The sequence below is a fragment of the Microbispora sp. H10949 genome (assembly GCF_014161435.1).
Classification (GTDB): domain Bacteria; phylum Actinomycetota; class Actinomycetes; order Streptosporangiales; family Streptosporangiaceae; genus Microbispora; species Microbispora triticiradicis.
This window is the reverse complement of sequence record NZ_JABBWZ010000004.1, coordinates 173015-403700: the sequence shown is the minus strand read 5'-3', so window position 1 is coordinate 403700 and position 230686 is coordinate 173015. Positions and strand designations below refer to the sequence as shown.

Annotated in this window: 186 protein-coding genes and 4 pseudogenes (2 of these 190 cut by a window edge); 98 read left to right on the top strand and 92 right to left on the bottom strand. The window is 71.7% G+C overall.

Going from position 1 to position 230686, the window contains the following annotated elements; translation table 11 throughout:
• The 3 genes from HHX40_RS12160 to HHX40_RS12150 all read right to left on the bottom strand — a co-directional run.
• On the bottom strand, positions 1-333 hold the beginning of the coding sequence (locus tag HHX40_RS12160) for an SAM-dependent methyltransferase (protein WP_310738058.1). Its footprint begins 540 nt before the window's first position; 333 of the gene's 873 nt are visible here — the first part of the coding sequence; it begins with the start codon at positions 331-333; its stop codon lies beyond the left edge, outside the window.
• Between the two features lie 92 nt (positions 334-425).
• Positions 426-1241 (bottom strand): DUF4253 domain-containing protein, encoded by an 816-nt coding sequence (locus tag HHX40_RS12155; protein ID WP_182874623.1) that lies wholly within the window; start codon positions 1239-1241, stop codon positions 426-428.
• A 49-nt stretch (positions 1242-1290) separates the two neighbouring features.
• Positions 1291-2262, bottom strand: a complete 972-nt coding sequence (locus HHX40_RS12150; protein ID WP_182880647.1) for a helix-turn-helix transcriptional regulator — start codon at positions 2260-2262, stop codon at positions 1291-1293.
• Positions 2263-2381: 119 nt separating this feature from the next.
• On the opposite strand from HHX40_RS12150, the gene HHX40_RS12145 reads away from it, so the two are divergent.
• Genes HHX40_RS12145 through HHX40_RS12135 form a run of 3 tightly spaced genes read left to right on the top strand, consistent with a single transcriptional unit; the run spans position 2382 to position 5740 of the window.
• Complete coding sequence (locus tag HHX40_RS12145; RefSeq protein WP_182880646.1) at positions 2382-3977, top strand: peptide ABC transporter substrate-binding protein; 1596 nt, start codon at positions 2382-2384, stop codon at positions 3975-3977.
• Positions 3978-3984: 7 nt separating this feature from the next.
• Positions 3985-4914, top strand: coding sequence for an ABC transporter permease (locus tag HHX40_RS12140; protein WP_182880645.1), 930 nt, complete (start codon positions 3985-3987; stop codon positions 4912-4914).
• Positions 4901-5740 (top strand): ABC transporter permease, encoded by an 840-nt coding sequence (locus tag HHX40_RS12135; RefSeq protein WP_310738057.1) that lies wholly within the window; start codon positions 4901-4903, stop codon positions 5738-5740. The genes HHX40_RS12140 and HHX40_RS12135 overlap by 14 nt, the downstream gene beginning before the upstream one ends.
• Before the next feature lie 51 nt (positions 5741-5791).
• Here the strand turns inward: HHX40_RS12135 and HHX40_RS12130 are convergent, their stop codons facing one another.
• Entirely contained in the window at positions 5792-6364 is a 573-nt protein-coding gene (locus HHX40_RS12130; RefSeq protein WP_220499018.1) for a DUF1707 SHOCT-like domain-containing protein, read from the bottom strand.
• A 283-nt stretch (positions 6365-6647) separates the two neighbouring features.
• Here HHX40_RS12130 and HHX40_RS12125 point away from each other — a divergent pair, with 283 nt between their 5' ends.
• Together HHX40_RS12125 and HHX40_RS12120 are read left to right on the top strand one after the other, a co-directional pair.
• Positions 6648-8828, top strand: coding sequence for a tetratricopeptide repeat protein (locus HHX40_RS12125; RefSeq protein ID WP_182880643.1), 2181 nt, complete (start codon positions 6648-6650; stop codon positions 8826-8828).
• Positions 8829-9001: 173 nt separating this feature from the next.
• Entirely contained in the window at positions 9002-10333 is a 1332-nt protein-coding gene (locus tag HHX40_RS12120; protein WP_182880642.1) for a family 3 adenylate cyclase, read from the top strand.
• Positions 10334-10385: 52 nt separating this feature from the next.
• On the opposite strand, the gene HHX40_RS12115 is transcribed toward HHX40_RS12120, so the two are convergent.
• The 5 genes from HHX40_RS12115 to HHX40_RS12095 form a co-directional block, all read right to left on the bottom strand.
• Positions 10386-11030: a hypothetical protein gene (locus HHX40_RS12115; RefSeq protein WP_182880641.1), complete on the bottom strand. Its 645-nt coding sequence runs from the start codon at positions 11028-11030 to the stop codon at positions 10386-10388.
• A gap of 42 nt (positions 11031-11072) precedes the next feature.
• The gene (locus HHX40_RS12110) at positions 11073-12347 is read right to left on the bottom strand and encodes a M20/M25/M40 family metallo-hydrolase (protein ID WP_220499101.1); all 1275 of its coding nucleotides are present in this window, start codon (positions 12345-12347) and stop codon (positions 11073-11075) included.
• The gene (locus tag HHX40_RS12105; RefSeq protein WP_310738056.1) at positions 12344-14185 is read right to left on the bottom strand and encodes a S9 family peptidase; all 1842 of its coding nucleotides are present in this window, start codon (positions 14183-14185) and stop codon (positions 12344-12346) included. Before HHX40_RS12105 ends, HHX40_RS12110 begins: the two co-directional genes overlap by 4 nt.
• Positions 14182-15288 (bottom strand): C39 family peptidase, encoded by a 1107-nt coding sequence (locus HHX40_RS12100; protein WP_259403490.1) that lies wholly within the window; start codon positions 15286-15288, stop codon positions 14182-14184. Before HHX40_RS12100 ends, HHX40_RS12105 begins: the two co-directional genes overlap by 4 nt.
• Before the next feature lie 101 nt (positions 15289-15389).
• On the bottom strand, positions 15390-15968 hold the full coding sequence (locus HHX40_RS12095; protein WP_182880639.1) for a TetR family transcriptional regulator: 579 nt from the start codon (positions 15966-15968) through the stop codon (positions 15390-15392).
• A 64-nt stretch (positions 15969-16032) separates the two neighbouring features.
• Here HHX40_RS12095 and HHX40_RS12090 point away from each other — a divergent pair, with 64 nt between their 5' ends.
• Positions 16033-16749 carry an alpha/beta hydrolase gene (locus tag HHX40_RS12090; protein ID WP_182880638.1) on the top strand — a complete coding sequence of 239 codons (717 nt, stop codon included), beginning with the start codon at positions 16033-16035 and terminating at the stop codon, positions 16747-16749.
• An 8-nt stretch (positions 16750-16757) separates the two neighbouring features.
• Here the strand turns inward: HHX40_RS12090 and HHX40_RS12085 are convergent, their stop codons facing one another.
• Positions 16758-17492 (bottom strand): TNT domain-containing protein, encoded by a 735-nt coding sequence (locus HHX40_RS12085; RefSeq protein ID WP_182880637.1) that lies wholly within the window; start codon positions 17490-17492, stop codon positions 16758-16760.
• Positions 17493-17616: 124 nt separating this feature from the next.
• Here HHX40_RS12085 and HHX40_RS12080 point away from each other — a divergent pair, with 124 nt between their 5' ends.
• Positions 17617-17850 (top strand): hypothetical protein, encoded by a 234-nt coding sequence (locus tag HHX40_RS12080; protein ID WP_182880636.1) that lies wholly within the window; start codon positions 17617-17619, stop codon positions 17848-17850.
• 112 nt (positions 17851-17962) lie between these two features.
• On the opposite strand, the gene HHX40_RS12075 is transcribed toward HHX40_RS12080, so the two are convergent.
• Positions 17963-19027, bottom strand: coding sequence for a DUF5925 domain-containing protein (locus tag HHX40_RS12075; RefSeq protein WP_182880635.1), 1065 nt, complete (start codon positions 19025-19027; stop codon positions 17963-17965).
• Positions 19028-19307: 280 nt separating this feature from the next.
• On the opposite strand from HHX40_RS12075, the gene HHX40_RS37645 reads away from it, so the two are divergent.
• The 5 genes from HHX40_RS37645 (at position 19308) to HHX40_RS12050 (ending at position 22457) form a co-directional block, all read left to right on the top strand.
• The gene (locus HHX40_RS37645) at positions 19308-20087 is read left to right on the top strand and encodes an N-acetylmuramoyl-L-alanine amidase (RefSeq protein WP_182880634.1); all 780 of its coding nucleotides are present in this window, start codon (positions 19308-19310) and stop codon (positions 20085-20087) included.
• 95 nt (positions 20088-20182) lie between these two features.
• Positions 20183-21199: a phosphotransferase gene (locus HHX40_RS12065; RefSeq protein WP_220499017.1), complete on the top strand. Its 1017-nt coding sequence runs from the start codon at positions 20183-20185 to the stop codon at positions 21197-21199.
• Between the two features lie 54 nt (positions 21200-21253).
• Positions 21254-21829: a nucleotidyltransferase domain-containing protein gene (locus HHX40_RS12060; protein ID WP_182880633.1), complete on the top strand. Its 576-nt coding sequence runs from the start codon at positions 21254-21256 to the stop codon at positions 21827-21829.
• Between the two features lie 118 nt (positions 21830-21947).
• A complete protein-coding gene (locus HHX40_RS12055) occupies positions 21948-22145 on the top strand; it encodes a hypothetical protein (RefSeq protein ID WP_182880632.1) in 198 nt (65 codons plus the stop codon).
• A 21-nt stretch (positions 22146-22166) separates the two neighbouring features.
• Positions 22167-22457, top strand: coding sequence for a hypothetical protein (locus HHX40_RS12050; RefSeq protein WP_259403488.1), 291 nt, complete (start codon positions 22167-22169; stop codon positions 22455-22457).
• Between the two features lie 117 nt (positions 22458-22574).
• Here the strand turns inward: HHX40_RS12050 and HHX40_RS12045 are convergent, their stop codons facing one another.
• Complete coding sequence (locus tag HHX40_RS12045; protein WP_182880631.1) at positions 22575-23321, bottom strand: VOC family protein; 747 nt, start codon at positions 23319-23321, stop codon at positions 22575-22577.
• A gap of 204 nt (positions 23322-23525) precedes the next feature.
• Here HHX40_RS12045 and HHX40_RS12040 point away from each other — a divergent pair, with 204 nt between their 5' ends.
• The 4 genes from HHX40_RS12040 (at position 23526) to HHX40_RS12025 (ending at position 30669) form a co-directional block, all read left to right on the top strand.
• Positions 23526-25316, top strand: a complete 1791-nt coding sequence (locus tag HHX40_RS12040; protein WP_182880630.1) for a methylmalonyl-CoA mutase family protein — start codon at positions 23526-23528, stop codon at positions 25314-25316.
• Positions 25313-27442, top strand: coding sequence for a methylmalonyl-CoA mutase (scpA, locus tag HHX40_RS12035; RefSeq protein ID WP_182880629.1), 2130 nt, complete (start codon positions 25313-25315; stop codon positions 27440-27442). The genes HHX40_RS12040 and scpA overlap by 4 nt, the downstream gene beginning before the upstream one ends.
• Positions 27439-28488: a methylmalonyl Co-A mutase-associated GTPase MeaB gene (meaB, locus tag HHX40_RS12030; RefSeq protein ID WP_182880628.1), complete on the top strand. Its 1050-nt coding sequence runs from the start codon at positions 27439-27441 to the stop codon at positions 28486-28488. Before scpA ends, meaB begins: the two co-directional genes overlap by 4 nt.
• Before the next feature lie 228 nt (positions 28489-28716).
• Positions 28717-30669, top strand: a complete 1953-nt coding sequence (locus HHX40_RS12025) for a CehA/McbA family metallohydrolase (protein ID WP_259403487.1) — start codon at positions 28717-28719, stop codon at positions 30667-30669.
• A 17-nt stretch (positions 30670-30686) separates the two neighbouring features.
• On the opposite strand, the gene HHX40_RS12020 is transcribed toward HHX40_RS12025, so the two are convergent.
• The 7 genes from HHX40_RS12020 to efeU form a co-directional block, all read right to left on the bottom strand.
• The gene (locus HHX40_RS12020; RefSeq protein WP_182880627.1) at positions 30687-31307 is read right to left on the bottom strand and encodes a hypothetical protein; all 621 of its coding nucleotides are present in this window, start codon (positions 31305-31307) and stop codon (positions 30687-30689) included.
• Entirely contained in the window at positions 31294-32859 is a 1566-nt protein-coding gene (locus HHX40_RS12015) for a VWA domain-containing protein (protein ID WP_182880626.1), read from the bottom strand. The genes HHX40_RS12020 and HHX40_RS12015 overlap by 14 nt, the downstream gene beginning before the upstream one ends.
• The gene (locus HHX40_RS12010) at positions 32856-34019 is read right to left on the bottom strand and encodes a toxic anion resistance protein (RefSeq protein ID WP_310738055.1); all 1164 of its coding nucleotides are present in this window, start codon (positions 34017-34019) and stop codon (positions 32856-32858) included. Before HHX40_RS12010 ends, HHX40_RS12015 begins: the two co-directional genes overlap by 4 nt.
• A 56-nt stretch (positions 34020-34075) precedes the next feature.
• Positions 34076-35224 carry a hypothetical protein gene (locus tag HHX40_RS12005; RefSeq protein ID WP_182880625.1) on the bottom strand — a complete coding sequence of 383 codons (1149 nt, stop codon included), beginning with the start codon at positions 35222-35224 and terminating at the stop codon, positions 34076-34078.
• 204 nt (positions 35225-35428) lie between these two features.
• Positions 35429-36679 carry an iron uptake transporter deferrochelatase/peroxidase subunit gene (gene efeB / locus HHX40_RS12000; RefSeq protein WP_310738054.1) on the bottom strand — a complete coding sequence of 417 codons (1251 nt, stop codon included), beginning with the start codon at positions 36677-36679 and terminating at the stop codon, positions 35429-35431.
• 70 nt (positions 36680-36749) lie between these two features.
• Positions 36750-37892, bottom strand: a complete 1143-nt coding sequence (efeO, locus tag HHX40_RS11995) for an iron uptake system protein EfeO (RefSeq protein WP_182880624.1) — start codon at positions 37890-37892, stop codon at positions 36750-36752.
• Positions 37893-37906: 14 nt separating this feature from the next.
• Positions 37907-38767 carry an iron uptake transporter permease EfeU gene (gene efeU, locus HHX40_RS11990; protein ID WP_182880623.1) on the bottom strand — a complete coding sequence of 287 codons (861 nt, stop codon included), beginning with the start codon at positions 38765-38767 and terminating at the stop codon, positions 37907-37909.
• A gap of 252 nt (positions 38768-39019) precedes the next feature.
• On the opposite strand from efeU, the gene HHX40_RS11985 reads away from it, so the two are divergent.
• On the top strand, positions 39020-39985 hold the full coding sequence (locus HHX40_RS11985) for a hypothetical protein (RefSeq protein ID WP_182880622.1): 966 nt from the start codon (positions 39020-39022) through the stop codon (positions 39983-39985).
• 73 nt (positions 39986-40058) lie between these two features.
• Here HHX40_RS11985 and HHX40_RS11980 read toward each other — a convergent pair whose 3' ends face one another.
• Entirely contained in the window at positions 40059-40325 is a 267-nt protein-coding gene (locus HHX40_RS11980; protein ID WP_117410188.1) for a zf-TFIIB domain-containing protein, read from the bottom strand.
• 18 nt (positions 40326-40343) lie between these two features.
• Positions 40344-41225: a phosphotransferase family protein gene (locus HHX40_RS11975; RefSeq protein ID WP_310738053.1), complete on the bottom strand. Its 882-nt coding sequence runs from the start codon at positions 41223-41225 to the stop codon at positions 40344-40346.
• Positions 41226-41248: 23 nt separating this feature from the next.
• On the opposite strand from HHX40_RS11975, the gene HHX40_RS11970 reads away from it, so the two are divergent.
• A complete protein-coding gene (locus HHX40_RS11970; protein ID WP_182880621.1) occupies positions 41249-42139 on the top strand; it encodes a TIGR03619 family F420-dependent LLM class oxidoreductase in 891 nt (296 codons plus the stop codon).
• A gap of 6 nt (positions 42140-42145) precedes the next feature.
• On the opposite strand, the gene HHX40_RS11965 is transcribed toward HHX40_RS11970, so the two are convergent.
• The gene (locus HHX40_RS11965; protein WP_182880620.1) at positions 42146-43207 is read right to left on the bottom strand and encodes an LLM class flavin-dependent oxidoreductase; all 1062 of its coding nucleotides are present in this window, start codon (positions 43205-43207) and stop codon (positions 42146-42148) included.
• A gap of 169 nt (positions 43208-43376) precedes the next feature.
• On the opposite strand from HHX40_RS11965, the gene HHX40_RS11960 reads away from it, so the two are divergent.
• The 4 genes from HHX40_RS11960 to HHX40_RS11945 are packed head-to-tail and all read left to right on the top strand — an operon-like array spanning position 43377 to position 45600.
• Complete coding sequence (locus HHX40_RS11960) at positions 43377-44156, top strand: HAD-IIA family hydrolase (RefSeq protein ID WP_117410502.1); 780 nt, start codon at positions 43377-43379, stop codon at positions 44154-44156.
• A 54-nt stretch (positions 44157-44210) separates the two neighbouring features.
• Positions 44211-44846 carry a hypothetical protein gene (locus tag HHX40_RS11955; RefSeq protein WP_182880619.1) on the top strand — a complete coding sequence of 212 codons (636 nt, stop codon included), beginning with the start codon at positions 44211-44213 and terminating at the stop codon, positions 44844-44846.
• A 26-nt stretch (positions 44847-44872) separates the two neighbouring features.
• The gene (locus tag HHX40_RS11950) at positions 44873-45115 is read left to right on the top strand and encodes a hypothetical protein (RefSeq protein ID WP_182880618.1); all 243 of its coding nucleotides are present in this window, start codon (positions 44873-44875) and stop codon (positions 45113-45115) included.
• A complete protein-coding gene (locus HHX40_RS11945) occupies positions 45112-45600 on the top strand; it encodes an SRPBCC family protein (protein ID WP_182880617.1) in 489 nt (162 codons plus the stop codon). The genes HHX40_RS11950 and HHX40_RS11945 overlap by 4 nt, the downstream gene beginning before the upstream one ends.
• A 45-nt stretch (positions 45601-45645) precedes the next feature.
• Here HHX40_RS11945 and arfB read toward each other — a convergent pair whose 3' ends face one another.
• The gene (arfB, locus tag HHX40_RS11940; RefSeq protein ID WP_182880616.1) at positions 45646-46068 is read right to left on the bottom strand and encodes an alternative ribosome rescue aminoacyl-tRNA hydrolase ArfB; all 423 of its coding nucleotides are present in this window, start codon (positions 46066-46068) and stop codon (positions 45646-45648) included.
• A gap of 203 nt (positions 46069-46271) precedes the next feature.
• On the opposite strand from arfB, the gene HHX40_RS11935 reads away from it, so the two are divergent.
• A complete protein-coding gene (locus HHX40_RS11935; RefSeq protein ID WP_182880615.1) occupies positions 46272-47105 on the top strand; it encodes a hypothetical protein in 834 nt (277 codons plus the stop codon).
• Positions 47106-47135: 30 nt separating this feature from the next.
• Positions 47136-47726, top strand: coding sequence for an HAD-IA family hydrolase (locus HHX40_RS11930; protein ID WP_182880614.1), 591 nt, complete (start codon positions 47136-47138; stop codon positions 47724-47726).
• A gap of 69 nt (positions 47727-47795) precedes the next feature.
• On the opposite strand, the gene HHX40_RS11925 is transcribed toward HHX40_RS11930, so the two are convergent.
• Complete coding sequence (locus tag HHX40_RS11925; RefSeq protein WP_259403486.1) at positions 47796-49262, bottom strand: MFS transporter; 1467 nt, start codon at positions 49260-49262, stop codon at positions 47796-47798.
• Between the two features lie 164 nt (positions 49263-49426).
• Between HHX40_RS11925 and lon the strand changes: the two genes are divergently transcribed.
• From lon to HHX40_RS11890, 7 genes are all read left to right on the top strand, one after another.
• Complete coding sequence (gene lon / locus HHX40_RS11920; RefSeq protein WP_182880612.1) at positions 49427-51787, top strand: endopeptidase La; 2361 nt, start codon at positions 49427-49429, stop codon at positions 51785-51787.
• A gap of 431 nt (positions 51788-52218) precedes the next feature.
• Positions 52219-53163, top strand: a complete 945-nt coding sequence (locus tag HHX40_RS11915) for a methionine ABC transporter ATP-binding protein (protein ID WP_182880611.1) — start codon at positions 52219-52221, stop codon at positions 53161-53163.
• A gap of 11 nt (positions 53164-53174) precedes the next feature.
• Positions 53175-53816 (top strand): methionine ABC transporter permease, encoded by a 642-nt coding sequence (locus tag HHX40_RS11910; RefSeq protein ID WP_138461220.1) that lies wholly within the window; start codon positions 53175-53177, stop codon positions 53814-53816.
• Positions 53817-53838: 22 nt separating this feature from the next.
• Complete coding sequence (locus HHX40_RS11905) at positions 53839-54672, top strand: MetQ/NlpA family ABC transporter substrate-binding protein (RefSeq protein ID WP_182880610.1); 834 nt, start codon at positions 53839-53841, stop codon at positions 54670-54672.
• Between the two features lie 67 nt (positions 54673-54739).
• Entirely contained in the window at positions 54740-55879 is a 1140-nt protein-coding gene (locus HHX40_RS11900) for a Fic family protein (protein ID WP_182880609.1), read from the top strand.
• Positions 55880-55954: 75 nt separating this feature from the next.
• A complete protein-coding gene (locus HHX40_RS11895; protein ID WP_259403485.1) occupies positions 55955-57475 on the top strand; it encodes an acyl-CoA synthetase in 1521 nt (506 codons plus the stop codon).
• A gap of 157 nt (positions 57476-57632) precedes the next feature.
• On the top strand, positions 57633-58940 hold the full coding sequence (locus HHX40_RS11890; protein ID WP_182880607.1) for a S1C family serine protease: 1308 nt from the start codon (positions 57633-57635) through the stop codon (positions 58938-58940).
• A 59-nt stretch (positions 58941-58999) separates the two neighbouring features.
• Here HHX40_RS11890 and cydC read toward each other — a convergent pair whose 3' ends face one another.
• From cydC to HHX40_RS11870, 4 genes are read right to left on the bottom strand one after another with little or no spacing between them, the layout of a single operon-like run.
• Positions 59000-60727 (bottom strand): thiol reductant ABC exporter subunit CydC, encoded by a 1728-nt coding sequence (cydC, locus tag HHX40_RS11885; protein WP_182880606.1) that lies wholly within the window; start codon positions 60725-60727, stop codon positions 59000-59002.
• Positions 60724-62601 (bottom strand): thiol reductant ABC exporter subunit CydD, encoded by a 1878-nt coding sequence (gene cydD, locus HHX40_RS11880; protein WP_182880605.1) that lies wholly within the window; start codon positions 62599-62601, stop codon positions 60724-60726. The genes cydC and cydD overlap by 4 nt, the downstream gene beginning before the upstream one ends.
• 11 nt (positions 62602-62612) lie before the next feature.
• Entirely contained in the window at positions 62613-63350 is a 738-nt protein-coding gene (locus HHX40_RS11875; RefSeq protein WP_182880604.1) for a cytochrome d ubiquinol oxidase subunit II, read from the bottom strand.
• Positions 63351-63360: 10 nt separating this feature from the next.
• Entirely contained in the window at positions 63361-64548 is a 1188-nt protein-coding gene (locus HHX40_RS11870) for a cytochrome ubiquinol oxidase subunit I (protein ID WP_182880603.1), read from the bottom strand.
• 88 nt (positions 64549-64636) lie between these two features.
• Between HHX40_RS11870 and HHX40_RS11865 the strand changes: the two genes are divergently transcribed.
• A complete protein-coding gene (locus HHX40_RS11865) occupies positions 64637-64960 on the top strand; it encodes a helix-turn-helix transcriptional regulator (RefSeq protein WP_182875297.1) in 324 nt (107 codons plus the stop codon).
• Here the strand turns inward: HHX40_RS11865 and HHX40_RS11860 are convergent.
• A complete protein-coding gene (locus tag HHX40_RS11860; protein ID WP_182880602.1) occupies positions 64920-65636 on the bottom strand; it encodes a permease prefix domain 1-containing protein in 717 nt (238 codons plus the stop codon). The two genes, HHX40_RS11865 and HHX40_RS11860, sit on opposite strands and share 41 nt — an antisense overlap.
• 452 nt (positions 65637-66088) lie before the next feature.
• Here HHX40_RS11860 and HHX40_RS11855 point away from each other — a divergent pair, with 452 nt between their 5' ends.
• The 3 genes from HHX40_RS11855 (at position 66089) to HHX40_RS11845 (ending at position 70347) form a co-directional block, all read left to right on the top strand.
• Entirely contained in the window at positions 66089-66559 is a 471-nt protein-coding gene (locus HHX40_RS11855; protein WP_111701037.1) for a universal stress protein, read from the top strand.
• Positions 66560-66651: 92 nt separating this feature from the next.
• Positions 66652-67584 carry a universal stress protein gene (locus HHX40_RS11850; protein ID WP_182880601.1) on the top strand — a complete coding sequence of 311 codons (933 nt, stop codon included), beginning with the start codon at positions 66652-66654 and terminating at the stop codon, positions 67582-67584.
• 252 nt (positions 67585-67836) lie between these two features.
• On the top strand, positions 67837-70347 hold the full coding sequence (locus HHX40_RS11845; protein WP_182880600.1) for an ExeM/NucH family extracellular endonuclease: 2511 nt from the start codon (positions 67837-67839) through the stop codon (positions 70345-70347).
• A 118-nt stretch (positions 70348-70465) separates the two neighbouring features.
• On the opposite strand, the gene ctaD is transcribed toward HHX40_RS11845, so the two are convergent.
• Positions 70466-72151, bottom strand: a complete 1686-nt coding sequence (ctaD, locus tag HHX40_RS11840; RefSeq protein WP_182880599.1) for a cytochrome c oxidase subunit I — start codon at positions 72149-72151, stop codon at positions 70466-70468.
• Positions 72152-72278: 127 nt separating this feature from the next.
• On the opposite strand from ctaD, the gene trxA reads away from it, so the two are divergent.
• Positions 72279-72644 carry a thioredoxin gene (gene trxA / locus HHX40_RS11835; protein WP_111701033.1) on the top strand — a complete coding sequence of 122 codons (366 nt, stop codon included), beginning with the start codon at positions 72279-72281 and terminating at the stop codon, positions 72642-72644.
• A 105-nt stretch (positions 72645-72749) separates the two neighbouring features.
• On the opposite strand, the gene HHX40_RS11830 is transcribed toward trxA, so the two are convergent.
• Positions 72750-74084: a class II 3-deoxy-7-phosphoheptulonate synthase gene (locus HHX40_RS11830; RefSeq protein ID WP_396700325.1), complete on the bottom strand. Its 1335-nt coding sequence runs from the start codon at positions 74082-74084 to the stop codon at positions 72750-72752.
• 11 nt (positions 74085-74095) lie between these two features.
• On the bottom strand, positions 74096-75346 hold the full coding sequence (locus HHX40_RS11825; protein WP_182880598.1) for an FAD-dependent oxidoreductase: 1251 nt from the start codon (positions 75344-75346) through the stop codon (positions 74096-74098).
• A 171-nt stretch (positions 75347-75517) separates the two neighbouring features.
• On the opposite strand from HHX40_RS11825, the gene HHX40_RS11820 reads away from it, so the two are divergent.
• Positions 75518-75685, top strand: a complete 168-nt coding sequence (locus HHX40_RS11820) for a hypothetical protein (protein ID WP_165900698.1) — start codon at positions 75518-75520, stop codon at positions 75683-75685.
• Between the two features lie 91 nt (positions 75686-75776).
• Here the strand turns inward: HHX40_RS11820 and HHX40_RS11815 are convergent, their stop codons facing one another.
• The 3 genes from HHX40_RS11815 to HHX40_RS11805 all read right to left on the bottom strand — a co-directional run bounded on the left by HHX40_RS11815 (position 75777) and on the right by HHX40_RS11805 (position 79610).
• Positions 75777-76790: a phosphotransferase family protein gene (locus HHX40_RS11815; RefSeq protein ID WP_182880597.1), complete on the bottom strand. Its 1014-nt coding sequence runs from the start codon at positions 76788-76790 to the stop codon at positions 75777-75779.
• Positions 76790-77680 carry an aldose 1-epimerase family protein gene (locus HHX40_RS11810; RefSeq protein ID WP_182875289.1) on the bottom strand — a complete coding sequence of 297 codons (891 nt, stop codon included), beginning with the start codon at positions 77678-77680 and terminating at the stop codon, positions 76790-76792. The genes HHX40_RS11815 and HHX40_RS11810 overlap by 1 nt, the downstream gene beginning before the upstream one ends.
• 607 nt (positions 77681-78287) lie before the next feature.
• Positions 78288-79610, bottom strand: a complete 1323-nt coding sequence (locus HHX40_RS11805; RefSeq protein ID WP_182880596.1) for a GH1 family beta-glucosidase — start codon at positions 79608-79610, stop codon at positions 78288-78290.
• Positions 79611-79750: 140 nt separating this feature from the next.
• Here HHX40_RS11805 and HHX40_RS38185 point away from each other — a divergent pair.
• A pseudogene (locus HHX40_RS38185) lies at positions 79751-79870 on the top strand (helix-turn-helix domain-containing protein); the annotation flags it as partial.
• Positions 79871-80123: 253 nt separating this feature from the next.
• Here the strand turns inward: HHX40_RS38185 and HHX40_RS11790 are convergent.
• The 3 genes from HHX40_RS11790 to HHX40_RS11780 are packed head-to-tail and all read right to left on the bottom strand — an operon-like array spanning position 80124 to position 83454.
• A complete protein-coding gene (locus tag HHX40_RS11790) occupies positions 80124-81578 on the bottom strand; it encodes a 2-oxo acid dehydrogenase subunit E2 (protein WP_182880595.1) in 1455 nt (484 codons plus the stop codon).
• Positions 81575-82552, bottom strand: coding sequence for an alpha-ketoacid dehydrogenase subunit beta (locus tag HHX40_RS37640; RefSeq protein ID WP_111701027.1), 978 nt, complete (start codon positions 82550-82552; stop codon positions 81575-81577). The genes HHX40_RS11790 and HHX40_RS37640 overlap by 4 nt, the downstream gene beginning before the upstream one ends.
• Positions 82549-83454 carry a thiamine pyrophosphate-dependent dehydrogenase E1 component subunit alpha gene (locus tag HHX40_RS11780; RefSeq protein ID WP_310738052.1) on the bottom strand — a complete coding sequence of 302 codons (906 nt, stop codon included), beginning with the start codon at positions 83452-83454 and terminating at the stop codon, positions 82549-82551. Before HHX40_RS11780 ends, HHX40_RS37640 begins: the two co-directional genes overlap by 4 nt.
• Positions 83455-84012: 558 nt before the next feature.
• On the opposite strand from HHX40_RS11780, the gene HHX40_RS11775 reads away from it, so the two are divergent.
• Genes HHX40_RS11775 through HHX40_RS11730 form a run of 9 tightly spaced genes read left to right on the top strand, consistent with a single transcriptional unit; the run spans position 84013 to position 102304 of the window.
• A complete protein-coding gene (locus tag HHX40_RS11775) occupies positions 84013-90126 on the top strand; it encodes a non-ribosomal peptide synthetase (protein ID WP_310738051.1) in 6114 nt (2037 codons plus the stop codon).
• Positions 90123-91745 (top strand): class I adenylate-forming enzyme family protein, encoded by a 1623-nt coding sequence (locus tag HHX40_RS11765; protein ID WP_182880593.1) that lies wholly within the window; start codon positions 90123-90125, stop codon positions 91743-91745. The genes HHX40_RS11775 and HHX40_RS11765 overlap by 4 nt, the downstream gene beginning before the upstream one ends.
• A 1-nt stretch (position 91746) precedes the next feature.
• Complete coding sequence (locus tag HHX40_RS11760; RefSeq protein WP_182880592.1) at positions 91747-93330, top strand: condensation domain-containing protein; 1584 nt, start codon at positions 91747-91749, stop codon at positions 93328-93330.
• Positions 93324-93635 carry a phosphopantetheine-binding protein gene (locus HHX40_RS11755; RefSeq protein ID WP_182880591.1) on the top strand — a complete coding sequence of 104 codons (312 nt, stop codon included), beginning with the start codon at positions 93324-93326 and terminating at the stop codon, positions 93633-93635. The genes HHX40_RS11760 and HHX40_RS11755 overlap by 7 nt, the downstream gene beginning before the upstream one ends.
• Positions 93632-95503, top strand: a complete 1872-nt coding sequence (locus HHX40_RS11750; protein ID WP_182880590.1) for a condensation domain-containing protein — start codon at positions 93632-93634, stop codon at positions 95501-95503. The genes HHX40_RS11755 and HHX40_RS11750 overlap by 4 nt, the downstream gene beginning before the upstream one ends.
• Position 95504: 1 nt before the next feature.
• Positions 95505-95687: an MbtH family protein gene (locus HHX40_RS11745; protein WP_182875280.1), complete on the top strand. Its 183-nt coding sequence runs from the start codon at positions 95505-95507 to the stop codon at positions 95685-95687.
• Positions 95684-97126 carry a condensation domain-containing protein gene (locus tag HHX40_RS11740; protein WP_182880589.1) on the top strand — a complete coding sequence of 481 codons (1443 nt, stop codon included), beginning with the start codon at positions 95684-95686 and terminating at the stop codon, positions 97124-97126. The genes HHX40_RS11745 and HHX40_RS11740 overlap by 4 nt, the downstream gene beginning before the upstream one ends.
• A gap of 13 nt (positions 97127-97139) precedes the next feature.
• A complete protein-coding gene (locus HHX40_RS11735) occupies positions 97140-99149 on the top strand; it encodes a non-ribosomal peptide synthetase (protein ID WP_182880588.1) in 2010 nt (669 codons plus the stop codon).
• Positions 99146-102304, top strand: coding sequence for a non-ribosomal peptide synthetase (locus tag HHX40_RS11730; RefSeq protein ID WP_182880587.1), 3159 nt, complete (start codon positions 99146-99148; stop codon positions 102302-102304). The genes HHX40_RS11735 and HHX40_RS11730 overlap by 4 nt, the downstream gene beginning before the upstream one ends.
• Before the next feature lie 90 nt (positions 102305-102394).
• On the opposite strand, the gene HHX40_RS11725 is transcribed toward HHX40_RS11730, so the two are convergent.
• The 7 genes from HHX40_RS11725 to HHX40_RS11695 all read right to left on the bottom strand — a co-directional run bounded on the left by HHX40_RS11725 (position 102395) and on the right by HHX40_RS11695 (position 111143).
• Complete coding sequence (locus tag HHX40_RS11725) at positions 102395-103414, bottom strand: LacI family DNA-binding transcriptional regulator (RefSeq protein ID WP_111701018.1); 1020 nt, start codon at positions 103412-103414, stop codon at positions 102395-102397.
• A 28-nt stretch (positions 103415-103442) separates the two neighbouring features.
• A complete protein-coding gene (locus HHX40_RS11720) occupies positions 103443-104834 on the bottom strand; it encodes a GH1 family beta-glucosidase (RefSeq protein ID WP_182880833.1) in 1392 nt (463 codons plus the stop codon).
• 41 nt (positions 104835-104875) lie between these two features.
• Positions 104876-105769: a carbohydrate ABC transporter permease gene (locus tag HHX40_RS11715; protein ID WP_182880586.1), complete on the bottom strand. Its 894-nt coding sequence runs from the start codon at positions 105767-105769 to the stop codon at positions 104876-104878.
• Positions 105766-106740 (bottom strand): carbohydrate ABC transporter permease, encoded by a 975-nt coding sequence (locus tag HHX40_RS11710; RefSeq protein ID WP_150934900.1) that lies wholly within the window; start codon positions 106738-106740, stop codon positions 105766-105768. The genes HHX40_RS11715 and HHX40_RS11710 overlap by 4 nt, the downstream gene beginning before the upstream one ends.
• Positions 106741-106824: 84 nt before the next feature.
• Positions 106825-108174 carry an ABC transporter substrate-binding protein gene (locus HHX40_RS11705; protein ID WP_111701014.1) on the bottom strand — a complete coding sequence of 450 codons (1350 nt, stop codon included), beginning with the start codon at positions 108172-108174 and terminating at the stop codon, positions 106825-106827.
• Between the two features lie 303 nt (positions 108175-108477).
• On the bottom strand, positions 108478-109929 hold the full coding sequence (locus HHX40_RS11700) for a sulfatase (protein ID WP_310738050.1): 1452 nt from the start codon (positions 109927-109929) through the stop codon (positions 108478-108480).
• 395 nt (positions 109930-110324) lie between these two features.
• Complete coding sequence (locus tag HHX40_RS11695) at positions 110325-111143, bottom strand: aldo/keto reductase (protein WP_182875272.1); 819 nt, start codon at positions 111141-111143, stop codon at positions 110325-110327.
• A 98-nt stretch (positions 111144-111241) separates the two neighbouring features.
• Between HHX40_RS11695 and HHX40_RS11690 the strand changes: the two genes are divergently transcribed.
• Together HHX40_RS11690 and HHX40_RS11685 are read left to right on the top strand one after the other, a co-directional pair.
• Entirely contained in the window at positions 111242-112294 is a 1053-nt protein-coding gene (locus HHX40_RS11690) for a hypothetical protein (RefSeq protein ID WP_310738049.1), read from the top strand.
• A complete protein-coding gene (locus HHX40_RS11685) occupies positions 112291-113517 on the top strand; it encodes a DUF6716 putative glycosyltransferase (protein ID WP_182880584.1) in 1227 nt (408 codons plus the stop codon). The genes HHX40_RS11690 and HHX40_RS11685 overlap by 4 nt, the downstream gene beginning before the upstream one ends.
• Here the strand turns inward: HHX40_RS11685 and HHX40_RS11680 are convergent.
• From HHX40_RS11680 to HHX40_RS11660, 5 genes are all read right to left on the bottom strand, one after another.
• Positions 113514-114380, bottom strand: coding sequence for a dihydrodipicolinate synthase family protein (locus tag HHX40_RS11680; protein ID WP_182880583.1), 867 nt, complete (start codon positions 114378-114380; stop codon positions 113514-113516). The two genes, HHX40_RS11685 and HHX40_RS11680, sit on opposite strands and share 4 nt — an antisense overlap.
• Positions 114381-114477: 97 nt before the next feature.
• A complete protein-coding gene (locus HHX40_RS11675) occupies positions 114478-115206 on the bottom strand; it encodes a glyoxalase (protein WP_182880582.1) in 729 nt (242 codons plus the stop codon).
• A gap of 286 nt (positions 115207-115492) precedes the next feature.
• Positions 115493-115978: a hypothetical protein gene (locus tag HHX40_RS11670; protein WP_182880581.1), complete on the bottom strand. Its 486-nt coding sequence runs from the start codon at positions 115976-115978 to the stop codon at positions 115493-115495.
• 330 nt (positions 115979-116308) lie between these two features.
• Complete coding sequence (locus HHX40_RS11665) at positions 116309-117154, bottom strand: pyridoxal-phosphate dependent enzyme (RefSeq protein ID WP_182880580.1); 846 nt, start codon at positions 117152-117154, stop codon at positions 116309-116311.
• Positions 117151-117963 carry a ThiF family adenylyltransferase gene (locus tag HHX40_RS11660; RefSeq protein ID WP_182880579.1) on the bottom strand — a complete coding sequence of 271 codons (813 nt, stop codon included), beginning with the start codon at positions 117961-117963 and terminating at the stop codon, positions 117151-117153. The genes HHX40_RS11665 and HHX40_RS11660 overlap by 4 nt, the downstream gene beginning before the upstream one ends.
• A gap of 610 nt (positions 117964-118573) precedes the next feature.
• On the opposite strand from HHX40_RS11660, the gene HHX40_RS11655 reads away from it, so the two are divergent.
• From HHX40_RS11655 to HHX40_RS11630, 7 genes are all read left to right on the top strand, one after another.
• Complete coding sequence (locus tag HHX40_RS11655; protein WP_182875266.1) at positions 118574-118816, top strand: hypothetical protein; 243 nt, start codon at positions 118574-118576, stop codon at positions 118814-118816.
• A 123-nt stretch (positions 118817-118939) separates the two neighbouring features.
• Positions 118940-119740: a methyltransferase domain-containing protein gene (locus HHX40_RS11650; protein WP_182880578.1), complete on the top strand. Its 801-nt coding sequence runs from the start codon at positions 118940-118942 to the stop codon at positions 119738-119740.
• Positions 119741-119959: 219 nt separating this feature from the next.
• The gene (gene lanL, locus HHX40_RS11645) at positions 119960-122746 is read left to right on the top strand and encodes a class IV lanthionine synthetase LanL (RefSeq protein WP_182880577.1); all 2787 of its coding nucleotides are present in this window, start codon (positions 119960-119962) and stop codon (positions 122744-122746) included.
• Complete coding sequence (locus tag HHX40_RS11640) at positions 122743-124572, top strand: alpha/beta hydrolase family protein (protein WP_182880576.1); 1830 nt, start codon at positions 122743-122745, stop codon at positions 124570-124572. The genes lanL and HHX40_RS11640 overlap by 4 nt, the downstream gene beginning before the upstream one ends.
• A 160-nt stretch (positions 124573-124732) precedes the next feature.
• Positions 124733-124855, top strand: a complete 123-nt coding sequence (locus HHX40_RS35665) for an ALQxL family class IV lanthipeptide (protein WP_208759005.1) — start codon at positions 124733-124735, stop codon at positions 124853-124855.
• A gap of 105 nt (positions 124856-124960) precedes the next feature.
• Positions 124961-126778: an ABC transporter ATP-binding protein gene (locus HHX40_RS11635; protein ID WP_182880575.1), complete on the top strand. Its 1818-nt coding sequence runs from the start codon at positions 124961-124963 to the stop codon at positions 126776-126778.
• Positions 126760-128649 (top strand): ABC transporter ATP-binding protein, encoded by a 1890-nt coding sequence (locus HHX40_RS11630; protein ID WP_182880574.1) that lies wholly within the window; start codon positions 126760-126762, stop codon positions 128647-128649. The genes HHX40_RS11635 and HHX40_RS11630 overlap by 19 nt, the downstream gene beginning before the upstream one ends.
• On the opposite strand, the gene HHX40_RS11625 is transcribed toward HHX40_RS11630, so the two are convergent.
• Complete coding sequence (locus HHX40_RS11625; protein ID WP_182880573.1) at positions 128576-131950, bottom strand: BTAD domain-containing putative transcriptional regulator; 3375 nt, start codon at positions 131948-131950, stop codon at positions 128576-128578. The genes HHX40_RS11630 and HHX40_RS11625 overlap by 74 nt on opposite strands.
• Before the next feature lie 588 nt (positions 131951-132538).
• Between HHX40_RS11625 and HHX40_RS11620 the strand changes: the two genes are divergently transcribed.
• From HHX40_RS11620 to HHX40_RS11595, 6 genes and pseudogenes are all read left to right on the top strand, one after another.
• Positions 132539-133279: a hypothetical protein gene (locus tag HHX40_RS11620; RefSeq protein ID WP_182880572.1), complete on the top strand. Its 741-nt coding sequence runs from the start codon at positions 132539-132541 to the stop codon at positions 133277-133279.
• Positions 133276-134031 carry a GNAT family N-acetyltransferase gene (locus HHX40_RS11615; protein WP_182880571.1) on the top strand — a complete coding sequence of 252 codons (756 nt, stop codon included), beginning with the start codon at positions 133276-133278 and terminating at the stop codon, positions 134029-134031. Before HHX40_RS11620 ends, HHX40_RS11615 begins: the two co-directional genes overlap by 4 nt.
• 125 nt (positions 134032-134156) lie before the next feature.
• Positions 134157-135278 carry a cytochrome P450 family protein gene (locus HHX40_RS11610; protein WP_182880570.1) on the top strand — a complete coding sequence of 374 codons (1122 nt, stop codon included), beginning with the start codon at positions 134157-134159 and terminating at the stop codon, positions 135276-135278.
• 52 nt (positions 135279-135330) lie between these two features.
• Positions 135331-136379, top strand: a pseudogene (locus tag HHX40_RS36545) (phenylacetaldoxime dehydratase family protein).
• 67 nt (positions 136380-136446) lie between these two features.
• Positions 136447-137832, top strand: a complete 1386-nt coding sequence (locus HHX40_RS11600) for an FG-GAP and VCBS repeat-containing protein (protein ID WP_182880568.1) — start codon at positions 136447-136449, stop codon at positions 137830-137832.
• A 76-nt stretch (positions 137833-137908) separates the two neighbouring features.
• Positions 137909-139645 carry a S8 family serine peptidase gene (locus HHX40_RS11595; RefSeq protein WP_182880567.1) on the top strand — a complete coding sequence of 579 codons (1737 nt, stop codon included), beginning with the start codon at positions 137909-137911 and terminating at the stop codon, positions 139643-139645.
• Between the two features lie 36 nt (positions 139646-139681).
• On the opposite strand, the gene HHX40_RS11590 is transcribed toward HHX40_RS11595, so the two are convergent.
• Positions 139682-140218 (bottom strand): helix-turn-helix domain-containing protein, encoded by a 537-nt coding sequence (locus HHX40_RS11590; RefSeq protein WP_310738048.1) that lies wholly within the window; start codon positions 140216-140218, stop codon positions 139682-139684.
• A 300-nt stretch (positions 140219-140518) separates the two neighbouring features.
• Here HHX40_RS11590 and HHX40_RS11585 point away from each other — a divergent pair, with 300 nt between their 5' ends.
• Positions 140519-141565, top strand: a complete 1047-nt coding sequence (locus HHX40_RS11585) for a DUF6745 domain-containing protein (RefSeq protein ID WP_182880566.1) — start codon at positions 140519-140521, stop codon at positions 141563-141565.
• A gap of 186 nt (positions 141566-141751) precedes the next feature.
• Here HHX40_RS11585 and HHX40_RS11580 read toward each other — a convergent pair whose 3' ends face one another.
• Positions 141752-142747 (bottom strand): tetratricopeptide repeat protein, encoded by a 996-nt coding sequence (locus HHX40_RS11580; RefSeq protein ID WP_182880565.1) that lies wholly within the window; start codon positions 142745-142747, stop codon positions 141752-141754.
• Positions 142737-143999, bottom strand: coding sequence for an MFS transporter (locus HHX40_RS11575; RefSeq protein ID WP_182880564.1), 1263 nt, complete (start codon positions 143997-143999; stop codon positions 142737-142739). Before HHX40_RS11575 ends, HHX40_RS11580 begins: the two co-directional genes overlap by 11 nt.
• Before the next feature lie 545 nt (positions 144000-144544).
• Here HHX40_RS11575 and HHX40_RS11570 point away from each other — a divergent pair.
• The gene (locus tag HHX40_RS11570) at positions 144545-153889 is read left to right on the top strand and encodes a calcium-binding protein (RefSeq protein WP_182880563.1); all 9345 of its coding nucleotides are present in this window, start codon (positions 144545-144547) and stop codon (positions 153887-153889) included.
• An 89-nt stretch (positions 153890-153978) separates the two neighbouring features.
• Complete coding sequence (locus HHX40_RS11565) at positions 153979-156234, top strand: hypothetical protein (protein ID WP_182880562.1); 2256 nt, start codon at positions 153979-153981, stop codon at positions 156232-156234.
• Positions 156235-156271: 37 nt separating this feature from the next.
• Here HHX40_RS11565 and HHX40_RS11560 read toward each other — a convergent pair whose 3' ends face one another.
• The 4 genes from HHX40_RS11560 to HHX40_RS11545 form a co-directional block, all read right to left on the bottom strand.
• Positions 156272-157504, bottom strand: a complete 1233-nt coding sequence (locus HHX40_RS11560; protein ID WP_182880561.1) for a beta-ketoacyl-[acyl-carrier-protein] synthase family protein — start codon at positions 157502-157504, stop codon at positions 156272-156274.
• Positions 157505-157543: 39 nt separating this feature from the next.
• Positions 157544-158380 carry a sterol desaturase family protein gene (locus tag HHX40_RS11555; RefSeq protein ID WP_182880560.1) on the bottom strand — a complete coding sequence of 279 codons (837 nt, stop codon included), beginning with the start codon at positions 158378-158380 and terminating at the stop codon, positions 157544-157546.
• Positions 158381-158428: 48 nt separating this feature from the next.
• On the bottom strand, positions 158429-159499 hold the full coding sequence (locus HHX40_RS11550; protein WP_138461037.1) for a type III polyketide synthase: 1071 nt from the start codon (positions 159497-159499) through the stop codon (positions 158429-158431).
• 225 nt (positions 159500-159724) lie between these two features.
• Positions 159725-160216: a pyridoxamine 5'-phosphate oxidase family protein gene (locus HHX40_RS11545; RefSeq protein WP_182880559.1), complete on the bottom strand. Its 492-nt coding sequence runs from the start codon at positions 160214-160216 to the stop codon at positions 159725-159727.
• 31 nt (positions 160217-160247) lie between these two features.
• Between HHX40_RS11545 and HHX40_RS37635 the strand changes: the two genes are divergently transcribed.
• Complete coding sequence (locus HHX40_RS37635) at positions 160248-160589, top strand: hypothetical protein (protein WP_182880558.1); 342 nt, start codon at positions 160248-160250, stop codon at positions 160587-160589.
• A gap of 2253 nt (positions 160590-162842) precedes the next feature.
• Here HHX40_RS37635 and HHX40_RS11535 read toward each other — a convergent pair.
• The 3 genes from HHX40_RS11535 to HHX40_RS11525 are packed head-to-tail and all read right to left on the bottom strand — an operon-like array spanning position 162843 to position 164645.
• Positions 162843-163283 (bottom strand): LamG domain-containing protein, encoded by a 441-nt coding sequence (locus HHX40_RS11535; protein ID WP_182880557.1) that lies wholly within the window; start codon positions 163281-163283, stop codon positions 162843-162845.
• Between the two features lie 31 nt (positions 163284-163314).
• Positions 163315-164244, bottom strand: a complete 930-nt coding sequence (locus HHX40_RS11530) for a DNRLRE domain-containing protein (protein ID WP_182880556.1) — start codon at positions 164242-164244, stop codon at positions 163315-163317.
• Between the two features lie 14 nt (positions 164245-164258).
• Complete coding sequence (locus tag HHX40_RS11525) at positions 164259-164645, bottom strand: hypothetical protein (RefSeq protein WP_182880555.1); 387 nt, start codon at positions 164643-164645, stop codon at positions 164259-164261.
• Between the two features lie 219 nt (positions 164646-164864).
• Here HHX40_RS11525 and HHX40_RS11520 point away from each other — a divergent pair, with 219 nt between their 5' ends.
• Positions 164865-165341, top strand: coding sequence for an ArsR/SmtB family transcription factor (locus HHX40_RS11520; protein WP_182880554.1), 477 nt, complete (start codon positions 164865-164867; stop codon positions 165339-165341).
• A gap of 139 nt (positions 165342-165480) precedes the next feature.
• Here HHX40_RS11520 and HHX40_RS11515 read toward each other — a convergent pair whose 3' ends face one another.
• Positions 165481-166125, bottom strand: coding sequence for a DNA alkylation repair protein (locus HHX40_RS11515; protein WP_220499047.1), 645 nt, complete (start codon positions 166123-166125; stop codon positions 165481-165483).
• A 160-nt stretch (positions 166126-166285) separates the two neighbouring features.
• Positions 166286-166783: a pyridoxamine 5'-phosphate oxidase family protein gene (locus HHX40_RS11510; RefSeq protein ID WP_182880552.1), complete on the bottom strand. Its 498-nt coding sequence runs from the start codon at positions 166781-166783 to the stop codon at positions 166286-166288.
• A 215-nt stretch (positions 166784-166998) separates the two neighbouring features.
• On the opposite strand from HHX40_RS11510, the gene HHX40_RS11505 reads away from it, so the two are divergent.
• The 3 genes from HHX40_RS11505 to HHX40_RS11495 all read left to right on the top strand — a co-directional run bounded on the left by HHX40_RS11505 (position 166999) and on the right by HHX40_RS11495 (position 171942).
• Complete coding sequence (locus HHX40_RS11505) at positions 166999-167775, top strand: alpha/beta fold hydrolase (protein WP_182880551.1); 777 nt, start codon at positions 166999-167001, stop codon at positions 167773-167775.
• A gap of 931 nt (positions 167776-168706) precedes the next feature.
• On the top strand, positions 168707-170056 hold the full coding sequence (locus HHX40_RS11500; RefSeq protein WP_182880550.1) for a glycoside hydrolase family 30 protein: 1350 nt from the start codon (positions 168707-168709) through the stop codon (positions 170054-170056).
• Positions 170057-170163: 107 nt separating this feature from the next.
• Positions 170164-171942, top strand: a complete 1779-nt coding sequence (locus HHX40_RS11495) for a hypothetical protein (protein WP_182880549.1) — start codon at positions 170164-170166, stop codon at positions 171940-171942.
• Positions 171943-171989: 47 nt separating this feature from the next.
• Here HHX40_RS11495 and HHX40_RS11490 read toward each other — a convergent pair whose 3' ends face one another.
• The 3 genes from HHX40_RS11490 to HHX40_RS11480 form a co-directional block, all read right to left on the bottom strand.
• Positions 171990-173648 carry a TIGR03767 family metallophosphoesterase gene (locus HHX40_RS11490; RefSeq protein WP_182880548.1) on the bottom strand — a complete coding sequence of 553 codons (1659 nt, stop codon included), beginning with the start codon at positions 173646-173648 and terminating at the stop codon, positions 171990-171992.
• 208 nt (positions 173649-173856) lie between these two features.
• A complete protein-coding gene (locus HHX40_RS11485) occupies positions 173857-174468 on the bottom strand; it encodes a glyoxalase (RefSeq protein ID WP_182880547.1) in 612 nt (203 codons plus the stop codon).
• Positions 174469-174556: 88 nt separating this feature from the next.
• A complete protein-coding gene (locus HHX40_RS11480) occupies positions 174557-174913 on the bottom strand; it encodes a VOC family protein (RefSeq protein ID WP_182880546.1) in 357 nt (118 codons plus the stop codon).
• A gap of 237 nt (positions 174914-175150) precedes the next feature.
• Between HHX40_RS11480 and HHX40_RS11475 the strand changes: the two genes are divergently transcribed.
• The gene (locus HHX40_RS11475) at positions 175151-178051 is read left to right on the top strand and encodes an ATP-binding protein (protein WP_182880545.1); all 2901 of its coding nucleotides are present in this window, start codon (positions 175151-175153) and stop codon (positions 178049-178051) included.
• A gap of 104 nt (positions 178052-178155) precedes the next feature.
• Here the strand turns inward: HHX40_RS11475 and HHX40_RS11470 are convergent, their stop codons facing one another.
• Positions 178156-179379 carry a benzoate/H(+) symporter BenE family transporter gene (locus HHX40_RS11470; RefSeq protein WP_310738047.1) on the bottom strand — a complete coding sequence of 408 codons (1224 nt, stop codon included), beginning with the start codon at positions 179377-179379 and terminating at the stop codon, positions 178156-178158.
• A gap of 74 nt (positions 179380-179453) precedes the next feature.
• Between HHX40_RS11470 and HHX40_RS11465 the strand changes: the two genes are divergently transcribed.
• On the top strand, positions 179454-180026 hold the full coding sequence (locus HHX40_RS11465) for an XRE family transcriptional regulator (RefSeq protein WP_310738046.1): 573 nt from the start codon (positions 179454-179456) through the stop codon (positions 180024-180026).
• Here HHX40_RS11465 and HHX40_RS11460 read toward each other — a convergent pair.
• The 5 genes from HHX40_RS11460 to pulA form a co-directional block, all read right to left on the bottom strand.
• Entirely contained in the window at positions 180016-181278 is a 1263-nt protein-coding gene (locus HHX40_RS11460) for a polysialyltransferase family glycosyltransferase (RefSeq protein WP_310738045.1), read from the bottom strand. The two genes, HHX40_RS11465 and HHX40_RS11460, sit on opposite strands and share 11 nt — an antisense overlap.
• Positions 181271-182221, bottom strand: coding sequence for a glycosyltransferase family 2 protein (locus HHX40_RS11455; RefSeq protein ID WP_182880544.1), 951 nt, complete (start codon positions 182219-182221; stop codon positions 181271-181273). The genes HHX40_RS11460 and HHX40_RS11455 overlap by 8 nt, the downstream gene beginning before the upstream one ends.
• Positions 182218-184299 (bottom strand): N-acetylneuraminate synthase family protein, encoded by a 2082-nt coding sequence (locus HHX40_RS11450; RefSeq protein ID WP_310738044.1) that lies wholly within the window; start codon positions 184297-184299, stop codon positions 182218-182220. The genes HHX40_RS11455 and HHX40_RS11450 overlap by 4 nt, the downstream gene beginning before the upstream one ends.
• Positions 184300-184491: 192 nt before the next feature.
• Positions 184492-185376: a sensor histidine kinase gene (locus HHX40_RS38180; protein WP_396787856.1), complete on the bottom strand. Its 885-nt coding sequence runs from the start codon at positions 185374-185376 to the stop codon at positions 184492-184494.
• A 577-nt stretch (positions 185377-185953) separates the two neighbouring features.
• Complete coding sequence (gene pulA, locus HHX40_RS11440) at positions 185954-191674, bottom strand: pullulanase-type alpha-1,6-glucosidase (protein ID WP_259403480.1); 5721 nt, start codon at positions 191672-191674, stop codon at positions 185954-185956.
• 163 nt (positions 191675-191837) lie between these two features.
• Here pulA and HHX40_RS11435 point away from each other — a divergent pair, with 163 nt between their 5' ends.
• Positions 191838-192455, top strand: coding sequence for an amino acid-binding protein (locus HHX40_RS11435; RefSeq protein WP_182880541.1), 618 nt, complete (start codon positions 191838-191840; stop codon positions 192453-192455).
• 33 nt (positions 192456-192488) lie between these two features.
• On the opposite strand, the gene HHX40_RS11430 is transcribed toward HHX40_RS11435, so the two are convergent.
• A complete protein-coding gene (locus tag HHX40_RS11430; RefSeq protein ID WP_182880540.1) occupies positions 192489-193763 on the bottom strand; it encodes an ABC transporter ATP-binding protein in 1275 nt (424 codons plus the stop codon).
• 313 nt (positions 193764-194076) lie between these two features.
• Between HHX40_RS11430 and HHX40_RS11425 the strand changes: the two genes are divergently transcribed.
• The 6 genes from HHX40_RS11425 (at position 194077) to HHX40_RS11400 (ending at position 200503) form a co-directional block, all read left to right on the top strand.
• Entirely contained in the window at positions 194077-195384 is a 1308-nt protein-coding gene (locus tag HHX40_RS11425) for an extracellular solute-binding protein (RefSeq protein ID WP_182880539.1), read from the top strand.
• A gap of 3 nt (positions 195385-195387) precedes the next feature.
• Positions 195388-196350 (top strand): carbohydrate ABC transporter permease, encoded by a 963-nt coding sequence (locus tag HHX40_RS11420; protein ID WP_111700961.1) that lies wholly within the window; start codon positions 195388-195390, stop codon positions 196348-196350.
• Positions 196347-197315, top strand: a complete 969-nt coding sequence (locus HHX40_RS11415) for a sugar ABC transporter permease (RefSeq protein WP_310738043.1) — start codon at positions 196347-196349, stop codon at positions 197313-197315. Before HHX40_RS11420 ends, HHX40_RS11415 begins: the two co-directional genes overlap by 4 nt.
• A gap of 26 nt (positions 197316-197341) precedes the next feature.
• On the top strand, positions 197342-198970 hold the full coding sequence (locus HHX40_RS11410) for a glycoside hydrolase family 13 protein (protein ID WP_182880538.1): 1629 nt from the start codon (positions 197342-197344) through the stop codon (positions 198968-198970).
• 10 nt (positions 198971-198980) lie between these two features.
• Positions 198981-200003 carry a LacI family DNA-binding transcriptional regulator gene (locus tag HHX40_RS11405; protein ID WP_182880537.1) on the top strand — a complete coding sequence of 341 codons (1023 nt, stop codon included), beginning with the start codon at positions 198981-198983 and terminating at the stop codon, positions 200001-200003.
• Positions 200004-200296: 293 nt separating this feature from the next.
• On the top strand, positions 200297-200503 hold the full coding sequence (locus HHX40_RS11400; RefSeq protein ID WP_114034115.1) for a cold-shock protein: 207 nt from the start codon (positions 200297-200299) through the stop codon (positions 200501-200503).
• A gap of 96 nt (positions 200504-200599) precedes the next feature.
• Here HHX40_RS11400 and HHX40_RS11395 read toward each other — a convergent pair whose 3' ends face one another.
• Positions 200600-200872, bottom strand: a complete 273-nt coding sequence (locus tag HHX40_RS11395; protein WP_220499044.1) for a MerR family transcriptional regulator — start codon at positions 200870-200872, stop codon at positions 200600-200602.
• A gap of 278 nt (positions 200873-201150) precedes the next feature.
• Here HHX40_RS11395 and HHX40_RS37630 point away from each other — a divergent pair, with 278 nt between their 5' ends.
• Both HHX40_RS37630 and HHX40_RS11390 read left to right on the top strand, forming a co-directional pair.
• The gene (locus HHX40_RS37630; RefSeq protein ID WP_310738042.1) at positions 201151-201573 is read left to right on the top strand and encodes a hypothetical protein; all 423 of its coding nucleotides are present in this window, start codon (positions 201151-201153) and stop codon (positions 201571-201573) included.
• Positions 201570-202487, top strand: coding sequence for a carbohydrate kinase family protein (locus HHX40_RS11390; RefSeq protein WP_310738041.1), 918 nt, complete (start codon positions 201570-201572; stop codon positions 202485-202487). The genes HHX40_RS37630 and HHX40_RS11390 overlap by 4 nt, the downstream gene beginning before the upstream one ends.
• Before the next feature lie 425 nt (positions 202488-202912).
• Here the strand turns inward: HHX40_RS11390 and HHX40_RS37625 are convergent, their stop codons facing one another.
• The 5 genes and pseudogenes from HHX40_RS37625 to HHX40_RS11370 all read right to left on the bottom strand — a co-directional run bounded on the left by HHX40_RS37625 (position 202913) and on the right by HHX40_RS11370 (position 207595).
• A complete protein-coding gene (locus HHX40_RS37625; protein ID WP_182880534.1) occupies positions 202913-204022 on the bottom strand; it encodes a hypothetical protein in 1110 nt (369 codons plus the stop codon).
• Between the two features lie 192 nt (positions 204023-204214).
• Positions 204215-204688: an aegerolysin family protein gene (locus tag HHX40_RS11380; protein ID WP_182880533.1), complete on the bottom strand. Its 474-nt coding sequence runs from the start codon at positions 204686-204688 to the stop codon at positions 204215-204217.
• 447 nt (positions 204689-205135) lie between these two features.
• Positions 205136-205414: pseudogene (locus HHX40_RS36530) on the bottom strand (IS481 family transposase); the annotation flags it as partial.
• A 174-nt stretch (positions 205415-205588) separates the two neighbouring features.
• Entirely contained in the window at positions 205589-206812 is a 1224-nt protein-coding gene (locus HHX40_RS11375) for a GDSL-type esterase/lipase family protein (RefSeq protein WP_182880532.1), read from the bottom strand.
• Positions 206813-207250: 438 nt separating this feature from the next.
• Entirely contained in the window at positions 207251-207595 is a 345-nt protein-coding gene (locus HHX40_RS11370; protein ID WP_182880531.1) for a hypothetical protein, read from the bottom strand.
• Positions 207596-207732: 137 nt separating this feature from the next.
• Here HHX40_RS11370 and HHX40_RS11365 point away from each other — a divergent pair, with 137 nt between their 5' ends.
• Positions 207733-208398, top strand: a complete 666-nt coding sequence (locus HHX40_RS11365) for a hypothetical protein (protein ID WP_182880530.1) — start codon at positions 207733-207735, stop codon at positions 208396-208398.
• Between the two features lie 106 nt (positions 208399-208504).
• Here HHX40_RS11365 and HHX40_RS11360 read toward each other — a convergent pair whose 3' ends face one another.
• The 4 genes from HHX40_RS11360 to HHX40_RS36525 form a co-directional block, all read right to left on the bottom strand.
• A complete protein-coding gene (locus HHX40_RS11360; RefSeq protein WP_310738083.1) occupies positions 208505-208987 on the bottom strand; it encodes a GmrSD restriction endonuclease domain-containing protein in 483 nt (160 codons plus the stop codon).
• Between the two features lie 213 nt (positions 208988-209200).
• Positions 209201-209821: an AAA family ATPase gene (locus HHX40_RS11355; protein ID WP_310738040.1), complete on the bottom strand. Its 621-nt coding sequence runs from the start codon at positions 209819-209821 to the stop codon at positions 209201-209203.
• A 108-nt stretch (positions 209822-209929) separates the two neighbouring features.
• Positions 209930-210571 (bottom strand): response regulator, encoded by a 642-nt coding sequence (locus tag HHX40_RS11350; protein ID WP_182880529.1) that lies wholly within the window; start codon positions 210569-210571, stop codon positions 209930-209932.
• Entirely contained in the window at positions 210559-211770 is a 1212-nt protein-coding gene (locus tag HHX40_RS36525) for a sensor histidine kinase (protein ID WP_182880528.1), read from the bottom strand. Before HHX40_RS36525 ends, HHX40_RS11350 begins: the two co-directional genes overlap by 13 nt.
• A 160-nt stretch (positions 211771-211930) precedes the next feature.
• Here HHX40_RS36525 and HHX40_RS11340 point away from each other — a divergent pair, with 160 nt between their 5' ends.
• Positions 211931-213133, top strand: a complete 1203-nt coding sequence (locus tag HHX40_RS11340) for an alpha/beta hydrolase family protein (RefSeq protein WP_182880527.1) — start codon at positions 211931-211933, stop codon at positions 213131-213133.
• A gap of 6 nt (positions 213134-213139) precedes the next feature.
• Here HHX40_RS11340 and HHX40_RS11335 read toward each other — a convergent pair whose 3' ends face one another.
• Positions 213140-213535, bottom strand: coding sequence for a hypothetical protein (locus HHX40_RS11335; protein ID WP_259403518.1), 396 nt, complete (start codon positions 213533-213535; stop codon positions 213140-213142).
• Between the two features lie 87 nt (positions 213536-213622).
• Here HHX40_RS11335 and HHX40_RS11330 point away from each other — a divergent pair, with 87 nt between their 5' ends.
• From HHX40_RS11330 to HHX40_RS11295, 8 genes are all read left to right on the top strand, one after another.
• Positions 213623-214165, top strand: coding sequence for a hypothetical protein (locus HHX40_RS11330; protein WP_182880526.1), 543 nt, complete (start codon positions 213623-213625; stop codon positions 214163-214165).
• Positions 214162-214617, top strand: a complete 456-nt coding sequence (locus HHX40_RS11325) for a hypothetical protein (protein WP_182880525.1) — start codon at positions 214162-214164, stop codon at positions 214615-214617. The genes HHX40_RS11330 and HHX40_RS11325 overlap by 4 nt, the downstream gene beginning before the upstream one ends.
• 30 nt (positions 214618-214647) lie before the next feature.
• Entirely contained in the window at positions 214648-215535 is an 888-nt protein-coding gene (locus HHX40_RS11320) for a CpaF family protein (RefSeq protein ID WP_182880524.1), read from the top strand.
• Complete coding sequence (locus tag HHX40_RS11315) at positions 215532-216386, top strand: type II secretion system F family protein (RefSeq protein WP_182880523.1); 855 nt, start codon at positions 215532-215534, stop codon at positions 216384-216386. Before HHX40_RS11320 ends, HHX40_RS11315 begins: the two co-directional genes overlap by 4 nt.
• The gene (locus tag HHX40_RS11310) at positions 216383-217252 is read left to right on the top strand and encodes a type II secretion system F family protein (RefSeq protein WP_182880522.1); all 870 of its coding nucleotides are present in this window, start codon (positions 216383-216385) and stop codon (positions 217250-217252) included. The genes HHX40_RS11315 and HHX40_RS11310 overlap by 4 nt, the downstream gene beginning before the upstream one ends.
• A gap of 19 nt (positions 217253-217271) precedes the next feature.
• Complete coding sequence (locus HHX40_RS11305) at positions 217272-217472, top strand: hypothetical protein (RefSeq protein WP_182880521.1); 201 nt, start codon at positions 217272-217274, stop codon at positions 217470-217472.
• Positions 217473-217641: 169 nt separating this feature from the next.
• Complete coding sequence (locus tag HHX40_RS11300) at positions 217642-217884, top strand: hypothetical protein (protein ID WP_182880520.1); 243 nt, start codon at positions 217642-217644, stop codon at positions 217882-217884.
• Positions 217881-218381: a TadE family protein gene (locus tag HHX40_RS11295; protein WP_182880519.1), complete on the top strand. Its 501-nt coding sequence runs from the start codon at positions 217881-217883 to the stop codon at positions 218379-218381. The genes HHX40_RS11300 and HHX40_RS11295 overlap by 4 nt, the downstream gene beginning before the upstream one ends.
• A 4-nt stretch (positions 218382-218385) precedes the next feature.
• On the opposite strand, the gene HHX40_RS11290 is transcribed toward HHX40_RS11295, so the two are convergent.
• Positions 218386-218667, bottom strand: a complete 282-nt coding sequence (locus HHX40_RS11290) for a hypothetical protein (protein WP_220499013.1) — start codon at positions 218665-218667, stop codon at positions 218386-218388.
• Between the two features lie 84 nt (positions 218668-218751).
• Between HHX40_RS11290 and HHX40_RS11285 the strand changes: the two genes are divergently transcribed.
• From HHX40_RS11285 to HHX40_RS36520, 6 genes and pseudogenes are all read left to right on the top strand, one after another.
• The gene (locus HHX40_RS11285) at positions 218752-218934 is read left to right on the top strand and encodes a hypothetical protein (RefSeq protein WP_182880865.1); all 183 of its coding nucleotides are present in this window, start codon (positions 218752-218754) and stop codon (positions 218932-218934) included.
• Positions 218931-219353: a pilus assembly protein TadG-related protein gene (locus HHX40_RS11280; RefSeq protein ID WP_182880518.1), complete on the top strand. Its 423-nt coding sequence runs from the start codon at positions 218931-218933 to the stop codon at positions 219351-219353. Before HHX40_RS11285 ends, HHX40_RS11280 begins: the two co-directional genes overlap by 4 nt.
• Entirely contained in the window at positions 219350-219583 is a 234-nt protein-coding gene (locus HHX40_RS11275) for a hypothetical protein (protein WP_182880517.1), read from the top strand. Before HHX40_RS11280 ends, HHX40_RS11275 begins: the two co-directional genes overlap by 4 nt.
• The gene (locus tag HHX40_RS11270; protein WP_182880516.1) at positions 219538-220158 is read left to right on the top strand and encodes a hypothetical protein; all 621 of its coding nucleotides are present in this window, start codon (positions 219538-219540) and stop codon (positions 220156-220158) included. The genes HHX40_RS11275 and HHX40_RS11270 overlap by 46 nt, the downstream gene beginning before the upstream one ends.
• A 23-nt stretch (positions 220159-220181) precedes the next feature.
• Positions 220182-220508, top strand: a pseudogene (locus HHX40_RS38175) (Ig-like domain-containing protein); the annotation flags it as partial.
• Positions 220509-220569: 61 nt separating this feature from the next.
• On the top strand, positions 220570-221211 hold the full coding sequence (locus HHX40_RS36520; RefSeq protein ID WP_182886010.1) for a hypothetical protein: 642 nt from the start codon (positions 220570-220572) through the stop codon (positions 221209-221211).
• 296 nt (positions 221212-221507) lie between these two features.
• On the opposite strand, the gene HHX40_RS11260 is transcribed toward HHX40_RS36520, so the two are convergent.
• The 7 genes from HHX40_RS11260 to HHX40_RS36505 all read right to left on the bottom strand — a co-directional run bounded on the left by HHX40_RS11260 (position 221508) and on the right by HHX40_RS36505 (position 228580).
• On the bottom strand, positions 221508-222524 hold the full coding sequence (locus HHX40_RS11260; RefSeq protein WP_182880514.1) for an integrase: 1017 nt from the start codon (positions 222522-222524) through the stop codon (positions 221508-221510).
• Positions 222525-222629: 105 nt separating this feature from the next.
• Positions 222630-222752, bottom strand: a complete 123-nt coding sequence (locus HHX40_RS38170; RefSeq protein WP_220499012.1) for a transposase — start codon at positions 222750-222752, stop codon at positions 222630-222632.
• A 312-nt stretch (positions 222753-223064) separates the two neighbouring features.
• Positions 223065-223412, bottom strand: coding sequence for a hypothetical protein (locus HHX40_RS11250; protein ID WP_182880513.1), 348 nt, complete (start codon positions 223410-223412; stop codon positions 223065-223067).
• A gap of 303 nt (positions 223413-223715) precedes the next feature.
• Positions 223716-224540 (bottom strand): MarR family winged helix-turn-helix transcriptional regulator, encoded by an 825-nt coding sequence (locus HHX40_RS11245; RefSeq protein ID WP_182880512.1) that lies wholly within the window; start codon positions 224538-224540, stop codon positions 223716-223718.
• Positions 224541-224683: 143 nt separating this feature from the next.
• On the bottom strand, positions 224684-225091 hold the full coding sequence (locus HHX40_RS36515; RefSeq protein WP_310738038.1) for an ATP-binding protein: 408 nt from the start codon (positions 225089-225091) through the stop codon (positions 224684-224686).
• 1 nt (position 225092) lies between these two features.
• A complete protein-coding gene (locus HHX40_RS36510) occupies positions 225093-225731 on the bottom strand; it encodes a histidine kinase dimerization/phospho-acceptor domain-containing protein (RefSeq protein WP_310738037.1) in 639 nt (212 codons plus the stop codon).
• A gap of 761 nt (positions 225732-226492) precedes the next feature.
• Positions 226493-228580, bottom strand: coding sequence for an NACHT domain-containing protein (locus HHX40_RS36505; protein WP_182880511.1), 2088 nt, complete (start codon positions 228578-228580; stop codon positions 226493-226495).
• A gap of 856 nt (positions 228581-229436) precedes the next feature.
• Here HHX40_RS36505 and ligA point away from each other — a divergent pair.
• Positions 229437-230686 carry the 5' portion of an NAD-dependent DNA ligase LigA gene (gene ligA, locus HHX40_RS11230; RefSeq protein ID WP_182880510.1) on the top strand. The gene runs 835 nt beyond the window's last position, so the window shows 1250 of its 2085 coding nt (coding positions 1-1250); its start codon is at positions 229437-229439; the stop codon falls past the right edge of the window.

Below are 230686 nucleotides of genomic sequence, written 5' to 3'. Positions count from 1 at the left end.
CTCGTGGGTGTTGCGGCGGGTCGGCAGGCCGGACGCCACGTTGAGGAACTGCCGCACGCCCTGGTCGACCAGGAAACGGACCACCCGTTCCATGAACGTCCGGGTGTCCACGGCCATCGTCTTCACCTCGGGGGCGATGGCCATCAGGCTCTCCGCGAACTCCCGGTCGGCGGCGAAGTTGTCCTTGCCCCCGAGCAGGTAGTCGCTCATCCGCGCGATGTTGGCCCGCCCGACGTCGAGGCCCGCCACCTTGGCGGGCCGCGGGTCGCCCGGGTCCGGGCCGCCCCGATCCGGGCCACCCGCGTTCAGGCCACCCAGTTCCGCGCCGTCCACTCGGCCTCCCTCGCTCCGGATCAACCAAGCATGATTATTCCGGTAAGTTCGTTGTGTCGAATGCCGATCACCCCGGAAAACGGCGAGAACCTTCAATCCCACCAGAATGACCAGGCATTGCTGCCTACAAGCTGTTCGGCGTAGTCGGCCAGCGTGCCCGGCCCCTGCAGGACGCTGTCGGGGCAGAACGTCCAGTGCTCCGCCGCGACGTGCAACGCGTGCGCCGGTGTGGCGGGCGGTGCGGCGACGCTGAGGTCGAGGGTGTTGAACCCCATGCCGACGACCCGCGCTCCGAACCGTTCCTCCCAGCTGCGCACGACGGCGGCCAGCGGCACGGTCCATTCGTTGTGGTGCAGCGCCCCCTGCCAGCCGATCGCGACCATCGCGTCGGCGCCGCGGCCCACCGCGGCCAGCCCCAGGAGCGTCATGCGCTCGGCCACCACGTCGGCGTACCAGTCGGCCACCACGTCAGGGTCGGCCACCGGCGCGGCGGGCGGCGCGGGCCCGGGGCACTCCGCCCCGAACGGCGCGAGGTAGGCCTCGTGGCCCAGCAGCAGGTCCTGCCACGCCTCGGCCATGAACCCGGCCGCGGTGAAGTAGTCGACCTGGTCGGGCGAGTCGGGCGCGATCTGCCCGGCCGACCAGGGCTGCACGCCGTCCTCCAGCAGCACCGGCCACAGGCCCGAGCGGGGATGCTCGGCGCGCAGCCGGGCCCACAGCCCGGCGGGCACCGGCTCGTCGCTCAGCCAGAACGACGGGCGGTGATGGGTGCGCATCCGGTCGTAGTCGGGGTCCGGCCACACGAGGGACCCCGGCGGCAGGCCGGCGGACAGCACCCGGCCGTCGCCGCCGTCGCCGAACAGCAGCTCCAGACCCGTGGGGAGGCGCCGACGCTCGTGAACCGACATGCGCCAATAATGTCGGACCTGGCCCCGGCGCGTCCCGCCAGGGCGATCATTATGCGATGTCGAGCCGGCCCAGTCCCTCGGCGAGGACCTTGGTCGTCAGGCGCGTACGGCTGTCGCAGCCCAGCTTCGCGAAGATGTGCTCCAGATGAGTGGTCACGGTGCGCACGCTCAGCACCAGCGCGGCGGCGATCTGGGGGTTGGAGTCGCCCCGCGCGACCCGGGTCAGCACCTCGATCTCCCGGGTGGTCAGGTCGTACGGCAGCGCGCAGGGACGCTCGGCGAGAACCGCGCCCTGGATGGAGCCGTGGAAGCCGACGCCGGCCCGGTGCAGGCGCATCTCCCGCCACTGGCCCGCGCCGTCGAGCCACAGCCCGCGGCGCGACAGCTCCCGCGAGTCGATGAACTCCCGCGCGAGGTCCGCCATGGCCGGCTCGGCGGCGAGGGCCCGCGAGGGCGGCCAGCCCGCCACGTCGCGCCGCCGCCCGCCGCGCTCGAACGCCAGCGCGTGGAAGCCCGGAGGCAGGCCGAGGGGATCGACCACGCAGCGGGTCACGTCGGTGAGGTGGGCCAGGGCGGGCGACACCGCGCTGATCACCGCGGGCGCCTCGGGCGGCAGGTCCGCGCGGGAGCCGACGTGCAGCAGGCCGGTGTAGCGCCCGCCGGTGAGGAACAGCGGCGTGGTGATCCCCGAGCGCCAGCCGTACGGCTCCAGATGGCGGCGGAAGTAGCGTTCGGTGCCGGGAGAGCCCATGACGACCGGCGTGCGCGCGGACATCGCGCGGCGGTAGGCGTCGAGCCCCGCGTACTCCTCGGCCGCGTCGTCGTCCACGCGGGTGTACCCGGCCGAGACCAGCGAGCGGTGCCGGCCGGTCGCCGGGTCGAACGCGACGAACTCGTAGGCCTCCACGGGGATGACCTCGCCCAGCGCGGTCATCGCCCCGTGCGCCCCCTGCCGGGCCACCTGGAAGCCCAACTCGGCGACCGCGTGCAGGCCGCGCGCGCTGAGGCTGATTGGGTCCATCGATCCTCCACGCTCAGACTGCCCGGTAAAGATCCCGCGAGCAATACGTAAAGTCTCCGATGCAGACGGCGGCCCCGTTTCCTACCCTCACCCGCAACACCACGGAGAGGCGGAGCACAGTGCGGGTCACGAGAAGCCGGGCGGCCGCCCTCGCCGCGGCCGCGGTCATGCTGAGCGGCGGCTGTGGAGGATCCTCGTCCGGCGGCGCGAAGGGCGCGGACGCCGACCGCTTCTCCGTCGCGCTGACCGAGCCCGACCACCTCACCCCCGGCAACACGTCCAGCGACTACTCGATCACCGTGCTCGACACGCTCTTCGAGACCCCGGTGTCCATCGACGCCGCCAGCGGCAAGCCGGTGATGCGCGCGGCCGAGTCGGTGACCAGCACCGACCAGAAGGTCTGGACGATCAAGATCAGGCAGGGCGGCGCGTTCAGCAACGGCGAGCCCGTCACCGCCCAGAGCTTCGCCGACTCCTGGAACGCCACCGCCTACGGCCCGAACGGGTGGACCAACAACTACTACTTCGCCAACATCGAGGGCTACGACAAGCTCAACCCCGAGAAGGGCGACCCGTCCACCGACAAGATGAGCGGCCTCAAGGTCGTGGACGACCACACCCTGGAGGTCACGCTCACCGCGCCGTTCAGCCAGTTCCCGATCACGCTGGCGTACATCGCGTTCGCGCCGATGCCGAAGGCGGCGTTCGCCGACCTCAAGGCGTACGACCAGGCGCCCGTCGGCAACGGGCCGTTCGTCCTCGACGGCGCCTGGGAGCACGACCGGCAGATCAAGGTCAAGCGGTCGCCGACCTACAACGGCGAGCGCAGGGCGAAGGCCGGCGGGGTCACCTTCAAGATCTACGCCGGCCGTGACACCGCCTACACCGACCTGCGGGCCGGCCGGGTGGACCTGCTGACCACGATCCCGCCGGCCAGCACGGCCGAGGCGCAGCGGCTGCTCGGCGACCGGTTCCTGCGGACCCCCGACGGCACGATGGACTACCTGGGCTTCCCGACGTTCGACAAGCGGTTCGCCAACCGCGACCTGCGCCGGGCGTTCTCGATGGCGATCGACCGGAAGGCCATCGTCGACGCCGTCTACGACGGCGCGTTCAAGCCGATGGCGTCGCTGCTCGCGCCGCTGGTGCCCGGCTACCGGGAGAACGCCTGCGGCGAGGCCTGCACGTACGACCCGGCCAAGGCCAAGGCGCTGTTCGACCAGGCGGGCGGCTTCAGCGGCACCCTGACCCTGTGGTTCTCCAACGCCGACCCGAGCTACGAGCACTGGATGACCGCCGTCGCCAACCAGCTCAAGCAGAACCTCGGCATCTCCGACATCAAGCTGCGCAAGGTCCCCGCCTCCGACTACCTGTCGTCGCTCCGCGAGCGCAAGGAGGACGGCCCGTACCGGAACAACTGGGTCATGGACTACCCCAGCCCGCAGGACTACCTGGAGTACATGTGGGGCGCGGGCAACCGGATGGGCTGGGAGAACAAGGAGTTCGACGACCTGATCAAGCAGGCCAACTCGGCGCCCGGCCTCGACGCCAGCCTGCCGCTCTACCAGAAGGCCGAGGACGTCGCGCTCGCCGAGATGCCGATGATCCCGCTGTGGAACTGGCAGAACCAGGTCGGCTTCTCCGGCCGGATCAGCGGCGTGAACGTGACCCCGTACAGCAAGAACCTCTACGCGATCAGCGTGAAGCAGGGGTGACGCGGGAGTGAGGTACGCCGCGCGGCGCCTGGCGCAGGCGGTCCCGGTCTTCGTCGTGACCACCTTCCTGATCTACACGATGGTGTTCGCGCTGCCCGGCGACCCGATGCTGGCGCTCGCGGGCGACAAGCCGGTGCCCGAGCAGGTACTCGCCGTCATGCGGCAGCGCTACCACCTCGACGAGCCGCTGCTCGTGCAGTACGGCCACTACATGCTCGGGGTGTTCCGCGGCGACCTGGGGGAGACCTTCACCGGGCAGCCGGTGAGCGAGCTGCTCCAGGACCGGTGGGCGGTCACCGCGCAGCTCGCGCTGACCGCCTGGGTCTTCGAACTCGTCGTGGGCATCGGCCTCGGCGTCCTCGCCGGGCTGCGCCGGGGCGGGGCCGCCGACACGGCGGTCCTCGCGGGCACCACGTTCGTCATCGCGGTCCCGGTGTTCGTGGTCGGGTACACGGCCCAGATCGTGCTGGGCCTCAACCTGGGACTGTTCCCGACCGCGGGGACCGAAGACGGCTGGCCGGGCAGCTACCTGCTGCCCGGCATGGTCCTCGGCTCGTTCGGCCTGGCGTACGTGGCGCGGCTCACCCGAACCTCGCTGGTGGAGAACCTGCGCGCCGACTACGTCCGTACGGCGACCGCGAAGGGGATGGTGCGGCGGCGGGTCGTCGGGCTGCACGCGCTGCGCAACTCGCTGATCCCGGTCGTGACCTACCTCGGCGTCGACTTCGGCAACCTCATGGCGGGCGCGGTCGTCACCGAGGGCATCTTCAACCTGCCCGGGATCGGCCAGCAGGTGTTCCAGTCGATCCAGCTCCAGGAGGGCCCGGTCGTCGTCGGCGTCGTCACCCTGCTCGTCATGGTCTTCATCGCCGCCAACCTCGCCGTCGACCTTCTGTACGGCGTGCTCGACCCGAGGATCCGCCGTGCTCGCGCGTGACGCCTGGCTGGAGCTGCGCGGCCGGGTGGTCTTCTGGCTCTCCGCCGCCGTCCTGCTGGTCGCGTCGGCGATGGCGGCCTTCCCCGGGCTGTTCGCCGCCCTGGGCCCGAACGAGCACTGCGACCTGCGGATGTCCAAGCGCGGCCCGCAGACCGGCGCGCTGTTCGGATACGACCTGCAGGGCTGCGACTACTGGTCGCAGGTCGTGCACGGCACCCGGGCGTCCGTCGTGGTCGGCGTCGCGGTGACCGTGTTCGCCCTGCTGATCGCGATCGTGCTCGGGCTCGTCGCCGGGTTCTACGGGGGCCTCGCCGACGCGCTGATCTCCCGGACCACCGACGTGTTCTTCGGCGTCCCCTTCGTGCTGGGGGCGACGGTCGTGCTGGTGGCCTTCCCCGACCACGGGATGTGGGCGATGACGCTGGTCCTCGTCCTGCTCGGCTGGACGACGATGACCCGGCTGATGCGCGGCCAGGTCATCGCGATCAAGCACATGGACTACGTCGCGGCCGCCCGCATGCTGGGCGCGAGCGACCGCAGGCTGATGGTCCGGCACATCCTGCCCAACGCGGTCGCCCCGGTCTTCGTGGTCGCGATGCTGAACGTCGGCAACGTGATCGCGGGCGAGGCGACGCTCGACTACCTCGGCGTCGGCCTGCAGTACCCCGACGTGTCCTGGGGCCTGCAGCTCAACACCGCGCAGACGTTCTTCGCCGAGCACCCGCACCTGCTGGTATTCCCGGCGCTGTTCCTCACCGCGACCGTGCTGAGCTTCCTCATGCTCGGCGACGTCGTCCGCGACGCCCTCGACCCCCGCCTGCGCTGACCCCCGCTTTCGCGGCGGCTGTCGCCGGACAACGCGGCGGGGCGGCCCGTGCTATCGCACGATGATGGTGCCTGGGCCGATCTTCCCCGTCACGTGGATGCGCAGCCGAACCGGCGTGCCGGGGGCGACACGCGTGCGATTCTGTACGCTGCCACTGCCCACCGCCACATCCTCGACGTCCACGAGGACGTCCGGCGGAACCACCAGCGTCACCGATCCGCTGCCCACCGACGCCTCGATCTCCAACGTGGGGGACGTGATGACGGCGCCGGTGAAGTCGAGGAGGACGGATCCGCTCTTGCACTCGACCTGCATGCGCTGCGGCACCACCCAGGCGCCGTCGCGCTGCGCGCTCGCGCTGCCGACCGCGATCCGCGTCAGCTCCTTCGGAAGATTGGCCGCGACACCGCGCGCCAGCGCCGCTCCGGCCGCGGGGAGGTCCGTGAGCAGCGCGTCGAGCTCCCCGTAGGTACGCGCCGTCAGCGCCACTTCGAGCCGTTCGTTCAACTCGTCCGCGCTCAACCGGCCGTCTCCGGCGGCGACTCGTAGCAGCTCCACGACCTGCTCTCGATCCTTGTCAGACGCGCGCAGCTCGCCCCGACCGGGCACCGTTTCACCAGACATATCTTCACTGTAATGATGTGGCCGTTCCCCGTCCCTGGGCTTGTGGAGCTTTAGGGGGTACGTAGGGGTCTGCGCAGACGCTCGGCGTGCGGCACCAATCGCGATGTCCTGGCCGGAACGTGGGAATCGTCGCTCGCGCACGCCGACCGCGGGAAGACGGGGTCAGTCGCGCCGCCTGCGCTGACGGAATCGCGAGAGGTTGCCGAGAGGCGCGGTATTTCCAGTACTTGTCGAGAATCGCTTCCTGCTTGCGCCTCAACCATGCCGTCTTTAGCCTGGCCTGGTGGACGCTGGACTGTTTTGGACAGTGGTCGGATCGGCCGCCGGCGTGATAGGGGCGATATCGGCGGTTTTGCAGCTCAGGCGGCACGACAAGGAGAAAGCGTCCAAATCTGCGAAAGGGATCTCTGCCCAGGATGTGGCGCTGGACCCACGGGCGATCCTCAGGCCGCCGGTCGGGCGACTGCCCAGAGTGTTCAGAGACCGGAAGGCCGTGCGCCGGAAACTTCGCAAGGTCGTGCGGCGACCTGACGGAAAGGTTCACCTGCTGTACGGCCTGGGCGGATCAGGCAAGACCGCGATAGCGATCAAAACGGCTCAGGAAGCCGCCGACAAGGACCGAATGGTGTGGTGGGTTTCGGGTGTGTCCTCGTCGGAGTTCGTCACCTCCATGTTGCAGATAGCAGGAGCGCTCGGGGCGAGGGAAAGCGAGATGAAAGAGGTTCTGGCCGGGCGCGGGAATCCGGCTGATCTTCTCTGGAGACATCTGGCGCGGCACAAGAAGTGGTTGCTGGTCATCGACAACGTCGACGACATACGGGTGCTCGACGTGGGCGCAATCAAGGCCGGTGACGGGAACGGCTGGCTCCGTCCGACACGCAGGGGGACCATGCTTGTGACAAGCCGGCTGGGTGACCCGTCGCAGTGGGGAACGTTCACCCAGCCCCATGAAGTGGGGCCGCTCGATCCGCAGGACGCGGCACTTATGCTGCGCGACCTCGCGCCGGCGTCGGGCTCCGACCAGGAGGCCGAGGTGCTGGCCGGTGGACTCGGATGCCTTCCGCTGGCCCTGCGCCACGTGGGCTCCCTGCTGTCTTCGCCGTTCTCCTCCGACCGAAGCTTCGCCGCCTATTCCTCCTCCTTGAGGACCAATCTGGGTTCGCTGATGAAACGGGGCGGAAGTGAACGCGACATCCTGGCCAGAACCTGGGAATCGTCGCTCGACATGCTGACCGCGCAGGGACGAGGTCAGGCGCGTCCGATACTGCGAACCCTGTCGTGCTTCGCACCCTCCATACCGATCCCAACGGGCATGCTGGACGAGAGGACTCTGGCAGACCTATTCGACGGCGGCGATGTCGAAGCCGTGGCCGAGGGGCTGAAGGCGCTCGAATCCGTCAAACTCATCGACGTAGCGGAGGGGCCGCCGGTCGGTGGCGTCGCGATCGTGGTCCATCCCCTCATCGCGGAGGCCAACCGCCTTCATCTGGACGGAGGGCGGGAGACCTCGCTCGTCACGAAAGTCTGCGTCGGGCTCGTCCTTCATGCCATCGAAGGGCTCAAGATGGAGGAACCTGCCGACTGGCCCCGGTGGTTCGAGATTCTGCCCCACATGATGTCGGTGATGGAGCAGGTCAGCCGCCACCCGGTGAGCGGGCTCCTCGGCGAGGTGGCGAAATGCGTGGCACGCGCGGTCGCCGCTCTCGTCTACGCAGGTCACTACACGACCGCGCTCGAGGTGACGCGGACCGCGCTCTCGCTTGCGCGAGGCCTCGGCGAAGCCGATCCGGGGCTTCTCGAGCTCAGGCACGAGCTGGCGGGTGCGCTGTATTTCACGGGCGATACAGCCGACGCGGAGCGGGAATACCGTGCCGTCGCCGAGGCCAGGTCCAAGACGTTCGGTGAAGAGGACCCGCAGACGCTGATCAGCCTGTTCCAGGTGGCTTTCGTGCTGGCGATGACGGAGCGGCCCGACGAGGCCGAGAAGGTCGCTCGCCGGGTGCTCGAGGTCAGGTCCAGAGTGCTCGATCCCGGCGACTACTACCTGCTTGTGACGCGATACCTGCTCGATGACATTCTCCTGCGGCAGGGGAAATTCGAGGAATGCCGGCAACGTTGTATCGCGTTGCTCGACGACGTGCGCGAAGTCCTGGGTGCCGAGAATTTCTTGACCATCACCACCCGGCATCTTCTCGCGCGTGTGCTTCTCGAGCAGGGAGAACTGCGGGAGGCGGAGGCGGAACTGCGAGCGGTGCTGAACGCCGGGCGCGAGACGCTCGGCGACAGGCATCCGGAATTGCTGAGGACCCGACTGACGCTCGCACGCACACTCGCGACGACGAGACGGAAAAGAGAAGCCCGGGCCGAGCTCGATCGTGTCCTGACCATGCTGGGCGGATCCGTCGCGGAGGCTCACCCGCTGTTCAGAGACTTTCAGCTCGCAGAAGACGCCCTGGCGCGCTGATCCGGGCTCGGGCCGTCCAACAGATCTCTGATATCACCTTGAAGTAAGAGCGCCGCCTTTTGCGACAGGGGCCGATCCCCACCGCGACCGTGCCGGGCCACGCTCGGACAGGTGCTCCAACTTCGGATGGCAACCGTGCGCGGGCAATCGCTCACGTTCAGTAGCTTGCGTCCGTGACGCCCGACACCTTCCCTGATCCCGGCACATTCGACCTCGCCAGGGACGTGGCCCCCGGCCTGCCGCTGACGCTGGTCGAACAGTGGCGGGCGAGCGGCCGTACCGCCGCCGACGCGCGGCGCCTGCTCGGCGCGCACGTCACGACCGGCTACAACGTGGTGTCCGACTCGGCCGGGCTGACCAGGCTCAGCCGCAGCCTCGGCCTGCTGGAGGTGCTGGCGCTCATCGACGGCCCGAAACGTCTCCTGCACGCGTACGGCAGGGCGGCGGGAGGCCGGGCGGTCGGCGTCTGGGCGGCGGACAACGCGCAGATGTTCCATCCCGCCTCGACCGGCGCCGACGTGCTGCTGTCGGCCCTGTTGCGGACGCAGGACGAGATCGTCCGCCGCTGCCGGGTCCGGATCGGCGTCGGCGTCCACCACGGAAGCTTCTACGACCTGGACGGCGGCCTGTACGGCGCGGAGGCCGACGCCGTCGAGGTCCTCGCGGAGAGCCACACCGAAGGCGGCGAGATCGCGGTGACCGAGGCGGTCGCCGAGCGGCTGCCGGAAGGCCACTCCTTCGTCCTGCGCAGGACGGACGTGCCGGGTGTCCCCGGTGGCCCACTGCGGGCCGTCTACCGGGTGCTCGACGGCCCGCGCGCCGCCGCCGAGACCGTGTCGGGTGACGGGGTGTCCGGAGAGGGGGCGTGGTATCCGATCCCGTACTCCGCCGCCTTCTACGAGGACCTGCTGCGCCTGGAGCGCGATCCGGGGAACACCGGGCTCGCCGCGACGCTCGCCGAGCGGCACCTGAGCGAGCGGACGGTGGTCCTGGTCGAGCGCGGCGAGGCGGACGCCGGCGACCGCGCCGTGGACGAAGCCGTGCACCAGGCCGTTGACGGCGTCGTGGACGGGCACGGTGGATCCGAGGTCGCGATCCTGCGGGGGCTGGACCTGTCGGCCCTGATGCGCGAGACCGGGCGGCGCCTCCTGCCGCCGGAGGGCGCCGTCGAGATCAAGGTGGCCGGCCCGCTGGCCATCTACCTGTTCGACGAGCCCGGTCCAGCGGTGCGTTTCGCCCGCGACCTGCGGACCGCCCTGGCCGAGGCCGGGATGACCTGCCGGATCGGGGTGGACACCGGTCCGGTGCTGGCCGGGCGGACGCCGGCCGGCGTCTGGGACGTGGCCGGCGCGCCGGTGAACCTGGCCTCCAAGATGGCGCAGGACCTCGCCCCGCAGCAGGCGGTGTGCCTCAGCGAGGCGGTCGGCGCGCACGCCGACCTGGACGGGTTCGCCCATGTCCGCCACACCGTCTCAGGCGTGGACATGACCTTCCACCAGGGGTGACCTCGCGGCGTCCCGGCCGCTCAGGGGACGGCCGGGGCACCGGTGCGGTGGCTCACAGCACCCTGCCGCGCCTGGCGGCGTGCGCGTAGTCGCGCAGGGCCACGCCGATCTCCGGCCGCTCACGCAGGAACGCGTCGATCGTGCTCTCGACCAGGTCCGGGTAACTGGTGTGCCAGTGACCGAGCCCGTGCAGACCGCTCTCCACGCAGGCGACGTTCTCACTCGAGAGGGTGCCGCGCATGACGTCGAGCAGCACCTCGTCGACCCCGTGGGCGGCGGAGTCGTCCGGGCTGCCCCAGGTGGGGAAGACGTCCCACCACATGTAACAGATGCTGTTGAGGCGTTCCTCCACGGCCGCGCCGTGGTCGCCGTGGCTCAGCGCGTTCTCGCAGAGGGGTTCGAACAGCCGCTTGTGCAGCTCCCGGATCGCGGCGGCGCATTCGGCTCGCGGGTCCTCGGGCACGGCAGGGTTGTAGAGCTGCCGGAACAGCCCGGAGTCGGCCGCCAGATACCACAGACCATCCGCGAGCTGCGGAGTGGAGTATCTGCCCACGAGTTCCCCGGCGGCGCCGAGCAACTCGGTCAGCGAGACGACGACGTCGAGCGGCTCGTCCGGCACGTCGTCCAGCACACCATCCCGCAGGTCCTCCCGTGGGCCGAACAGACGGTCGGCCCACGCCTCGCGATCGATCCCCATCTTCCGAATGTCTCATCGATCCACGGCCGGGCACACCTGATTTCACGCCGTCAGCAGGCGGTCGAGGACGCGGACGCCGAACTCCAGGCCCTCGACGGGGACCCGCTCGTCCAGCCCGTGGAACATGCCGAAGTAGTCGAGGCCGGGCGGCAGCAGCAGCGGCGCGAAGCCGTATCCCCGGATGCCGATCCTGGCGAACCACTTGGCGTCGGTGCCGCCGGTCATCACGTACGGCACGGGCCTGCCGGCGGGGTCCTCGGCGAGCAGGGCGGCGGTGAGCTCGTCGAACAGGCCGTCGGCGGGGGAGGAGACGGCCTCCTCGAAGCTGACGAACTCGCGGGAGACCTTCGGGCCGAGCAGCCGGTCGACGGTCTCCAGGAACTCCTCGCGCTGTCCCGGCAGGAAACGGCCGTCGACGTGGGCCTCTGCCGTACCGGGGATGACGTTGACCTTGTATCCCGCGTTCAGCATCGTCGGGTTGGCCGAGTTGCGCAGCACGCCCTTGAACAGGGCGGCCGCCCGGGGCAACCGCTCGATCTCCTCGTCCAGCCGGTCGACGTCGATCGGCCGGCCGAGTGCCCGCGACAGCTCCTCGATCAGCCGGGCCACCTCGGGCGTGAGCCGTACGGGCCAGTCGTGGGCGGCGATGCGGGCGATGGCGGCGGCCAGCTCGGCGACGGGGTTGTCCACGGCGGGCTTGGACCCGTGCCCCGGCACGCCGCGGGCGGTCAGCCGCATCCACGCGGTGCCGCGCTCCCCGACGGCCACCGGATAGACGCGGACATCGCCCTCGTACCAGGAGAAACCGCCGGACTCGCTGATCGCCTCGGTGCAGCCCTCGAACAGGTCGCGGTGCCGCTCCACCGCGTGCCCCGCGCCGTACTCCCCGGTGGCCTCCTCGTCGGCGAGGAACGCCAGCACCAGGTCGCGCCGGGGCCGCACGCCCCGGCGCGCGTTCTCGCGGGCCCACGCGAGGGTCATCGCGAGCGTGCCCTTCATGTCGACCGCGCCCCGGCCGTGTACGCAGCCGTCCTCGATCTCCCCGGAGAACGGGTGCGTACGCCATTCGGCGGGGTCGGCGGGCACGACGTCGAGGTGCCCGTGCAGGAGCAGCGCGTCGGGGCTGTCGCCGGGGATGCGGGCGACCACGCTGGTGCGGCGCGGCGCCGACTCGAACACCACCGGTTCGATCCCGGCCTCGGCGAGCAGGGACGCCACGTATTCGGCGGCCCGCCGTTCGCCCGGGCCGTCGCCCGACCCGTCGTTGGTGGTGTCGATCCTCAGCAGTTCGGAACAGATCGCCGCGACCTCGCTCAATGTGCCTCCCCGTTGTGCAGCGTCAGCGGTGGGACCTCGGGCGTGGGAAAGCCGAAGACTATCCCGTAGAACGCGAGCTCCGCCTCCAGCGCCCGGACGATGGTGTCCTCCCGCCGCCATCCGTGCTGTTCCCCCTCGAAGGTGAGGTACGCCCACCGGTGGCCGTGCCGGGCGAGCGCGGCGGCGAAGCGCTCGGACTCGGCGGGATCGACCACCTTGTCCTCCAGCCCGTGCAGGAGCAGCGCCGGGCCCGACGCCCGCGCGGCGTGCCGTTCCGGCGACCGGTCGAGGTACCGGTCGCGGGTCTCGGGCAGCGGGCCGATCAGCCCGTCGAGGTAGTGCGACTCCAGGTCGTGCGTCTGCGCCGCCCAGCGCTCGGGGTCGGAGATGCCGTAGTGGGACACCGCCCCGCAGAAGACGTCGCTGTGGACGAGGGCGGCCATCGAGGTCCAGCCGCCCGCGCTGCCGCCCCTGATCGCCACCTTCTCCGCCCGCCCGGTGCGCAGCAGCCACCGCGCCACGGTCTCGCAGTCGCGGACGTCGACGACCCCCCAGTTGTGCCGCAGGCGCTCGCGGTAGGCCCGGCCGTATCCGGTCGAGCCGCCGTAGTTGACCTCGGCGACGCCGATGCCCCTGCTGGTGAAGTAGGCGATCTCCAGGTCGAGCACCGGCGCCGCCGACCCGGTCGGCCCGCCGTGGACGAACAACACGTACGGCGCGGGCCCGCCGCCGGGCGGGGCGTACACGTGGGCGTGGACGCCGTCGACGGTCACGGCCTCGGGCGTGGGCAGTTCGGCGTCGCCGGGCACCGGTTTGCCGGGGGAGAGCACCTCGTGCCGCCCGGTGTCCAGGTCGACCCGCACCACCTCGTACGGCCGGTGCGGCGAGGCCGCGACGCCGACGACGTGGGTGCCCTGGGCCGACAGGGTGGGCGCCCAGAAGGTGTAGCCGCCGCCGACGTCGCGGATGGCGGCGCCGCCCGAGCCGTTCGGCAGGGGCCGGTCGAGCACGCCGAGCCGCCGTTCGTCGGCGGTGCCGTACACGGCGGCGATCCGCCCGCCGGCGACGGCGAAGAACGTTCCGCCGATCTTCCAGGTGGCGTCGCCGAACTCCAGGGGGACGGGGGTGAGGTCGCACGTCGTGCCGTCCAGCCCCACGAGGTGGATGTTCCACCAGCCGGTGGGGTCGGTCACGACGTAAAGGCTCTCGTCGTCGCGCCACTCGGCCTGGCAGGTGGACACGCCGGACAGCAGCACCCGGTGCGGGCCGCCGGCGACGGGCGCCACGCACAGTTCGGTGGCGTCCCAGGGCATGTCGGGGTGGTTCCAGCCGATGTAGGCGAGCGTGCGGCCGTCCGGCGACACCCGGGGGTTCATCAGGAAGCGGTGGGACGCGACCACACTGCGGAGAGGGGAGCCGTCGAGCGGCACCACCACGATGTCGCGGTCCGCGCTCCGGGGGCCGCCCTGCTCCCGCACGCACCAGACCTCGCCGCCGCGCACCACCAGGTCGGCGTAGCGGGCGGGGCCCTCGGGGGTGAGCGGGACCGGTTCCCCGCCGGGGGAGCACAGGTGGATCCGGCCGTCCGCCCAGTCGGTGAACACCAGCCGGCCCTCGTGCGCGCGCCAGGACCGCCCGCCGTACTCCATCACCCGGTTCCGGGCGTTCCAGCCCTGCGGCAGCACGTCCTCGATCGCGCCGCCGGCCGTCCGCCGCACCACGCAGCGCCGGCCGCCCTCGTGCGGCCGGGGCTCGTCCCACCAGACCTCGTCGCCCGAGATCTCCACCCACAGCGGGCGGTCGTCCACCCGCGCGACGTCCACGGCCCGAATCGTCACCAGTTCCCCCCCGAGTCCGGAAGAGTCGTACCCGGCGGGTGGACGATGTGCACGATCCCGCCGCTGCTCGTGCCGCGCAGCCAGACGCTCTCGAAGGCGGCGCGCGGGTAGATCCGCCGTACGCCGTCGTCGTCCGGCGCGGCGGGGTCGTTCGCGATCACGTCGCCCTCCGCCGTGAACCCCGTGACGACCATGATGTGGCCGCTCGTGGAGTATCCGGCGCCGGGAAGCTCGTGCTCGCGGAACGCCTGTGAGGTGATCACCGGGATTCCGGCGGCGATGAAACGCTCCAGTTCGCCCAGCGAGCGCAGCCGCGTGACGAAGCCGTCCAGCCCGTAGCGGCCCGCGTACGCGACGCCGAACGGCCAGTTGCCGGTGCCCTGGTAGCTGTGGTCGTACATGTCCCTGGCGGCGTGGTCGACGGCCGGGCACGGATCGCCGGGAGTCACCCAGGCGAGGTCCGCCGGGGCGGGCCCGCGTCCCCAGTAGCCGAGCACCATGGTGAACGCCGCGGGGCTGCACCACGACTCCCCGCCGCCGTCCCACTGCGGGTAGTGCCCGAGGTGCGCCTTCTGCGACCGGCGCGGCACGTCCAGTTCGACCCCCCGCGCGCCCGGTGCGCCCGTGGTTCCCGGCGCGGCGCCGCCCCTCGTGCCCGGCCGTACGGAGGAGGCCATCACGGTGAGCGACCGCACGTGGCCGCCGCCGCCGTACAGGGTGACCCGCACCCGGTACGACGTGACGGGCCGGGCCGCGACGAGGGTGTCCACCGCCACGTCGCCGTCGGCGTCCCCCTGGCCCGGCAGGGACGTGCGGTGGATGTCGGCGTCGCTCTCGGCCCACCGGCCCATGACGTACCACTTGGTCAGGGCGCCGCTCACGGTCCGGGCCCGCATCTCGATCTCCAGCCACGCGCCGGGGGGCGCGGCGGCCGTCCACGACGGCACGAGCTGCGTGGCAGGGAAGCCGATCTCCCGCTCCTCGGAGGTCCAGCGGGTGTAGGGCCATTCCCGCTCACCGCCGGGCGCGAACGGGTCCAGGTACTTCGCCGTCCCGTCCTCCTGCCCGCCGACGGACCATCGGTGCAGGACGACGAGGCTCAACTGGGGCTCCGCTCGGCATACAGCAGGGTGACCACCTCGCCGATTGTGGTTTCCGCCCTGACCTGGCGCATCGGATGGTTTACGTATCCGACACACGGACGCTACGGCATCGCGCGCCGTGCTCCGTCCGGGCCGAGCAGGCGCAGGAACGCGGTGAAGGCGGCGGCCGTGCGGCCGTCGTCTCCCGTGGCGTCGCGGTCCAGGAGCAGCCCGCGTACGACCGCCAGCGTCGCGGTCGCCAGGGCGGGGGCCGCCTCGCCGTGCTCGGGCCGCAGGCCCTCCTCCAGCACGCCGAGCCAGTCCGTGGTGGCGGCCTCGCGGAAGTCCGGCCACAGGGCGGCCCCCTCGGGCGTGCCGTGCACCATGCCGAACAGCCGGAGGAACGGCGCGCCTTCCGGGCCGGTCAGCGTGCGCCAGGCCCGTTCCAGCGTCCGCGCGTACGGCTCGTCCCGGGGTGCGAGGGCCTTCCGGAAGAACGCGAGCTGACGGGTCCTCGCCTGCTGGAGCGCCTCGCGCAGCAACCGTTCCCGGGTGCCGAAGTGGTAGATCAGCATGCGCGGCGAGGTGCCGGCGCTCGTGGCGAGGGCGGCCAGGCTCGCGGGCAGGCCGTGGGCGAGGAGGTGGTCGGCGCAGGCGGCGAGCAGCCTGGCCCTGATCTCCGGCTGGGGACGCCGGGGCATCGCGGCCGCCTTTCACGTAACACGCATTACGCTTATAAGCCTACCGTCGTCGGAGGAGGCCGTCGTGCGTGTCGTGTTCGTCCACGGAGCCTGCGTACGGGACGGAGCGTGGTGGTGGCACCGCACCGCCGCGATCCTGGAGTCCGAGGGAGTCCCCAGCGGCGCGCCGCCCCTGCCGAGCTGCGGAGAGGGCCATGAGGAGGGCGGGCGGCTCCCGGGCGCCGACGGGCCGTCGCTGCCCGACGACGTGGCGGCGGTTCGCGCGCATCTCGCGTCCGTCGCCGGTCCGGTCGTGGTGGTGGCGCACAGCTATGGGGGCGTCGTCGTGGCCGAGGCCGCCGCGGGGCTGCCCTCGGTGCGGCACCTGCTGTTCGTGACGAGCTTCCTGCCCGAGCCGGGCGAGAGCCTGTCGTCCTTCGGGGACGGCGGGCCCTCGCCCTACCTCGACTTCGGCTCCGACGGGACGTTCGGCGTGCGCCCGGAGACGGCGACGGAGACGTTCCTGCAGGACTGCGACGAGGAGGCCGTCGCGGGGGCGCACGCCCGCCTGGTGCGGCAGACCGCCGCCGTCACCGTCCGGCCGGTGGGCGCCGCCGCCTGGAAGGAGATCCCCTCGACCTACCTCGTCTGCGCCCGTGACAACGGGACGCCGCCGCCCCTGCAGCGCGCCCAGGCGGCTCGGGCGGACCGGGTGGTGGAGATCGACGCGGGCCACCACCCGTTCCTGTCTCGCCCGGACGAGGTGGCCGGCCTGGTCCTGCGCCTCACCGCCGACGGATGACGGGGCCGTCAGTTGATAGGGAGGAGGTAGCCGTTTCCGACCAGCCAGCCGATGGAGACCTCGCCGTCGGGGTTGGCCGGCGCGCCGGGGATGTACCGGGCGATCGTGTGGAACTGCTCGCCCTGGCCGGGCTGCTGGAAGGCCGGGGCCGCCGGGCCGCCGTCGACGTAGAACGGCCGGATCACCCGGTAGACGTGGTAGTTGCACAGGTGGGGGTCGTTGGGCGCGTTGTTGAGGTTGCTGGGCGGCAGCGCCCGGGCGGGGAACGGCGTGCCGTAGGGGGCGAGGAACGCGCCGGTCTCCCCGCCGAAGCGGTCCACCTTGTATCCGATCTGCAGTTTGACCTGTGTGACGAGCACGCGGGCGTTGCTGAACCCGCCCGCGTGCGCGAAGCCGGAGTCCGGAGGGAAGCGGTAGAAGTTGGTGGCCGGGTTCAGATAACGGCGCAGGAAGTCGGCCGGAATGAGGCCGCCGTACCGCCGGTAGCCGGCCAGGATCTCGCTCAGCGGGGAGGTGTGCGGCAGGACCAGCGGTCCGAGGAGCTTGTCGTCCTGCACGAACGGCGGTCCGCAGGGCGTGCCCCAGTTCGCGCTCCGGGCCGGAGACGCGGCGGCCGGGACGCCCTTGGCGGACCCGGCCGCGGCCTGCCCGGATGTGGCCGAGGCCTGGGCCGGGGCTCCGGTCAGGGCCGCCACGGTGAGGGCGCAGGCGGCCAGGGACGCTTTGCGAGAAAGAACGCGCACGAATTCTCCCGAGAATGCGCATACAGCATGCGATCTGGACATGGCGCATCAGATCGAGCTGTTTCTGGGAAATCCCGTGATCGCTCTGACGCGATGAACTCGTGCCTACCCGATCTTCATTCAGATGCAGCGCAAGGAATTCGCTGCGACGATCAAAACCCCTGGTGGGCCGGATGTGTCAAAGCTGAAAAAAGCGGATACCGGCGGGTGCGGGGAATGGCGGCGGGTGGTGGGCCTTGCCATTGCGGCGATTCGCGCGGAGGTGGCCGAAATCGAAATGTATGCCGAGATGCTCCCTGCCGGTGAGAGCGCGCGGGGGTGTCCCGATGGTGCGGTCGCGTGCCCGACCCGCGCCTGATCACGTCGGCTGAGAGGCCTCGGCTGAGCGGCCTCGGCGCCCCGAGCGGCGTCCGTGATCGATTCGCCGGCGGACGCAGGTCCCCGGCCCCGGCGGGCCGGGGACCTGTCGTTCAGAGGTACTGCCCGGTGGTGGCGGGCGGCTCGGGGAGGGGCGCCGGACGGCCGTCCCGCAGGGCGAAGAGCTCGGCGAGCGTGGCGCCGTCCGGGGGAGTCACCGCCGCGCCGTCCAGCCACTCCGCCGCCTGCGGCCGGTCGAACCGGCCGACCTCGATCTGGGCGAGGCACCGGCCGGGCCGTACGACGGCCGGGTGGAGCCGGCTGAGGTCCTCGTTCGTCGTGATGGCCACGAGCACGTCCCGGCCTTGGCCCAGCAGCCCGTCGGTCAGGTTGAGCAGGCGCGAGAGGCCCTGACCCGTCGACTGCTTGGCCTCGGCGCGGATCAGCTCGTCGCAGTCCTCCAGGACGAGCAGCCGCCAGCGCGGCTCCTCGTCGTCGTCGTCCGGGCCGTCCCAGCCGACGGCGACGTCCATCAGGTAGCCGGGGTCGTTGAAGAGCAGTTCGGGGTCGAGCACGCAGTCGACCTGGCACCACGACGCCCACTCGCGCGCCAGCGTACGGAGCAGCGTCGTCTTGCCGGTCCCCGGCGGGCCGTGCAGGAGGATCAGCCGGCCGGCCACGTCGTGGGAGTCGACCGCCATGAGCGCGTCGAGGCGACCGGCGGCCGCCGCCGGGTAGTTCCGCCTGATGTCCTGCCAGGACGAGGTGGTGATCGGCTTGGCGGAGCGGCGGGGGCCGTGGCCCGAGCTCCACCAGAAGCCCATCCGCACGTGGTCGCCGCCCGGTGGCTCCTCCTCCGCGCCCTTGGTCGCCTGCTCCAGGACCGTGCCGGCGAGCTCCTCGCTGACGGCCGTGGCGGTGAGCATCGCCGACCGGTTGAGGTTGCGGACCACCCGCAGCGTCCACCCCTCACCGGCGAACAGCCGGGTCTCGTACCCGTCGGTGTGCTGCGCCACGCGCAGCAGGCGGCCACCCTCGGCCGCGAGGGGGGCGTCGGCGCGGACCCGGCTGAGGTTGGTCGTACGCGACCAGGGCTGCTCCCCGGTGGCGAACGGCGACAGCGCGAGGGCGTCGATCACGTCGGCCGGGCTGTCGGCGTCGTCGAGCCAGATCCGCATCGGCAGAGCCGGCGGTCCGGAGGACGGCCCCAACGGTCCGGAGGGTCCGGAAGGCCCGGACGGCGGCGGGGGCGTGGGCATGGACGGCGGAGTGAAGTCGACCTCCCTGACAACGGACATACGGTCATGATCTCGACGTTCGACATGGATTGTCGACGGATTTATCACTCTATTCAGTTTGCTTGCCGTTTAAGCGGTTTCTTATCGGCAAAAGGCAGTGGTTGCTGAGGAGTTACCGCTACCCTCGGTGTCCAGTTGTACGGCTTCTACGGAGAGAACTGTGGCCATCGATCTCGTGTCCCGCGCCGACTGGGGGGCGCGCTCGCCCAGGGGCTCGTACTCCTCGCTGGCCTCCACCCGGGGCGTCAAGGTCCACTACACCGGCGGACGTGTGGACCCCGGCATCGTCCGCGACCACGCCAAGTGCGTGGCCATGGTCAAGTCGATCCAGAACTTCCACATGGACGGCAACGGCTGGCTCGACATCGGCTACTCGATGGTCGCGTGCCCGCACCGGAAGGTGTTCGTCGGCCGCGGGCCGGGTCACCTGCCCGCCGCCAACGGCCCCGGCCTCAACTCCGGCCACTACGCCGTGCTCGGCCTGGTCGGCAACGCCGGGCTGGTCCAGCCCACCGACGGGATCCTGCACGCCATCCTCGACGCGGTGGAGTACCTCCGTGCGAAGGGCGGCGCGGGCAAGGAGATCAAGGGCCACCGCGACGGCTACTCCACCGACTGCCCCGGCGACGCCCTGTACGCCTGGGTCAAGAAGGGCGCCCCCCGCCCCGGCGGCACCAGCCTGCCCGATCCCAAGCCCGGACCGCAGCCCACCCAGAAGTGGCCCGGGCGGCTGCTGAAGTATCCCCCCGTGATGCACGGTGACGACGTCCGTGCCTGGCAGTCACGGATGAAGACGCTCGGCTACGACATCACGGTCGACGGCGCGTACGGGCCGGACTCCCAGGAGGCGTGCCGCCGGTTCCAGAAGGACAAGCACCTCGACGTCGACGGGATCGTCGGCAAGCAGACCTGGGACGCGGCCTTCGCCGCCAAGTCCTGACCCCAAATCCGGCCTCGGCGCGCGCACGGCCGCCGATCCCGCCATGCGGGAAATGATCCGCGTCCGGGCCCCGGGATCGGCCACACTTTCGGCGTATGAGGGACAGACCGGCCGACCTGGCGGAGACCGAGCTCACGATCGCGCTGGCCGAGGGCTGGGGCATGGAGCCCCGCTCAGCCGAGTACCTCCCGGTGGGCGCGGGCAGCCATCACTGGTCGGTGGTGGATCGGCGGGGGCAGGCGTGGTTCGTCAAGGTGGACGACCTCGGCGCCGGGGGCGCCGGACGCGATGACGCCTTCCACGGCATCGAGCGGGCGTTCGGCGTCGCGCTGGCACTGCGCCGGGACGCGGGGCTCGACTTCGTGCTCGCGCCGATCCCGGCCGCGACCGGCGCCCTGGTGCGGCGGTTGACCTCGCGGTACGCCCTGTCGGTGTTCCCGATGGTGGAGGGCGCCGCCGGGCACTTCGGCGCGCACCGGCCCGAGGACCGCGCCGAGCTGGCCGGCCTGCTGGCCGCGCTGCACGAGGCGACCCCGCTCGTGGCGGACGTCGCGCCCCGGTCCGACCTGGCGCTGCCCGGCCGGGACGGGCTGGTGGAGGCGCTGCGGGACCTCGATCGCGAGTGGACCGGCGGGCCGTACGCCGAGCCGGCCCGTGCGCTGCTGACCGCCCATGCCGGGCAGGTACGGAGGTCGCTCGCCGAGTTCGATTCACGCGTCGAGCAGGTGCGCGACTCTGGAACGCCGTGGGTCGTCACACACGGCGAACCGCACCCCGGCAACATCCTGCGTACCCCGGCCGGTCCGCGACTCGTCGACTGGGACACCGTGCTGGTCGCTCCTCCGGAGCGGGACCTGTGGATGCTCACCCCGGCCCTCGCCCGCATGCTCGGCGAGGACGAGACCGGCGACGGCGGCGACGTGATCGCTCGCTACACCCGCCTCACCGGCCGGGCCGTCACGGCGGCCGGCCTCGCTCTCTATCCTCTCTGGTGGCGGCTCGCCGACATCGCCGCCTTCGTCGACGACCTGCGCCGGCCGCACGGCCCCGGCGGTGACGCCGCCGCGGCGCTGACCTACCTGACCGGTTATCTCGAATCCGGCCGGGACTGACCCGCACGCCCGGGGGGTGCCCAAGCGTAAAGATCGTGGCGTAGCGTCCCATACGTGGATGAAGAACGCGCGGCTCGGCACCTGCACGCGATCGACGAGGTGATCGGCCTGGCGGGGGAGATCGGTGTCCAGGTCTGGCTGCGCGGTGGCTGGGCGATGGACTTCTACCTCGGTGAGATCACCCGCGACCACAGGGACGTCGACTGGTTCGTCTGGGCGGAGGACGCGCCCGGCCTGGCCGCGAAGCTGACGGGGCGCGGTTACGAACCGATACCCGGCCCGCCGCCCGAGCAGCAACTGGACTTCGGCCGTGGGGACGTGGAACTGAGCTTCGCACTTCTGGCGACGGACGGAGACGGCCGGGTGGTGGTCGCAGGCGGCCCGTGGAAGGGGGAGCCCTGGCCGGAGGGAATGCTCGACGCGGAGCCCGGCCGGCTGGGCCGGTTGCGATGCCCGATCATCAGTCCCGCCGCGCAGATCGAGATCAAGCGGATGATGCCGGTCTGGGTTCCCGGGATGCCCCGCCGCCCCAAGGACCTCGAAGACGTCGCCCGGCTGCAGGCCGCCATGTACGAAAGAAGGCACAGGCAACCGGAGGTCAGGCCCAGAAGCCGGACCCCCCATTCCTGACGCCGGGAGCGCTTCCCGCCACCTTGATCACTCCGAGAGACGCACGCTCAGGAAGCCCCCACACAGGTTCGCCAGAACTCAAAGTAATCAATGAGCAACTCATAGTAATATCCCGGCCATGCCTGGACTCGACCACGAGATGCCCATCGCTCTCATTCACAACCGGCCGGAAACCGCGCTGGAGCTCCTCCATGTCGCGACCGGGGTCCCGATCCCGCCCTTCGCGGCCGCCCGGGTGGAATCGGTGGACAGCACCCAGCCGGTGCCGGTCGAACGCCGCGCCGACTCGGTCGTCGTGGACCGCGACGAGGCCTGAGCGGCGACGAACTCACTACCCATGGTGACGGCCAAGCGTCTGGAGGAGATGGTGACCACCATTCAGGACTTCGAGCACCTCGGCGAGAAGTACTTCTCCCACTGGCTGGACAAGGGAGAGGCCAAAGGACGCATGGAAGGACGCGCAGAGGGCGAGGGCGACGCGATCCTCAGCGTGCTGGAGACCCGGGGCCTGGAGATTCCCGACGACGTACGCGAGCGGATCCGCCGCTGCCAGGACCTGGACCAGCTGCGGACCTGGGTACGCCGGGCCGTCACCGTCACCTCGGCCCACGAGCTGTTCACCGAGTAGCGCTTCGCCAATGAGCCGATTCACCAGCCCGTACCCGCGGTAGCCGTTGTCCGCGGTCCGGGCGGGGCGCGTGCGGCACCTCCCGCCTGCACATGAGAGTGTCGTCCAGGCTCCGCGTCAGGAGAGGGCGAGGACGCAGAACTCGTGGCCCTCCGGGTCGGCCAGGCACGTCCACGGGACGTCGCCCTGGCCGAGGTCGAGGTCGGTGGCGCCGAGGGCCCGCAGCCGGGCCACCTCCGCCGCTTTGTCGTCACCGGGGTACGGCAGCAGGTCGAGATGGACGCGGTCCGGCACGGTCTTCACGCCGGGCGTGCGGAGGAACTCCAGATATGGGCCGACACCCTTGGCGGAGCGCAGCGTCGCCTGGTCGCCGGTCACCTCGTGCAGGGTCCAGTCCAGAGCCGCGCCCCAGAACCGGGCCATGGCCCGCGGGTCCGCGCAGTCGACCACCACCGCGGCGATCGGGCCGGTGTCCCGGTACCTCTCCCGGGGCTCCAGCACGCAGAACTCGTTGCCCTCCGGGTCGGCCAGAACCGTCCACGGCACTTCGCCCTGGCCGACATCCGCCGGCGTCGCGCCGAGATCCTTCAGGCGCGCGACCAGGTCCGCCTGATGGGCCGCCGAGGTGGTGGCGAGATCGAGGTGCACCCGGTTCTTCGCCGTCGCCTTGGGTTCCGGGACGGTGACGACGTCGACGCACACGGCGACCGGGTGCGGCCAGACGAGGTCACCGGCGGGCGCGGCGTAGGTGGTCACACCGGACCCTCCGCTGTGAGCGGTCCAGCCGAGCGCCTCCGCCCAGAACCGGCCGACCGCCGAGTGATCGACGGCCTTGATGTTCACCATGACAGGTCGCAGCGCCATGCCGCCCGATCCTAGGCGTCCTGCGTACGACGTCCGCGGGCGCCGTCGCCACACGGAGTCCGGCTCTCTCCCGCGTCGCCGGTGCCGGGCACGCCTCCGTGAGGCGTCCGGGCGACGCTCGCCGTCCCCAGATTCGGGACCCGGGGACCCCGGACTCGGGGCCAGTTGCCCCGCCGACGCGAGAATGCCCATAGCATCCGGTTCATGACGGTGCCGCCTGTTGAACTCGACGACCTCGCCGATCCCACCGCAGGATTTCCGCAGGCAACGCGGGAACGGTGGCGCGCGCTCGCGCTCGGGGTGCTGCGCAAAACCGGCTGGGAGGGGACGGACGACGCGGCCGAGGACGCCCTGTCGACCATCTCCTATGACGGTGTCCGGATCGCCGCGCTGTACGACGCGAGCGACCTGCCCGACGCGCCGCGCGTGGTCCGCGGACCCGGCCTGTGGGACGTGCGGCAGCGGCACGCCGACCCCGACCCGGCCGTCACCCGCGAGGCGATCCACGCCGACCTGGAGAACGGCGTCACCTCCCTCTGGCTCGACCTGACCTCGATCGACCCCGCCGCGCTGCCGGCCGTGCTGGACGGCGTCCTGCTCGACCTCGCCCCGGTCGTCCTCGACGCCGGGCCCCGTACGGCGGAGGCGGCGGAGGCGTTCCTGCGCCTCGCCGGGGACGTGGCGCTGCCCGGCGGGAACCTCGGCGCCGACCCGATCGGGCTGGCGGCCCGCACCGGCGTGCCGGCCGTCCTGGACGACGCGGTATCGCTCGCCCGCCGCTGCGCGGCGGATCACCCCGGCCTGCGGGCGATCACCGTCGACGCGCTGCCGTACCACGACGCGGGCGGCGCGGACGCCGACGAGCTCGGCTGCTCGATCGCGACCGGCGTCGCCTATCTGCGGGCGCTGACCGGCGCGGGACTGACGGTGGAGCAGGCGCTGGGCCAGATCGAGTTCCGGTACGCCGCGACCGCCGACCAGTTCCTCACGATCGCCAAGCTGCGGGCGGCGCGGCGGATGTGGGCGCGGGTGGCCGAGGTCGCCGGAGGGCCGGGGCGCCAGCTTCAGCACGCCGTCACGTCCTCGGCGATGATGACGGTGCGGGACCCCTGGGTGAACATGCTGCGCACGACCCTGGCCTGTTTCGCGGCCGGGACGGGCGGGGCCGACGCGGTGACCGTGCAGCCGTTCGACGCCTGCCTCGGGCTGCCCGACGCGTTCGCCCGGCGCATCGCGCGCAACACCCAGGCGCTGCTGGTGGAGGAGGCCGGCGTCGCCCGGGTCGCCGACCCCGCCGGGGGCTCGTGGTACGTGGAGCGGCTCACCGACGACCTCGCCCGCCGGGCCTGGGAGTGGTTCCAGGAGATCGAGCGGTCCGGTGGGATGGCCGCGGCGCTGGAGCGGCTGGTCCCGGAGCGACTGGCGGAGACGCGCGCCGCGCGGGCGGTGAACATCGCGCACCGGCGGGACCCGATCACCGGGGTCAGCGAGTTCCCCGACCTGGGGGAGAGACCGGTCACCCGGAGGCCGGGCCCCGGCCTCGCCCGTACGCCCGGCGACGGGCTGCCGCTGGTGCGCCACGCCGAGGAGTTCGAGGCGCTGCGCGACCTCGCCGACGCGCAGCCGAGCCGGCCCACGGTGTTCCTCGCCACCATCGGGCCGATCGCCGCGCACACCGCGAGGGCGACGTTCGCGGCCAACCTGTTCGCCGCGGGCGGCATCGCGACGGTCGCCGGCGGGCCGGGCGCCGACCCGGCAGCGATCGCCGCGGCGTTCCGCGAGTCCGGCGCCCCCGTAGCCTGCCTGTGCTCCAGCGACCGCCTGTACGGCGAGCACGCGGCGGCGGTCGCGACGGCGCTCCGGGAGGCGGGGGCGCGGAAGGTGTGGCTGGCGGGGAAGGGCGAGTATGAAGGGGTGGACGCCAATGTGTACGCCGGATGCGACGCGCTCGGGGTGCTCCGCGCGACGTTCGACGACCTGGGAGTGAGCCGATGATTCCGGATTTCTCGGAGATAGATCTGGGATCGGGCGCCGCCGCGCCGGAGGTCCCCGGCGGCGGGCCGGCGTGGGAGACCCCCGAGGGCATCGCGGTGAAGCCGTTCTACACGGCCGCCGACCTCGGGGTGGACGGCGCCCCGCGGACCTATCCCGGTCTCGCGCCGTTCCTGCGCGGCCCGTATCCCACGATGTACGTCACGCAGCCGTGGACCATCCGGCAGTACGCCGGGTTCTCCACCGCGGAGGCGTCCAACGCGTTCTACCGGCGCAACCTCGCCGCCGGGCAGAAGGGCCTGTCGGTCGCCTTCGACCTCGCGACCCACCGGGGCTACGACTCCGACCACCCGCGCGTCGCGGGCGACGTCGGCATGGCGGGCGTGGCGATCGACTCGATCTACGACATGCGGCAGCTGTTCGAGGGGATCCCGCTCGACCGGATGAGCGTGTCGATGACCATGAACGGGGCGGTGCTGCCGATCCTGGCGCTCTACATCGTCGCCGCCGAGGAGCAGGGGGTCACGCCCGACAAGCTGGCGGGGACCATCCAGAACGACATCCTCAAGGAGTTCATGGTCCGCAACACCTACATCTACCCGCCCGGCCCGTCGATGCGGATCATCTCCGACATCTTCGAGTACACCTCCCGGAACATGCCGAAGTTCAACTCCATCTCGATCTCCGGCTACCACATCCAGGAGGCCGGGGCGACCTGCGACCTGGAGCTCGCGTACACGCTGGCCGACGGCCTGGAGTATCTGCGGGCGGGCGTCGGGGCCGGGCTCGGCATCGACGAGTTCGCGCCGCGGCTGTCGTTCTTCTGGTGCATCGGCATGAACTTCTTCATGGAGGTGGCCAAGCTCCGCGCCGCCCGGCTGCTGTGGGCCCGCCTGGTGAAGGGCTTCGGGCCGGAGAACCCCAAGTCGCTGTCGCTGCGCACGCACAGCCAGACGTCGGGCTGGTCGCTGACCGCGCAGGACGTGTTCAACAACGTCGTACGGACCTGCGTGGAGGCGATGGCGGCCACCCAGGGGCACACCCAGTCGCTGCACACGAACGCGCTGGACGAGGCGCTCGCGCTGCCGACCGACTTCTCGGCGCGGATCGCGCGCAACACCCAGCTTCTGCTCCAGCAGGAGTCGGGCACCGGCCGGGTGATCGACCCGTGGGGCGGCTCCCACTACGTGGAGTGGCTGACCCGCGAGCTGGCCCGGGCGGCCTGGAAGCACATCCAGGAGGTCGAGCAGGCCGGCGGCATGGCGAGGGCCATCGACCAGGGGCTGCCCAAGATGCGCATCGAGGAGGCGGCCGCCCGCACGCAGGCCCGCATCGACTCCGGCGGCCAGCCGGTGATCGGCGTCAACAAGTACCGCCTCGAGGCCGACGAGCCGATCGAGGTGCTGAAGGTCGACAACACGGCGGTGCGCGACCAGCAGATCGAGAAGCTGCGCAGGCTCCGCGAGGAGCGCTCGGCCGACGCGGTCGCCGGGGCGCTGGAGGCGCTGACCAAGGGCGCGGCGAGCGGGGAGAACCTGCTGGAGCTGGCGGTGAACGCGGCCAGGGCCAAGGCGACCGTCGGGGAGATCTCCGACGCGCTGGAGAAGGTCTTCGGACGGCACGCCGCCCAGATCCGTACGATATCGGGGGTGTACCGGGCGGAGGTGGGCGGCGCCGCGGACCAGGTCCGCGAGGCGAGCGCGCAGTTCGAGAAGGCGGAGGGCCGCAGGCCCCGGATCCTCGTCGCGAAGATGGGCCAGGACGGCCACGACCGGGGCCAGAAGGTGATCGCGAGCGCCTTCGCCGACCTCGGCTTCGACGTCGACGTCGGCCCGCTGTTCCAGACGCCCGAGGAGGTCGCCCGGCAGGCCGTCGAGGCGGACGTCCACGTGGTCGGGGTCTCCTCGCTCGCGGCCGGGCACCTGACGCTGGTGCCCGCGCTGCGCGAGGCGCTCGCCGGGCTCGGCGCGGCGGACATCATGATCGTGGTCGGCGGGGTGATCCCGCCCGGCGACGTGGCGGAGCTCCGGGCCGCGGGCGCCTCGTCGATCTTCCTGCCCGGCACGGTGATCGCCGACGCCGCGCTGGAGCTGCTGGGCGAGCTGTCCGCACGGCTGGGCCACAAGTGACCGCACCGGTGGTCGAGGACTACGTCGAGGGCGTGCTGTCGGGCGACCGGCGGTGGACCGCCCGGGCGATCACGCTGGTGGAGTCGACCAGGGCCGATCACCGGGAGCTGGCGCAGCGGCTGCTGGTCGAGCTCACCCCGCACGCCGGGAAGGCCCGCAGGGTCGGGGTGTCGGGGGTGCCGGGGGTCGGCAAGTCGACCTTCATCGAGGCCCTCGGCACCTATCTCACCGGCCAGGGGCATCGGGTGGCCGTGCTGGCCGTCGACCCCTCGTCGCGGCGCTCGGGCGGCAGCATCCTGGGTGACAAGACCCGGATGGCCAAGCTGTCGGCCGACCCGGACGCCTTCATCCGGCCGTCCCCGACCGCCGGGACGCTCGGCGGCGTGGCGAAGGCCACGAGGGAGGCCGTCGTCGTCGTGGAGGCGGCCGGCTACGACGTCGTGCTCGTCGAGACCGTCGGCGTCGGCCAGTCGGAGACCACGGTCGCCGACATGGTCGACACGTTCCTGCTGCTCACCCTTGCCCGTACGGGAGACCAGCTCCAGGGGATCAAGAAGGGCGTGCTGGAGCTCGCGGACGTGATCGCGGTCAACAAGGCCGACGGTGAGCACGAGACGGCCGCGCGCCGGGCCGCGCGGGAGCTGTCGGGGGCGCTCCGGCTGCTGCGTTCGGCCACGCCGGTGCTGACCTGCAGCGGGCTCACCGGCGCGGGCCTGGAGGAGCTGTGGGCGCACGTGGTGCGTCACCAGGAGGGCGCCGACCTCGCCGGCCGGCGCAGCCGCCAGCAGGTCGAGTGGACGTGGGCGCTGGTCACCGACCGCCTCATGGCCATGCTGCGGGAGACGGTCGCGCCGCTCGCGCCGGAGATCGAGCGACAGGTCCTCGACGGCACCCTCACCCCGGCCCTCGCCGCCGACCGCATTCTCGCGGCCTTCCTGCCCGCCGCTCCCGACGCGTCGGGCACCACCGGGGGCGCCACCGGCCCGGACGCCGGGAAGAGCCCGGCGTCCGGCGCGGGCACCGCCGCGGAGCCTCCGCCCGCCTGACGCACGGGCCTCGCCCGCCTGAGGCACGGGGCGCCGCCGGGACCCGCCGCGTGTGCCTCCGGAGGGGCGGGTACGGAACGCCGGTGGAATCCTGGGGGCACTCGGGTCATCACCTTTCCCCCGGGTGAGACAGATCGCTACCCGTGGGCCCGGGCACGTGCAATTGCACGTTTTCTCCGGTCGAAACCGTGCCACGATGTGGCCGCATTCGACTACGGGGAGGTGCGAATGACCCACGACCCGATGACGCCGCCACAGGTGGAGCGGGCGCTGCGGGAGTACGGCGCGCTGCTGTCCGCGCACGGAATCACCTGGGGTGAGCCGCCGCTGGGATACGTCCGGATGATGCCGTTCCTCCGGTTTCCCCCGGTGGCCGGGCGGATGGCTTACGGGCCCGACCTCGACGCGGCCTTCCGGGACGCGCTGGGCGGAGAGGTCCCCCGGGGCCTGGTGGTGCTGCGACTGACCCCGGACGGCCATCGCCTGGAGCACGGCCCGGCCCGGCCGCTGCTGTCCCCGGGGGCCGTCCCCGTCGTCCTGCTGGTCGACTCCGCACTGCCGGGCCCGGTGGAGGTGACGGCCGGCGGCGTGCCGTACGCGATCGCCGCGGGCGGCGCCCGGCTCCTCGACGTCACGACCGCGACCACGCTGACCGTGGACGGCGAGGCGGTGGACCTGTCCGGGCTCACCCGGCCGGCCCGGGCCGCGCGGCTGCGCCTGCGCGCGGGCTTCCCCTGCCGCTGGAGCGTGACGTCCCGGGACGGCCAGGGGTGGTACCCGGACGGCGTGCCGGAGCGGCGGGACAACGACGACGTGCCGTTCTTCCACGGCGACGACCTCGTGCTCGCCGTCCCCGCCGAGCCCGTCGCGATCAGGGTGACCCGCGGCATGGAGTACGGCGTGGCCGAGACCACGGTGGTCCCGAGGGAGGGGGAGGAGACGCTGGTCGGGCTGACGCCGCAACGGCTGTACGACGCCGCAGCCCGGGGCTGGTACGGCGCGGACCTGCACGTCCACCTGAACTGGGCGGGTGACCTGGTCGCGGCCCCTTCCGAGGCGGCGGCGGCGCAGCACGGCGAGGACCTGCACGTGCTGAACCTCGTCGCCGGGAACGTCGCGGGCGACCGGGTCTACGACCTGGAGGCGTTGCGGCACTGGGCCGGTCGCGACCTGCCGTGGTCGGACGCCGGGCACGTGGCCCGGATGGGCGTGGAGTACCGCAACGACCTCTTCGGCCACGTCCACGTGTTCGGGATCGCCGCGCCGCCCGCCGTCTGCCACACCGGCTTCGGCGCGGACGCCGACTGGCCGCCCAACGGGACCGTCTGCGGCGACCTGCGGGAGCCGCGCGCCGTGCTGGGGTACGCCCACCCCTTCCACGGGCCGGTCTCCTCGCCCGAGGACGTCGTCGCGGGCGGCGCCAGGAACTGCTCCGGCCGCGCCCTGGTGGTGGACGCCGCGCTCGGCCTGGTCGACGGGATGGAGGTGCTGCACTTCAGCGACCTGTCGGCCACGCCGGGGACCGCCGAGGTCTACCGGAGGCTGCTCGGCGCGGGCAACCGCCTCGCCGCGCTCGCCGGGACCGACGCCATGCTGTCGTTCACCCGCCAGGACACGGTCTCCAGCCCGCCGGGCTGGGAACGCGTCTACGCCCGCGTGGACGGCCCGCTCGGCGCCGAGTCGTTCGCCGAGGCCGTACGGCGGGGCCGCACGTTCGCCACCACCGGCCCCTGGCTGGAGCTCACGGTGGACGGCCTGGGCCCGGGGGAGACGCTCAACCTGGACGGCGGCGAGACGGTCACGGTCCGGGCGCGGGTCGTCGGGCCGGAGGTGGAGCACCTGGAGATCCGCACCGCGGACGGTGTGACGGCCGAGGGACCGGGTCCCGAGATCACCGTGTCCCTGACGGTGGACGCGCCGGCCTACGTGGTCGCGGTCGCCCGCGGCGGCGCCCATCCGCGGTCACCCGGCGGCCGGGCGTACGCCCACACGAGCCCGGTCCATCTCGACGTGCGGGGACGGCACGTGGCCCGCCCGGAGGACGTCCGATGGTGCCTGCGCTGGCTCGACCTGCTCGACGAGCTGATCAGGGACCGGGCCCGGCTGCACACCAGGGCCCAGCTCCGCGATCATCTCGACCTCGTCGAGAAGGCCAGGGCGGTGTACGAGTCGCGCCTGTGACCGCCGGCCCTCGCGCTCTACAAGTCGAGTGAAGAACCCCCGAAGCGGTCCCGCAGGAACCGTCCCTGGTCCCTGAGGGCCTGCTCGTCCCCCTGGTAGACGGCCTCCGCGACGGCCGACAGCCCCGACTCCAGCAGGCCGAGCTGGGCCATCAGCTCCTCGTGCGCGCTGCGCTCACGCGACCCCCGCCGGGTCAGCGCGTACGACCTGGGCAGGTTCGCGTACGCCTCCAGGCTGGTGGGCAGGTAGTCGCGGACGGCCTGCGAGACGACGTGCAGGTGGTCGGGGGCGGAGGTGAGCGCCTCCGCCCTGGCCAGCACCTCACGCAGGATCCCGGCGAGGTCGCCGACCTTCGCCACCACGTCCTCGGGGAAGCGGGCGGTCGTCACCTTCGCCACGAGGGCGTCCAGGTCGGCCCGCAGCGCGCGCGTCTCCACCTCGGCGTTGGAGATCGTCAGCCGGACCCGGTCGGGCGGGGTGAGCAGGGCGCCCACGCCGTACAGCCCGGCGACGACCACCGGCCACAGCGACCCGGCGAGTCCGAGGAAGTGCAGCGCGAGACCGCCGAGCGCGAGCGCGGAGCCGACGATGTTCCGCAGCGAGCCGAGGTAGGCGAGGACGCGGTCACTGGTAGCCACGGATCTCCTTGAACGCCGAGGCGAGGGAGGCCTGCCGGGCGTCGAACACCGCGCCGCCGGTCAGATCGGAGACCTGGCGCATCTCGGAGACGTCGCTGTCGCCGAACAGCACGACGAACGTCGGGACGTGGGTTTTCAGCGTCCGGTGGAAGGCGGCGAAGTCCTCGTAGGAGGAGCCGTCGGTGTTCTCGCCGTCGGTCATCAGGACCACCGAGGTGAAGCTTCCGCCGTCCTGCTCGCTCCCGAGTGTCTGGTACGCCGCGCGCAGGCCGTCGTAGATGGCGGTGCCGCCCCCGGCCTCCAGGCCGTCGCCGTACGCCCGGATCCGGGCCAGGACCGGTGCGGGGTCGCCCTCCGGCACGGTGAACGTGCTCCCCGGGCCGGTCCCGGTGTTGAACGGCAGCAGGGTGACCGTCTCCCGGTCGCGGAACCGGGAGAACCGCCCCGACACGGAGGTGTCCGCGCCGGTCAGCGTGGCGAGCGCCGCCCTGAGCGCCGCGATGCGGTCGCCCTCCATCGACCCGGAGGTGTCCAGCACGAACAGCGTGCGCGACGGGCGGCGCACCTTGTTCAGGTACGCGCTGATCAGCGCGTCGGCGGCGCTGCGCCGGTTGGGGAAGGGCAGCTCCAGCAGCGGGGCCGTGCCGAACCTGGCGTCGGGCGGCACCTCGGGCACGATGGGCCGGCGGGCCGTGGTCGTCATGATCTCGCGCTGCGCCGCCGGGGTGCGCAGCCAGGCCGCCAGCTTGCCGTACTGCGCCTTCTTCGGCGAGGACGCGAGCAGCGTGAGCGGGTAGTCCGCGGTGACGACGCCGTCCGCCGGGTAGACCAGTGTGAGCGGCTCGCCTCCGGCGGAGCGCAGGCCGAGCAGCACGGACTCGTAGTTGATCAGCCCGTCCACGTCGGCGCGCCGGCGGAAGGCGTCGGCGAGCCACCCGGAGGAGCCGGCGGTGAGGGTCTGGGCGGCGAAGAACCCGGTCAGCTTGGGGGTGACGGCCGTGATCTGGGCCTGGTCGAGCGCCTCGCCCGCGTCCGACAGCGCCGCCGCCACCCCGACCAGGGCGGAGAAACCGGAGTTGGACGACGCGGGGTTGGTCATGCCGAAGGTGAAGCGGTGTCCGGCGGCGGCTTCGGCGATGTCGGTCCAGGTGACCTCGCCGGTGTCCCAGTGCAGCTCGCGGGCCTTGGCGCGGGTGAGGCCGAGGACGACCGGGGACACCATGATCTTGGTCTGGGTGGACAGGCGCGCGGTCGCCCCGTCGATCAGGGACAGATAGCGGTTGGAGGAGAACCAGACGGCGTCGTAGCGGCCGTCCGCGGCGCCGCTCGCCACCTGCTCGGCGCCGTCCAGGGTGCCGGTGTAGGAGAGCGACACCTTCACGCCCGCCGCTCCGGCCGCCTTGGCGAGCAGCGGCTCCAGGTCCTTGATCTCGCTGCCCGCCAGGACGCGCAGTACGGCGGGGTCGTCCGGCGGGGACTCGGCTCCGCCGCCCGAGCAGGCGCCCGTGGCGGCCAGCAGCAGGGCCAGGGCGGCGGTGACCGCTCGCCTCATGACGCGGCCTCGTCAGCGCGGCGGGACCGCTCCAGGTAGGCCCGGGCGTGGTCGAGCTCCACGGTGAGGTTGCCGACGGTGACGGCCATGCTCTCCACGGCCTTGGCCCGGAAGCCGTCGATCATGTCCATCGTCGAGTAGACGTTGTCGAACGCCTTGCTCAGCGTCTCCATGCTCACGGTCGTGGCGGCGGCCTGGGTCTGGATGTCCCCGGCCTGGGTGCGCAGCATCTCGCTGGTGGCGAGGATCAGGTCGGAGGTGGTGGCGTTCAGCGCCGTGATCTGGTCGAGCACGAGCTTCTGGTTAGCCAGGGCCTGGGCCACGGTGACGGCCGTGCGCAGCGCCGCGATCGTCGTGGTGGTCGCCCGCTCCACCCCCTTGATCAGCTCCAGGTTGTTCTTGCGCACCAGGTCGAGCGCGAGGTAGCCCTGGGCCGACACGGCGAGCTGGGTCAGCAGGTCCTGGTGCTTCTGGCGCACCCCGAAGAGCGCGTCCGACCGCAGGGCGTTCGCCTTCTCCGGGTCGGTGAGCTCGATCCGGTCGATCCGCTCCTGGAGGGCCGAGTCGAGCGCCGCCGCCAGCACGGCGTACTCCTGGAGCTTCGTCATCGACTCCCAGAGGTTCGCCTTCTCGCCCTCGATCGCCGCGTTGTCCTTGCGCAGCTCGTTCTGCCCGGACTTCAGCGCCCGGATGATGTCGTCGATATGCTTCTGCGCGCTGCGGTACCTGGCGAAGTAGTCGCGCAGCCGGTCGCCGAACGGGATGACGCCCAGCAGCCGCCGGGTGCCCGCGGTCGCCTGCTTCGGGTCGAGGTCGACGATCGTCCGGCGCAGCGCCACGAGCTGCCCGGCGACCCGCGCCTGACCGTCGGCGCCCTCACCCTTGGCCGAGGCCAGCGCCGCCACCGGGCGCCTGAGCATCCGGTTGGCCACCTGGGACGAGGCGCGGATCTCCGAGTCGCCCATCGAGGTGATGTCGTACACCTTCCTGGTGAACTCCGGCGACCTGTGGTCGAGCGTGCCGAGCTCGTCGGCGAAGCCGGCCGCCTTCCGGGCGAGCTCGCCGGCGCGCTCGCCGGGGAGCGGCAGCATGGTGGCCGCCTTCTCGACCGGCACCGCGGCCACCGGGGCGGGCGGGGTCAGCACGAGATCTTCGGACACGGATGTCCTCTCTTCCTGGGACTCTTCCTGGAAACTGTCTTCCTGGACAAGGGGGGTCAGGACGACGGCTTCGCACCGGCCAGATAGCGCCGCTCGATGGTCGCGACGAGCTCCTCCAGACGGTCGTAGGCGGGCGGCTCGACCACGTCGACCAGGCTTCCGGGGACCGGCGCCTTCGCCTTGGCCGCCAGGCCCGCGAACACCTCGGGATCGGCGGTGCGGAAGCCGTGCCTCGCGGCGAGGCGGGCGAACTCCGGGTCCTCCTGCAGCAGCCGCCCGACCTCGGCGGCCCGGGCCGTGAGCGGCACGAGCGTGTGCTTGCTCAGCACGGTCGGCGCGGGGTAGATCAGCCGCATGTCGGGGCGGACGGCCCCGCCGCCCGCGAACAGCCGCGCGGCGTACTGCGCCTCGTAGATCACCACCATCGGGGTCTTGCCGATCCCGAGCGCGAGATAGTCCTCGAAGGGCGCCTCGGTGCTCGACTCGGAGTAGCCCTGGTCGAGGAAGAGCGGCGCGATCTTCGCGGCCGCGGCCGCGACCTGCTCCCGGGAACTGACGACGTCGTCGCCGTTGGCCACGTAGCTGGTCGCCGCGAGGTACATGGCGGCGGAGTTCGACGTGCGGACGTCGGTGGTGGTCAGCAGGACCCGCTTGCGCGCCCGGTAGGCGGTGTTGCCGGGCAGCGCGTCCCAGCGGGTGCCCCGGGCGACGAGGTCGAGGAACCGCCGCAGGTCGAGGACCTGGTAGCCCGAGCCCGAGTCGCGCACCACCCCCGCCTTCGCCAGCACGTCCACGATCGGCTGGAAGGTCGCGACGGCCATCGGCGAGTAGAACGGCGAGTACGTCCGGGAGATCTTGCGCGTCTGCCGGATCTTCTCCGCCGCCGGGACGCTGGAGGGGAAGGCGAAGTCGTACGGGCGCAGGTCCACGGTGGACGCGATCTCGCGGGAACCCGCGGTGTCGACCTCGACCCGCAGCCCGTGCCTGGCGAACGCCGCCCTGACCGCGGCGTCGTCGAAGAAGGGTTTCTTCTCCGAACCGATGACGCCGCGGACCGTCGTGAGCGCTCCCTGTCCGTCGCCGCGCCCGTCGCCCTGCCCGTCGCCCTGCCCGTCACCGTCGCCCCGGTCGTCGCCGAGCACGAGGGCGAGGACGACGGCCACGCCCAGCAGCAGCGCCAGCCCGACCCCGATCCAACGCTTCATTCCCGGTTTCCTTCGCCCCGTGGCTCTGAATTCCCCGTACCCGAATTATGGGAGAAAAGGGAAATTCGCGGGCGGAAGGAAAGATGGATCCCGAGGAATTCCGCGCATGTTCACGGTGAATTCATCGAAGCGACGATCGGGGTCTCTCCAGCCGGAATTCAGTTGCCTCGAAAATGGACAAAGCGCTATTTCAAGGACAAGTGCTCAGGTGAACAGCGTGCGGCCCCAGTAGTCGCCGCCGTCGACCACCCCGGGCGGACAGGCGAACAGGCCGCTGGAAACGTGCTTGATGTACTCGTTCAGCGAGTCCTTCTGCGACAGCATGCGCTGGATCGGCACGAACTGCTTGCGCGGGTCGCGCTGGTAGGCGATGAAGAAGAGGCCGGCGTCGAGCCGTCCGAGGCCGTCGGAGCCGTCCACGAAGTTGTAGCCGCGCCGCAGCAGCCGCGCGCCGCCGTGCGCGTCGGGGTGCGCGAGCCGTACGTGCGCGTCGCCGGCGATCGCCGGCTGCCCGTCTGGGCCCTTCGCGGCGAAGTCCGGCGCGTCGAACTCGTCCTTGCCGGTGAGCGGCGCGCCCTTGCCCTTGTCCCGGCCGAAGATGGCCTCCTGCTCGGCCAGCGGGGCGCGGTCCCAGGTCTCGATGTGCATCCTGATCTTGCGGGTGACGAGGTAGGCGCCGCCGTCCATCCAGGCCGGTCCGTCGCCGGGCGCGGCCCACAGGTGGTCGCGCAGCATGGAGGTGTCCTCCAGCTTGAGGTTGTTGGTGCCGTCCTTGAAGCCCATCAGGTTGCGCGGCGTCGCCTGAGCCCGGGAGGTGGACGAGGTGCGGCCGAAGCCGAGCTGCGAGTAGCGCACGGAGACCTTGCCGAAGCCGATGCGGGCGAGGTTGCGGATCGCGTGCACCGCCACCTGGGGGTCGTGCGCGCACGCCTGCACGCAGATGTCCCCGCCCGAGATCTCGGGCTGGAGGTCCTCGCCCGGGAAGGCGGGCAGGTCGGCCAGCGCCGCGGGCCTGCGGCCGGCGAGACCGAACCGGTCGTCGAACAGCGAGGGGCCGAAGCCGACGGTCAGCGTCAGGCCGGACGCGGGCAGGCCGAGGGCCTCGCCGGTGTCGTCCGGCGGCGCCTCCGGCGCGCCGCCCACGGCGCCGAAGGTGCCGGCGTCCCTGCCCTGGGTCATCCGGGCCGCGGCCGCCGTCCACTCCTGGAGCAGCTCCACCAGCTCGCCCCGGTCCTTCGTGATCACGTCAAAGGCGACGAAGTGGAGCCGGTCCTGGGCCGGTGTGGTGATGCCGGCCTGGTGGGCGCCGTAGAAGGGGACGGCGTCGGAGGCGGCGGATGCGTACGCGACCGGTTGCTCCGCGAGGGAGCGGGTGGCGAGCGCACCCGCCCCGACGGCGGCCACCCCCGCCGCGCCGAGGCCGAACAGCCGCCTGCGGCTCAAGCCCTCGCTCACGGTGCCTCCCTCACAGTGTGTTCCCGCCTCGCCGAACCTTCCGGACCGCCTGCCGGAGCGCCTTCCGGGCTCACTTGACCACCACCGCCGCGACCCTGCTGATCGGCTCGGCCAGCGCGTTGATCGCGTCGGACAGCGCCCGCAGGTCGTCCTTGGACAGCTCGGTGTGCAGCTTCCACCCGTCGCCGTCACGGTGCCGGCCGAGCGCCGCCTCCGCGTCGGCGAACTTCGCGTCGAGCGTCTTGACCAGATCGGCGTCGCGCTCCTCCAGGACCGGGCGCAGCGCCTGTACGGCCGCCTTCGAGCCCTGCAGGTTGGCGTCGAAGTCCCACAGGTCGGTGTGCGAGTAGCGGTCCTCCTCGCCGGTGATCTTGCCGGTGGCCACCTCGTCCAGCAGCCCCTTGGCGCCGTTGGCGAGCTGCACGGGGGAGAGGTCGACCGCCGCGGCCTTCGTCACGATCGTGTTCACGTCGGTCATCAGCTTGTCGGCGATCGGGCCGTCTCCGCCGACGTCCTTCTTGACCCACAGGTCCTTCTCGATGCGGTGGAAACCGGTCCACTCCTCGCCGTCCGGCACGTCGTTCTCCCGCGCGTCGATGGCCGGGTCGAGGTCGCCGAAGACCTCGGCGACGGGCTCGATCCGCTCCCAGTAGGTGCGGGCGACCGGGTAGAGCTCCTTGGCCCCGGCCAGGTCGCCGGCCTTGACCGCCTCGGTGAACTCCTTGGTCTTGTCGAGCAGCGTGTCGGACTGGCTCTTGATGTAGCGCTTGTAGCTGGCCACGGCCTCGGCGAGCCCGGCGTCGCCGCTCAGCGGCTTGTGCTCGCCGCTGACCTTGAGCGGGCCGCGGATGCCCTTGCCGGTCATCCCGGGCTTGCACGCGGTCTCGTACATGCCGGCGGGGAGCTCCATCACGACCTCGCGGGTCAGTCCGGGCACGATGTTCTCCACCTCGCCCATCACCCGGTCGCCCGGCGCGTACACGTAGAACTCGGTGACCTTCGTGCCGCTGTTGGTGATGACGAAGGTCGAGGTGCCGGCCGCGAGGTCGGACTTCGCCACCTTGCACTCGGTGTCGGTGGCGGCCACGGCGATCGCGCCGGAGCCGGCCGCGGTCGCCTCGGTGCCGGCACCGGCGCCGGAGCCGGTGGACGAGCAGGCGGTGAGGCCTGCCAGGGCCATGGTCGCGACGGCCAGGACAGTGGGGGTGCGCATCGGGTGGACTCCGGTCACGAAGCGGGCTGGGGAGACTGGGGCTGCTGAGACTGGGGGGCGGTGCCGGCGGGCGCCTTGACCGAGGGCCGCCGCAGGAACAGGACGAGGACGGGCACGGCGTAGGCGACCCAGGCGACGGTCTCCAGCACGCTCGGCTGCGCGGTGATGTTGAACATGCCGCTCAGCAGCGTCGAGTACCAGGCGCCGGGGTCGAGCAGGCCGCTGATGTCGAAGGCGTACGTGCTCAGACCGGGCAGCAGGCCCGCCTCCTGCAGGTCGTGCACGCCGTACTTGAAGATCCCGGCGGCGACCAGGATCAGCAGCAGGCCGGTCCAGGTGAAGAACTTGGTGAGGTTGATCCGCACCGCGCTGCGGTACAGCCCGTAGCCCAGCGCGACGGAGGTCAGCAGGCCGAGCGTGATGCCGGTGAGCGGGCTCGCGCTGGTGGTCGCGCCCTGGACGGCGGCGAACCACAGCAGGGCGGTCTCCAGCCCCTCGCGGGCGACCGACAGGAAGGCCACCACGACCACGGCCGCGGAACCGAGCCGCAGGGCGTCGCCGAGCTTCTCGCGCAGGTCGCCCGACATCCGGCGGGCCGCCGTGCGCATCCAGAAGATCATAAAGGTGACGAAGACGGTCGCGGCCAGCGAGGCGAAGGCGTCGAACATCTCGTGCTGCCGCGAGCCGAGGTTGGCCGCGGTGAAGGTCAGCAACGCCCCGAACGCCACGGAGAGCGCCACGGCGGCTCCGACACCGGCCCAGACCAGCGGCAGGCGGTCGCCCTTGCCGCTCTTCACGAGGAAGGCCACCAGGATGGAGACGACCAGGGTCGCCTCCAAGCCCTCGCGAAGGCCGATGAGGTAGCTCGCGAACACATCGCCCTCCGGATAGTCGGTAAGCCTTACCTAAGTTAGGTCAGGTTCACCTTAGCGACAAGAGCCCGGACGCGAGTAACCGGGTAGGGCCTTTGTCACCTCAAGGGACCGCTGGGGTGGGCGGGCGCGGCCGTGCCGCACCGTCGTCCGTCAGCTCTCTCACCCCGCCGGATGGGCGTCGGAGGTCTCGGTTGGCGACCTATGCCCTGAATCGTGTTGACAGGGTCCGCCGACAGGCCGACAGTGTCTCGGGTGATCTTCCCCCGGACCCTCACACGCCCCGTTCCCGGCCTCGTCGCCGTGCTGGCCGCGACCTGCGCGCTCGCCGCCTGCACGGCGCAGCCCGGCGGAACGGGCGGGAACGCCTCCGGCGGGACGGCGGGGCCGTCGGCCGCCGCCTCCTCCACGGAACCGGCGGCGATGACCCCGGAGGCCTACCGGAGCGCGCTCGCCGCCGCCCGCCCCGCGGGCACGACCCTCGCCGCCATCGCCAAGGCGCGGACCTTCAAGTCCCTCCACCAGCGCATCGGGCGGGCGGAGAGCGCCCTGGAGTCCGCGGTTGCGCGGCTCGGGGCCCTGCGGCCTCCCCAGGACGTCGCCCCCGAGCACACCGACTACGTGGCGGCGCTGCGCGCTCTCAACGGCAGGCTCGGCGCACTGGACCAGGACGTGTCGTCGCACGCCCTGTGCAACGGCACGGCCGTGCTGGCCAAGCTGGGGGCGTCGGGCGACTTCACGACCTTCCGGGCGTCCGCGGACGACCTGGCGAAGGCCGGGGACTACCCGGTGGTCGCGCTCAAGCCGCCCGCCCGGCACACCCGCCGCCTCGGCAACGGCACGGTGCTGCTGTCGGCGATCCGCGGCGGCCGGGGCGCCCTGACCGTGAAGAACGGCGGATCGCACGACGGCGTCGTCACCCTCGTACGCGGAGGGCGGAAGGCCGTCAGCTTCTATGTGCGCAAGGGGGCGACCGCGAAGCTCGCGAACGTTCGGGACGGGACCTACCGCGTCTACTTCACGACCGGGGCCGACTACGACAGGGGCGCCCGCGCGTTCACCAGGGACTGCGGCTTCTCCAAGTTCGACGATCCGCTGCGGTTCCGCACCGTCTACTCGGCGGGCCGGGTGAGCTGGGACAACTGGACCCTCACCCTCAACACCGTGTTCGGCGGGAACGCCAGCACGAGCGACGTCGACCCCGACGCGTTCCCGATGTGACCGTACGGAGGACGTGAACGAGGCCGCGGCCCGGGTGACCGGGCCGCGGCCTCGTTCGCGACGGGGGCGGTGCTCAGCTGGAGAACAGCATGCCGACCCAGCTGTCACGGCGGTGGCCGTGGTGGCCGTGGTGACCACCGTGGTGGCCGCCCCAGGCGGGGCCTCCGTGCGCCGGCGGCGGGGGAGCGTAGGTCTGCTGGGCCCACTGGGCCTCCATGCGCGTCAGCGTCTCCAGCTCGCCGTAGTCCAGGAAGACGCCGCGGCAGTTGTCACACTGCTCGATGTGGACCCCGTTGCGGTCGAACGTCCGCATCCGGCCACGGCACTTGGGGCACTGCATGTACGAACTCTCCCTCATTCAGGTCCCGGCACGGGCGGCCGCGACGATCCTTTCGCAGGCGGACACCAGGGCCTCGGCGGCGTCGTCGGGTGGTTTCCCGGCTCTCGCCCCCGCGGCCACCGCCGTCGCGGCCAGCTGAACGGTCAACGCCCGGGCCGGCGCGTCGAGTTCCCGCCACGGGTCGTCCGCGGACACCGCGGTCCCGCCCGCCGCGAGGTAGGCCGTGAGCAGCCGCTCCCAGTCGTCCGGGGCGAGCAGCCCGGCGGCGAACCAGGCGGCGGGGCGGGCCAGGTCCCAGGCCGGGTCGCCCGCTCCGAGGTCGTCGGGGTCGATCAGCAGCCAGCCGCCGCCGTGCCGGACGATCTGGCCGAGGTGCCAGTCGCCGTGGGTCAGCGCGCCGCCCTCCCGGGCCGGGGGCAGCGTCGCGTACGCCTCCAGGATCGGTGCGGCGACGGGAGCGGGAACGCCGGCCGACGCCAGGTCGGCCATGGCCCGAGGCAGCCGTGACGGGCCCCCGGCGGGCGGCAGGCCCGCGGGGACCGGCCGGGCGTGCAGCAGCGCGAGCAGCCGGCCGCCCTCCTCCCACGGCGTCGTCCCCGCCTCCACGTCGTCCATGGTCAGCGGCTCGCCGGCGGGCCAGATCGTCACCAGGCGGCCGTCCAGCCGTTCGAGGCCGAGCGGGGCGAGCATGATGCCGTCGAGCGCGCGGGCCGCGTCGAGCCGGGCGCGCAGGGCCCTCTCGTCGGTGCCGGGCGGATGCGCCTTGACGACCACGTCGCCGGCCCGGACCACGAGCACCTTGGTCTGCTTGAGAACCGTGGTCCGCTTGAGCACCGTCACCGGCCCGTCGCGCCCCGCCAGCCGGGCCAGCTCGCCGGCCTGTAAGCGATGATCGTCCACGGCGGACACCCTAGTGTGCGGGTATGAGGATTGGATTTGCCGTGCCGGTGTCGGGCTCGTGGGCGACGCCGGAGAACATGAGGCGGATCGCGCGCCGCGCCGACGAGCTCGGCTACCACGGGGTGTGGGCGTTCCAGCGGCTGCTCTACCCGGAGGGCCACGCGATGGGGCCCGTCTACCGCAGTGTGCAGGACCCGGTCGTCGCGCTCGCGTACCTGGCGGGGATCACCGAGCGGGTGCGGCTCGGCGTGGCCGTGCTCAACCTGCCGTTCGTCAGCCCGGTGCTGCTGGCCAAGCAGCTCGCGACCCTGCAGCAGGTGTCCGGCGGCAGGCTCGACGTGGGCCTCGGGCTGGGCTGGCTGCCGGAGGAGTTCACCGCGTCCGGCGTGCCGATGGAGCGGCGGGGCAGGCGCGCGGAGGAGTACGTCGGCCTGCTGCGGCGGCTGTGGACCGAGGACGTCGTCGAGCACAGGGGCGAGTTCTACGAGGTGCCGCGCTCCCACCAGGACCCCCGGCCCGCCACGCCGCCGCCCGTCCTGCTGGGCGGCACCGCGCGGGTCGCGCTGGAGCGCGCCGGGCGGATCGCCGACGGCTGGATCAGCTCCAGCCGCGCCGACCTCGGCACCATCGACCAGCAAATCGCCATCGTGAAGGAGGCGGCCCGGGGGGCCGGACGCGACCCGGACGCGCTGCGGTTCGTCGTGCGCGGCGTCACCCGCGTCCGCCCGGCGGACGAGGGCCCGCTGACCGGGCCGTACGACAAGATCCGGCGGGACGTGGAGGAGCTCGCGGCCAGGGGCGTGACCGAGGTGTTCCACGACCTCAACTTCGACCCCGAGATCGGTGACCCCGAGGCCGACCCCGGAGAGTCCCTGCGCCGTGCGGAGGAGGCCCTCGACGCCCTCGCCCCGTAGCGGGCGCTAGACCATGCCGTACGCGCGGGCGACGAGTTCGTGGGAGCGCAGCCGGGCCGGGGCGCCGTGGACCATCGTGGTGATCATGAGCTCGTCGGCCCCGGTGCGCTTGCGCAGCTCCTCCAGCCCGGCCCGCACGGTCTCGGCGTCGCCGTGCACGACGGTCGACAGCCGGTCGCGGACGAACTCCCGCTCGATCGGGGTGTACGGATAGGCCAGCGCCTCCTCGGGGGTCGGCATCCGGCCGGGCCGGCCGTGGCGCATCCGCAGCCACGACAGCGCGCCCGGCATGACCTGGCGCAGCGCCTCCTCCTCGGTGTCGGCGGCGACCGCCGCCACCCCGATCAGCGCGTACGGGCGGTCGAGCACCTCGGAGGGGCGGAAGGAGGAACGGTAGAGGTCGAGCGCGGGCTCGGTGTTGGCCGCGCTGAAGTGGTGGGCGAAGGCGAACGGCAGCCCCAGCAGACCGGCCAGCCTGGCGCTGAACCCGCTGGAGCCGAGCAGCCAGATCGGCGGCCGGCCCGTGGCCGCCGAGTCGGGGCCGCCCGGCACGGCCCGGATCCTCTCGTACTGGTGGCCGGGCGGGAACGAGCCGTCGAGGAACCCGGTCAGCTCGGCCACCTGCCGGGGGAAGTCGTCGGGGTCCACCTCGGCGGAGCGGCGCAGGGCGTTCGCCGTCGCCATGTCGGTGCCCGGGGCGCGGCCGAGGCCGAGGTCGATGCGGCCGGGGTGCAGCGCGTGCAGCGTGCCGAACTGCTCCGCGATCACCAGCGGGGCGTGGTTGGGCAGCATCACGCCGCCCGACCCGATCCGGATCGTCCGGGTGGCCGCCGCGAGATGCGCGATGAGCACGGCCGGGGAGGAGCTCGCCACCCCGGGCATGCCGTGGTGCTCGGCGACCCAGATGCGGTGATAACCCCATTCCTCGGCCCGCCGGGCCAGCTCGGTGGCGTCGCGCAGCGACTCGGTGGCCGTCTGGCCCTCGCCGACGGTCGCGAGCTCCAGGATCGACAGCGGCACTCCGGCCGTTCCGCGCGGCACGCCGCGGATCTCGTCCTCGCCGCTCATGCCACTCCCTCGCCTCGCGCTTCGGGACCGCGTGGGCCGGTCAGGCCGTGTGTGCCGTCCTGCCTGTTTCGCTCGCTCATGTTCGGCCCAACCTGAGGTCGCATCCGGATATTTCCGGGTGCCTGGTGAAATGTGCTTCGATGCCCCACCACCTGCCATGCTTGGACGCATGAGCGAGCGAAAGCCCATTGAGTCGTGGTTGTCTGATATGGATGGCGTGCTGGTCCACGAGGGCCAGCCGGTGCCGGGGGCCGACGAGTTCATCAGGCGGCTGAAGGAGTCGGGGAAGAGGTTCCTCGTCCTCACCAACAACTCGATCTACACCGCCCGCGACCTGTCCGTACGGCTGCGCGCGGCGGGGCTGGACGTGCCCGCCGAGTCGATCTGGACCTCCGCGCTGGCCACCGCCAAGTTCCTGGCCGACCAGCGGCCCGAGGGCTCGGCGTACGTCATCGGCGAGGCGGGGCTGACCACGGCCCTGCACGAGGTCGGCTACGTGCTGACCGACCTCGACCCCGACTACGTGGTGCTGGGCGAGACCCGCACCTACAGCTTCACGTCGATAACCCGGGCGATCCGGCTGATCGACAACGGCGCCCGGTTCATCGCGACCAACCCCGACCCCATCGGCCCCTCCACCGAGGGCTCGCTCCCGGCCTGCGGCGCGGTCGCGGCGATGATCACCAAGGCGACCGGGGTCGAGCCGTACTTCGTCGGCAAGCCGAACCCGATGATGATGCGCAGCGCGCTCAACCAGATCGACGCGCACAGCGAGAGCACCGCCATGATCGGCGACCGCATGGACACCGACGTGGTCTGCGGCATCGAGGCGGGCCTGAACACGATCCTGGTGCTCACCGGCGTCACGCAGAAGGACCAGATCGACCGGTACCCGTTCCGGCCGACCCAGGTGGTCAACTCCGTGGCCGACCTCATCGACCTCGTCTGAGCCGGCCGGGAGAACCTGACAGGGGCCGGCAGGTATGGCTGCCATGCTGGCCCCATGAACCACCGTGTCTATCTGGAGATCGGGCCCAAGAAGGTCTTCGCCTGCTCGGCCGACTGGCCGGGCTGGTGCCGCATCGGCAGGACCGAGGAGGCCGCGATCGATACCCTCGCGGACTACGCGCCGCGCTACCGCGTGATCGCCGAGCGGGCCGGGCTGGAGTTCTCGCCGGGGGACCCGGAGGTCGTCGAGCGGGTCAAGGGCGACAGGACCACGGACTTCGGCGCGATCTCCGCGATCCCCGGCCTCGACCGGGAGCCGGTGGACGCGCCGGAGGCCGCGCGTACGGTCGCCCTCGCCCGGGCGGCGTGGGAGGTCTTCGCCGAGGTGGCCGCGGCGTCCCCGGAGGAACTGCGCAAGGGCCCGAGGGGCGGCGGCAGGGACCGGGACAAGATGGTGGCGCACGTCCGTGAGGCCGAGCGGTCCTACGCCAGGAAGATCGGCGTACGGCACAAGCCGTTCGAGGACTCGGCCGGCCTGGCCGCCATGCGCGACGACATCGCCCGCGTCCTGTCGCGGCCGTCGGACGGCGGGCCGCTCGCCGAGGGCGGATGGCCGGCCCGCTACGCCGCCCGCCGGATCGTCTGGCACGTGATCGACCACATCTGGGAGATGGAGGACCGGAGGGTCTGATCTTATCTGGGTGGTAACTTGTTACCATGGTAACAGTAGAGCGGGCCCAGACCGGCCTCCGCATCGAGCGCAACACGCTGAAGGTGCTCAAGGGCCTGGCCGAATACCTGGACATCTCCCTCGGTGACCTCGTGGAGGGGATCGTCCTGCACGCCTTCGAGGGCAGGCCGCCGTTCGGGCTGGAGACCCTCACCAAGATCGAGCAGCTCAGAGAGGTCTACGGCCTGACGCTCACGGCCGCCGACGCCCACCTGCTGGAGGAGAGGTGAGCGCCGCGCCGCGGCGCCGCCGCCTCACCGGCGGCCTGCGGGTCGCGCTCCCGCCGGCCGAGGCGTTCCGGCTCTTCACGCCGTACGGCGAACGGGAGTGGGTCGAGGGCTGGGAGCCGCGCTTCCCCGAGGGGGTCGCGGACGACACGGCGCCGGGAACGGTCTTCCAGACCGGCGCGGACGGCGCGGCCACCACCTGGATCGTCCTGCACCGCGCCCATGACCCCCACGAGCCCGGCTCGTCGGTCTCCTACGCCCGGGTGCGCGAGGGAGTCCACGCCGGGACGGTCGCCGTCGTGCTCGCGCCGGACGGGAGCGGGCACAGCGACGTGACGGTCACCTACGACCTCACTCCGCTGACCGTCGCGGCCGAGGCCGAACTGGCCGGGTTCGCGGACGGCTACCCCGCGTTCCTGCGCTCCTGGGAGGAGGCCATCGCCGCCCACCTCGCCCGTACGGCGGAGACGCCCCGAGGGCACCGGTAGAGACGCGGCCGGCGCCGTGGCCCGGCCGGGTGCCCGCCGGTCGGCTCAGTCCGAAGTACGGCGCAGGCGCTTGAGGTCGGAGCGCTGTTTCTTGGCCGCCAGGCGGCGCTCGACCGCGCCCCTGGAGGGCTTGGTGGAACGGCGCCGCTTGGGCGGCGGCGCGATCGCGTCGCGGAGCAGCGCGGCCAGCCGTTCCCGCGCCGCCTCGCGGTTGCGCAACTGCGACCGGTGCTCCGAGGCCGTCACCGTGATCACACCGTCGACCAGCCGGGGGGCGAGCCGTTCGAGCGCGCGCGCCCGGAGCGCCGGGCCGAGGGCGGTCGTGCGCGCGACGTCGAAGCCCAGCTCGACCCGGCTGTCGGTGGTGTTGACGCCCTGGCCGCCCGGGCCGGACGAGCGGGAGAAACGCCAGGTCAGCTCGGCCTCGGGCACGACGATCGAGCCGCGGACGTGCAACGGGCCTGGCATGGCGATTCCTCTTCGGTCGGACGGACGGGGCGAACGGGGGGATTAATGGACCGGACGAACAACTTATCCATGTAGATACCACCGGCGCGCGTCATTTATCGCCGTAAACGCGGCTTGTGGTTGTCACGGTCCAGCGCCTCGTGCACAGTGACGTCCGGAAAACCGGGACCTCCGGAAACCGGGCGACATTGTGGGGCGGGAGCATGACCTCGATCGTCGGCGTGCACGGCATAGGCAAGTACCACTACTACGAGGACGCCGGCGGATCGGCGGACAGCGCCGCCGCGGCCGTGCGCGCCAAGTGGAACGCCTACCTGCACCAGGGACTGGACGGCCGGACGGGCGGCGCCGGCGACTACTTCACCGAGATCGCCTACTACGCCCACCATCTCCACAGCGGCCCGCCCCGGCCGGTCCGGCAGATGGGCACACCCTCGAAGCTGGTCTTCGCCGACTGGGCCGCCCAGCTCGGCGGCCCGTTCCGGGACGCGGCGGGGGAGTCGCTGACCGGCGTCGCGCACCTGCTGGCCGAGTGGCTGCTGGCGAGGCTCGGCCCCGCGGCGGTGCGCTTCGCGCAGGACTTCTGCCCGGAGGTGGCCACCTACCTCGGCGGCGGCGCCCCGCGCGTACGGGCCCGCGACACGGTGGCCGACGTCATCCGCCGGCGCCGGCCCCGGGCGGTCGTCGCGCACTCCCTCGGCAGCGTGGTCACGTACGAGGCGCTGTGGGCCCATCCCGACCTGTCCGTCGACCTGCTGGTCACGCTGGGCAGCCCGCTCGGCATGCGCCGCGTCGTGTTCGACCGGCTCGCCCCCGTGCCGGTCCGGGGCCGGGGAGCGCGCCCGCCGGGCGTGCGCCGCTGGATCAACATCGCCGACAAGGACGACATCGCCGCGATCCCGGCCGCGCTGGCGTCGTGCTTCGACGGGGTCGAGCGGGACGTCTCCTGCGACATCGACTGGCTCGACTTCCACACCGTGCGCAACTACCTGCGCTGCGGGGGCGCCAACGAGTATCTGAAGCCCTTCGTGACCTGAGTCGCGCACACGCGTTATGATCGTACGACCATGAAGACTGTGCTTTTCGACTACGGCAACGTCGTCTCCCTCCCCCAGGCCCCCGAGGACGTCGCCCGCCTGGCCTCGTACGTCACAGGGGCCGAGCCCGGGTTCCAGGACCGCTACTGGGAGGTGCGGCTCGACTTCGACCGGGGTTCGCTCGACCCGGCCGCGTACTGGTCCCACGTGTACGGCAGGCCGATGGACGGCGCCGGCCTGGACGAGGTCGTCGCCCTCGACGTGGCGAGCTGGTCGCGGCCCAACGAGGAGACGGTGGCGATCGTCGACGAGCTGGCCAAGGTCGGGGTGCCGATGGCGCTGCTGTCCAACATGCCGGTCTGCGTCGCCGAGGGAATCGACGCGCTGCCGTTCATGCGGCCGATCGGCCCGCGTTTCTACAGCGGCCGCATGGGCCTGGTGAAGCCGGAGGCGGAGATCTTCCACGAGACCGTGGCCTGGCTCGGGGTCGCCCCCGGCGACCTCGTCTTCGTGGACGACCGGCTGGAGAACGTCGCGGCGGCCGAGGGGGCGGGGCTCGCCGCCGTCCACTTCCGCGACGCCGCCGCGCTCCGCGAGGACCTGAAGACGCTTCTCGGCTGAGCGCGCGGCCGCTCCACGACCTTCTCCGGCCACCCGCGCACGGGGCGCGGGGGCGCGTGAACCCCCGGGTCAGGTGCCCGAACTCGCCGGAGGGCGGGAGCCGAGCGGCGAAGCCTCGCCGGGGAGTTCGGGCGGGGGCGGCCCGCCCGCCTGGGCGGCGAGGACGTTCGTCCTGATCGTGACGAAGGCGACGACCGCCGCGACGGCCATCATGACCGCGCAGACCAGCATCGACGTGTGGAACCCCCGGGTGAACGCGGCGGGCGACTCGTAGGCGTCGCCCGTCAGCCCCACCAGCGGCGGCACCGCGGCGACGGCGAGCAGCCCGCCCGTCCTGGCCAGGGCGTTGTTGACCCCGCTCGCGACGCCCGCGTACCGCTCCTCCGCCGTGGCGAGCACCGTCGCGGTGAGGGGGGCGACGGCGGCGGACAGGCCGAGCCCGAAGACGCACGCGGCGGGCAGCACGTCGGCCAGGTAGGACGCGCCGGGGCCGATGCGGCTCATGAGCAGCAGCCCGGCCGCGCACAGCAGGATCCCTCCCGTCATGGGCAGGCGCGGGCCGATCCTCCCCGCCAGGTCGCCGGCCCGGGACGACAGCAGCAGCATGAGGATGGTGACCGGGAGCATCGCCGACCCGGCGGCGATGGGTGACATCCCGGCCGACACCTGGAGCTGGACGACCAGCAGGAAGAACACCAGTCCCATCGCCGCGTACATGACCAGCGTGACGACGTTGACGGCGGTGAACTCCCGCGAGGCGAACACCCCCACGGGGACGAGCGATCGGGGGGAGCGCCGGATCTCCACCACCACGAAGCAGATGGACAGGGCGATTCCGGCGGCCAGCGGCACCAGCCCGTCGCCCGCCAGGATCAGGCCGTACGTCAGGCCGGCCAGCGCGGGGGCGGCGAGGACGGTCCCGAGCACGTCGAAGCGGCCGTGCGGCCCGGCGTCCCTGGTCTCGGGCACGTGCCGGGCGGCGACGCCGACCACGACGGCCGCGAGCGGCAGGTTGAGCAGGAACACCCACCGCCAGCCGGCCGCCTCGACGAGCCACCCGCCGAGCAGCGGCCCGACGGCGGCGGCCACGCCGCCCAGCCCCGACCAGGCGCCGACGGCGCGGGGCCGGTCGTCCGGCGCGTAGCTCGCCTGGATGATCGCGAGGCTGCCGGGGATCAGCAGGGCCGCCCCGATGCCCTGGAGCGCGCGGGCGAGCACGAGCACGGGGGCGTTCGGCGCGACCCCGCAGAGGGCGGAGGCCAGGGCGAACCACACCACCCCGACGACGAAGATCTTGCGCCGGCCGAGCCGGTCGCCCAGCGACCCGCCCAGGAGGATCAGCGCGGCCATCGTGAGCGTGTAGCCGTTCACGGTCCACTGCAGGCCGGACATCCCGGCGTCGAGGTCGCGCCCGAGGGCGGGGAGGGCCACGTTGACCACGGTGCCGTCGAGGGTCGCCAGGGACGACCCGAGGACCGTGGTGAGCAGCACCCACCGGCCCGTCGCCGAGCGGAGTCGGATATGCCCGGATTCCATGCACGCCATCATGCGCCATCCGGAGGTGTGGACGCGTCACGGCATCGGGGGGATCATGCGGCGATTACACGATTACGATCGCTCACAGCGAACTCACGCAGAACAGGGAACAGGGGCGGGCTCCTGTTAGTTGAGTCGGCATAACTCAACCCATTGGAGTGCTGATGTCCCAGGTCCTTCCCGTCCTCCCGCTCGACGACGAGGTCGTCCTGCCCGGCATGGTCGTTCCCCTTGACCTGTCGGCCTCCGAGGTCCGCGCGGCCATCGACGCCGCCCGGGCCGGTGGAGAGAGCACGGTCCTGCTGGTGCCCCGCGTCGACGGCCGCTACGGCCCGGTGGGGGTGAGCGCCGTCGTGGAACAGGTCGGACGGCTGCCGGGCGGCGAGCCCGCGGCCGTCGTGCGCGGCGTGCACCGCATGCGCGTCGGCACCGGCACCACCGGCCCCGGCGCGGCGCTGTGGGTCGAGGCGACGGTGCTGGAGCCGGTCGCCGCCGGGCCGAGGGCCGGTGAACTGGCCAAGGAGTACAAGGCCCTGACCACCACGATCCTGCAGAAGCGGGGCGCGTGGCAGGTCGTCGACGCCGTCAACCAGATCACCGACCCCGCCGTCCTCGCCGACAGCTCGGGGTACGCCCCCTGGCTGACCATCCAGCAGAAGCTGCTGCTGCTGGAGATCGCCGACCCCGCGGAGCGTCTCGACAAGCTCGTCGGGTGGGCCCGCGACCACCTCGCCGAGATGGACGTCGCGGAGACCATCCGCAAGGACGTCCAGGAGGGCATGGAGAAGCAGCAGCGCGAGTTCCTGCTGCGCCAGCAGCTCGCCGCCGTACGCAAGGAGCTGGGCGAGCTGAGCGGCGACCCCTCCGACGAGGAGGAGGACTACCGGGCCCGCATCGAGGCCGCCGACCTGCCCGAGAAGGTCCGGGAGGCGGCGCTCAAGGAGGTCGCCAAGCTGGAGCGCACCTCCGACCAGTCGCCCGAGACCGGCTGGATCCGCACCTGGCTCGACACGGTGCTGGACGTTCCGTGGAACGTCCACACGACCGACTCCTACGACATCGCGGGCGCCCGCGCGGTGCTCGACGCCGACCACACCGGCCTCGACGACGTGAAGGACCGCATCGTGGAGTACCTCGCGGTCCGCAAGCGCCGGGCCGACCAGGGCCTCGGCGTGGTCGGCGGGCGCCGCAGCGGCGCCGTGCTCGCGCTGGCCGGCCCTCCCGGGGTCGGCAAGACCTCTCTCGGCGAGTCGGTCGCCCGCGCCATGGGCAGGAAGTTCGTCCGGGTCGCCCTGGGCGGCGTGCGCGACGAGGCGGAGATCCGCGGCCACCGGCGCACGTACGTCGGGGCGCTGCCGGGCCGCATCGTCCGGGCGATCCGCGAGGCGGGCTCGATGAACCCCGTCGTGCTCCTGGACGAGATCGACAAGGTCGGCGCGGACTACCGGGGCGACCCGACGGCCGCGCTGCTGGAGGTGCTCGACCCGGCGCAGAACCACACCTTCCGCGACCACTACCTGGAGGTCGAGCTCGACCTCAGCGACGTGCTGTTCCTCGCGACGGCCAACGTCCTGGAGCAGGTGCCCGGACCGCTGCTCGACCGGATGGAGCTCGTCACGCTGGACGGCTACACCGAGGACGAGAAGGTCGCCATCGCCCGCGACCACCTGCTGCCGCGCCAGCTGGAGAAGGCGGGCCTCACCACCGCCGACGTGACGGTGGAGGAGGCGGCGCTGCGCCGCCTGGCGGGCGAGTACACCCGCGAGGCCGGCGTCCGGTCACTGGAGCGGTCGATCGCCCGCGTCCTGCGCCGGGTGACGGCGAAGGTCGCCCTCGGCGAGACGGAGCTGCCGGTGACGGTCGCCCCCGATGACCTGGTCGCCTACCTGGGCCGGCCGCGGCACGTGCCCGAGTCGTCCCTGCCGGAGGCCCGCCAGCGTACGGCGGTGCCGGGCGTGGCCACGGGCCTCGCGGTGACCGGCGCGGGCGGCGACGTCCTCTACGTCGAGGCGTCGCTGGCCGACCCCGAGACCGGGGCGACCGGCGTCACGCTCACCGGGCAGCTCGGCGACGTGATGAAGGAGTCGGCGCAGATCGCGCTGTCCTTCCTGCGGTCGCGCGGCGCGGAGCTGGAGCTGCCGGTCGGGTCGCTCAGGGACCGGTCGGTGCACATCCACGTGCCCGCGGGCGCGGTGCCGAAGGACGGCCCGTCGGCGGGTGTCACGATGACCACGGCCCTGGCCTCCCTGCTCTCGGGCCGCCCGGTCCGCGGCGACGTGGCGATGACCGGCGAGGTCTCCCTGACCGGCAGGGTGCTGCCGATCGGCGGGGTCAAGCAGAAGCTGCTGGCCGCCCACCGGGCCGGGATCACCACCGTGCTCATCCCCGCGCGCAACGAGCCCGACCTGGACGACGTGCCGGCCGAGGTGCTGGCCGACCTCACCGTCCACGCGGTGAGCGACGTCCGTGAGGTCCTCGACCTGGCGCTGACCCCCGCGACGGTCACGCGGCAGGCCGTCGCCTGACCGCCGGCTGATCGTCGCCGGGCCGCCGCAGGGCCGGCAACGGCGTCGGGTGCCCGGAGCGCCGCCGGTGAGCGCGGCGGCGCCGCCCGGAGGTTCCTGCGCCCGGAGGTTCCTGCGCCCGGCGGTCGCCCGCGCAAGGCCCGCGTCCCGTCCCGGGGCGCGGGCCTTGTCGTGTGACAAAGGGCACATTCCAGGTCTGGAATACCGGAAGGCTCACAGGTGGTTTCAGCTGGTCGTGAGCGTACCGAACCTGATGAACCCGCCTCGACGCGAGTGTCCAACGGGCTGAGCCCCTGGTCCTCCCGCCCCTCCCGCGAAGGCGCACACCCGATGACGCTCTCCTCGCCCTCCGATCCGGCCCCGCTCCGGATCGGGCGCCCGCCCTTCCCGACCGGCACGCAGCAGCCGTACGCGTTCTCCGGAGACAGCAAGTGATCACGGTTACCGGCCTGCGCAAGGCCTACGGCGACGTCGTCGCGCTCGACGGCGTCGACCTGCACGTCGGCAGGGGAAAGGTCTTCGGCGTGCTCGGACGCAGCGGCGCCGGCAAGAGCACCCTGCTGCGCTGCGTCAACCTGCTCGAACGCCCCGACGAGGGCGTGGTGACCGTCGACGGACGCGAGCTGACCACCCTCGGCGCGGCCGATCTGCGCCGCGCCCGGCAGCGCATCGGCATGATCCACCAGCACTTCGCGCTGCTGTCGTCGCGCACGGTGGCGGGCAACGTGGCCTTCCCGCTGGAGGTCATGGGCGTCGGCCGGGCCGCCCGGGCCCGGCGGGTCGCGGAGCTGCTCGACCTCGTGGGCCTGGCGGACCGCGCGGGGGCCTACCCCGAGCAGCTGTCCGGCGGGCAGAAGCAGCGGGTCGGCATCGCACGGGCGCTCGCGGCCGAGCCGTCCGTGCTGCTGTCGGACGAGGCCACCTCCGCGCTCGACCCCGCCACGACCCAGTCGATCCTGGCCCTGCTCCGGCGGCTCAACCGGGAGCTGGGGCTGACGATCCTGCTCATCACCCATGAGATGGACGTCATCAAGGCCGTCTGCGACTCCGCGGCGATCATGAGTGACGGGCGGATCGCGGAGGCGGGCTCCCTGCCCGGCCTGCTCGCCACCCCCGGATCGCGGCTGGCGGCCGAGCTGTTCCCGCTGCCGCCCGCCGAGCCCGGCACCGTGACGGTCGCCCTCGCCGCGGACGAGACCCTGCTGTCGCGTCTCGCGCGCACGTACGACGTGGACGTCGCCGTCGTGGGCGGCTCGGTCGAGCAGGTGGCGGGGGCTCCGGCGGGCCGGCTGCGGCTGCGGATCACCGGAGCCGGTGCGGCGGCCGCTCTCGCCGGCCTGCGTGAGCGCGGCCTGCTGGTCGAGGAGGCCGCGTGACCTGGTCGGAGATGAGCCCCCTGCTGTGGGAGGCCACCGGGCAGACCGCCGTGATGGTGGGCTGGTCCACGCTGTTCACCGTGCTGTTCGGGCTCCCGCTCGGCGTCTGCCTCGCCGGGACGGACCGCGGCGGGCTGTTCCCCGCCCCCGCCGTGCGGCGCGTGCTCGGCCTGGTCGTCAACGTCGGGCGGTCGCTGCCGTTCATCGTCCTCATGATCGCGGTCATTCCGCTGACGCGCGTGCTCACCGGCACGACGATCGGGACCACCGCCGCGGTGGTCCCGCTCACGATCGGCGCGGCGCCCTTCTTCGCCCGGCTGGTCGAGACGGCGCTGCGCGAGGTGGGCCGCGACGTCGTGCAGGCGGCCGAGGCGATGGGGGCGGGCCGGGTGACGATCGTGACGCGGGTCCTGCTGCCCGAGGCGCTGCCCGGCCTGGTCGCCGGGCTGACCGTCACCGTGGTCACCCTCATCTCCTACTCCGCGATGGCCGGAGTTATCGGCGGCGGTGGCCTCGGCGACCTCGCCGTCCGCTACGGATACCAGCGGTTCGAGACCACGCTCATGGTCGTCACCGTGGTCGTCCTGGTCGTCGTGGTGCAGCTCGCGCAGACCCTCGGCGACGCCGTCGCCCGCCGGCTTTCCCACCGTTAACCCATAGAAGGAGTCCTTTCCCATGCGTAGAACGCTCGGCCTCGTCATCGCCGCCGTGGTCGCGCTCGTGCTGTCCGCCTGCGGATCCTCGTCGCCGGGCACGGCGACCGCCACCGGCTCGGCGGCGGCGGACGCCCCGCTGAAGGTCGGCGTGAGCCCGGTGCCGCACGCGCAGATCCTGAAGTACGTGGCCGACAACCTGGCCGCCGCCAAGGGGCTGAAGCTGGAGCTCGTCGAGTTCAGCGACTACGTCCAGCCCAACCTGCAGCTCCAGGACGGCCGGCTCGACGCCAACTACTTCCAGCACAAGCCCTACCTGGACGACTTCAACGCGTCCAAGGGCACCAAGCTGAGCTTCGTCGCCCCGGTGCACCTGGAGCCGCTCGGCCTGTATTCGCGGAAGGTCAAGGACCTCGCCTCGCTGCCGCAGGGCGGCACGGTCGCGGTGCCCAACGACGCCACCAACCTCGGCCGGGCGCTCAAGCTGCTCGCCGACAACGGCGTGGTCACGCTGAAGGACGGCGCGGGCACCGCCGCGACCGAGCGCGACGTGGCCGGTAACCCGAAGAACTTGACCTTCCGCCCGCTGGAGGCCGCGCAGCTCCCGCGCTCGCTCGACGACGTGGACGCCGCCGTGATCAACGGCAACTACGCTCTGGAGGCCGACCTCGACCCGTCCTCCGACGCGCTGGTGCTGGAGAAGGCCGAGGGCAACCCGTACGCCAACGGCCTGGTGGTCGCGGAGGGGCACGAGAGCGACCCGCGGGTGAAGACGCTGGTCGGGCTGCTGACCGGGCCCGAGGTGAAGAAGTACATCGAGGAGACGTTCAAGGGCTCGGTCGTCTCCGTGGCCTGATGCGTACATAAATGGACGAATCATCCAGTCGCTTGATTGGATGATTCGTTCGTGCTGTCATGGCCCCATGTTGTACGGCACACCGGCGCTGGAGGCCGCGGACGAGAAGGTGCTCGCCGAGATCGAGGAGATGCGGCGCGACCTGAAATACCGGCTGGCCGAGGCGCACCGCTGGGACGGCCTGCTGCGGCGGCAGTTGCAGGCGCGGGCGATCCAGGGGTCGAACTCCATCGAGGGCTACCACGCCAGCGTCGAGGACATCGAGTCGATCATGTCGGGGGAGGACCCCCTGGAGACGCCGGCCGCCGTCGCCCGCGAGATCTCCGGGTACCAGCAGGCGCTCACCTACATCGGCGCCCTCTCGCGGGCATGGGCCTTCCGCTACGACGCCGGCCTGCTGCACGCGCTGAACTTCATGATGATCGGCCACCACGTGAACAAGACCCCGGGCACGGTCCGGCCCGGAGGGATCTACGTGCGGGACTCGGCCACCGGCGAGGTGGTCTACGAGGGCCCGGACCACGAGCAGGTGCCCGGCCTGCTCGCGGAACTGGTCGAGTGGCTCAACGAGGGCGATCTCGACGCCGCCGGCTACGTGCGCGGAGCGATGGCCCACCTCAACCTCGTCAAGATCCACCCTTGGCGGGACGGCAACGGGCGCATGTCGCGGGCGCTGCAGACGCTCGTGCTCGGCCGCGACCAGATCACCACGCCGGAGTTCGCCTCGATCGAGGAGTGGCTGGGCGAGGGCCGCACCACCTACGACTACTACGACGTGCTCGGCCTGGTCGGACGCGGCCGGTGGAGCCCGCACGGTGACACCCTCGCGTGGGTGCGGTTCGTGCTGCGCTGCCACCACATGCAGGCACAGCGGGTGGGGCGCCGGCTCGCGGAGGCGGGCGAGGTGTGGATGCTGCTGGAGGAGCGGACCGGGGAGCAGGGCCTGCACCCGCGCACGGTCTCGGCGCTCTACCAGGTGTTCGTCTCCCGGCGGCTGCGCCGTGGGATGTACCAGGCCGACGAGGGGCTGAGCCAGGGCCAGGCCGCCCGCGACCTGCGTGAACTGGCGGCCACCGGATGGCTCCAGCCGTACGGCGAGACGAAGGGCCGCTTCTACTCCCCGGGGCCGAAGATGACGGAGATCAAGGCCGCGTACGCCGAGCGGGCCAGGCCGCTGCGCGACCCCTACCGGACGCTGGAGCGCTGAGCGGACTCCATCGGGAACTCGCGCCTACCGCGCCGGTGGCGGACCGAGTAACTTTCGGTCATGCACCCTGGGGCGATGGCGGCGACGGCGCCGGACAAACCGGCAGTGATCATGGCGGGCTCCGGCCGGGTGATCACCTATCGGGAGCTCGACGAGGAGTCCAACCGCCTGGCGCACCTGCTGCGGGCCGCCGGCCTGCGCCCCGGCGACCACCTCGCCTTCATGCTGGAGAACCATCCGCTCTTCCTGGTGATCGCGTGGGCCGCGCACCGTTCCGGGCTGTACTACACGGCCATCAACTCCCGCCTCCAGGCCGACGAGCTGTCGTACATCGTCGACAACTGCGGAGCGCGGGTCTTCATCTCCTCGGCGCGGCTCGCCGAGGTCGCGAGCGCCGTCACGGAGGCCACGCCCCGCGTCGAGGTGCGGCTCATGCTCGACGGCGTCGCCCCGGGCTTCGCGTCGTACGAGGAGGCCGTGGCCGGGCAGCCCGCGACGCCGGTCGAGGACGAGTGCCAGGGCATCGACATGCTGTACTCCTCCGGCACGACGGGCCGGCCCAAGGGGGTGAAGCCGCCGATCAGCCTGGCGCCGCTGGACGCGCCCGGAGTCCTGCTCCGGCTGGTCGAGCGCCTGTTCGCGCCGGCGGCCGACAGCGTGTACCTGTCGCCCGCGCCGCTCTACCACGCCGCCCCGCTGCGGTACTGCCTGACCTTCCTGCGCCTCGGCGCGACCGTCGTCGTGATGGAGCGGTTCGACCCGGAGGAGGCGCTGGCGCTCGTCGAGCGGCACCGGGTCACCCACGCGCAGTGGGTGCCCACCATGTTCGTCAAGATGCTCAAGCTGCCGCGGGAGGTGCGCGAGCGCTACGACCTGTCGTCGCTGCGCTGCGCGGTCCACTCCGCCGCGCCCTGCCCCGTCGAGGTCAAGGAGCGGATGATGGAGTGGTGGGGCCCGATCATCCACGAGTACTACGCGGGGACGGAGGGCAACTGCTTCCTGTACGCCTCGCCGGAGGACTGGCTCGCGCACCGGGGCACGGTCGGCCGCCCGCTGCTCGGGATCCCCCACGTCTGCGACGAGAACGGCGACGAACTGCCGCCGGGCGAGCGCGGCACCGTCTATTTCTCCAAGGGGCCGCAGTTCGAGTATCACGGCGACCCGGAGAAGACCGCGTCGGCGCGGGACCCCAAGGGCCGCGGCTGGACCACGCTGGGCGACATCGGGTACGTGGACGAGGACGGCTTCCTCTACCTCACCGACCGGCGCTCCTACATGATCATCTCCGGTGGCGTGAACATCTATCCGCAGGAGGCGGAGAACGTGCTGGCGGTGCATCCCAAGGTGGCCGACGTGGCCGTCTTCGGGGTGCCGGACTCGGAGATGGGCGAGCAGGTGAAGGCCGTCGTGCAGCCGCTCGACCCGGCGGAGGCCGGTCCGGCCCTGGAGGCGGAGCTCATCGCCTACTGCCGGGAGCGCCTGGCGCACTACAAGTGCCCGAAGTCGGTCGACTTCCGCGGCGAACTGCCCCGCCAGGCCAGCGGCAAGCTCTACAAACGGCTGCTCAGGGACGAGTACCGGCAGCGTACGGCCTGAGCCGTGAGCATCCGGCGGCCTCGCATAAAGTACGCGTAGGGCGCTCGGGGAACCCCGTCGCTGATCGCTTAACGTGACCTTATCGCCTATGCGTCATCGTATTACCTGTACCGGCGGAGAGCCGGGATGACCGGCGGATCCATTGAGGGGGATGGCGATGAGCTCACCTGAGCACGTTCCCGGCAACGAGAACACCGATGTGCTTCCCAGCCACGGCTGGAGCCAGTTCGGCAGCACTCCGCCGCAGCACGGGCAGTACACCGGGGCCTACCAGGCGTACGGCTCGCACGGGAGCGGTCCTTATGACACGGCACAGTTCCCGGCGCCTCCGGTGCGGAAGGGCACGTTGACCGCTCGCCAGAAGGCGGGCGCGGGCCTCGCCCTCGTGGCCGTGGCGCTGGGCGGCGGGGTCACCGGGGCCCTCGTCGCCAACGGCGTGAACGGCGACCGGCCTGTGATCGCGAGTCCGGTGGTCAAGGGGGTCTCCAACTCCTCCGGCAACACCATCGCGGCGGTGGCCAAGGCGATCATGCCCTCGGTCGTGTCGATCGAGGTGAAGACCTCCGCGGGCGGCGGCGAGGGTTCGGGTGTCATCCTGTCCGCCGACGGCCTGATCCTGACCAACAACCATGTGGTGACGGCCGGCGGAGCGGGCGGCGGCACGGTCAGGGTCAAGTTCAGCGACGGCAAGACGGCGGACGCCGTCGTCAAGGGCACCGACCCCACCACCGACCTCGCGGTCATCCAGGCGCAGGGCGTCTCCGGGCTCACCCCGGCCTCGCTCGGCGACAGCGACAGGCTCCAGGTCGGCGACGCGGTGCTCGCGATCGGCAGCCCGCTCGGCCTGGAGGGATCGGTCACCTCCGGCATCGTGAGCGCGCTCGACCGCACGCTGACCGAGAGCCCCGAGGAGCAGCAGCAGCCGCAGTTCCCCTGGGGGATGGGACAGCAGGAACAGCAGCAGCAGAGCCAGGGCACGACGATCGGCGGCATGATCCAGACGGACGCCGCCATCAATCCCGGCAACTCGGGCGGCGCGCTGGTCAACGCGGCCGGCGAGGTCGTCGGCGTCAACACCGCGATCGCCACCTCGGGCTCCAGCTCCGGCAACATCGGCGTCGGCTTCGCGATCCCCATCAACACCGCGAAGCTGGTCTCCGAACAGCTGATCAAGACGGGCAAGGCGACCCACGCGTTCTTCGGCGTGAGCGTGGCCGACTCGGTCGGCGGCGCGCCGGGTGCGGTGGTCAGCTCGATCACGGCGGGCGGCCCCGCGGAGAAGGCCGGCCTCAAGGAGGGCGACCTGATCACCAAGATCAACGACAAGCTGGTGGACAGCGCCGAGGCCGTCCTCGGCATCATCCGGAGCTCCCGTCCCGGCGACAAGGTGACCGTCACCTTCACCCGCGACGGCAAGGAGAACACCATCACCGCCACGCTCGCCGAGAACTCGCCGACGAACTGACGGCGTCCACGATCGTCGCCGGCGGGCCTCCGGGGGGATGGCCCGCCGGCGATCGGCGTTCAGGCGCGGCGCCGGGTCAGCGCCTCCGACTCCCACAGGTCCCGGTAGTAGCCGGGCGCGCCGACGAGGTCGGCGTGGGTGCCGCGCTGGGTGACCCGGCCGCCCTCCAGCACCACGATCTCGTCGACCTGCTCCAGGCCGCGCAGCCGGTGGGTGACCAGCAGCGTCGTGCGGCCCCTGGTGGCGTCCAGCAGGTCGGCCGTGAGCAGGTCGGCCGTCTCCTCGTCCAGCGCCTCGGCCGGTTCGTCCAGCAGCAGCACGGGCGGGTCGTACAGCAGGGCCCGGGCCAGCGCGAGCCGCTGAAGCTGGCCGCCGGAGACCGTGCGTCCGTCCTCGCCGAGCACCGTGTCCCACCCGGTGCGGCCCGCCCACGCGTCCAGGCGGGCCCGCCGTACGGCCGCCTCGATCTCGCCGGTGGAGGCGCTCGGCCCGGCGAGGCGCAGGTTGTCCGTGAACGAGGCCTGGAACACGTACGGGTCCTGGGTGAGGCCGGTGACGCGCGCCCGCACGTCGTCGGACGACAGGCGGCGCACATCCGTTCCGTTGAGGCGGATCGCCCCCGACTCGATCTCCACCGTGCGCATCAGCGCGGACAGCAGCGTGCTCTTCCCGGCGCCGCTCGGACCGACCACCGCGACCCGGCGGCCCGGCGTCAGCGTCAGGCTCACGCCGTTCAGCGCGGGCTCGCGCCCGCCGTGCCGCACCACCAGGTCCTCCACCTCGACCGTCAGCGGCGGCTCCGGCGGCGGCGCCGGCTCGTCCGGCTCGCGGACCGCCGGGGGAGTGGCGGCCGTCTCCCGCAGTCTGCGCAACGCCGCGAGCACCGCCGCGAACCGCTCGCCCGCGGCGCCCAGCGCGAGCGCGGGCTCGAAGGCCACCAGCGAGGTCAGGGCGAGCACCGCCGTCGCGACCCGGTCCAGTCCGGCGCCCTGGGCCACCCAGACCACCGCCGCGACGGTCAGCCCCTGGGCCAGCACGCCGATCCCGAGCGCCGCGGCGTTGATCCGGGCCTGCCCCCGTTCGAGGCGGGCGAGCCGCCCGTCGGCGTCCATCGCGGCCGACAGGGCCTCGTCCCGCGCGCCGTACGCGGCGAGGTCGGCCGCGCCGTGCACCAGGTCGGCCACCCGGGCGGCGAGGTCGGCGCGGGCCGGGGCGATCCGCGCCGACCAGCGGCGCGCGGCGGCGGCCGTGCCGGCCGGCAGGGCCAGTCCGGCGGCGAGCAGACCGGCGGCGAGCACCGGCGCGGCGACCGGCAGCAGGAAGCCCGCGATCACGACGGCGGTGAGCCCGGTGACCAGGGCGGCGACGGCCGGGAGCAGGCACCGCACGAGCAGGTCCTGCACGGCGTCGGTGTCGTCCACCATGCGGCTGAGCAGGTCGGCGCCGCGCTGCGGCAGCGGCCCGGCGGGGATCAGCGCCCGGTAGAGGCGCTCGCGGGTGCCGGCCTGGGCGCGCAGCGCGACGTCGTGCCCGGCCAGCCGCTCGCCGTAGCGGAACACCCCCCGGGTGGTGGCGAACGCCCGCACCGCCACGATGGCGACCGACAGGGCCGCCAGCGGCGGCTGCTCGGCGGCCCTGGTGATCAGCCAGGCGGCCGACGCGATGAGCGCCACCCCCGCGAGGTCGGCGGCCGACCCGGCGACCGCGGCGAGCACCAGCCGCCGCCCCGTCCCGGCGACGGCGACCACCGACAGCGGCGACGGGCCGTCCGTCCTCGTGCGGCTCATCCCGCCTCCTCCCGTCGCTCCGCCGGTTCCGTCGCGTCCCCGCGTCTCGCGCGCGGGTGGGCGAGCGCGGCCTCGTCGCGCGGTTCGCGCTCGCCCGGTTCAGGCGCGCGCCCTGAGGCGGGGACGACGAGGGCGCCGCCGTCGAGGCGGACGACCCGGTCGGCCAGCTCGATCATCGCGGGGCGGTGCGCGACGATGATCGCCGTACGGCCCCGCGCCAGCCCTCGGGTGGCCGCCACGACGGCCGCCTCGCTCCTGCCGTCGAGCCGGGCCGTGGGCTCGTCCAGCAGCAGCACCTCGGTGCCGGTGCGGCAGAAGGCCCTGGCCAGCGCGACCCGCTGGCGCTGACCCGCCGACAGGTTCGCCCCCCGCTCGCCGAGCGGGGTGTCGTACCCCTGGGGCAGGGACTCGGCGAACTCCGCCACCTGGGCCGCCTCGGCGGCGGCCCGGATCTCCTCGGCCGTGGCGGCCGAGCCGAGCGAGATGTTCCGGGCCACCGAGTCCGCGAACAGGTGCGGGCGCTGCGGCACGAACGCGAGCCGCCGCCGCCACTCGCCGAGGTCGAGGCTCGTGAGGTCCTCCCCGCCGACGATCACCCGTCCCTCGTCGGGGGTCACGAACCCGAGCAGCAGGTGCAGCAGCGTGCTCTTCCCCGCGCCGCTCGGGCCCGCGATCGCCACCCGCTCACCCGGCTCGACGACCAGCGTGACCCGGTCGAGCGCGGCCTCGGCCCGTCCCGGATAGCGCACGGTCACGTTCTCCAGCCGGATCTCGGGAGGCTCCGGCCCGCCGGGCGGAGCGGCGCCCCTCGCCCGTCTCGTCGCGGCCGGCGCGGCGTGCTCCGCACGCGTCTCCGTCGCGGGCGCGGCGTCTTCCGCCGTCACCGGGGGCTCCCCGGCGGGCGCGTCCTCCCGTACGGCTGCGCGGCCGGTGTCGTCCGTCTCGCCGGGCCGTCCGGGGGGCGCGATCACGGCGAACGCCTCGTCGGCGGCGGCGACGCCCTCCATGGCGGCGTGGAACCGGGTGCCCATCGCGCGCAGCGGCAGGTACGCCTCCGGCGCCAGCAGCAGCACGAGCAGCGCCGTGCGCAGGTCGAGCGAGCCCGACAGCAGCCGCAGGCCCACGGGCACCGCCACCAGGGCGAGCGACAGCGACGCCACGAGTTCGAGCACCAGCGACGACAGGAAGGCCACCCGCAGCGTGCGCATGGTCGCGGCGCGGTGCGCCTCGGCGACCTCGCGGATCACCGACGCCTGGTAACGGGCCCGGCCGAAGGCGCGCAGCGTCGGCAGGCCGCGCACCACGTCGAGGAAGTGGCCGCCGAGGCGGGCCAGGGCGCGCCACTGGCGTTCGGTCACCGCCCTGGTGGTCCACCCGACGAGCGCCCCGAACACCGGGATCAGCGGCAGCGTGAGCACCACGATCACCGCCGTGGCGAGATCGGCGGCGAACAGCCGGACCACGACCGCGAACGGCACGACCCCGGCCACGGCGGCCGACGGGAGATAGCCGGTCAGGTACGGATCGAGCGCGTCGAGCCCCCGCCCCGCGAGCGTGACCACCTCACCCGACCGGTACGACGGCCCGAGATCCTGCACGCGTCCGAGCAGCAGCCGCCGCAGGGCCGACTTCAGCGCGGTGGCCGCGCGGCCCGCGAGAACCCCCTGTGCCCAGCCGAACAGCCCGCGCGCCGCGACCACCAGCGCCAGGGGGAGCAGCGCGGCGACGGCGAAGCGGCCCGACAGTACCCCGGCGAGCAGTTCCGCCTGCACGAGCACGAGCAGCCCGGCCGCCACCGCCGCCGCCAGGCAGCAGACGAGGTGGAGACGGACGCTCCGCTCGGCGCGGGCCAGCCGAAGGAGATCCTTGTGCACCGGTCACCCATCTAGAAGAACGTCGGCAGGGCGCCCTTCGAGAAGGTGCGCCACACCCATACTTGCGCGCCCATGAGGAACGGGACGAACGGCACCACCATGACACCCAGCACCGTCAGTGTCTGATCCGGGGCGGCGTCGCCGAGCATCCGCCCGGCCGCCCCCGCCGCTACCAGCACCGCGGGAAGCGCGGCGGCGCAGGCCGACAGCAGCAGCGAACCGCCCCGCGCGCCGTCGAGCCGCCAGGCCGCGAACGTCCGCCCGTGCCAGGCGAGCAGCGCCAGCAGCGCGACGCCTCCCGCGAGGCCGAGCGGGTCGAGGGGTGAGGCGGGCAGTCCGCGTGCGACGGCCGTCAGCACGGCTCCCCAGCCGAGGGCCAGCCCGGCGGAGCCTGCGCACACCGCGCCGTCCCACACCAGCCGCCAGCGGGCGCCGCCGGCCCTGCGGCGGAACCACAGCCCCGCGTCACGCACGATCCAGGCCAGCAGCACGACGGCGACCAGGGGATAGAGGCCGCTCAGGACCGGGCCCTCCAACGCCGGGAACGCACCGAACAGCACTCCGGCGAGCGCGATCAGCCACACCTCGTTGGCGAGCACGAACGGGGCCATCGCGCCGACGAGGCGGTCCCGGGCGGCGGGGGAGCGCCCCAGAACGGGCAGCAGGACGCCGAGCCCGATGTCGAAGCCCTCCAGGGCGAAGTAACCGGCCAGCAGGACGGCGAACGTCGCGAACCAGACAATCTCCATTGCGGGGTCCTCAGAACGAGTGGGCGGGGGCGGGAGAGTGATCGGCGGAGTGGTCGGGAGCACCGAGGGCGACCTCCCCGGGACCCCGCCGTACGGCGCGGATGATCAGGGCCCAGTCCACGACGGCGAGCAGGCCGAGCACGCCGGCGAACGCGGCGAGGGAGGCTGTGATCGCCGCCGGGGTCAGCCCGGGGGTGAGGGCGTCGGCCACGGAGAGCTTGCCGTACACCAGCCAGGGCTGGCGGCCCACCTCGCGCGTGAGCCAGCCGGCGATCGCCGCGACGAACGGCAGCGGGGTCATGAGCATGAGGAGCGGGTGCAGCCAGCGCCAGCGGGCCAGCAGGTCGCGGATGAGCAGCGGCGCCAGCACGAACATCACGCCGAACTGGGCGAACTGCCCGATCGTGATCATCAGTCCGAGTGCGATCCCAGGGACCGCCCCGTGGAACTTGTCCGGCTGCACGTCGCTGACCGGCCCGAACTGGGCGTAGCCGAACCCCACCGTGAACAGCGACCCGATGAAGGCGGTCAGCACGCCGATGCGCAGGGAGCGGGTGAAGAACTCCCGCTCGGCGGTGCGCCGGTACAGGTGATAAGCGCTGGCGCCCATCACGACGAACCCGCCGGCCCACAGACCGGCGCTCAGCACGTGGGGGAGCGCGAAGACGAGGGTCGGGTTGGTGAACAGGGCGCCGAAGTCGCGCAGCACGAGCCGTCCGCCCTCCTCGGCCGAGCCCACCGGGTTCTGCAGGAAGGAGTTGGCGACCATGATGAACAGGGCCGAGGCGTACGCCGTCAGCGTCACCAGCCAGATGCAGGCCACGTGGAGCCCGCGCGGCAGGCGGTGCCAGCCGAAGATCCACAAGCCGAGGAACGTGGACTCCAGGAAGAAGGCGAGCAGCGTCTCCAGGGCGAGCGGCGTGCCGAACACGTCACCCGCGTAGGACGTCAGCCCGCTCCAGTTCAGCCCGAACTGGAACTCCATCACCAGGCCGGTGAAGATGCCGAGCGCGTAGTTGATCACGTAGATCTGTCCCCAGAAGCGGGTCATCCGCTCGTACAGGGGATTCCCGCTGATGGCGAGGCGGGTGTGCATGATCGCCACCAGCGGGGCCAGTCCTAGTGTCAGCACGACGAACAGGAAATGCAGATTTCCCGTCACGGCGAACTGCAGCCGGGCGAGATCGACGACGTCCATGATTCCCCCAGGGAGATGCGTAGGCTGCCTACATGTAGACAGCCTACATATAGACTGAGGCCGTGACGAACCTGGATAGGCTGCGATCGTGAACGCCGACGCGCTCCGGGGCCACATGGACGCCCTGCTGCTCTCCGTGCTGGAGCGCGAGCCGCTGCACGGCTACGCGATCATCGAGGCGCTGCGCGAGCGCAGCGGCGGCGCGCTCGACGTGCCGACCGGGACGGTCTACCCGGCGCTGCGGCGCCTGGAGCGGGCCGGGCTGCTCGCCGGGGAGTGGGCCGCCGACGGCGGGCGCAGGCGGCGGACCTACCGGCTCACCGACGCGGGGCGCAAGGCGCTGGCGGGGGAGCGGTCGGCCTGGCGCTCGTTCACCAGCGCGATAGGGAGCGTTCTCGATCCGCTGCGCTGAGCGCGGTGACCGCCGTCGTGCAGCGCAGGCAGCGGGCCGCGCTGAACAGGGCGGATCCGGCGAAGAGATAACTGATGGCCGACACGGCCAGGCCCGGCAGATAGCTCCCGAACCCCACCGGGCCCCGGGCGGCCGCGGCCAGCGTCAGGCCCATCGCCGCGACCAGCGGCGTCTGCACCCAGACGAACAGCCCCAGCCGCCGGGTGACCAGCGCGGGGCGGCGGATCCGCCGCAGGCCGCGGCCGAGCGCGAGCAGGGTGAGCCCGCCCACGACCCCCACGCCGAGCTGCAGCAGGTCCACCGCCCTGGCCAGCAGGCCGAACCACCCCGGCTTGACCTGCTCGATCCGCGCGGTCTCGGGGAAGATCCGCCAGATCACCGCCCACAGGAACGCGGTCAGCGGCACGCTCAGGAACAGCAGCGCCGCCGTCCGCCTTCCCTGGCTCACCGCGAGCTCCCGCTGGAAACCGGGCGCGATCTCGTCCACCGTGCCGAAGTCGGCGATCGCCCGCCGCTCGGCCTCGGCCCGCGGCAGGCCCCCGGACTCGTAGGCCTCGGCGGCGTCCAGCAGGCCGTCGCGCGCCTCGGCCAGCAGGTCGCGCCGCGCCCCGGACGGCCCGCGCAGCGCACGCCCCAGCGCCGCGACGTACTCGTCGATCACACCCGCCCCCGCCATGGACTCCCTCCCCGGCCAGGGGCCAGCGTACGGTCCGGGGGGCCGGGGCGCATCAGGGTGATCCCCGATCCCGTACCCCATCCGCCGTGCTCGCCCGCCGGTGGGCCTGGGCGAAGGTCCCAGGACGCGGGGACCTGCGCCACCCCGGCACGAGCCCTACGGCACTGCCGCCGGCCCCCCCGACATGATCCTCTTGAGACACGGCAACGGCCGGGAAAGGAGTTGCTCTCGACTGAGCAAAACGGCGGAACGGCACCGCTCCGGTCCACCGATACCCTGTCCTCAGACCGGGCCGCATTCCAAAACATGGCCTGTTCCCGATGGGACGAGAGGGGCAGAGGGGCATTGTGGGTACGAGGATGCTCGTGGACCCCTGTCTTCTGACCGTTTCGCCACGGCAACATGCCGTTAACCCCGGTGGGCGAGACTGAGAGCGGAGAGCGAGGCGGGACGTGAACCAGCCGAAGATCGTGGTGGGAATCAACGGATCGATGGCGTCGCAGGCCGCACTTCGGTGGGCCGCCGCCGAGGGTTCGCTGCGCGGCGCGGTGGTGGAGGCGGTGTACGCCTGGGAGTGGACGGGCGGGCTGCACGCGCACTACGCGCCGATCGCGGGCCGTACCTCCCGGGAGGAGGAGCGGGGGGCCGCACTGGACATCGCCGGGCGGGCGGTCGCCGAGCTCGGCGAGCGCCATGTCGAGCCCGTCGTCGTGGAGGGCCCTCCGGCCCAGGTCCTGCTGCGCGCGACGGACGGCGCGGACCTGCTGGTGCTGGGCGCCCACGAGGCCGAGTCCGAGCCCTACCCCGTGCTCAACCCCGTCGTCTCCGCCTGCCTGCTGCGGGCCAGGTGCCCGGTCGTCGTCGTGCTGCCCGGAATGGAGCACGACCGCCGTCCCGGGATGCTCGCCGGCAGCCGCTCCTGATCCGCCGCTGATCCGGCCCGGGGCCGGACGTCCTCCCCGTTTCGGGACTTTCCGCCCTGCCCGGCCGTACGGCGCCGGGGCAGCCTGAGGACATGGATGCTGACAGGCGGCAGGGGACCGGCCAGGACATCGGCCGGCGGATCAGCCAGGGGACCAGCCGGGAGAGCGGCGAGGAGACCGGCCGGGGGATCGTCGTCGGGTACGACGGCTCCGACTTCGCCATGCAGGCGCTCGACTGGGCGATGGACGAAGCCGAGTTCCGCCGGGCGCCCATCACCGTGTGCCACGCCTGGCAGTCGCCGTACGCCCCGGGCGACGAGGAGGCGCGCAAGTCGCTGCACCACGCGGCCGAGCACGTGCTGTGGCACGGCGCCGAGTGCGCGCGCCAGTGCACGAGCGGCGTCCGCGTGCGGGAGGACCTGTTCGAGGGCCAGGCCACCGAGAGGCTCGTCGCGTTGTCGGCGACGGCCGATCTCGTCGTGGTGGGATCGCGGGGCCTGAGCGGAGCGGCCCGTCGCGTGATGGGCTCCGTCGCCGGGCACGTCGCCACGTACGCACACTGTCCCGTGATCGTGGTGCGCGGCGTGGGATCGCTGCCGCACCCGCGTCACCCCGGCCCGATCGTCGCGGGCGTCGGGGGCGGTGACGACCACGTCCTCGCCTTCGCCTACCGCGAGGCCGCCCTGCGCGGGCTGTCGGTGATCGCGGTGCACGCCATGCGCTATCCGGCCGCCGCCTGGAGCGCGGGCATGGCTCCCATGGTGATGTCCGACGTCCCCGGCCGGGAGGCGGTCGAGCTTCTGGAGGCCGCCGTACGGCCCTGGCGGGAGCGGTATCCGCAGGTGGAGACGGCGCTCCAGCCCGTCTCGGGCCCGGTGCTGGACGTCCTGGCCGACGCCTCCTCCGGCGCGACCATGCTGGTCGTCGGCGCGACCCGGGAGAAGGGCGCGCTCGCCAGGCTCGGGTCGGTCACCCGGCCGCTGATCGACGCCGTCACCTGTCCGGTGGCGGTCGTCCATCCCTGACCCGCCCGCACCGATCCGCCCGCTTCGATCCGACCGGATCTGTGCGGCCGGAGGGCGCGCAGGGAGCTGAGCCGGTGGGCTGAGCCGGTTGGGGCCGGGCCCGCCCGATGGACCGATCCAGCACCGGTCGCGCCGCGCAATGGCAGCACGCGCACTGCCGTGCCGTAGGCAGATCGTCAAATTAAGCCAATGTTTTACTAAAGACACCATTTGGTCCTGGTGTTGAGGGGGCTTGCCCTTAAAGTCCGGGGCATGCGTGCTCTCTCCCGAGTCAGCGCCGCTGACCACCCCGGTGGTCGCGGCCTTCGCCGCCGTGTTCGCGGGCGGGCCGTCGCCGTGCTCGCCGCGGCCGGCCTGTTGCCCGTCCTCGCCACCGCCATCTCCCCGGTGCCCGCCTCGGCCGAGCCGGGCACCGCCGTGATCAGCCAGGTGTACGGGGGCGGCGGCAACACCGGCGCCCCCTACACCAACGACTTCGTCGAGTTGTTCAACCGCGGCACGGCCACGGTCAGCCTGGACGGCTGGTCGCTGCAGTACGCCAGCGCGACCGGCACCGGGTCGTTCGGCTCCCAGAAGCAGAACCTGTCGGGCTCGCTCGCCCCCGGGCAGTATCACCTGGTCCAGCTTTCGGCCGGGACGACGCCGAGCGGCGCGCTCCCGGCGCCCGACACCGTGGGCACGCTCACGCTGAGCGGCACGGCCGGGAAGGTCGCCCTGGTCCGCTCGGCCACGGGCCTCGCGTGCAACGGCGGCTCCATCCCCTGCACGCCCGAGCAGACCGCGCAGATCGCGGACCTCGTCGGATACGGCAACGCCAACTACTTCGAGGGAACGGCGGCGGCTCCCACGCTGAGCAACGCCACGGCCGCGCTGCGGGCCGGCGGCGGCTGCGCCGACACCGACGACAACGCCGCCGACTTCGCCTCGGGCGCGCCCGCCCCGCGCAACACGGCCACGGCGCCGGCCCCGTGTGGCGCGCCGTCGCCGTCGGCGACCCCCTCGGCGACTCCGTCGGAGTCCCCTTCGGTCACGCCGTCGCCCTCCGTCTCTCCCTCCGTCTCTCCCTCCGTCTCACCCTCTGCCTCTCCCTCGGCCACGCCGTCCGCGTCGCCGTCGTCCACGCCCACCGGGGATCCCTGCGGCGTGTCGCCGGACCGGCAGATCGCCGAGGTGCAGGGCAGCGGGACGGCCTCCCCGCTCGTCGGGCAGACGGTCCGGGTCGAAGGCGTCGTGACCGGCGACTTCCAGCGCACCGACCAGCTCAGCGGGTTCTACTTCCAGGACCCGACGCCCGACGCCGACCCCGCGACCTCCGACGGCCTGTTCGCGTTCGCCCGCGAATCCTTCAAGGATGTCAAGGTCGGTGACCGGGTGCTCGTCACCGGCCGGGTGGCCGAGTTCAACGGCCTGACCGAGCTTTCGCCGGTCACCGCCGTCGACGTCTGCGGCACCGGAAGCGTCAAGCCCGCCGACACCGCCCTGCCGAGGGCCGCGGGCACGACCTTCGAGCCGCTGGAGAACATGCTCGTGACGTTCCCCGAGCCGCTGACCCTCACCGACCACTACAACCTCGGCCGGTACGGCGAGGTGACCGTCGCGGCCGGAGGCCGCCTCTTCCAGCCGACCGACCGGAACGGCGTGGACCCCGCGCTCGACGCGCGCCGCTCCCTGCTGATCGACGACGGCTCGACGGTGCAGAACCCCGCCACCATCCCGTATGTCGGGACGCGGGGCGTCCCCCGCCTGGGCGACACCGCGTACGGCGTCACCGGAGTCCTGACCTACGGCTTCGACGTGTACCGCCTGCAGCCCACCACCGAGATCCGCTTCGCCCGCACCAACCCGCGCCTCGGCACCCCCCAGGCGGTCGGCGGCACGGTACGGGTGGCCAGCCTGAACACGCTGAACTGGTTCACCACGCTCGGCTCCCGCGGCGCGAACACGGTCGTGGAGCAGCAGCGCCAGCTCGCGAAGATCGTCGCCACCCTCCAGGGCCTCGACGCCGACGTCGTCGGCCTCATGGAGGTGGAGAACAACGGGCAGACCGCGGTCCAGGCCCTCGTGGACGCGCTCAACGCGAAGGTCGGCGCCGGCACCTACAAGGCGCTCACCCACCCGTACCCCGGCGGCGACGTCATCCATGTGACGGCGATCTACAAGCCGGCCAGGGTCACCCCGGTCGGCGCCGCCAGGTCGTCCACCGACCCCGTCTTCCGCCGCCCGCCGCTCATCCAGGAGTTCCGCCGCGTGTACGGCGGGCCGTCGTTCACGCTGGTCGTCAACCACTTCAAGTCGAAGGGCTGCGACACGGACGCTCCCGCCCCGGACCAGGAACACGGCCAGGGCTGCTACAACGACGAGCGGGTGCGGCAGGCCAGGGCCGTGCTCGGGCTGATCGACAGCATGCACCTGACCAGCCCGCTGGTGATCGGCGACCTCAACGCGTACGGCGAGGAGGACCCGATCCACACTCTGGAGCAGGGCGGGCTGGTGAGCCTCACCAAGAGGTTCGTCCCCGAGGCCCTGCGCTACAGCTACCTGTTCGACGGGCTGTCGGGCGAGCTCGACCACGCCCTCGCCGGCGGGGATCTGGTGAGCCGGGTCACCGGGGCGACGATCTGGCACGTCAACTCCGACGAGTCCCGCATTCTCGACTACAACACGGAGTTCAACCCGCCGGGGCTGTACCAGCCCGACGCGTTCCGCTCCTCCGACCACGACCCGCTGCTCATCGGGCTGGACCTGCCCGGCGGCAAGGGCTGACGGTCCGCACGTGAAGGAAGGGGCCCCCGGAGACGGGGGCCCCTTTCCATGACGCCCCAGGACCTGCGACGCGCCGGGACCTGTGACGCCGCGCGACGGGCCCGGCGCGGTGGGCGGATCACGCGTTGGGATCGACGAAGTCCCGCTTGGTCTCCGGCGGCTCGCCCGGCTTGCCGCCGGCCCTCGGGTAGCGCAGGTCGAAGGCGGGCCGCTCGGACCGTATCGGCGGGATCGACACGAAGTTGTGCCGCGGCGGCGGGCAGGAGGTGGCCCACTCCAGCGAGTTGGCGTGCCCCCACGGGTCGTCCACCGTGACCCTCTCCCCGTGCCGCCAGGTCCAGAAGAGGTTGTAGATGAACGGCAGGGTCGACAGCCCGAGCAGGAACGCCCCGACGCTCGACACCTGGTGCATCCAGGTGAAGCCGTCGTTGGCCGAGTAGTCGCCGTACCGCCGGGGCATGCCCTGCGCGCCGAGCCAGTGCTGGATGAGGAACGTCAGGTGGAACCCGATGAACAGCATCCAGAAGTGGATCTTCCCGAGGCGTTCGCTCAGCATCCGCCCGGTGAACTTGGGCCACCAGAAGTAGAAGCCGGAGAACATGGCGAACACCACCGTGCCGAACACCACGTAATGGAAGTGGGCGACCACGAAGTAGGTGTCGGTCACGTGGAAGTCCAGCGGCGGAGAGGCCAGGATGACCCCGGTCAGCCCGCCGAGCAGGAACGTCACGAGGAACCCCACCGCCCACAGCATGGGCGTCTCGAACGTGAGGTGGCCCCGCCACATCGTGCCCGTCCAGTTGAAGAACTTCACCCCGGTCGGCACGGCGATCAGGAACGTCATCAGCGCGAAGAACGGCAGCAGCACGCGGCCGGTGGCGAACATGTGGTGGGCCCAAACGGTCACCGACAACGCCGTGATCGCGATCGTCGCGCCGACCATCCCGACGTACCCGAACAGTGGCTTGCGGCTGAACACCGGGATCACCTCGGTGATGATGCCGAAGAACGGGAGCGCGATGATGTAGACCTCGGGGTGGCCGAAGAACCAGAACAGGTGCTGCCAGAGCAGCGGGCCGCCCGTCTGCGGGTCGTAGATGTGCGCGCCGAGCTTGCGGTCGATCTCCAGCGCCAGCAGCGCGGCGGCGAGCACCGGAAAGGCGAGCAGGACGAGGATCGAGGTGAAGAAGACGTTCCATGTGAAGATCGGCATCCGGAACATGGTCATGCCCGGCGCGCGCATGCACATGATCGTCGTGATGAAGTTGACCGAGCCGAGGATCGTCCCGAGGCCGGACAGCGCCAGCCCCATGATCCACAGGTCTCCGCCGAGCTGCGGGGTGAAGGGCGCGGTCGACAGCGGCGTGTAGGCCGTCCACCCGAAGGTCGGCGCCCCGCCCGCCAGTGACGACCCCACCACCATCAGCCCGCCGAACAGGAACAGCCAGTAGCTCGCCATGTTCAGCCGGGGAAACGCCACGTCCGGAGCGCCGATCTGCAGCGGCATGATCGCATTCGCGAACCCGGCGAACAGCGGGGTGGCGAACAGCAGCAGCATGACGCTGCCGTGCAGCGTGAACATCATGTTGTACTGCTGCAGGGTGACGAACTGCATCCCCGGCTCGAAGAGCTCCGCGCGGATGATCATCGCCTCGATGCCGCCGACCAGGAAGAAGCAGAACGCGGTGACCATGTACAGGTTGCCGATGACCTTGTGGTCGGTGGTCGACAGCCACGAGGTGAGACGGGCGCCGGGGCCCCGGTGAGGCACCAGATCACTCGGCCGTACGGCGTGGGTCGTCATCCGCCTGCTCCTTCGGACGTCAGCTCAAGGGGGTCTCCTGCCCGGTGACATGAGGCTCACTGCGAATGGAATGCTTGAATCGTCCGGCTGGTTATGCCCGCTGAAGACCGACTGAAAGGAGTCGCCCATGGCAACCGTCGAGGTGACCGAGAAGAACTTCAACGACATCGCCGACAACGGCATCGTACTGCTCGATTTCTGGGCGTCCTGGTGTGGCCCCTGCCGATCGTTCGCGCCGATCTTCGAAAAGGCGTCGGAAGAGCACGCGGACATCACGTTCGGCAAGATCGACACCGAGGCGCAGCCGGGCCTGTCGGAGGGGTTCGAGATCACCGCGATCCCCACGATCATGGCGATCCGGGACGGCATCGTGGTGTTCGCGCAGCCGGGCGCGCTTCCCAAGCCGGCGCTCGAGGACCTGATCAGTCAGCTCCGCGCGCTGGACATGGACTCCATCCGTGCCCAGATCGAGGCGGAGGCCAAGAACGGCTGAGGCGCCGGGCCGCGCCGGGCCGTGTCGGCCCGGCCCTCCCGTCACCCCGGACGCGGACCGGCCGGGGCGACGGTGCCGGTCTCAGCCGGACGTCAGCTCCCGACTTCAGCTGGAGCGGTAGAGCTCCGCGACGCGGAAGGCGAGGTCGAGCGACTGACCGCGGTTGAGGCGGGGGTCGCAGGCCGTCTCGTACCGCAGCGCCAGGTCCTCCTCCACGATCGCGTGCCCGCCGCCGACGCACTCGGTCACGTCGTCGCCGGTGAACTCGATGTGGATGCCGCCGGGGTGCGTGCCGAGGGCGTGGTGGACCTCGAAGAAGCCCGCGACCTCGTCGAGAACGTCGTCGAGCCGGCGGGTCTTGTGGCCGCTCGGCGCCTCGAACGTGTTGCCGTGCATGGGGTCGCACACCCAGGCCACGGTCGCGCCGCTCGCGTTGACCTTCTCGACGAGCGTCGGCAGCGCGTCGCGCACCTTCCCTGCGCCCATCCGCGTGATGAAGGTGAGCCGCCCCGGCTCGTTGTCCGGGTTGAGCTTGTCGATGAGCGCGATGGCCTCTTCCGGCGTGGTCGTCGGGCCGAGCTTCACGCCGATCGGGTTGCGGATGCGGCTGAAGAACTCCACGTGCGCCCCGTCGAGCTGCCGGGTGCGCTCACCGATCCACACCATGTGCGCCGACACGTCGTACGGCAGGCCCGTACGCGAGTCGATCCGGGTGAGCGCCCGGTCGTAGTCGAGGATCAGGGACTCGTGGGAGGAGTAGAACTCGACGGTGTGGAACTCCTCGGGGTCGGCCCCGCAGGCCCGCATGAACGCGAGCGCCTGGTCGATCTCCCGCGCGAGCTGCTCGTAGCGCCGCCCGGCCGGGGACTCGGCGACGAAGTCCTGGTTCCACGCGTGCACCTGGCGGAGGTCGGCGTACCCGCCCTTGGTGAAGGCCCGCGCGAGGTTCAGCGTGACGGCCGAGGAGTGGTAGGCGCGCAGCAGCCGGTTCGGGTCGGGGCGGCGGGCCTCGGGGGTGAAGTCGAACCCGTTGACCATGTCACCCCGGTAGGCGGGCAGCTCGACGCCGTCGCGCACCTCGGTGGGCTTGGAGCGCGGCTTGGCGAACTGGCCCGCCAGCCGGCCGATCTTGACGACCGGGACGCGGCCGGCGTAGGTCAGCACGATCGCCATCTGCAACAGCGTCTTGAGCTTGTTGCGCACGTTCTCGGCCGTGGCGCCCGCGAAGGTCTCGGCGCAGTCGCCGCCCTGCAGGACGAACGCCTCGCCGCGGGCGACCGCGGCCATGCTGTCCTTGAGCTGGTCGCACTCGCCCGCGAAGACCAGCGGAGGCAGGCCGGCCAGCTCCGCGACGACCTTGTCGAGCTCACCGCGGTCGGGCCAGTCGGGCTGCTGGGCCGCGGACAGGTCACGCCAGGTGTCGAGGTTCGATGCGCTCACGGACACCAAGGTTATTGCACCGCGTCCCCTGTGGCCCCCTCCTTGTCCATCTGCTGAGATCCTTTCACTCGTGGCGGAAGACGGACGTGCTCGGGAAGCACGCCGAGGCCGATGAATCTGGGCAGCAGCGAGCGGACCACCGGCACGCGGGTGAGATCGGGAATCGTCCGTACGGAACGGGAGGCGAGGGCGGGCCGGATGAACCGGTCCTGCACCACCCGCTGCGCGGTCTGGACGACGACCGTGGGTATCCGGCGGCGGCGCTGCACCTTGGCCAGCAGCGCCGACGGCGCCCGGCCGTGCAGCAGGGCCGGTCCGACGATGTTGGCCGTCGCGACGGCGTCCTGCACCGCGAGGTTGATCCCGACGCCGAAGATCGGCGACATCGCGTGGGCCGCGTCGCCGATCAGCAGCAGCCCGGGCAGGTGCCAGCGGGAGACCCGGTTCACCTCGACGCGCAGCACGCCGGCCTCGTCGATGGAGCGCAGTTCGTCCACCCGGCCGCCGAGGAAGGGCAGCAGCCGCCGCACCCGGTCGCGCAGTTCCGCGACCCCCTGCGCCCGCAGCGCCTCGAAGCCGCCCTTGGGGATGACGTACGCGAGCTGCCAGTGCGTCTCCCTCACGATGGCGACCATGAGCTCGCCGGCCGACGCCCGCAGGAACGGCTGCCCCGGATCGCCGGCCTCGCGCGGCAGCCGGAACCAGACGACGTCCATCGGAGCCCCGAACCGCCGGGGCGCGAGACCGGCCGCCTGCCGCAGGACGGAGTTCCGGCCGTCCGCCGCCACCGTCAGCGCGGCCCGGATCTCGTGCTCCGCGCCGTGTTCGTCGCGGTAGCGCACCCCCCGGACGGCGCCGTCGTCCCGTACGAGGTCGGTGACCGTGGCGTTCATCAGCAGGCGGAAGTTGGGGTAACGGCGCGCCTCGCCGGTCACGAGGTCGAGGAAGTCCCACTGCGGGACGAAGGCGATGTACTTGTACCTGCCGGGCAGCCTGCTCAGATCGGCGATGCGCACCCGGCCCTCGTCGGTCTCCAGGGACATGGTGTGCGCCTCGAAGTGCGGCAGCCGGTGGAACGCCTCGGCCAGCCCGATCTCGTGCAGCACCTGAAGGGTCGAGGGATGGATCGTGTCGCCGCGGAAGTCGCGCAGGAAGTCCGCGTGTTTCTCCAGGAGCGTGACGTCGACGCCCGCACGGGCCAGCAGCAGCCCGAGCACGGCCCCCGCGGGCCCGCCGCCCGCGATCACACATGTCGTGTCCATAATTCATCACCCGTTGAGATTGTCGCACGAGCGGCTCGGTGACTCCATACCCGGCAGGCCACCAGATGGTGACCCGCCGGGAGCGGGGGAGGTGCGAGGGGAAGCGGGCCTACCGGAGCGGACCACGGCGCGCTATTTTGTGATCAGTAGAGTCGGCTGTGAGGAGTCGTCGTGATTGCTCGTGTCCCCCGCGCGCCGCGTGTCGCGGCCGGAGCGATGGTCCTGGCCTTCGTGGCCTCGGTGACCGTCGGCGCCCCCGCGGCCGTCGCGGCGACCGGCGACGCCGAACCGCACACCGGCACCGGCTGCGGCTCGCAGTCCCTCGTGCTGGACGCCTGACCCGGAACGGACCACACCCCCGTGACCCTGGGTGGTCACGGGGGTGTGGCGTGCCCGTCGGACGGTGTGACGGGCCGGGCGGGAGCCCGGTTCAGACGCGGGCGTGTGGCCCGTGCTGTCGCAGGCCGGCCCTCAGGGTGTCGAGGCAGCTCGCGAGTGATCGGGTGGACAGGTCGCGGATGCGGCCGTAGGACTCCTCCGGGTACTGCCGGGGGCCGTCCTCCACGAGCATGATCAGGTAGAGGTAGACCCGGTAGAGGGCGAGCCGGATACGGGCTCCGTCGCCGAGGTCCGCTTCACCGCCCTCCGCCCGGTAGCCGACGAGCAGCGGGTCGTCCTCGCGTAACTCGCCGAACAGGGTGGGAGTGACGAAGTCGGCCAGGGGATCGCCCCAGAAGGCCCTCTCGAAGTCGATGACCGCCTGGATGCGCCGGTCGCCGTCGAGGAACACGTTGCCGGGCCACACGTCGAAGTGGACCAGCGCCGGGGCGACCACCTCGTCGAGGACGTGCGTGTTCCTGTGGACGAGCCCGGCGATCTCCACGATCGTCGCGGGGAGCCGGGTATTGTAGTGGACGGCGTCGTCCAGCACCGCGCCCATCATGACGAGGAACGCGTCCCGCCACGTCCGGCCGGTCAGCCCCGCGTACGGGTAGCCGAAGACGCCGGTGCCCGGGATCGCGTGCAGCCGGGCGAGATGGCGGCCCAGCTCGAACCGGACCGCGTTCTCCTCCGCCGGGCCGAGAGGGGTGTCGCTCCACGAGGTGCCGTCGAGGGCGGACAGGACGAGGTAGTCGCCGCCGAGCGCCGGGTCGTCGAACGAGGCGCGCAGCAGGTCGGGCATCGGCAGCCCCGCGGGCTTGGCCAGGTGGTAGACCATCGCCTCGGTGCGCAGCAGGTGCCGTTCGTAGGTCAGCATCCGGAGGTCCGGCGGCGGCCCCACCTTGAGCACCACCTGGCGCCCGTCGTCCAGCCCGAGCCGCCACACGGCGTTGGCGAAGCCGTCGGTGAGCTCTTCCGAAGAGGTCAGCCCGCAGCCCAGCGCGTCACGGGCGATCTCGCCGAGCTGCGCGGGGGACAGTCGTCTCTTGGTCCTGCTGTCCATCAGCCTTCCTCGTTGACGGCCGCGATGGTCCACGTGGCCTCGTGCTTGTCCCCCGGCTGCAGGACGATCAGATCGGTGCCCGAGTTGAACGCGTCGGGCGGGCAGGTCATGGGCTCCACGGCCAGCCCCTGGTGGCCGAGCCCCGTACCGGTGCAGATCTGCACCCACGGCATGACCGCCGGGTCCCAGGTCAGGTCCACCCCGCCCTCCGGGCCGCGCACGCGCACCCGGCCGTCCGCCACGCCGGTGAAGGCGTGGTCGACGGCGGTCTCCCCGATGACGCGCGGGGCCCTGAAGTCGTACGGCGTGCCCGCCACGTCGACCAGGTCGGTGGGGGCGAGCAGTTCGTCGGTGAGCAGCACCCGGCCGGCCGGAAGCTCCAGCTCGTACGTGGTCACGTCCGGCCCGGCGAGCAGCCAGGGGTGCGGCCCGCAGCCGTACGGCGCGGCGTTCTCGCCGACGTTCTGCGCGGTGAGGGTGGTGGACAGGCCCTCCTCGGAGAGCGCGTGCCGCACCTCCAGGGCGATCCTGTGGGGATAGCCTTCGACGGGCTCCACGATGTACGTCAGCCGGACGTGGCCGTGGTGGTCCTCCACCACGAGCAGTTCCGCGCACTCCCAGTCGCGGTCGGAGACCAGGCCGTGCAGGGCGTGACCGCGGTCGGGCTCGTTCACCGGCAGGTGGTGACGCCGTCCGTCGAAGGCGTACTCGGCCCCGACCACCCGGTTCGGCCAGGGAGCGAGCATCGTGCCGCTGTAGTAGGGGACCGGCCCGCCCTCCGGCCAGCTCGTCACCAGGTCGCGGTCTCCGTGACGCAGCACCCGGAGCGCGCCGCCCCGCTCGCTGATCGTGGCCTGGTAGCCGCCGCCGGTGATCGTGTAATCAGGCACGGGGGGAGTCCTTTCGCTGACGCGAGGTCAAGAAACGGGTCATCTGCCGGTGTGCAGGGACTTTATCCCAGCTCATCGCCCTTGATCCAAGCGGGGTGGGAGATGAGTGGGAGCGCTCCCACCGGAGGTAAAGCTAAGTCTTTCCGACGAACGCGTCAACTTATTCCGGGATTGTGGTGTAGATCGGTATAACGGCTTTGAATTTGCCGTTCAACGGCGTCCCGCTGCACGTGCATGGGAAACCGCCCACCCGACCACGCTGAAAGTTTCAGCCGCTCACGGCACGTGTCGCCGCCCCTCGCCGGACGAGGGCCGGCGGGCGGGCGCGGGACACGCGGGCGTGCGCGCCGTGCTCTCCGGGCCGGGCGGCCCGGAGCGATGGCAGGGCAAGCCGAGCCCGTAGGCCCGGCAGTGGACGGGCGGCCCGGAGTCAGGGCCCGCCAGAGCCGAGCCGGATCCGGCGAGGGCCGGCCGGCCGGGGCGGAACCGGCCGGGCGGATGGCACAGCCCTGCGAGGCGGGTGGCACGACCCTGCGAGGCGGGCTGCGGGGGTGGGTCCACGGGGCACGGGTGGCGCCGCTTCCGCGCGGAGCGCGGCGCCCTCGCGTCAGCGCAGTTCGCCGCTCTTCACGACGTCGCGGTACCAGAGCGCGCTGTCCTTGGGGGTGCGCTTCTGCGTCGAGTAGTCCACGTAGACGATGCCGAATCGCTGGCTGTAGCCCTGCGCCCACTCGAAGTTGTCGAGCAGCGACCACACGTGGTAGCCCTCGACCTGCGCGCCGTCCTCCATGGCGCGGTGCATGGCGGCCAGGTGGTCGCGCAGGAACGTGATGCGCCGCTCGTCGCGGACGCGGCCGTCGGGGCCGGGCGCGTCCTCCGTGGGCAGGCCGTTCTCCGTGATGATCATCGGTACGCCGGGGTAGTCGCGCTGCACCCGCACCAGGATGTCGTGGAAGCCCTCGGGGTAGATTTCCAGCCATTCGGCCTGGGTCCGCTCGTGCAGGAAGACCCGCTCGCCCTTGGCGTCCACGAAGATCGGCGTGTAGTACTGCACGCCGAGGATGTCGATGGGCTCGCTGATGACGGCGAGGTCGCCGTCCAGGATGTAATCGGCCATCGGGCCGCGCTCGGAGATCCAGCGCAGCGTGTCCTCGGGGTAGGAGCCCTTGAAGATGGGGTCGAGGTAGAGCCGGTTCTCCAGGCCGTCCTGGTGGCGGGCCGCCTCAAGCGCCTCGGGAGTGTCGTCGGCCGGGTACGTCGGGTGGAGGTTGAGCGCCGGCCCGATCCGGCGTCCCGCGTGCCGCTCGTGCAGCACCCGCGAGGCGAGGCCGTGGGCGAGCAGCAGGTGGTGGCAGGCGACGAACGCGCGCGCGTCGTCCTTGAAGCCGGGCGCGTGCTGACCTTCCCGGTAGCCGCAGTCGACGACCGTCTTGGGCTCGTTGATCGTCAGCCAGTCCCTGATCTCCAGGGCGTCGAAGCAGATCTCGGCGTACTCGGCGAAGCGCTCGGCGGTGTCCCTGTTCTCCCAGCCCCCTCGGTCCTGCAGCGCCTGCGGCAGGTCCCAGTGGAAGAGCGTGGCCATCGGCCGGATGCCGCGTTCGACGAGCCCGTCGACGAGCCTGCGGTAGAAGTCGAGGCCCTTCTGGTTGGCCTTGCCCGAGCCGGTCGGCTGGATCCGCGGCCATGCGATCGAGAAGCGGTAGCTGCCCAGACCGAGATCGGCAATCAGGTCCAGGTCGTCGTTGTAGCGATGGTAGTGGTCGGCGGCCTGGTCACCGTTGTCGCCGTCGAGCACGTTTCCGGGAACCGCGCAGAACGTGTCCCACACCGAGGGCCCGCGGCCGTCCTCCGTGGTCGCGCCTTCGACCTGGTACGCCGCGGTCGACGCACCCCAGACGAAGTCGGTCGGAAACCGTGCGGGTGAGTTCATGAGAACCTCCGGTGGATACCCCCGCCTTCGGGCGGGAGCGGAATCGGACCCCTTGCGGAGCGGGGCATGGGCAGGCGGTTGTCTGCCAGGCGGAACGCCGTACGAACAATCGTGCGAACCTTGGCCGGGCGGGTGGCATGATGTGCGGCGTGGCGCAGATCGTGAGGCGGGCTTACCGGTACCGCTTCTACCCGACTCCCGAGCAGGCGTCCGAGCTTGCCCGGACGTTCGGGTGCGTGCGCTTCGTCTACAACAGGGCCCGTCCGATTCCCGATCTGACCGACCAGGGCGTCAGGGTCCCCAATCACTCGCTGGCCCGCGCCATTTCCGATGCGAGCTGGCGGGAGCTGCGGTCGATGCTGGAGTACAAAGCACAGTGGAACGGGCGGTGAAACGCCTGTGGAGCTGGGGTAAGACCTCGACGAGAGCCCTCTCGGACGGGGCGACCGGCGATGAAGCAGGAAGCCCGCCCGGTGACGGTCGGAATGCCCTCCCTTCAGGGAGGGGATGAGGTCAACCATTCTCGGTGAGGAAACGCGCGGGGGATTCGAGCGCCGACCGGAGTTCGCCGAGGAACTCCGCGGCGTCGCGGCCGTTGACGAAACGGTGGTCGTACGCGAGGCCGATCGCGGCGGTCTTCCGTACGGCGAAGCCCGAGCCGTCGGGGACGACTTCCGGGCGGGGCGCGGTCAGCGAAAGCGCGCACGTCTGGCCGGGGAAGACGATCGGGACGGCGTGCACGATGCCGTCGCTGGTGTGCAGGGTGAGCGTGATATTGCCTCCCTCGAGGTCGCTTTCCCGGAAGGACCCGGTGAGGGCCGTCTTGCGGAAACCGACCAGGTCGCGGGCGATCTCGGCGAGCGGCCGGTCGGCCACGTCACGGACGACCGGGATGAACAGCCCACGGCCCACGTCGACGGTCACGCCCACGTTGGCGGCGGTGGCCCGCCGCAGGCGCGGGCGAGGGCCGGGGCCGGGCTGGGCGAAGAACACCGGGAAGCGGTCGAGCAGCCCACCCGTCGCCTTCACCACCATCTCGGGCAGGCCGACCAGGGCGCGCAGCCGCCGGGTGAGGTCGCGGGCGAGTGACAGCACCTCGGTCACGTCGACGCTCATCACGGTGAAGGCCGCGGGGATCTCGCGCCGGGACCGCTCGACGACCTCGGCCGTCCGCTGCTGCGCCCGGGACAGCGTGATCCACTCCGCGTCGTCGTCCCGGCCAGCGTCGTCGGGCCCCGCCTCGGCCAGGGCGGGACCGGCCCGGCCCGCACCGTTCGGGGTCGAGCCGGCCGTGGCCGAGAGGCCGTCCACGTGCCCCGGCGTGCTCGGCCGGTCGCTCGCGGACGCGTCTCCGCTCGTGGCGGTGCTCCCGGCCCCGGCGGTGCTCCCGGCCCCGGCGGTGCTCCCGGCCCCGGCGGTGCTCCCGGTGGGGGAGGGGCGCGCCGGGCCGCCGAGCAGTTCCTCGACGTCGGCCCGCCTGATCACCTTGCGGCCCAGGGCGTACACCCGCTCCATGGCGACGCCGTGCGCCTCGATCAGCTCACGGGCGGGCATGGTGACGACGACGCCGGAGCCGTCGCCCGAGCCGCCGGGACCGACAGGAACACTGGGACCGCCCGGAACGGAGTCGCCGGGAGCCGCCGGGAGCCCCGGCCCGCGCGGGTCGCCGCCCGCGCTCTGCGCGCTTCCCGTACTCCTCACGGTGCCTGCCGGGTCTTCCGGGGCGGCCTCGTCACCCGGCCCGAGCAGCTGGGCGATCACCTGCCCCGGCTCGCACTCGGCGCCCTCGGCGAGCAGCCGCCGCAGGACGCCGTCCCGCGGGGCGACGACCTCCTCGGTGGCCTTCGAGGTCTCCAGCAGCACGACCGGATCGCCGTCGCGCACCGCCTGGCCGTCCTCGGCCAGCCACTCGACCAGGACGTACGTCGTGTCGTTGTTGTTGAGCTTGGGCACGGGGAAGCCGGTCACGACAGGGCCTCCCGAACCGCGGCCCGGATGTGGCCGGCCTGCACGAGCACCTCGCGTTCGAGATGGGGGGCGGCGGGAATCACGCTGTCCGCCGAGTTGACCAGGGTGATCGGGCGGCGCAGGCGGCCCCACAGGCGCGGGTAGAGCGCCGTGGCCACCTCGGCCGCCCAGGTGCCGCCCTCGGTGCCGTCGTCCACCACGCAGACGTGCGGCGCGTCCTCCAGCCCGGGCAGGTGGGGCACCGGGTAGAGCTGGGCCGGCACGAGCAGTTCGCAGACCAGTTCGTCCTCCAGCAGCAGCGCCCGCATGGCGTCGAGCGTCCGGTGGACGAGCCCGCCGTGGGTGACCAGCGTGCAGTCGGGCGGGCCCGCGCCGTCGACGTACACCCGCGCCACGTCGTCGGTCACCTCGAACCGGAACAGGTCGCCGGTGTCGTGCATCTGCCGGGTGTAGAGGACCTTGTCCTCGAAGAACAGGCAGGGCCGGGCCAGCTCGAACATCCGGGTGAGCAGGTCGCCGGCGTCGTGGAACGGCGTCATCTCGAACAGGGACAGCCCCGGCACCCCGATGAAGTGCTTCTGCGGGTTCTGGCTGTGGGTGGGACCGTAGCCGCGGTTGCCACCCGTGGGGCAGCGGACCACGAGCGGCACCGGCACGGGCCTGCCGTACATCGAGGTGGACTTGGCGGCGAAGTTCGTGATCTGGTCGAACGCCAGGGCGACGAAGTCGGAGAACATGATCTCGACGATGGCCTTGTCGCCGGCCAGGGCCAGCCCGGCGCCGACCCCCGCGATGGCGCCCTCGCTCAGCGGAGTGGACCGCACCCGGGAACCGAACCGGCTGGACAGCCCACGGGTCACCTTGAACGCGCCGCCGTACGGGTCGCTGACGTCCTCGCCGAGCAGGTGGACCGAGGGGTCGGACTCCATGAGATCGTGCAGCGCCTGGTTGAGGTGCTCGGAGACTCTGGTCACGACCGGCCCTCCGGCGACGGAGCGGCGAGGGCGGCCGAGGCGGCGGCGGGCCGGGCGGAGACCTCGGCGACCACCCGTTCGACGAGGTCTCGCTGCTCCCCGTCGATCCGGGCGAACCGCTCGGGATCGGCCTCGGCGTACCGGTCGTACCAGTCGGACTCCCGGACCCGGCGGATCTCCTCCGGCGAGCGGGTGTCGTCGCCCTTGCTGTGCGGTCCGAGACGGTGCGTGGCGAACTCCACGACCAGCGGGGACGGCTCGGCCCGTACGGCGTCCACCAGCGGGGCGAGGCCCGCCCTGATCTCATCGACGTCGGTGGAGGTGATGTGGTGGTGGCGGACGCCGAAGGCCGCCGCCCGGGCGGCGATCGTGCCGGCCATCTGGACGGACGTCGGGGTCGACTGGGCGATGCCGTTGTGCTCCACCACGACCAGCAGCGGCACCCGCCACAGGGACGCCATGTTGAGCGCCTCGTAGACGGCGCCCTCACCCCAGGTGCCGTCCCCGATGTACGCGCAGGCCAGCGCGCCCGTGCCGGCCAGTTTCAGGGCCACCCCGGTCGCCACCGGCAGGCTCTCGCCCTGTACGCCGGTGGACAGGAAGCGCTGGTGGTAGATGTGCTGGCTGCCGCCGACGCCTCCGCACAGAGCGCCCTCCCGGCCCATGATCTCGGCGAGCAGGCCGTCCGGGTCGGGATGGCGGGCGAGGAAGTGGCCGTGCCCGCGGTGGTTGCTGAACACGAAGTCGTCGTCCCGGAGCAGGGCCGAAAGGGCGACCGGGACGTACTCCTGCCCGAGGCAGGTATGGGTGGTGCCGCTCAGCACACCCCGCTCGAACAGGCGGAGCAGGGCTCGCTCGAAGTGCCGGATGAGAAGCAGCGAGCGGAGATCCTGGTCGCTCACGGCGGGCCGTGGGCTCCGAGGGGGTGCGGCGGCGGTGACGGTCAAAGGTGGTCCGCTCCTGGTGCGTCACTGACGGAGGGGCGCGCTCGGTCACCGGGTTCCCGGCCTAGGGACAGGAGCACCCATTCTGGGAGCGCTCCCACGGAGCGTAGGTGGGGTAAGGGGTGCTGTCAATCCTCGGTGATAGGGCGATTTGGCTGGTTGTAGCCCATATTGTCCGTGATCTGCGGCAATATCCTCACATTCCCCGTCCTGGGTCTAATAACGGACAGAAACTTCCATGACTCTTGACGAACGAAAGGTCCCATCCCTAGCCTCCGTTGCCGTGGGAGCGTTCCCACTTATGCGTCTTGTTTGAGGGGGGTTACCGGCGCGAAGAGCGGCGAAATTCGCGCCGCGCGCGCCGGCATCAGGCGGGAGGCCCGCCGGCGGTGATTCGGTCACCGTCGTGTCGTCGGCCGCCCGCATATCCGCACCGGCCCGCCGGCGTGCCGGTGCGCGAAGCGCACAGAGGAATGCCATGTTCATAACGCAGGATTCACCCGAGGTGCCGGCGCCGTGACCCGAACCGGTCTCTCACCTGCCAAGCAGGCCCTGCTGGCGCAGCGGCTCAAGGCCGGGAAAGCCGCGAGGGTCACCGTGCCGCCGCGCCCGGCCGGCACCCACCCGCCGCTCTCGCACGCCCAGGAGCGCCTGTGGTTCCTGGAGCAGTACGCGCCGGGCACCACCGCCTACACCGTCGCCTTCGCCGTACGGCTGGAGGGCGGCGAGATCGACGAGACGGCCCTGGAGCGCGCGCTCGCCGAGGTCGCCCGGCGCCACGAGAGCCTCCGCACCCGGTTCGTCACCACCGACGACGGCACCCCGGAGATCGTGCTGGACGACGATCCGCCGGTCGGGTTCCGGGTGTCCGATGACGCCGCCGCCGTGCACGAGATCGTGCAGGAGGAGCTGGACCGGCCGTTCGACCTCGCGAACGGCCCGCTGCTGCGGGTGCTCCTGGTCCGGCTCGGCGCCCGGGAGCACGTGCTGGTCCTGACGATGCACCACGCCGTGACCGACGGCTGGTCCTGCGACATCGTGATGGAGGAACTGCTCGCCCTGCACGAGGCGTACCGGACCGGGACCGAGGCCGATCTCGCCGCCCCGCCGGTGCAGTACGGCGACTACGCGGTGTGGGAACGCGGGCGGACCCACGACGACGACATCCGCTACTGGCGGGAGCGGCTCGCCGGGCTGCCGCCGCTGGAGCTGCCGACCGACCTGCCGCGCCCGCCGGAGCAGGGCGCCGCGGGCGCCGCCCACCGCTTCGTGCTCGACCGCGCGCTCGCGGACGCGCTGACCGAGCTGGGCCGGGCCAACGGCGCGACGCTGTACATGACGCTGCTCGCCGCGTTCGAAGTGCTGCTCGCGCGGTACTCCGGTCAGGACGACTTCGCGGTGGGATCCCCGGTGTCCGGACGCGAACTGCCGGAGCTGGAGCGGGTGGTCGGCCTCTTCATCAACTCGCTGCCGATGCGGGCCGACCTGTCCGGCGACCCGGCCTTCACCGAGCTGCTCGGCCGGGTGCGCGAGACGGCGCTGGACGCCTACGCCCACCAGGAGCTGCCCTTCGACCGGCTCGTCGGCGAGCTCGGGGTCGAGCGCGACGTGAGCAGGTCACCGGTGTTCCAGGTGATGTTCGCGCTGCAGAACTACCGGTCGGCCCCGCTGCGCGGGCAGGGCCTGACCCTGTCGGCGTATCCGTTCGAGGTGACCGCGAGCCGGTTCGACCTCGGGCTGTACCTGATGGATCTGGGCGACGGCCTGCACGGCAACCTCACCTACCGCACCGAGCTGTTCCGCCCGGCCACCGTCGCACGCCTCGCGGAGTGCTTCGAGAACCTGCTGCGGTCGATCGTCGCCGCCCCGGACACGCGGGTGTCGGACCTGGAGCTGCTCCCGGAGGCGGAGCGGCGCCGCGTGCTCGGCTTCGCCGGCGTGCCGGTGGACGGGCCCGCCGCCGACGCATCCGGCGCGACCCCGGCGCGGCTCGCTGAGCCGCCGGCCGCCGAGCATGCGCACGAGCCGGCCGCCGCGCGTCCGCACGAGTGGGATACCGCGCGTCCGCACGACTGGAACGCCGTGAGCCTGCACGAGGTGATCGCGGCGCAGGCGGCCCGCACTCCGACCGCGACCGCCGTCGTGTGCGGCGACGACGCTCTCACGTACGCCGAGCTGGACGCGGCGGCCGACCGGCTCGCCCGGCGGCTGCGCGCGCTCGGCGCGCGGCGTGACGACCGCGTGGCGATCTGCCTGGAGCAGTCCACCGGGCTCGCGGTCGCGGTGCTCGGCGTGCTGAAGTCCGGAGCCGCCTATCTGCCGCTCGATCCGGAGCACCCGAAGAGCCGGCTCGGCTACGTGCTGGCCGACGCCGGGGCCGCCCTCGTCGTCACCAGCGCCGACCTGCTGGACCGTCTACCGGACGACGTCACCCCCGTGTACCTCGACGACGACCGGGCGCTGGAGCCGCCCGCCGCCGACGGGGAGACCGGGACGCCGGGCGACCTCGCGTACGTGATCTACACCTCCGGCACCACCGGGCGGCCCAAGGGCGTCGCCGTGCAGCACCACGAGGTGCTGGTCTACCTCGCCGGAGTGCGCGAGAGGCTGGAGGTGGAACCCGGTTCGTCCTTCGCCCTGCTCCAGTCGCTCGCCTTCGACTTCGGCGTCACGGTCTTCTACCTGTGCCTGATGACCGGTGGCACCCTTCATCTGGTGCCCTCGCGCACCGCCGGCCCGGAGCTGGCGGAGATCTTCCGCCGGACCGGGATCGACTACCTCAAGATCACACCGTCGCACCTCGCCACTCTGCTCGCGTCGGTGAGCGAGGCCGCCCTCCCCGCGTCCGGTCAGGCCGTCGGCGCCGGACCGGCCGACCTGCTGCCCAGGAAGCTGCTGCTGCTGGGCGGTGAGGCGGCCCCGCGCGGCTGGGCGGCCGAGCTGGAGGCCACGAGCCGTTGCCGGGTCGTCAACCACTACGGGCCCACCGAGGCCACCGTCGGCGTGACCACCTACGACGTCGCCCGGCTCCCGGCTCCCGACGGCCCGGCCGAGGCGAGCGTGAGCCTGCCGATCGGCTCGCCGCTGCCGGGGGCGCGGGCGTACGTGCTGGACGAGCGGCTGCGGCCGGTCCCCGCAGGGGTGCCGGGCGAGGTCTATCTCGGCGGCGACCGGCTGGCCCGCGGCTACCTGAACCGTCCGGGTCTCACCGCCGACCGGTTCGTCCCCGACCCGTACGGCCCGCCCGGCGCGCGCATGTACCGCACCGGGGACCTCGGCCGATGGTCCGACTCCGGCGACCTCGAGTTCCTGGGCCGCCGCGACCTGCAGGTGAAGATCCGCGGCTACCGCGTCGAGCTCGGCGAGATCGAGTCGGTGCTGACCGACCACCCGGACGTCGCCCAGGCCGTCGTCGAACCGCGTGGGGAACAGCTCGTCGCCTACCTCGTCCCCGCCGCCGGAAACGCGACCGCAAGCGCGGCCCAAGGCACGGCCGGGCCGGCCGCCGGGACCACGCCAGGGAGCACACCGGACGGCGGGCCCGGGGAGCGGCCCGGCGAACGGCCCAGTGCCGCGGCCGTGCGCGCCTGGCTGGCCGACCGGCTGCCCGCGTACATGATCCCCTCCAGGTACGCCTGGCTGGACGAGCTGCCGCTCAAGTCGCACGGCAAGGTGGACCGCTCGCGCCTGCCCGAGCCGGAGGCCGACGTCCCGGCGGCCGAGTACGTCGCCCCGGAGCCCGGCCCCGAGGAGGACGTGGCGGGCGTCTGGGCGGAGGTGCTCGACGTCGAGCGGGTGGGGGCGCACGACGACTTCTTCGCGCTGGGCGGCCACTCGCTGCTCGCGATGCGGGTCATCGCCCGGCTGCGCAGGGCGTACCCGGACCGGCCGGTCACCGTGCTCGACGTGTTCAAGCACCGCACCGTCCGCGAGCTGGCCCGGCTGCTCACGGCCGAGGGGGACGTGCCGCGCTCCCTGCTGCACCGGCTCACCCCCGCCCGCACCGCGACCACCACCCTGGTCTGCGTGCCGTACGGCGGGGGCAGCGCGGTCGTCTACCAGCCGCTCGCCGACGCGCTGCCCGCCGACTGGGCGCTCTACTCGGTCGCCGTGCCCGGCCACGAACTGGGCGAGGAGCCCCGGCCGTTCGACGAGGTCGTCCTCGGCTGCGTGGCCGAGATCGCCGAGATCATGGAGCGTAACGGCGGTTCGCTCGTTCTGTACGGCCACTGCGGCCTCGGCGTCATGCTGTCCGCCGAGATCACTCGGAAACTGGAGGCGGACGGCCACACAGTGGACGCGCTGTACCTCGGCGGCGTGTTCCCCTTCGCCCGGCCGGGTCGCGGCATGAGCTGGATCGGGACGTTCTTCGATCACCTCACCAGCGACCAGCAGCGGGTGAACATGCTCACCGCGGCCGGGCTCGACGTCGAGGACCTCGGCCGGGAGCAGATCAAGCTGATCGTGCGCAACCGCCGGGAGGGCACCCGCGCCGCCGAGCGGTACTTCACCCGGATCTTCGAGGAGGGCGGCGGCCCGGCGCTGCGCGCGCCGGTGATCGCCGTGGTCGGCGAACGCGACCCGGCGGCCGAGTTCTACCAGGAACGCTACAAGGAGTGGCACTGCCTGTCGGACGAGACGGCGTGCGTCGTGCTCGACGAGGCCGGGCACTTCTTCCTGCGATACCGGAACACCGAGCTGGCCGACATCGTCACCGGCACGCACACCGCCCTCGCCTCCGGGCGCACCGAGGGGATGGAACGGGACGAGAGCCGCACCTGGTGGCTCCAGGGCGTCTCACGACGACCCGAAGCCGAGGCCCAGGCCGCCGCAACCGGTCGGAGCGGCGTGGACGACGTTATCCAGGACGGCCCGGCAGGCGCCACACGGAACGGTGCGCGGGGCGTCGGCCATGACGGCCCGACGGTCACCGCGAGGAACAGCGCGCAAGGCCCCGGCCACGAGGGTCCGGGAGCCACGAGTCCGGAGGCCGCCGGTCAGGGCGGCTCGGCCGGCACCGCGCGGGACGGCATGGCCGGGCGGGACGGGCAGGCGGGGCGCGACGGGCAGGCCGGTTCGGCGGACTCGTCTCCACGGGTCGGCCCGCCTCCCAGCATGCGCCGCTTCCTCGTCGTCGCGGCGGGCCAGCTCGTCTCGATCACCGGCTCGGCGCTGACCGAGTTCGCCATCCCGCTGTGGATCTATCTCACGACGGGGTCGCTGGCCAGGTTCGCGTTGTTCTCCGTGCTCGGCCTGCTGCCCGGCATGCTCGTCGCACCTCTGGCCGGCGCCATCGTCGACCGGTTCGACCGGCGCAGGGTCATGCTCGCCGGTGACCTGGCCGCCGGCGGCACCCAGCTCGCGCTGGGGGTGCTGCTGTGGACCGGCAACCTGCAGATCTGGCACATCTACCCGCTGCTGGTCTGCCTGTCCATCGCGCTGACCTTCCAGCGGCTCGCGTACGGCTCGGCGATCCCGCAGCTCGTGCCGAAACGGTTCCTCGGGCACGCCAACGGCGTCGTCCAGATGGCCGCCGGCACCGCGCAGCTCATCGTGCCGCTGATCGCCGTCGGGCTGATGGCGGCGATCGGGCTGGAGGGCATCCTCGTCATCGACGTGGCGAGCTACGCCGTCGCCACGCTCACCATCCTGCTGGTCCGCTTCCCGGCGACGATGGCGTGGAAGCGGCGGGAGAGCGTGCTCGCGGAGATGATGGGCGGCATCCGCCACTCCTGGGGCAACCGGGGCTTCCGCGCGATGCTGTTCTACTTCGCGGTGCTGAACATCTTCCTGTCCCCGCTGTTCCTGATGATCTCGCCGCTGGTGCTGTCGTTCGCGTCGCTGGCGGAGGTCGGCCGGGTGTCGTTCGCGGGCGGGCTCGGCGCCTTCCTCGGCGGCCTGGCCATGGCCGCGTGGGGCGGGCCGCGCCGCCGCAGGCTGCACGGCGTGCTGCTGTCCACGCTCGCCCTGTCGGTGTTCTGCCTGCTGACCGGGCTGCGCGCGGACCTGTTCCCGATCGCCGCCGGGGCGTTCGGCATGTCGCTGTGCCTCACCCTGCTGAACGGCGTCTACGCCACGATCATCCAGGTCAAGGTGCCGCAGCGGTTCCACGGCCGGGTCATCGCGCTGAACACGCTGGTCGCCTGGTCCACCCTGCCCATCGGGTTCGGCCTGGTCGCGCCGTACGGCGCGCAGGTCTTCGAGCCGCTGCTCGCTCCCGGCGGACCGCTCGCCGGGACGGTGGGCGCGGTGCTCGGCACCGGGCCCGGCCGCGGGATCGGCTTCATGTACGCCTGCTTCGCCCTGGCGATCGCCGCCGTGGCACTGGTCGGCATGCGGATCGGGGTGCTGCGCCGGTTCGACGACGAGGTGCCTGACGCCCTGCCGGACGACGTCGTCGGCTACCAGGCCCTGACCCGGCGGATCGCGTCGGTCCGGGCGGCCGGCGCCGGCCGGAAGGACGGTGCGGGAGACGGCCCGGCAGGCGGCCCGGCAGACGGTGCGGTGGACGTCCGGCCCGCGCCGGGACGGGCGCTGCTCGACGCGGCCGCCCCGAATGAGCCGGCCCGTGAGCCGGCCCCCGTGCCGACCCTCACGTCCGGCCGGGCAGCCGAGAAGGAGCAGGTATGACGCGCACGACGAGGACGCGGAGGACGCCCACGCTCACCGTGCCGGAGTTGCTGCGGCTGCGCGCCCAGCAGGAGCCGGACGGCGTCGCGATGATCGTGGAGGGGCAGGGGACGCTCACCTTCGCGGAGTGGGAGCGCAGGTCGGCGGCGCTCGCCGCCGGGCTGGCGGAGAGGGGCGTGGCCCCGGGCGACCGGGTGGCGGTGCACTTCGGCAGCCGCGACTGGATCGACTTCGCCGTGGCGTTCTGCGGGGTGCTCGAAGCGGGCGCGGTGGCCGTGCCGATGTCCGACCGGCTGGCGCCGGCCGAGATCCGCTACATGATCGGGCACTGCTCGGCGTCGGCGGTGCTGCTCGGCCGGGACCTCACCCTGCCGCCGGACCGCTCCGGCTCGGCTCCGGGCCCGGCGGCGCCGGAGCCGTGGACCGCGACCCCGGCGGAGCTCGAGTCCGTCGCCGGGCCCGGCTCCCGCCCGGACGCTTCGCCGGTGCGGCCCGGCGACCTGGCGCAGATCCTCTACACCTCGGGCACGACCGGCCGGCCCAAGGGGGTCGGCGCCAGCCACGCCAACCTCGCCTACGGGTGCGTCACGCAGCCCAGGCACCGCAGGTTCGCCCACTCACGGCACCTGCTGCACGCCTTCCCGATCGGCACCAACGCCGGCCAGACCATGTTGATCAACGCGCTCGACGCCCGGCCCACGGTGCTGACCCCCGCGCGGTTCACCCCCGGCAGGTTCGCCCGGCTCATCGAGACGTACCGTCCCGGCACCGTGTTCCTGGTGCCCTCCATGGCGGTCGAACTCCTCGACGCCGGGCTGCACGAGCGGCACGACATGTCCGGCGTGGTGCTGCTGGGCTCGGCGGCGGCGGCGCTGCCCCCCGCCCTGGCGGAGCGGCTCGCGGCGGCCTTCCCGAACGCGACGGTGACGAACTACTACACGTCCACCGAGGCGGCCCCCGCCCAGACCATCATGATCTACGACCGGGCCCGGCCGGCCGCGCTGGGACGGCCCGCGTTCGACGGGTCGCTGCGCATCGCCGACGAGGAGGGCAACCCGCTCCCGCCCGGGGAGACCGGCGAGGTGTGGATGCGGTCGCCCGCCGCCAGCAGGTCCTACTACGGCGACGAGGAGGCCAGCGCCCGCGCGTTCCGCGACGGCTGGGTGCGGATGGGCGACGTCGGATACGTGGACGCCGACGGCTACCTCTACCTCGTCGACCGCGAGAGCGACGTGGTCAAGACCGGCGCGTACAAGGTGTCCACGCTCCAGGTGGAGGCGGCGCTGTACGAGCACCCGGGGATCGCCGAGGCGGCCGTGTTCGGCCTCCCGCACCCGGTGCTGGGCTCCGTGCTGGGCGCCGCGGTCGTCGCCAGGTCGGGCCCCGCAGCGGTGGCGGCGACGGTTTCAGGGCCGGTCTCAGCGCCGGTTCCGGGGGCGGGGCAGGGGTTGTCGGCGAGCGAGGTACGCGCCTTCCTGATGGACCGGCTGGCCTGGCACGAGCTGCCCGAACGCATCCTCGTGGTCGACGACCTGCCCAGGAACCAGTCAGGAAAGGTCATCAAGAAGGAACTGCTCACGTTGCTGGGCGACTCCACGATCAGCAAAGAAGGCGAGTGAGATGTCACCGACGCTCACGGGCGAGGGGGAGCAGGCGTCCCTCGCACAGCACGGCATTTGGGTGACGGAGCGGATGGGCTGCGGCGGTCAGGTGTACCACATGCCGCTCGCCATCCGCTTCGACGGCCCTCTCGACACGGACCGGCTGCTGGCCGCCTGCCACGACGTGGTCGGCGCGCATCCCCAGCTGGCCACGGCCCTGGCGGAGCGGGACGCAGTGCTGCGCCCGGCCCTGGCCGCCGTTCCGCCGCCGATCGGGTTCGAGGACGCCTCCGGGCGTGAGGCCGGCGAACTGGTCGACCGCGAGGCGTCCCTCGACCTGGACCTCGGGACCGGCCCGACGGCCCGGTTCAGGCTCTTCCGGCTCGCGCCGGAGCGGCACCTCCTGGTCGTCGTCGCCCACCACGCGGTCTTCGACGGCATGTCGAAGGACCTCCTGGTGCGCGGCCTGGCCGACGCCTACGCCGGGCTGCCGCTGCCGGTCCTTCCGCTGACGTACGGCGAGGCCGTCGAGCGGGAGAACGCCCGGGTGGCCGAACTGCTCGACGAGGCCGCCGCCTTCTGGCGGGACCGCTGGCAGGACCGGCAGGACCTGCGGCTCCCCGGGCTGTCGGGGGTCTCCACCCGGGCCGCCGCGGGAGAGGCCGTCGACTTCGCCCTTCCCGCGGGACTCGCCGTCGCCGCCGAGAAGATGGGCGTCACCCGGTTCGAGCTGGTGCTCACCGCCGTGCACACCCTGCTGGCGGCGTACGGCAACGAGGACGCGGCGGTGTCGGTGGACCTGTCCACCAGGACCGAGGAGACGCGGGACCACATCGGCCTCTTCGTGAACGAGCTTCCGGTGCGGGCCGGGACCCCGAGCGGGACGTTCGCCGACTTCGCCCGGTCGGTGCGCGGCGAGCTGCGGGCCGTCTACCGGTTCCGGCAGGTGCCGCTCGCCCGCGCGGTCGGCGGCGTGAGCCCGCGCACCGCGCTGACGCCGGTCTCGGTCAGCTACCGCGGGCGGGACGGAAGCGCGCCGGAGTTCCCCGGCGTGGCGGCGTCGGTCGACTGGATGTCGTTCAACCACGCGGTGCGCGGCACGCTGCACCTGCAGGTGGTCGACGCGCCGGACGGCATCACGGCCCGGCTGCAGTTCAACCCGGCGGTCCTCAGCCGCTCCGGCTGCGAGTCCCTGGTCGAGCACCTGCTCGACCTCCTGGAGGCGGTGGCCACCGCCCCGGACACCGAGATCTCCCACCTGCCGCTGCCGGCCCCGGTCGAGGTCACGGTCGATGTCCCGGCCGGGCCGTCCTCCGTACGGACCGAGGCGGAGCCGGCCGCGGTGCCGCGCGCCGGCGAGGCGGACGCCACGCCCTACCTGGCGGAGGTCGCGGAGATCTGGAGCGAGGTGTTCAAACGGCCCGGCATCGGGCCGGACGAGGACCTGTTCGACCTCGGCGGGCACTCGCTGACGATCGTCGAGATCATCGCGAAGGTGCGCGAGCGCATGGACGTGGAGCTGTCCTTCGACCTGTTCTTCGACGAGCCGACGATCGCGGGGGTCGCCGCGGAGGTCGCCCTCCTGCGGGAGGAGGCATGCTGAGGGAACGTCTCGCCGAGCTGGTGTCCAAGGCGAGCGGCGGGGACCTGGCCGCCGCCGACGTGCTCGCCGCCGACTGCAGCCTGCCCGCGCTCGGCCTCAACTCGCTCGCCTACCTTCGGCTGATCGACATGGTGGAGACCGAGTTCGGCTGCGACGTCGACCTGGACGGCGGTTATCTCGACACGCTCGACGGCCTGGCCGGGCACATCGCCGCGCACACCGGCGAGGACGGTGCCGGGGACCGTGACGGCGGTGGCGACCGCGGCGGGCACGACGACGGGCACCCCGGCGGGCAGCGGAGGTGACCGGCAGCCCGCCTGCGGCGCGGACGCCCGGCCTCACCGCGCTGCCGCCCCGCACCGTGGAGTTCCGCGGCGCGCGGGGCGGGCAGGCCGCGCTGACCTGGGGGCAGCAGGGCATCTGGCGGTCCACCCAGTGGCTGGACGACGGCGATCCCTACTTCAACCTGCCCTGGGCCCTGCCGGTGACCGGCGCCGCCGACCTCGACGCCGTGCTGCGCGCCGTCGGCCGTCTCGTCGAGCGGCACGAGACGCTGCGCACGGCGTACGTCCGGGAGGGCGCACGCCCCGGGACCGGCACGCAGGGGAGCGCCGGGGCGGGCACAGAGGCGGGCGCCGGGGCGGGGACCGTCCAGCGGGTGAGGCGGGAGGGCCGGCTCACCGTGGGCGTGTACGAGGCGGCGGCGAAGCCGATGACCGCGGCCAAGGCGCTGGCCGCCGAGCTGGCCTCGACCGGGTTCGACTACGCGGCCGAGCTGCCGGTCCGGTGCGCGGTGGTCTGCCTGAGGGGCCGGCCGCGCGCGCTGGCACTCGCGCTGTCCCACCTCGCGCTCGACGGCTGGTCGCTGAACATGGTGGCCGCGGAGTGGCCGCGGCTCGTCGCCGGGGAGGACCTGCCCGTCCCGGAGTGGCAGCCGCTCGACCAGGCGGCCTTCGAGCGGTCGGACCCGCCGCCCGGCGCCCAGGCGCTGCGTCACTGGCGGAGCGGTCTGGCGGCCGCGCCGCGCTCGATGTTCGACTTTCCCGAGCGGGAGCCGGAGGAGCCGCGCTTCGTCCGTTACGGGATGGACTCCCCGGCGGCGGCCGTCGCCGCCGAGGCGCTGGCCGCCCGGCACGGCGTGACGACCTCCAGCGTGCTCACGGTCGCGAGCGCCGCCCTGCTGGCCGCCGTCACCGGGCACTCCACGGCCGCGCTGCAGCTCATCGTGTCGAACCGGCACCACCTCCGTACGGGGGCGATGGCCGGGCCGGCCGCACAGGACGGGCTCTGCGTCATCGACCTGGGCGCCGGCGATCCGGCGTCCGGCGATCCGGGGCGCGTCGATCCGGTGGCCGGCACCTTCGCCGAGGCGCTGGGGCCGGGGCACCGCAGGACCATGGCGACCTACCGGAACGGGCACTACGACCCCTCGCTCGTGCTCGCAGCCCGGGACGCGGAGGCGTGGAACCGCGGCGCCGACATCGACCTGGACGCGTTCTTCAACGACGTCCGGCAGGGCGGCCGCTGGTCGGGCCTGCCGGACGTCGACCCTGGGGACGCCGCGGCGCTCGCCGCGCTGCGGGGCCGCACCAGGACGTTCTTCGTCGGGGCCTACTCGAAGGTCAAGGCGAAGATCTTCTTCGCCACCGGCCCGGCCCCGTCCACCTGCGAGTTCTTCGTGCTGGTGGACACGGCCTTCCTGCCCGGGCGCGTCGCCGAGCGGATGCTCGGCGGCCTGGAGGAGCTGCTGGTCCGGGCGGTCTCGGCGGACGTGCCGCTGGACCGGGTCGCGGAGGTCGCCGGCCTGGAGCCGGTGCGGCGCCCCGCCGGATGGACGCGGATCGGTCCCGACTGGGTGAATCTGCCGGAGACCGAGGCGCTGCTGCGCCGGGTCTGCGCACCCGGGCCGGCCGCGGTCGTGGTGGAGCCCGGCGACGACGGGCCGTCCCGGCTGACCGGCTATCTCGTGGCGCGTCCCGGGCTGGACACGCCCGACGCCGTCCACGCCGCGGTGATGCGGGCCGCGGCCGGTCGCACCGGCGTGCTCGCCCCCCGGCACTACGTGCTGTGCCCGGCGCCGCCGGCTGGCCCCTCCGGCTGGCCGGACTGCCCCCGCCTCATGGAGGGCGGCGGCCGGGTCCCTGCTTCCGCAATGACTGCTTTGGGAAGGTGACATGACCGAATCCCCGATGCTCGTGGTCGTCAACGACGAGGAGCAGTATTCGGTGTGGTGGAGCGACCGCGAGCCGCCCGCCGGGTGGCGGTCCACCGGCTTCACGGGCACCCGCCAGGAATGCCTCGACCACATCGAGACGGTGTGGACCGACATGCGCCCGCTGAGCGTACGCGGCAGATGACCGGGCGGATGACCACCGCCGGCCGCCGCGCGGCGCTGATCGAGAAACTGGCCGGGCTGCCCCCCGAGCGCCGGGCGGCGCTGCTGCGCTCCCTCGGGGGCGCGGCGGACCCCGGCGGGCAGGAGTGGCCGCTGTCGCCGGGGCAGGAGCGCCTGTGGTTCCTCAGCCGCTTCGATCCCGCCGACACCAGCTACAACCTGCCCTGGTCCGTACGGCTGCGCGGGCCGCTCGACACGGCCGCGCTGGCCGCGGCGTTCACCCGGGTCACCGAGCGGCACGAGGTGCTGCGGACCCGCTTCCGGCTGCGCGGGGACGCCCCCGTGCAGGTCGTGCTGCCGCCCGCGCCGACGCCGGTGGAGGACCTCGCGACCTCCGGCGAGGCGGATGCCGACGGGACGGGTCTCGAAGAGGCGTTGCGGGAGTTCGCCGAGCGCCCGTTCGACCTGGAGAACGAGCCTCCCCTGCGGGCCGGCGTGGCCCGGCGGGGAGAGGACGATGTGGTGCTGTGCATCGTCCTGCACCACATAGTGGTGGACGGCTGGTCGCTCGACGTGCTCATGCGCGAGCTCGCCGAGTGTTACGCGGCGACGCGCGAGGGACGTGAGCCCGTCCTGGCGGAGCTGCCCATGCAGTACTCCGCCTTCGCCGTGCAGGAGAGGCGGCGGGACCACACGGCGGGGGTGGAGCAGTGGGCGGGCCGGCTCGCCGGAGCCCCCTCACTCGACCTGCCGGCCGACCATCCCCGGCCGTCCCGGTGGTCGGGGCGCGGCGCGCGGGAGGAGCTGCTGCTGCCGCCGGAGGAGGTCACCCCGCTGGAGCGGGTGGCCAGGAAACGGCGCTGCACGTCCTTCATGGCCCTGGTCGCCGCCTACCAGGCGACCCTGGCCCTCGCGTCCGGCCAGTCCGACTTCTGCGTCGGCGTCCCGGTGTCCCGCCGGACCCGCAGCGAGCTCGCCCCGCTGATCGGCTACTTCGGCAACACGCTGGTGCTGCGGGCCGACCTGTCCGGCGATCCGGCGTTCCACGAGCTGCTCGACCGCGTCCGGGAGGCGACCCTGGCGGGGATGCGGCACGCGGACGTGCCGTTCGAGCACATCCTGGCCGCGCTGCGCGTCCCCCGCGACGTCGGCAGGCCGCCGTTGTGCCAGGCCATGTTCAACCTGCACAGCGACCTGCCCAAGGACGACCTGCTGGGGACCCGGTTCGCCGACCTCGACGCCGAGGTCCACACGATCCCGCCCAGCCACACCAAGTCCGAGGTCTCGCTCGACCTGTGGCGCGGACCGGAGGGACTGGGCGGCGTCTTCGACTACAGCGCCGACCTGTTCACGCCCGCGACCGCGCGCCGCCTCGTCCGCGGTTTCGCCGAGGTCGTACGGCGGGCCGGGGCCGACCCGGAGACCCGTCTGTCCGCGCTGAGCGGCGCGTTCTCGAATTGAAAGGTGCATGACAGTGAGTGACGCGGTGAGCGGCGTGCCGGCTCGTGCCGGGCAGCCGGGAACGGACGCTGCGACGGCGCTCGCGCTGATCCGCCGGTGGCGTGACGAGAGCCCCGGCGCGGTCGCCGTGAGCGGCGACGGCGGCGTGCTGACGTACCGGGAGCTGCTCGACAGGGCCGACCGGCTGGCGGCGCTGCTGCGCGCCCGCGGCGTCGGGCCGGAGACGCCGGTGGGCCTGTGCCTGGAGCGGTGCCCCGGCATGGTCGTCGCGCTGCTCGCCGTGTGGCGGGCCGGCGGCGCGTACGTGCCGCTCGACCCGGCGTTCCCGGAGGACCGGCTCCGCCACATGCGCGAGGACGCGGGCATCCGGCTGGTGCTGGCCGGGCAGGGCGTCGACTCCCGGCTGCTCGACGGCGTCCCGGACGTCGTCGAGCTGGCGTGGGACGGTGTGCCGGTCGCGGGCCAGGGGCAGGACGGTGACGGTGACGGTGACGGGCCGGTGGGGGAGCTCGCCTACCTCATGTACACCTCCGGGTCCACCGGCCGCCCCAAGGGCGTCGCGGTCCCGCACGGCGCGGTGGTCAACCTGCTGGAGTCCTTCGCCTCCCTGCTGGAGCTCACCCCGCGCGACGCCTGGCTCGCGGTCACCACGCTGTCGTTCGACATCTCCGTGCTGGAGCTGCTCCTGCCGCTGACCTGCGGCGCCCGGGTCGTCGTCGCGTCCGCGCACGAGACGACGGACGGCCGGGCCCTGCGGTCGCGTGCCGTGACCGACGCCGTCACGATCATGCAGGCGACCCCGGCGAGCTGGCGCATCCTCATCGAGTCCGGCGGCGTCCCCGGGAACATCGCGACCCGGCTGTGCGGGGGCGAGGCGCTGCCCCGCGACCTCGCCGACACCCTCCTCACCGACGGTGCCCGGCTCTGGAACGTGTACGGCCCGACCGAGACGACGGTCTGGTCGACGGCCGGGCGGGTCGCCCTGACCGACGAGAGCGGGCTGCCCGCCCCCATCGACCTGGGTGAGCCCATCGGCAGGACGACCGTGCACATCCTCGGGCCCGACGGGCGTCCGGTGCCGCCCGGCGAGGCGGGGGAGCTGCACATCGGCGGAGCCGGACTGGCCAGGGGATACCGCGGCATGCCGGGCCAGACGGCGGACCGGTTCCGGCCCGACCCCTTCTCCGGCACGCCCGGGGCCCGCCTGTACGCCACGGGAGACCTGGCCGCGCTGGAGAACGGCAGGCTCCGTTACCTCGGCCGGGCCGACCAGCAGGTGAAGGTGCGCGGTTTCCGGATCGAGCTGGGCGAGATCGAGACCGTGCTGCGGGCCGCGCCGGAGGTGGCCGGCGCCGCGGTCGGCGTCCACGCCGGTCCCGACGGCCTCGCGCGCCTGGTCGCCTACGTCGTGCGCGCCGCCCGACAGCACACCGCCGGAGAGCACGTCACCCGAGAGGCCGCGGGGGAGACCGCGGCCGGGGAGACCTTCCGGGAAACCGGCGCGGACGCCGACGAGGCGGGCCTGTGGGCCTCCCTCCGGGACCGGCTGCGCCGCAGCGTCCCCGAATACATGGTGCCGGCGCGTCTCGTGGTGCTGGACGCCCTGCCGCTCACGCCCAACGGGAAGCTCGACCGCGGCGCCCTGCCCGCGCCCGAGTGGACCCGCGCCGGGAGCCGGCCGTACCGGGCCCCGTCCACGGCGCTGGAGGAGGACCTCGCGGCGCTGTGGGGCGAGGTGCTGGGCATCGCGGAGCCGGTCGGCGTCGACGACGACTTCTTCGAGCTCGGCGGGCACTCGCTGACCGCCACCCAGATCATCGCCAGGGTCCAGGCGCGGTTCGCGATCGCGGTGCCGATCGTGGAGCTGTTCGAGAACCCCACGGTGGCCGGGCTGGCGGCGGCGATGGACCGGCTCGACGACGACGACTTCGACCTCGCCGAGATCGCCGCGCTCCGCGACGAACTCGACGGCCTCAGCGCCGAGGACCTCGCGGCCGTGCTCGACGGGATGTCGGACCGATGAGGGCGCCGCTCTCGCCGGACCAGGAACGGCTCTGGCTCCTGCAGAAGCTCGATCCGCGCGACGCCTCCTACACCATGTATCTCGTCCGCCGGCTGCGCGGCCCCCTCGACCGGGACGCCCTCGAAGGGGCGATCGCCGACGTGGTGGCCCGGCACGAGGGCCTGCGCACCCGGTTCGAGGAGGAGGACGGCGTCCCCTGGGCGGTCGCGGAACCGGCCGGGTCCCCGCCGCCGGTGGCGTGGCCGGCCGCGACCGGCGAGGAACACGCCGGGCGGCTCGTCGCCGAGCGCGTCAACGCGCCGTTCGACCTCGCGGAGGGCGTGCCGCTGCGCGTGGCGGTGATCGGGATCGGGCCGCTGGACCACGTCCTGTGCGTCACGATGCACCACATCATCGGCGACGGCTGGTCGCTGGGGATCCTCCTCGACGACCTGGCGGAGTGCTACACCGCGCGGCTGCGCGGCCGCGCGCCGGAACTGGCGCCGCTGCCGGTCCACCCGTCCGACTACGCCCGCTGGCAGCGCCGCCGCGCCGAGCGCGCGGTGCCGTACTGGCAGGAGCGGCTGGCCGATCCGCCGCCGGCCGACCTGCCGTACGGCATCGGGGGCATCGGCGGCGGGGACGTTGACGGCGCGGAGGGCGGTGAGGGCCACGGGCAGGGCGGGTTCCAGATCGTCCGGGTCGGCCCGGAGGTCGCGGACCGGCTGGACCGGCTCGCCCGCGAGCACCGGACCACCCTGTTCACCGTGCTCATGGCGGCCTACCAGGTGCTCCTGCACCGCCACTCCGGCCACGACGACGTCCTCGTCGGGACGGTCGTCGCCGGGCGCGAGCGGGTCGAGCTGGAGCCGCTGATCGGCTACCTCACGCAGACCGTCGTGCTGCGCGGCGACCTCGGCGGGGATCCCGCGTTCAGCGAGCTGCTGCGGCGCACCGGGCGGGAGGCGCTGACGGCGATGAGCAAGACCTCGGTGCCGTTCGAGCGGATCGGGCACCCCGCCCAGGCGCTGATGCCGACCGTGTTCATCCTGCACACGCAGGACGTGGGACCCACCCGCCCCTTCGGGGACCTGTCCGTCGGCTTCTTCCCCGACGGCTTCCGGCAGGTGAAGCTCGGCCTCTACACGGAGGCCTGGCGGGACGGCGCCGGGATCACCGTGTCGTTCGGCCACGACGGGTCCAGCGGTTCCCCGCACGAGGCGGAGGCCGTCCGCCGGCTCGCCGAGCGCTTCCTGCTCCTGCTCGCCTCCGTCGCCGACGAGCCGCACCGCCGGATCTCCGAGCTGCGCGTCTGGACCGGGGACGACGAGGCCGACGTCCGCACCCTGGCCGGCGACGGCGCGGACGTCCCCGGGCCGACGGTCCCCGAGATGATCGCCGAGACCGTCCGCCGCACGCCCCAGGCCGTCGCCGTGGTCTGCGGGGAGACCGAGGTCACGTACGGCGAGCTGGACCGGCGGGCGGACCGGCTCGCCGCGTCGCTGCGCGGGTCCGGCGTCCGCCCCGGCGACGTGGTCGGCGTCCGCCTGCCCCGATCGGCCGAGGCGATCGTCGCGCTGCTCGCCGTCTGGCGGGCCGGCGCGGCCTACCTGCCGTTCGAGCCGGACGAGCCGGACGAGCGGATGGCCTTCTCGCTCGCCGACGCCGGGGCGACGCATGTGATCACGACCCGTACGCCGCCCGCCGGGCTCACCGCCGTCGACCCGGCGGGCGGGCTCGCCGAGGAAGAGGCGGCCGCCGGCGAACGGCGGCCGGACGGAGAGGGGCCGGGCGGGACACGGCCGGGAGACGTCGCCTACGTCATCTCCACCTCCGGCTCCACCGGCCGCCCCAAGGGCGTCGCCGTCGAGCACAGCGCCATCGCGGCCCGGATCCGGTGGATGCGCGGCGAGTACGGCCTGGCGCCCGGCGACCGCGTCGTCCAGTTCGCGTCGCTGAGCTTCGACACCCACCTCGAAGAGGTGTTCCCGACGCTCGCCGCGGGAGCGACCCTGGTGCTGCTCCCCGGCGGGGCGGCGACGCTGCCCGACCTGCTGGCCGCGCCGGGCGGGGAGCGGATCACCGTGCTCGACCTGCCCACCGCCTACTGGCACCACCTGGTCGAGGAGATCGACCAGATCGCCTGGCCGCCCGCGCTCCGCCTGGTGATCATCGGCGGCGAGCAGGCGTCCGGCGGCGCCGTGACGCGCTGGCGCCGCCGGTTCGGCGACGGCGTCCGCCTGCTGAACACCTACGGCCCGACCGAGGCCGCGGTCATCGCGACGTGGGCCGACCTCGGCGCCGGCCTCGGTGCGGCGCCGCACGGCAGGCCGCCGATCGGCCGGCCCGTCGGCGCGACGACGGTCCACCTGCTCGACGCCGCCGGGGTCCCGGTCCCGCGGGGCGCGATCGGCGAACTGGTCGTCGGCGGAGCCGGCGTGGCCCGCGGCTACCTGCGCCGCCCCGCGCTCACGGCCGCCGCCTTCGTCCCCGACCCCGCAGGGCCGCCGGGAGCGCGCAGATACCGCACCGGAGACCGGGCACGCTGGAACCAGGCCGGCGAGCTGGAGTTCCTCGGGCGGCTCGACGGGCAGCTCAAGGTGCGCGGCTTCCGGATCGAGCCGGGCGAGGTCGAGGCGCGGCTGCTCGACCATCCCGGGGTCGGCCAGGCCTTCGTGACGGTCCACGCCGAGGAACTCGTGGCGTACGTGACCGGGACCGCGACGGGGGAGGAGCTCGCCGCGCACCTCGCGCGGACCCTGCCCCGGCATCTCGTCCCCACCGCCTGGGTCGGTCTCGACGCGCTGCCGCTCACCAGCCGCGGCAAGGTGGACCGCGCGGCGCTGCCCGCGCCGGTCCGGGGGCCGTCGGCCGGGCACGTGCCGCCGAGCACGGACGCGGAGCTGCTGGTGGCCGAGGTCTGGGCCGAGCTGCTCGGTGTCGCCTCGGTCGGCGCGGACGACGACTTCTTCGCCCTCGGCGGGCACTCGCTGCTCGCGACGCGGATCGCGGCCAGGCTGCGCCGTACGACCGGGGTGGAGGTGCCGGTGCGGACGATCTTCGAGCGGCGCACCGTGGCCGACCTCGCGGTCGCGCTGGAGGACCTGCTCGTCGCCGAGCTGGAGGGCATGTCGGAGGAGGAGGCCGAGCGCCTGCTCTCGTCCGCCGACGGCTGAGCCCTGCTCGGAGGACGGGCTCGCAAGCACGCGAAACGAGACCGCCGCATACCCCGGGGGGTGTGCGGCGGTCTCGCGGTAGGGCTCCCGTCAGGCGGAGGCGCGGATCACCAGGTGGGTGTCGAGTATGACGACCGGCTGCTCCAGCGGCTCGCCGTTGATGCGGGCGATCAGGAGCTGGACCATCTGCCGGCCCATCGCCTCCGTCGGCTGGTGCACGCTGGTCAGCGGCGGCTCCGTGTGCAGGGCGACCTTCGAGTCCTCGAAACCGATCAGCGCGACGTCGTCCGGCACCACCATGCCGTTCTCCTTGAGCACGCGCAGCGCCCCGACCGCCATGGGGTCGGACGCCGTGAACACCGCGTCGAGATCGGGATGCCGGGCCAGCAGCTCACGCATGGCCGCCGAACCGCTCTCCTCGGAGAAGTCGCCGTACGAGACGCGTTCGCTCATCCCGGTGGCGAGCAGCGCGTCGCGGTACCCGGCCAGACGGTCGACACCCACGCCCATGTCCTGGGGACCGGCGATGGTGGCGATCCGGCTCCGGCCCTTGGAGACCAGATACTTGACCGCCTGCCGCGCGCCCGCGCGGTTGTCCATGTCGACGAAGCTGTAGGGGTTCAGCCCGACGGGCCGGCCACCGAGCACCGTGGGGACGCCCAGATCCTCCAGCCGTCCCGGCAGGGGGTCGGCGCCGTGCACCGAGGTGAGCAGGACGCCGTCGACGTGCTGCCCGGTCAGGTAGTGCTCCAGGCGGTCGTGCTCGGCGCGGTTCTGCGCCATCGTGAGGATCAGCTGGAGGCCGGTCTCGCCCAGCGCCGAGCCGATCCCGCGGATCAGCCCGGCGAAGTACGGTTCGTCGAAGACGCGCTGCTCCGATTCCGACACCACCAGGGCGATGGTGTCGGTCCGGTTGGTCACAAGGGTACGCGCCGCCCGATTGGGCACGTAGCCGAGCTCCTGGATCGCCAGTAACACCGCGTCGCGGGCACGGTCGCTCACCTTCGGTGAGCCGTTGATGACCCGCGACACGGTGCCGCGGCCGACGCCGGCACGCGCGGCGACCGCTTCCAGAGTCGGCCGACCTCCGGAACGGCGGTCCCCGTTCATCTATACTGCCCCCTTATCGCGTCTGCGCTTATTGTGCCCGACCCAGCAGGCCGCCGTGCCTGATGGTGTCGGCATACCACAACGCGCTCGATTTCATCGTCCTCGCCTGGGTCTCGTAGTCCACGTAGACGAGGCCGAAGCGCTTGCCGTATCCCCACGCCCACTCGAAGTTGTCCATCAGGGACCAGGCGAAGTAGCCCTGGAGCGGGACGCCGGACTCGATGGCGGCGTGGCAGGTGCGCAGGTGCGCCTCGATGTAGGCGACGCGATCGGGGTCGTGCACGGTCCCGTCCTCGCCGAACACGTCGTCGTACGCCGCGCCGTTCTCGGAGATGTAGAGGGGGACGCGCGGGTACTCGTCGGCGAGCCGCCGCAGGGTCTCGTACAGCCCGCTGTCGTCGACCTCCCAGCCCATCGCGGTGACCGGGCGGCCGGCGTTGACGAACCCGACGTGCTCACTGCCGATCCACGGGGACCCGGAGTCGGTCGGGGCGGCCGCGGCCGACACGGCGCCGCCGGGGGCGCCCGACACGGTGAAGCGGCTGTAGTAGTTGACCAGCAGCATGTCGAGCGGCGCGCCGATCGCGGCCAGGTCGCCGTCCTGGATGAAGGACATGTCGGAGATGTGGCTCAGGTCGGCCAGCACGTCCTCCGGGTACGCGCCCTTGAGCAGCGCGTCCAGGAAGAACCGGTTCTGCAGCCCGTCGATGCGGCGGGCGGCGTCCTGGTCGGCCTCGCTGGCGGTGGCCGGCGTGACCGGGTAGAGATTCACGCACCCGCCGATCTGCGAGCCGGCGTTCTGCGCCCGCATCGCCTGCACGGCCAGGCCGTGCGCGAGGTTGAGGTGGTGCGCGGCGCGCAGTGCGGCGGCCGGCTCACGCCTGCCCGGCGCGTGCTCGCCCGAGGCGTACCCCAGGAACGCCGAGCACCAGGGCTCGTTGACCGTGCTCCAGTTCCTGACCCGGTCGGAGAGCTCGGCGTGGACGGTCGCGGCGAAGTCGGCGAAGCGCTTCGACGTGTCCCGCGCGGGCCACCCGCCCGCGTCTTCCAGGGCCTGCGGAAGGTCCCAGTGGTAGAGCGTCAGCCACGGGTCGATGCCGTAGCTGAGCAGCTCGTCGACGAGCCTCTTGTAGAAGTCGAGGCCCTTGGCGTTGTACGCGCCCGAGCCGTCGGGCTGGATCCGCGGCCAGGAGACCGAGAACCGGTAGGCCGTCAGGCCGAGGTCGGCCATCAGCTTCACGTCGTCGCGGTACCGGTTGTAGTGGTCGATCGCGATCTCGGCGTGGTCGCCGCCGACGATCCGGCCCTCCTGACGGCAGAAACTGTCCCAGATCGAGGTGCCCCGCCCGTCCGCGGTGAGTCCACCCTCGATCTGGTATGCGGAGGTCGCGGCGCCCCAGACGAACCCGGTGGGGAACATCAGGCCGGCCGCCTCCGCCTCTGGTCGTGTGTCTTGCGTTGTCACGCCTTGACCGCACCTTCCATGAGTCCGCCGATGATCTGTCGGCCGAACAGGATGAAGACGACGATGAGCGGGAGGATCGACAAGAGCGTGCCACTGAAGATCAGCACGTAGTCCGTCCCGTATTTCGCGTTGAGCGAGTTGATCGCGACCTGGACCGTCGGGTTGTCCGGGTTCAGCACGATCAGCGGCCACATGAACTCGTTCCAGTTGAGCATGAACGTGTTGATGCCCAGCACTCCCATGCCCGGCCGTACGGCCGGCAGGATGACGTTCCACCAGATCCGCAGGGTGGACGCGCCGTCGACGCGGGCGGCCTCGACCAGCTCGTTGGGCACGGCCTGCTCGGTGTACTGCGTCATGAGGAAGACGCCGAAGCCGTTGAGCAGGAAGGGCAGGATCACCGCCTTGATCGAGCCGACCCATTCGAGGTTGACCATGAGGCGGTAGAGGGGGACGATGCCCATCTGCTGCAGCGGGACCATCATCGTCAGCAGCACGAACAGCAGCAGGATCTTGCCGCCCTTGAAGTGCAGCCGGGCGAACGCGAAACCGGCGAACGTCGAGATCAGCACCACCGAGACCGTCACCGTGGCGGAGATGATCAGCGAGTTGGTGAGACCGGTCAGGTAGTGCGCGTCGGGGTTGGTGAGCACCCGGTTGATGTTCTCCCCGAGGTTGCCGCCCGGCAGGAACGGCGGCGGCATGTCGGTCGCCTCGGTGTTGGTGCGCGAGGCGATGACGATCATGTAGTACAGCGGGAACGCCGAGATGATGATCGTGACCGCGAGGATGAGCCTCGTCATCGGCGTGGCCGACCAGATGCCGGCGGCGCCTCCCGGCGCCTTGGCGCGGCGCCGCCGCGTGCTGGCGGGCGCGGAGAGCGTGGTCACTTGTTGCCCCCGATCCGGCGGATGAGCATGAAGTTGATGGCCGACCCTACGAGGATGAGCAGGAACAGCAGCCAGGCGGCCGCGGACGCGTAGCCGTAGTCGAACTCGCGGAAGCCCTGCTCGAAGATGAACATCGACACGGTCTGGAACTGGCTGTCGGTGCCGCCGTGGACGTTGCCGTTGTAGAACGTCGTCGGCTCGGAGAACAGCGTGAGACCGCCGATGGTGGAGTTCAGCACAACGAAGATCATCGTGGGCCGGAGCATCGGGATCGTGATCTGCCAGAACTGGCGCCGCCGGGACGCGCCGTCGATCGAGGCCGCCTCGTAGAGGTCCTTGGGGATCGTCTGCATGCCGGCCAGGAAGATGATCGCGTTGTAGCCGGTCCAGCGCCAGTCGATCATCGTCGCGATGGCGAGCCAGGAGGGGAGGCGCTCGGTCTTCCAGCTGACGGGATCGATGCCGAACCAGCTCAGCACCCAGTTGACCACGCCGTAGTCGCGGCCGTACAGCTGGGTGAAGACGACCGCCACCGCGACGACGGAGGTGACGAGGGGGAGCAGGACGCCCAGCCGGACGAACAGCTGCGCCTTCATCCGCTTGTTCAGCGCGTTGGCCAGCAGCAGGGCCAGCAGCATCTGGGGGACCGTCGCGATGACGAACATCGCGAGGGTGTTGACGACCGCCTTCCAGAAGTCGGCGTCGCCGAGCATGGCGGTGTAGTTGCCGAGGCCCGTCCACTCGACCGTGCCGGTGAGGTCGTAGTCGAAGAACGAGTAGTACAGGGTGAACCCGAGCGGGAAGAGCCCGAAGAGCAGGAAGAGCAGGTAGTAGGGAGAGACCAGGAGGTACGGAGCGGCCTTGAGGTCCAGCCAGGTGAGGAAGGACCGGCCCGATCTCGGCCGGACGTGCCTCCGGCCGGGCGGCATCGGTGCGCGGGTGGGTCGCCCGGCGTCGACGTGCAGGCTCATAAGTTACCTTTCGGGTGAAAGCAGGCGACCGGCCCGCCGGCGGGGTGCCGCTGCGGCGGGCCGGTGCTCACCTGGCGGGCAGGATCAGCCCGCGGCCTTCACTGCGTCGTCGACGAGCTTCTTCCAGCCGTTCGCGTACGGCACCGAGCCGTCGTCGATGGCGGAGACGACCGACTCGACCGCGTTCTTGACCTGGGCGTGCTTCACGCCGAGGAAGACCGGCTGGAGCGCGGAGGCGGACTTGGCGAAGATGTCGCCGACCGGGGCGTCGTTGAAGTACTCGTTCTTCGCGCCCTGGACGGCCGGGTCCTGCTGCGCCTGCACGTTGCTCGGCATGTTGCCGGCGAAGTTGAAGACGCTGACCTCGGCCTCCTTACCGGTCAGGTAGTCGAGGACCTGCGCGGCCTCCTTGGGGTGCTTGGACTGCTTCGGCACCGCGAGCCAGGAGCCGCCCCAGTTGCCGCCGCCGCCGGGCACCGCCGCGACGTCCCACTTGCCCTTGAAGTCCGGTCCGGCGCCGCCGTCACCGCTAACCGCGCCGAGCATCCACGACGGGCAGCCGAGGGTGGCGAACTGCGACTTCTTCATGCCGGTGTTCCACTCGGGCGTGAAGTTGCGCAGCTTGGCCGTGAGGCCCTCCTGGCTGATCTTCTGGGCGAATTCGTAGGCCGACTTGACCGCGGGGTTCTTGTCGACGATCAGGTTGTTGTCCTTGTCGAAGTAGGAGACGTTGCCGTTCTTGGCGGCCTCCTGCACCAGGACCACGTTGTAGAGCGTGTTGGTGCCGTCGACGAACTTGGTGTCCTTGATCTTGTCCTGGAACTTGTGGGCGACCTTGACGAAGTCGTCCCACGTCGGCCAGAGCTTGCTGACCTCGTCGCGGTCGGCCGGCAGGCCCGCCTTCTCGAACAGGTCACGGCGGTAGCAGAGGCTCATGCCGCCGACGTCGGTGCCGAGACCGAACAGCTTGCCGTCGGCGGTGACGCCGTTCTCCCACTTCCAGTCCGCGAAGTCGGCCTTGCGGTTCTGCAGGCCGAACTCGCCGAGGTCGGCCCACCACTCGGGGTGCGCCTTGGCGAGGCCCATGCCGCCCTCGTCGATGCCGACGACGTCGCCGGCGCCCGCGCCGGACTGGAGCCACTGGATCATCTGCGGCCAGTAGACCTGCTCGAACTGGTCGGTCAGGTTGTCATACTTGATCGTGATGTCCTTGTGCTCGGCGTTCCACTTGTCGACGGCCTCCTTGTAACCGAAGTTCTTGCCGCCGCCGAACGTCTGAAGCGTGATGGTCACGGGACCCGCCGCCGCGGTGGAGCCGCCTGCCGCGTTGTCGGCGGGCTTGTCGTCCGAGCCGCAGGCGGTGGTGACGCCGAGCGTCAGCGCCGCCACCGCGGCGACCGCGAGCAGCCTGCCGCGGCGCGAGTTGTTGAACATTCTTCCGGACCCCTCTCAGGTGGTACCCGAATCTCTTGGGAGGTTCATCCCAGGCCGGTCCCCGACGTCACGGCCCGCGATCAATGGTTGTGCTTGTATGGGCGAGCACTGTTGGGAGCGCTCCCACGAAGGGTCCTCTATGAGCAACGCGGGCGTCAATATGCCGAAACCTAACTGTTACTCCCCGGGGGGTTAGGGGTTCTAAAAGGGATGTTACGTTACATACTACGCATGGGAGCGCTCCCATCACCATATGGGCAGAAATGAATACCGGTTGCCCCTAACCTGCGGCCGGAGTCGCCGTTATGCCGAGCCGTCTCCGACGCCGACGGCGTCCGTCAGCGCGCAGGTCATCCCGGCGCAGGCTCGGAGCAGCGCCAGCCGGGCCGACAGCACGGCGACGACGCCGGGCTCCGCCGAGCCCGCGATGTTGCGCAGCTCCGCCGGGTCCTCCCACAGGTCGTAGAGCTGCCGTTCCCCGGTCTCGTACTCCACGTACGCGTAGCGGCCGGTGCGCAGCACGGCGTAGCTCGGCGGCGACTGCGGTGAGTAGGAGGGGTGGTAGAACTCGACCAGGACGGCGTCGCGCCAGGGCACGTCGAGCCCGCGCAGCAGCGGGACGAGCGAGCGGCCCTCCGCGGAGAGCGGCACGGACGCTCCGCCCAGCTCGGCGAACGTCGGCGCGAGGTCGACGGACGAGGCGAGCCCGTCGATCACGCCCCCGGCCGGCACGCCGGGCCCGCGCACCACCATCGGGACCCGGATGTCCTCCTCGAAGGGCGTCGTCTTGCCCGGCCTCAGCCGGTGCTGGCCGAGATGGAAGCCGTTGTCGGAGGTGAAGAAGATATAGGTGTCGTCGAGCCGCCCCGCCCGGGTGAGCGCGTCCACCAGGGCGCCCACCATGTCGTCCACGCCGAGCATCGCGCGCAGCCGATCGCGGTGGACCCGGTCGATCCTGCGCACGTCGGCGTCGGACAACGGCGTCCGCTCCTGCAGCCATCGGGGCTCGGCGGACAGGTCGGCCTGGTCGAACGACGCCGTCCGCGGCGCCTGCTCGTCCGCGAAGGCGGCCGCGTGACGCGGCGCGTGGTGCGCGGGCAGGTGCGGCGCGACGGGGGCGAGGTAGAGGAAGAACGGTGCGCTTCCCGACGAGGCGAACGCCGCCGCCTTGGCGCTCAGCACGTCCTCCAGGTAGTCCTCCGGAGCGTCGCCGTACCGCCGGATCGTCCCGTTGTCGTTGAGCGCGTAGCCGTACTCCTGGTAGAGGCGGGTGACCGGCACGGCCCACTCGTCCCAGCCGGGCGGGACGTACGTGCGCGGCGCTCCCTGAGGGTAGTTGTTGAGATACTTGCCGAAGAGCGCGGTCCGGTAGCCGGCGTCGTGCATCCACGTCCCGATCGTGGACGCCTCCAGCGGCCGGAACTTCGTGAACCCGCCGGTCGGCGCCCGGTTGCTCTCGACCTGGTGACTGTGCATGAACTGCGAGCGGAGGATCGAGGAGCGGGAGGGACAGCACCAGGGATTGGTGACGAAGAAGCGCGACAGGGTGGTGCCCTGGCTCACCAGCAGATTGCCGATGTTGGGGAACCGGCTGAGATCCGCCGCGTCGAGGTCGTCGGTCAGGATCAGCACGATGTTGGGCCGGTGCTCCGGCGGGGCGGGCTCGACCCGGGCCGCGCCGGTGAGCCCGAGAGCCAGCAGGAGCGCCGCGGCGAGCCCTGCCCACAGCTTCGTCGATCGTCGCGGTTGCGGCACGGCAGCAACCATATCCCCCTGCCCGCCTGCGGAAACGCACGCGGGGTGACCCTGTGGACGCGCCCCGTCCGGTTCGGGAGGCTTCGCCGTGACATGCGTCCCCGGCCCGGCCACGCCTGTCCACTCTTATTGCGCTCACGCCGGGCCCGTCCCCTCACGCCGGGCCCGCTGCGTGCCCGCGCCGGCTGCGCTCACCCCAGGCCCGCCCCCCCCAATGCCGCACCCCGCTCCGCGGATGCGCGCACCCGGCTCGTACGCGCCGCCCTCCGCTCGGCGGGGTGCCGCGGGGAGGGCGGCGCGACCGTTCTCTATAGGGCGCGCTTTCTATAGGCGAGTTCTATAAGGCGCGGGTTCCGCGGGGCGCGGGCCGGTCTTCCTGTCCGGTGGGCCGGTTCCTATCCGAAGGTGGCGGGGTCGGGCCCGAGGCGGCGACCGGCGTCGAGGGCGTCGATCGCGGCCATGTCCTCCGCGCTCAGCTCGAAGTCGAAGACCTCGATGTTCTCCCTGATGCGCGAGGGCGTCACCGACTTCGGGATCACCACGTTGCCGAGCTGGAGGTGCCAGCGCAGCACCACCTGCGCGGCGGTCTTGCCGTACCGGCCGCCGATCTCGGCGAGAACCGGCAGGTCGAGCAGGCCCCGGCCCTGGCCGAGCGGGCTCCACGCCTCGGTGGCGATGCCGTGCCGCGCGTGGAACTCGCGCAGCTCGCGCTGGGCGAGCTGCGGGTGCAGCTCGATCTGGTTGAGCACGGGGACCACGCCGGTCTCGGCGAGCAGGCGCTCCAGCGTGTCCACGGTGAAGTTGGACACCCCGATCGCCCGGACCCGCCCGTCGGCGTACAGCTTCTCCAGGGCCCGCCACGTCTCGACGTACCGGTTCTGCTTCGGCGAGGGCCAGTGGATCAGGAAGAGGTCGACGGTCTCCAGGCCGAGCCGCCGCGTGCTGCCGTCGAAGGCGCGCAGCGCCTCGTCGTAGCCCTGCTGGTCGTTCCACAGCTTGGTGGTGACGAACAGCTCCTCGCGGGGGATGCCGGAGGCGCGCAGGGCCCGGCCGACGCCCTCCTCGTTCTGGTAGAGCCTGGCCGTGTCGATGCTCCGGTATCCGCATTCGAGCGCCGTCGTGACCGCCTTCTCCGCCTCGTCGTCGGCCACCTGCCAGACGCCGAAGCCGAGCCGGGGCATGGGAACGCCGTTGTTCAAGTCGATGTCTTCCATGCCCCCATGCTGCCCCAACGCCCCGGCATGATCCCTTCGGGGTCCGTTCACCCCGAGTTCCCGCGTACGTCGCATGGGGTGGCTAGGGTGAGCGCGTCGTGAACGAATCCTCACGCGGCGTGGATGACGAGGGACGGCGCCACGCCGCCGGGCAGGGGCAGGCCGTCGCATGGGTGGAGTCCCCCCTGCAGCTTCTGTGCGTCGTCGAGGCGCACAGTGCGGGGCTCCTCGGCAGCATCACCCGGGTGGTGCCTCGGGCCGGGCTGCCCGCGCTCCGGATGACCCGGCGTGAGCTGGGGCGGCTCGGGCTGCCCGAGGGGCTGGAGTTCGCCGAGCCGTCCGAGCGGATTCCCCGGCCGAGCCGCACCTGGGCGGTGGGCGACGCCTTCTCCGGGCGGGTCCAGCTCGCCCTCGTTACGGCCGTTCCCGGGCGCACCGTGCTCGTGGACGACGGGCTCGCCACGATCCGCCTCCTGGAGTTGCTGGTCGCGCGGCGCCCCCTGCTGCGCGCCCGCGCGACGGCGGGCTTGGGCCGCAGGGTCCTGGGCGCGGCGGCGGGGCTCCGCCTGCGCACGCGCCGCCCTTCGGTCTTCACCGCGCTTCCCGTGCCCCCCGGCCTCGCCGAGGAGGTGGAGGGCGCGGGCGTCCGGCTCGTCCGGCACGACTTCGCCTGGCTGCGCGCCCAGCCCGCCGACCGGCCGCCGCCGGAGCGCACGGTCGTGCTCGGCACCTCGCTCGTACGCAACGGGCTCATCCACCGCGACCGCTACCTGCGCTGGCTGGAGCGGATCGAGGAGCCCGTCGCGTACTTCCCCCACCGGCGCGAGGACCCCCGCGACCTCGACCGGGTGCGCCGCATCGCCGGCCTGACCGTGTACGACGCCGGGGCCCCGGCCGAGATGACGCTGCGCGACCTGCGGCCCGGCCAGCGGGTGCTGAGCCTGCCGTCCACCGCCGTGACCTCGCTGCGCGTGCTGCTGTCGGCCCGGGGCGTGCCGGTGGAGGCCGTGGACGTGCCGGACGACTGGTGGACCTCCTCGGCCGCCCCGTCCCTCCGTTCCCATCTCCAGTTGTTCGCGCACCAGCCCCAGCAGGTGAGCGGGGCGCCGCCGGACTCTCCCCGTACAAGTGAAGGAAAGGTCGCTCCTTGACCCGTCTGCTCGCCGTGGCCGACTCCGATTCGTACCTCAAGTGGGCCGCGGGCCTGCTCGACGCGCTCCCGGAGGACTGGACCACGGACCTGGTCGTCGTCCGTACCCCCATCGCGCCCTCGGCGGCGCAGATCGCCGCCGCGGTCAGCGGCACCCGGGCCGGGGCCGCGGGGCGGGAACTGCCCGCGGTTCTGCCGGCGCGGCAGTTGCGGCGGACCGCCGAACGGTTCCGGCCCGACGTCGTGCTGCTCGCCTGCACCGGACCCGTCGTGGACGCGCTGGCGGCGGAGACGCTGGCCGGGCTGCGGCCCCGCCCGGTGCTGGTGTCGGGGCTGCCCGGCATCTCCGTGCCCGCCACGGAGAAGGCCTGGCTGTTCCGCAGCGGCTGCGACCTGTTCGTGGTGCACAGCGGCCGCGAGGTCGCCGAGTTCTCGGCCATCGGCCGGGAACTGGGCGGGGGAGGGGCGGTGGCGCTCGCCCGGCTGCCCTACCTGGACCTCGGCGGCCTCGGAGCGGAGACCGGCGGGGGCGTCCGCGACCGGGTGGTGTTCGCTACGCAGGCGAAGGTGCCCCGCCGCCGCGAGGAACGCGAGAACGTGCTGCTGGCCCTGGCCGCGCTCGCGGGGGCCCGGCCGGACCTCGATGTGGTGGTCAAGCTGCGGGCCCGCGACGACGAGCGGCAGACGCACAACGAACGCCACCACTACGAGCGGCTGTGGAACGCGCTGGCCGACGAGGGCCGGGTGGATCGCGACCTGGTCCGCTTCGCCGCCGGGCCGATGCACGAGCATCTGTCGCGCGCGGCCGGGTTCGTCACGGTCAGCTCGACGGCCGCGCTGGAGGCCATCGCCGGGCACGTGCCGCTGCTCGTGCTGTCGGACTTCGGGGTGAGCGCCGAGATGATCAACTTGGTGTTCGAGGGCAGCGGCTGCCTCGGCACGCTCGACGACCTGGCGAAGGCGGACTTCCGCACCCCGGACGCGGAGTGGTGCCGGGCCAACTACTTCCACGACGCCTCGGCCACCGACTGGACCGGCCGGGTGGCGGCGCTGGTCTCCGCGGCCCGCGCGGGCACGCTGGAGCCCGCCCGCTCGCTCCTGGACGGTCCCGAGCACGCCGCCGCCCGCCGCCGCGCCCGGCTGCGCCTGGAGGTGCCGCCCAAGGTCCTCCGGTACGGCTACCGCGCCAAGCGCCGCATGCGCCGCTACCTCAAGGCCCTCTAGACGACGGCGTCCGCCGCCCGGAGCGCCCGTCGCAGCGCCTCCGGGCCCGCCGGCAGCAGCGGCAGCCGTACGCCGGGGGCCGGGATGCGGCCTCGCGCGTGCAGGACGGCCTTGACGACGGTGGGATTGGGCTCGGCGAACAGAGCCGCCGACAGGGCCGCCAGGCGGTGGCCGAGCGCCCGGGCCCCGGCGGCGTCGCCGGACCGCCACAAAGTGATCAGTTCGGCGAACCGCGCTGTGGCGAGATGCGCCGAGGCGAGGACCCCGCCGTGCGCGCCGAGCGCCAGCAAAGGTGAGATGACGACGTCGTCACCGCCCAGCACCGCGAAACCCTCCGGCGGATCCGCCAGAAGCTCGACGGTCTCCGCGTCGATCCCACCGGCGGAGTACTTCACCCCGGCCACACCGGGCAGCTCGGCGAGCCGCCGGAGGGCGTCGGCGGACAGGTGCTGACCCGTCCGGTACGGCACGTGGTAGACGACCAACGGCACCGGACTCGCCGCGGCGAGCGCGGTGAAGTGCGCGACCACCCCGGCCTCGCCGGGCCGCACGAACGGCGGCACGAGCGTGAGGGCGGCGGTCACCTCGGGACGGCGGCGCAGCGCCGTCAGCGCCTCCGCCGTGTTCGCGCCGACCAGAAGCTCCGCCGAGCGGGCCCGGCAGACCCCGGCGACCACGTCGAGGACGGCGCGCCGCTCGCCGTCCGTCAGCGAGGCCGGCTCTGCCGTGGTGCCCAGCGCGACGACGCCCGTCGCGCCGGCGTCCAGCACGTCGTGCGCCAGGGCTTCCAACACTGTCAGGGCGACGGCGCCCTCGACGTCGAAGGGGGTGATCAGCGGGACGTACAGACCGGTCAGTGTCATGACGGCAGCGTCCGGCACCGCGATCTGTAAGAACAATTTAATTCTCCTGAATTTATTTATTAGCACCTCTAATCGTGGCATCGATGCCGCGTTGCTTTCAGGGGAGCCACTCCTGGAGTCCGGCGAGATGCCCGAGTTCCGACTCGACGCGTCGCCTGTCGTCGGCGGTGAGCTCCAGACCACGCAGATCGGAGAGCCAGGGATCGGCGGGCTCACCGAGGACCGTGGACAGGTCGAGGAGGTGGCACAGGGCGATGGCCCGCTCGACCGGCGAGGCGTCCGCGCCGTGCCTGCGCACCGCGGACTTGAGCGCGCGGAAGGCCTGCAGGTCGTCGTTCTTGAACTCGCGCAGGATCCGGGCGTTGTCGAGCGCCTTGGCCAGGCCCGTCAGCTTCTTCGAGCCGCCGTACTCCACCTCGGCCGGCTCGTCGCGCTGGATGAATATGATCGAATTCCCGGACGGATCCATCAGCGTGAACCGGGACGCGCCGGGGCGGTAGCGGGTGATGCGGGGAAGGCCGGAACTCAGCACCTTCCCGTAGACGCGGCGCATCGCCGCGACGAACGCCGCGTGGTACGGCGCCACGGCGTCGACCAGGACCAGGCAGCTTCCGGACGCCTCCCGGGCCGGGTCCAGGTCCTTGGGCGCCGGGCCGAAGTGCAGCTGGAATCCGCTCCACCGCAACGCCAGATAGACATAGGGCTTGCTCTGTTTGTAGGTCGCCTCGAATCCCAGCGCCTCGTAGAACGCCAGGGTCTCCTCCACCGACGCGCACGGCATCAAGGGCACCGTCGTCTCGTTCGGCCGGACCGCGGGCTCACTCAAGTCATTCCCCTTCCTGTCGCCCGGCGATGGTTACAGCCTTCGGCGGCACTCGCACATGGATCGCTCCAGACGCCGTGCCTCATGTCACCAGGTGCGGCGGGAGCGCTGGAGCCGGGAAGGTCACGGGCCGGAACCTGTCCCGTGCTGCCCACCACCGGCCGCACCATCCCCGGCACCCACTTGAACGGCTACACCACCGACGAGAACGGCGGCCTGGAGGACATCACCCGCTCCGACTCCTCCCATGCCTGAGCCGCGGGCGGCGTCATCTCCAACGCCGCCGGCCTCAACCGTTTCTACTTCCGGTCCGGGTTGTGAGGACCGGGGTCTCTCCGTCCTCGCGCAAACCGGCCATCACATTGGGCAGGTCGCGCAGAGTCTGTTCCCGGGTGCTGCGAACCAGGAAGAAGGTCTCGTCGCGATGCAGAGGAGGAAAGAAGCCGGAGTAGCAGAGTTCTGCCTTCGCGAAACCGTACGCGGCCATGAGGTCGCGTCTCTGAGCACTGTTCGAGAGCACGATCCCCGTGTCCCAGTCGCTCCCGAACAGCTCCATCGTGAGGATCTTCGCCATGGGGAGGAGGATTCCCGGTATTCCGTTTCCCCGCCAGTCCGGGTGGACCCAATGTCCACCGTAGTGCGCCACCGCGCCGGAGATGACCGGCGTATCCGAAGGCAGAAGAAGATTCAGTGGCCCTCCCATCTCCGAGGGGAGCGGGTCGAACCACAGCCGCATGGAGCTCATGTGCTGCGCGAAGTCGTCCGTATGGATCATTCGGGCGGCGATGCACGCGACGGTCCGTGCGTCGCGGTCCCTGACGTCCAGCCAGTAACTGTTCCCTGGGGAAACGGGACTGTGTTCCGGGTCATAAGTAGGATTTATGCCGTCGGTCGCGGGCGCTGTTCGCATATGAAGGACCCAGTTCGAGACGTCCTCGTCGTGTCTCAGAGTCAGCCCTCGCCGGCTGAACCAGGCTTCACACTCGCGAAGGAGATCGTCCAGTACCGTGGCGGCGACTATCCGTCCACGCCCTGTCTCCGGGATCTCGTGGAGCAAAATCCGTACCTCCGAACCGGTGGTGTCGCATGGTGCGGCGGGTCGCTCTTAACCGAGTGACCGCGGTCTGTCGGTAGGGGCCGGGCTCCTGGGCTGAACCCACTGTGGCCGGTCATCGGATCGCCCTGCGAGATCCGGGCGGGGCCGGCCGTCGTGGGAGATCACCAGCATCTGTTCGGGATGGGTGTGGGTATGGGCGAACGCCACAAGCGACTGCAGCGCGCCTCTACCGGGGGCGTCCGCTCCGGCTGCGGTGGCCAGCGGGATGTCCGCCAGGTAGCGGTGGAAGAGATCCCGCTCGCCCACGTTCTGCAGGGCGTAGTTCCGCCATCCGGGAACGGGGTCGCCTCGCCTGGCCTGCAGTCCCACGACCGCGTACCCGAGCGGGGCGAAGACGCGGTGCAGTCCCGCGACGGTGGCGCCGGTGCCGAACCCGCACACCAGGTGGCGGATGCCGGGCCAGTCCGCGCGGAGCTGCCGCAGAAGACGCCATGCCCACCGCTCCACGTATCCCACCAGGGCCGGGTTGGTGAACTGCCTGGGCCAGTACCAGCCCGCCCGTTCGTACTCCAGGCACACCTCGTGTGCTTCGCCGATGCTCGTGATCGTGTGCACCCGGCCGCGGAAGCCGCGCCGGGTGAGGTGATCGCGGCCGGACGCGTCGGCGACGGCGACGGTCGGCAGTCGTCGTCTTCTCCCGAGCAGGTCCAGGGCGAGCGCGGTCGAGGAGCCGGAGATCTCGACGAATCCCCGGGCGGCCCGGGGAACCGCGTTCAGGCACAGCTCGTACGTCAGGTGTTTGAGGCTGCCGGATTCGTACATCCCGCCCCACAGCACGGCGGGGCCGTTCTCCTCGGGCCGGGTGAGGGGGAAACGAGTGGGCGTGGCGTTCATGTGGGGGAGACGCAGCCGGCGACCGAGCCTCGGACATAGCGGTGGTCGAACAGGTCGACGTACAGGTATTCGGGGTGGGACACCATCTGATCGCGTCCCAGCAGGATGCCGCGCATCATCTCGCCGACCATCATCCCGGCCGCGGTGGTGGCTCCGAGAATGCAGGTGGGAGCGTGTCCGCGTCCGGCGAAGCAGGCGTCCCAGTACTCCTGGACGACGTAACTGCCGAGCCCGGGAACGATCTTGGGGAGGTCGACGCGTCCGTCCGGGAGAATGAACAGGTCTTCGTAGAGGGGCGCTTCGGGCTGGAAGACGTGCAGGGCGGCGCCGAATCCCAGCATCAGGCCGGTCATGACGACGATGCCCCGCTTGCGGCATTCCTGATGCAACCATTCCTTGGCCCGGGCGCCGGCGATGTCGATGGTCTCCACCACGTAGTCCACCGGCTTGCCGTCGAATCCCGACAGCAGCGAGTCGATGTTGTCCTCCGTCACGCCCTCGGCGGCCTTGCGGATGCGTAGCTCCGGGTTGATGTCCCGGCACATGTCGCCGACGACCTCGATCTTCGGCTGACCGAGGGTGCTGTCGAAGCAGCCGATCTGGCGGTTGGCGTTGTGCACCTCGTAGACGTCGAAATCCGCCAGCGTCACCCAGCCGAAGCCCAGGCGGGCCAGATCCACCGCGCACTGCCCGCCCGCGCCGCCCACCCCGGCCACGAGAACATGGGTGTCCGCGACCTTCCGCATGGACTCCTCGTCCAGGATTCCCAGATTACGTTGAAGCCGGGGATTCACGGTGAAGCCTTCCATGGGCAACCTCATTTCTGCACACGGAGCCATTCCGCTGTGGAGTGCCGCAGCGCCCTCGGCAGGCCGAGTCTGTGTTCCGAGCCGGGGGCGCGCATCTGGATCCTGCCGAGGAAACGCCTCACGGAATGCCCGACGGGCGTTTCGGTGTTCGTCTCATCGCAGATGCGCGCGGCTCACGGATATAGGAACGGATATAGGAGGGGAAGACCGCGGCCACCGTCCTACTTGGAATGACGGGCCGCCCTTCGACGTCCACGGCGACCGTCATCGGGTTCCACGCCGACATCCTAGACATACCCGATGTGGCACTGTCAAGATTATAGTGACCAGCGCGAACGTCGCCGTCCTCAGGCGAGTGGGCCGGGAGCTCACTCGCGTACCGGCCCGATGCGCCGTACGCGGGGAAGCCCGCGCCACGCGGGCGTGCGACGATCCGCGACTTCGGCTTCGCGTGGTTAAGGATACTTCCAGCGCCTTTTAAGAGCGGCCATAAGTGATCCTCAAGCATGCTCGCGCACCATGGTGCAGGACATCACGTGAACGATTCGAATTCTCGCTGGGAAATCGTCGTCCATGTTGCACGCGCTCATTCATGAAGGGCAGGAAGAAAATGAGAACCCGTCGTCTGGCCGCAGCGGCGCTGGTAGCCGGTGGGCTGGCTTTCGGCGCCGTGACCGGCTCCGCCACGGCCGCCTCCGCGCAGGCCGCTGAGACGTGGCACCTCACGGGGTACTACCAGTATCGCGACCAGTGCTTCAGGGCCGGTTTCCAAGCCATCACCAGCGGCGGCATCGTCCAGGACTTCAAGTGCGAGCTCGCCGGCTCCCGATACGCCCTCTATCTCTACTACTGAACCGCTGACGACTCCGTTCCGGGCCGGCGTTCGCATCGGCCCGGAACGGCCGCCCGGCTGCCCGAGGCCTGACACAGGCTTCGTCCGGACCGGACACGCGTCATCGACAAGGAGAGAGACTCCGTGGACGACAAGATCTTTCAGGCCGGTTCCACCGCGGAAGCGCAATCCATCATGGAGGAGTATCTCGAACGGATCTCCCGGCACGAGGTGGTGCTGAGCGTACGAGCCTCGGCTCTGGACCTGCTGTCCGTCCGCACGGGCGAACGCGTGCTCGATGCCGGGTGCGGGCTCGGAGAGGTGGCACGGGACCTCGCCCGGTCGGTCGGGCCGGCCGGATCGGTCATGGCCGTGGACCTCAACCCGGCGATGCTGGCGGCGGCGCGGAGAAGGCACGTCGGCGTCCCGGAAGCGGGAACGGTCACCTACCGGATCGGGGACGTCGCCTCCCTCGACCACTCGGGCGCATTCGACGTGGTGTGGTGCGAGCGCGTCCTGCAGCATGTGGCCGACCCCGGCTCCGCCGTCCACGCCCTGGCCCGGATGCTCGGCCCCGGCGGGCGTCTGTGCGTCATCGATGTGGACTGGAGCGGGCTGGTCGTCGACGGAGTGGACCAGACCCTGACCGCGCGGGTTCTGCACGCCTTCCGGGGCAAGGTGTCCCACCCGACCGTCGGCCGTACCCTGCGACGCAGGCTTCTCCGGGCGGGACTCGTCGATCCCGTCCTGCGGGCGGTCCAGGCGGTGTCCACGCGTCTGGACGACGCGGCATCCGTGGTCCCCGTTCTCGACCGGCGGGAATCAGGCCTCGTCCCGGACGTCGACAGGTCCCTGTGGTTCCGGTCACTGGACCTGGCCGACGCGCGGGGAGAGCTCACGATCGCCCTCCCGATCTACGTGGCCGTGGCCAGGAGACCGAGGTAGCCGGCGGCCGCTCGCCGCGCCGAGCGGCAGAGCCTGAAAGACCGGTTGTGAATCTCTCGACGGGCAGCGGTGCGTGGCGGCGGCCGCTTAAGACAGACGCGGGACGGTGTCCTTAAGCGGCCCATCAGTAATCGAGAAGGCCGCTCGTGTTCTCTGTGCAGGCGGGCCTCGGCGGTCGCCGAAGACGTCCCGACGAACATCGGATATGAGGGTTGCGGCGTGAGCGAGAACGGTGCGGGCATGACGGAGCGCGCGGGCGCGGACATCCACCTGCTGGAGGACGTCGCCAGGGCCGCCTTGCACCGCAACGCGCCCGGTGCGGAGGACGAGTGGGAGATCCGCCACCGCACGCCGTGGACGTATGTGACCCCGAAGGGCGCGGAGACACCGGCACAGGGCTGGAAGCTCCACGTGTCGGCGACACAGTTGTCGGCTCCCGTCGTGCTGGCGCGGGTGGTCGAGGTGCTGGCCCGCCACCGTTGCCCGTTCAAGTTCGCGGCCACCTTCGCCGATCTGGCCGGTCTCACGTCCAGGGGTGCCAGGCGAGGATCGGTCGGCAAGTTCGTCACCGTCTACCCGCCCGGAGACGAGGCGGCGACGGTGATCGCCGAGGACCTGCACACGGCCACCTACGGCCTGCCCGGCCCGTCCATCCTGTCCGACCGGGCGTACCGGCCGGGCAGCCTGGTCCACTACCGCTTCGGGGTCTTCTCGGCCCAGAACGTGCTCGACAACGACGGCACCTACAGTTCTACGCTGACCGCTCCCGACGGCACCCGTATGGTCGACCAGCGCAACGCGTGGTACTCCCCGCCGGAATGGGCCACCTGCCCGTTCGAGTCGGGCCAGGCCCCGGTGCGGTCCACCGCACCGGAGGCCGTTCTGCTGGCCGGCCGCTTCGTGGTGCGCCAGGCGATCCGCCACAACGCCAAGGGCGGAGTCTTCCTGGCGGAGGACCGGCTCTCCGGGGGCCACGTCGTCATCAAGCAGGCTCGCCCGCACATCAGCTCCACCCTGCAGGGACACGACCAGCGCGACCAGCTCCGCCACGAGGCGCACATGCTCGACCTCCTCGCGCCGCTGGGCATCACGAGCCGCAAGGTGAGCCTGTTCGAGCAGGGGGACAACCTGTTCCTGGCGCAGGAGCATCTCGAGGGCGCCATGTTGACGACCTGGGCCGCCGAGGAGAGATCCGCGGACCCCGGCCGCCGGCAGGGCCTGGCGGTGACCGTGGTGCACGAGCTGGTCCGCCTGGTCGACGCCGTACACGAGCGGGGCTTCGTGTTGCGGGACCTGACCCCGAACAACGTCATCGTCGGCCCGGACGGCGACTGCCGGCTGGTCGATCTGGAGATGGCCGCCACTCCCGGCACCCCGGTGTCGAGGGCGTACACGCCCGGGTACGCGCCGCCCGAGCAGGCACGCGGGCCCAGGTACGGTCCCGCGCCGGGGATCGAGGTGGACCTGTACGCCCTGGGAGCGACCGTTTTCTATCTGACCACGGCCTGCCGGCCGATGCTCGGCGACGACGAGCCGCCCGGGAGCCGGTCGTGGGACTCCCGCGTGCGGGCGCTGTGGGACGTGGCGAGTGCGGGCAACGCCCTGGCCCAGGCGCTGGCACCGATGATCCTGGGCCTGATGCGGGAGGACCCGGCCGGGCGCTGGGATCTGCGGCGGGTCGAGAAGTTCCTCGCCAAGCTGGACACGGAGCCCCGGCCGTTCACGGCGCACGTCACCGGTTACCGCCTCGGCGTCGCGGAACAGGACCGCCTGCTCCACGACGGAGTCACGTACACGCTCCGGCGGATGAACCGGGAGGCCGCCGCCGATCCGGCCGGCAGGGGGCATCTGTGGCCCGTCATGGAGTTCGGGGCGACTTCGGACCCCTGTGCCGTCCAGTACGGCGCCGCCGGGGTCCTCACGCTGCTGGCGTCGGTGGCGGAGAACGGGGGCGGGGAAAGCGCCGGGCTCCCGTCCTGGCACGCCGATGTCACCGCCACCCTGAGGGACGCGGCGGAATGGACCGTCCGGCGTCTGGGGAGCGAGGCCAGGCCCTCGCCAGGGCTGTACTTCGGCCGGGCCGGCATCGCCTGGGGCCTCCACGAGGCCGGTCGCGTGCTCGGCGACGACGGGCTACGCTCGGCGGGCGTCGACATGGCGCTGGGCCTGCCGGTCGCCTGGCCGAATCCGGACGTCTGCCACGGCCTCGCCGGAACCGGGCTGGCCCTGTTGCACTTCTGGCACGCCAGTGGCGACGACCGGTTCCGCGACATGGCCGGCCGGTGCGCCGACACCCTGCTCGCGGCCGCCGAGCGTACGCCCGGCACCGTGTTGTGGAAGATCCCCGAGGACTTCGCCTCGGCGCTGGCCGGTGCGGTCCACTACGGCTTCGCCCATGGCGTGGCCGGGATCGGAACCTTCCTGCTCGCCGCCGCCACCGTCCTCGACCGCGACGACTGCATGGAGACGGCCCTGCTCGGCGGGCGGACGCTGCTGGCCGCGGCCCACCACACGGGCGACGCCGCCTGGTGGACGGAGTCTCCCGGCAACACCATCAGGCAACCGTACTGGTGCAGCGGGTCGTCAGGAGTGGGCACCTTCCTGGTCCGGCTCCACTCCGCCACCGGCGAGGCCCGGTTCCTGGAGGCCGCCAGGGCGGCAGCGATCGCCGTCCACGCCTCCCGCCTGTCCTCCGGAACCGTCGCCTGCCATGGCCTGGCGGGGGAGGGCCAGTTCCTGCTCGACATGGCCGACCTGCTCGGCGAACCCGCCTATCGCGCCCAGGCCGAGGAGCTCGCCGCATGCCTGTGGGCGCGCGCGGTGACGCGAGACGGGCTGCTGGTGGTGCCGGACGAAAGCGGCGACAAGGTGAGCTTCGGCTGGAACACCGGCCTGGCGGGCGTCCTCGATTTCCTGCGACGGCTGTGCCACGGCGGCGCCCGTCCCTGGATGGCCGACGTCCCGGCCCGTCTCACCGTGCCGGCCCGAGGCGGGGAGGCGCGATGAACGCGCCGACGACGAGCGCGGTGATCGACGGGGCGCTGGGACCGTCGCATCCCCCGCAGGTGTGGCGGACCAACTTCCGCTTCTCCGGAAGCGGACGGTACGCCGTGTGCCTCACCGCCCGGGACCGCGGCGGCCTGGCTCCCGAGCTGTGGGATCTCACCGGTGCGCGTCCTCGGTCCCGTGTCCTGAGCCTTCGGGACGGCATCAGCCCGTGGAGCGCCGCGGTGCCGACCGGCGACGGGAACATCCTGGTGAACAGCGTCGAAGCCGGAGGGACCCGCCGGGTCCTCCTCGCCGTCCCGGCCGCGACCGGCTCCGTCACCTCGGTCCGGGAGCTGCTCACCGTCCACGACGGGGACCTCGCGCTGGTGGCCGGCCGGACCTCCGGAACCGCCGCCCTGGCCCTGCTGAGGATCCCGGGGCACGGCACGACCGTGTGGCGGCTCCCCGGTTCGCCCGAACGCCCCGAACAGGTCGCCGACGTGCCGAGCTTCCTGTCCGGAGGCGTTTGGCTCGACGAGAGCGGGGACCTCCTCGCCCTGGCGAGCTCGCAGGGCCGGGCTACGCGAACCGCCGTGCTGGATCCGTCCCGTGGCACCGTCTCCCCCCTTCCCGGCCTGCGCCAGGGCGAGCATCTGCTGCTCGCCGCTCCACGCGGCGGAGTCCTGCTGACGGCCCTCGAAAGCGGAGGCGTCCACCGGCTGGGAATCCGGCGGCGGGACGACGACGGGCCGACCGTCTTCCCCGAGGACCTGAACGCCGTCGAGGGCATGGTCAGGCCGCTCGCCCTCGACCCGGCCGGAAGGCGTCTCGCACTGTCGGTCACCCGCGGCGTCCGCTCCGTCGTCCTGCTGTACGACCTGGAGGAGGGCGGCCTCCGGGAGATCGGCCCGGCGGGCGGCAGCCTGTTGCCGGCCGCCTGCTGGAACGAGGACGGGCTGCACGTGGTCCACTCCGCTCCCGACCGTCCGCCACGGGTGGTGACGGTGTCCGATTCCCGTGCAGCGCATCTCGTGGCGGACGGCGAACGGACCCCTTGGGCGCCCGCGGTGGTACGCCGCTTCGACGGACCAGCCGGCCCTCTCGAAGCCGTCGTCTACGGTGATCCCGTCCGCGCCGCGCGTGTGGTGCTTGCCCTCCACGGAGGGCCCGAGGCCGCGTGGCAGCTCACCTACGACCCCCTGTTCCAGCGCCTGGCCGCGGACGGCGTCGCCGTGGTCGCGCCCAACCAGCGCGGCAGCACCGGATACGGAGCCGCCCACCGCGACGCCATCCGCGGCGCCTGGGGCGGGCCCGACCTCGCCGACGTCCTCCATGTGGGGCGGACCCTGGCGGCCGAGCGCGCGCCCGGCGGCTCCCGGCCGATCCTGTACGGCCCGAGCTACGGCGCCTACCTCGCGCTGCTGGCGGCCGCCGCCGAACCGGACCTGTGGTCCCGCGCCGCCGTCGTCGCGCCGTTCCTGTCCGGACGGGAACTGTACGCCGACGGGCCGGCGATGGTGCGCAACCTGCTCGACCGCCTCGGCGGCTGTGAGGAGATCACCGGCGACGCGCTCGGTCCCCGTGACCTGCTCCGGCTGGCCGACCGCCTCCGGCTGCCGCTCCTGGTCATCCACGGCGAGCGGGATCCGGTCATCCCCGTCGGCCACTCTCGACGACTCCGCGACCGGATGGCCAGGGCACCTCACCACGGTGCCCGGCTGACGTACCTGGAGGTGCCGGGTGCGGGGCACGACCCGTTGACCGGACCGGATCGTCACCTCGTCCTCGAACGTCTCGTCGCCTTCCTCCACGCCGCGCCACTCTCCGCCTCGTCGAATGGTTAGGCCGGCTCGCGGCGGAGGGACGACGGGGGACCGGCGTCCTCGCCGCATGCCGCTTCCGGCGGCACCACGAACCCGCCGGCGGCACCGCCAACCCGGTGCCGCCGGTGGAACCAGAAAGAGCCCATGTCGAAGTGGGCTGTCCGAGAAAAGGAGAACACCGATGGAACTCGACATCACCGCGCTGGACATGCTGCCCGCTCCCCAGGAGTCCGCGCTCCAGCGGTGCAACGTCACCTTCAGCACCTGCAACGACGAGTACGGCACCTGCGGCACCACCCTCTGACCCCTGGCTCCTGACCTTCGGTCAGGGCCCCTTACCCGGCGATGCCGGCCCTGCCGGGCCGGCATCGCCCCCGCCGGGCCAGTACCGGAAGAAGGAGGATGTCAGATGCCCGTGCCGGAACAAGCCGAAGAGCAGGTGAAGCAGAGACACGGCGACCGCCTCATCGCCTCGCTGGTCCGCGGGACGTGGGCGCCGCTGGCGGTGGCCGGGGTGTCCGCGGCGGCGTCGATCGGCATCTCTCTCGCTCTGCCCGCGGCGCTGGCCGCCGCCGTGAACTCTGTCCTCGCCGGCCAGGCCTCGCCGATCGCGTGCGCCTCCCTCGCAGCCCTCCTCGTGGCCGAGGCGTTCGTCGAGATCACCACGCACGTCGCCGGCATCACCTCCGTCACGTCCGCGACCAGCCTCCTTCGCCTGCGCGTGATCGACCGCCTTCTCCAGTCGGACGTCGGCGGCGCGGCGGCTCTTCCGGCCGGGGAGCTCACCAATCGCCTCGTCGGCAACACGTCGACCGTCGGCTACGTCCCCGTGACGGTGGTGAGCGCCGCCGCGGGTGCCGTCACCTCTCTCGGCGGGGCCGTCGCGCTCTTCGCCATCGACTGGAGGGTGGGGCTCGCCTTCCTGGCCGGCGTCCCGGTCGCGGTCGTGGTGACGCGCGTGCTCGTCGCCCGGATCTCCAGCCTGTACGGCGCCTATCAGAGAGCCCAGGGCCGGCTGGCCGCACGCCTCACCGAGACCCTGGCCGGAATCCGCACCGTACGGGCCGCGGGCACCGCCTCCCGTGAGATCACCCGCGTGCTCGAACCGCTGCCCGAACTCAGCGCCGCCGGGCGCGCCCTCTGGAAGGCGCAGGCGCACAGCGTGTGGCACCTCACGCTGCTACTGCCGCTCATGGAACTCCTCGTGCTGGCCGTGGCGGGTCTCGGCATCGCACAGGGCCGGCTGCAACCGGGCGTGCTCCTGGAGACGGCCGGCTACACCGCCCTGGCCCTGGCTTTCGTCAAGCAGATCGATCCGCTGCTGAGCCTGGCCTACGGCCGCTCCGCGGCGGTTCGCGTGCACGACGTGCTCGCCCTTCCCGCCCTGCCCTCCGGTGGCGCGCCCCTGGCCGAAGGCCCCGGAGCGCTCTCGTTCCGCGGCGTGACCGTGATGCGCGGGCAGACTCCCGTCCTCGACGACATCGACCTGGAGATTCCCGCAGGGGCGCTGACCGCCGTCGTCGGCCACTCGGGCGCGGGCAAGACCACCCTCGCTTCGCTGGCCGGACGGTTGACGGACCCTGATCGCGGACAGGTGCTCCTCGACGGCACACCCCTCGGCGACGTCGATCCCGGCCTGCTGAGGAGCGCGGTCGCCTACGCGTTCGAACGCCCGGTGCTCCTCGGCGGCGACATCGCCTCGGCCATCGCCTACGGCGCTTCCGTCAGCACCCCCGAGGCTGTCAGCGCGGCGGCGAGGGCGGCGGGCGTGGACGACGTCGTCCGTCGGCTTCCCCTGGGGTACGCCACCCCGGCGGCGGACGCACCGCTGTCCGGTGGTGAGGTGCAGCGGCTCGGACTGGCCCGCGCCTTCTTCAGGCGGGCCCGTCTGACCATCCTGGACGACGCGACCTCCAGCCTGGACACGGCGACCGAGGCTCAGGTGACCAACGCGCTGGTCGACGCCATGCGAGGGCGGACCCGTCTCGTCATCGCCCATCGCCCGGCCACGGCCGCCCGGGCCGACCTGGTCATATGGCTCGACGGCGGCCGGGTGCGGGGTCGCGGCGCCCATCGGGAGCTGTGGCGCGACCCGGCGTACCGCGCCCTCTTCGCCTCCGGCGACGATCCGGGGGCCATCGATCCAGGCGACGACACGGCCGCCGCCGCGGAGGGAACCGGCCACGCGGCGGCGGACGAGGAGGAAGCATGCACGTCCGTGCAGTGACCGAGGCCGGACAGGGATCCGGCACCACGCCGTCTCCGCCGATCCCGGACCGCGGGCACGCCCCCGGCCCCTGGCGCCTCCTGGCGGATCTGCTGCGTCCCCGGCGGCGTCCGCTCGCGCTGGCCATGACGTGGTCCCTCGTCGAGGCGGCGCCGGCACTGCTGTCGGGCCTGCTCGTCGCCGCGGCGGTCGATCAGGGTTTCCTGGCCGGCCGGCCCGGCGCCGGGATGGCCTGGCTGGGCCTCATGGGCGCCACGATGCTCGTCAAAGCTGTCGCGACCCGGCTGATGTTCCCCCATCTCGCCGCGGTGGTCGAGCCCGTGCGCGACGACCTGGTCCGCGCCGTGGTGAAGGCGACCGTGGTCCGCGCCGCCGACGGCGGCGAGACACCGGACGCCGCCGCGGTCAACCGGCTCACCAGGCAGATCGAGACGCTCCGCAGTCTGCTGTCCGCGATGCTGCGCAACAGCCGTGAACTCGGGATCTCGGTGATCGCCGCGCTGGTGGGACTCCTGGTTCTGTCGCCGGTGGCCGCCGCCCTCGTCGCGGGGCCTCTTGTCGCGGCGCTGGCCGTTTTCGCCAGGCTGCTGCGGGTGCTCGTAGCCCGCCAGCGTGAGCTCGTCCTCTCGGAGGAGACGCTGACGGCGCAGACCGCGCACATCGTGGCGGGACTACGTGACATCGCCGCCTGCGGGGCACAGGACCCGGCGAAAGCCGCACTGCGGACCCTCGTCGACGCCCAGGCGAGAGCGAGCCGCGCGCTCGCGTGGGCGGGCACGAGCAGGCGGCTGGTCGTCATGCTCGGGGCCCACGTCCCGCTGATCGGTCTGCTCCTCGCCGCCCCGCTCCTCATCCGGCACGGTCACCTGACCGCCGGCGAGGTGGTGGGAGCGGCGACGTACCTGTTCACCGGCCTCGAACCGGCCCTGCGCGCGATTCTCGACAGCGTCGGATCCTGGGGAGTCACCCTAACGGTGACCGCGCGGAGGATCGCCGGGACCATCACACTCCCCGCCCTGCCCGCTCCATCGCAGGATTCGGCGCGCGACGGCGTTCCTACCGGCCACGAACTGCGGGCGGAGCACCTGACCTTTTCCTACTCGCCGCAGGCGACCCCCGTCGTACGGGATCTGGACCTGACGATCGGCGAAGGCGAGCATCTCGCGGTGGTCGGCCCCAGCGGCGTCGGCAAGTCCACGCTGGCCATGCTGATGACCGGGTTGCGGCGGCCCACCGGCGGCCGGATGCGGCTCGGCGGAGCGCCGCTCGTCTCGGTCCCGGAAGCGCGGCTGCGGAGCTCTGTCGCGCTGGTGCCGCAGGAGGCGTACGTCTTCGCCGGGACGGTGCGCGAGAACCTGGCGTACCTGTGCCCGGAGACGACCGGCGACGAGTGGTTGCGCACGGCCGTGGATGCCGTCGGCGCAGGAGCGCTCGTCGAACGGCTGGGCGGGATCGACGGCACGATCGAGGAGCCGTCGGCGCTCTCCGCGGGAGAGCGGCAGCTCATCGCCCTGGCCCGCGTCCACGCCTCGCCCGCCGGCGTCGTGATCCTGGACGAGGCCACGTGCCACCTCGATCCGGCGGCCGAACTGCGTGCGGAGACGGCCCTGGCGGCCCGGCCGGGCACCCTGATCGTGATCGCCCACCGCATCAGCTCGGCCATCAGAGCCCGCCGGGTCCTCCTGATGGACGGAACCTCGGCGCTTACCGGCACCCATGCGGAGCTGATCGACCGGTCGCCCCTGTACGCCGACCTGGTCGGCCACTGGCACAACGACGGGATGCGCGACGGCGTCGTCAGCGCCGTTTCGAGCCGAGATCGTCGGGAGTGGAGGCGAGCAGGGAAAGGAAGTGGTCGACAGGTCCCATGAGGGAGATCCGCCCGGCGTAGGGCAACAGCCTTTCGTGGGTCGCCCGGCAGGCGGGCAGGTCACCGACGGCCGCCTGAGCCGCGCCCTGCAGACACGTGGTGGGCAGCCACGACCAGTCCAGCGGTGGGGCCGGCCACCCTTCCGCGGCGAGCTGCAGAGCCTCGTCCAGGCGGCCCTGGGCGCACCGTTCCAGCACCCGGGCGTCGTGGTCCGCGCTGGGGTGGATGCCGCCGACCAGATCGATCAGCGGTCCTGCGTCGGCCATCGTGCCGCGTTGATAGCACAGCATGAGACGACCGCTGTTCACGAGCGCGCTCACGTACCACATGCCGATTCGCTGGGCCTGTCGTTCGGCGTCGTCGTAGAGGGCGTCGGCGTCGTCGAACCGGCCGTCGAGGGCGAGCCGGGCAGCCCGCCACAGGGTGTGCTGGAAACGCGGCCACGGTAACTGCAGATGGTCGAGCAGGACGTCGCAGCGGGCGGCGGCCCGGTCCGCGCCGGCCAGGTCGGCCTTCTCCAGCTTGTAATGGGTGTCCATCATGTGGGCCAGCAACTCGAACTCCGGAGTTCCGGCTCGCGCCGCGAGGACGTGCATCTCCTCGGCGATCTCGCCGACCTCGGAGAGGTGCGTCACCTGCGGCAGGGACAGCCAGCGTGCGTTGAGCGCCCGCATGAGCAGGTGCGGATCGCCGATCCGGCGCGCCATGGCGACGGCTTCGGCGGACAGGGACGGGCAGCGGGGATCGCCGGTCCCGTCGTGCAGTTCCTGGGCCAGGCCGCCCAGCAGCAGCGCCCGCTCCGGCGTGTCGTCTTCGGGCAGCGCGCGCAGCGTGGCTTCGAACTGCTCCACCAGGCGGACCTCCACCGGTTCGTACGGGTTGCGTAGCATCCACACGGCCGGGGCGTCCAGCGCGGTGAGGGCTCGGGCGGCCAGCCCCGGGTCCGCTCCGGCGCGGTCGGCGACACGTACGGCCTGCACGCGGACCTGACGCGCGCCTATGGCGTCTCCGGCGTCCAGCAGGGCGCGTACCTGGTGCAGCATGAGCTCCACATGCTCGGCGGGGTCCCCGTCGCAGGCGCCGTGAGCGGTGACGGCCCGGCCCCACCAGGCGGCGGCCTCCTCATAGGCGCGGTACAGACTCGCCTGCTCGGCCGCCGCGCGGGCCCAGCGCACCGTCTCCCGGTGCGCCACCGGACCGGCCTCGACCGCGTGGTGGGCGATGACCGTCACGTCGGTGCTGGGCTTGGCGGACAGGACGGTCATCACCTCCCGGTGGATCAGCGCCTTACGCAGCGGCGGGATGCCGCCGATCAAAGTCTCTCTCACCAGGTCGTGGACGAACGTCATGAACCCGTCGCCGCTGGTGATCAGCCCGGCCTGGGCGGCTTGGTCCAGCATGCTGTAGATCTGCCCCGATCTCCATTCCGATGCCTCGCACACCCACATATCGGCGACCAGGCCAGGATCGAAGGTGCGGCCGATGACCGCGGCAGTATTGAGTATCTTGGTCGCCTGCGGTCCGAGCGCGGCCAGTCGCTGGCGGAGCAGATCGGCCGCCGCGTCGGGCACGACCTCCAGGCCCTGGCCCTGCGCCAGCAGCCGCACGCTTTCGCGTACCAGGAACGGGTTGCCGCCGGTCCGCTCGGCCAGCCGCTCCGCCGTGGAGTCGTCGACCGTGACGCCCATCTGTGCGGCGAGGGCCCCGATCTCCGTGCCGTTGAGGCCGGTCAGCCGGATGCGAACCAGATTGTAACGGCCAAGCCGGTGCAACTGCTCATCCAGGCATGGATTCAGGGCGTCGCCCGGGAGGACGGCACCGAGGTGCGCCGAATCGCGGAACGCGGCGACCAGGATCAGTGCGGAATTCCCCGGCGGGGTCTCCGACAACACGGCGATATCCCTGAGCAGATCGAGCGTGGCGGAGTCGGCCCATTGCAGGTCGTCCAGGACGATCACGAGGGGCCGCAGCCGCGCGGTCTCGACGAGCCAATGCGCGATGAGCTGGTTCCGGCGGCGCAACGCCGGCTCAGGGAGGCCGCTGGGCCACTCGTCGTCCAGCAGCCCGCCCAACGCCTGGCGCTCCGGCGGCGGCACGGTCTCGGCCAGCGCGCGCAGGACCTGCAGCCACGGCCACAGCGGCGGCACTCCCTCCCCCTCATGGCAGCGGCCCCACAGCACCAGATGGCCGAGATCCTCGCAGTCGTCCCGGAACGCTTGTAACAGCCGGGTCTTGCCGATACCGGGCTCGCCGCTGACCGCGGCGACCACCATGCCGTTCCGGTCCGCCAGGGCGGTGAGCCCCTTCAACTCCGCGAGCTGCTGCTCCCGGCCGATAAGAGGTTCCCGGAACGCGCCCCGGGGAGGGACGGCCTCCGCGTGCCGGGCCTCTCCGCCACGGGCTCCTTCGCGTACGGCATCGGTCGTCGCTCCGCCGCCAGGCGGTGCCGGCGTCTCCCCGTGGCGCCAATCCCGGCCGTGCACCGGAGGGACCTCGGAGGGGGCGGAGGGCAGAGGATGGTGCAGCACAGAGACGGGCTCGGGCGGTGGCACGAGCGACTGAGCCTGCTGGAGGATGTCCCTCTCCAGCGCCTGCAGCTCTGGACCGGGATCGAGGCCGAGCTGATCGGCGACGAGCTTCCGCGCCCTGCGCAGCGCGGCCAGCGCGTCGGCCTGTCTCCCGGCCCGGTAGAGAGCCAGGGCCAGGAACCACCACAGGCGCTCTCGCAGGGGGTGTTCCTCTGTCTCGGACTCCAGCTCGTGGATCGCCGCCTGGGGACGGCCGAGATCCAGCAGTGCCTGGGCGCGGCGCTCGATCGCGGTCAGGCGCAGCTCGCGCAGGCGGGTCGACTCGGGGATCGCCCACAGCTCGCCGGCGAACTCCCCGTACGGAGAGCCGCGCCAGAGCCTCAGCGCCTCCTCCAGGCGGGGCAGAGCCTCCGCGGGCGGACGTTGTTCCGTGTCCTTCACCAGATCGCTGAACCGCAGCGCGTCGACGTCCGTCGTGGTGAGCAGGTAGCCGGGCCGCCGTGCGATCAAGAGCTGCGGGGGAGTGCGAGGCGCGCGTTTCGGCTCGATCGCCCGGCGCAGGTTCGACACGTAGACGTGGATCGAGCCCAGCGCGGTCACCGGCGGCCTGCCGTGGTACAGATCCTCGATCAACGTATCCGTGGACACCACTGTGCCCGCCGCGGCCACCAATCGGGCGAGTAGCGCCCGCTGCCGCGGACCCCCGATGCCGATGACTCCCTCTGCGCCGTGTACCTCGAACGACCCCAGAACCCGGAATTCGACGTCGCTCACGTGACCGATCGCTCCTTGGGTGCCTCCGCAACGTTCCTTACCGAGCCTCCTGCACCGCTCCACACCGGCTGCCTCCTCCGAAGAGAGAGTCACGAGATCGCTCCATCTTGACCCGCGTTTCGCGCCGGCTCGTCCCTCGCAAGAGTGATCCCCTGTCCGTCGGAAGCGGGACGCCCTGCCGCCGGGCGGGCTCTGTCGTGAGAGAACGCGCACGACGGGGGAGACGACGGCCTGCCCATTCGCCGGTAATGCCATGCTCCGAACACGCCGCTCTTAAATCTCTCTTGTCCGCCCCTTACGCCCGGTGCCCGGCCGCGGGCGGGGGACATTTAAGCCCGCGACAAGCCGCTGCAGGGATTCTGCTGCCGAATCGCTCGGTTCGTGACGCGAGCGGAACCGTTCGTACGAGGAGATCTCGCGGGGCACGTGAACGAGCGACGGCACTACTCACAGGAATCTCGCGAGCTGTAACGGGATGCCGCCGGGGACGGCCTCTCATGGGGGACGGATTCAGGACCGCGACTCAGAACACCGGCGAAGGTGCGCGCAGGAACGAGCGCGCGCACGGCAAACACGAGGAGGCTCTCGTTGGGCGCGAAGATGGACGAGTACGAAGCAGAGCTGAAGGACAGCCGTCAGCGATTCATCAATGATCCGGCCATTTCCCCGCTGTTCTCCCCCGAGTGCGAGGACCGGCTCTTCGCCCGGTGGATGCTGCGGTACAACGCGCACGGCATCCACATGACCCACGACGTCGAACGCTGGATCTCGAGCGCGGGCGAACGGTGTGGCGAGCTGGGGATGGATCAACTCGAAAAGGCCCTCAAGGCGCATTCCCGGGCGGAGGCGGGCCACGACCGGATGATGGTCGCCGACACGCACGCCATCGCGAACTGGTGGCGTGAGCGCTACGGAGAGCCTGTCGACGCCGACGGCCTCCTCGCCCGGCCGCCGCTGGCGACCGCCGGTTTCTACGCCAGGTTCCACGAGCAGGTCATCGCCGGCCCCACGCCGTTCGCCCAGCTCGCCATCGAATACGAGATCGAACGACTCTCGGTCACCATCGGCCCCGTCCTGCTGGCCACCTGCGAGCGCGTCTTCCACCCGGATGCCTCGTGCTACAGCTTCCTGGCGGAACACGTCGAACTCGACGCCGGCCACACCGCCTTCAACCAGCGGCAGCTCGGCGGCGTTCTCGCCGCTTCTCCCGGCGCGCTGAGCACGATGATCGAAACGGGTAAGGCGGCGCTGGCGTCTTACGCCGCTTTCATGGCCGAGTGCCTTGATCTGGCCAGGGGCGATCTGGAAAGCGAGCGGGTAAGCCCGTGAACTCGCCTCGGCATCCCGGCACCGAGCTGCGTTATCCGATTCCCAACGATCGCGGTCCCGGGACGGCGGACGAGCAGATCGAGGCTCGCTGCTTCGAGGTGTGGATTCGCAGGCACCCGGCCGGGGGCCGCCCCGCCGAATGGCTCCAGGACATCCGCCGGTTCCGCGCCGAGGTCTTCTACGACCAGGGCCGCCGGCCGGGCTTCCGCGCCGCACAGGGCGAGTACGCGGATTCGCAGGACCTCGACCTGGGCGCCTTCCATCTCACCGCACATCTGGACACCACTGACGAGATCGTCGCCTGTGTCCGCCTGGCGCCACCCGGCCTGGCCGCCGGGTTCCAGGCGCGACGCCATCTCGGCGGACAGGCGTACGCGGAGTTGCTCGCCGAGCTGGGCGCCGCGAACGCGCCGGTCTTCGAGGCCGGCCGGCTCGTCGTCGCCTCCGGGATGCAGGGCCGGGGACTGGGGGGACGGATGGTCGCCGCCATGGTGGCCACCGCCCGCGCCCTCGGCGCCTCGCTCGTCGTCTGCACCTCCGGCACCGGTCATCGGCAGGATGTGCTGTTCGGCCGCCTGGGCTTCCACCCCTGCCCGGGCACCGACAGATACTCCACGCATTACCAGGACACCGTGCGTGTGCTCGCGCATCGCGTGTCCGAGGGGGCGTACGAATTCGAAGCCGTCACGTCGAAGCTGCGGCGAGGTCTCGACGACCTGCCACGCGCCGAGGTGGCCAGAATTCCGCTGTGAGATCAGTGGACGCCATAGGTCGCACACACACGAGAAGTCACAAGATGACCGCGATACCCGTCTTCACTTCCGAATTCTTCCAGGACCCCTATCCGACCTACAGGTTTCTGCGGGAGAACCATCCCGTGTGCCGGACGACCATTCCCTTCACCGACGTCGACGTGTGGCTGGTGAGCCGATACGACGACGTCAAGGAGGGGCTGGCGGACGCGCGGCTCAGCAGTGACTACGCGAACGCGTCGCCTGCTTTCCACGCGGCCTCGCTGGCGTTCGGATCGGGCACGGTCGGCTCACGCACCATGCTCAATCTGGATCCGCCCGACCACACGAGATTACGGAGGCTGGCCGCCTCGACCTTCACCGATCGGCGGATCGCCCAATGGCAGACGGCGATGGGGGCGGCGGCGGAAACCCTCCTCGGCTCCCTGCCCGGGAAGGAGCCCGTGGACGTCTTGGAAAGGATCGCCGCGCCGCTCTCAGTGGAGGTGATCTGCACCGTCCTGGGCGCTCCACCCGGTGACAGCGCGCAGTTACGGGAATGGGGGGACCTGATATTCACCGCCGACCCGAACCTGCGTCACCTGGCGTTCGAAGCGGTGGAGTCGTTGGTCGCGTACACGAGCGATCTCATCGCCGAGAAGAAGAGGCATCTGGGCACGGACCTGATGTCGGACCTGATAAGGGCGAGCCGCACTCCCGGCATGCTCAGCGAAGACGAGCTTCTCGCCACGATGGTCGGACTCATCGTGGCGGGGTACGAGTCGACCATCGCTCTGGTCGGAGACCTCTTCCTGGCTCTGCTCGACCATCCGGAACAGCATGCACTGCTTCGCAAGGACATATCGCTCGCCGACGCGGCGATCGAAGAGGTGCTTCGCTATGACGGCCCTCAGGCGTCGTCCTTCTGGCGCTTCCCCACCACGGACATGGAGATGGCGGGAGTCCGGATCGCGGCGCACGAGACGGTCCTGCTTCTCGTCGGATCCGCACATCGTGATCCCGCCCGCTATCCCGACCCCGACGACTTCGACATCCTCCGGAAAGACAAGCGCCATCTGGCCTTCGGGCATGGGATCCATCGCTGCCTGGGCGCACAGCTGGCCCGCCGGAACGCCAGGACGCTCCTCACGATGACGCTGGAACGATTCCCTCACATGTCACTGGCCGTACCTCGTGCCGACATCGTGTACAAACCGAACCTGATCGTGCGTGGTCCGGCGTTCCTTCCGCTGGCTTTCGACCAGTGACCGGGCCGTACCGCCCGTTCCCCTCCATCCGCCGGGCGGCGGCGGAGACGGCATGCCGAGGGAAAACCGAACCGACACAGGAGAGCGCGTCATGCCGAAACTGCGGCCTGCCGGATTTCGCAACCCCTACCCCGCCTACAGCCTTGATCTGCCCGAGCGGCTGGCCGGCGTCACCATGCGGCAACTCGCCGTTCAGCATCGCGCCGGCGACGAGGCGGCCGGCGTGCTGGCGGGCGTCGTCGGCAGCCTTCACGGTGCGCACGCTCCCGTGACGTACGAGCATGCCGCCCACGTCGACCGGCTCGGCTACACCAACGACGTCATCCTGGCGTACTGGCTGGACGGCGATGCCGAGAAGTCCTGGTCCGAAGAGCATCCGCTCGGTTCGTGGGCCGCGCCGGAACTGACCGTGAAGGGTGGGCCGATCGGCCTGTGGACGGAGGTCCTTCGGGCACCTGCCGGCCACTTCGAGACGTCGTACTCGTACGATTCCCCGACGTGGGGCCTGGCGTCGCAGTTTCCCGCGGTGCCGAACGCCTGCCATTCCTACCCGGGCTCCATGCGCGACCGCATCCCGGCCGCCGAAGACGCGGGGCTCGCCGGCGAGGTGGACTCCGTCGTGCAGGCGGCGCCCGCGGACTCGGCCGGTCGTCACCTGGTCGTGACCACCCCGGGCAATCTGTGTTTCATCCGGAGTCCGCAGGGCTGGAACACTGCCCGGACGACGAACGCGCCTGGTTCGAGGAGCGGGTTCTGCCCGTCTACCAGGACGGTGTCGGATATCTGGCCGCCAACCCGGAGGAGACCGGGTGCCTGTCCGCCCGGCTCGCCGACCTGATCGTCTCCAACGACGACCGGGTGCAGACGGCCACGCTCGCATGGTTCCTGAGCCTGTCGCACCTTGAGCGCTGGGCACACAGCCATGCCACGCACCTCGCGATCTTCAAGAGCGCCGGCGAACTGATCGCCCGCTTCGCCCCCGACATTCACGTGACGCTCGGCCACGAGGTCTACGTGGCGCCCGAGGGCGGCCGCATGGAGTACCTCAACTGCCACGACCAGACCGGCTTCCTGCCCTACTTCCCCGCGCAACACCGATAGGCCGCCGCGAGTCCCGGTAAAGGGTTGCGGCGGCCGTCACGGGCATCACCTTGAGGAAAGGACAGAGGTGAAACAAAAGATCATGTGTACGGCGGTCTCGCTCGCTCTCGCAGCGGGCCTGGCCGCCACACCCGCCTCCGCCCAGGCGGCCGCATCGGCCCTGAGAAAGTTCGACTTCAACGGTGACGGCTACGGCGACGTCGTCGTCGCCCAACCGGCCAACGGCGGCACCGGGGCGGTGCCCGTCCTGTACGGCGGGCCCGGCGGGCTGAAGGGGCAGGTGCTCCTCCGTCCCCCTGGGGACTGCTCGACCTCGGCCTACTCCTGCAACTCGTTCGGTGCCCAGCTGTCGGCCGCCGACGTCGACAACGACGGCAGGACCGACCTCATCGCCGGCGGCCGGTTCTACACGATCGTCAGTTCGTGGACGTCCACGGGGATCGCCCAGAGCAAGCACTATGTCGGTTACACGCCGTACAACGGCTGGGACGCGGTCCAGGTGATGCGGGCCGGGGAGTTCGACGACCGGCCCGGAGCCGACATCGTCAAGCCGATGCGCACGTACTACTTCTCCAGCGACGTGCTGGCCGGGTGGTACAACGGGGCCGAGCAGGGCACCTACCAGTATCTTCCTCGCGCCCAGGACGGGACCGCCACCGCTGTCTCCTCGACCGCCTCCGGCGACGTCAACGGCGACGGGAAGACGGAACTGGCGTACGTCAGCAGCGAAAACGTGGTCGAACTGAGCATCATGTACCCCCCTCACACCTCTCCGCCGCAACGCGTCCTCCTGGGCTCGTCGGCGACGTGCGGAGTCGTCTGCCCCAAGTACGACTCCCTGGTCCACATGGGCGACGTCAACGGCGACGGCCACGACGACCTGGTGATGGTCACCGCCAGCCGCAACTCACTGCAGGTCTGGTACGGCTCGTCCTCGGGCCTGTCCGCCACCCCGGGCTTCTCCACCGACCAGCTGACCTGGCTGGCGAACCAGGCGGCGAGCACCAGTCTGGCCGTCGGCGACGTCAACGGCGACGGCTCCGCGGAGATCGCCGTCGGTGCCGCGAACACCACCGTCTCCGGCAAGGCGGGTGCCGGCATGGTGGTGGTGATACCCGGTTCCACCGGCGGCCCCGTACCGGCCCGCGCGCAGTTCGTCACCCAGGACAGCCTCGGCTCCGTCCCGAATCCGGCCTCCCCGGTCGCCGATCCGATCAGTGAGCGGTCTCAGCCCAAGGACAACTTCGGCGACGCCGTCTCGATCACGGACGTCACCGGCGACGGCATGGGTGAGGTCGTCGTCGGCGCTCCCGGCAAGAACGCCAACACCGGCATGCTGGCCGTCCTGCGCGGCTCGCCCACCGGCATCTCCGCCACCAATGCTCAGGTCGTCCATCCCGGCACGGTCGGCGTCAGCAATCCCTCCTACTTCGGCGCCCTCCTCCTGCACTGACGATCGGCCGAAGCGGGATTTTCTACCTGGAGGTGCCGGCCGAGGTCGGCCGGTTCCTCCTTGAACGGAGGTATATGTGAAGCGCGCTGTCGTGATCGCGTTCACCTTCCTGGTCACGGCGACGCCGGCGGCCGCCGCGAAGGCCGGGCAGCCGGTCGCGGAAGCCGGCCGGGAAACCGAATACGTGGTTCTCTACAAGGAGGGCGTGAACGCCGCCGACGCCAGGGGCGCCGTCCAGGCCGCGGGCGGCAGGATCCTGAAGGAGAACGGCACCGTCGGGCTGGCCACCGTCAGCACGACCGACCCCGGCTTCACGAGCCTGTTGCGGGGCAGCGCCCTGATCGAAGGCGTCGCCCGCAACCGGTCCGTCGGCGGCGTGCCAGACAACGCGCCCATGAGTGACGGGGCGGTGCGCAAGGCCCTCGGGGCCGAGGCGTTCGAGGAGCCGGGGAGGGGGGAGCGCGGCGCGCCCTCCGCCGCCAGGCGGCGCAAGCCGGCTCCTCAAGCCGAGCCGCTGTCGGAACTGCAATGGGACATGAAGCAGATCGGTGCCACCGTCGACGGCTCGTACAAGTACGAGCAGGGAGACCCCGAGGTGCTGGTCGCCATCCTCGACACCGGCGTGGACGGCTCCCATCCCGACATCGCGCCGAACTTCAACCGGGAGCTGAGCCGCAATTTCACTGTGGACATCCCGGTCGACGCCGACGGCGAGGAGGTCGACGGCCCTTGTGAGGAGGAGCCGGACCGTTCGTGCGAGGACCCGGCGGACGTGGACGAGGACGGCCACGGGACGCACGTGGCGTCCGCGCTGGCCGCACCGATCAACGGGCTCGGCATCGCGGGCGTGGCGCCCAAGGTCTCGATCGTGAACCTGAGGGTCGGCTCGGACGTCGGCTACTTCTTCCTCCAGCCGAGCGTCGACGCGCTGACCTATGCGGCCGACATCGGGGTCGATGTCGCCAACATGAGCTTCTACACCGACCCCTGGCTGTCCAACTGCACCGGCAACCCGTCCGACTCCCCGGAGGAGCGTCTGGAGCAGACCACGATCCGCAGGGCCATGCAGCGGGCGCTCGACTACGCCCACGCCAGGGGCGTGACTCTGATCGCGGCCATCGGGAACCAGGCCGTCGACCTCACCAAGGACTACGTCGACAGATCGAGCCCCAACTTCGTCAGAGTGCCGGGCGAGAAGCCTCACTCGCGTACGATCACGCCGGACTGCGACATCATGCCGGTCGAGGGCAACCACGTGATCAGGGTGTCCGCGACCGGCGTCAGCGAGCGCAAGTCGTTCGGCTCCAACTACGGCGACGGCTCCACCGACCTGGCCGCCCCCGGCGGGGACACCTACGACACGCCGGACAACACACGTGACACGACCCGGGCGACGCTGGCGGCCTACCCGAAGGCGCTCGCGGTGGCACGTGGCGAGCTGAACCCGGACGGCACGCCCAACGTCGCCCGCGTCGTCCGTGACTGCGACGGCGCCGTCTGCGCCTACTACCAGTACGACCAGGGCACCTCGATGGCGTCGCCGCGCGCCGCCGGCGTGGCGGCGCTGATCGTCAGCGAGCACGGTCACCAGGACCGGAAGCACGGCGGCAAGACGCTCAACCCCGACGTCGTGGAGGCGATGCTGAAGACGACCGCCACCAGGAAGGACTGCCCCACCCCCGCCGCCTACACCTACACGCGGCACCTGCCCAACGGCACAACCGTCACCGACACACACCTCTGTGAGGGGAACCGGTTCCGCAACGGCTTCTACGGCTACGGCATCGTGAACGCCCTGCGGGCCGTCCGCTGACCCGGCCGGGCACCTGCCGTTCACGCGTCGCCCGCGTCAGGTGAGATGGTGGAGCAGGGTGCGGGCGAGGGACTCGACGTCGCCTCCCGGGTCCGGGTGTACGTTTCCCTCCAGCAGGAGGTTGGCGAGACCGTGTGCCAGCGCCCAGGCGGCGAGCGCGGCCGTGCGGTCAGCCGGCCGGAGCAGTTGCTCCCCGGCCCGTTCCCGGGCCACGAGGAGCTCGGGGTCCCGATCGATGCACAGTTCGGACGCCCGCATCACCGCGAAGTGCGCGGGGTGCGTGGTCGCGAACCTCAGGTAGGCGACGGCCCGCTCGGTCAGGTCGTCGCCTCGCACACGCTCAAGCTGGTCGGCCAGCAGGTTGTAGCCCTCGGCGGCGATCGCGGTCAGCAGCCCGGCCCGGCTCCGGAAGTGGTGGGAGGGAGCGGCGTGGGAGACGTTCGCCCGCCGAGCCAGCTCGCGGAGACTGAGCTCGCCCAGCCCGTCCTCGGCGATCGCCTCGAGGGTGACGTCCATCAGCACACGACGCAGGTCGCCGTGATGATATGGCTGCTTGCCGGCCGGGGCACTCACCCCCCATATGCTACGGATATCGTCGCCACCCGATGTCGTCTCCCTGGCCCGCGTGAGCGACAGGCGGCCGGTCCCGGCGTAGGCCGGAGAGTTCCCGGACGAGGCCCCGGCCGGGCGGAGCCGGTGCCGTACGCCCGTGCCCGGATCGGGTTTCCTCAAGGGCCGGGGCAGGGGCGGCCGAGTGTCTCATCAGAGTCCCGGGCGACCGTGGGTCCGAGCGTTGGCGGGGTTTCCGCAGCTGCGCGGCACGGACGTGGAGCGCTAAATCCCGCCCTCATTGGAGACCGGATGGATGCTCAGGTGTCACCGTTCACAGGCGTCTTCACCGAGGAACACGAGGCCCTGGTCGCCGAGGTCCGCGTCGAGTGGGCGGAGAGCGCCCTTTCCACGCGACCGGCCGACCGGAGCGCGGCGGAGCGGGCCGTGCGGGAGGCGTACACCGCCATGCGGCTGGAGCCGCCGCGCAGTGTCGTGTGGGCCGACTCCCCGGTCGGGTGCCTGCGGGCCTGCCTCGAAGACGGTACTTCCGAACGGTCAGGGTCTACGGACGCGTTCTCGCCCGAGCTCGTGTCCAGACTCGGCCGTGAACTGCGGCGCCGGTATGAGAGCAACCCGTGGAGAGAACTGGAGGACCGGCTGCTGAGCCGGCTTCACGACGCGCTCGGGCCCGAGCTGTGGGACGAGCTCAGGTCGCAGATCGGGTCCCGGATCAGGGAACCCCTGTGGGACCGGTTCGGGGTGCGGCTGCGCGGTCATGTCCTGAGCCGGCTCAGCGATCAGCTTCCGTCCCTGCTGGGCGGTCAGCTCGGCGGGGTGCAGGACGTCTGGCGGGACGCGTACCGGATGGCGCTCTACACCTGTGCCTTCCGGATCGCGCGGGGGCGACCGGACGATGGGCTTGAGGCGCTCTCCGACGTCACCCGCCGCGTCGGCTGGTGGATCCCGTCGAGGGACGGCGTCATCCTGTCCGACCGGCCCGGGGTCCTCCTCCGGGACGAGCTGGAGCGGCTTCACTCCGCGACCGGTCCCGCCCTGTCCTGGCCGGACGGGTACGCGCTCCACGCGTGGCACGGCACCCCGGTGCCCGAGTGGGTCATCACGGATCCGACGCCGGAGGCGATCAGGGCAGAGGACGACCCGGAAATACGCCGATGCGCGATCGAGTCCTTCGGCTGGGAGCGCTACATCGCGGAGGTGGGGATACCCCTCGTCGCCGAGATCGAGGACCCGCGCGACCCCGGCTCGAAACTGGCCCTGTACGACCTTCCGGAAGACATCTTCGATGAACCGCTCCGGGTCCTGGTGACCACCGATGCGCAGGCGCGGAGCGTGTATCTGGTGCTGTGAACGGCGACCGCCACCGGCTCGTGCGGCCGCGTCGAGGTGCTCCGCATCAAGCAGGCCTGGGTCGAGAAGGCGTGCGGCACCCTGCGAAGGCCGCCCAGATCCGGCGGGTGGTCGGATCCCCCCCGGCTCAGGCCGGCAGCAGGACGCGAATCGCCACGCTTAAGGCGGACGTCGTCGACGCGGCTCTCACATGGAGCTCCGGCACGTCTGGAGATTGCGGAGGCAGGCCAGCCTGACCGGCTGGTCCCGGTCGACCTCGGTGTTCAGCAAGACGATCGCACGCTCGAACACCGGTACGGCGGCCTCTGGCCGACCGCGTTTCCAGAGGGTCATCGCGAGATTGTTGAGCGCGACCGCGAGCTCCGGATGGGCCGGGCCCAGGCACCCTTCCTTGATCGCGAGGACCTTGCGGAAGCCGGCCTCGGCCGCCTCGAACCCGCCTCGCGAATAGTGGATCGAGGCGAGGTTGTTCAGGCAGGAGGCCACTTCGTAGTCGTCCTGGTCCAGCCGCGTCTCGAACACGGCGAGTGCCTCCACCAGCAGGCGCTCGGCCTCGTCGAGGTCGCCGAGCGCGTGGACGATCGCCGCCAGCGCGGCCTTGTCGGCGGCCAGTTCCGGGTCCGCGGGACCGTGAGTGCGCCGCCGGATCTCCACGGAGCGGCGGGCGAACGGCTCCCCCTGAGCGTGGGTCCCGCGGGCATGGTTCAGCCCGCCGAGATTGTGGTAAAGGGTGGCCGTGAACGGGTGCTCATCGCCAAGGTCTGCTTCGAGTATCGCGAGAGCCCGCGAATAGAAGGACTCGGACTCCTCGAACCGCCCCGTGTACTTGTGGAGCACGCCCAGGCTGTTGCAGATCCGCGCGACCGCGAGAGAGCCCGCTCCCGGCGTCTCCTCGGCGAGGCTGAGCGCGCTCCGCAGGATCTCGTCCGATCGCCGGTACCTTCCCCGAAAGCGGAGCAGCTCGGCGAGGGCGTCGAGTGCACGCAGATGGGCGTCCTGGGACGGTTCGCTGTCTCGGGTGATCTCAACGGCCCGTTCCAGGGTGCGTTCGGCTTCGTCCAGCCGTCCGAGCCGGCGGTACCGCCCGGCCGCCGACAGCAGGGCCTCCGGCGCGGTGTCGCCGCCGGTGTCGTACGGGGTGGCGCCCGGGATGGCACTGTGTCCCCGGGGGTCAGGCGCCATGGCCCGCGCGTTCGGCGTCGGTGTCGGCGGCGTCGGCCTGGCCGGCGCCGATGACGTTCGCCGCGGGGGCGAGGAGGCGGTCGAGCCTGGTCGCCTGCAGGGCCACGAGGCCGAGCGCCAGGGCCAGGGCCAGGAAGAGCAGGGATCCGCGCCCGGAGCCGACCATCGCGCCGGCCACCGCCGGCCCGACGATGTAGCCCAGCGTCTGCGCGAAGCTGTAGGCCCCGTTGTACCTGCCACGGTTGTCGTCGGACGCCAGGTCGTTCACGATCGCCGGGACGCTCGGGGCCATGAGCGTCTCACCGGCGGCGAATAGGACCATCGCGGCCGTGAACACCGCGACGGCGGCCGGGCCGCCGCCGAGATGCGCGGCGCCCACCACGGTGAGCCAGGCGAGGGCCATGAGCACGGCCGACAGGGCGAACGCGCGGGTACGGCGACGGCCGGTCACGAGGCGCAGGACGAACAGCTGGGTGAGAACGACCGTGCAGGTGTTGGCCAGGAAGGTGAGCTGCAGCGCGGCGGCGTCGAGGCCGCCGCTTCGGATGGCGAAGACCGGGTAGGCGCTGTAGTACTGGCCGTAGCCGCAGACGAAGACCACGGCGACCAGCACGCAGATCCGCAGCAGCAGCCGGTCGGCGAGTATCGTCCGGTATCCGCCGCGAGCGCCGCCCGTCGGGGAATCGCGCGCACGGGCGCCCCGGTCCCGGCGAGCGCCGTGTCCGGGGGCGGCGCGACCACGGCCCGGTGTTCCGGCGATCAGCACGGCGAAAGTGAGGAAGGTGCCCGCGTCGGCCACGTATATCGTGACGAAGGTCCGCGCGGAGGAGAGGTCCACCAGGAAGGCGGCGAGCAGGCTGCCGGCGCTGAGCCCGACGTTCAGCAGGGCATGCCGCACCGCGAACACCTGCGAGCGGCGGCCCGGGCGAACCGAGGTGCTCAGCAGCGACTGGAAACACGGCTCGGCGATCGCGACACCGAACCCGTAGAGCGCGGCCCACAGCGCGCCCTCCCATGCGCTCCGTACGCCGATCATCCCGGCGGTTCCGGCCGCGGCGAGGACGAGGCCCGCCGCGGCGGGCCGCCGCGGACCGAGAAGATCCGCGAGCAGTCCGCCTACGGGGGTTCCCACCAGTCCGGCGATCGCGATCGCGGAGAGGACGAGCCCGGCCGGGCCGAGCTCGACGCCCCGCACGTCATGCAGGTAGACGAGGAGAAAGGGGAGGGTGAGGCCGGCTCCGACCGCGGACACGGCGTCGCCACAGAGGATGAGCCATGCGTGACCGGGCAGACGTGGAAGCAATCCCTGCGACCGCATCCGCTCCACCTGTTCGTCCTTCCGCAGTCACGAGTGCCCTGGCGGACGCTCGACGGGCGCTCGCGCTTCCGCTACTCGCCGGAGCCGGCAGGCGTTGTCAGGCCAGGACGGTCTCGTTGTGGTTGGTGGAAAGGCCGGGTTCGAGGACGGTCTCGTTGTGGTTCGTGGAAAGGCCGGGTTCGAGGACGGTCTCGTCGTGGTGGAGAGACATCGTGACTCCTTGTGGGGTCGGAGGGTCCGCCCCGGCGGGGGGTCGCTCGGGGCGATCAATCTTGACGATGACAAGACTGTCTTATGGCTTCCTTAAGGCGCGGCGAAGCCACGGCGCCCGGCCCGGTGGATCCCGCAAGAGTCCACAACCGGTTCTTTAGACCTCATCGCTAGACAGAGCCCCGGAACATCACCTGTAAGTCCTGGGGGTCCCCGTGGTACGGCGGCGATTGGTCGGCATCCTGTGTGCGCTGGGAGTGCTGGCGGGCTTGGTCACAGCCGTGCCGCAGGCCGCCACCGCGGCCGCGCAGCCCGACGCGGAGACCTCGGCCCTGCTGTCGGTCGTCGAGCGCTTCGCCGCCCTCGGCAGGGGCCTGGGCGCGGTGGGCCCGATGAACGAGCAGTTGCCCCTCGTCGGGCTCGTCCCCGGCGCGGAGGACGGCCTCGGCCTGGGCGACCTGTTCGACGTGGCGGTGTACGACCAGCTCAGAGGGCTCACGAGCCTGGAGGATCTGGAGGACGAGTACCCGCTCTCCGGCCCGCGCGCCGGGCGGCTGCTGGCCAAGGCGAGCACCCAGGGCGGGGTCAGGCGCCTCGACCTGACCCTGGAGGTGACCAGGACGGTCGCCGACAGGCCGATCTCCGTCAGCAGCGCCCAGCCCAAGGTCTCGCTGACGACCTCCGGGGGAGTGGACGTCACCCTGAAGCTGGTGGCGAAGCTGCCCTTCGCCTACGATCCCGCCACCAAGGCCGCCTGGCTGGGCAGGGACGTCGCGGTGACGGTGCAGGCCGACGGGCGGCTCGCGGCCGGGGCCACGCCCTCGGCCGCCTTCGGCATCCTCGGCGTCGACCTGTCCACCGCCTCCTCGCTCTCCTTCACCTCGGCGTTCGCCTCCTCCGCCGCGGACCCCGACGGCGACGGCAGGCTGAGCCAGGACGAGCTGGGAGCGGACGGAGCGGCGTCCGGGCTTTTCGCCTTCACCAGGAAGGGCTCGGCGACCGCCGCGCTGCACGTCACCGCGAAGCCGTTCGCCGGCGCCCAGGTCGAGGGCGCGACCGCGACCGTCGGCGTGAGCTGGCCCGACCTCGCGACGGGCGGGCCGCAGGTGAGCGTGAGCCGGCCCGACCTGGACCGGCTGGGCCGCTTCCAGACACTCACGCCGAAGGACCTGCTCGACGGGCTGACGCACCTGTCCGGCGCTATCACCGCCGTGCAGCGGGCCCGCTGGGGCGACCAGGGCGATGTGGACCTGCCGTTCATGCGCGGCTCCCTGGCCGACGCGGTGCGCGTCTCCGAGGCCATCGACGCGTTCGTCACCGGCAACGTCGACCGGAACACCGGCCAGCCCACCTTCACCTCGATCCAGGACATGTTCGCCGCGCTCGGCAGGGCGCGGAACCTGCCCGGCGGCGCGATCATCAAGGTCGCCGACGCGGGCTACGACGACGCCGGCAAGAAGATCGCATTCACGCTCGTCGTCGACCGCCCGGTCAACCCCACACCCGAGACGCTCAACCCGGCCGGACAGGCCACCACCGGCTCGGGCGCCGGCGTCGCCTACACCGCGAAGACGCTCAAGCACACCGGCCAGAAGTGGACGCCCGGTGAGCTCGCCGGCCGTACGGTCACCGCGGGCACGGCGAGCGGCATGGTGGCGGACAACACCGCCGACACGGTCACCCTCGCCGGGGACGGGTGGCGCGGCGGGGCGCCCGCGGCCGGGACCGCCTACCGGATCGCCGCCGCCGATCCCATGATCGGCCAGGTCACCCTCGGCGACACCTTCAAGGCCCGCGCGGGCCTCGCCCAGGCCAACGCGGACGTCGCCGTCGCGGGCGTCATGCGCGGTTACCACGCCGCCGCCACGGTCGTGCTCGACCTGAGCGACCCGGTCACCGGTCAGGCGTGCGCCTCCCGGCCGGACGGGCAGCGGAAGGCCTGCCCCTACCGGCACGTCAACCCGGACGGCAGCTCCACCGTGGTGACCGAGCTTCCCCGGTCCGCCGACCGCGTCATGCTGCGTACCGGCCGCGACCTGTTCGGCGCGCAGGTGTCGGTCAGGAGCGCCGTCAACGTCAACGCCGTCGTCGGCTACCTGGCCGTGCAGGTCACCGGAGACCTCACCATGACGGGCGCGAGCGGCGGCGACGTGGTGAAGGTCGCGCTCAAGGACATCGGCGACGTGCCGCTGACACGGCTGTTTGAGCGGCTGTCGGGCAACCCCGGCGAGGTCCTGACCTCTCAGGTGGACGCCGCCGCCCGGGCCAGGCTGACCCTGGGCGTCCCCGGCATGGCGGACTTCTTCGGCGGCAGGGTGACCGGCGACGTGGAGATGCCGGACGTCCGCAAGCCGGACACGCTGAACTTCCGCGGCTTCGACCAGATCGGCAAGGTCAAGGGCTTCGCCTTCGACCCCGACAACCCCCAGGCGCTGTTCGGCACGCTGATCAAGTCGCTGGGCGCGCTGGCCGGCTACCTCGACCACGTCCAGGGCGACGGCCCGGTCGGCAAGGCGATGACGACCAGGCTGCCGCTCCTCGGCCGGTCGATTTCCGACCTGGTCGCCGCCGAGGAGATGGGCTCGGGCCCCGGCGTCGTGTACGGCGACGGCGCCTGCGGCAGCGAGCACGGCTTCGTGACCGATCCCTCGCGTACGTTCACCCAGGCGCACATCGGGCGCGGTGTGGTGATCGGCACCCGCGTGATGACCGTCGAGGCGGTGTGCGCCGAGCACACCCTGGCCTTCACCGCGAAGTTCGGCGAGGCCGCTCCCGCGCCGGGGAGCGCGTACGCGCTGCGCTCTCCGCTCAGGGACGCGATCGACCGGCTGACCGCGGCCCCGCCGGACACCGTGCAGGCGCTGGTGGCCGAGCTGAACAGGGCACTCGGCGGCCAGGTCCGCGTCTCCTACGACGACGGCGCGCTGCGGCTGTCGCTGGCGTACGACAAGAAGGCGGCGATGAACGAGGCGCTGCGCTTCTCCTTCGGGGAGCGCAGCCTGGTCGCGGCCTCCGGTTCCGGCACGCTCGACGCTTCCGTCACCGGGCAGGTGCGGCTGGGCCTGCGTGTCGCGCTCAAGCGCGACTTCGACCTCGCCCAGGACCTGCTCGTCGACACCGACTCCGGCCTCGACCTGGAGGCGAGCGCGCGGCTGGACGGCACGGTCAAGGCGGACATCGGCCCGCTGCCCGTCTCCGTCGGCAAGGCCGGCGACGACCCGCTGCAGGCCAGGCTCGCGTACGGCGTGAGCCTCCGGTACGACGGCGACCCGCAGGAGGCGGTGCCGCCGGCCGACTTCTTCGCCGGGCTCGGCCTGTCGCTCAACGAGACGACCGAGTCGGTCACCTGCGACCGCGACCCCCGGCGCGACGAGACCGACCTGGCGCTGTGCGCGGTGCTGCCCGCCTACCTCAACGGCAGCCCGATCACCGCGGACGGCAGGCACGCCTTCATCCTGCGGCTGCCCAGGGTCGCCCCGCTGGCCGAGATGTTCGACCTCACCGCGAAGCTGCCTGGCGACATCGACCGGCTGGAGATCCCCAGCTTCGACTTCTCCACGCTGCCCGCCGGGCTGGAACTGGACTGGACCAACCTGGGCGACGGCCTCGACCGGTACCTCACCGCGCTGGAGTCCGGCATGCGCACGGCTTCCTACGGCGGCAGGCTGCCCCTGGTCGGCGCCGACCTGCAGCAGGGCGCGGACTTCGTCGGCGCCAAGCGCGAGGAGATCAAGGCGGCGATCGCCAAGCTGCCGAACGGCGGCCGGGTGCCGACCGGCAAGGACCTGCGTGAGTGGTACAACGCCGAGCTGGCCCCCAAGGTCGGCCCTGGCGTGCAGCCGCTGATCACCTGTGTGCAGGCGCCGGAGCCGGCGGAGCCGACGGCGTGCGACGCGGCGAAGGGCACCGAGCTGACCGGGGTCACATTCACGGTCGACATCGGCAAGGGCACCGTGGACCCCCAGCAGGGCTGTGTCGAGGGCTGCGCGAGTCTGGAACGGCGGCTGAACATCGGCATCCCCGGTCTCGCGCTGCGCCAGGGCCCGGGCAAGGGCGTGCAGGCCAGGCTCGGCTGGCACGTGAAGGCCACGATCGGGCTGGACCGGACCAACGGCTTCTACATCGACGCCGGCCAGGACAATCGGCCGCAGGCGGGCATCGGCGTGAACGTCGCGCTGCCCGAGGAGATCAACGCCAAGCTGGCCATCCTCGACGTCACCCTGAAGAACCGCACGCCGCGGTCTGCGGACCTGTTCGCCGGCACCTTCACCGTCGGGCTCAAGCCGGTCGGCAAGATCGGCCTCGGGCAGCTGGCCGACGCCGGGGACCTGGTCGAGACCTCGCTGAAGGCCAAGACCGCCGTCGACTGGCGCTTCACCGTGACGCCGGGTTCGCCGATGCTCCCCGGGCTGTTCGGCGACTTCACCCTCGACTGGGACCTCACCAAGGCCGGCGGCCCCGACCCTGCCGACCTGCACATCGCCTTCACGAACGTGAACCTGGAGGCCGGCGACTTCTTCCGCAGTGTCCTCGGCCCGGTGGTGACCCAGGTGAAGCGGGTCACCGACCCGGTCAGGCCGGTGATCGACCAGCTGTACGCGCCCATCCCGGTGCTGTCGGACCTGAGCCGGGCGGCGGGCGGCGGCGACGTGAACCTGATGACGATCGCCAAGAAGTTCAACACCCTGGGCGGGAACAGCTCGACGCAGTTCGTCGAGCGCATGGTCGAGATCACCAAGCTGGTCACCTCATTGCCCGACTGCCGGGGCGAGCTGCACATCCCCCTGGGCGGTTTCACGGTGGCCGGCGACAGGGCGCTCGTCACGCAGAACTCGCCGGACGTGGCGGACTCGCTGATCGGGAACACGACCCCCGAGACGCAGGACCTCCTGGCGGCGCTCGACCAGGGCGCACGAACCTGTGACAAGGCCACGGCCACGGCCGGCGCCGAGCAGGGGCCGATGGGGCAGTCCTCGAAGGCCGGCTTCTCCTTCCCGGTCCTGGACAACGCGGGCCGGTCGATCTTCAGCCTGATCATGGGCAGGGACGTCGAACTGGTCGAGTACGACTCCGGGCCGCTGCGTCTGGGCTTCACCTACAGCCAGTCCTTCGGCCCGGTCTACGCGCCGCCGCCCGTCATGGTCGTCATCTCCGGCACCGCGGGGGTGGAGGCGCGGATCAGGGCGGGCTTCGACACCTACGGCGTCCGCAAGGCGATCGAGCAGGGCAAGGCCGATCTCCAGGTCCTCGACAGCCTGTACCTGAGGACCGCCGACGAGCGGGGCCGCCCCCTGCCGGCGATCACCTTGTCCGGCCGCCTGGAGGCCGGGGCGGCGGTCGACGTGCTGCTCGTCAAGGCCGGAGTGAGCGGAGGGATCTCCCTCGGCATCTCGATGAACTGGGCCGATCCGACCAACGACGGCAAGTTCAGGTTCTACGAGTTCTCCGGGATCCTGCTGCGCAACCCGCTCTGCCTGTTCACCATGGACGGCAAGCTGAAGGTGTACCTGAAGGCGTGGGTGGAGATCGGCATCTCGATCTTCAAAAAGCGCTTCGACTGGACGATCGTCGAGGCCACGCTGCTCGACTTCTCGGCGAAGCCGAAATGCGACGAGGCCCCGCCCAAGCTCGCCACCGTCAGCGGCGAAGCGCTGGTGCTGCACATCGGCCCGATGCGCGGCGCCAGGGGAGGCAGCACCGCCAAGCCGGGCGACGACGCCGAGCAGTGGACCGTCAGCCAGCTCCCCGGCGACGAGGGCTTCGTGGTGAGCGCGCTCGGCGTCCGCGAGGAGCACCACACGGCGGGCCTCGACCGGGTGCTGGCCGACGGCCGCGGCGCCACGGGCGACCTCAAACTGGTCTTCCAGGGGTACGCCGACGCGTCCGGCGCGCCGTACCCGTTCGACCGGAAGATCGTCGCCTTCGGCGGCGACGGCGACGACATGATCCTCGCCGGGTCCGGCAGCACCGTGGCGGACGGCGGCAAGGGCGACGACCAGATCACCAGCGGCGACCAGTACGACGAGCAGGGCAAGACGGTGGTCGTCGTCGCCGGCGGTCCCGGCGACGACTACCTGACGGTGGGCGGCGCGGGCGGCTGGGTGGCCGGTGACGGGCGCCTGACCCCCGCCGTCCGGAAGGTCGGGAACGCGGAGGTCGCCGACTGGAACGCCGACGGCCCGCCCGGCGCGCCGGCCGACGCCCCGGGCGACGGCGACGACCGGATCGCCGCCGGACTCGGTGAGAACCGGCTGTACGGCAACGGAGGAGACGACACCGTCGGGGTCGCCTCCGACAGCCCGCTGGCCGCCTCCGACCCGTCGCCGCGCTTCCGCGCCCAGCCGAGCCTGCTGGTCGGAGGGCCCGGCGGCGACACCCTCACCGGTGGTTCCGCCGCCGACGAGATCTACACCGGACCGCGGGAGGAGTTCGGGCCCGACGCGCCGGGACCCGCGGACTCGGGGCCGAACTACGTCGACACCGGCGCGGGCGCCGACAGGGTGTACGGCGGCGGAGCCGTCGACCTGGTCGCCGGGCGTTCCCGTCCCGGCGAGACCGTACGGATCCTGGGCGGCGGCGGCGAGGACGTCCTCGCGGGCGGTCACGGCAAGGACGAGATCTTCGGCGGCCCCGGCGACGACTGGGTGATCGCCGAGCCGTCCGACGTGAGCGAGGCGCAGGGCCGCGACGAGTACGGCCCCGCCCGGCAGGTACGGCACCTGCCGCTGCCCGCGGGCGTGGAGCCCTCGGCCAAGCTGCTCGTGGGCGGCGACGGCGACGACCACATCGTGGGCGGCGACGGCGGCGCCACGATCTTCGGCGACAGGGCCCGTGACGAGCCCTGCACCGACGCCGAGGCGGACGGCGACGGCCGCGACCTCGTCCTCGGCGGCGCCGGCACGGAGACCGTCTCGGCCGGCGGGGGAGCCGACCGGGTCGAGGCCGGTGGCGGCCGGGACCGCGTGTGCGGTGAGAAGGGCGACGACACCCTGTACGGCGGAGCGGGCGACGACGAAGTCGGCGGCGGCCCGGGCGACGACATCGCCTACGGCGACGACGGAGCCGACGAGGTGACCGGCGGCGCCGGCGGCGACACCCTGTACGGCGGAGCGCAGGACGACGTGGTCGCGGGCGAGGCCGGCGAGGACACCGCGTTCGGCGGCCTCGGCGACGACCTGGTCGTCGGCGGCAGCCGCACGGCCGGCCGGGCCGACGCGAGCGACACGCTCTACGGCGACGCCGGAGCCGACCGGCTGGTCGGCGACAACGGCGACGCCACCGGCCCGTCCGACCTGGACGGCACACCGGAGGAGGCCGGCGGGCCCGACGTGATCCACGGTGGCGCCGACGCCGACACCGCCTTCGGCGGGATCGGGACCGACGAGGTGCACGGCGACGCCGGCGACGACCACCTGGAGGGCGGCAACGGGGCCGACCAGGTGCTCGGCGAAGCCGGTGAGGACGAACTCGTCGGCGGCGGCTCCGGGCCGCACCCCGACGCGGGCGACACCCTGCTCGGCGGTGACGGACCTGACGTGATCGCCGGTGACAACGCCGTCCTGAGCACGACCGGCGCGGCGACCCCGGTCGCCGTACGGCCCGGCCAGCTCCACACCCACCGGGTGGAGCCGCTGGCGGGCGGATCCGGCGCGGACGTCGCCGACGGCGGCGCGGGCAACGACGCGATCTTCGGCCAGGGCGGTCCCGACCGGCTGCGCGGTCAGGAGGGCGACGACTACGCGGAGGGTGGCGCGGGCGTCGACTGGGCCGAGGGCGACCAGGGCGACGACGACATCGTGGGCGGCTCGCACGCGGCGGCGGACGACGACGCCGACGCGCTGTTCGGCGGCCCCGGCGACGACGTGGTCACGGGCGACAACGCGGCGGTGACACTGGCGGGCACTCCCACACGGGCGACGGTCCGCCTCGGCTCGGCCGGTGCGCGGATGACCCCGCGGGCGGTGAAGCTCCTGGCCGAGGGCTCGGGGGACGACCGCGTCTCCGGCGGCTCGGGCGTGGACGTGCTGTGGGGGCAGGACGGCGACGACCAGATCTCCGGCGGCGGCCAGGGCGACTATATCGAGGGCGGCGGCGGCGCCGACCGGATCCGCGGCGATCTCCCGCTGTCGGCGGAGTCGACCCGGACAGCCGGCGAGCCACTCGCCGACCCCGGCTGGAAGGGGGTCGCGAGCGGGACCGCCGAACTGGAGGGCGACGACGCCGCTCCCGGCCAGGACGACCTCATCGGCGGCTCGGCCAAGCCGGGCGCGGCCGACAAGGGCGACGCGATCGAGGGCGGCGGCGGCGCCGACGTCCTGCTCGGCGACAACGGCTCCCTCGTCCGCACCCTGACCGGGAACACCGAGCGCGTCTACACCGAGCGCTACGCGGCGGGCCAGGCGCCGGCCGACGCCACCCGCAGCCGCACCCACGACCCCGCGCTGCCCGGCGGGTCCACCCGGTTCTGCACGCAGGCCCAGCCGGCGTGCGAGCCGGAAGGCTCCTTCGGCGCCGACCGCCTGTACGGCGACGCGGACGACGACGGGCTGTGGGGGCAGGACGGCGACGACCGGCTGGACGGCGGCGCGGGCGACGACGACCTGTTCGGCGAGCTCGGCGACGACGAGATGGACGGCGGCGCGGGCGAGGACGCCATGCTCGGCGACCGCGGCGGCGTGGTCGACGAGCGCATCGACGCCGGGGACGCGCAGCGGCTCGGCTTCACCGTCAGCCTCAACGCGCCGCCGAAGGAGACCTACCACGGCTTCCCGGCCGGCTCCTACGACCGCCGTACCGACCTGCTGCACGACGTGGACGGCGACGCCTGGGTGAGCGCGGCCATGCCGTACGACGGCTTCGCCAAGGGCGGCGACGACCGCATGCGCGGCGGGCCGGGCCGTGACAGCATGCACGGAGGCGCGGGCGACGACCTGATCAACGGCGACAGCGGCGGCGACGAGGTCTTCGGCGACGACGGTGCGGACGTCGTCTGGGGCGGCAAGGGCTGCGACCCCGTCCTGGACGCGGCGACCGCCGACTGCCTCGGCGGCGGCGCCTTCGACCCGGCCGCCCGGGGCACCGGCGACCGCTTCGTCGACCACGTGTTCGGCGGCGCGGGGGCCGACCTGCTCGACTACAACCCGCGCGGCTCCTATCCGGACGAGTGCGCCCCCGGCCGCATGCCCGACGGCGAACTGACCACCGTCGTCGACCCGTGCCTGTGGTTCCGGATGACCGGCAAGGACAACGCCTCGGCGGCCGACGACCAGCACCACCAGGGCGTCGACTGGCAGTACGGCGGCGCGGACCGGGACGTGCTGCAGGGCGACCGCACCGCGAACGGGCCCAACCCGGGCGACAAGATGATCGACTGGAACGGCTCGTTCAACCTCTACACCCACTGCGGACCGGCCAACGGCGGCCACAACATCGTCCGCCAGCACTCGCCCGCGATGCGCGACTTCCTGGCCAAGGTGGCCTGGGGCGCGGGCGCGGGCCGGAGCGCGGGCGACGCGTCCGGCGCGCGGGAGCTGGCGATCCCCGCCGGCGACAACGGCTCGCCCTATCCCACCTCACCCGGGCACTTCGACTCGCCCATCGCCTGCGCGAGCTGATCAGGAGAAATGGGATGTCACGCCCCAACCCGTTGGGAGGGGAGTCACTTCGACTCGCCCATCGCCCGACCGGCCGAGAAGGGAAGTTCATGTTACGTCGTTCACTTGCGGTGGTGCTGGTCGCCGTCGGCCTTTCCCCCGGAGGGGTGGCGGCCCGGGCGGAGACCGGGACCGGACCCGCCGCGGTGGAGCGGTGCGTGCCCGGCGACTGCTTCGCCGTCACCGCGGCCCTTGACCGGGCCCCGGCCGTGGGGCAGACCGCCACACTGACTGTCACGGTCACATCCAAGGAGAAGGCGGCGGACGTGCGGGTCGTGACGGACCTGCCGGCCGGCCTGCGGTGGGTCAGCCCGCCGGAGGGGGTGAGCCGGGGCCCCGCGACGATCGGGCGCAGCCGCCTCGATCGCGCGAGCCGTACCGGCCCGATGCGGAAGAACGAGCGGGTGACGTACGCCGGCACGGTCACGGCCGTCGAGCCCGGCCCGGCCGCCGTCACCGTGCACGTCACCGACGGGCGGCCCGGCCCGGGCAGCGAGGCGCTGGTCTACGTCACCGTCGGCGAGGAGACGTCCTTCTTCGGCATGGCACGGCCCGCGACCGCGCTCACCACCCCTCCGGCCGGGGAGGCGGACCCGGCGGTCGCGGCGGCGGACGCGGACACCTGCGTGCAGGGGAGGGTCACGCACGTGACGGCCGAAGGTCCTGTCGAGGGCGTGCCGCGGCTCAGGCTGCAGGCCTTCGACCGGGACGCCGACGGCCATGACGACGTGCTCGCCAGAGGCGAGACCGACGACCAGGGCGACTACGAGCTGTGTTTCGACGGAAACGACGGCGACGAGAGCGGCGGCCAGGACGTCTACGTGAAGGGTCTGTCCTTCAGCGACTACTGGTCGGTCACCGATCCGAGGACCAGGGGCCTCTACACGTTCCAGACGCCGGTCGTCGCGGATGTCGAGCAGGGCGGAAGAGAAATCGTCAACTACCTTCCCCCGCCCGGCAGCGCGGACGAGGGCGCGTTCCGGATCTTCACGGCCGCGCACGCCACCTGGAAGGCGTACACGGGCTGGGCCGGCAACCCCGGCGGCTGCTGGGTCGCCGGCGCGACGCCCTGCCGCCAGGCGGCGATTCTGTGGGCCCCCGACGTCACGATCCCGGTCGATAACTACACGGTTGAAGACGACACCATCCATCTGAGCGCTACGACTCAGCTCGAGAAAATGACGGTGTCCCACGAACTCGGCCACTTCATCATGGACTACGGCTACGCAGACGCGTATCCGCCGAACCCCTCGTGTTTCACCCACTTCATGCTGAGCGTGACTTCGGAGGGGTGCGCCTGGACGGAGGGCTGGGCGGACTGGCTGGCGGTCCAGACGTACGGGGAGACCCACTACCGCTGGGGACCGCTGGACGGGTCGATCGAGCTGGAGACCCCCACGTGGGGCAGCCTCGGCTGGGAGGGGTCGATCGGGCCCGACATCGAGGGCCGGGTGGCCGGCGCGTTGATGGACCTCGCCGACGGCGACCCGAGGAACGAGATCTACTGGGACCTGTCCTCCGAGGGCCCGGAGAAGATCGTCTCGGTTGTCCGGGCGAGCAAGCCGAACACCGTGGGCGAGTTCAAGAACGCCATGGTGGCGGCGGTGCCCACCGCGGGAGGGAAGTCCAACGTGCTGGCCACCCTCTTCCAGAACACCGTCGACGACGTGTTCTACGAACCCTTGCTGGACAGGGTCGAGCTCAACCGTCCGAGTTTCTGGGGCGGCGACTTCTCCTTCACCACCACACGGCCCACCTGGTCCGTGGTAGCTGCGCTCCACGTGGGTGATCCGGCCAACGACACCAACCTGTCCCTGTACAAGGCCGCCGGGGCGACCGGTGGGGACGTGGTCGCGAGCTGGATGCCCCGCAGCGATCAGCCGGACTTCATCGCGGTCGACGCCACGTCCGGTCCGAGGACCCACCTGCCCCGCGTGTCGGCGCTCTCCGCCGCGGATTCCTACCTCGTCGAGTTCGCCGAGTCGGAGGGCTCGCTCGCGCCGAAGACCTCTGCCGAACTGTCCATGGAGTCGGCCGACGTCGTCGAGATCCGCACGGCGGACCTCACGGCCGGCGTCCCGGTGACCTTCACCGTCACCCCGCTGGACGGTCAGGACCTCGACGTCTTCCTGATGGCGCCCAGCGGGACGAAGTGGGCGAGGCCCAGAGCCGACGCGAAGGGCGCTTTCGGCAAGGGACCGGGCACGGCAGAACGCCTCACCGTCACGCCGGGCGTGACCGGTGCCCACGCCGTGATCGTGATACAGAAGAGCGGAAGCGGGCGCTTCAGCCTGGCCCGTTCCTGACGAGGCCCGGCCGCCGGGAACACGGCGGCCGGGCCGCTCATAGGGTCGTGAACACCACGGCGACGTTGTGACCGCCGAACCCGAAGGAGTGGTTGAGCCCGGCGATCTGCCCGCCGGGCAGGGGGCGCGGCCGCCCGCGGACGACGTCCACCTCCACGCCGTCGTCCGGTTCGTCCAGGTTGATGGTCGCGGGGACGACGCGTTCGTGCAGCGCCAGCACCGTGAAGATGGACTCGACGGCGCCCGCGCCGCCCAGCAGATGACCGGTCATCGACTTGGTCGCGGTCACCAGCGGATGCGTCCCGATCGTCTCCTTGATCGCGACCGTCTCGACGACGTCGCCGGCCGGAGTCGAGGTGGCGTGGGCGTTGATGTGCCGCACGTCGGCGCCGGTCAGGCCGGCGCCCTCCAGCGCGCGCCGCAGGGCGAGCCGGACACCCGCACCGGTGGGCTCGGGCTGCGCGATGTGGTGGGCGTCGGCGGAGTAGCCCGCTCCGGCGGCCACGGCGTAGGTCCTCGCGCCGCGGGCCCGCGCGTGCTTCTCCGACTCCAGCACCACGATGCCCGCGCCCTCGCCGAGGACGAACCCGTCACGGCCCCTGTCGAACGGCCGGGACGCCCGCTGCGGTTCGTGATTGCGGGTCGACACGGCCCGCATGGCGGCGAACGCGCTCAGGCTCATCGGATGGATGGCCGCCTCGGTGCCGCCCGCGACGACCACGTCGGCGCGGCCCTCCCTGATCATCGCGATCGCGTAGCCCACGGACTCCGCGCCGGAGGAACAGGCGCTGACCGTGGCGTGCACGCCGGCCTGGGCGCCGAGTTCGATCCCGATCCACCCGGCCGCGCCGTTCGGCATGAGCATGGGCACAGTGAAGGGCGACAGCGTCCGCCATCCCCGCTCCCTGACCGTCTCGTACGCCGACAGGAGCGTGGTGATGCCGCCGACGCCGCTGCCGACGACGACGCCGAGCCGCGCCGGGTCGACCTCCGGGGCGCCCGCGTCCCGCCAGGCCTCACGGGCGGCGACCAGGGCGAGCTGCTCGCCGCGGTCCAGTCTTCTGGCTTCGGACGCGGAGAGCAGCCCGGCGGGATCGACGGCCGCCACACCGGCGATCCTCACCGGGACGGAGCCGGCCCAGTCCTCGGTGAGCGCACGGATGCCCGACCGCCCCTCAAGGAGTGCCGACCAGGTCGACGCCACATCCCCGCCGAGCGGCGTCACCGCGCCGAGCCCGGTGACGACGACACGTGGCCGCTCCTCGCTCAACTCGCCGCCTTCTTCCCACTCGATCCGAGGAGGTGCATGTCAGCCCCGCTTCTCCGGAATCCAGCCGGGCGGGCCGAAGAGGTGCCCGAGACGGTCGCGCCAGTGGTCCGCCGTACGGACGTCCCGCCACAGACGCGCGAACTCGCCGAAGGCCACCCGAATGGGGTTGTGACTTTCGACGTTCTCGGTGAGCCCGTAGACGACTCGCCGGTCCTCGGACCTGAAGGTGCCGAAGAGGCGGTCCCACACGATGAGGATCCCGCCGTAGTTGCGGTCCAGATAGACGTCGTTCGAGCCGTGGTGCACGCGGTGGTGGGAGGGCGTGTTGAAGACCGCTTCGACGGGCGCCCACAGCCTGTCCACCCGCTCGGTGTGCAGGAAGAACTGGTAGAGCAGGCTCACCGACTTCTGCAGGAAGATCATCCAGGGCGGGACGCCCAGCAGCGCCAGGGGGAGCCAGAAAGGCAGGGAGGTCATCGGCGTCGTCCAGCTCTGCCGCAGCGCGGTCGACAGGTTGAAGTACCGGCTGGAGTGGTGGACCACGTGGCTGGCCCACAGGAGGCGGATCCGGTGGTGCGACCGGTGGAACCAGTAGTAGGTCAGGTCCTCGGCGAAGAACAGCAGCACCCACGTCCACCCCGAAGCGGCGGAGAGGTGCCGGGGCGCCACCTCGTACAGGCCCGCGTAGGCGAGGACGGCCAGGATGTGCCAGGGAAAGTCGATCAGCTGGTTGACCAGTCCCATGAACATGCTCGTCGCCGCGTCGCGGATGGCGTAGCCGCGCTCGTCGTCGCCGGGCAGGAACCGGTACGACACCGCCTCGGCCACTACGAGCAGGAGGAATGCCGGGATCGCGTACATGACCGTGGTGACCACTCATACCTACCGGTGCGATGAGAACGCCGACGTGGAGGCGGTCGCGCGCTACCAGCGCACGAGGACGAGTTCGGACGAGAAGCCGGGACCCAGCGCGATGAGCAACCCCGGCGTGCCCGGCTCCGGGGGCCGCAGGGCCAGGGTGTCTCTCAGGACGTGGAGCACGGATGAGGACGAGAGGTTTCCCGCCTCCGCCAGGGACCGCCAGGTGAGGTCGAGGGCGCCGTCGGGAAGGCCGAGAGTCTCCGCGACCGCCTGGAGGATCTTCGGGCCGCCCGCGTGGCACACCCAGGCGGTCACGTCCCGCGCCGACAGGCCGTGGTCGCTCAGGAAGCGGTGCACGTCCTCCCTGAGGTGGGCGCGCACGATGCCGGGAATGCCGGGGTCGAGCACGATGCGGAAGCCGCTGTCGGAGACGTTCCAGGCCATCACCTGCTCGGAGTCCGGGTAGAGGCGGCTGCGGCTGGCGACGACGGTCGGACCGGGGGCGCGCCGCGCGTCCGTGTCCGTCCTGCCGGGCCCGCAGGCCACGACTGCGGCGGCGCCGTCCCCGAAGAGGCCGCTGGCGACGAGGTTGGCCGGGGAGGGGTCCTCCCGCTGCACGGTGAGGGAGCACAGTTCCACTGAGAGGAGCACGGCGACGTGGTCCGGCCATCCGCGCAGGTAGTCGTGCAGGCGTGCGATACCCGAAACGCCGCCGAGGCAGGCGAGGCCGAACATCGGCATCCGCTTGGCGTCGGGACGCATCCCGAGCCGGTTCGCCACCCTCGCTTCGACCGAGGGCAGGGCGATCCCGGTCGCCGTCGTGAACATGATCATGTCGACGTCGCCCGGTGTCAGCCCGGCGGCGTCGAGCGCATCGCTCAGCACTTCGGCCCCGAGGTCGACGGCCGCCTCGATGAACCTGTCGTTGGCCGCCCCGAAGCCGTCGAGCTTGACGTACCGCTCCAGCGGCAGCACGAGGCTGCGGTGCTCGACCCGGGCGGAGGCGTGCAGCCGGTCGAGCAGCCGGCGGCTGCCTCCCCGCGGAAGGCACACCTGCGCGAACGCGTCGGTGATCTCCGACTGCGGGTAACGGTGTGGGGGAAGGGCACCGCGGACGGCGGCGATTCGGGTCATGTGAGCTTCCCGGTTGACTGGCGACGGTGTGTCACGAATGAAAGGCCGACATCGGAAATCGCCGCGCGTTCGGAGACAGGCGTTGTTCGCCGGGACCGTCCGAATGAGGCTCAGACCGGCAAGGGGTGGCCGGGCCCTTCCTACTCACCTCGATGAACTGAACTTGTCACTGACAAGATGCGCCCGCGCGGGATCGATTGTCAATGGGGAACGTCGGGACCGTGTTCAGGCGCGCTCACGTTCGGCCCGCTGCCGGACCAGCTCCTCGATCGCGCTCGGGAGGGTCGTCTCGAAGTCGATCAGCTTGGCCCAGGTCGGGGTCAGCACGATCCGGACCATGCCGTCGTAGAGCGAGCGGACCTCGGCCTCCCACTCGACGCGCTGCTCCGGCGTCATCTCGTACGAGCCGTTCATCTGGAGGTACTCGTCCGGGATGCCGTCGACGACGTCCAGCTCGGCCCGGCCGCGGATCAGCAGGATCCTGGGCGGATGCACCTCGGTGTCGATGGTCAGGGCGACCATCGGGTTCTCGCGCAGGGCCGGGAGCTTCGGGGCGTTCTTCGTGGTGCACATGACGATCTCCGAGCCGTTCCAGGTGAACGCGATCGGGACGTTCCGGGGCGTGCCGTCCTTGGCCACGTACGCCAGCCGGGTCACGTCGCGTGCCAGCAGCTCTCGGCTGATCGGCCGGTCCAGAATCTCGGCGGCTGAAGGCACCGGCCAGATCTGGGCCGGTAGCTCATCCGCGGTGAGCTCTGGCAGCGACGCCCCGGCCGCCGTACCCGCCGGCAAGCTCACCGACGGCTGGCACCTGCGCTGGCGCGCCCGCGCCACCGACACCGGCGCCACCACCTCCTCGGCCTGGTCCGGATGGCAGACCGCGGCGATCGCGGTGCCCGACCTGGTGGTGGACCAGATGCAGGCGACTCCGTCGCAGGACCTGTCCGGGACGAAGGTCACCTCCGCCCTCACCCCGGCGCTGGCCGCCCGGGTCACCACATCCGACGGCGGAGCGTCCCGGGTGGAGTTCGAACTCGAGCACGACCCGGCCGACACCGCCCATGGCACCGGCCAGATCTGGACGGGATAGCGGCGTGTTTCTCCAGTTCAGGGGATGCTTTAGGTGACAGATTTTGGATTCTGTCCGGTCAGCCTCCTATGCGGCCCGTTTCTACCTATTCCGGTGGCACCCGACGAGCGTGAGCAGCAAGCGGGAGAAGCCCAGGACTCCCGGAGCTACGGCGAGTCGACCGGCAGCTGTCCAGATCGGGCCTACCGGTCTACCTGAGTCTTCGCGGGAATACGCCCCGATCCGCGAGATGGTCTCCCTGGAGATCGCCGAGCACATCGACCACCCCCCTCCCCCCGGCTCCTCGCCGGGAAGACGGCGGGGGTGTTCAGTTCTGATCGCCGCGGTCCGTCCGCGCTATCTGGCCTTCGTGCTCGATGACCTGACGACAGGGGGCCTCGGCATCGCGGGCCATCCGCTCGGGCCACCCTCGCGGACGGGCCTCTCAGTTCATTGAGGGAGCCGAGAGGTCCGTCGATGGCCAGCGTAGGGGTTATTTCCACGATTCGCATTTCAACGAGAGCTCACTAAACCACGGGAATAACTCAATGCATTTGGAATGTCGCTCTCCATAATCTAGAGAAAATTTAGTCGACTCATAGCTTGATATTCCCTGACGCTCCTATTAGCTTCAGACATGCGTAACTACGGCAGGGGCGATAACCACGGAGTAATTGTTCAAAGCAGCGCCTGCCACGACGCGCACTCCGGTATACAGACAGCAGAAAAGAAAGGGGAACCATGCACGATCAGCTGGCCAACTCCCCGCTGAGGCTAGGTCACAAACTCACGGCCGCACTTATCTCCCTGCTGGCGTTCACAGCACTCTTAGCTGCTACCTCAAACGTAGCAAACGCCAGCGCCTCATCCGCGTCCCGTCCTCCGGGAATGCACCTTCTTCCCTTCATTGCTGGGGAACCAGGAGACGGATGCAAAGTCGGCGATCCATGCGTTGGAAAACCGCCACCGCCGGCTCCCGATGCAACTACTTACGACGCGCAGTCCTGCACAGGTGTCAGCTCAGGCGTTGGCTACGTATGCGGCGGCGTTTACGGGACAGAGAAGTACATACACGACTTCTTTGTCACACGCCAGCCTCTCCCGGGTATCTCAACCTGCGACTATCAGGGACACCTTGGAGTGTACAACAAAAGTGGATCGCTGATCTACAGTAAGTACACGTCACGGCATAGCGGGTGTTCCTTGCGCGGGTACTTCGATAACCAGCTCGTGCAGAAGGATTTTCCCACTGGCACACAGGCCTGTGTCTCCTATTTCGAAAGCGGAGATCGTGTCGGTCGCGTCTGCTTTGCGCTTACTTACTGAGCGAAACCGGAAGCGGTAAGGTCAGACCAAGAGAACGGACTCCTCCACTTATGAGCCAAGCGCGCCAGCTCCTCCGGATGCTTCTCGCCCCGGTGCTGGTAACGGCAGTCTACGTGCTGGCCGTTCCAACTTCGGCATCTGCGCTTCCGATTCTCCCGGCCCAGTCTCCTGCTGCGTCGGGCGATGGCCCAAGGCCGCTGGATGCCTCCAGCTGTCTATACCAGGGCGCGACCGGTGGGAGTGTTTGCGGTGAAGTCATAGGCGACTCAAATTACGTGAGTTCCGCGTACGTAGCTCGACACCGCCAGGGAAGCATCTGCAAATACCAAGGGGTCTACCGTATCCTCAATTCTAGCGGCGCTACGGTAGAAACACGCAATGGTTCTTATCATTCCGGCTGTGTCACTAATGACGCTTCCGCGTCCTGGACACCACGCAAGACCTACCCCACAGGGAAGCGAATCTGCCTATCGTGGTATGAAGGTGGGAGCCTCGTGGACACCGTCTGCCACTGGCTGGAAGACTAGACGCCTAGTCATAGGTAGCCGATAATAGGGGGGCTAAGGAGCGTAGCATGCTCCTTAGCCCCTCTCTCTTTAGGAGTGTAAATGCTGGGTTTTGGATGGGTCGAACTATCATTCCTGGGGATCATGATCCTGCTGGTCACCCTGGTTGTCTTTCGATTCGTTAAGATCATCCGCAAGGTCCGCAGGAACCATTGATACGTAAGTAGTAACTGATGCTTACGGCACACCTCCTGGGGCCAGTACGCCGAAGCCGAGTCTGGGCTATCCCGCTGCACGCATCCGGCTGATCGACATCGCCATCACCGCCCGGCTCCTGTCGGCCGCCACGACCGTGACCGGGCTGTCTCCCGCGGGGAGTCGCCCTCGTCCTATCCGGCCGTGCGCTGCTCGACATCCGCGGCCAGGCCGCTGCGGCGCTAACTCATCTGGCCGGCCAGGCCCGGCGCGACGGCCGCGAGATCACCGAGGCTGACTGCGGCGAGGGCGCGGGGGCGGTGACGGCCTCAGCCCATCCCAGTCCCGCGCCTGCCTGTCCCTTTCCTGCGCCTTCTCGTGCGGTGAGGGTTCCGGCGAACACGCGGACGTCGTTGACGTCACCGGCGAAGTAGTCGACGTAGCTACCCCGGTACTTGACCCGGCCGATCTCGAGGCCGCCGCCGGCGTGCCAGCCCGACGACGGCCGTACGTCGGAGAGCTGTCCGTTCACGTACAGCCGGATCTCCTTGGCGACCTCGTCGTAGACCCCCGTCAGGTGGGTCCAGGAGTTGATCGCGGAGCAGTCGATCGGCTCGGCGGACTTGTCGACCGTCATCACCTCGGAGTCGGTGTCGTCGCTGGCGGTGGAGAAGCCCCAGCGGGGCACCTTGACGCCGCTCTCCGTGTAGACGCGGTAGCTAGGGGGATGTCGGTGTCGGCCTGGGTGCGCCTGGCCGATACGACCAGAAACTCCACGGTGATGAGCCAGTCCGCCGGCAGAGGCGGCGGTTTCCAGCTCTACTACTCCGCGACCTCACCCACACACTGCCCGCGCCGTCGTCGTAGTCCTTCAGCCCGAACGTCGTGTTCGACCAGCCGTTCTTGGCGGCCTTGACGATCGCGGAGGTGGCGTCGAACTCGATGCCCTTGTCTGTGCAGGAGGAGCTGTATCCCGCGTCGGAGGCGACGCTGTCCAGGTGGTCGGCCCGGGACGGCTGGTGACTCCAGGTGGTGGATTTGGAGGTGCCCCCGGTCAGCCAGAGCTGGACGACCTGGGGATCCGAGGTACGGCCCCACGACTTGGTCTGGGTGATCCGGAACGTCGCCTTGAGGAGGATGTGCTTGCCGTTGACGTTGTCGGAGTCCATCCGGAAGAACGACCGCTTTACCCCGCTGCCGTAGTAGCCCACCTCGGGGACGTGGTCGGAGTTCCAGTACGACTGGGACGGGTAAGCCTTGTCCACATACGTCCAGGCCAGCTTGATGCCTGACCATTGGGGGTCGATGTAGACGGGATAGGTCGTGTCGGGGGCGGTGAGCAGGGAGCGGTCGGGGGAGATGGCCATCCGGTCACCGGCGACGTCAACGCCCATCACCGCCTGCTTGTTCTGCCGCTGCGGACCCGCCACAGGTGAGGTCTGGGGCGTGGCACCGGAGGAGTCCCACATGCGAGGCATGGGCGAGTGGAACACCTCCGCGCCTGTGCCGGTCACGGCGCTCAGGCCGCCTGTCGGTGTCCTGCGCACCGTCAGGCCGTTCGCCCGCATCCCGAAAGAGAGCCTCACCAGTGCGGGGTTGGCGGCGGCCTCCCTGGTCTTGACCACCAGCACCTCGGAGTACCCGAGCACCGAGGCTGCCACCTTCAGGTCGACACCGGGCAGCCCGACGCGTACGTCGCCGTGTTCCCGTCGAGAACGGGCTTCGGCAGCGTCGTCGGCCAGGTCGTCACGACCGAACGCGCGCCCTCGCCGATGGTCGCCAGCGGCGAGGTCCCGCCACCGGAGAAGGACAGGTTCAGCGGCGTCGCGACCGGCCGCACCGTGCCGTCGGCGGAGAAGCGGAGGGTGGTGTCGACGTCGGCCCAGTCGGCGCCGCGTCGCACCCGTTCGGGCAGCGCCGACGTCTCGGAGGTGAGAGTCCCGTCGGCGTTGACGAAAACCTGCCGCGTCTCGGTCCGCAGCGGCAGCACTTCCACCCGTTGCCGCGACGCCCGTGCGAGGTCCACGGCCTGCCTCTCGCTCGCGGCCATGGCCGGAGGCGGGGACGAGCCGGCACCGCTCTCGGCCAGCGCGGGCCGGGTGCCGCCGACCTAACCAGAGGCGACCAGGAGGCGGTCGCCGCCGTCGCATCAGCGTCCGATGCCTACTTCCAGGCATGTCTGTCGCCGTACTGGCCGCGCATCCGGGCACAGGTCGCCCGGGAACGGGCAGGGCGCGCCCGGATACTGTACGACCATGGGTGGGGGGCGGTGTTCTCCACGCTGCATCCCTCGGCCAGGTGGAGCTTGCCGACGCTCGAACTGTCCTATCCCGCCGACCACGACATCCACCCCAACGGCCGGGGCCTGGTGCCGCAGCCCTCGTTCTTCTGCCGGGAAACACCCATCACCCTGCGCGATCCCGAGCTTCCTCCGGTGCTGGTCTACCCGATCGAACACGACCCCGGCTGGGCGCACGACGAAGCTGTGGACGGACGCCCCGCCCTGACGCGGCTGCTCGGCCTGACCCGCACCCATGTCCTCGAGGCCATCGCCGACGGCGACTGCACCACGGGAGAGCTCGCCCTGCGGCTCGGCATCCCCGGATCGACCGCCAGTCGCCAGGCGACCACACTGCGCGAGGCAGGCCTCGTGCAAAGCCGGCGCCTCGGACAGGCGGTGATCCACACCATCACCGACCTCGGCACCGCGCTGCTCGAAGGTCGCCGCCCGGGGCTGATCGCCTGACGATCGTTCCTGCGGCAACCAGAACCGGTGACTTCAGCCGCGGCAGACCTGTTTGTCGGGCATCTCTGCCACCAGCCCACGCGCGAGATCGTCATCGACGGCTGGAGTATCAGGCGGCGCGGGTGTGAGTGGGACCTTCCTATTTCTCGTGCTGCCGGCGTACGAGTTCGGTGATCCAGATCGGCGCGTACGGAGAGGTGCAGCCCGGGGGAGTCGGGTAGTCCTTGAGCACCTCCAGGCGCTCGCCGATGTCGATCGCCCGGGCACGATGCTCGGCGTGCTCGATCCCGATCTGCGCCAGACAGTGGTTCATCGCCCACTGCAGGCGATCCGGGGCGTTCTTCATCTCCGCTTCGATGACGTCGAGCAGCCCTGCGAGGTCGAGGCCCTCGGGCTTCTTCGTCACACGTTCGGTGGTCAGCGCCCAGCCGGCACTCGCGACCACGGGATCCGGATCGGCGGACCAGGCCAGGCGCAGCTCTTCGGCGTGCGGGTTCTTCTTCACCACGTAGTTCACGAGCCAGTCGTGCACCTTGGGGGCACGCGCCTCGCGCAGCATGCCATCCAGCTGGTCACGCTCGAACGCCTTCGGACGGCAGATCAGGATCGCCAGCAACCGCGCCGCGGTGTCATCCGTCTCCCAGAGCCGGCACGCGAGTTCCTGCTGCGTCTTCAGCCGCTTCGCGAGCGCGCGCAGCTTGCCGAGGTTCACACCGTGATCGTCGCCGTGTCTCTCGTTCACCTCGCGCGCCCTCGGGTCCTCGAGCTCGGCCAGCTCGGTCATCACCTCGGGCAGCGTCGTCTCGGTCGGGGTCGTTCCGGCCACCTCAGCCTCCTGTCCGTCACGTGCGAGAGCAGCCTACGAGCACTCGTACGTTCGGCTCAGTCCTCTCGAAACAGGCCACCACCGCTGACGGCGTCCGTGGCGTCGTCGAAGACCGTGTTCAGGCGCGCTCACGTTCGGCCCGCTGCCGGACCAGCTCCTCGATCGCGCTCGGGAGGGTCGTCTCGAAGTCGATCAGCTTGGCCCAGGTCGGGGTCACCACGATCCGGACCATGCCGTCGTAGAGCGAGCGGACCTCGGCCTCCCACTCGACGCGCTGCTCCGGCGTCATCTCGTACGAGCCGTTCATCTGGAGGTACTCGTCCGGGATGCCGTCGACGACGTCCAGCTCGGCCCGGCCGCGGATCAGCAGGATCCTGGGCGGATGCACCTCGGTGTCGATGGTCAGGGCGACCATCGGGTTCTCGCGCAGGGCCGGGAGCTTCGGGGCGTTCTTCGTGGTGCACATGACGATCTGCGAGCCGTTCCAGGTGAACGCGATCGGGACGTTCCGGGGCGTGCCGTCCTTGGCCACGTACGCCAGCCGGGTCACGTCGCGTGCCAGCAGCTCTCGGCTGATCGGCCGGTCCAGAATCTCGGCGATCTCGTTCGCTCGCATGGCGGTCCCTCCAGGGTTGTCGTCGTGATCCGAGCCGGGGACGGAGCCGCCGGAGCGTTCTCGACATCCGCCGGCCTCCGAGTTGCCGAATTCTTCCGGCTGCAGCTCGGTCGAGGCGGGTACGGCGGTGGAACCAGCGGGAACGTGCCTGGTGGCGGCGTTACTGGCTAGGATCTCGGTCTGCGACAACGCGACTGCGCACGGGCGGAGGCCGGATGCAGGGCGAACGCCTGAACGACGGACTGTCCGTGGCGGCTACCGGGAACGGCGCACCCCTGGTCTTCCTGGCCGGCCTCGGTCCGGGTGCCGACCTGTCCCAGGGGGTCCCGAGAGCCATGGCCCGGTCGGCCCGCGCCGTCGCGCTCGGATCTGGCCGCACGGTCCACCTGATCAACCGTCCCATCGACATGCCTTCCGGCACGACCATAGCCCGATTGGCCGGATGGCACGCCATCGCACTGCGGGAGCGGTTCGGCAAACCGGTCGACGTCATGGGCAGCTCCGGTGGAGGCGTCACCGCGCTCCAACTCGCGATGGACCACCCCGAAGTCGTACACCGCCTGGTCATCTCCGTCGCCGCGAGCCGCGTCAGCGACCGCGGACGACATGACCTGCTACGGAGCGTCGAGATGGAACGCCGGGGGAAATCCGCCGCCTGGATCAGCAGCGGCCTGGTCGCACACGGACTCCTGCGCGTGGTCGTCGCGGCCATGTACGCGCTCGGCGCCGGCCGACAGCGAGCCCCTGGTGAGGTCGCCCTCATCGAAGCCATTCAGGAGTGGGATGTGACGGCACGGCTGGGCGAGATCACCGCACCCACGCTCGTCGTGGGTGGCACCCGGGATCCCATCGTCCCACCCGCGCTCGTCGAAGCGACCGCACGCGGCATCCCGAACGCTCGGCTCCTCCTGCTCCGTGGCCGAGGGCACATGACAACGCTCTTCGACCCGCGCGTCACGCGGGCGACCACCGCCTTTCTCGACGGTAGGTGATCGTGCTGTTGGCTACTCCAACCACGCGAGCATCGCGTAAGCAACGCGGACGGTCTCCTCTGCGGCGATGAGGTGTACGGCGGCTGCACTGGCTTGCGCAGGTTGATCCCGCTGACCGTCCCGGAGATCGGGCGCCTGCTCACCGCTGTCCTGCAACCCGTACATCCGCCCGGTCATGCCACACGCCGGCTGTGCTGGCGACGCCGCCACCAGGCACGTTCCCGCTGGTTCCATCGCCGTGCCCGCCTCGACCGAGCAAATGTCTCGGTCAGCCAGGAATCGGCGACTGCCGTAGTAAGACGCCGGGTGATATTCCGCGTCAGGGCGAAAAGGCCGCGTGACCATTCGTCACACGGTTTCCGAAAATTCGCATCCGGCCAATCTCGTCGAAAAGTTTCGAACCTAATTCGATAGTTTCTGTTCAGAAGTGTAGACAGGTTACAGATACGTGTCAAGCATCATGAGTGCCGTGGTCGGCACGGCGCCACCCTGAGGCGCGCTCCCGCGACACCGCAACCAGGCCGGTGAGCAGGGGTGTTGAACCAGAAGGCCGGTTTCCCCGACGCGTGCGTCCCGCCTGTCCCGGGTCGGCGGGGAGGCTCGGACGGCGAGCCGAACGCCACACCGTCCCTGCCGTCCCCCTGCCGGCAATGGCCGGAGGATGGCGGGCGCCCCTTTCTGTGGCGAATTACGCCGAAATTTTCGGGAATCCGGCCGGACATATTGAGTCACACGTTTCGGCGTGCTATTTCTGTGAGTGTTCCGGGACTGTCCGGCCATAGAGGAGTTCGTCCCGCACACGTCGGAGTCGCCCTCGGCACGAGCCCCCACCGACCGTTCCGCAACCGCGCCGCGGCCGCATGACGCCGGCCCTGCCCAGATTCCGAGGTGCCTGTGCAGGCGCGGAAACCCCCTCGACACCGGAGTAGCCATGCGTAAACACGTCCTCGCGGCCGCACTGCTCGCCGTTCCGCTGATCGGGCAGGCGCAGCCGGCGGCCGCGTCGCCGGTCACCATCGACATCGACGACAGCGTGAAGTACCAGAAGATCGACGGGTTCGGGGTCTCCACCGCGTTCCGGCGCAATGAGCTGATCAAGGCCCTGCCGGAGGACAAGCAGCAGGAGATCCTCGATCTGTGGTTCAGCCGCCAGAAGGGGGCCGGGCTCAGCATTCTCCGGCTCGGCATCGGAGCGCGGCCGGCGGGCAGCCCGTACGACCAGATGGTCTCGATCCAGCCGGAGGACCCGGGCGGCCCGACGGCGCCGCCCAGGTACGTCTGGGACGGCGACGACAACAGCCAGGTCTGGATGGCCAAGGCCGCCCAGAGGTACGGCGTGCGGCGTTTCTTCGCCGATGCCTGGAGCGCGCCCGGCTACATGAAGGACAACGGCGACGCGAGGAACGGCGGCAAGCTGCTGCCGGAGTGGCAGCAGGCCTACGCGAACTACCTCGTGCAGTACACGAAGTTCTACGCGCGGGAAGGCGTCAGGATCACCGACCTGGGCTTCACGAACGAGCCCGACTGGACGGCCGGCTACGAGTCCATGCGCTTCACCCCCGAGGAGGCCGCCGGGTTCGTCAAGGTGCTCGGCCCGGTGGCCGGGGCCGCGGGCGTGAAGGTGGCGTGCTGCGACTCCTTCGGCTGGGACCAGGCCAAGGCGTACACGGAGGCGATCGAGGCCGACCCCGAGGCCGCCCGCTGGGTGCGGGTGCACACCGGCCACTCCTACGCCAGTCCTCCGACCTCCCCGTTGCCGACGGACCGCCACACGTGGATGTCGGAGTGGGGCCCCGGCGGCAGCACGTGGGACGAGCAGTGGGACGACGGCAGCGGCCAGGACGGCATGACGGTCGCGCAGGCCGTGAACGACGCGCTGACGCTCGGCGGCGCCTCCGCCTACGTGTACTGGCTGGGCGCTTCGAGCGGGGCCACCAGGGCGTTCATCCGAATCGACACGGCGACGCAGACCTACCAGGTGTCCCGGCGGCTGTGGGCGATGGCCGCCTACAGCAGGTTCATCAGGCCCGGCGCGGTGCGGCTCGGGGCGACGGCCTCCGACCCCGGCCTGAAGGTCTCCGCGTTCCGCAACGCCGACGGTTCCCGCGTCGTCGAGATCCTCAACACGGGTACGGACCCCGTCACCTGGGACAAGATCAAGGGCCACGGCCGGGCCCGGGCCTACCTGACCGACCAGGACAACGCGGTGGCCCCCATCCCCCTGCGGGGCAAGGGCGTGACGATCGCGCCGCGCGCCCTGACGACGATCGTCCTGGGCTGAGCCGTCCCGCCCCGGCGCATGAAGATCCTGGAGTCTGATCGGCGGCGCGGGACCGCCGGTTCCGCTGTGTCCGCAGGGACGGCGGTGCCGCACTAAGATCGCGTCCCGTGCTTCCGGACAGTCTCTGGCGGATCCTCAGGATCGGATCGGCAGGCCTGGTCCTCGCGGCGGCGGCCGTGGGCCTGGTGCTGGGCGACGCCTGGCTCTGGGTGGCCGTCGAATGGTCGCCGCCGGCCTTCGCGGGGTTCTACACGCGCGGCGGGTTCGGCACCTCCACGACTGCGGCCCTGCTCGTGGCCGCCCTGGTGAAGGCCGCGCTGCTGTGGCTGATCCTGCGTGCCCCCGCGCCGGGACTCCTGGACCGCCGGGCGAGGGCGCTGCGCCTGCTGCTGTACCTGGCGGTGGCGTACGCCCTCGTGCTGTGGTTTCCGATCGCGCTGCTCCCCGACGCGGTCGACGCGGCATTCCAGCTCGCGCTGTGGGCCGCGATCGACGTCCTCTACCTGCTCGTCATCCGCTGGCGGTCCCGCGTGCTGCGCGCGGCGGCCGGAGCGATCTTCGCGGTCGAGCTGGCCGGGATGGCCGACGACCTGCTCGACGAACTCGACCTCCCGGAGCTCGGCTCGGGCGGCGTCGTCGAACTGGGCCTGATGCTGGGCGGAGTGGCGGCGACCGTCGTCACGCTCGTCGGGCAGCGGCGCGACGGCCGGTGGAGCCGCGGCACCCAGGCCGCCGGGTGGGTGTCGGTGGGCGTCTGCGTGCTGGTGATCCCGCTCAACGTCCGCTTCGCGATGATTCCCAGCGGCGGCGATCTGGCGATACCGGTCATGATGGACGCGCTGGGGCTCGTCAGCACCGTGTGGATCGCGGCGACCGCCCGTGAACTGCCCACCGAGGGCCGCCCGGCGGACCTGCCGCCCGCGCGGCGGCGCGTGATCCGCGTCGCGGCGGCGGCCGTGGCCCTGCTGCCGGTCATCGCGATGATCCACCCGGAGCAGACCCCGCACTTCGCCTACACCGGCTGGTCGGCGAACTGCTATGACCGGCCCAGTTTCGGCGACCTGAAACCCGCGGAACGCGACGCCGCGTTCCTGTGCCGGGCGCGGAGCACGGACGGCGGAGTCCCGCCCATGTTCCCGGACAGCATGTCCGACCAGCAGGTCCTCGCGTACGGGCGGGCGCTGTGCCGAACGAAGGACCGCGAGGAACAGGAGGCGATCCTGACCCGGGCCGGGAGCGCGCGGCCCGCCTGGGGCGCTGACCCGTGGGACCTCGTCTACGTCTGCCCGGAGATCGTCGGCGCGACCCATCCCGAGCTGTTGCGGTCGACCGCCGAGACGAAGGCGGCGAACGACGCCTACGTCGCCGAGCGGAACGCCGAGTGCCGCGACCCGTGGCCCCGGACGAAGGGCGTCGTCCAGGCCACCGCCAACTACTTCCTGTTCGCCGACGGCGATCCCGGCTACCTGGTCTACGACCCGCAGGACGAAGCGGCCGACGAGGCGGCGGAGCGGGCGACCGACAAGTCCTTCGAAGACAGCGCCCTCATCGGGGTGGCCGGCAGCGCGGTGCTCGTCGGGCACGTCGAGGACGTCGCCGACCTGTGCCTCACGGTGAAGGCCTTCCGCACCCCGCCGCCACGGCGGACGGCCGGGTGGGATCAGGTCGACGAGGTGCCGGTCGTCAGCCGCAGCGGCCGGCTCACCGTGCCGGAGATGGGCGAGGGCGGAGAGGTGGGCGCGGGCGCCCCGATGCCGAACCTGGCGATCGCGGGGAAGGGCCGCTACCGGGTCCGTGTCCACGTGCGGGTCCGCGGTCTGGGAGAGGAGCACCTGGTCGTCGTGTTCCCGGGCGCTTCGAGGAAGAGGCTCAAGCTGAGGCCGTGAGCGGTGCGGGGCGCACGCAGGCCCGTCCGGTGTACGCCCGCGCGCGGTCAGCGCTTCTTCAGCAGAAGCTCGGTGTTGCGGTCGCCGGGCAGGCCCGCCAGCCCGCTCCGGATGCCGGGGGAGTTGAACGAGAGCTCCCGGTAGAGCGCGGCGAGGCCGCTCTGGGACAGGTCGGTGAAGTCGGTGCGGTGCGGCGCGGCCGACTCCACCAGCGTGGTGAACAGCGACAGCGTCCCGTCGTGGTTGTCGGCCAGTTCGACGACCCTCGCCAGTTGGGGGTAGTCGACGTGGGAGGCGGTGGAGATCTCCCAGAGGCCGCCATGCGGAACGATCTTGTTGAGGTGGGAGTGACCGTTGATCCAGGCGGCCACGTTGCCGTGCTTCCTCAGCACCGCCAGCAGCTCCTGCCCGCTGTGGCGCTTCTCGCCGGGCCTGGCCGGGTTGGGAGTGAGGTTCGTCATTGCCCAGCTCGGGTGGTGACTGAAGATCAGCGCGATGTCGTCGGCGTGGGTCTTCAGGGTCCGCTCCAGCCAGGCGAGCTGCCGGGTGCCGACCGATCCGCGGTAGTCGCCGCCGCGGTCGGTGGTGTCCAGGCTGATGCCGACGACACCGTCGGCGATCCGGAAGGAGTAGTCCAGCCGGCCGCTGTCGAGGTTGTCGCGGGTGTAGCCGTGGCCGGCGGGTCCCGAGCCGGTGTACGCCGGGTCGAGGTGGGCGGCGATGTAGGCGTGCGGGCTCAGCGGGGCGCGGCGCTCGTCGGCGGTGACCGTGCGGGTCTTGCCCCGGTAGCGCTTCCACGCCGCGCGGAAGCGGGCCCCCGTGGGGTCGCCCCGGCGCAGCGCCTGGTAGACGGCGCCGGCCTCGGAGGCGGGCAGGGAGAACAGCTTGCGCGAGCCGGTGGCCAGGTCGGCGAAGAAACCGCCGGCCGAGGAATAGGCGCCGCCGAAGAGCTGGTCGTGGTTGCCGATGGTGGAGTACCACGGTACGGCCAGGCCCGGGCTGCTCACCTCGCGGATGGCCGCCTTCAGGAAGCCGTCCAGATGAGGGAACCCCACCCGCTTGTCGACGTCGCGCAGGCCCGAGTCAGGCTGCCAGTAGAGGCCCAGGCCGGAGTTCTGCACGCCCTCGTACGCGCCGGGGTCGCCGGTGTTGGGAGTGAAGCGGCCGCCGGTCATGGCGGTGAGGAACCACTCCATCTCGATCCGGGAGTTGTTGTCGGTGTTGTCACCGGTGGTCATGACGAAGCCGATCGGCGCCCGGGTGGCCGGGCCGTGCCCCAGGGCGTTGATCTGCTCGATCAGTGAGACGGCGCCGACGGCGGTCAGCGCCTCCTGCGGGCGCCAGGAGCCCAGGTCTCCGGCGCGCAGGAACTCGTAGCGCTGCGGGTTCTGCGCGTCGGTGATGTGCAGGTCGGTGAACTGGACGAAGCAGGCCAGCACCGTACGGCGTTCGGCTCTGTCCTTCTTGGCGTCGGCCAGTTCGGTGCGGGTCACCCGCCGCCAGCCCGGGCCGTCGGACAGCCTGCGGTAACCGCTGGTGCCGTGTGGTCTGGCGACGGTGCGGACCGTCGTCATGGGGGTCGTGGCCGAGGGCGTCACGGCCGAGGCGGCGGCGGGGCCGGCGGGAAGTGCGATCTCCAGCGCGAGGCCCGAGGCGGTCGCTCCGGAGGCGAGGAGGAAAGCGCGGCGGCTGAGGGCGGGATCCATGATGTTCCCCAGTGGTGGCGTCGAGGCGAACGTCCACTGGGGATGTTTGACAGTCGGAATGACTCCCGGCCTAACGCGGCTGAAACGCCGTCCAGCCAGATAACGCCTAGATATGGCCGTATGTGATACGGACATCTGGCGGCAGCAGGCCGGAAGTCTGCCGCTCTCCCGCCGTTCAGAAGGGCGCTGTCCGGGCCCGCCGCCCGCCTCAGGCGGAGGCGGCCTCCCAGACGAATCCGTCCGGGTCGGTGAAGGGCCCGGCGTCGCCGCCGATCACGATCCGGTGCGATCCCGTGCCCTCCTGGGAGACGCCGGTGTCCTTGGCGAGGGCGCGGCGCGGGTAGAGCGCCAGCGTGACCGCCGACGCCGGGGTGTCGAACTCGGCGTACCTGCCGCCGAAGCTCTTGGCCACGGCCAGGCCGCGGTCGGCGTAGAAGCGCCTGCTGGCCTTGACGTCCGCCACTCCCAGCAGGAGCGCGACCTGGTCGACGTGCCGGGCGGCGGGGCGGGTGTCCTTCTTGTTCGAGGTCGCGATCTTGCAGATCGTCCCGTCCGGGGCGCGTACGACGCCGCCGTAGCCCCAGAACCCCTTCGCGGCGGGCTTCAGCGTCGTGGCGCCGGCGTCGAGGGCGGCACCGACGAGGGCGTCGACGTCGCCCGGCTGGGACGCCAGGAGCGACAGCGCGAACCCGCGGAAGCCGTCCGCCGGCGCGTCCGAGGCGCGTACGTTCACGTACGGGCCCAGGCCGAGGGCGTCGTAGAAGGCGCCGGCGGCCGTGGGGTCGGGAACTTCGAGGGTGACGGACGTGAAAGAGGTCATGACGGGTCCTTCGGGCGAGGTGGGTTCGGCGTCGTGGCGGCGTCGTGGCGGCGGACGGGCCGCGGATGGGACAGGGGAAGGCCGGTGCTCACCGGTCCTGCAGGAGCCCGAGGATGTTGCCGTCGGGGTCGGTGACGGTGGCCACCAGGCGGCCGCCCCCCACGTCGTGCGCGGCCTCCTTCACGGTGGCCCCCGCGGCGGCCACCTCGGCCAGCTTCGCCTCGATGTCCGGGACGTGCCAGTAGGCCACCGGCGAGGTCATGCCCTGCGGTCCGCCGTCCGGCACCAGTCCGATGTGCTGGCCCTCCACGTCGAAGCCGACGTAGTAGGGCGAATCGGTCTGCGGCGGGATGCCGAGCAGGGCCGCGTACACCGCCTTGGCCTTGGCCAGGTCGGACACGGGGTGCAGCACGGTCCTGATCACGTTGGGGGAGGCGTCGGTCATGGTCACTCCTTCGGTGGTGGGTCGCGTCGACCCGCTGGGTGCGTGGTCACAGCCTTTCTTCCAGCCCGGTGGGCCCACATCCGTGGTGACCACGGAACCGGCCACGGATCGAGAGCACGGATCGAGAGCACGGATCGGCGGCACGGATCGGCGGCACGGATCGAGAGCACGGATCGGCGGCACGGATCGCGGACGGTGCGGATGGGAACGCGGCGCGGATACGCCAAAATGAGGCCAATGGGTACAGAAGCGGAGATCTCGCCTCGGGAAGCCGAGGTGCTGGAGCTGGTCGGCGCCCATCTCAGCAACGCCGAGATCGCGGCACGGCTGTGCCTCTCGGTGCGGACCGTGGAGAGCCATGTCTCCTCGCTGCTCCGCAAGCTGCGGGTGCCGGATCGGCGGGCGCTCGCCCGGCGTGCGCCCGAGGCGGCCGGCGCCGCTCCCTCGCATCCGGCGCCGGTCCTGCCGGCCCCGCTGACCTCGTTCGTCGGCCGGGCGAGCGAGCGGGCCGAGCTGACCGAGATGATCAGAGCGCACCGGCAGGTCACCGCCGTCGGCCCTGGGGGAGTGGGCAAGACCCGGCTCGCGCTGGCGGTGGCCGGGGAGGCCGTCGGCGAGTACTCCGACGGGGCGTGGTTCGTCGACCTCGTCCCGGTCACCGATCCGGGCATGATCGCGACCGCGGTCGCCGGGGCGGCCGGTCTCGGTGAGCAGCCCGGCCGTGACATGACCGAGTCCGTGGTCGCCGCGCTGGCCGACCGTCACGCGCTGCTGGTGCTGGACAACTGCGAGCACGTGGCGGACGGGGCCGCGCTGTTTCTGGAGCGGCTGCTGGCGACGTGCCCTCGGGTGACGGTGCTGGCGACCAGCCGGGCCCGGCTGATGGTGCCGTTCGAGCGGGTGTATCCGGTTCCGCCGCTGTCACTGGCCGTCGACGGCGAGTCGGACGCGGTCGCGTTGTTCATGGAGCGGGCGGCGGCGGTCGGCTGGCCGCTGGATCCTCCGCTGCGCGGCCAGATCGCCGCGATCTGCGCGCGGCTGGACGGAATGGCGCTGGCGATCGAGCTGGCCGCCGCCCGGTATCCCACGCTCGGGCTCGACGGCATCACCGCGGCCCTGTCCCACCCGCTGCGGATGCTCACCGGCGGCTCCCGCGCCGATGAGCGGCACCGCTCGGTGCGGGCGGCGCTGGACTGGAGCCACGCCCTGCTGGAGCCGGCCGACCGGGCGCTGCTCCGGCAGGTGTCGGTGTTCACGGCGCCGTTCACCGCCGTGGCGGCCGCGGAGGTGGTCAGGTTCGGGCCAGGCCCGGTCGGCACGGGCACAGTCAACGAGGACACGGGCAACGAGGACACGGGCGACGAGGACACGGGCGACGAGGACACGGGCGACGAGGGCCCGGCCGATGAGGGAATCGTCGCCGACGGCCTGGCCCGGCTCGCCGAGCAGAGCCTGCTGGTGGTGACCGCGTCCCCGGCCGGGACCGGATACCGGGCGTTGGAGACCATCCGCCAGTACGGGACGGAGCGGCTCGCCGAGGCCGGTGAGCTGGTCGACGCCCGGTCCCGGCACCTGCGCTGGTGCCTGGCTCAGGCCGCCGGCCTGACGGTCGTACAAGCGGATTGGCGGGCCCGGTTCGACCTGGTGGCCGACGACCTCCGCGCGGCCCTGGCGTGGGCGGCCGACCGGCCGGAGCGCCGCGCGGACGCGTACGAGCTCGCCCGGCGTCTGGCGGAGCTGACCTTCACCCGGCACCTGACCGGCGAGTCCCAGCGGCGCTACGAGCAGGCGGCCGAACTCGCGGGCGACCCCGCCGACAGGGCGTCGATGCTCCGGCAGGCCGCGGCCGTGGCCGGCTGCCGGACGATCGGTGATGACATGTACCGCCTGCGCCGCGCGGCCGCGGACGCCGCCCGCGACTCGGGCGACAGCGCCGGCGCCGCCGCCGACCTGGCGACCGCCGCCACCGTCGCGTTCCGGTTCTCGACCACGTTCGTGCGGCTCCCGTCCCGGGAGGAGGCGCTCGCGCTGGTCCGTGAGGCGCGGGAGCGCGCCGGCGACGACCCGGCCGCGCGGGCCGCGGTGGCGCTGGCCGAGGCGGGGGTGCTCACCGACGCGTTCGGCGCCGCCCAGGGACCGTCGGAGAACGAGGTGCCGGAGACGATCGCGCGCGCCGAGCACGCGGTCGACCTCGCCCGCCGGACCGGCGACCCGCTCGCCGAGTCGGCCGCGCTCGACGCGCTCATCGGCGCGCAGAGCTGGGCCGGGGACACGTTCGCCGCCGCCGGCACGGCCCGGCGCCGGATCGCGCTCCTGTCGTCCCTGCCGATCTCGCCGGCCGGCACCCACGAGCTGGTCGACGCGCTCGCCATGGTCACCGAGGCGGGACTCGGCGCGGGGGACGTGCCGGGCGCCCGCCGATGGGCACGCCGGCTGGCCGGCCATCCATCACTGGCGGAGGTCGGTCACCGCGCCACCTGCCGGCTGCTGATGGTCGACGCGCTGGCGGGCAACGTCGCCGAGGTGCTCACCGGCAGCGTCCGGTTCCTCGACGCGTGGCGGCGGGCAGGCGGCCCCGCCCTGTCGATCCTCCGCCCGGCGGCGGCCGGTGTGGCGATGATCCACGGCCTGCGCGACGACCGGACGGCCCGGCGCGAGTGGCAGGAGGTCCTGGAGCGGCTCGGCACCCCGCCAGAGGGCACCTACGGCTACGGGGCCGTCTTCGACGCGTTGCTCCTGCTGCACCGCGGGCGGGCGCCGGAGGCGCTGGAACGGATGGCGCCCGAGGCCGGGCAGGTGTGGAAGTGGGTCACCTGGATCTGGCACCACTGGTACGTCGCGCTCCGCACCGAGGCCGCCGTGCTCGCCGGGAGCCCCGGCGCCCGCGACCGTCTCGCCGAGGCCCGCACCGTCGTGGCCGGCAACCCGGTCGCCGGCGCCATCGTGGAGCGGGCCGCAGCCCTGCTCGACGGCGACCGGGAGGCGCTGCTGGCCACGGCGGACGCGTTCGACGCCGCCGGCTGCCGCTACCAGTCCGCACGGACCATGGTGCTCGCCGGCGGCCCCCATGCCGAGCGCGGCGAGGCCGTGCTCGCCGGCCTCGGCTTCGCCCCGATGGCCCCTGCCCGGAGCCGATGACGACCTCGCGGCCGCGCCCGGCCGCGCCCGGCGGGCGTGGCGCCGGAGAGCCCGGCTCGGCGCGCCTCGCGCCGGCGATTCCCGATCCCCCGGACGCCCGTCACCTAAGCCGGGCGCGCCGCCCCGGTCTCCGCGTGCGGCGCGGGCTCGGCCGACGCCGCCGGCTGCTCGGGCGGCCGCGGTGCCGTACGGCGCCGGGTGAGCAGGAGCGCGAGCGATCCGGCGACCAGTCCCCAGAAGGCCGATCCGATGCCCGCGAAGGAGGTCGTCGAGGCGGTGACGACGAAGGTGACCGCGGCCGCCTCCCGCCGGTCCGGCCCGGTGAAGGCGGTGGCGAGCGAGGAGGCGAGGGCCGGGAGGAGCGCGAGCCCGGCCACGGCGGTGACCAGGACCGGCGGTGAGGCCACGACGAGCGCGGTGGCGAAGGCGGCGCCCAGCCCGAGGGTGAGCTGCCCGGCGCCGAGGGCCAGGGTGGCGGTCCAGCGGCGGGCCGGGTCGGGGTGGGCGTCGGGTCCGGCGGTCAGGGCGGCGGTGATGGCGGCGAGGTTGACGGCGTGCCCGCCGAACGGCGCGGCGGCCGTGCTGACGAGTCCCGTCGTCACCAGTGCGCCGCGCAGCGGCACCGAGTATCCGTAGGTCGACAGAACGGCCGCCCCGGGCACGTTCTGTCCCGCCATGGTCACCAGGAACAGCGGCAGTGCGATGCCGACGATGGCCGGCAGGGTCACGTCGGGCATCGTGAACACCGGTTCGGGGCGCAGGGACGCGGCGGGGAACGCGGCGCCGCCGATCGCGAGGCCGGCCACGGCCGCGACCAGCGCCCCGGCGACCGCCCACCGCCGGGCGTACCGCATGAGCACCGCCCAGGTCAGGGTGACCGGTCCCGCCAGCAGCGGGACGTCCACCATCGCGCGGAGCGGGGCGGTGCACAGCGGGAGCAGGACGCCGGCGAGCATGGCCGCCGCCATGGGGCCCGGGATCGCGGCGACGCCGCGGGCCAGCCACGGGACCAGCCCGGCGAGCACCGTCAGGACACCGCACACGGCGAAGGCCCCGATCGCCGCCGGGTAGCCGCCGGAGACCTGCCCGGTCGCGACGAGCAGCGCGGCGCCCGGAGTGGACCACGCGATCGCGATGGGCATCCGGTACCGGACGGAGAGGACCGCGGCGGCGACGGCGATGCCCGCGCACAGCGCGAGCAGGCCGGAGGCCGCCTGCCGCGGGTCGGCCCCGACGGCCTGGAGGCCGGCGAGGACGACGGAGAACGAGCTGGCGTAACCGACGACGGCGCTGACCAGTCCGGCGAGCACCGGCTGCAGGATCCGCACCGTTCCTCCCTGGAATCCGGCCACAACCACGAGCGTTCCGTTTACGGAACGATTTCAGGTGTCACCATAGCCAGGTGGGTGCAGACGGGACAAGCCGGTTCGACCCGGCCATCGGGCGGCGGCTGCGCGGGCTGCGGGAGGCACGCGGGCTGTCGCTGTCGGAGCTGGCCCGCCGGGCCGGCGTCGGCAAGGCCACCGTGTCCGGGCTCGAGCACGGGACCCGCAACCCCACGCTGGAGACGATGTACGCGATCGCGGGCGCGTTGTCGGTCCCGATGAGCGCGCTGACGCTGGACCCCGGCGCTCCGGCCGGCGCGGCCTCGCCGGTGCGGGGCGCGGCCGTCGTCTCCACCCTGCTGGAGGTGTTCCGGGAGCCGGGCGCGACCTACGAGATGCTCCGGCTGCGGATACTCGCCGGGGTCGAGCAGACCTCGCCCGCGCACCCGCCCGGCGTCACCGAGCACCTCTCGGTCGTCCAGGGGACGATCAGGACGGGCCCCGCCGCCACGCCGCTGACCGCCGCCGCGGGGGAGCACATCTCGTGGGCCGCGGACGTCCCCCATGTCTACGCGGCCCTCGGCGGCGAGGAGGCGCACGCGATCCTCCTCATCCGCACCCCCCACGACCCGCCGGCGCTCAGCGGGTGAGCAGGCGGCGCAGGCGTGAGGCCGGCTGCGCGGGCGGGGGAGGCGGGGGCTCGATCAGGCCCAGCGCCTCCAGCCTGCGCTTCTTGAAGTAGCGTGCCGGGCCGTGGTCGCGCACGTAGGCCGCCGCGGCCTCGCGCAGCCCGGGGTGCGCCGCGCTCTGCATGCAGTAGCCGACCGCCCCGACCAGGGCGGGAAGGTCCAGGGCGGGCGGCTCGGCGATCGTGCCGTCGGCCTCCAGCCGGGGCAGCGTCGCGTCCACGATCGTCGCCGGGATCCGGTTGCTGTTCTCGTACGGCGTGAGCCGTTCGAGCACGAGGCCGGTTCCGGCGGCCGCGACCGGCAGGCCGAACAGCCGCCGCGCGGTCACCAGCGCGGTGGAGAAGCACCCGGCGACCAGGTCGGGGCGGTGCGCGGCGAAGCACGCCTCGGCGGGCGTCGTCTCCGGCGCCACCAGGAGCTCGACGCCCAGCTCCGCGGCGACCGGCCGCAGCTCGCGGGCGTGCCGCCGCCCGGCCGCGGGGTGCGGCTTGAACAGCACGGTGCGGTGGCCGCGCGCCGCCAGGCCGCGCAGCATCCGCTCGTGCAGCCCGGCCTCCTCGGCGGCGGTGAGCAGGCCCAGCGAGGACAGGTACTGCCCGAGGATCATCGCCTCGGCGCGGGGGGCCGCCTCCGCCGCCTCCGCGACCCGGCCCGTCACCCGCGTGAACGACGCGTCCGCCAGCGCCTCGGCCGGCACGCCGTGCTCGGCCAGCAGCAGGGGGGCCAAACCCAGGACGAGATCGAGGTGGAGCAGCCGGCCGATCCGGCCGGCGATCTCCTGCGGCAGCGGGTCGCGGGTGGGCCCGTAGCTCATCAGCCCGTCGGAGTAGACGGTGATCGGGCAGTCCTTCACCAGGCCCGCGAGCGTCCGCGCCGGCGGCACCGCGATCGACTCCAGGACCAGCTCGCCGGGTTCCCCCAGCAGGTCGCGCAGCAGGCGGCCGAGCATGGGCGTCTCGATCGAGCGGGGCTTCCAGTCCGACGGGTGCAGCGGCGCGATGATCTCGTTCCAGGACAGCACGCGGTCGAACGCCCCGCGCAGCGCGGCGAACCCCGGCGCCTCGTCCGGCGCCGGGGTCACCTCCGGGATCGCCGCGTTGTTCGACACCAGCAGGACCCTGGGCCCGCCGCCGAACCGTCCCTCCTCGATCGCCGCGGCGAGCGTCATCGCGCCGAACAGCGTGGAGGCGTAGAACAGCGTCGGGTCAGGCACTCGGGCCTCCGGGAAGGTAAGGGCCGAGCAGGGCGGCCCGCTCGGGCTCCAGGCCGCCGAGCGCCTCGGTCAGCGTCTCGCGCGGCAGCCGGGCGAGCGCCGCCCGCGCCCGCTCGTCGAACCGGGCCCGTACGGTCGGGGTGAACCGCTCGGCCAGCTCGGCGTGGTGGGCGAGCAGCGCGCACAGGTTGCGGGCCGCCTTGGGCAGGTAGCGCGGCTCGGCCTCGTCCAGCACGATGTCGTAGGCGTCGAAGAAGTGCAGCTGCCGCTCGTCGCCGATCTGGGTGAGCGAGGCCGGGAGCCCCCGCCGGTAGAACAGCCCGGCGAGGGACACCACGGCGTACGACCGGGCCAGCCGGTGCAGCCGCCAGATCCACGGGCGGTCCTCGGCGGTGTGCAGGCCCGAGGGGAACGCCAGCAGGTCGCCCAGCTCGCGCCGGTAGATCCCGGCCCAGGCGTAGGGGTAGTCGACCATGGTCTTGAGCCCGGCCGGCAGGATGCTCTCGCGCGGGTCGAGCACCACCCCGCGGCGCGGCTGCGGCGCCCGGTGCGTCTCCCGTTTGCGGCCCTCGGCCTGCACGTGGTCCACCCGGACGAAGTCGCAGCCCAGCCCCTCGATCGCCGCGACCAGCCGGGGCAGGTAGCCCGGCGCGAGCCAGTCGTCGGCGTCGAGGAAGGTGACGTACCGTCCGGAGGCCAGCTTCAGCCCGGCGTTGCGGGCGTCGGCGAGCCCCAGCGGCGCCGCGTTGCGGACGAGCGAGAGCCCCGGCAGGTCGCGCCGGAAGTCCTCGGCGACGTCCGCCGTCGCGTCGGCCGAGCCGTCGTCGACGACGACGACCTCGGTCTCGAACTCGCGCGTCCGGTTGCGCGCCAGGGACGCCAAGGCGTCACCGAGGTACGCCTCGCCGTCCCTGACGGGCACGATCACGGAAAGGGTGATCACGCCGTGACCCGGCGCAGGCGGGCCCGCGGGGCCTCCTCACCGGGGTAGACCCGCTTGACGCCGTCCCCGAGGGACTCCTCGATGATCCGGATGTCGCGGACGAGGTGCTCCAGGCCGCTCGGCTCCAGCGAGGCGGCGTGGTCGGAGCCCCACATCGTGCGGTCGAGCGTGATGTGCCGCTCGACGGTGACCGCGCCCAGCGTCACGGCCGCCAGCGAGATCTGCAGCCCGCGCTCGTGCCCCGAGTAGCCGACCGGCACGCCGTACCGCTGCCGCAGCGTAGTGATCATGCGGAGGTTGGCCTCCTCCGGAGGCAGCGGGTAGGTGGAGGTGGCGTGCATCATCACCAGGCGCTCGGTGCCGAGGATCTCCACCGCGGCGTCGATCTCCTCGATCGTCGACATGCCGGTCGACAGGATGACCGGCTTGCGCGTGGCCGCCAGCGCCCGGAGCAGTTCGTGGTCGGTCACCGAGGCCGAGGCCACCTTGTGCGCGACGACGTCCATGTTCTCCAGGAACTCCACCGACGGCACGTCCCAGGGCGAGGCGAACCAGTCGACGCCGCGCTCCTCGCAGTACTTGGCGATGTGGGCGTACTCGTCGGCGCCGAACTCGGTGCGGAGCTTGTACTCCATGTAGGTCATCTCGCCCCACGGCGTCTGCCGGATCTGGTCGCGCTGCTCCAGCGGCACGCAGATCTCCGGCGTCCGCTTCTGGAACTTGACCGCCTGGCAGCCGGCGTCGGCGGCCACGTCGATCAGCCTGCGCGCGATCTCCACGTCGCCGTTGTGGTTGATGCCGATCTCGCCGATCACGTAGACCGGCTGCCCGGGCCCGACCAGCGACCTGCCGATCCGCACCGGCCGGGGCTCCGCGAGCGGGGCCGCGCCGTACGCCGGGAGAACGGGGGCGGGGACCGTCTCGGGGGCGGGTTCGAGGGCGGCGGCCGGGCGGGCGGCGAGCACCCGGTCGGACAGTTCGCGCACCGCTCCAGCTCCGCCGGGGGCCGACAGCACGACGCGGGCGGCGGCGCGCACCCGGGGGTGGGCGTCGGGCACCGCGACCGGCCAGCCGACCATCGCCATGCAGGACAGGTCGTTGACGTCGTTGCCGACGTAGGCGACCCGCTCGGGGTCCAGCCCCTCGGCGGCGAGCCACGCGCGCAGCGCGGCGTCCTTGGCGCCGAGGCCCTGCAGCACCGGCACACCGAGCTTGGCGGCGCGGGCGGCGACGACCGGGTTGCGCTCGGTGGACAGCACGAGCGTCTTCACCCCGGCGCGGCGCAGCAGCGCGATCCCCATGCCGTCGGAGCGGCTGACGGCGACCATCTCCCGGCCCTCGGAGTCGACGAACGCGCGGTCGTCGGTGTGCACGCCGTCAAAGTCGGTGACGACCGCGTCCACGTCGATGGGCAGCGGCTCGTCCACGAACGGGGCGAGCGCCCGGGCGATCTCCAGATCCTCCGGGACGTCGATCTCGACCGCGTGCCGGCTCGGCACCGGCTGGACCGCGACGGTGCCGAAGAACCGGTGGCCGCGCTCGCGCAGGCCCGCCGTACGCATGACGTAGAACGCGCCGGTCTCCCGGAAGTGGGGCTCGCGGTCCTGGCGGCGCGGGCGCACGGCCGGGTCGTGGTTCACCCCGTGCCCGGCGCCGGTCCAGACGAACTCGTAGGTCTCGACGCCGGAGAAGACCGAGTCGGCCTCGCCGCCGAGCACCCTGCCCACGGCCGCGTCGAGGTCGCGGGGGTCGATGAACGCGCTGGTGCACTGGACGAGGACGACGATCTCCGGGTCCTCGCCCGGCGTCTCGGACAGGGCGTGCAGCACGGCCGACTCGCTGGAGGCGGTCGGGCCGCTGAGGTCGGCGGGGCGGCGCACCACGCGGGCCCCGGCGTCCTCGGCCGCCCGGGCGATCAGGTCGTGGTCGGTGCTGACGACAACCTCGTCCACGAGCTCGGCGCGCAGGCAGGCGTCGACCGCGCGGGCCACGAGCGGAATGCCGCCCACCTTCTCCAGGTTCTTCAGCGGGACGCCCACCGAACCACCTCTGGCGGGGACGACTGCCAGCACTCGCACGAGTGACTCCTTCACCTGCGACATCGGGAACCCCGGGGGTCCTGGGGGGCGGGGTGTCGAGAAAACTAGCCAGCAGGTTGTCCCGTTGGGGGTTGCCCGGCTGAACGCGCAGGGGCGCCGGTCTTAACTTTGGGTGTCCTCGCCTCCGGGCCGCCGGTCCCGGCCGTCCGGCCGCGCGTCCTCGCCGTCCGGCTACGCGTCCTGGCCGCCGGGTCCCGGCGGCCCGTCCGGCTGGTCGGGCGCCAGCGGCAGCCGCAGCACGAACCGCACGCCGTCCTCGACGTTCTCCACCCGGATCGACCCTCCGTGGGCCTCCACGACCTCGCGGGCGATGGCCAGGCCGAGGCCGGTGCCGCCCCGGCTGCGGCTGCGCGCCGCGTCGGTCCGGTAGAACCGTTCGAAGATCCGTTCCTGGTCCGCCTCCGGGATGCACCCGCCGTCGTTGCGCACGCACAGGACCGCCTCGTCACCCGCCCGCTCGACGCACACGGACACCCCGGTCAGCGCGTGCCGCTCGGCGTTGTCGAGCAGGTTGGCCACCACCCGGGCGAGGTGCCGGCGCATGCCCCAGATGATCACCCCCGGCGTCTCGTGCAGCTGGGTCGGCAACCGGCCCGGCCGCCGGTCGACCTCGGCGACGACCAGATGCGACAGGTCGACCTCCTCCCTCGCGGTCTCGGGGACCGTGGGGATGCGGGCGAGCAGGAGCAGGTCGGAGACGATCGCCTCCAGGCGCTCGGTGTCGCGCAGCGCCGCGAGGACGGCCTCGGGGGTGTCCTCGGGATGCAGCCGCGCGCTCTCCAGCTGGGCGCGGATCCCGCAGATGGGGGTGAGCAGTTCGTGCGAGGCGTCGGCGGCGAACTGCCGCTGCCGCTGGATCGAGGTGTCGAGCCGGGCCAGCGCGTCGTTGGCGGTCCTGGCGAGGCGGGCGATCTCGTCGTCGCCGGGCGGCTCGGGCACCCGCGAGCCGGGGTTCTTCCCGCTGATCCCCGCGAGCTCCGACCGGATGGCCTCGACCGGGCGCAGCACGCGGCCGGCCGTCTTCCAGGCGGCCCATCCCGAGAGCGCGGCGAGCATCAGGGCCAGCAGGAGCAGCGTCGGCAGGCCCAGGGGGCTGGTGAGGACCGCCGGGGCGGCGCGGCCCGCGTAGACGAAGTCGGAGCCGGGGCCGGGGAAGACGCGCACCACCGTCACGTACAGGCAGTCGCGGCCGTGGGGGGCGCAGGAGGTCGTCTGGGTCACGTCGCCGTCGGCGGCGGGGTGTAACGGGCTCAGCCGGTGGACGCCGTCGGCTCCCGCGCTGCTGGCGATCACCCGGCCGTCGGAGCTGACCACCTCCACCAGGTCGATGCCGTTGCCGCCGGTCGCCACCGGATTGGTCAGGCTGCCGTCGCGGACCGAGGCTGCGACGCGGCTCGCGGTGTCCAGGCTCTCGTTCCAGATCCCTTCGGCGACCGCGTGCCGCACGAGCACGTTGAGCACGACCGCGATCGGGATCAGCAGGCACGCCGCGAGCCCGGCCGCGATCAGCGTCAGCCGGGCTCGGAGTGACCGGGGGTGCTTGGGAACGAGCATCACCCGAGGCTATCCATGGTCATTACGCGAAAAACTCGCAAGAGCGGAAATAGAGCACCAAAGTTACCCAAAGACGGATTTATGCCTCATTGCTGGACGCCTCGGTGAAGACCGCGACCGTGCGGGCGGGCACGCGCAGGACGCCGCTCGCCGGGTCGGCCGCCGACTGTCGCACCACCGGGTCGGCCGACGCCGCCTGCACCGGGTGCAGCGCGACCTGGGCGCCCCTGACGCCGGGCACGGCCGGAGCGGCGGCCTGCGCGGTGGCGTTGAACACCACGTAGAGCGCCTTGACCGCGGGGTCGGCGCCGGCGGCGTCGATCCGCATGACGATCACTCCGGGCGTCCCCGAGGGCGGGAACGTCACCCGCCGGGCGATCTCCGCCGCCGAGCCCAGCGAGAACGCGGGGGAGGAGTACCTGATCCGCAGCAGCTCGCCGAACCCGGCCCGGGCCGCCCCGATCGCCGCGCAGTCCGGCCGCAGCGCGGGATCGGCCAGCAGCGGCCGCGCGTACGGCCAGCGCGCCTCGTTGTCCTTCGCGGGCGGCAGGCCGGCCCCGAAGCCGTTGCCCCCCTCGCAGTCCCACAGCAGCCGGTTGAACCAGTCGCCCGAGTCGTAGGAGTTGCGGTCGAGCGACTTGGACCGCAGCCGCTCGCTGCCGGCGTGGACGAACGCCGTGCCCTGGCCGAGCAGGGCCGTCGCCAGCGACAGCGTCTGCATCCTGACCCGGTCGGCCATCGGGGTGTCCCGCGGCAGCTTGTACGCCAGAGCGTCGAACAGCGTCTCGTTGTCGTGCGCGTCCACGTACGTCACCGCGTCGCCCGGCGTGGCGGCGTATCCCGCGGGGCCGCCGTTGTAGTCGATCTGCGAGCCCTTCACCGGCGTGCCCGACGACCCGGTGAACGTGAAGTCGCGCAGGTTGCCCGCGAGCCCGAGCCTGATCAGGTCCTCGTAGTGCGCGAGCCGGTCGCCGGGCCGGTCCGCGAGGCCGGAGCCGAAGCCCTGGACGCCAGGGTCGGCGTCGAACGGCGAACCGCCGCGCACCGCGTCGCGCAGCCGGTCGTTGAAGGTGCCGATCCCGGTCCCGGCCATGGCGGCCTGCGTGGCCTGCTCGAACCGGGCGCCACCCGCGACCTCGCCGAAGTCCCAGCCCTCGCCGTACAGGATGATCGACCTGCCGTCCACGCCGTCCCTGTCCGGCGTCAGCGCGTCGAGCGCCTTCCGCACGGCGAGGATGTTCGCCTTGGGGTGATGACCCATCAGGTCGAACCGGAACCCGTCGACCTTGTACTGCCGCGCCCAGGTGACGATCGAGTCGACCACGAGGCGGCCCATCATCGCGTGCTCCGGGGCGGTGTTCGCGCAGCAGGTGGAGGTGGCCACCGTGCCGTCGTCCATGAGCCGCTGGTAGTAGCCGGGGACGACGCGGTCGAGCACGCTGCCCGGGTCCTGCCCGGCGGCGTGCGTGTGGTTGTAGACCACGTCCATGACCACCCGCAGGCCCGCGCCGTTCAGCCCCGCGACCATCTCGCGGAACTCCCTGATCCGCCGGTCCGGGTGGGTCGCGTACGACCCCTCCGGCACCGTGTAGTGCAGGGGGTCGTACCCCCAGTTAAAGGAGTCCTTCGCGGCCGTCTCCGCGACGCACGCCTGCTGGCGGTCGGAGTCCGGCGGCAGCGCGGCGAGGTCGCAGCCCGGCTCGGCGCGGTCCGCCGCCAGGTCGGGCACGGTCGCGAAGTCGAAGACCGGCAGCAGGTGGACGTGGGTCAGCCCGTCCTTCGCCAGGCTCCGCAACTCGGTCATCCCCGCGCTGCCCGTCTCGGTGAACGCCTTGTACGTGCCGCGCTCGGCGGCCGGCACGGTGGCGTCGGAGGCGGAGAAGTCGCGCACGTGCAGTTCGTAGATCGACGCCCGGTCCTGCCGCACCGCCGGGGGCTTGCGCAGCGCCGTCCAGCCGTCCGGCCGCAGCGCCCGGTCGTCCAGGTCCACGAGCTGGCTGCGCCCCGACCCGGCCGACACCGACAGGCTGTAGGGGTCGGTCACCTCGTTCGTCACGATCTTCCCGGCGGCCGGGGCGTAGACGGTGACGAGATAGGTGTAGTACCTGCCCCGCCAGGACGGCGGGCCGGCGACGGACCACACGCCGGTGGCGTCGTCCCTGCGCATCGGGTGAACCGTCCGGTGGCCGGCCGACGGGCCGTCGTAGAGGGCCAGTTCGACGGTGCGGGCCGTCGGCGCCCACACCGACAGCGCGCCGCCGCCGGTCGGCCCCAGAGGGGCCCTGGCGGCCGCGGCGTACAGGTCGTCGAGCACGCCGGGGATCTGCACGCCGGTGGCGGTCAGCAGCGCGCCCGAGGGCCCGCGCTCGACCGCCACGACCTGACCGCGCAGCGCGTCGCGTACGAGACCGGCGTCGCGCGGGTCCACCTTCAGCGCGCCGTACGCCGCCAGGTGCGGCCAGGCGGCCTTCTGCGCGTCGCTGAACTGCCCGGGGGCCAGCCGGATCAGGTGGACGTCGCCGGTGAGATCACCCTTCTCGTACGCGATGTCGCCCTTGGGGGAGTAGGCCAGCGCGTAGTGGTTCGCCGCCGCGACCTCGCCCTTCCAGGCCACCGTGTCGCGGTCGATCCACTGGGCCGTGGCCTTCGACAGGTCGGCGTCCGCTCCGGAGGCCGGCGGTTGCGGCAGCAGGTATCCGTCCACACCTGACAGTTTCCACGCCTCGTTGCCGGTTATCGCGAGGTCGAGCGACTGGTCGGCCTGCTGGTCCTTGACGTCGCCCTTGTGGACGATCCAGCCGAGCGACCGCGCGCCCTCCTTGAGCGGCACCTCGAAGTACACCCCGAAGAGGTCCTTCCCGGCCGGTTTCAGCGGGTCGCCCCACTCGACCGACCCGGCCGCGTCGCCCCAGAAGTGCAGGCCCCAGCCGTCGTAGTCGCCGTCGGCCCGGTGATAGTGCAGCACCGCGACGTGCCGGGCCGCCGCCGCGCTCGCGTGGACCGCGTTCTCGCCCGCGTTGACGTACGCCTCGGGCTGCCGGGCGGGGACGAACGACTGGTCCGGCCCGGGGTCCTTCGTGTCGCCCTTGTGCACGATGTAGTTCAGCGGCGCGTCCGCGTCCTTCAGCGGCACCCGCCAGAAGGCCCCGAAGGCGTCCGTGCCGTCCGGCGGGCGCGGCGAGGCCCACTCGGTGCCCGCGCCGTCGGCGAGCGCGTCGCCCCACAGGTGCAGGCCCCAGCCGTCGTACGCGCCGTCGGGGCGGTGGTAGCGGATCGTGGCGTAGCCCTGGGCGGCGGCCCGGGAGGCGTAAACCCCGGGCTTCCCCTCGGTGAGCCACACCTCGCCCGTACGGGCCGGGTTGACCGTCCGGTCGCCCTGGTCCTTGGTGTCGCCCTTGTGGGTGATCAGGCCGACCTCGGTGGCCCCCGGCTTCAGCTTGAGCCAGGCGAAGCGGCCGAAGGCGTCCTCGCCCTCGAAGGCGACCGGCGAGCCCCACTCGACCGTCTGGTCGATGTCGCCCCAGGCGTGCAGGCCCCAGCCGTCGTAGTCGCCGCCGTCGCGCCGGTAGTGGACCACCAGGTGGTCGCGCTTCACCGCGCCCGGCTCCTCCCCGGCCGGCTCCGGCCCGGCGGTCGCGGCCGCCGTGGCGCCCGCGTACCGGCCCGCCGCGTCCTTCACCACGGCCCTGTACGTGAGAGGGGTGCCCTCCGGCACGCCGGTCAGGTCGTGGAACACCCGGTAGACGCGGCCGTTGGGCGCGTCGTCGGTGCCGAGCACCCGCCACGGCGCGTCGCCCGCCTTGACGGCGAACGTGACCTGGGCGAAGCCGCCGTCGGGCACCTCCGCCGAGATCGGCACGCGGCCGTCGCCGGCGGTTCCGCGCAGTGCCGTCCCCGGCAGCGTGAGGGAGATCCGCGGAGCCGCCGCCGGAGCGGCGAGGGCCCTGCCCGCGCGGTAGACGACGGCCGTCAGCGGCGGCACGGTCACGGCCAGCCTTCCGTCCGCCGCGCTGGTGATCGCCTGCGTGCCCCCGTACACCTGGGTGAAGGAGGCCCCGGCCGAGTACGTGGGGATCTGGACGGCTCTGGCGGCCGTGCCGCTGTTGAGCGCCACCACGAACTCGACCCGCTCCTTGGCGCCGAGCCGGGAGAACGCGTACACACCGCCGTCGGCCAGCCGTTCGATCTGCGCGCCGTCCGCCAGCGCGGGATAGCGGTCGCGGAGCCGGGCCAGTTCGGCGATCGAGGTGTAGAGCGGGTGGGTGGTGACGTAGTTGTCCGCGGCGTGGGTGGCGGTGGTGCCGATGAGGTCGTCGTCGAGGTAGTCGGCGGTCCTGGAGGCGAACATGGTCTGCCGGGCGTCCTTGTCGCCGCCGTCGCCGGTGAAGCCCTGCTCGTCGCCGTAGTAGACCACCGGCTGGCCGCGGGTGAGATACATGAGCTGGTGGGCGAGGCGGTCGCGGGCGAGCAGGGCGGCGTCCCCGGCCGACGGGGCGGCCTGCTTCAGGAAGTAGCCGATGCGGCCCATGTCGTGGTTGCCGAGGAACGTCGGCAGCGACGCGGCGTTGGAGTCGGCGTCGGTGAAGTAGTCGTCGGCCGCGTACAGCCTGCTCAGGCCCGCGGCGTCGCCGCCGGCCGCGTAGGAGCGGGCCGCCTCCTGGAAGCCGAAGTCGAGCGTGGCGTCGAGCGTGCCCGTGGTCGAGTATCGGCTCTCCACGGCCGGATCGGACGTGTAGACCTCACCGAACATGAAGAACCTGTCGTTGCCGAGCCTGGCCGCGTACGTGTGCAGCGCGGGCGCGAAGCGCTGCCAGAACTCCAGGTTCACCTGCTTTGCGGTGTCGATGCGGAAACCGTCGATCCCGGTCTCCTTCACCCACGTCCGGTAGATGTCCGTCATGCCCTTGACGACCTCGGGACGCTCGGTCCACAGGTCGTCGAGGCCGGAGAAGTCGCCGTACTCGGAGCTCTCGCCGGAGAAGGTCGAGTCGCCCCGGTTGTGGTACATCGTCGGGTCGTTCAGCCAGGACGGCACCTTCGACCTCGCCCGCACCACCGGCGTGTACGGGAAGGACTTCGCGGTGACCTTCGGGAAGTCGTCGCGCAGGGCGTAGTCGCGGTCGTCGAAGACCCGGCCGGAGGCGTCCACGTAGGGATAGGCGGCCTTGCCGCGATAGCCGTACGTCTTCTCGGCGTAGTCGACGAGGTCGGCGGTGTGGTTGGTGATGATGTCGAAGAACACCTTCATGCCGCGCTTGTGCGCCTCCTTGACGAGGCTCTTCATCTGCGCGTTGGTGCCGAGGTGCGGGTCGATCGCGGTGAAGTCGGTGATCCAGTAGCCGTGGTAGCCGGCGCTGGCCTCCGCCCCGGTGCCCTGCACGGGACGGTTCTTGAACGACGGCGTGAGCCAGATGGCCGTGCTGCCGAGGCCCTTGACGTAGTCGAGCCTGGAGATCAGCCCGGCGAGGTCGCCGCCCTGGTAGAAGCCCTTGTCCGCAGGATCGAACCCGGTCGTCAGCCGGTCGCCGGTCAGCCCGCCGCGGTCGTTGGAGGCGTCGCCGTTGGCGAACCGGTCGGTCATCACGAAGTAGAGGCGCTCGCGGGACAGGTCCACGCGGAGCGCGTCCCGGGCGAGCTCGGCGTCCGGCGGCGCGGCGGTGGGGGACGTGGTGGGGGACGTGGTGAGGGACGTGGTGGCGGAGGCGGTGGCGGGAGGGGCGGCGAGGAGCGCGGCGGCCAGTGCCGTGGCCGAGAGAGCCGCGAGGGGCGCGCGCCCGCGCCGGTGCTGGGGGGTCACCATGGCCCGGAAGCTACTGTCCTGACCACGTCGGTGCAAGCATTTGCTGAAATTTCCAGAAACATTCCAGTCGTTTCGTGACCCGCCGCCGTAACAGGCGTGAAACCTGTGTCCGACACTGTTGGTGTCGCGTCGCCCGGCGCGGATGGAGGAGGAGGTGGTGGGGATGTTGCTGCGGCTGAGGGTCTCGCTCCCCGACCGGCCGGGGGTGCTCGGCCAGGTGGCGCGGGCGTTCGGGGTGATGGGCGCCGACATCCTGCAGGTCACCGTGCTGGAACGGGAGGCGGGCCGGGCCGTGGACGACTTCACCGTCTCCTGGTCGGGGGTGTTCGAGCCCGCCGAACTGCGCGACCGCATCGGAGTGGTGCCGGGCACGCGGGTGGAGGGCGTGTGGCCGACCCGGGAGGTGCCCGGCGCGAGCCTCGACTACGACCTTCTCGGCCACGTCGCCGGCGACCCCGACCGCGCGTACGTCACCCTCGTGGACGCGGTGGCCGACCTGGTCAGCGCGGAGTGGGCGGTGACCGTCGACTCGACCGGCGGCGCGGTCGTCCACGGAAGCTGGCAGGCGCCCGAGTCGGTGCCGGCGGCCGAGTTGACCCCGCTGCGCGCCACGGCGTTCGAGGAGGGCGACCTGCACCTGGTCAGCGTGCCGATGGGCACCGTCCACCTGGTGGTGGCCAGATCCCAGGGCCCGGCCTTCCACCGGGCGGAGGTCGACAAGATCGTCCGGCTGGTGGGGATCGTCTCGGTGCTGGCCGGCGGCGTCAGCCGTACGGTGTGAGCCCCGGCCCGCGGGCCGGGACGGCGGGTGGCGTCAGCGGCGGGGCGGGTCGATGCGGTTGCCGTCCATGGTGAAGAGCATGAGGCGGGAGACGTCGACGGCGACCCGGCCGTGCTCGCCCGCGCGCCACACCGGCCGGTTGCCCAGCCGGACGATGAGGTCGGCGCGCCGGTGCGTGCCCGACGACGTCGAGACCGGCGGCGGTTCCTCCTCCTCCGGCGCCGGCGATCCGTTCAGCAGGCGGCGCATCATCGACCGCGCCCTGCCGCCGCCGTTGGAGCCGTTCATCTGGCGGCGGTCCGGCGGCTCCGGCGCGGTGACGGCGGGGATCCCGGCCTCCAGGTAGGCCAGCCACTCGTGGCCGTGGTACTCCAGCGTCCTGACCCGGCCGAAGAAGGTCGGGCCCTCGGTCTTCTCCGGCACCGGTACGAGCCCGTCCGGCCGGATGCCCACGATGATCTGCATGCCGGTGTGCTGCGAGACCGCGTACGCGCGTGGATCGGTCCATGGCATGGTGATCTGATGGGGGCCGAAGTCGAGCATGATGAACTTGTTCTGCGGGGTGCGCACGGTCGCCGCCAGCAGGTTGAGCTGCTGGGAGTTGAGGAACGCGGCGGTGAAGGCGGTAGCCGGGTCGTTGTAGACCTGGGCGGGGGTGCCGAGGTCCTGCAGCACGCCCCTGTTCATGATCGCGATACGGTCGGCCAGGGTCAGCGCCTCGACCTGGTCGTGCGTCACGTAGATGGTGGTGACCCCGAGCGCTCGCACCAGTGACGAGATCTCCATGCGCAACTCGGTGCGCATGCCGGCGTCGAGGTTGGACAGCGGCTCGTCCATGAGGAAGAGGGAGGGCTGGCGCACGATCGCGCGGCCCATGGCGACGCGCTGGCGCTGTCCGCCGGACAGCGTGCCCGGACGCCGGTCCAGCGTCTCGTCGATGTGCAGCGCCCGCGACAGCTCGACGACCCGCTGTTTGGCCGCGGCGGGGTCGGCTTTGGCGATCTCCAACGGGAACGACAGGTTGCCGCGCACCGTCCGGTGCGGATAGAGGGCGCCGTTCTGGAACACCATCGCCACGTCCCGGTCCCGGGGGGCGAGGTGGTTCGCGAGCTGCCCGCCCAGCCACAGGTCGCCGGAGGTGATCTCCTCCAGTCCCGCGATCATGCGCAGCAGCGTGGACTTCCCGCAGCCCGACGGGCCGAGCAGGACAAGAAGCTCGCCCTCGTCCGCACGCAGGTTCATGCGGTCGACCGCGAGGTACCCCCCCGGGTAGATCTTCGTCACGTTGTCGAGGACGACGGTGCTCATTGCAAGCTCGTTCCTCCCGGGCAGGAGAGCCCGGATCCCCAGCCGCCGATGTAAATGATGAGGTAGTACATCGCGTCGCGGGCACTCATGTCCATACGTGTCGTGAAAGATCCGGCATCTGCCTGCAACTTGCCGTTACTCCAAACTTTCCCCTTGCTAAAGCCGCGTGTCAGGGTTATGCCGTGACCTCCCTGACGCACTCCGGGAGGGGTCAAAGGTAACGAAATTGCTGAAACTTTCTGTAAGGCCTTTCATCGCCGGTGGCCCCCTGTTACCTTCCGGTCAAATCCCCCGACCAAGGAGTGCGACACAGATGAGGCGAGCCCTCACGTCCGCGGTGGTCGCCGCGGCGCTGGCTTTGGCGGTCACGGCCTGTGGCGGCGACTCGGGCGGCGACTCGGGCGGCGCCGGATCGGCGCCCGCCGGGAGCGCCGCTCCCGCCGAGGTGTCCGGCACGGTCACCTGGTGGGACACCTCGGACGCCACGACCGAGGGTCCGGTCTTCCAGGAGCTCATCAAGGACTTCGAGGCCAAGTACCCGAAGATCAAGGTCGAGTACGTCAACGTGCCGTTCGCGGACGCGCGGGACAAGTTCAAGACCGCCGCGCAGTCGGGGTCGGGCGCCCCCGACGTCCTGCGGACCGACGTCGGCTGGGTCGCGGAGTTCGCCTCCCTCGGCTACCTCGCGCCGCTCGACGGCACCGCGGCCGTCGACAAGCCCGAGGAGTTCCTGCCGGTCCCGGCCGCGAGCGGCAAGTACAACGGCAAGACGTACGGCGTGCCGCAGGTGACCGACACCCTCGGCCTGCTGTACAACAAGGAACTGCTGAAGAAGGCGGGCTACGACGAGCCTCCGGCCACGATGGCCGACCTCAAGAAGGCGGCGCTCGACGTCAAGTCGAAGACCGGAGCGGGCGGGCTCGCCCTGAACGTGGACGCCTACTTCCTCCTCCCGTTCATCTACGGCGAGGGCGGCAACTTCGTCGACGTACCGAACAAGAAGATCACGATCTCGTCCCCGCAGAGCGTGGCGGGAGTGAAGATCGTCGAGGACCTGATCACGTCCGGCGCCGCCGTCAAGCCCGCGCTACAGGACAGCTACACGAACGCGGAGACCGCGTTCAAGGACGGCAAGGTCGCGATGATCTTCAACGGCCCGTGGTCGAACGCCGACAACCTCGGTGGCAAGGTGTTCAAGGACGACCCGGACAACTTCGGCGTCGCTCCGGTCCCGGCCGGCTCGGCGAAGGCGGGCGCGCCGCTGGGCGGCCACGACTACACCGTCTACGCCGGTTCGAAGAACCTCGACGCGTCCTACCTGTTCGTCCAGTTCATGGACAGCGCGGAGAGCCAGGCGAAGATCGCCGGCAAGCTCGGCCTGCTGCCGACCCGCCAGCCCGCCTACAGCGCCTCCGAGGCGACGGCGAACCCGAAGATCGCCCAGTGGCAGAAGCCGATGGAGTCGGCCGTCGAGCGCCCCTGGATCCCCGAGGCCGCCTCGCTGTTCCAGCCGCTGGTCGAGGGCTACCAGAAGCTCGCGGGCGGCCAGACGACCACCGAGCCCATGCTCAAGGACGTCGCCACCGCATACCAGGGCATCCTCAAGGGCTGGAGCCTGTAGGCGATGACGGCTGACGTCGTCGCGACGAGAAGGGCCGCGCCCCGCAGTGGGGCGCGGCGCCTCCTGTCGCGTCACTGGTACGCCTGGGCGATGACGGCGCCGGTCGTCATCGTGACGCTGGTGCTGGTCGGCTATCCCCTCGCCCGTGGCGTCTACCTGTCGCTGACCGACGCGACCGAGGCCAACATGGGCCGCACGATCGGGATGAACGTCATCCCGTCCACGTACGAGTTCGTGGGCCTGAAGAACTACGCCGCCATCCTCACCTCGCCCGAGTTCCTCGGCCGGCTCGCCTGGACGATCGTGTGGACGGTCGTGTGCGTCGCCCTGCACGTGGGCATCGGCCTCGGTCTCGCGCTGCTGCTCAACCGCCCGCTGCGGCTGCGGTCGCTCTACCGGATGCTGCTCGTGCTGCCCTGGGCGGTGCCGGCCTTCGTGTCCGCGTTCATCTGGCGCTACCTGCTGAACGGCGAGTTCGGGGTGGTCAACGCCATGCTGCGGGCCGCCGGGTTCGCCGGGATCGCCTGGCTCGACGACCCGTTCTGGGCGAAGGTCTCGGTGATCGCCTGCAACGTCTGGCTCGGCGTGCCCTTCATGATGCTCGCGCTGCTCGGTGGTCTTCAGGCCATCCCGCGCGAACTGTACGAGGCGGCCGAGGTCGACGGCGCCAGCCCATGGCAGCGGTTCCGGCACATCACGCTGCCGGGCCTGCGCCCGGTGTCGAGCACGGTCGTGCTGCTCGGCACGATCTGGACGTTCAACCAGTTCCCGGTCATCTTCCTGCTGACCCGCGGAGGACCGGGCGGATCCACGGAGATCCTCGTGACGTACGCCTACCGCCAGGCGTTCGAGGGCATCAGGAACTACTCCGGCTCCGCCGCCTGGGGCCTGGTGATCCTCGCGCTGCTCGTCGTCCTGGCCACCGTCTACAAGCGCGCGCTGCGGCGGCAGGGGGAGGCGTGGTGAGCCCCGCCGCACCCGCCCCTGAGCCGAGCTCTGCGCCGGGCCCGAGCCCTGTGCCCGTCCCGAGCCCTGTGCCCGGCCCCGCTTCCGCCGCCCCGGCACCCGCGCCGGCTCCCGCTCCCGCCGGGGCGTGGAGCCGCGACCGGCGCACCCCGGTCCGGTCGGCCGCCCTGCACCTCACGCTGATCGCGGCGAGCATCGTGTCGGTGTTCCCGGTCGCGTGGCTGGTGCTGACCTCGCTCAAGCCGAGGAGCGTCATCGAGACGGCCTCGGTCGCGCCGGTCGACCACCCCACCCTCGCCAACTACGCCCAGGTCCTGGGAGAGACCAGGTTCCTGACCTGGGCCGCCAACTCCGTGATCGTGTCGCTCGTCACGGCCGCGCTCGGCGTGCTGCTGTCGGCCACCACCGGCTACGCCGTCAGCCGGTTCCGCTTCCCCGGGTTCCGGTCGGTGATGTGGATGCTGCTCATCACGCAGATGTTCCCGGTGGCGATCCTCATCGTGCCGATCTACAACCTGATGGCCGGGCTCGGGCTGATCAACCAGTTCCCGTCGCTGGTCGTCGCGTACCTCACGTCCACCGTGCCGTTCTGCGCGTGGATGATGAAGGGCTACTTCGACACGGTCCCCGTGTCGATCGACGAAGCGGGCCGGGTGGACGGCCTGACCCCCTTCGGCACGTTCTGGCGGCTGATCCTGCCGCTGGCCAAGCCCGGCCTGGCGGTGGCCGCGTTCTACTCGTTCCTCACCGCGTGGGCGGAGGTCGCGTACGCGACCGCGTTCATGACGGGCGACGACAAGTACACGCTCGCGGTCGGGCTGAGCCAGTTCGTCGGCCAGCACAAGGCGGAGTGGGGCCTGCTCACGGCCGCGTCGGTGCTGATCGCGATCCCGGCGGCCGCCGTCTTCCTGCTCGTCCAGCGTCACCTCGTCACCGGCCTGACGGCCGGCGCGACGAAGGCGTGACCCAACATGAGAATCGGGGGATCCCCATGACAGAACTCGCCGTCCCGCCGCCGGTGGTCACCACCCGGTGGTGGCGCGACGCGGTGATCTACCAGGTATACGTCCGCAGCTTCGCGGACGGCAACGGCGACGGTGTCGGCGACCTGCTCGGCGTACGCAGCCGCCTGGGCTATCTGTCCGACCTCGGCGTGGACGCGATCTGGCTGACGCCGTTCTATCCCTCGCCGATGGCCGACTTCGGCTACGACGTGGCCGACTACCGGGACGTCGACCCGATCTTCGGTTCGCTCGCCGACGCGCGGGCGCTGATCGAGGACGCCCACGGGCTCGGCCTGCGGATCATCGTGGACGTGGTGCCCAACCACACCTCCGACCGGCACCCCTGGTTCGAGGCGGCGCTGCGGGCCGCGCCCGGCAGCCCCGAGCGGGCCCGCTACATCTTCCGCGAGGGCAAGGGCGTCGCCGGTGAACTGCCGCCCAACGACTGGGAGTCGATCTTCGGCGGGCCCGCCTGGACCCGGGTCGGGGACGGGCAGTGGTACCTCCACCTGTTCGCCCCCGAACAGCCCGACCTCAACTGGGAGCATCCGGAGGTGCACGAGGAGTTCGCCGACGTGCTGCGCTTCTGGCTCGACCTCGGGGTGGACGGCTTCCGGATCGACGTGGCGCACGGGATGGTCAAGGCCCCCGGCCTGCCCGACGTGGGCGCCGCCGGGCAGGCCGAGATGATCGGCGCCCAGGTCGTGCCGTTCTTCGACCAGGACGGCGTCCACGAGATCCACCGGGCCTGGCGCCGCATCCTCGACTCCTATGAAGGAGAGCGGATCGGCGTCGCGGAGGCGTGGGCGCCCTCGCCCGAGCGGCTGGCCAACTACGTCCGCCCGGACGAACTGCACCAGGCGTTCAACTTCCACTTCCTCAAGGCGCCGTGGGACGCCGTGCGCTTCCGCGAGGTCATCGACGAGTCGGTGCGCACGTCGGCGCTGGTGGGCGCGCCGCCGACCTGGGTGCTGTCCAACCACGACGTCAAGCGGCACGTCACCCGGTACGGCGGCGGCGAGCGGGGCCTGCGCAGGGCGCGCGCGGCGGCGCTGCTCATGCTCGCGCTGCCCGGCTCCGCCTACGTCTACCAGGGGGAGGAACTGGGACTGCCCGAGGTGCTCGACCTGCCGGAGCGGTACCTCCAGGACCCCCAGCGGCTGCGCGACCCCGACAGCGGCCGGGACGGCTGCCGGGTCCCGCTGCCGTGGACCGACGCGGGCGAGCCGCCGTACGGGTTCAGCCCGCCGGGCATCACGGAGAGCTGGCTGCCGGTGCCGGCCGGCTGGCGCGAGCTGTCGGTGGAGGCCCAGGTCAGGGATGGCGCGTCGATGCTCAGCCTCTACCGGGCCGCCCTCGCCCTCAGGCGGGAGCGCCCGGAGCTGGGCGACGGCACGCTGACCTGGCTCGACAGCCCGCCCGGCACCCTCGCGTTCCGGCGCGGCGACACGTTCGCCTGCGTCCTGAACATGACGTCCGGATGGGTGGAGATCCCGCCCGACCGTGCCGCGGAGTACGGAGAGCCACTGCTGGCCAGCAGCGGGCCGGAGTCCTCCGGCGGCGTGGTCCGGCTGGCCCCCGACTCCGCCACCTGGTGGACCAGGGACGATGTCTAAAGTGGTGGCCATGCACAACACGCGCCTCGCTGACATCGCTGCTCAAGCCGGAGTCAGCGAGGCGACGGTGAGCCGCGTGCTCAACGGCAAGGCGGGGGTCGCCCCGGCCACCCGCCAGGCCGTGCTCACCGCCCTCGACCTCATGGGCTACGAGCGGCCCCAGCGGCTGCGCCAGCGCAGTAACGGCCTGGTCGGCCTGGTGATCCCCGAGCTCGGCAACCCGATCTTCCCGGCCTTCGCCCAGGCGATGGAGAAGTCGCTGATCCAGCACGGCTACACGCCGATCCTGTGCACGCAGGAGCCCGGCGGCGCGCCCGAGGACGAGTTCACCGAGATGCTCCTCGACCGGGGCGTCTCCGGCATCGTCTTCGTCTCCGGCCTGCACGCCGACACGACCGCCCGGATGGACCGCTACACCCGGCTCACCGACCGCGGGCTGCCGATCGTGCTGGTCGACGGGTACAGCGACGCCATCCCGGCGCCGTTCATCTCGCCGGACGACCGGCTCGCCGCCCGGCTCGCCGTACAGCACCTGGTGGACCTCGGCCACGAGCGGATCGGGCTCGCGCTGGGGCAGCGGCGCTTCGTCCCGGTGATCCGCAAGATCGAGGGCTTCCGCCAGGCGATGGCCCAGCTGCTCGGCCTGAGCGACGTCGAGAACCTCGTGCAGCACTCGCTGTTCTCGGTCGAGGGCGGGCAGGCCGCGGCGGGCGCGCTGATCGAGCGGGGCTGCACCGGCATCTTCTGCGCCAGCGACCTGATGGCCCTCGGCGCCATCCGCGCCGCCCGCGAGCGCGGGCTGTCGGTGCCGGGGGACGTGTCGGTCGTCGGGTTCGACGACTCGCCGCTGATGGCGTTCACCGACCCGCCGCTGACGACCGTGCGCAAGCCGATCGGCGCCATGGCCGCGGCCGCGGTGCAGACGCTGCTGGAGGAGATCGGCGGCACCCCGGCCAAGCACGTCGAGCTCGTCTACCAGCCGGAGCTCGTCGTCCGCGGCTCCACCAGCTCCGGCCCCCTTGTCAACCGCTGACGCCGTGCTCCCGCCCCCGGGGCGTCTTTCCGGAGGCGAGGGGGGCGCGGGGCGCGGCGCGGAACGCGATCTGTCCGGGCGGACGGCGGCGCGGTATGCGTATCGCGCCGCACGTGTGCTAAGTTAGACGTAGTTGCAGTTGTGGTACCCATGATGAACTTGTGTGCACCTGACGGTATGTAGCCTCAGGTGCATTTTTGTTTGCCCGGTCTACTCCGGGTGTGGGCCTATCGCGGCAACGCGGAATTCGTGACGACGCGGATTCCGGCCACACCTGTCAAGAGGAGATCGACATGGCTACCGGTACCGTCAAGTGGTTCAACGCGGAAAAGGGCTTCGGCTTCATCGAGCAGGACGGCGGCGGCGCCGACGTCTTCGCGCACTACTCCAACATCGTCTCTCAGGGCGGCTACCGCGAGCTGCGCGAGGGCCAGAAGGTGGCCTTCGACGTCACCCAGGGCCAGAAGGGCCCTCAGGCCGAGAACATCGTCGCCGCCTGACGAAACAGCGTCACGTATCGGGGCTCGCACCTTCACGGGTGCGAGCCCTCATTCGTCTCCGGCCGCCGCACGTGAGTCCGCGGCGCGGAACGCCGATCACGGCCGCGCGGCTTCTCCGGCTGGGCGGCCGCGCGCGTCGTTGACGCGCAGCGCTTCGGCGAGCTGGTCTTCCAAGCTGATGATCCGGCAGGCGGCTTCCACGGGAGTGCCCTGATCGACGAGTTCCCGGGCGCGCGCGGCCAGCCGCAGCTGGTAGCGGGAGTAGCGGCGATGGCCGCCGCTGGAGCGTTTCGGCTCGATCAGTTTCGCGGCGCCCAGAGCCCGCAGGAACGCGGGGCTGACACCGAGCATCTCCGCGGCCGCCCCCATGCTGTAGGCGGGGTAGTCCTCATCGTCGAACCGATCCTCGAACCGGTCTTCGGCCCCGGACCCGGCCGAGTCCGCAATGCCGCCGTGAGCGTGTGTGGCACCCTCGGCAGCCGAATGAGGTTGAACCATACGTTCCTTTCATCACGCGTCAGGGGGCCCCGGCACCTGTCGTGCCGGGGCCCCGAAGAGTTCAACACCATCTACCGGCCATATCCGGCCGGCCAACTGTTTTCCGCGTCCGCCGTACTGAGCGGCGGCGTTGCGGGGATCGCGGATGCGTGACCGTAGACCACCTGCTTCCTGTGGAACTGCGGTACCCGAGCGGCGAGACTCAGCCGGCAACGGGCGATCCTGATGGCGTCAGCACTCCCTTCATCTCTTCTTCCCGGACCATCGTCCGGCTTCACCTGCGGCAGCGCGCCGACGATCAGGGCTCTCAACCACTGCACCGGCCCGTCACACCCGGCCTTCTGCCGTCGACTTCGTCGTGCTCCGGGCAGTTCGTCGTGATGCAGATACTTCCGCTGCCCGGTCCAACCGTTCCTTACGATGCGAGAAACACTAGCCCCGGCGGGCTCAAATGTCTACTGCGGCGAACACAGATTTTCGGCGCCGGGCGCGGCAGTCTTTCGTCGGCCTCGGTGATCTGGCAGCGTCGTACCGCCTTGATTCCGCGCCGCGACCGTCCGGAGCCGACGTGACCCGTGATGATGCCGACGACCGCGTCGTCGCCGACCGCCCGCCCGACGTCCTCGTCGTCGGCGGCGCCGGCGTCGACACCACCGTCTACGTGCCCGAGCTACCCCTGCCGTACGCCGACACCTACACCGTGCCGCCCGTCGTGGACCGGATCGGCAACACCGGCGCCGGGGTGGCGCTCGGCTGCCGCGCGCTCGGCCTGCGGGTGACGCTCGTCGACCTGATCGGCGACGACCCGCAGGGCGCGCTGATCCGCGCCCACCTCGCCGCCCGTGGCGTGGACGTCGCCTTCGCGGTGGCGGCGGCGGGCACCCGGCGCAGCGTGCTGCTCGTCGGCCCCGACGGGCGGCGCACCTCGCTGTTCGACCCCCGGGCGGTGGCGGGGGAGCGGCTGCCCCGGGACCTCTACCTGCCCGCGCTCCGCGCGGCGCGGCACGTCCACCTGTCCATCATGGACTTCTCCCGGCACGTGTACACCGACGTCCCCGCAGGCACGACGACCTCGACCGACCTGCACGACTGGGACGGGGAGGCCGAGCACCACCGCGACTTCGCGCTCTCCTCCGACATCGTCTTCCTGTCCGCCGCCAGGCTCGGCGACCGGCGCGAGACGGTCATGCGGTCGATCGCGGAGCGGGGCCGCGCGTCGCTGGTCGTCTGCACCGACGGCGCGGCGGGCTGCCATGTGCTGGCCGCGGGCGGCCTGCGGCACTTCCCGGCCCGGCCGCTCCCCGCGCCGGTGGCCGACACCAACGGCGCCGGCGACGCGTTCGTCTCGGGCTTCCTGTACGGCCGCCTGGACGGCCGGCCCCTGGATGAGTGCGTACGACTGGGCGCCGTGGCGGGGGCGCACGCGTGCACGGTGCCGGGCACCCACGAGGACCCGATCGGCCTGGACGCACTGCTCAGCGCCTGAGGACGCGCTGCTACGTACCTTCGTCGGGGCGGTCCGCGGCGACGGCCCTTCCTGCCGCCGCGGCCGAGATCGCTGCCGTACGGCCGCTCAGGAACGCGATGAGGCCGAAGAGGTCTTCCGCCGCGAGGTGGTGGAGCGGCACGTGCTGCTCGCGCTGCCCCGGCCGGCGTTGGTCAAGCCCGAAGCTGTCGTCGCTGGCGAGGTGGGTGCCCTCACCGTGGACTCCCGCACCGGCTGCGCCGAGGCTTTCATTGCGCCGAGCTCGACGGTGGCCACCGCGACGAGACCCGGCCCAGCCGGTGACGTGGCTGGACCTGGTCTCCTCCAGTCGACGGGACCGGTCCTGGGCAGCTGAGCCGTCGCAGGTCTTGATGACGACCTTGCCGCAGGCGAGAACGGCGTGTCGACATCGAGGCCGGGATGGGTCAGTTCTTTGGCCATCCGTCGTCGATATGGCCAGTCTCGGTGAGGGTGCGCCAGTCGGCGATCAAGGTTTCGGCCGAATCGATCCGGTGGACGGTGTAGTGATCTCCGCGGTACCAGACGCACAGGGCGACACGCTTCCCGTCATTTTTGAAGTCCCGGCTGACGGTTACCTTCTTCCACTGCTCCTTGATTTCTTGGGAGGTGGTGGTGACCTTCAGCTCGTGCTCGTAGGAGGAGCTGACCGCGGCGGAGAATCCCTTGTAGGAGAACGAGAGGTCGAGGTTGACGCGGATGTCGGTGGTCTCCTCGACCACCTGCTCGTTGCGAGTGGTCAGCCCGATATAGGCCTCTTCGGTCTTGGTGTAGTTGCTGTTGCCGGCGTGCTCGTAGTAGAGCACCTGCTGCCAGTAGCCGTAGCGCCGCACGATGTAGTACGGGCTGTGCCTGGCCTGCCAGGTGGTGTCCTTGCCGGGCTCGTTGATCGCCAGGTAGGGGATGGCGGCCTGGCCGATGAGGACCTCGTCGGTACGCATCTTGGGCTGCTGGAAGCCCTTGAGCCGGTCCACGTCACCGATCCGGGACGGGTCGGTGTCGATGTGCGCCAAGTTCTCGACCTTGGGCAGGTGATTGACCCTTTGGAGGGTGAACCGGGCCAAAGCTTCATCGTCGTCCCCGACGACCAGCGGCGGGTCGCCTGCCTTCTTGCGGCGGGCGTACAGGCTGGTGCTGGCGTTGGTGATCTCGTAGTCGACGCCATTGCCGACGATGCCCCAGTGGGTGAGACTGTTGGCCGCCCAGGCTCGCTGCTGGCCGGAGGTTTCGATCACAAGGTTCGTGTCCGCGGCGCTGCTGAGGTTCTCAGGCATCACCAGCTCGCCCCGGTTGGCGTTGACGATCCAGAAGGTGGTGCGTGCGCTGTTGATCGGCATCAGGTGGAAGTAGTTGGCGGCCTCGGGCTTGGCCGCCAGGTCGAGTAGGCACTTGGGCAGCTCGGGCCGGTACACCCGCACGTTGTTCCCGTCGGCCTGCCTTATCAGATAGATGCCGCCCGGCTTGAGCGTGGCGCCGGAGGTCTGGGAGGCGTCGTAGGTCTCGTCGGCTGTCGTCACAGCGCGCTCCTTGGGAATGAAGGATCACAGGGAGGCTGGCCTCGCCGCGACCCGGACCGGCCCCTGTGAGGGCGCGGTCCGTCCCCGGCGGCCTGGCCTGGCCGGTAGAAGGCTCCAGAACAGGCCGCGGGGGATCGCCGCTGCGGGACCAGGTCGGTGATCTGTCTGGGTGAGAGCCGGTAGGCCGGCGGATCAGTCGGGTGCCGAGACCGTTGCGGTCACGGAGGCGTTGTTGCCGTTACCACCGGTGTAGTCGATGTCGAAGACCTGGTCGGTTTGGTCCCAGTCGTAGCTGTTGCGTCCCGTGTAGGGGTTGTCCCAGTGGAAGCGGATCCGCTTGCCTGACTGGGTGCAGTTGCTGGCCAGGTAACTCACTGCGGCCTCGGTGCCGGTCATGAATCCGTCGGACTCGGTCTCGAAGCTGTCGCTGGTGCCGGGCTGAATCGTCTGCGCGGGGTGTGTCACCCAGATTCCGTGGTTGAGCTCCTTGTCGCGCAGTGTCAGCACACACTTGGTGGTGTTGTTGAACGTGACGTCGACGCTGCGCGCCGCGCTCTGCTGTTGTGCCATCGGGTCGTGGGCCGGCGCGGCTTGTGCGGTGCCGGGAACCGCCGCAAGCCCGGCTCCCAGCACCGCTACGGCGGCCAGGTGAACCCAACGGGTCATCGAATGCTCCTCTCCTGAGATGAGATGCCTTTGACCGGACGTCGCGCAAAGACAAGGCAGACCGAAATCGTCTGTCCTTTCCCGGGCGGGGCCGGCTGCGGATCCCCCAGTAATCCCTACGCTGGGTAATCGACTCGTGACTCATCGTATTCACTTGCCCTCCTCCGGGCAACGACTGATCCGCCACCATGCCCTTACCAGGAGACGGCACCGCCACCGCAGGGAGTTCGGGCACGAAGGCATCGACCTTCGCGTCGTGACCCTGTACTCATCTCGCGTATTGGCACCACGGCGCGCGGATCGTGTGCCGAGGCCGCGCCGGCGTCTCAACGCCCTGATGCTCGAACCCGAAGCGGGTCGTCGAGAAAGACCCCCGGACCGTGGTCAGCTGCACCGCGAAGCCCAGGCGGGGGTTTCCGTGGGCGTTACGTGAGGCGGTGGGGTGACCTGGCGGTTGCGCCGGCCGGCGGCGCGGTCCAGGACGCCGTGGCCGCCACCGTCGGGGATTATCGCCCAGCTTCTTGACATCGATGTGGACCAGTTCCCCCGGACGGTCACGCTTGTAGCAGCGGACGGGCGCACCGGTGGCCCGGCCCAGGTGATTCAGTGGCGGCATGCCGTACCGGAGCAGTACGCGGTGGAGGGGGTCAGGCCCAAGCGGGCGGCGATTCGGGCGGGTCCGAGCCGATGGCTGAGGCGCAGCTCGCAGATGAGCCGTTCGGTCCGCTGCCAACAGCAGCTCCTGAAGAGTCCACCCACGCGTTGGGCCCGCTCGAGACCGGTGACGCGACCGCCCCTGGTAAGGCGCACGGTCCCTGGGATGGAGGCGCGTGCAGCGCTGGCCGCCGGGCGAGTTCGATGATGGTGCCGTCGAGGACTATGTGCGGGCTGTGCAATGGATCAGGGCTGACTCCTGGGCATGCCCGCGTTGCAGGGCTGGGTGCCGGGATCACGGTAGAGGGCCAGCAGGCAGAGGCCGAGCGCCTGCTGGCCGAACGCGTTGGGGTGCATGGCCTCCTGCTGGTGTCCCTGGCTGATCTTCGCGCCGGCGGTGCCGTACCGTACCCATTCCATCGTGTCGCCGAGTTCGGCGGCGTCGTCCAGCGGGCCGGCTTGGCTTGTGCCCTGCTCGCACAACGCGTGGCCCTCTACGGCGCTCAGCATGCTCAGGAACTCCGCACCGGTCGCGGTGGCGACCCGTCGCAGCATGGCGTCGATCGCGGGTGCCAGGGTGTCGTGCATCAGGTCGAAGTCGGCGTCCCACAGCGGGCAGCCGCCCACGAGCGTACGCTTGGTGGCCTTGCCGCCGCCGCCCTCGCCGTAGCGCACCCGGGCCGAGGAGGGCACCGGAGAGGGATAGGACTGCAGGATCAGCCGGTATCCGGCGGAACGGGCCGACGCCTGGCTCATCACCTGGCGGATCTTCTGAACCGCCAGGGTCACCTGCTGCTCCACCGCCGGTAGCGCAGCGAGAAACCGATCGCCCTCGCCCGTTGAGGCGCAGGAGCGCCTGTCGCCCGCCATGTACATCGCGGCGCAGCGGCGCAGCATCCCGGACAAGTTCAGGTCGTTGCCGCCGATCGACAGCACGACCACCTTGACCTGCTGGGTGGCGGCAACCTGCGCAAGCAGTTCGGCTTGGGAGGCGGTGTTCTCCTTGAACGCCTCGTTGATGACGTGCCGGGTCTCCGCCCCTGAACAAGCCAGGTTGACCGGGGTGAGCCCGGCCTGGCCCAGCCCGGTGATCTCGGCCACGTCGGAGCGGTGACATCCGGTGCCCTCTCCGTGCACGGCCGTGCCGTCATACACCCGCTGGGGGTCGTAGTAACAGATCAACAGCTTGCGATAAGCGGCCCGGTCGGTTCCGCCGCGGGTGCAGCCCGCAGCGGCGGACACCGTACTGTTGCCCCACCACCGGCCTGCCTCGCCGGAGATGAAGCTGTCCCCCAAGGACACCGCCACCTGCTCGGCTGCCTGGGCCTGGGCGGGTGCGGGAACGGCCGGGGCCGTGGCGGTCAGCGCCAGGATTGCCAGAACCCGACCGGCACGCCCGGCACGGCGCACGTGGCGGCGGCGGGGGACGGCGGGAAGGCTGCGGGGATGCAGCGGGACGGTAGCGCTCACTGCTGTTCCTTTCACGGTGCGTGGGAGACGCCTTTTGAGCCGGCCTACGGGGCGTGGAAGAACGAAAACGTATGCCTGACCTCGGTGTTCGGGGGAACGCGAGTACATCCGTGACCGCACCCTGGGAGGCCACGAGTCCGCGGGCAGCCGCGGCAAGACCACCGGCGGCGCCGCCGTCACCGACGACGCCATGCTCTCCATGGCCCTTCACCTGCGCGAGCAGAACCTCAGCCTGCGTGACATCGCCAGCCGGCTTGTCATCACCAAGGGCAAGAAGAAGGGCCGACACCCGTCTCCGGCCACCGTCTGCGCATGCTCCGCGAGCACGACGCCACCGCGGCGTCGGTCGAGGGCTGACCAGCCTGTCGGTGCGGACCGGAACGGCCACACCAGCCGCTCCGCGGGGGTGGTAATCGCCAGGGCGCCCGAATCCGCGCTTCAGGAGAAGACGACGGAGCGCACCAGCAGGCGCTCTGAAGCGCCTGCGCCGGGGCGCAGGCTGTAGAAGACATCTCCCATGCAGCCGGCCTCGAGGAAGACCGTGGCCGTTGAGTCGGTCAGGTTATTCGGCGCGTAGGCGGCCGACGTGCCGTCAGAGCCGGCCCCTTGGATGTCGATACAACTCCCGCTCTCGGGGTTGTTGAAGAAGCCGACGGCCTCGTACCCGTCGGCGGTCTTGTAGGAGTAACGGAACTGGCCTGTGGCGGCCGATGCGGAGCCGGGAACCGCCAGAACCAGCATGAGGGCGCCGCTGGCGGCGGCCACGGCAGAGCGCAGACGCATGGATCCTCTTCCCGAAACAACGACAACACTGTGTGTAATCATTAGGTCACAATAAGTGTTGGATGTCGAGCGCCTGCCGATCAGGGAGTGCGTCCAAGCGCAAGTGATCTCCAAGAGGCGGAACTCACCCTGCGGACATGAACAGCAGACGCGACGGCTCCGAAGGATCCAGCGACGCCAAGCTCGGCAAACAGACCCGGCGGCAGATCGCGCTGGCTTTGCTGGCCAGCCTGCTGCCGGTCTGCCTGGTCGCGGGCGTGCTCCTGGTGGCCGCAGTGAAGGCGTCCCTGCCGTGTGTGTCGCCGCCCGAGGGCACCTGGCCGCCGCCCGCCGCCCGCACCTACACCTACGTCGATTTGCCGCATACAGCGGCGGAGATGCGCCGTGCCACCCCCAACCCGGGCAAGGAGCCCGTCATTGTCGCGGTCTACAAGACGCCCGGCGGGAAAAGGGTCCAGGTGTGGCCGCTCTACGCAGAACACCCAGATCCGGGCGCCTCGCTCAACGAAAAACTGCGGCGGTCCGGCAGCAGGACGGTCATGACAAGGTTCCGCACCAAAGTCGTCGACGAGTGCCCCGACGGAATCGTGGCGATGCCGACCACCCCGCTCGGCGGAGCGGCCGCCTGCTACCCAACCCGGTTCATAGAGCCGAAGACCTACATCGACAAGCCGGGGGCGGTGTGTATTTTCTTCGACCGGTGGTCCGGGGCGGAATTGGAGGCGCCGGGCATGACCGTGAGCGAGCTGGCCGGGCTGATGTCCCGCCTCCGACCCGCTGTCCAGGTCCCGCGCACCCTGTGACCGCCGCCCCCGCAGGAACCGCCGCCCCTTGAGCAGTTCGTCGCTGCCGGGTAGCAGACGATTGGACACGGCGGGTCGGCAGCGGCACAGGCTGGGAGAGAGCCGATCAGGACGGATCGGCCAGGTCGGGCAGGGGAGTGTTGGGGCATTCCTGTGCGGTGGTGGTCAAGGTGGTCTTCTCCGCGGCGTCGACGGTCAGGTTCCAGTTGATCTTGACGGCGGTCCACTCCGCGATGTACCTGCGCCAGGCACTCTCGGACGGGGGCAGCCACTCGGCCGGGTCCTTGTCGGCCTTGGATCGGTTGGCGCGGGCGGTCACCGCAGCCAGGTGGTACGGCTGGGCGAGGTCGCTGGCGTACGCCTCGCGCTGCGCCGGCGTCCAGGCGTAGGCGCCCGAGTCCCACGCTTCGGCGAGCGGCACAAGGTGGTCGACGTCCAGGCCGGAGGCTTGATCGACGGTGGTGTCGTCGTAGTAGGAGTACCGCTGCCCGCCGGTGAGGGTGCAGCCTGGCCCGACCTGCGGAGGCGTGACGGCCTCGGCGAGGAGGACTTCGGCCCGGGTGCTGCATCCGTCGTGGTCGGCGTCGATCCAGTGCTTGAACGAGCTGCGCTTGTATCCGGTGCGGTCTTCGCCGGCCAGAGGCAGGGAGGAGATCGCGTCCCACGGCAGGGGCCCTGAACCGCGCCGGGTTTTGTGGAGCGGATACGCCAGCTAACGGGCAGGGCAGTCGCGGCCGACGGTGATAGCGACAAGCATGATCACCGCTGGTCGCTCGCACCATCCTCGCGGTGACCACGGCCGTTATGTGGGCGTAGCGTTCTGGGTGAGGGCCTCCGCGATCTGGAGGGCGGCCTGGGCAGGCGTGAGGTGCGTGGTGTCGACGACCTCGGCCTCGGCGTGTAGCCAGGTGTGGGCCGCCTCGGCGTAGGGCCGAAGGTATTGGAGGCGAAACGGGGACGGGATGGCGTGTTGCCCTTCGATACGCCGGCGGAGGGTGTCTTGGTCGGCATGGAGGACGAAGTGCCTTACCGGGATGGCGTAGTGGGCGAGGCCCGCGCTGATCTCGCGCCAATACTGCTCGACCAGGACAGTCATAGGCATTACCAGAGTGCCGCCGGTGTAGTCGAGTACGCGGCGAGCGGTCTCGACTACGAGCGGCCGCCACGGCGGCCAGTGTTGGAAGTTGTCCGTCTCGGGCAGTCCCGGCGTGATGTCCATGAGTGTCTCGCCGACCTTCTCGGCGTCGAACACCCGTGAGTTCGGGATCAGTTGCTGCACGAGGGCGCTGGTCGTTGTCTTGCCGACGCCGTGGGTTCCGTTGAGCCATACGATCACGGACCCGACGCTAGCTACTCGGAGGTCGAACGCGTCCACCGCACCGTCGTCGCAGGCCGTCATGAACACGATCGCCGGCAGCTGCACGAACCGGCAGCGAGCACCGATCCGCCGACAGAGCCGGTCGGCCGACCGCCGACCGCCGGCCGCCGGCCGCCGCGGCGAGCGCGGGGGGTTGGGCAACCGGCCCGGCGGTCAGATGCGCAGGAACCGCAACACGGCGAGGACGCGGCGGTGGTCGGTGTCGGTCGGGGGCAGGTCGAGCTTGCTGAGGATGCTGGTGATGTATTTCTCGACGGCGCTGTGACTGACCTTCAGGGTGTCGACGATGCCGTGGTTGGAGCGGCCCTCCGCCATCAGCCGCAGCACCTCCAGCTCGCGGGGCGTGAGCCGGTCCATCGGGTCCTGGCGGTGGCGGACCAGCAGCTGCGCGACCACCTCGGGGTCCAGGGCGGTGCCACCGGCGGCCACCCGGCGCAGGGCCGCGAGGAAGTCGGACACGTGGGCGACCCGGTCCTTGAGCAGATATCCGACGCCGCTGGTTCGCACCGACAGCAGGTCGGTGGCGTAACGCTCCTCGACGTACTGCGACAGCACGAGGACGGCGACCGCGGGAAACTGGTGCCGGATGGCGAGGGCGGCGCGGATGCCCTCGTCGGTGTGGGTGGGCGGCATCCGCACGTCGATCAGAGCCAGGTCGGGACGGTGCTCGGCGACCGCGCGCAGCAACTGCTCGGCATCCGCCACCGCGTCGACGACGTCGAACCCGCCGTCGGCGAGCAGTTTGGTCAGACCCGCGCGGAGCAGCACCGAGTCCTCGGCGATCACGATCCGCACGGCAGCTCCACGGTGACCGTCGTCGGCCCGCCGGCCGGGCTGTGCAACGCGAACGTCCCGTCGACCGACGCGGCGCGCTGAGCGAGCCCGCGCAGCCCTGTGCCGCCGCCGAGCGTGGCGCCGCCTCGGCCGTCGTCGGTGACGACGACGCGGAGCCGGTCGGCGACGCGATCCACGGTGACCTCGGCACGGCTCGCGTGGGCGTGCCTGGCGATGTTGGTGAGAGCCTCCGAGACGACGAAGTAGGCGACCGCCTCGACGACCGGCGAGCAGCGACCCGGCACGCTGACGGCCACCCGCACCGGGACAGGTGCGCGGGCTGCGATGCCGGACAGCGCCGCGTCAAGGCCACGGTCGTCGAGCACCGCCGGGTGCAGGCCGCGGACGAACTCCCGCAACTCGGCGAGGGCCTGTGTGGCCTCGTCGTGGGCCTCCACGATGGCCTGCCGGGCCGGTGCGGGCAGGTCGGTGAGGTTGGCCCGGGCCATGCCGAGATTCATCGCCAGGGAGACCAGCCGCTGCTGGGCGCCGTCGTGCAGGTCGCGCTCGATCCGGCGGCGCTCGGCGTCGGTGGCTGCGACGACCTCGGCGCGGCTGCGCGACAGCGCCTCCACCCGCTCGGACAGCTCCTCGTTGCGGCTCGGCCCGAGCAGCGCCCGGGCCGCCGCCGTGTCGGCGCGCGCCACGACGCGGGCCACCCACGGTGCGGCGACGAGCGCCGGTGCCGCGAGGACCAGGTAGGCGGGCTCGGCCCAGGCCAGGAGAGTCGCCGACCAGCAGACCGCCACCGCGGCAGCGCCGGACACCCCGATGAACAGGCTGAGCACGTGGTAGCCGAACTGCCGCCACCACCCGTGCGACGGTGTGATCTCGACGTCGAGCAGCGCCCGGAACCGTCGGCGCTGCACCGCGGACAGGCCCCGCACCACCCGTGGCAGCGACAGCGTGGCGGGGACGGTGAGCACGACGAACAGGATGGTCAGCGCGAGGTCGTCGCCGGAGGCGTACAGCAGGCTCCAGATCGCGCTGTAGCCGACGCCGACCGGCAACCCGCACGTCAGCGCGAAGGCGGCCACGCCGAGCGGCAGCCCGGCCAGCGCGTGGAGGGTGGCACGCCAGGTGCGCGCCGGCCAGAGGGCACTCAGCACCGTGGGGAGCGCACCGCCGCGCCGGGGTACAGCCTTTTCCACCGAGGTCACGGGATCAACCTAGACCGGCCCGCCGGCGCGGGCCATGGTGCCACCCCACCCGCGGGGGTACGGGTAACCCCACCCCGAACCGGCTGCCCGCCCCACCGACAGCGCGCCCGGATCCCGGCAGGGTGATCCACGTTCACCCCGTCTCCTGAGGAGTCGCACCATGCCCGGACCCGCCCCGGCCCTCACCCGCCGGTCGCTGCTGTCGGCCGCTGTCCTGACCGCCGGCCTCGGCGTCATCACACGCGCGCCGGCCGCCGCCCGGCCACGATCGGCCGCCAAGGGGTACACGCTGCCCATGCAGACCGGTCCCGAGCAGCTCGGCACCATCGCGCTCCACCTCGTCGACCGCACCCGTACCGATCCCTGGGTACCCGGCCTGCCGGTTCGCGAAATCATGATCCAGATCTGGTACCCGGCCGGGCACATCCACGGCCACCCGGCGGCGCCGTGGCTGTCGCCGGGCGCGGTGCCCCACTTTTCCAAGGTGTTCGGCCTGCCCGCCGAGAGAGTCCGTGCGACGGCCACGCACGGCCGGGCCGGCGCACCGGTGCACGGCGGCCGTCCGGTCGTGCTCTACTCGCCCGGTCTGGGCGGCGACCGCGGCACCAGCACCGTCCTCGCCGAGGAGCTGGTGAGCCACGGCTACATCGTCGTCACCATCGACCACACCCACGACGCCAGCGAGGTCGAGTTCCCGGACGGGCGGGTCGAGGTGGCGGCCATCCCGCCCGACATCGACGAGCAGATCATCGCCCGGGCCGTCGCGGTTCGTGAGGCCGACACCCGGTTCGTCCTCGACCAGCTGGCCGTCGTCAACGCCGGTGGCAACCCCGATGCGGGGAACCGCCGGCTTCCCATCGGACTGCGGGGCGCATTCGACCTGAACCGGATCGGCATGTTCGGCCACTCACTCGGTGGCAGCACCGCCGCCGCCACGATGCACCACGACCGGCGGATCAAGGCCGGGGTCAACCTGGACGGCACATTCGTCGGCGCGGGCGCCGTCGCGGGCTCCGACCGGCCGTTCCTGCTGCTGAGCAGCGACCACGGCACCGACCCGGAGGACCCGACCTGGGACGCGTTCTGGAGGAGCCAGCGGGGCTGGAAACGTGAGCTGAGCCTGACCGGCTCGGTCCACGGCTCGTTCAACGACGGCCAGGTGTTGTACCCGCAGGCCGCCCCGGAGATCGGCCTCACCCCCGAGCAGCTCGCCGGACTGGTCGGCACGCTCCGCCCGCAGCGTTCCGTCACCATCCAGCGCGACCACCTCCGGGCCTTCTTCGACCAGCACCTGCGGGGCCGGCGCAGCCGGCTGATGTGCGGCGCGGACCCGCGCTATCCCGAGATCCGTTTCGTCCGGTAACGCCGGTCAGCCGAGCGGGGCGTTCATCGCACGTTCGAGCAACGCGTCCCGGGAGCCGGCGCCGTCGCCTGCCGCCCATGCCCGCATGGCGGCGTTCAGGCAGGCCACGGCGGAGGCGACGAGGGCCCGGGGCGCGGGGTCCCGATCGGCGGGCAGGTTACCCGGCAGGCGGGCGGCGACCAGCGGGACGAGCAATTCCTCCCAGGCCTGCTGCTTTCCCCGGTGGCGGGCCGCCATGGTCGGGTTGGCCTCGATCATCCGCAGGAACGCCAGGGAGTGCTCGGGCGCGTCGGCGTTGATCCGGGTGAGCACGTCGAACGCCCGGCGCAGCGACCGCCACGGGTGCTCGTCCGCGGGGCGTTCGGCGAAGGCCCCGGCGAGCGCCGGCCCGAGGTCCTCCAGCCAGGTCAGCAGTCGTCGTCAGCACCTGGGCGATCTGCGGCCAGGACCCCTTGATCTGCAGAGCCTGGGCGGGACGTCATCGCCGACGTGGGCGCGCTCGGCGTGGAAAGCGTGCCGTACGGGATCCTGGCCGCGGCCGACGCCGTGGTGCTCGTGCTGCGGCCCACGGTGCGGTTCGTGTCGATGGCCGGGCCGCGGATCGACGCGCTCAGCCGGGGCGCGCTGGCCGGAACCCACCGCTTCCTGCTCTTTGTCGGTGAGGGACCCTACCCGCCCAGGGAGGTCAGCCGGGCGCTCGGCGGCACCCCCGTCCTGGGGACGGTGCCGCTGCTGCCGAAGGCCGCGCGGGTCCTGTCCGACGGGGCGCCGGTGGGCATGAGGTGGACCAGCCGGCTGCAGATGACTTCCCTGCTGCGGGCCGTGGGGAGCCTTACGGCCGACCTGCTGGGCAGGCTCCCCGCCGCGCCCCTGCCCGGACCGGCCGCCCCCGCCGCGGCCGCGGGCGAGGTCTCGCCGCCGCCGTCCTTCGGCGCCCGCCCCGGCCTGCGCCCAGAGCCGGGCTCTGAGCTCGGGCCCGGCTTTGCCGCCGGCCTTGGGGCGGGCGCCGACGCGGGCGGAGGACGGCCGTGAGTGAGCATCCGCTGTGGCTGATCGAGGACGACTCCGGCCCCGTCGCCCCGCCGTACGGGGCGCCAGACACGCCGCCGGTTCCCGTCTTTCCCGCCCCGGCCGACAGCCGGCTAGACGACGTAGCGTTCCGCACAGCGGTCGGCGACATCAGCGGACGGGTGGCCGACGCGCTGGAAGGCGCGGCCACCCGGCAAGAGGCTGGCCGGCTCATCCATGCCGCGACCGCCGCCTGGGCCCGCGAGCAGCTCGCCGAGGGCGTCGTCGTCTCCCCGGGGACGCACGCCCGCCTGGTGCGGGCCGTGGAGGACGAACGCTACGGCCTCGGCGCGCTGCAACCGCTGATCGCCGACCCGTCGGTGCAGAACATCGACGTCAACGGATGCCGCGAGGTCTGGGTCACCTACGCCGACGGGCGCAAGGTGCGCGGGCCGGCGGTCGCCGGCAGCGACTAGGAACTCGTCCAGCGGATCCGGATGTGGGGCGTGCACGGCGGTCAGACCGCCCGGGAGTTCTCCACCGTCACCGCGATGCTGAACGCCGCGCTGAAGGAGCGGGTGCGGCTGTCGGCGGTCATGGCGGTCACGCCGCGCCCGCACGTGTCGATCCGCTGTCACCGGCACGTCGACGTCGCGCTCGCCGACCTGGTGGAGCTCGGCACCCTGGAGGCAGGGCTCGCCGCGTTCCTCGCCTCGGCCGTGCGGGCACGCAAGGACGTCCTGGTCACCGGAGGGGTGAACGCCGGCAAGACCACCATGCTGCGGGCCCTGGCCGCCGAGATCGACCCCGACGAGCGGATCGCCACGCTGGAAAGCGAGTACGAGCTCTACCTCGACCCGCTGCCGCACCGGCACCGCGACGTGGTCGCGATCGAGTCGCGGCAGGCCAACAGCGAGGGCCACGGCGAGATCACCCTGGACGCGGAGATCCGGCACTCGCTGCGCCTGAACCCGGTGCGGATTATCGTGGGGGAGGTCCGCGCCGACGAGGCGTGGTCGATGCTGCAGGCGATGAACTCGGGCCAGGAAGGCTCGCTGTGCACCATCCACGCCAACTCCGCCGAGGAGGTCTTCCCCCGCCTGCTCATGCTGTGCCGCTCCGGCGGGCTCGCGCTGGACTCCGAAGATGTCTATGCGCTGGTCGGCATGGCCGTGGACTTCGTCGTCCACCTGCGGCGCGACGTGCGGACCAATCGGCGGTACGTCAGCGAGGTGCTGGAGGTGCTGCCGCCCGCCGACACCGCGATGCCGGCGCGCAACCACATCTACCGGCCCGGCCCCGACGGCCGCGCCGTCCCGGCGACCTCGCCCCAATGCCTCGACGACCTGGTCGCCGCCGGGTTCGACCCCGCCGCGCTATGGAGGGCGTCATGACCGGCGCCCTGCTCGCGCCGCTGGCCGGCGGGCTCATCGCAGCCGGGCTCGCCTGCCTCGTGCCGGCCGTGCGGGGGAAGGCGCCGGCGCCGCCCCGCCCCGGCGGGCGGGTGGCCACGCTGGCGCGCGCGGCCGCGGACCCGGCGCTGCGATGTCAGGCCGGTGCGGCGGTGCTGCTCGGCCCCGCGGTGCTGCTGCTGACCGGCTGGCCCGTCGCCGGCATCGCCGCCGCCGGCGCGTGCCTCGCCGTGCCCCGCCTGGCTGCAGGGCGCGGTGCTCGCTCACGCATCGCCCGCCTGGAAGGGCTGGAGCAGTGGACCCGGCGGCTTGCCGACCTGCTCAGCGCCGCCTCCGGCCTGGAGGACGCCCTCACTCGCAGCGTCGAGCACCCGCCCGAGGCGATCGCCGCCGAAGTTCGCGACCTCGGCCGAAAACTCGCCATGCGCGCCGACACCGAGCAGGCGCTGCGCGCCTTCGCCGACGCGCTCGACGACCCCGTGGCCGACCTGATCGCCGCCGCGCTGATCCGGGCCGCGTCCCGGCGCGGCGCCGGCGTGCGGAACGTCCTGACCAACCTCGCGACCATGGTCGCGGCCAACGTCGCCGCCCGGCGGGAGGTCGAAGCCGAACGCGCCCGCCACCGCGCCACCGTCCGCTGGATCATGGTCTTCCTCCTCGGCTACAGCGGCTTCGCCGCCCTCAACCGGGACTACGTGGCCCCGTTCGGCACCACCGCCGGGCAGGCCGCCCTCGCGGTCGTCGCCGCCTGCTACGCCGCCGGCCTGTGGTGGCTTCACCGGCTCGGCACCGCCCGCCCACCCGGCCGCTTTCTCACCGGGGGCGGGCGATGAACCTGTTCCTCGCCGCCGGCGCCCTGGCCGGGTTCGGGCTGTTCCTGCTGGTGCGTGAGCTGCGGCCGGCGCCGCCCCGGCTCGAGGAGGCCGTCGCCCGTCTGCGCGCCGGCTACGTCCCGCCCGACACCTCCGGCGACCTGACCCAGCGGATCGGCCGCCTCATGGCCACCCATCTGGGGTCGCTGCCGAGCCCGCACCGCGACCTGGCGCTGCTCGGCCGGCCCGTCGAGCGTTTCCTCGCCGCCAAGCTCGGCCTGGCCGTGCCCGGCCTGCTGCTGCCCGCCGCGCTGTCGGCGCTGCTGGCGACACGCGGCGGCGACCCCGGCATCGCGCTGCCCGCCGGGGCGTCCCTGCTCGCCGGGGTCGTGCTGTTCTTCACCCCCGACCTGGCCGTGCGGTCCGAGGCCGCCCGCAGGCGGGCCGACTTCCGGCACGCCGTCACCGGCTACCTCGACCTGGTGGCCCTGGAACGCAGCGCCGGCGCCGGACCCGCCGACGCCCTGGAAAAGGCCGCCTCGGTCAGCGACGGCTGGGCCTTCGCCCGCATCGCCGCCGTCCTGCAGCAGGCCCGCCGCCACCAGCGCCCCGCCTGGGAGGGCCTGGCCCGGCTCGGGGAACAGGTCGGCGTCACCGAACTCACCGACCTGGCCGACATCGCCGCGCTCGCCGGGCAGGAAGGCGCCCGCGTCCTGGACACCCTCATCAGCAAGGCCGCCTCCATGCGCGGCCAGGCCCTGGCCGCCGCCAAGGCCGAGGCCAACGGCCGCACCACCGCCATGGTCATCCCCGTCGCGCTGCTCGGCGCGGCCTTCCTGCTGATGCTGACCTTCCCCCAGATCTACCGGCTGGCCATCGCCGGCTGATTTCCCGATGAGGAGACCGATGCGCCCCGTGAAGCTCCCACCCCTGCCGATCGACCGCCTGCTCGTGCGGGCACGGCTCGCCCTGCCGCGCCTGCGCGAGGAACGCGGCAGCAGCACCCTGGAATGGGTCGTCATCACCACATTGATCATCGCGGTTGCCATCGCCGCTGCGGCGGGGATGAAGGACAAGGTCACCGAATGGCTCGCGAAGATCCCGTGACCGCACCCGCCGCCGGCCACCCGCCACGCCGGGCGGCCCGGGAGCGGGGCGCGGCCACCCTGGAGACGGCCGTCCTGTTCCCGCTGCTGCTCCTGGTCGTGGCCGCCGCCGTCCAGGCCTGTTCGTCTACCAGGCCCGCTCCACCGCCCAGGCGGCCGCCCAAGAAGGCGTGCGGGCGGCCCGCGCCCACGGCGCGAGCCGCTCCGCCGGAGCAGCCGCCGCGGTGCGCTTCGCCACCCGCGTCGGCGGCGCCTTCCTCACCCACCCCGCCGCCCGGACCGGCGGCGACGCCGCCACCGTCGAAGTCGTCGTCACCGGCCGGGTGCCGTCGTTCCTGCCCGCAGGCGACTGGACCGTCGCCGAGGCGGCCCGCGCACCGGTCGAACGCTTCGTCCCCGCGAGCCGCCCATGAGACGACGTACGCGGCTCGACGGCGAACGGGGGAGTGCCACGCTGGAACTGGTGGTCCTCGCCCCCACGCTGCTCGCGCTCATCTCCCTGGCCGTCTTGACCGGGCGCATCGCCACCGCCTACGCCGCGGTCGAATCAGCCGCCCGCGACGCCGCCCGGCAGGCCTCCATCGCCCGCGACCCCGCCCAAGCGAGGCACGCCGCAACCACCAGCGCGACCGCCACGCTCCGCGACGAGCACCTGCGCTGCGGCCCGTCCATCGCGCTGGACACCTCCGGCTTCTCCCGCCAAGTCGGCGCCCCCGCGCAGGTCACCGCCCGCGTGACCTGCACGCTCCGGCTCGGCGACCTACTGCCGGGACTGCCCGGCCACACAACGGTGCGCGCGTCTTTCGTCTCGCCCATCGACCCCTACCGGGGACGAACCCTCGGGCTCGCGACCTCCGCAACCTCCTCGACCGTGCGCCGGAGCGCCGGGGCGGGAACTCGCCATGGGTGAGGCATCAGGGTGGCGCACCGGGATAAGAGCGGACCCGGACGTCGGCAGGCCGGCCACCGCCTCCGAGAAAGGCGCGGGCCCAAAGCCAGGCGCTCTCGAACTCGGCCGAGGTCAGAGGCTGCGGCTCGTAGCCGTCCCACTCCCGCAAGGGGATCCCGGCGGTCGCCCCAAAGGCCGCCTCATACTGCCGCAGACGCCCAGCGATCTCGGCCTCCTGCCATTCCGGCCACGACGTCGCGGTGAGGGGCGTGTCGTCCGGGCCGCGCAGTTCGATCTGCCGGACCACCCAGCCGTCGTCGCCGACCTCGACGTAGAACCAGGTGTCCTCCTCATCCCAATAGGCCCGAAACCAGCGCGTCGTGACCCCAGATTGCCGGACACGACCGACGCGGCAGGCGTCCGTTGCGACGAGGCGGAGACGATCGTCGGCTATAGCGCGCCGGGCCCCGGCGTGGACGCCGACGCCGACCCGGCGACCCTGCTCTCGCCCACCAGCGCCGCCGCTGACCAGACGGTTCCCGACGGCCGCATTGCGCTGGCGGCGGTGGCATGACCCGGGCACGCGACCGCGGGTCGGTCACCCTGTTCACCGCCACGGCTATCTTCCCGCTGATGCTGCTGCTCGCCGCCTTCCTATGGGACGGCACCGCCAAGCTCCGCGCCGGGCGAGAGGCCTACAACGTGGCCGAGGAAGCCGCCCGCGCCGGCGCCGGACAAGTCGACCGGCGCGCCGCCTACACCGACGGCCGCTACATCGTCGACCAAGCCGCCGCCCTGCGCGCCGCCCGCGCCTACCTCACCGCCACCCGCCACACCGGCAGCGCCACACCAGTAGGCGCCCAGTCCATCCAGGTCCGCGTACGGGTCGCCAAACCCACCCTGTTCCTGGCCCTGATCGGCATCGACGACATCACCGTGACCGGGACGGCCACCGCCCGCCTCGTCCCCGGCGTGGAAGGAGAACTGCGATGACGAGGTTCCGCCTCCTGGACGGGCTGCGCGCGCTGCTGGCCGCCGCCGTCCTCGCCGCGCTCATCGCCGGCGTTCCCCTGGCGCTGTATGCGCTGGCCGGATCCCCCCTGCCGCCCACCTGCCCGACCTGGGCGAACTCGCCCACACGCTCACCCACCGCGACGACGGCACCCTCTTCCTCACCGTGGTCAAGGACCTCAGCTGGGCGGCATGGGCCGGCTTCGTGGTGAGCACCCTCGTCGAACTCACCTCCCGGATCGGCGGCCGCGCCGCCCCGCACCTGCCCGGCCTCGGCGCCGCCCAATGGCTTGCCACCCAGCTCATCTCCTCGATCGCGCTCGCCGCCGGGTCACCGGCCGCGTTCGTCATGGCCGCGGTCCCGCCCGCCGCCGTGGTCGCCACCGCCCCCGCCGCACTGGCCGACACCACCCCGGCCGCCGTGGCGGGTACCACCCGCGAGGCCATCCGGCTCACCGGCACAGTTCCGCCGCTGGCCACCACGAGCCCGGCCGCCGCGCACGCTCCCGCCGGGGGCGCCCCCACCGCAACCGGCCACGTCCCATCCCGCCCTGGCGGCGCTACCGTACGACCGAGTACGAGATGTGCTACGACGGCACGTCATGCGAGAAGCGCCCTCACCAGCCCCTTCTCTTCGTCGACTTTGAACCTGCCGAACCGCAATACGAGGTCGTTGGTTACTCGTTTGAGGGTCCAGATCCCACGGAACTACCTACCTATGAAGAAGCCCTCGCTCGGCAGGCTACGGACGGTTCTCGTTATGATGGACAGGAACCAGACCCGATAACGCCTGACCAGTTTCGGGAGGGCATGGAGGCCAAGCAGGATGATGCCACCGTTGCGATTGCCGATGAGTTACCGCAAAGCCCTCCAGACCCTGACACCACACCTCCGGCTGTTATAGGGACTGCGCCCACAGCGAACGCAACAGATGTTCCACTCGGCACCGCGGTAGAAGCATCCTTTAACGAATCGGTTAGCGATGCTCAGCTTGTTCTGAAGGATTCGGACGGAAACCCTGTACCCGGTACGGTGACAGCGGACAATACGACCATAGTCGTCACTCCGACTGCACCCCTAATGCAGGCAAGCTCCTACACGGCCGAGGTCAGTGGTGCAGTAGATGCCTTTGGCAACGCGATGACAGGGACGTTAGTGGATCCCCCGGCACCCTCATGCTTTGGAAGGGAAGAATCTTATGCGTCTGGACGTCGAGTTCGTCGACCAGGTATGCCTAACCTATGTCGACAACGCAAACATATCTGCTGTGCTTGGCCTCTTCAGCGCCCAACCTCTGATCGAAAGTACGTATGCGCCGCTATCGGATGGTCTGACTGTCGGCGACTGGTCGGAAGACCCTCGGCTCGCCACGATCAACGAGTGGGGAGATGGTGTCCTCGTCGCCGAATCAAACAGCGGCAGTGCAGGTGCGCAGCCGCATATCCTCACCAGAATCGCCAAAGCTGGATACTTGACATTAACAGTATGTTGGCACGGCCGGGGCATACATTACGGCTGGGGTGATCGGCGTAATCTGATCGCTCACGTGCAACAAGGTCGGTTAGCAGTGGCTTTCGATCCCGTGATAGATCAGGAGGAGCGCGTCGGATGGGCCACCGACAGCCTGGATCCATATCTCGCCGACCTATCCTTTGACGGTGACTGGCGAGAGTCTGGGGTGCGCCTGCTGGAGCGGTTAGCACATGCTGAACTTACTCACGAGATTGTTTGGGGCGTCGGCAATGACCCCGCTCAATACTACCTAATTATGCAACCATCGGCGGACCTACAGGAAGACGAATGGTTGCGGTTCCTTAGTCCCTCTTCCTTCAGTGCTTAAAGCCTCGGGGTAGCCGTTAGTGATCGATTGCTCGAGTGGCATGTAGCGTGCGTGCTGTATACGCACGGAAGGGTTGGCTACCCAGCCCATCGCATTACTTCACAGAAGACTAGTTCCCGGAATTGTTCAGCGGCGGCCATAGGCCAACCGGCCGCATCAGGTTGTCGCCGGATGTCGGTGTGCATGAACGAACCTGGGCAGGTCAGCGACATCTCGAGTCAACTAGTCGTGCTGAGGGAGGTGAAGAGCGTGGACCGGATCGTCGCGGCCGGTCACTCGACACGACGCCGCCCCGGTCATAGGCCCACGCGCAGTATCGGGTTGTTCTTCCACTTGTCTCGGTGGCGGATGTACTGCATGACCACGGGGGACTTTTCCGACCAGCGGCCGTGCTGGCAGATTCCGGACATGGTCGCGCCGGCGTCGGCGGCGTCTGTGGCTCCGCCGGCGCGCAGGCCGTGAGCGGAGTAGCGGTCGGCGTGCGGGAGGGCGGCGGCTCGGGCGGCATTTTTGACGACTAGGTTGATCGCCTCGGGGGTCATGCGGATGCCATCCCCGCGCCCGGCCCGCCGGACGGGCACGCCGTCGTCGCCGATCGCGCCCGCGATGCGGCCGTTCTTGTCGATGGCGCGGAACACCGGCCCGCTGGTGATGCCGTGCTCGGCGAGGATCTCCAGCCACGCCGACTCGACCCGCACCGGGCAGGTTCCCGGATGGGAGCCATACGGCAGCGGCACGCTGACGCCGCGGGCGTCGCGGTCGGTCTTCGACATCGGAATGAAGAGCTCCAGGCCTTCCCGCAGGAAGGTCAGGTCCTCGATGTTCAGGTGGTGCAGCTCGATCCGGCGCGTCATCGCCGCGTACCCGACAGTCAGGATGGCCCGATTGCGCTGTCCCGTAGGACCATCCTCCGGCTGGGCCTCGATCATCGCCCGCAGGATCTCGATGGTGATGGGCAGCGAGCGCCGCGGCCGGAATCCGGCCTTCGCCCGCAGCTTGCGGTAAGAACGCAAGGCCTCCCGGATCGGCCGGGTGTTCGGCCGTTCGGCGCCGGTGTCGGTGTGAATGGACAGGATCGCCGAGACGGCCCGGTCGACCGTGGCCGGAGCCCGGCCCAAAGTGGTCAGGTAGACGATGTAGTTGACGACCGTCGCCGTGGTGGCCGGCAGCGGAGACGCTCCATTGGCGGCACACCAGTCGGAGAACCTGGCCCAGTCGCCGGCGTAGGCCCGGTGCGTGTTCTCCGCGCGAGCCTGCCGCAGCAGTTCCGCTGCCTCGTCGCTGAGGACCTCCTCCACAACGGCGAGGTCCAACGGACGCGGGACGATACGTCCCTCGATCGCCGGGTCTGGGTCCACATCGCCGCGCATGTCCGCAACTACCTCAAGATCCTCGAAACTGATTTCCGATAAGATACATTATCGGAATTCAAAGTTCGTCGAATCAAGAAAGTCATAGACCGTCTTGTACGGCGGGAAGTTATGCGGCGGGTACTCCCAGGCGATCCCGGTCCGGTACACATACAAGATCGCGTTGCTCACAAGCTACCGACAGGGAGACCGCGCTCGAGTCTGCGAACACCCCGATCTCGTCAGCCCCAGACGGGACCTAGATATTCAGTGGGGTGCAAATCACATAAGACCATATCGCCCTCGGCCGTGAAACCTGCTGGCACCGGTGAAACGCCGTGACACGGCAATGCTGCGGTTAGTTGCGCTCGGGTGCATTGCCTCGTACGTGCGCACGAATCGCGCGCATGGCAGCGCGCTCGGGCGGGTCTTCGCCCCTGGTCCCGCGGGGGTCTCGCCCCCCGAACCGGGTGCGGGATCGCCTGGCGGGGCCGGCGGCGGTCGTCAGCGCCTTCCCGGCGACGGAGGGAGAAGGGCGACCTGGTAGCGGTCGCGGTAGGCCACACGGGAGTCGGGGGCGTTCTTGACGCGGATCACCCGTACGGTGTGACCCGCCTCGCGCAGCTCGGCCCAGTGGGCCCGGCCGTACACGCGCCAACCCTCCTCGGTGTACCAGAACCGGACCCGGCGGTTGTTCAGCGGCGGCAGGCGCAGCCCGTCCAGCGAGGAGCACGGACCGCCCGACGCCCACGCCCCGCGCAGCCGCGTGCCCGAGGGCCGCTCGCCGTCGTCGCGGGGGATGTCCGCGTCCGCCAAGCTCGTGATCGTGTCCGCCAGGATCCGGTAGAGCATGCCGGCACCTCCCGCCCCAAGGATGGGCCGGATCGCCGGCGGTGACCAGGGTGCGGAGCCTCAGGCGGAGTACGGGTATTCGCGGTGGGCCTGGCGCACGCGGTCATGGGTGTTGCCGTCTGCCCCCTCTGCCAGCCCGCAGCCGGCCGGTCTTCTTCTTGCCGGACAGCCAGGCGTCGGCGGCCTCGCGCCGCTTGGTGGCGGCGCCTTCGGTTACGCCAGGCGGGTGATCCCGCGCAACGACCTGCTCATCTCGGTGGCCGGGCTGGGGTCGTGGCCGTCACAGCAGCTTGATGCGCCCGCTCAGTTGTCGAAGGCCCATACCGCGGTGGCGATCGGCTCGAGCCCTGCGGCCAGTTCGTCGAGCTCGTCCGCACTGAGCACGTCGTACGCCGGGGCTGCCAGCTCGTCGGTGAGGGCCTCGATCCGCTGCCTGGTCTCCCGGCCGGCGTCGGTGAACCCGCCGGCGGCGTCCACGAGGCCGCGGCCGCGCAGCCCGTCGACCACGGCGGTCAGCCGTGCCTTGGGCAGGTGGTGGATCCGGCCGAACTCCTCCGCCCTCATTCCGAGGGAAACAGCCATGAGGACGTGGGCCTCGGTGCCGCCGATGCCGTGGGCGAGAAGGGCGGCGTTGTGGCCGTCCCCGCGGTGCTCCCGCAGCAGCGTCGCCGCGTGCCAGAGCCTGGCCACCGGCTCCTCGGGCACGTCGAGCGCCCGCAGCCCGGCGTACAGTGGTCGGCCCTCGGTCGGCGCGCTGACCGCTGCTCTGGCGGCGAGGTCGGCGGCCCGCACCAGACTGGGCGAGTCGGCGAGCTCTCCGATCATTTGCCGCAGGGCGGCGGTGCTGCCCCGTTCACGCACGGTGATTGCCTCCTGCGGGGTGATCTTTCCCCACACCCAGGGGATGTGGCGTGCCACCTCGCCCTCGGCGAAGTTGTAGAAGACCGCGTGTACCACCGCAGCCGGTGCCGGCCCCAGCGGTGCGGCCCGGCCCGCGAAGTATCCGTCCCAGTAGTTGCGCATGCCCAGGGCCAGGAACGCCTCGTTCGCCACCTCGGAGAAGGTGGAGGTGGCGATCGGCTCGACGAGCTCGAACATGCGGTGGATCTTGGCCTGTGGGTGCTGCATCGGTCGGCATCTCCTTTGGTCGTGACAGCTGATCGTGACAGCGCCCTCGTGGACGACCGTTCACCCTGGCTACGAACGACGCGGCCCAGATACGACAACTCCGGCGAGTGTTTTCCTAGCCGGGAGGAACTGCTGCGGACGGTCTACCCAAGGTGTGTCGAGGAGACCCTCGCGTCGATGACCGGGGCCATCGAGAAGACCCTGCCGACGCTGGACGACCGGATCGCGGCCGGCATGGGGGAGCACATCCGCTTCGTCACCGCGGACACACGGCGGGCTCGGATCAGGCATTTGGAGGTGCGCCGAGCGGGGAACGTCCTCAGCGAACTCCGGGGCAGGCGCAGGACGAACGCTGCGCCCCGGTCAGGCTCGCTGCGCACCGCCGCGGACCCGCCGTGTGCCTTGGCGAGCTGCCGCACGATGGCCAGCCCCAGTCCGCTGCCGCCGGTCTGGCGGTTGCGCGATTTCTCGGCCCGCCAGAACCGGTCGAAGACGTACGGCAGGTGCTCGGGCGCGATGCCCGGCCCGGTGTCGGCCACCTCGATCAGCACGTCACCGTCGCCGTCGGCGTACGCGCGCAGGCTCGCCCGCCCGCCCGCCGGTCGGCGTGTGGCGGAGCGCGTTGGTGAGCAGGTTGCCGACCGCCTGCCGCAGCCGTACCGGATCGGCGTCCATGTAGGGGCGGCCGGTCACCTCGACGGTCAGCACCGGCCCGGCGGCCGCGGCGCGGTAGACGGTCGCGATCTGCTCGAGCAGGCCGGCCACGTCGACTGGCTCGGGGTGCAGCCGCAGCTTGCCTGCGTCGGCTAGCGCGAGCTGCTGCAGGTCGTCGACGATGTGTTGCAGCACCATGGCCTCCTCGACCAGCGAGGCGGTGAGCGCCGGGTCCAGCTTGGCCACGCCGTCCTGGGTGGCCTCCAGCCAGCCGCGGATGTTGCTCAGCGGTGTGCGCAGCTCGTGCGAGACGTCGCTGACCATCGCCTTGCGCTGCTGCTCCATGCGGTCCAGGTGCTCGGACATCTCGTTGAACGCGGCGCCCAGCTCGCCGACCTCGCCCTTGGCGCGGACCATGACCCGCGCCGACCCGTCGCCCGCCCGCATCCGCCGGGCCGCAGCGGTCACCGCCCGCATCGGCCGCGTCAGCCGGGTGGCGACGAGCACGCTGACCCCAACCGCCAGGACGAGGATCACCGCGGTGACTCCCGCGATGTCGTAGGGGCAGCGTACGGTCCTCCGGCGAGCCGATGTAGATCAGCGCGGCCGGTGCGACGTGCGGCCTCAACTGGGCGCGACGCGCGGTGGCCAGGCACTCGGCGGCCGATGCCGCGGCTGACGGCTTGCCGGTCTCGTCCAGCCACACCTCGACCCGGCTTCCGTGGCACTTGCGGACCAGGGCGGCGAGCTGGATGAGCGCGCGCTTCTCGGTGGTGGTCGGCCGGGCGCGTTCGGGGAGCACGACGGCGAACCGGGCTGTGACGCCGCGGACGGCACGCTGACGGGCGGACCCGGGTGTTCGGTGTCCGGTGCCGAGGTGGCAGGACCGCCCTCGCGGCGGAGGTAGGGACGGCCGCCGGGCCCGATGGCGACGGTGGCGCGCCAGCCCTCGTGGCGCAGGCACGCCGCCTGCGCGTCGACCTCCTCGCGCAGTCGTGCCCGTTCGGGCCCCGGCAGAAGGAACGGCCCGACCGCGCGCGTCGATCCGGTCGGTGGCCGCCCCGGGCACCAGCGAGACGTCGACGGCGAGCGGTCGACCACGGCCGAGGCGCGCGCAGGCAGCGCCGGCCTGCCGGTCGCCGAGTCCGCGATCAGGGCGCCGGATCTCGCCGGACGTGCTGCGCGCCGCCAGCCACGCGGTCACCACGATCGAGCACACCGCGATCAGCACCGAGCTGGCGACTGAAGCACCCGGCCCCTGGAGTGTTCGAGCGTGTTGGCGGGTGGTCGTTGGTTGCTCAGGGGCGTGGGGGTTCGGCGGTCGTTGGGTCGAGGCGGGCGAAGTGATCCCGGATGAGGGAATGGGGGAAGCGGTAGGAGGCTGAGTCCTTGAGGAGGAGGCCGCGGCGGGTGGCCTCGTCCAGGAGGCGGCGGAGCCGCCAGGGTAGAACGTGGGAGAGGGCGAGGACCGTGAAGTCGCGGCGGCCTGAGCTCTCGCCCTGCAGGCCGATGGCAATCATGTGCATGTAGTAGGTCACACCGGCCGTGGCCACCAGCAGGATCAGCTCGGGCGGGCCTGCTGAGGCGCCGAGGTGCCCGGTGAGGCCGAGGGTCAGGCCGGCAATCGCGAGGGTTAAGAGGGCGGGGATCCACGGGGCAGGGTGCACGAGGTCGGTGTCGCCGCGGGTGGCGTGGAGGCGGGTGCCGAAGGGCAGGGCGATCACGCAGAGCGGCTGGATCATGGCTCCGAGGACGATGGCGGTGACGCCCGCGCCGTGCGGCGGTGACGCCCACCACAGGAGTAGCGCGTAGACTGCCGCGACGGACCAGATCGCGCCCAGGAGAAACGGGACGTCGCCCTCGCTGGTCCCTGCCAGGAGGATCCAGGCGGTCGCCCCTGCGAGGATGGTGGCGGCGACGGCGAGGTAGACCCCATCCGGCAGGGAGTCCAGGGATCGGGAGATGACGAGCACGGCACCGCACAGCGCCGCTACGAGCAGCAGTGCGAGCAGGTGCGCCGCCCACCAGCGCAGCCGGACGGCGAGGGGCGGGCGCGGGGCTCTGGGGACGCTCGAGCTGCGGCTGCTGAGCGACAGCGACATGATGACGCCGCCGATAGCCAGGCCCGAGATCCCCAACCGGATGCCGAGCACCGTCGCAAACAGCACGCCGACGGCTCCGCCGATCCACGGTTGGACGGTGTTCTGGCAGTAGAAGCGGTCGACCGAGCCGAACAGGTGGCTCCAGCCCTGGCCCACGTCCACTCGGACCCGCAGCGGGGTGCGCCGCAACGGGAGCACACCCGCCTGGTTTGAGACGGCGGCGACGGCAGCGAGCACCCGGACGGTCGTCGTGTCGTCGTGGCGGGCGGGGCCGCCGCGTAAAGGACGCGCCAGCATCCGGGCGACATAGTGGTCGAAAAGACTCGTACGGCGCTGGGTCGTCGTCCCGACGAGCGCGCGGCCCCGGGTCTGGAAGGCGAGCGTCATGAGGTTGAGCCAGAGCGGGGCGGTCATCAACTCACGGAGCGTCGGGTCGTCGGTGACGGCAACGCGTAAAGCGGCGGAGGCGGGGTCTGCGAGGTAGCGATCGATCTGGTCGTCGGTGAGCGGGCGGATCTCGACGGCGCCGCGTAGGTGGAGGAGCGGGAGGGCGGCGTAGTCCTTGGTGCGGCAGGTGACGGCCGTCCGCAGACGGGGGTAGAGCTTTTGGAGGGCGTTGAGGCGGGCGACGCAGGCCGCGCGCCGGGCGGTGGGCAACTCGTCGAGGCCGTCGAACAGCAGTACGAGGCGGTCGTCTTCGAGGCAGGCGCGACCCAGGTCGCGGCCGAAGTGATAGTCGACCTCGATCCGCTCGGTGATCCAGCGGGTGAAGACGATGTCGGCGTCACGGGCGGGCTCCGGCCAAGAGTTCAGCTCGATGATCACCGGGACAGGGCCATCGCCGTCGAGTAGGGCTGAGGCGAGGTCGAGCAGGAGCGTCGACTTGCCCGCGCCGGGTTCGCCGAGGATCAGCAGCGACTCATCAGCCAGCGCGAACGCCTCCACGATGGTCGCTCCCGGTGCGAGGTCCCAGCCGTCCGGGTCGCCCGCGTAAGCCGCGAGCGGCGCAACGACGGCAGTGCCGCGCCTGTCGAGCTCCAGCTCGGCCCGGCCCATCACCCCCAGCGACTGCCCCAGCCGCCGATTGACATAGGCCCTCACCCCAGCGACCAGCCGGTCGCGATCGCCTGGGCGTGACGCGATCCGGCGCGCCGCCAGCCGCACGGGCACGTTGACCGCCGCCGAAACGGCCACCGTCCCGAACACTGCGATCGCCACCCAAGCCAGCCAGGGCCGGCCGGCGAGGAAACCCGGGACGTCCGCGGTCGCGTAGTTGGTCGCCACAGGTAGCAGGATGATCACACAGACAGCCGAGACGATACCCGTGATGGTGCGCCTCACCCGTGACCTCCCTTCCGGTGACGGTTATCCGTCTCCGGCACGCTCTCGGAGCATTCTTGGTGCATGGACGCTGGTCATCCGGAAGCATGTGACACAAACTTGCATTATCCGTCACATGGACTGCCATCGGGCAGCGTTCGCCCAGCTCGGCATCCGTCGCGGCCGCAGCCACCTGGGGCCGGCACCTGTCCGCGCTGGTCTCCTTCACCACCTGGGCCCAGCGCCAGGACCTGCCGGCCACCAACCCGGCCCGGCGGCTGGAGCGGCGCAAGAGCGCCCGGCGCGGTGACCGCGCCCTCCCTGCCGCGCGGCTGAACAAGCTGTTCACCGACCCCGCGCACGCCCTGCGCGAACGGGTGCTGTGGCGGCTCCTGTACGACACGGCCGCCCGCGCCGAGGAAATCAACGTCGAGGACCTCGCTGGTCTTCTCGGCGCACGCAGCAGCGGCTGCAGCCGCGCCCACTGCGCATCGGTCAGGTCAAACCGCCTCGTCACCGCTAAGGTGGCCAACGAGGTCTCCGGTGTCCAGGTTCTTCTTGGTCGATGAACCCTCTACCGGAGCCCTCACTGCTTGTCCGGGCACGGCACGTCGCCAGATAGCGGACTTCGAAACAGGTCCTAACAGCTTCCTCGTCATATCAGTTTGGGCGAGATATCAGCACGTCGTGCAGAGCGGCTTCGTCGGCCTCCAAGGCGGCGAATACGGGGAAGCCGTAGCAGGCGTCGCGTGGACGGGTCGTGGGATGCGAGGCGGCGGCGTCTGACGTTCTTGTCGGACCCTTTCGGCACGATGGCCGCATGACTGAAGCACCCCCGATCGACGCGATCCCCGACGAGACCGCCTATGCCGAGGCGGTCCAGCTGGCGGCCGACGCGGCCGCGGCCTACTACGGTGACGGCACCTCCCCGCTGGACGACGACGCCTACGACCGGCTCGTACGGGGCATCGCCGCCTATGAGAAGGCCCACCCCGGCCAGGTGCTGGAGGACTCGCCGACGGGCAAGGTCGCCGGAGTCGTGGGCGATGTCCCGCACACCGTGCCCATGCTCAGCCTGGACAACGTGTTCGGGCCCGAGGAGCTGGCCGGCTGGGCCGCCTCTCTGGAGCGCCGGCTCGGCCGTCCGGTGACCGCGTGGTCGGTGGAGCCGAAGTTGGACGGGCTGGCGGTCGCCGCCCGCTACCGTCACGGCCGCCTCGTCCAGTTGGTCACCCGCGGCGACGGGAGCGCGGGCGAGGACGTCTCACACGCGATCGGCACGATCGTCGGCCTCCCCGGGCGGCTCGCCGACCCGGTCACCGTGGAGCTGCGTGGCGAGGTGATGATGACCGCCCGGCAGTTCGAGGAGGCGTGTGCGAAACGGCAGGCGCATGACGGGACCACGTTCGCGAACCCGCGCAGCGCCGCCGCGGGCACGCTGAGGGCGCAGGACCGGCCGTACGTGTGCGAGCTGACGTTCTTCGGGTACGGCGCGCTGCCGCTGCCCGACGACACCTCCGGGCTCGCCACGCGGCTCCGGGAGCGGCCGCACAGCCAGGTGATGGACTGGGTCGCCGGGCAGGGTGTGCAGACCACGGCCGGCACTGCGGTCGCCGGGATCGTCGCGACGACTGTGGAGCAGGTGCAGCGGCGGGTCGAGGAGATCGCGGCCGCGCGGCCGGAGCTGCCGTTCGGGATCGACGGCATCGTGATCAAGGCGGATGACGCGGCGGATCAGGCGCAGGCCGGATTCGGCTCCCGGGCACCGCGGTGGGCGATCGCCTACAAGCTGCCCGCCGTGCAGAAGATCACGAAGCTGCTCACGGTGGAGTGGAACACCGGCCGGACCGGGGTGATCGCCCCGCGGGCGGTTCTGGAGGCGGTGGAGCTGGACGGCTCCGTCGTGACGTACGCCACGCTGCACAATCCCTCCGACATCACGCGCCGCGGGCTGATGCTGGGGGACAGCGTCGTCGTCTACAAGGCCGGCGACGTGATCCCGAGGGTGGAGTCACCGGTGGTGCACCTGCGCACCGGCGACGAGCGGCCCATCGTGTTCCCGGAGGTGTG

Excerpts from the sequence above, each read along its gene's own strand:
- HHX40_RS12155 (WP_182874623.1), bottom strand. The coding sequence starts at position 1,241 with ATGTCGGTTCACGAGCGTCGGCGCCTCCCCACGGGTCTGGAGCTGCTG.
- HHX40_RS12150 (WP_182880647.1), bottom strand. The coding sequence starts at position 2,262 with ATGGACCCAATCAGCCTCAGCGCGCGCGGCCTGCACGCGGTCGCCGAG.
- HHX40_RS12130 (WP_220499018.1), bottom strand. The coding sequence starts at position 6,364 with ATGTCTGGTGAAACGGTGCCCGGTCGGGGCGAGCTGCGCGCGTCTGAC.
- HHX40_RS12115 (WP_182880641.1), bottom strand. The coding sequence starts at position 11,030 with ATGGGGATCGATCGCGAGGCGTGGGCCGACCGTCTGTTCGGCCCACGG.
- HHX40_RS12095 (WP_182880639.1), bottom strand. The coding sequence starts at position 15,968 with ATGCCCCGGCGTCCCCAGCCGGAGATCAGGGCCAGGCTGCTCGCCGCC.
- HHX40_RS12080 (WP_182880636.1), top strand. The coding sequence starts at position 17,617 with ATGCAGCGCAAGGAATTCGCTGCGACGATCAAAACCCCTGGTGGGCCG.
- HHX40_RS12075 (WP_182880635.1), bottom strand. The coding sequence starts at position 19,027 with ATGCGGATCTGGCTCGACGACGCCGACAGCCCGGCCGACGTGATCGAC.
- HHX40_RS12065 (WP_220499017.1), top strand. The coding sequence starts at position 20,183 with ATGAGGGACAGACCGGCCGACCTGGCGGAGACCGAGCTCACGATCGCG.
- HHX40_RS12055 (WP_182880632.1), top strand. The coding sequence starts at position 21,948 with ATGCCTGGACTCGACCACGAGATGCCCATCGCTCTCATTCACAACCGG.
- HHX40_RS12050 (WP_259403488.1), top strand. The coding sequence starts at position 22,167 with ATGGTGACGGCCAAGCGTCTGGAGGAGATGGTGACCACCATTCAGGAC.
- HHX40_RS12045 (WP_182880631.1), bottom strand. The coding sequence starts at position 23,321 with ATGGCGCTGCGACCTGTCATGGTGAACATCAAGGCCGTCGATCACTCG.
- HHX40_RS12040 (WP_182880630.1), top strand. The coding sequence starts at position 23,526 with ATGACGGTGCCGCCTGTTGAACTCGACGACCTCGCCGATCCCACCGCA.
- scpA (WP_182880629.1), top strand. The coding sequence starts at position 25,313 with ATGATTCCGGATTTCTCGGAGATAGATCTGGGATCGGGCGCCGCCGCG.
- HHX40_RS12025 (WP_259403487.1), top strand. The coding sequence starts at position 28,717 with ATGACCCACGACCCGATGACGCCGCCACAGGTGGAGCGGGCGCTGCGG.
- HHX40_RS12015 (WP_182880626.1), bottom strand. The coding sequence starts at position 32,859 with ATGAGGCGAGCGGTCACCGCCGCCCTGGCCCTGCTGCTGGCCGCCACG.
- HHX40_RS12005 (WP_182880625.1), bottom strand. The coding sequence starts at position 35,224 with ATGAAGCGTTGGATCGGGGTCGGGCTGGCGCTGCTGCTGGGCGTGGCC.
- efeO (WP_182880624.1), bottom strand. The coding sequence starts at position 37,892 with ATGCGCACCCCCACTGTCCTGGCCGTCGCGACCATGGCCCTGGCAGGC.
- HHX40_RS11980 (WP_117410188.1), bottom strand. The coding sequence starts at position 40,325 with ATGCAGTGCCCCAAGTGCCGTGGCCGGATGCGGACGTTCGACCGCAAC.
- HHX40_RS11970 (WP_182880621.1), top strand. The coding sequence starts at position 41,249 with ATGAGGATTGGATTTGCCGTGCCGGTGTCGGGCTCGTGGGCGACGCCG.
- HHX40_RS11965 (WP_182880620.1), bottom strand. The coding sequence starts at position 43,207 with ATGAGCGGCGAGGACGAGATCCGCGGCGTGCCGCGCGGAACGGCCGGA.
- HHX40_RS11960 (WP_117410502.1), top strand. The coding sequence starts at position 43,377 with ATGAGCGAGCGAAAGCCCATTGAGTCGTGGTTGTCTGATATGGATGGC.
- HHX40_RS11955 (WP_182880619.1), top strand. The coding sequence starts at position 44,211 with ATGAACCACCGTGTCTATCTGGAGATCGGGCCCAAGAAGGTCTTCGCC.
- HHX40_RS11950 (WP_182880618.1), top strand. The coding sequence starts at position 44,873 with ATGGTAACAGTAGAGCGGGCCCAGACCGGCCTCCGCATCGAGCGCAAC.
- arfB (WP_182880616.1), bottom strand. The coding sequence starts at position 46,068 with ATGCCAGGCCCGTTGCACGTCCGCGGCTCGATCGTCGTGCCCGAGGCC.
- HHX40_RS11935 (WP_182880615.1), top strand. The coding sequence starts at position 46,272 with ATGACCTCGATCGTCGGCGTGCACGGCATAGGCAAGTACCACTACTAC.
- HHX40_RS11930 (WP_182880614.1), top strand. The coding sequence starts at position 47,136 with ATGAAGACTGTGCTTTTCGACTACGGCAACGTCGTCTCCCTCCCCCAG.
- HHX40_RS11925 (WP_259403486.1), bottom strand. The coding sequence starts at position 49,262 with ATGGAATCCGGGCATATCCGACTCCGCTCGGCGACGGGCCGGTGGGTG.
- lon (WP_182880612.1), top strand. The coding sequence starts at position 49,427 with ATGTCCCAGGTCCTTCCCGTCCTCCCGCTCGACGACGAGGTCGTCCTG.
- HHX40_RS11910 (WP_138461220.1), top strand. The coding sequence starts at position 53,175 with ATGAGCCCCCTGCTGTGGGAGGCCACCGGGCAGACCGCCGTGATGGTG.
- HHX40_RS11905 (WP_182880610.1), top strand. The coding sequence starts at position 53,839 with ATGCGTAGAACGCTCGGCCTCGTCATCGCCGCCGTGGTCGCGCTCGTG.
- HHX40_RS11900 (WP_182880609.1), top strand. The coding sequence starts at position 54,740 with ATGTTGTACGGCACACCGGCGCTGGAGGCCGCGGACGAGAAGGTGCTC.
- HHX40_RS11895 (WP_259403485.1), top strand. The coding sequence starts at position 55,955 with ATGGCGGCGACGGCGCCGGACAAACCGGCAGTGATCATGGCGGGCTCC.
- HHX40_RS11890 (WP_182880607.1), top strand. The coding sequence starts at position 57,633 with ATGAGCTCACCTGAGCACGTTCCCGGCAACGAGAACACCGATGTGCTT.
- cydC (WP_182880606.1), bottom strand. The coding sequence starts at position 60,727 with ATGAGCCGCACGAGGACGGACGGCCCGTCGCCGCTGTCGGTGGTCGCC.
- HHX40_RS11875 (WP_182880604.1), bottom strand. The coding sequence starts at position 63,350 with ATGGAGATTGTCTGGTTCGCGACGTTCGCCGTCCTGCTGGCCGGTTAC.
- HHX40_RS11870 (WP_182880603.1), bottom strand. The coding sequence starts at position 64,548 with ATGGACGTCGTCGATCTCGCCCGGCTGCAGTTCGCCGTGACGGGAAAT.
- HHX40_RS11860 (WP_182880602.1), bottom strand. The coding sequence starts at position 65,636 with ATGGCGGGGGCGGGTGTGATCGACGAGTACGTCGCGGCGCTGGGGCGT.
- HHX40_RS11850 (WP_182880601.1), top strand. The coding sequence starts at position 66,652 with ATGGATGCTGACAGGCGGCAGGGGACCGGCCAGGACATCGGCCGGCGG.
- HHX40_RS11845 (WP_182880600.1), top strand. The coding sequence starts at position 67,837 with ATGCGTGCTCTCTCCCGAGTCAGCGCCGCTGACCACCCCGGTGGTCGC.
- ctaD (WP_182880599.1), bottom strand. The coding sequence starts at position 72,151 with ATGACGACCCACGCCGTACGGCCGAGTGATCTGGTGCCTCACCGGGGC.
- trxA (WP_111701033.1), top strand. The coding sequence starts at position 72,279 with ATGGCAACCGTCGAGGTGACCGAGAAGAACTTCAACGACATCGCCGAC.
- HHX40_RS11825 (WP_182880598.1), bottom strand. The coding sequence starts at position 75,346 with ATGGACACGACATGTGTGATCGCGGGCGGCGGGCCCGCGGGGGCCGTG.
- HHX40_RS11815 (WP_182880597.1), bottom strand. The coding sequence starts at position 76,790 with ATGGACAGCAGGACCAAGAGACGACTGTCCCCCGCGCAGCTCGGCGAG.
- HHX40_RS11805 (WP_182880596.1), bottom strand. The coding sequence starts at position 79,610 with ATGAACTCACCCGCACGGTTTCCGACCGACTTCGTCTGGGGTGCGTCG.
- HHX40_RS11765 (WP_182880593.1), top strand. The coding sequence starts at position 90,123 with ATGACGCGCACGACGAGGACGCGGAGGACGCCCACGCTCACCGTGCCG.
- HHX40_RS11760 (WP_182880592.1), top strand. The coding sequence starts at position 91,747 with ATGTCACCGACGCTCACGGGCGAGGGGGAGCAGGCGTCCCTCGCACAG.
- HHX40_RS11755 (WP_182880591.1), top strand. The coding sequence starts at position 93,324 with ATGCTGAGGGAACGTCTCGCCGAGCTGGTGTCCAAGGCGAGCGGCGGG.
- HHX40_RS11745 (WP_182875280.1), top strand. The coding sequence starts at position 95,505 with ATGACCGAATCCCCGATGCTCGTGGTCGTCAACGACGAGGAGCAGTAT.
- HHX40_RS11740 (WP_182880589.1), top strand. The coding sequence starts at position 95,684 with ATGACCGGGCGGATGACCACCGCCGGCCGCCGCGCGGCGCTGATCGAG.
- HHX40_RS11730 (WP_182880587.1), top strand. The coding sequence starts at position 99,146 with ATGAGGGCGCCGCTCTCGCCGGACCAGGAACGGCTCTGGCTCCTGCAG.
- HHX40_RS11725 (WP_111701018.1), bottom strand. The coding sequence starts at position 103,414 with ATGAACGGGGACCGCCGTTCCGGAGGTCGGCCGACTCTGGAAGCGGTC.
- HHX40_RS11720 (WP_182880833.1), bottom strand. The coding sequence starts at position 104,834 with ATGTTCCCCACCGGGTTCGTCTGGGGCGCCGCGACCTCCGCATACCAG.
- HHX40_RS11710 (WP_150934900.1), bottom strand. The coding sequence starts at position 106,740 with ATGAGCCTGCACGTCGACGCCGGGCGACCCACCCGCGCACCGATGCCG.
- HHX40_RS11705 (WP_111701014.1), bottom strand. The coding sequence starts at position 108,174 with ATGTTCAACAACTCGCGCCGCGGCAGGCTGCTCGCGGTCGCCGCGGTG.
- HHX40_RS11695 (WP_182875272.1), bottom strand. The coding sequence starts at position 111,143 with ATGGAAGACATCGACTTGAACAACGGCGTTCCCATGCCCCGGCTCGGC.
- HHX40_RS11680 (WP_182880583.1), bottom strand. The coding sequence starts at position 114,380 with ATGACACTGACCGGTCTGTACGTCCCGCTGATCACCCCCTTCGACGTC.
- HHX40_RS11670 (WP_182880581.1), bottom strand. The coding sequence starts at position 115,978 with ATGATCCATACGGACGACTTCGCGCAGCACATGAGCTCCATGCGGCTG.
- HHX40_RS11665 (WP_182880580.1), bottom strand. The coding sequence starts at position 117,154 with ATGAACGCCACGCCCACTCGTTTCCCCCTCACCCGGCCCGAGGAGAAC.
- HHX40_RS11660 (WP_182880579.1), bottom strand. The coding sequence starts at position 117,963 with ATGGAAGGCTTCACCGTGAATCCCCGGCTTCAACGTAATCTGGGAATC.
- HHX40_RS11655 (WP_182875266.1), top strand. The coding sequence starts at position 118,574 with ATGAGAACCCGTCGTCTGGCCGCAGCGGCGCTGGTAGCCGGTGGGCTG.
- HHX40_RS11640 (WP_182880576.1), top strand. The coding sequence starts at position 122,743 with ATGAACGCGCCGACGACGAGCGCGGTGATCGACGGGGCGCTGGGACCG.
- HHX40_RS35665 (WP_208759005.1), top strand. The coding sequence starts at position 124,733 with ATGGAACTCGACATCACCGCGCTGGACATGCTGCCCGCTCCCCAGGAG.
- HHX40_RS11635 (WP_182880575.1), top strand. The coding sequence starts at position 124,961 with ATGCCCGTGCCGGAACAAGCCGAAGAGCAGGTGAAGCAGAGACACGGC.
- HHX40_RS11630 (WP_182880574.1), top strand. The coding sequence starts at position 126,760 with ATGCACGTCCGTGCAGTGACCGAGGCCGGACAGGGATCCGGCACCACG.
- HHX40_RS11580 (WP_182880565.1), bottom strand. The coding sequence starts at position 142,747 with ATGGCGCCTGACCCCCGGGGACACAGTGCCATCCCGGGCGCCACCCCG.
- HHX40_RS11565 (WP_182880562.1), top strand. The coding sequence starts at position 153,979 with ATGTTACGTCGTTCACTTGCGGTGGTGCTGGTCGCCGTCGGCCTTTCC.
- HHX40_RS11550 (WP_138461037.1), bottom strand. The coding sequence starts at position 159,499 with ATGACCCGAATCGCCGCCGTCCGCGGTGCCCTTCCCCCACACCGTTAC.
- HHX40_RS11525 (WP_182880555.1), bottom strand. The coding sequence starts at position 164,645 with ATGGCCGCGAGCGAGAGGCAGGCCGTGGACCTCGCACGGGCGTCGCGG.
- HHX40_RS11515 (WP_220499047.1), bottom strand. The coding sequence starts at position 166,125 with ATGACCGAGCTGGCCGAGCTCGAGGACCCGAGGGCGCGCGAGGTGAAC.
- HHX40_RS11510 (WP_182880552.1), bottom strand. The coding sequence starts at position 166,783 with ATGCGAGCGAACGAGATCGCCGAGATTCTGGACCGGCCGATCAGCCGA.
- HHX40_RS11505 (WP_182880551.1), top strand. The coding sequence starts at position 166,999 with ATGCAGGGCGAACGCCTGAACGACGGACTGTCCGTGGCGGCTACCGGG.
- HHX40_RS11500 (WP_182880550.1), top strand. The coding sequence starts at position 168,707 with ATGCGTAAACACGTCCTCGCGGCCGCACTGCTCGCCGTTCCGCTGATC.
- HHX40_RS11490 (WP_182880548.1), bottom strand. The coding sequence starts at position 173,648 with ATGGATCCCGCCCTCAGCCGCCGCGCTTTCCTCCTCGCCTCCGGAGCG.
- HHX40_RS11485 (WP_182880547.1), bottom strand. The coding sequence starts at position 174,468 with ATGACCTCTTTCACGTCCGTCACCCTCGAAGTTCCCGACCCCACGGCC.
- HHX40_RS11480 (WP_182880546.1), bottom strand. The coding sequence starts at position 174,913 with ATGACCGACGCCTCCCCCAACGTGATCAGGACCGTGCTGCACCCCGTG.
- HHX40_RS11475 (WP_182880545.1), top strand. The coding sequence starts at position 175,151 with ATGGGTACAGAAGCGGAGATCTCGCCTCGGGAAGCCGAGGTGCTGGAG.
- HHX40_RS38180 (WP_396787856.1), bottom strand. The coding sequence starts at position 185,376 with ATGCTCGCCGCGCTCTCGGGATGGGCCGCCTGGAAGACGGCCGGCCGC.
- pulA (WP_259403480.1), bottom strand. The coding sequence starts at position 191,674 with ATGGTGACCCCCCAGCACCGGCGCGGGCGCGCGCCCCTCGCGGCTCTC.
- HHX40_RS11435 (WP_182880541.1), top strand. The coding sequence starts at position 191,838 with ATGTTGCTGCGGCTGAGGGTCTCGCTCCCCGACCGGCCGGGGGTGCTC.
- HHX40_RS11430 (WP_182880540.1), bottom strand. The coding sequence starts at position 193,763 with ATGAGCACCGTCGTCCTCGACAACGTGACGAAGATCTACCCGGGGGGG.
- HHX40_RS11425 (WP_182880539.1), top strand. The coding sequence starts at position 194,077 with ATGAGGCGAGCCCTCACGTCCGCGGTGGTCGCCGCGGCGCTGGCTTTG.
- HHX40_RS11420 (WP_111700961.1), top strand. The coding sequence starts at position 195,388 with ATGACGGCTGACGTCGTCGCGACGAGAAGGGCCGCGCCCCGCAGTGGG.
- HHX40_RS11410 (WP_182880538.1), top strand. The coding sequence starts at position 197,342 with ATGACAGAACTCGCCGTCCCGCCGCCGGTGGTCACCACCCGGTGGTGG.
- HHX40_RS11405 (WP_182880537.1), top strand. The coding sequence starts at position 198,981 with ATGCACAACACGCGCCTCGCTGACATCGCTGCTCAAGCCGGAGTCAGC.
- HHX40_RS11400 (WP_114034115.1), top strand. The coding sequence starts at position 200,297 with ATGGCTACCGGTACCGTCAAGTGGTTCAACGCGGAAAAGGGCTTCGGC.
- HHX40_RS11395 (WP_220499044.1), bottom strand. The coding sequence starts at position 200,872 with ATGGGGGCGGCCGCGGAGATGCTCGGTGTCAGCCCCGCGTTCCTGCGG.
- HHX40_RS11380 (WP_182880533.1), bottom strand. The coding sequence starts at position 204,688 with ATGACCCGTTGGGTTCACCTGGCCGCCGTAGCGGTGCTGGGAGCCGGG.
- HHX40_RS11370 (WP_182880531.1), bottom strand. The coding sequence starts at position 207,595 with ATGCGTCTGCGCTCTGCCGTGGCCGCCGCCAGCGGCGCCCTCATGCTG.
- HHX40_RS11365 (WP_182880530.1), top strand. The coding sequence starts at position 207,733 with ATGAACAGCAGACGCGACGGCTCCGAAGGATCCAGCGACGCCAAGCTC.
- HHX40_RS11340 (WP_182880527.1), top strand. The coding sequence starts at position 211,931 with ATGCCCGGACCCGCCCCGGCCCTCACCCGCCGGTCGCTGCTGTCGGCC.
- HHX40_RS11315 (WP_182880523.1), top strand. The coding sequence starts at position 215,532 with ATGACCGGCGCCCTGCTCGCGCCGCTGGCCGGCGGGCTCATCGCAGCC.
- HHX40_RS11310 (WP_182880522.1), top strand. The coding sequence starts at position 216,383 with ATGAACCTGTTCCTCGCCGCCGGCGCCCTGGCCGGGTTCGGGCTGTTC.
- HHX40_RS11305 (WP_182880521.1), top strand. The coding sequence starts at position 217,272 with ATGCGCCCCGTGAAGCTCCCACCCCTGCCGATCGACCGCCTGCTCGTG.
- HHX40_RS11295 (WP_182880519.1), top strand. The coding sequence starts at position 217,881 with ATGAGACGACGTACGCGGCTCGACGGCGAACGGGGGAGTGCCACGCTG.
- HHX40_RS11280 (WP_182880518.1), top strand. The coding sequence starts at position 218,931 with ATGACCCGGGCACGCGACCGCGGGTCGGTCACCCTGTTCACCGCCACG.
- HHX40_RS11275 (WP_182880517.1), top strand. The coding sequence starts at position 219,350 with ATGACGAGGTTCCGCCTCCTGGACGGGCTGCGCGCGCTGCTGGCCGCC.
- HHX40_RS36520 (WP_182886010.1), top strand. The coding sequence starts at position 220,570 with ATGCGTCTGGACGTCGAGTTCGTCGACCAGGTATGCCTAACCTATGTC.
- HHX40_RS11250 (WP_182880513.1), bottom strand. The coding sequence starts at position 223,412 with ATGCTCTACCGGATCCTGGCGGACACGATCACGAGCTTGGCGGACGCG.
- HHX40_RS11245 (WP_182880512.1), bottom strand. The coding sequence starts at position 224,540 with ATGCAGCACCCACAGGCCAAGATCCACCGCATGTTCGAGCTCGTCGAG.